Annotated in this window: 210 protein-coding genes and 7 tRNA genes (2 of these 217 running past the window's edge); 113 read left to right on the top strand and 104 right to left on the bottom strand. The window is 58.4% G+C overall.

The annotated features are described in order from the left end of the window. Both C3F35_RS06155 and pheP read left to right on the top strand, forming a co-directional pair. On the top strand, window positions 1-1058 hold the 3' portion of the coding sequence (locus tag C3F35_RS06155) for a PhoX family protein (RefSeq protein ID WP_032616918.1). The gene continues 916 nt to the left of window position 1, outside the view; the window shows 1058 of its 1974 coding nt (coding positions 917-1974); its start codon lies beyond the left edge, outside the window; it ends in the stop codon at window positions 1056-1058. Window positions 1059-1161: 103 nt separating this feature from the next. After that, a complete protein-coding gene (pheP, locus tag C3F35_RS06150) occupies window positions 1162-2547 on the top strand; it encodes a phenylalanine transporter (protein WP_077226217.1) in 1386 nt (461 codons plus the stop codon). Window positions 2548-2688: 141 nt separating this feature from the next. On the opposite strand, the gene C3F35_RS06145 is transcribed toward pheP, so the two are convergent. Together C3F35_RS06145 and C3F35_RS06140 are read right to left on the bottom strand one after the other, a co-directional pair. Further along, complete coding sequence (locus C3F35_RS06145) at window positions 2689-2988, bottom strand: helix-turn-helix domain-containing protein (RefSeq protein WP_059308573.1); 300 nt, start codon at window positions 2986-2988, stop codon at window positions 2689-2691. Then, the gene (locus C3F35_RS06140) at window positions 2976-3338 is read right to left on the bottom strand and encodes a type II toxin-antitoxin system RelE/ParE family toxin (RefSeq protein WP_103791861.1); all 363 of its coding nucleotides are present in this window, start codon (window positions 3336-3338) and stop codon (window positions 2976-2978) included. The genes C3F35_RS06145 and C3F35_RS06140 overlap by 13 nt, the downstream gene beginning before the upstream one ends. Before the next feature lie 276 nt (window positions 3339-3614). Between C3F35_RS06140 and C3F35_RS06135 the strand changes: the two genes are divergently transcribed. The 4 genes from C3F35_RS06135 to C3F35_RS06120 all read left to right on the top strand — a co-directional run bounded on the left by C3F35_RS06135 (window position 3615) and on the right by C3F35_RS06120 (window position 8084). Then, window positions 3615-4856, top strand: a complete 1242-nt coding sequence (locus tag C3F35_RS06135) for an MFS transporter (protein ID WP_032616942.1) — start codon at window positions 3615-3617, stop codon at window positions 4854-4856. An 11-nt stretch (window positions 4857-4867) separates the two neighbouring features. Further along, window positions 4868-5893 (top strand): sugar phosphate isomerase/epimerase family protein, encoded by a 1026-nt coding sequence (locus tag C3F35_RS06130; RefSeq protein ID WP_103791862.1) that lies wholly within the window; start codon window positions 4868-4870, stop codon window positions 5891-5893. Next, window positions 5886-7028 (top strand): Gfo/Idh/MocA family protein, encoded by a 1143-nt coding sequence (locus C3F35_RS06125; RefSeq protein WP_077226215.1) that lies wholly within the window; start codon window positions 5886-5888, stop codon window positions 7026-7028. The genes C3F35_RS06130 and C3F35_RS06125 overlap by 8 nt, the downstream gene beginning before the upstream one ends. Window positions 7029-7103: 75 nt before the next feature. Beyond that, a complete protein-coding gene (locus C3F35_RS06120; protein WP_103791863.1) occupies window positions 7104-8084 on the top strand; it encodes a LacI family DNA-binding transcriptional regulator in 981 nt (326 codons plus the stop codon). A gap of 1 nt (window position 8085) precedes the next feature. Here C3F35_RS06120 and C3F35_RS06115 read toward each other — a convergent pair whose 3' ends face one another. Further along, window positions 8086-9330, bottom strand: a complete 1245-nt coding sequence (locus tag C3F35_RS06115) for a mechanosensitive ion channel family protein (protein ID WP_103791864.1) — start codon at window positions 9328-9330, stop codon at window positions 8086-8088. A 66-nt stretch (window positions 9331-9396) separates the two neighbouring features. Next, a complete protein-coding gene (locus C3F35_RS06110) occupies window positions 9397-10833 on the bottom strand; it encodes an MFS transporter (RefSeq protein ID WP_103791865.1) in 1437 nt (478 codons plus the stop codon). 107 nt (window positions 10834-10940) lie between these two features. Here C3F35_RS06110 and C3F35_RS06105 point away from each other — a divergent pair, with 107 nt between their 5' ends. Together C3F35_RS06105 and C3F35_RS06100 are read left to right on the top strand one after the other, a co-directional pair. Next, complete coding sequence (locus tag C3F35_RS06105) at window positions 10941-11810, top strand: helix-turn-helix transcriptional regulator (RefSeq protein ID WP_059308568.1); 870 nt, start codon at window positions 10941-10943, stop codon at window positions 11808-11810. Beyond that, window positions 11807-12844: a DUF2157 domain-containing protein gene (locus C3F35_RS06100; protein WP_103791866.1), complete on the top strand. Its 1038-nt coding sequence runs from the start codon at window positions 11807-11809 to the stop codon at window positions 12842-12844. Before C3F35_RS06105 ends, C3F35_RS06100 begins: the two co-directional genes overlap by 4 nt. Window positions 12845-13027: 183 nt before the next feature. Here C3F35_RS06100 and nfsB read toward each other — a convergent pair whose 3' ends face one another. From nfsB to C3F35_RS06085, 3 genes are all read right to left on the bottom strand, one after another. Continuing rightward, entirely contained in the window at window positions 13028-13681 is a 654-nt protein-coding gene (gene nfsB, locus C3F35_RS06095) for an oxygen-insensitive NAD(P)H nitroreductase (RefSeq protein ID WP_103791867.1), read from the bottom strand. A gap of 76 nt (window positions 13682-13757) precedes the next feature. Next, window positions 13758-14129 carry an MmcQ/YjbR family DNA-binding protein gene (locus tag C3F35_RS06090; protein WP_103791868.1) on the bottom strand — a complete coding sequence of 124 codons (372 nt, stop codon included), beginning with the start codon at window positions 14127-14129 and terminating at the stop codon, window positions 13758-13760. Further along, window positions 14119-14709: a TetR/AcrR family transcriptional regulator gene (locus tag C3F35_RS06085; RefSeq protein WP_032616933.1), complete on the bottom strand. Its 591-nt coding sequence runs from the start codon at window positions 14707-14709 to the stop codon at window positions 14119-14121. Before C3F35_RS06085 ends, C3F35_RS06090 begins: the two co-directional genes overlap by 11 nt. A 190-nt stretch (window positions 14710-14899) precedes the next feature. Between C3F35_RS06085 and C3F35_RS06080 the strand changes: the two genes are divergently transcribed. Both C3F35_RS06080 and C3F35_RS06075 read left to right on the top strand, forming a co-directional pair. After that, window positions 14900-16003 carry an MBL fold metallo-hydrolase gene (locus tag C3F35_RS06080; RefSeq protein ID WP_032616934.1) on the top strand — a complete coding sequence of 368 codons (1104 nt, stop codon included), beginning with the start codon at window positions 14900-14902 and terminating at the stop codon, window positions 16001-16003. A gap of 32 nt (window positions 16004-16035) precedes the next feature. Then, window positions 16036-16377: a RamA family antibiotic efflux transcriptional regulator gene (locus tag C3F35_RS06075; protein WP_032616935.1), complete on the top strand. Its 342-nt coding sequence runs from the start codon at window positions 16036-16038 to the stop codon at window positions 16375-16377. 108 nt (window positions 16378-16485) lie between these two features. On the opposite strand, the gene C3F35_RS06070 is transcribed toward C3F35_RS06075, so the two are convergent. Then, the gene (locus C3F35_RS06070; protein ID WP_103791869.1) at window positions 16486-18630 is read right to left on the bottom strand and encodes a TonB-dependent siderophore receptor; all 2145 of its coding nucleotides are present in this window, start codon (window positions 18628-18630) and stop codon (window positions 16486-16488) included. A 122-nt stretch (window positions 18631-18752) separates the two neighbouring features. On the opposite strand from C3F35_RS06070, the gene C3F35_RS06065 reads away from it, so the two are divergent. Beyond that, window positions 18753-20321 (top strand): alpha/beta hydrolase-fold protein, encoded by a 1569-nt coding sequence (locus C3F35_RS06065; RefSeq protein WP_103791870.1) that lies wholly within the window; start codon window positions 18753-18755, stop codon window positions 20319-20321. On the opposite strand, the gene C3F35_RS06060 is transcribed toward C3F35_RS06065, so the two are convergent. Then, window positions 20307-20555: a DUF1158 domain-containing protein gene (locus C3F35_RS06060; RefSeq protein ID WP_032616939.1), complete on the bottom strand. Its 249-nt coding sequence runs from the start codon at window positions 20553-20555 to the stop codon at window positions 20307-20309. The genes C3F35_RS06065 and C3F35_RS06060 overlap by 15 nt on opposite strands. Before the next feature lie 487 nt (window positions 20556-21042). On the opposite strand from C3F35_RS06060, the gene C3F35_RS06055 reads away from it, so the two are divergent. The 3 genes from C3F35_RS06055 (at window position 21043) to C3F35_RS06045 (ending at window position 28328) form a co-directional block, all read left to right on the top strand. Continuing rightward, window positions 21043-23763, top strand: coding sequence for a cation-transporting P-type ATPase (locus C3F35_RS06055; RefSeq protein WP_103791871.1), 2721 nt, complete (start codon window positions 21043-21045; stop codon window positions 23761-23763). 395 nt (window positions 23764-24158) lie between these two features. Continuing rightward, window positions 24159-25223, top strand: a complete 1065-nt coding sequence (locus C3F35_RS06050; RefSeq protein ID WP_059308562.1) for an efflux RND transporter periplasmic adaptor subunit — start codon at window positions 24159-24161, stop codon at window positions 25221-25223. Window positions 25224-25232: 9 nt separating this feature from the next. Then, complete coding sequence (locus tag C3F35_RS06045; protein WP_103791872.1) at window positions 25233-28328, top strand: efflux RND transporter permease subunit; 3096 nt, start codon at window positions 25233-25235, stop codon at window positions 28326-28328. Here C3F35_RS06045 and C3F35_RS06040 read toward each other — a convergent pair. Further along, entirely contained in the window at window positions 28318-29439 is a 1122-nt protein-coding gene (locus tag C3F35_RS06040) for a YbdK family carboxylate-amine ligase (protein WP_032616946.1), read from the bottom strand. The two genes, C3F35_RS06045 and C3F35_RS06040, sit on opposite strands and share 11 nt — an antisense overlap. A gap of 165 nt (window positions 29440-29604) precedes the next feature. Between C3F35_RS06040 and C3F35_RS06035 the strand changes: the two genes are divergently transcribed. The 3 genes from C3F35_RS06035 (at window position 29605) to C3F35_RS06025 (ending at window position 30968) form a co-directional block, all read left to right on the top strand. Continuing rightward, window positions 29605-30099 (top strand): GNAT family N-acetyltransferase, encoded by a 495-nt coding sequence (locus tag C3F35_RS06035; protein WP_103791873.1) that lies wholly within the window; start codon window positions 29605-29607, stop codon window positions 30097-30099. 44 nt (window positions 30100-30143) lie between these two features. Next, on the top strand, window positions 30144-30389 hold the full coding sequence (locus C3F35_RS06030; RefSeq protein WP_032616948.1) for a YmjA family protein: 246 nt from the start codon (window positions 30144-30146) through the stop codon (window positions 30387-30389). A gap of 96 nt (window positions 30390-30485) precedes the next feature. After that, the gene (locus C3F35_RS06025) at window positions 30486-30968 is read left to right on the top strand and encodes a cold-shock protein (RefSeq protein ID WP_032616949.1); all 483 of its coding nucleotides are present in this window, start codon (window positions 30486-30488) and stop codon (window positions 30966-30968) included. A gap of 139 nt (window positions 30969-31107) precedes the next feature. Here the strand turns inward: C3F35_RS06025 and C3F35_RS06020 are convergent, their stop codons facing one another. The 5 genes from C3F35_RS06020 to C3F35_RS06000 all read right to left on the bottom strand — a co-directional run bounded on the left by C3F35_RS06020 (window position 31108) and on the right by C3F35_RS06000 (window position 36118). Further along, window positions 31108-31812 carry an ABC transporter ATP-binding protein gene (locus C3F35_RS06020; RefSeq protein ID WP_103791874.1) on the bottom strand — a complete coding sequence of 235 codons (705 nt, stop codon included), beginning with the start codon at window positions 31810-31812 and terminating at the stop codon, window positions 31108-31110. Continuing rightward, a complete protein-coding gene (locus C3F35_RS06015; protein ID WP_103791875.1) occupies window positions 31799-32635 on the bottom strand; it encodes an ABC transporter ATP-binding protein in 837 nt (278 codons plus the stop codon). Before C3F35_RS06015 ends, C3F35_RS06020 begins: the two co-directional genes overlap by 14 nt. Further along, window positions 32628-33461, bottom strand: a complete 834-nt coding sequence (locus tag C3F35_RS06010; RefSeq protein ID WP_103791876.1) for an ABC transporter permease — start codon at window positions 33459-33461, stop codon at window positions 32628-32630. The genes C3F35_RS06015 and C3F35_RS06010 overlap by 8 nt, the downstream gene beginning before the upstream one ends. Further along, on the bottom strand, window positions 33461-34483 hold the full coding sequence (locus tag C3F35_RS06005; protein ID WP_103791877.1) for an ABC transporter permease: 1023 nt from the start codon (window positions 34481-34483) through the stop codon (window positions 33461-33463). Before C3F35_RS06005 ends, C3F35_RS06010 begins: the two co-directional genes overlap by 1 nt. A 66-nt stretch (window positions 34484-34549) precedes the next feature. Further along, a complete protein-coding gene (locus C3F35_RS06000; RefSeq protein WP_077226199.1) occupies window positions 34550-36118 on the bottom strand; it encodes an ABC transporter substrate-binding protein in 1569 nt (522 codons plus the stop codon). A 210-nt stretch (window positions 36119-36328) separates the two neighbouring features. Between C3F35_RS06000 and C3F35_RS05995 the strand changes: the two genes are divergently transcribed. The 5 genes from C3F35_RS05995 (at window position 36329) to radC (ending at window position 40918) form a co-directional block, all read left to right on the top strand. Next, a complete protein-coding gene (locus C3F35_RS05995) occupies window positions 36329-37042 on the top strand; it encodes a GNAT family N-acetyltransferase (protein WP_103791878.1) in 714 nt (237 codons plus the stop codon). Between the two features lie 361 nt (window positions 37043-37403). Then, window positions 37404-37556, top strand: coding sequence for a Hok/Gef family protein (locus C3F35_RS05985; protein WP_103791879.1), 153 nt, complete (start codon window positions 37404-37406; stop codon window positions 37554-37556). A 240-nt stretch (window positions 37557-37796) separates the two neighbouring features. Beyond that, window positions 37797-38996 carry a tyrosine-type recombinase/integrase gene (locus tag C3F35_RS05980; RefSeq protein ID WP_014603550.1) on the top strand — a complete coding sequence of 400 codons (1200 nt, stop codon included), beginning with the start codon at window positions 37797-37799 and terminating at the stop codon, window positions 38994-38996. Further along, window positions 38993-40057: a PDDEXK nuclease domain-containing protein gene (locus C3F35_RS05975; RefSeq protein ID WP_103791880.1), complete on the top strand. Its 1065-nt coding sequence runs from the start codon at window positions 38993-38995 to the stop codon at window positions 40055-40057. Before C3F35_RS05980 ends, C3F35_RS05975 begins: the two co-directional genes overlap by 4 nt. A gap of 351 nt (window positions 40058-40408) precedes the next feature. Further along, window positions 40409-40918, top strand: coding sequence for a RadC family protein (gene radC, locus C3F35_RS05970; protein ID WP_016487841.1), 510 nt, complete (start codon window positions 40409-40411; stop codon window positions 40916-40918). Window positions 40919-40984: 66 nt separating this feature from the next. Here radC and C3F35_RS05965 read toward each other — a convergent pair whose 3' ends face one another. Beyond that, window positions 40985-43441, bottom strand: coding sequence for an ATP-binding protein (locus C3F35_RS05965; RefSeq protein ID WP_016487840.1), 2457 nt, complete (start codon window positions 43439-43441; stop codon window positions 40985-40987). Between the two features lie 392 nt (window positions 43442-43833). Here C3F35_RS05965 and C3F35_RS05960 point away from each other — a divergent pair, with 392 nt between their 5' ends. From C3F35_RS05960 to C3F35_RS05935, 4 genes are all read left to right on the top strand, one after another. Next, window positions 43834-44661: a DUF932 domain-containing protein gene (locus C3F35_RS05960; RefSeq protein ID WP_003092327.1), complete on the top strand. Its 828-nt coding sequence runs from the start codon at window positions 43834-43836 to the stop codon at window positions 44659-44661. Between the two features lie 80 nt (window positions 44662-44741). Continuing rightward, window positions 44742-46811 (top strand): ParB/RepB/Spo0J family partition protein, encoded by a 2070-nt coding sequence (locus tag C3F35_RS05955; protein WP_006379606.1) that lies wholly within the window; start codon window positions 44742-44744, stop codon window positions 46809-46811. 61 nt (window positions 46812-46872) lie between these two features. Next, a complete protein-coding gene (locus tag C3F35_RS05950) occupies window positions 46873-47082 on the top strand; it encodes a hypothetical protein (RefSeq protein ID WP_016487839.1) in 210 nt (69 codons plus the stop codon). A 770-nt stretch (window positions 47083-47852) separates the two neighbouring features. Beyond that, window positions 47853-48167: a DUF736 domain-containing protein gene (locus C3F35_RS05935; RefSeq protein ID WP_001273857.1), complete on the top strand. Its 315-nt coding sequence runs from the start codon at window positions 47853-47855 to the stop codon at window positions 48165-48167. A gap of 312 nt (window positions 48168-48479) precedes the next feature. Here C3F35_RS05935 and C3F35_RS05930 read toward each other — a convergent pair whose 3' ends face one another. Further along, window positions 48480-48773, bottom strand: coding sequence for a helix-turn-helix domain-containing protein (locus C3F35_RS05930; RefSeq protein ID WP_006379425.1), 294 nt, complete (start codon window positions 48771-48773; stop codon window positions 48480-48482). Between the two features lie 287 nt (window positions 48774-49060). Between C3F35_RS05930 and C3F35_RS05925 the strand changes: the two genes are divergently transcribed. The 9 genes from C3F35_RS05925 (at window position 49061) to C3F35_RS05875 (ending at window position 56510) form a co-directional block, all read left to right on the top strand. Next, window positions 49061-49408, top strand: a complete 348-nt coding sequence (locus C3F35_RS05925) for a DUF2958 domain-containing protein (protein WP_016487838.1) — start codon at window positions 49061-49063, stop codon at window positions 49406-49408. A 342-nt stretch (window positions 49409-49750) separates the two neighbouring features. Then, window positions 49751-50521 (top strand): DUF2285 domain-containing protein, encoded by a 771-nt coding sequence (locus C3F35_RS05920; protein WP_006379424.1) that lies wholly within the window; start codon window positions 49751-49753, stop codon window positions 50519-50521. A gap of 111 nt (window positions 50522-50632) precedes the next feature. Next, the gene (locus C3F35_RS05915; RefSeq protein WP_001247107.1) at window positions 50633-50917 is read left to right on the top strand and encodes a helix-turn-helix transcriptional regulator; all 285 of its coding nucleotides are present in this window, start codon (window positions 50633-50635) and stop codon (window positions 50915-50917) included. A 50-nt stretch (window positions 50918-50967) separates the two neighbouring features. Beyond that, window positions 50968-51789, top strand: a complete 822-nt coding sequence (locus C3F35_RS05910) for a replication initiator protein A (RefSeq protein WP_022580213.1) — start codon at window positions 50968-50970, stop codon at window positions 51787-51789. 241 nt (window positions 51790-52030) lie between these two features. Next, window positions 52031-52669: a ParA family partition ATPase gene (gene parA / locus C3F35_RS05900; RefSeq protein ID WP_003092312.1), complete on the top strand. Its 639-nt coding sequence runs from the start codon at window positions 52031-52033 to the stop codon at window positions 52667-52669. Beyond that, window positions 52666-52929, top strand: a complete 264-nt coding sequence (locus tag C3F35_RS05895) for a hypothetical protein (protein ID WP_022652187.1) — start codon at window positions 52666-52668, stop codon at window positions 52927-52929. Before parA ends, C3F35_RS05895 begins: the two co-directional genes overlap by 4 nt. Continuing rightward, on the top strand, window positions 52926-53483 hold the full coding sequence (locus C3F35_RS05890) for a DUF2840 domain-containing protein (RefSeq protein ID WP_006379346.1): 558 nt from the start codon (window positions 52926-52928) through the stop codon (window positions 53481-53483). Before C3F35_RS05895 ends, C3F35_RS05890 begins: the two co-directional genes overlap by 4 nt. Continuing rightward, window positions 53480-54067, top strand: coding sequence for a S26 family signal peptidase (locus tag C3F35_RS05885; RefSeq protein WP_006379345.1), 588 nt, complete (start codon window positions 53480-53482; stop codon window positions 54065-54067). Before C3F35_RS05890 ends, C3F35_RS05885 begins: the two co-directional genes overlap by 4 nt. Before the next feature lie 448 nt (window positions 54068-54515). After that, window positions 54516-56510 carry a relaxase/mobilization nuclease and DUF3363 domain-containing protein gene (locus tag C3F35_RS05875; protein WP_016487835.1) on the top strand — a complete coding sequence of 665 codons (1995 nt, stop codon included), beginning with the start codon at window positions 54516-54518 and terminating at the stop codon, window positions 56508-56510. 75 nt (window positions 56511-56585) lie between these two features. On the opposite strand, the gene C3F35_RS05870 is transcribed toward C3F35_RS05875, so the two are convergent. From C3F35_RS05870 to C3F35_RS05845, 6 genes are all read right to left on the bottom strand, one after another. Further along, window positions 56586-57191, bottom strand: a complete 606-nt coding sequence (locus tag C3F35_RS05870; protein WP_223231737.1) for an ABC-type transport auxiliary lipoprotein family protein — start codon at window positions 57189-57191, stop codon at window positions 56586-56588. Window positions 57192-57283: 92 nt separating this feature from the next. After that, entirely contained in the window at window positions 57284-58213 is a 930-nt protein-coding gene (locus tag C3F35_RS05865; RefSeq protein WP_016487833.1) for an MlaD family protein, read from the bottom strand. A 91-nt stretch (window positions 58214-58304) separates the two neighbouring features. Continuing rightward, window positions 58305-59126, bottom strand: coding sequence for an ABC transporter ATP-binding protein (locus tag C3F35_RS05860; RefSeq protein ID WP_016487832.1), 822 nt, complete (start codon window positions 59124-59126; stop codon window positions 58305-58307). Further along, window positions 59123-60280, bottom strand: a complete 1158-nt coding sequence (locus tag C3F35_RS05855) for an MlaE family ABC transporter permease (protein ID WP_016487831.1) — start codon at window positions 60278-60280, stop codon at window positions 59123-59125. Before C3F35_RS05855 ends, C3F35_RS05860 begins: the two co-directional genes overlap by 4 nt. Next, entirely contained in the window at window positions 60277-60897 is a 621-nt protein-coding gene (locus tag C3F35_RS05850; RefSeq protein ID WP_016487830.1) for a DUF3313 family protein, read from the bottom strand. Before C3F35_RS05850 ends, C3F35_RS05855 begins: the two co-directional genes overlap by 4 nt. 15 nt (window positions 60898-60912) lie before the next feature. Beyond that, window positions 60913-61377 (bottom strand): TetR family transcriptional regulator, encoded by a 465-nt coding sequence (locus tag C3F35_RS05845; RefSeq protein ID WP_130015548.1) that lies wholly within the window; start codon window positions 61375-61377, stop codon window positions 60913-60915. Window positions 61378-61502: 125 nt separating this feature from the next. On the opposite strand from C3F35_RS05845, the gene C3F35_RS05840 reads away from it, so the two are divergent. The 4 genes from C3F35_RS05840 (at window position 61503) to C3F35_RS05825 (ending at window position 64573) form a co-directional block, all read left to right on the top strand. Beyond that, on the top strand, window positions 61503-62906 hold the full coding sequence (locus C3F35_RS05840) for an efflux transporter outer membrane subunit (RefSeq protein ID WP_016487825.1): 1404 nt from the start codon (window positions 61503-61505) through the stop codon (window positions 62904-62906). Window positions 62907-62995: 89 nt separating this feature from the next. Further along, the gene (locus tag C3F35_RS05835) at window positions 62996-63901 is read left to right on the top strand and encodes a LysR family transcriptional regulator (RefSeq protein WP_006378999.1); all 906 of its coding nucleotides are present in this window, start codon (window positions 62996-62998) and stop codon (window positions 63899-63901) included. 32 nt (window positions 63902-63933) lie between these two features. Continuing rightward, complete coding sequence (locus C3F35_RS05830; protein WP_016487824.1) at window positions 63934-64197, top strand: EexN family lipoprotein; 264 nt, start codon at window positions 63934-63936, stop codon at window positions 64195-64197. A 58-nt stretch (window positions 64198-64255) separates the two neighbouring features. After that, window positions 64256-64573 (top strand): DMT family transporter, encoded by a 318-nt coding sequence (locus tag C3F35_RS05825; RefSeq protein ID WP_000539741.1) that lies wholly within the window; start codon window positions 64256-64258, stop codon window positions 64571-64573. Window positions 64574-64908: 335 nt separating this feature from the next. On the opposite strand, the gene C3F35_RS05820 is transcribed toward C3F35_RS05825, so the two are convergent. The 3 genes from C3F35_RS05820 to C3F35_RS05810 all read right to left on the bottom strand — a co-directional run bounded on the left by C3F35_RS05820 (window position 64909) and on the right by C3F35_RS05810 (window position 67176). Next, complete coding sequence (locus C3F35_RS05820; protein ID WP_006378996.1) at window positions 64909-65415, bottom strand: hypothetical protein; 507 nt, start codon at window positions 65413-65415, stop codon at window positions 64909-64911. A gap of 44 nt (window positions 65416-65459) precedes the next feature. After that, window positions 65460-65990, bottom strand: coding sequence for a polyketide cyclase (locus C3F35_RS05815; protein WP_016487823.1), 531 nt, complete (start codon window positions 65988-65990; stop codon window positions 65460-65462). A gap of 280 nt (window positions 65991-66270) precedes the next feature. After that, the gene (locus C3F35_RS05810) at window positions 66271-67176 is read right to left on the bottom strand and encodes a LysR family transcriptional regulator (RefSeq protein ID WP_006378991.1); all 906 of its coding nucleotides are present in this window, start codon (window positions 67174-67176) and stop codon (window positions 66271-66273) included. A gap of 306 nt (window positions 67177-67482) precedes the next feature. Here C3F35_RS05810 and C3F35_RS05805 point away from each other — a divergent pair, with 306 nt between their 5' ends. From C3F35_RS05805 to C3F35_RS05740, 14 genes are all read left to right on the top strand, one after another. Beyond that, the gene (locus C3F35_RS05805) at window positions 67483-69480 is read left to right on the top strand and encodes a conjugal transfer protein TraG (RefSeq protein ID WP_016487822.1); all 1998 of its coding nucleotides are present in this window, start codon (window positions 67483-67485) and stop codon (window positions 69478-69480) included. Further along, window positions 69477-69953, top strand: a complete 477-nt coding sequence (locus C3F35_RS05800) for a CopG family transcriptional regulator (RefSeq protein ID WP_006378865.1) — start codon at window positions 69477-69479, stop codon at window positions 69951-69953. Before C3F35_RS05805 ends, C3F35_RS05800 begins: the two co-directional genes overlap by 4 nt. After that, the gene (gene trbB, locus C3F35_RS05795; RefSeq protein ID WP_022652184.1) at window positions 69950-71029 is read left to right on the top strand and encodes a P-type conjugative transfer ATPase TrbB; all 1080 of its coding nucleotides are present in this window, start codon (window positions 69950-69952) and stop codon (window positions 71027-71029) included. The genes C3F35_RS05800 and trbB overlap by 4 nt, the downstream gene beginning before the upstream one ends. Next, entirely contained in the window at window positions 71016-71402 is a 387-nt protein-coding gene (locus tag C3F35_RS05790; protein WP_006378803.1) for a TrbC/VirB2 family protein, read from the top strand. The genes trbB and C3F35_RS05790 overlap by 14 nt, the downstream gene beginning before the upstream one ends. Next, window positions 71399-71668: a VirB3 family type IV secretion system protein gene (locus tag C3F35_RS05785; RefSeq protein ID WP_006378802.1), complete on the top strand. Its 270-nt coding sequence runs from the start codon at window positions 71399-71401 to the stop codon at window positions 71666-71668. The genes C3F35_RS05790 and C3F35_RS05785 overlap by 4 nt, the downstream gene beginning before the upstream one ends. 12 nt (window positions 71669-71680) lie before the next feature. Then, window positions 71681-74131 carry a conjugal transfer protein TrbE gene (trbE, locus tag C3F35_RS05780; protein WP_006378801.1) on the top strand — a complete coding sequence of 817 codons (2451 nt, stop codon included), beginning with the start codon at window positions 71681-71683 and terminating at the stop codon, window positions 74129-74131. After that, window positions 74128-74871, top strand: coding sequence for a P-type conjugative transfer protein TrbJ (gene trbJ, locus C3F35_RS05775; RefSeq protein ID WP_006378800.1), 744 nt, complete (start codon window positions 74128-74130; stop codon window positions 74869-74871). Before trbE ends, trbJ begins: the two co-directional genes overlap by 4 nt. A 12-nt stretch (window positions 74872-74883) precedes the next feature. Further along, complete coding sequence (locus C3F35_RS05770) at window positions 74884-75210, top strand: hypothetical protein (protein ID WP_006378798.1); 327 nt, start codon at window positions 74884-74886, stop codon at window positions 75208-75210. Continuing rightward, the gene (gene trbL / locus C3F35_RS05765; protein ID WP_006378795.1) at window positions 75207-76574 is read left to right on the top strand and encodes a P-type conjugative transfer protein TrbL; all 1368 of its coding nucleotides are present in this window, start codon (window positions 75207-75209) and stop codon (window positions 76572-76574) included. Before C3F35_RS05770 ends, trbL begins: the two co-directional genes overlap by 4 nt. Window positions 76575-76592: 18 nt before the next feature. Continuing rightward, a complete protein-coding gene (trbF, locus tag C3F35_RS05760; protein ID WP_006378793.1) occupies window positions 76593-77297 on the top strand; it encodes a conjugal transfer protein TrbF in 705 nt (234 codons plus the stop codon). After that, window positions 77294-78286: a P-type conjugative transfer protein TrbG gene (trbG, locus tag C3F35_RS05755; protein WP_016487821.1), complete on the top strand. Its 993-nt coding sequence runs from the start codon at window positions 77294-77296 to the stop codon at window positions 78284-78286. The genes trbF and trbG overlap by 4 nt, the downstream gene beginning before the upstream one ends. A 2-nt stretch (window positions 78287-78288) precedes the next feature. Continuing rightward, window positions 78289-79572 (top strand): TrbI/VirB10 family protein, encoded by a 1284-nt coding sequence (locus C3F35_RS05750; protein ID WP_016487820.1) that lies wholly within the window; start codon window positions 78289-78291, stop codon window positions 79570-79572. Further along, window positions 79569-79814 carry a DUF2274 domain-containing protein gene (locus tag C3F35_RS05745; protein ID WP_006378741.1) on the top strand — a complete coding sequence of 82 codons (246 nt, stop codon included), beginning with the start codon at window positions 79569-79571 and terminating at the stop codon, window positions 79812-79814. The genes C3F35_RS05750 and C3F35_RS05745 overlap by 4 nt, the downstream gene beginning before the upstream one ends. Window positions 79815-80421: 607 nt before the next feature. Further along, entirely contained in the window at window positions 80422-80574 is a 153-nt protein-coding gene (locus tag C3F35_RS05740) for a Hok/Gef family protein (RefSeq protein ID WP_032616956.1), read from the top strand. Window positions 80575-80670: 96 nt separating this feature from the next. Here C3F35_RS05740 and C3F35_RS05735 read toward each other — a convergent pair whose 3' ends face one another. Genes C3F35_RS05735 through C3F35_RS05720 form a run of 4 tightly spaced genes read right to left on the bottom strand, consistent with a single transcriptional unit; the run spans window position 80671 to window position 85411 of the window. Beyond that, window positions 80671-82170, bottom strand: coding sequence for an FGGY family carbohydrate kinase (locus C3F35_RS05735; RefSeq protein WP_103791881.1), 1500 nt, complete (start codon window positions 82168-82170; stop codon window positions 80671-80673). Window positions 82171-82184: 14 nt separating this feature from the next. Then, a complete protein-coding gene (locus C3F35_RS05730) occupies window positions 82185-83603 on the bottom strand; it encodes an L-fucose/L-arabinose isomerase family protein (RefSeq protein WP_059308548.1) in 1419 nt (472 codons plus the stop codon). A 43-nt stretch (window positions 83604-83646) separates the two neighbouring features. Further along, window positions 83647-84588, bottom strand: a complete 942-nt coding sequence (locus tag C3F35_RS05725) for a transketolase family protein (protein ID WP_103791882.1) — start codon at window positions 84586-84588, stop codon at window positions 83647-83649. Continuing rightward, entirely contained in the window at window positions 84581-85411 is an 831-nt protein-coding gene (locus C3F35_RS05720; protein WP_032616966.1) for a transketolase, read from the bottom strand. The genes C3F35_RS05725 and C3F35_RS05720 overlap by 8 nt, the downstream gene beginning before the upstream one ends. A 296-nt stretch (window positions 85412-85707) precedes the next feature. Here C3F35_RS05720 and C3F35_RS05715 point away from each other — a divergent pair, with 296 nt between their 5' ends. Further along, window positions 85708-86661, top strand: coding sequence for a sugar-binding transcriptional regulator (locus C3F35_RS05715; RefSeq protein ID WP_032616967.1), 954 nt, complete (start codon window positions 85708-85710; stop codon window positions 86659-86661). Window positions 86662-87797: 1136 nt separating this feature from the next. Here the strand turns inward: C3F35_RS05715 and C3F35_RS05710 are convergent. From C3F35_RS05710 to C3F35_RS05685, 6 genes are all read right to left on the bottom strand, one after another. Continuing rightward, window positions 87798-88886, bottom strand: a complete 1089-nt coding sequence (locus C3F35_RS05710; protein ID WP_032616970.1) for an ABC transporter permease — start codon at window positions 88884-88886, stop codon at window positions 87798-87800. A 1-nt stretch (window position 88887) separates the two neighbouring features. Continuing rightward, on the bottom strand, window positions 88888-90414 hold the full coding sequence (locus C3F35_RS05705) for a sugar ABC transporter ATP-binding protein (protein ID WP_072250926.1): 1527 nt from the start codon (window positions 90412-90414) through the stop codon (window positions 88888-88890). Further along, window positions 90414-91022 carry a DUF2291 family protein gene (locus tag C3F35_RS05700; protein ID WP_059308547.1) on the bottom strand — a complete coding sequence of 203 codons (609 nt, stop codon included), beginning with the start codon at window positions 91020-91022 and terminating at the stop codon, window positions 90414-90416. Before C3F35_RS05700 ends, C3F35_RS05705 begins: the two co-directional genes overlap by 1 nt. A gap of 11 nt (window positions 91023-91033) precedes the next feature. Beyond that, complete coding sequence (locus C3F35_RS05695; protein WP_032616973.1) at window positions 91034-91975, bottom strand: D-ribose ABC transporter substrate-binding protein; 942 nt, start codon at window positions 91973-91975, stop codon at window positions 91034-91036. 135 nt (window positions 91976-92110) lie between these two features. Beyond that, window positions 92111-92755: an enterobactin synthase subunit EntD gene (gene entD / locus C3F35_RS05690; RefSeq protein WP_103791883.1), complete on the bottom strand. Its 645-nt coding sequence runs from the start codon at window positions 92753-92755 to the stop codon at window positions 92111-92113. A gap of 900 nt (window positions 92756-93655) precedes the next feature. After that, window positions 93656-95896: a TonB-dependent siderophore receptor gene (locus tag C3F35_RS05685; protein ID WP_103791884.1), complete on the bottom strand. Its 2241-nt coding sequence runs from the start codon at window positions 95894-95896 to the stop codon at window positions 93656-93658. Window positions 95897-96150: 254 nt separating this feature from the next. On the opposite strand from C3F35_RS05685, the gene fes reads away from it, so the two are divergent. The 3 genes from fes to entF are packed head-to-tail and all read left to right on the top strand — an operon-like array spanning window position 96151 to window position 101443. Beyond that, window positions 96151-97353: an enterochelin esterase gene (gene fes, locus C3F35_RS05680; protein WP_103791885.1), complete on the top strand. Its 1203-nt coding sequence runs from the start codon at window positions 96151-96153 to the stop codon at window positions 97351-97353. Between the two features lie 14 nt (window positions 97354-97367). After that, entirely contained in the window at window positions 97368-97580 is a 213-nt protein-coding gene (locus tag C3F35_RS05675; RefSeq protein WP_103791886.1) for an MbtH family protein, read from the top strand. Next, the gene (entF, locus tag C3F35_RS05670) at window positions 97577-101443 is read left to right on the top strand and encodes an enterobactin non-ribosomal peptide synthetase EntF (protein ID WP_103791887.1); all 3867 of its coding nucleotides are present in this window, start codon (window positions 97577-97579) and stop codon (window positions 101441-101443) included. Before C3F35_RS05675 ends, entF begins: the two co-directional genes overlap by 4 nt. 224 nt (window positions 101444-101667) lie before the next feature. On the opposite strand, the gene fepC is transcribed toward entF, so the two are convergent. From fepC to fepD, 3 genes are read right to left on the bottom strand one after another with little or no spacing between them, the layout of a single operon-like run. After that, complete coding sequence (gene fepC, locus C3F35_RS05665; RefSeq protein ID WP_103791888.1) at window positions 101668-102468, bottom strand: iron-enterobactin ABC transporter ATP-binding protein; 801 nt, start codon at window positions 102466-102468, stop codon at window positions 101668-101670. Next, entirely contained in the window at window positions 102465-103454 is a 990-nt protein-coding gene (fepG, locus tag C3F35_RS05660) for an iron-enterobactin ABC transporter permease (RefSeq protein WP_103791889.1), read from the bottom strand. Before fepG ends, fepC begins: the two co-directional genes overlap by 4 nt. Continuing rightward, window positions 103454-104458, bottom strand: a complete 1005-nt coding sequence (gene fepD / locus C3F35_RS05655; RefSeq protein ID WP_032616982.1) for a Fe(3+)-siderophore ABC transporter permease — start codon at window positions 104456-104458, stop codon at window positions 103454-103456. Before fepD ends, fepG begins: the two co-directional genes overlap by 1 nt. A gap of 111 nt (window positions 104459-104569) precedes the next feature. Here fepD and entS point away from each other — a divergent pair, with 111 nt between their 5' ends. Next, the gene (gene entS / locus C3F35_RS05650; RefSeq protein WP_103791890.1) at window positions 104570-105805 is read left to right on the top strand and encodes an enterobactin transporter EntS; all 1236 of its coding nucleotides are present in this window, start codon (window positions 104570-104572) and stop codon (window positions 105803-105805) included. A gap of 926 nt (window positions 105806-106731) precedes the next feature. Here the strand turns inward: entS and fepB are convergent. Next, window positions 106732-107691 carry a Fe2+-enterobactin ABC transporter substrate-binding protein gene (gene fepB / locus C3F35_RS05645; protein ID WP_103791891.1) on the bottom strand — a complete coding sequence of 320 codons (960 nt, stop codon included), beginning with the start codon at window positions 107689-107691 and terminating at the stop codon, window positions 106732-106734. Between the two features lie 187 nt (window positions 107692-107878). Between fepB and entC the strand changes: the two genes are divergently transcribed. The 5 genes from entC to entH are packed head-to-tail and all read left to right on the top strand — an operon-like array spanning window position 107879 to window position 112696. Then, window positions 107879-109054, top strand: coding sequence for an isochorismate synthase EntC (gene entC / locus C3F35_RS05640; RefSeq protein ID WP_077227982.1), 1176 nt, complete (start codon window positions 107879-107881; stop codon window positions 109052-109054). Window positions 109055-109063: 9 nt separating this feature from the next. Continuing rightward, window positions 109064-110662, top strand: coding sequence for a (2,3-dihydroxybenzoyl)adenylate synthase EntE (gene entE / locus C3F35_RS05635; protein WP_103791892.1), 1599 nt, complete (start codon window positions 109064-109066; stop codon window positions 110660-110662). A 10-nt stretch (window positions 110663-110672) separates the two neighbouring features. Then, window positions 110673-111527, top strand: a complete 855-nt coding sequence (locus C3F35_RS05630; protein ID WP_032616987.1) for an isochorismatase — start codon at window positions 110673-110675, stop codon at window positions 111525-111527. Continuing rightward, complete coding sequence (gene entA, locus C3F35_RS05625; RefSeq protein ID WP_032616988.1) at window positions 111527-112282, top strand: 2,3-dihydro-2,3-dihydroxybenzoate dehydrogenase EntA; 756 nt, start codon at window positions 111527-111529, stop codon at window positions 112280-112282. The genes C3F35_RS05630 and entA overlap by 1 nt, the downstream gene beginning before the upstream one ends. Beyond that, a complete protein-coding gene (gene entH, locus C3F35_RS05620) occupies window positions 112283-112696 on the top strand; it encodes a proofreading thioesterase EntH (RefSeq protein ID WP_103791893.1) in 414 nt (137 codons plus the stop codon). 391 nt (window positions 112697-113087) lie between these two features. Here entH and C3F35_RS05615 read toward each other — a convergent pair whose 3' ends face one another. Genes C3F35_RS05615 through C3F35_RS05605 form a run of 3 tightly spaced genes read right to left on the bottom strand, consistent with a single transcriptional unit; the run spans window position 113088 to window position 115397 of the window. Beyond that, window positions 113088-114200 carry a M20 family metallopeptidase gene (locus tag C3F35_RS05615; protein WP_103791894.1) on the bottom strand — a complete coding sequence of 371 codons (1113 nt, stop codon included), beginning with the start codon at window positions 114198-114200 and terminating at the stop codon, window positions 113088-113090. 13 nt (window positions 114201-114213) lie between these two features. Next, complete coding sequence (locus tag C3F35_RS05610) at window positions 114214-114678, bottom strand: YjiG family protein (protein WP_032616991.1); 465 nt, start codon at window positions 114676-114678, stop codon at window positions 114214-114216. After that, on the bottom strand, window positions 114675-115397 hold the full coding sequence (locus C3F35_RS05605; RefSeq protein WP_059308536.1) for a nucleoside recognition domain-containing protein: 723 nt from the start codon (window positions 115395-115397) through the stop codon (window positions 114675-114677). Before C3F35_RS05605 ends, C3F35_RS05610 begins: the two co-directional genes overlap by 4 nt. 279 nt (window positions 115398-115676) lie before the next feature. Here C3F35_RS05605 and cstA point away from each other — a divergent pair, with 279 nt between their 5' ends. After that, window positions 115677-117782, top strand: a complete 2106-nt coding sequence (gene cstA / locus C3F35_RS05600; protein WP_059308535.1) for a pyruvate/proton symporter CstA — start codon at window positions 115677-115679, stop codon at window positions 117780-117782. A gap of 58 nt (window positions 117783-117840) precedes the next feature. After that, the gene (locus C3F35_RS05595; protein ID WP_032616994.1) at window positions 117841-118038 is read left to right on the top strand and encodes a YbdD/YjiX family protein; all 198 of its coding nucleotides are present in this window, start codon (window positions 117841-117843) and stop codon (window positions 118036-118038) included. Window positions 118039-118105: 67 nt separating this feature from the next. Here C3F35_RS05595 and C3F35_RS05590 read toward each other — a convergent pair whose 3' ends face one another. Both C3F35_RS05590 and C3F35_RS05585 read right to left on the bottom strand, forming a co-directional pair. Continuing rightward, a complete protein-coding gene (locus tag C3F35_RS05590; protein WP_103791895.1) occupies window positions 118106-118849 on the bottom strand; it encodes an SDR family NAD(P)-dependent oxidoreductase in 744 nt (247 codons plus the stop codon). A gap of 61 nt (window positions 118850-118910) precedes the next feature. Continuing rightward, entirely contained in the window at window positions 118911-120008 is a 1098-nt protein-coding gene (locus tag C3F35_RS05585) for an oxidoreductase (RefSeq protein WP_059308533.1), read from the bottom strand. Between the two features lie 161 nt (window positions 120009-120169). Here C3F35_RS05585 and C3F35_RS05580 point away from each other — a divergent pair, with 161 nt between their 5' ends. The 4 genes from C3F35_RS05580 (at window position 120170) to C3F35_RS05565 (ending at window position 125091) form a co-directional block, all read left to right on the top strand. Next, the gene (locus tag C3F35_RS05580; RefSeq protein WP_103791896.1) at window positions 120170-121672 is read left to right on the top strand and encodes a sugar ABC transporter ATP-binding protein; all 1503 of its coding nucleotides are present in this window, start codon (window positions 120170-120172) and stop codon (window positions 121670-121672) included. Continuing rightward, a complete protein-coding gene (locus tag C3F35_RS05575; RefSeq protein WP_032616998.1) occupies window positions 121669-122664 on the top strand; it encodes an ABC transporter permease in 996 nt (331 codons plus the stop codon). The genes C3F35_RS05580 and C3F35_RS05575 overlap by 4 nt, the downstream gene beginning before the upstream one ends. Window positions 122665-122683: 19 nt before the next feature. Continuing rightward, window positions 122684-123748 carry a sugar ABC transporter substrate-binding protein gene (locus C3F35_RS05570; protein ID WP_077227977.1) on the top strand — a complete coding sequence of 355 codons (1065 nt, stop codon included), beginning with the start codon at window positions 122684-122686 and terminating at the stop codon, window positions 123746-123748. A 101-nt stretch (window positions 123749-123849) separates the two neighbouring features. Further along, window positions 123850-125091, top strand: coding sequence for an LVIVD repeat-containing protein (locus C3F35_RS05565; protein WP_103791897.1), 1242 nt, complete (start codon window positions 123850-123852; stop codon window positions 125089-125091). 68 nt (window positions 125092-125159) lie between these two features. On the opposite strand, the gene mtnK is transcribed toward C3F35_RS05565, so the two are convergent. Continuing rightward, window positions 125160-126359 carry an S-methyl-5-thioribose kinase gene (mtnK, locus tag C3F35_RS05560; protein WP_103791898.1) on the bottom strand — a complete coding sequence of 400 codons (1200 nt, stop codon included), beginning with the start codon at window positions 126357-126359 and terminating at the stop codon, window positions 125160-125162. A gap of 105 nt (window positions 126360-126464) precedes the next feature. Here mtnK and mtnA point away from each other — a divergent pair, with 105 nt between their 5' ends. Beyond that, window positions 126465-127493 (top strand): S-methyl-5-thioribose-1-phosphate isomerase, encoded by a 1029-nt coding sequence (gene mtnA, locus C3F35_RS05555; RefSeq protein ID WP_103791899.1) that lies wholly within the window; start codon window positions 126465-126467, stop codon window positions 127491-127493. A 758-nt stretch (window positions 127494-128251) separates the two neighbouring features. Here mtnA and C3F35_RS05550 read toward each other — a convergent pair. Genes C3F35_RS05550 through C3F35_RS05540 form a run of 3 tightly spaced genes read right to left on the bottom strand, consistent with a single transcriptional unit; the run spans window position 128252 to window position 130091 of the window. Continuing rightward, on the bottom strand, window positions 128252-128794 hold the full coding sequence (locus tag C3F35_RS05550; protein WP_032617003.1) for a 1,2-dihydroxy-3-keto-5-methylthiopentene dioxygenase: 543 nt from the start codon (window positions 128792-128794) through the stop codon (window positions 128252-128254). Continuing rightward, window positions 128791-129480, bottom strand: coding sequence for an acireductone synthase (gene mtnC / locus C3F35_RS05545; RefSeq protein ID WP_032617004.1), 690 nt, complete (start codon window positions 129478-129480; stop codon window positions 128791-128793). The genes C3F35_RS05550 and mtnC overlap by 4 nt, the downstream gene beginning before the upstream one ends. Then, window positions 129477-130091: a methylthioribulose 1-phosphate dehydratase gene (locus C3F35_RS05540; protein WP_077226186.1), complete on the bottom strand. Its 615-nt coding sequence runs from the start codon at window positions 130089-130091 to the stop codon at window positions 129477-129479. Before C3F35_RS05540 ends, mtnC begins: the two co-directional genes overlap by 4 nt. Window positions 130092-130212: 121 nt before the next feature. Between C3F35_RS05540 and C3F35_RS05535 the strand changes: the two genes are divergently transcribed. Beyond that, entirely contained in the window at window positions 130213-131373 is a 1161-nt protein-coding gene (locus C3F35_RS05535; RefSeq protein WP_103791900.1) for a pyridoxal phosphate-dependent aminotransferase, read from the top strand. A gap of 69 nt (window positions 131374-131442) precedes the next feature. Here C3F35_RS05535 and citR read toward each other — a convergent pair whose 3' ends face one another. Then, window positions 131443-132339: a DNA-binding transcriptional repressor CitR gene (gene citR / locus C3F35_RS05530; protein WP_032617007.1), complete on the bottom strand. Its 897-nt coding sequence runs from the start codon at window positions 132337-132339 to the stop codon at window positions 131443-131445. 753 nt (window positions 132340-133092) lie between these two features. Between citR and ahpC the strand changes: the two genes are divergently transcribed. Next, on the top strand, window positions 133093-133656 hold the full coding sequence (gene ahpC, locus C3F35_RS05525; RefSeq protein WP_032617008.1) for an alkyl hydroperoxide reductase subunit C: 564 nt from the start codon (window positions 133093-133095) through the stop codon (window positions 133654-133656). 314 nt (window positions 133657-133970) lie between these two features. After that, on the top strand, window positions 133971-135533 hold the full coding sequence (gene ahpF, locus C3F35_RS05520; protein WP_077226188.1) for an alkyl hydroperoxide reductase subunit F: 1563 nt from the start codon (window positions 133971-133973) through the stop codon (window positions 135531-135533). 246 nt (window positions 135534-135779) lie between these two features. Here the strand turns inward: ahpF and uspG are convergent, their stop codons facing one another. Then, the gene (gene uspG / locus C3F35_RS05515) at window positions 135780-136208 is read right to left on the bottom strand and encodes a universal stress protein UspG (RefSeq protein ID WP_032617010.1); all 429 of its coding nucleotides are present in this window, start codon (window positions 136206-136208) and stop codon (window positions 135780-135782) included. Between the two features lie 225 nt (window positions 136209-136433). Between uspG and C3F35_RS05510 the strand changes: the two genes are divergently transcribed. Continuing rightward, a complete protein-coding gene (locus tag C3F35_RS05510; protein ID WP_032617011.1) occupies window positions 136434-137672 on the top strand; it encodes a zinc-dependent alcohol dehydrogenase in 1239 nt (412 codons plus the stop codon). Window positions 137673-137744: 72 nt separating this feature from the next. Here C3F35_RS05510 and rnk read toward each other — a convergent pair whose 3' ends face one another. Further along, window positions 137745-138155 carry a nucleoside diphosphate kinase regulator gene (rnk, locus tag C3F35_RS05505; RefSeq protein WP_059308523.1) on the bottom strand — a complete coding sequence of 137 codons (411 nt, stop codon included), beginning with the start codon at window positions 138153-138155 and terminating at the stop codon, window positions 137745-137747. 409 nt (window positions 138156-138564) lie between these two features. Here rnk and C3F35_RS05500 point away from each other — a divergent pair, with 409 nt between their 5' ends. Then, window positions 138565-139185 (top strand): flavin reductase family protein, encoded by a 621-nt coding sequence (locus C3F35_RS05500; protein ID WP_059308522.1) that lies wholly within the window; start codon window positions 138565-138567, stop codon window positions 139183-139185. A gap of 7 nt (window positions 139186-139192) precedes the next feature. On the opposite strand, the gene rna is transcribed toward C3F35_RS05500, so the two are convergent. Then, window positions 139193-140002, bottom strand: coding sequence for a ribonuclease I (gene rna / locus C3F35_RS05495; RefSeq protein ID WP_077226189.1), 810 nt, complete (start codon window positions 140000-140002; stop codon window positions 139193-139195). Window positions 140003-140090: 88 nt separating this feature from the next. Then, complete coding sequence (dcuC, locus tag C3F35_RS05490; protein ID WP_032617015.1) at window positions 140091-141464, bottom strand: anaerobic C4-dicarboxylate transporter DcuC; 1374 nt, start codon at window positions 141462-141464, stop codon at window positions 140091-140093. Between the two features lie 966 nt (window positions 141465-142430). Here dcuC and pagP point away from each other — a divergent pair. Both pagP and cspE read left to right on the top strand, forming a co-directional pair. Then, window positions 142431-142934 (top strand): lipid IV(A) palmitoyltransferase PagP, encoded by a 504-nt coding sequence (gene pagP / locus C3F35_RS05485; RefSeq protein WP_373407762.1) that lies wholly within the window; start codon window positions 142431-142433, stop codon window positions 142932-142934. A 190-nt stretch (window positions 142935-143124) separates the two neighbouring features. Further along, window positions 143125-143334, top strand: coding sequence for a transcription antiterminator/RNA stability regulator CspE (gene cspE, locus C3F35_RS05480; RefSeq protein ID WP_002439184.1), 210 nt, complete (start codon window positions 143125-143127; stop codon window positions 143332-143334). 219 nt (window positions 143335-143553) lie between these two features. Here cspE and crcB read toward each other — a convergent pair whose 3' ends face one another. After that, window positions 143554-143937: a fluoride efflux transporter CrcB gene (gene crcB, locus C3F35_RS05475; protein WP_032617018.1), complete on the bottom strand. Its 384-nt coding sequence runs from the start codon at window positions 143935-143937 to the stop codon at window positions 143554-143556. Between the two features lie 66 nt (window positions 143938-144003). Here crcB and C3F35_RS05470 point away from each other — a divergent pair, with 66 nt between their 5' ends. Both C3F35_RS05470 and tatE read left to right on the top strand, forming a co-directional pair. Then, a complete protein-coding gene (locus C3F35_RS05470; RefSeq protein ID WP_059308520.1) occupies window positions 144004-144792 on the top strand; it encodes a deaminated glutathione amidase in 789 nt (262 codons plus the stop codon). Between the two features lie 126 nt (window positions 144793-144918). Next, a complete protein-coding gene (gene tatE, locus C3F35_RS05465) occupies window positions 144919-145122 on the top strand; it encodes a twin-arginine translocase subunit TatE (RefSeq protein WP_059308519.1) in 204 nt (67 codons plus the stop codon). An 85-nt stretch (window positions 145123-145207) separates the two neighbouring features. Here the strand turns inward: tatE and lipA are convergent, their stop codons facing one another. From lipA to leuS, 14 genes are all read right to left on the bottom strand, one after another. Then, on the bottom strand, window positions 145208-146173 hold the full coding sequence (gene lipA, locus C3F35_RS05460; RefSeq protein WP_032617021.1) for a lipoyl synthase: 966 nt from the start codon (window positions 146171-146173) through the stop codon (window positions 145208-145210). A 207-nt stretch (window positions 146174-146380) separates the two neighbouring features. Then, entirely contained in the window at window positions 146381-147334 is a 954-nt protein-coding gene (locus C3F35_RS05455; RefSeq protein ID WP_103791901.1) for a YbeF family transcriptional regulator, read from the bottom strand. Window positions 147335-147635: 301 nt separating this feature from the next. Next, window positions 147636-148277: a lipoyl(octanoyl) transferase LipB gene (gene lipB, locus C3F35_RS05450; protein ID WP_103791902.1), complete on the bottom strand. Its 642-nt coding sequence runs from the start codon at window positions 148275-148277 to the stop codon at window positions 147636-147638. 92 nt (window positions 148278-148369) lie between these two features. Beyond that, window positions 148370-148633, bottom strand: a complete 264-nt coding sequence (gene ybeD, locus C3F35_RS05445; RefSeq protein WP_003022706.1) for a DUF493 family protein YbeD — start codon at window positions 148631-148633, stop codon at window positions 148370-148372. A 107-nt stretch (window positions 148634-148740) separates the two neighbouring features. Then, window positions 148741-149952, bottom strand: a complete 1212-nt coding sequence (dacA, locus tag C3F35_RS05440; protein WP_032617024.1) for a D-alanyl-D-alanine carboxypeptidase DacA — start codon at window positions 149950-149952, stop codon at window positions 148741-148743. Between the two features lie 139 nt (window positions 149953-150091). Continuing rightward, window positions 150092-151243 (bottom strand): endolytic peptidoglycan transglycosylase RlpA, encoded by a 1152-nt coding sequence (gene rlpA, locus C3F35_RS05435; protein WP_059308517.1) that lies wholly within the window; start codon window positions 151241-151243, stop codon window positions 150092-150094. Window positions 151244-151253: 10 nt separating this feature from the next. Beyond that, a complete protein-coding gene (gene mrdB, locus C3F35_RS05430; RefSeq protein WP_032617027.1) occupies window positions 151254-152366 on the bottom strand; it encodes a peptidoglycan glycosyltransferase MrdB in 1113 nt (370 codons plus the stop codon). Window positions 152367-152368: 2 nt separating this feature from the next. Next, on the bottom strand, window positions 152369-154270 hold the full coding sequence (mrdA, locus tag C3F35_RS05425) for a peptidoglycan DD-transpeptidase MrdA (RefSeq protein ID WP_032617028.1): 1902 nt from the start codon (window positions 154268-154270) through the stop codon (window positions 152369-152371). 30 nt (window positions 154271-154300) lie between these two features. Beyond that, on the bottom strand, window positions 154301-154768 hold the full coding sequence (rlmH, locus tag C3F35_RS05420; RefSeq protein ID WP_003858701.1) for a 23S rRNA (pseudouridine(1915)-N(3))-methyltransferase RlmH: 468 nt from the start codon (window positions 154766-154768) through the stop codon (window positions 154301-154303). A 3-nt stretch (window positions 154769-154771) separates the two neighbouring features. Then, a complete protein-coding gene (gene rsfS / locus C3F35_RS05415; protein WP_032617029.1) occupies window positions 154772-155089 on the bottom strand; it encodes a ribosome silencing factor in 318 nt (105 codons plus the stop codon). A 270-nt stretch (window positions 155090-155359) separates the two neighbouring features. Continuing rightward, on the bottom strand, window positions 155360-156013 hold the full coding sequence (nadD, locus tag C3F35_RS05410; RefSeq protein WP_103791903.1) for a nicotinate-nucleotide adenylyltransferase: 654 nt from the start codon (window positions 156011-156013) through the stop codon (window positions 155360-155362). A 1-nt stretch (window position 156014) separates the two neighbouring features. Continuing rightward, window positions 156015-157046 carry a DNA polymerase III subunit delta gene (gene holA, locus C3F35_RS05405; RefSeq protein WP_103791904.1) on the bottom strand — a complete coding sequence of 344 codons (1032 nt, stop codon included), beginning with the start codon at window positions 157044-157046 and terminating at the stop codon, window positions 156015-156017. Beyond that, window positions 157046-157624 (bottom strand): LPS assembly lipoprotein LptE, encoded by a 579-nt coding sequence (gene lptE / locus C3F35_RS05400; protein WP_032617032.1) that lies wholly within the window; start codon window positions 157622-157624, stop codon window positions 157046-157048. Before lptE ends, holA begins: the two co-directional genes overlap by 1 nt. Window positions 157625-157638: 14 nt before the next feature. Then, a complete protein-coding gene (leuS, locus tag C3F35_RS05395) occupies window positions 157639-160221 on the bottom strand; it encodes a leucine--tRNA ligase (protein WP_103791905.1) in 2583 nt (860 codons plus the stop codon). A gap of 213 nt (window positions 160222-160434) precedes the next feature. On the opposite strand from leuS, the gene C3F35_RS05390 reads away from it, so the two are divergent. Beyond that, a complete protein-coding gene (locus C3F35_RS05390; RefSeq protein ID WP_032617044.1) occupies window positions 160435-160917 on the top strand; it encodes a zinc ribbon-containing protein in 483 nt (160 codons plus the stop codon). A 50-nt stretch (window positions 160918-160967) separates the two neighbouring features. On the opposite strand, the gene rihA is transcribed toward C3F35_RS05390, so the two are convergent. The 10 genes from rihA to miaB form a co-directional block, all read right to left on the bottom strand. Further along, window positions 160968-161903: a pyrimidine-specific ribonucleoside hydrolase RihA gene (gene rihA / locus C3F35_RS05385; RefSeq protein ID WP_059308514.1), complete on the bottom strand. Its 936-nt coding sequence runs from the start codon at window positions 161901-161903 to the stop codon at window positions 160968-160970. Between the two features lie 121 nt (window positions 161904-162024). Then, window positions 162025-162750, bottom strand: a complete 726-nt coding sequence (locus C3F35_RS05380; RefSeq protein WP_059308513.1) for an amino acid ABC transporter ATP-binding protein — start codon at window positions 162748-162750, stop codon at window positions 162025-162027. Beyond that, the gene (gene gltK, locus C3F35_RS05375) at window positions 162750-163424 is read right to left on the bottom strand and encodes a glutamate/aspartate ABC transporter permease GltK (RefSeq protein ID WP_103791906.1); all 675 of its coding nucleotides are present in this window, start codon (window positions 163422-163424) and stop codon (window positions 162750-162752) included. The genes C3F35_RS05380 and gltK overlap by 1 nt, the downstream gene beginning before the upstream one ends. Beyond that, complete coding sequence (gene gltJ / locus C3F35_RS05370; RefSeq protein ID WP_032617037.1) at window positions 163424-164164, bottom strand: glutamate/aspartate ABC transporter permease GltJ; 741 nt, start codon at window positions 164162-164164, stop codon at window positions 163424-163426. Before gltJ ends, gltK begins: the two co-directional genes overlap by 1 nt. Window positions 164165-164322: 158 nt before the next feature. After that, window positions 164323-165231, bottom strand: a complete 909-nt coding sequence (locus tag C3F35_RS05365) for an amino acid ABC transporter substrate-binding protein (RefSeq protein ID WP_032617038.1) — start codon at window positions 165229-165231, stop codon at window positions 164323-164325. Window positions 165232-165624: 393 nt separating this feature from the next. Then, on the bottom strand, window positions 165625-167163 hold the full coding sequence (gene lnt / locus C3F35_RS05360; RefSeq protein WP_103791907.1) for an apolipoprotein N-acyltransferase: 1539 nt from the start codon (window positions 167161-167163) through the stop codon (window positions 165625-165627). Between the two features lie 5 nt (window positions 167164-167168). Beyond that, window positions 167169-168047, bottom strand: coding sequence for a CNNM family magnesium/cobalt transport protein CorC (corC, locus tag C3F35_RS05355; protein WP_032617040.1), 879 nt, complete (start codon window positions 168045-168047; stop codon window positions 167169-167171). A 103-nt stretch (window positions 168048-168150) separates the two neighbouring features. Then, the gene (gene ybeY, locus C3F35_RS05350) at window positions 168151-168618 is read right to left on the bottom strand and encodes an rRNA maturation RNase YbeY (RefSeq protein WP_032617041.1); all 468 of its coding nucleotides are present in this window, start codon (window positions 168616-168618) and stop codon (window positions 168151-168153) included. Continuing rightward, window positions 168615-169661, bottom strand: a complete 1047-nt coding sequence (locus C3F35_RS05345; protein WP_032617042.1) for a PhoH family protein — start codon at window positions 169659-169661, stop codon at window positions 168615-168617. Before C3F35_RS05345 ends, ybeY begins: the two co-directional genes overlap by 4 nt. Before the next feature lie 150 nt (window positions 169662-169811). Continuing rightward, the gene (miaB, locus tag C3F35_RS05340; RefSeq protein ID WP_032617043.1) at window positions 169812-171242 is read right to left on the bottom strand and encodes a tRNA (N6-isopentenyl adenosine(37)-C2)-methylthiotransferase MiaB; all 1431 of its coding nucleotides are present in this window, start codon (window positions 171240-171242) and stop codon (window positions 169812-169814) included. Between the two features lie 135 nt (window positions 171243-171377). On the opposite strand from miaB, the gene ubiF reads away from it, so the two are divergent. Continuing rightward, window positions 171378-172553 carry a 3-demethoxyubiquinol 3-hydroxylase gene (gene ubiF, locus C3F35_RS05335; RefSeq protein ID WP_032617045.1) on the top strand — a complete coding sequence of 392 codons (1176 nt, stop codon included), beginning with the start codon at window positions 171378-171380 and terminating at the stop codon, window positions 172551-172553. Between the two features lie 102 nt (window positions 172554-172655). Here the strand turns inward: ubiF and C3F35_RS05330 are convergent. The 12 genes from C3F35_RS05330 to nagB all read right to left on the bottom strand — a co-directional run bounded on the left by C3F35_RS05330 (window position 172656) and on the right by nagB (window position 179530). Next, a tRNA-Gln gene (locus C3F35_RS05330) sits at window positions 172656-172730 on the bottom strand. A 39-nt stretch (window positions 172731-172769) separates the two neighbouring features. After that, window positions 172770-172844 (bottom strand) — tRNA-Gln (locus tag C3F35_RS05325). A gap of 44 nt (window positions 172845-172888) precedes the next feature. Further along, a tRNA-Met gene (locus C3F35_RS05320) sits at window positions 172889-172965 on the bottom strand. A 16-nt stretch (window positions 172966-172981) separates the two neighbouring features. Further along, window positions 172982-173056 (bottom strand) — tRNA-Gln (locus tag C3F35_RS05315). Between the two features lie 32 nt (window positions 173057-173088). Further along, window positions 173089-173163: transfer RNA gene (locus tag C3F35_RS05310), tRNA-Gln, on the bottom strand. Between the two features lie 23 nt (window positions 173164-173186). After that, window positions 173187-173271, bottom strand: a tRNA-Leu gene (locus tag C3F35_RS05305). 11 nt (window positions 173272-173282) lie between these two features. Continuing rightward, window positions 173283-173356, bottom strand: a tRNA-Met gene (locus C3F35_RS05300). A 226-nt stretch (window positions 173357-173582) separates the two neighbouring features. Continuing rightward, complete coding sequence (gene asnB / locus C3F35_RS05290) at window positions 173583-175247, bottom strand: asparagine synthase B (RefSeq protein ID WP_032617046.1); 1665 nt, start codon at window positions 175245-175247, stop codon at window positions 173583-173585. 250 nt (window positions 175248-175497) lie between these two features. Further along, the gene (locus tag C3F35_RS05280; protein ID WP_032617047.1) at window positions 175498-176250 is read right to left on the bottom strand and encodes an HAD-IIA family hydrolase; all 753 of its coding nucleotides are present in this window, start codon (window positions 176248-176250) and stop codon (window positions 175498-175500) included. 45 nt (window positions 176251-176295) lie between these two features. After that, window positions 176296-177516 carry a DNA-binding transcriptional regulator NagC gene (gene nagC / locus C3F35_RS05275; RefSeq protein ID WP_032617048.1) on the bottom strand — a complete coding sequence of 407 codons (1221 nt, stop codon included), beginning with the start codon at window positions 177514-177516 and terminating at the stop codon, window positions 176296-176298. Window positions 177517-177524: 8 nt separating this feature from the next. Continuing rightward, window positions 177525-178673 (bottom strand): N-acetylglucosamine-6-phosphate deacetylase, encoded by a 1149-nt coding sequence (gene nagA / locus C3F35_RS05270; RefSeq protein WP_077227904.1) that lies wholly within the window; start codon window positions 178671-178673, stop codon window positions 177525-177527. A 56-nt stretch (window positions 178674-178729) separates the two neighbouring features. Further along, entirely contained in the window at window positions 178730-179530 is an 801-nt protein-coding gene (gene nagB, locus C3F35_RS05265) for a glucosamine-6-phosphate deaminase (protein WP_032617050.1), read from the bottom strand. A 322-nt stretch (window positions 179531-179852) separates the two neighbouring features. Here nagB and nagE point away from each other — a divergent pair, with 322 nt between their 5' ends. The 4 genes from nagE to chiQ all read left to right on the top strand — a co-directional run bounded on the left by nagE (window position 179853) and on the right by chiQ (window position 185935). After that, entirely contained in the window at window positions 179853-181871 is a 2019-nt protein-coding gene (gene nagE, locus C3F35_RS05260; protein ID WP_103791909.1) for an N-acetylglucosamine-specific PTS transporter subunit IIBC, read from the top strand. A 178-nt stretch (window positions 181872-182049) separates the two neighbouring features. Continuing rightward, window positions 182050-183717: a glutamine--tRNA ligase gene (glnS, locus tag C3F35_RS05255; RefSeq protein ID WP_032617053.1), complete on the top strand. Its 1668-nt coding sequence runs from the start codon at window positions 182050-182052 to the stop codon at window positions 183715-183717. A gap of 434 nt (window positions 183718-184151) precedes the next feature. Then, the gene (gene chiP / locus C3F35_RS05250; RefSeq protein ID WP_032617054.1) at window positions 184152-185558 is read left to right on the top strand and encodes a chitoporin ChiP; all 1407 of its coding nucleotides are present in this window, start codon (window positions 184152-184154) and stop codon (window positions 185556-185558) included. Between the two features lie 47 nt (window positions 185559-185605). Then, entirely contained in the window at window positions 185606-185935 is a 330-nt protein-coding gene (gene chiQ, locus C3F35_RS05245) for a ChiQ/YbfN family lipoprotein (RefSeq protein ID WP_103792024.1), read from the top strand. Between the two features lie 152 nt (window positions 185936-186087). On the opposite strand, the gene fur is transcribed toward chiQ, so the two are convergent. From fur to ybfF, 4 genes are all read right to left on the bottom strand, one after another. Beyond that, window positions 186088-186534 (bottom strand): ferric iron uptake transcriptional regulator, encoded by a 447-nt coding sequence (gene fur, locus C3F35_RS05240; RefSeq protein ID WP_032617055.1) that lies wholly within the window; start codon window positions 186532-186534, stop codon window positions 186088-186090. 291 nt (window positions 186535-186825) lie between these two features. Continuing rightward, a complete protein-coding gene (gene fldA, locus C3F35_RS05230; protein WP_032617056.1) occupies window positions 186826-187356 on the bottom strand; it encodes a flavodoxin FldA in 531 nt (176 codons plus the stop codon). 155 nt (window positions 187357-187511) lie between these two features. Next, window positions 187512-187799, bottom strand: a complete 288-nt coding sequence (gene ybfE / locus C3F35_RS05225; protein ID WP_032617058.1) for a LexA regulated protein — start codon at window positions 187797-187799, stop codon at window positions 187512-187514. Window positions 187800-187927: 128 nt separating this feature from the next. Next, window positions 187928-188701: an esterase gene (ybfF, locus tag C3F35_RS05220; protein WP_032617059.1), complete on the bottom strand. Its 774-nt coding sequence runs from the start codon at window positions 188699-188701 to the stop codon at window positions 187928-187930. Between the two features lie 183 nt (window positions 188702-188884). Here ybfF and seqA point away from each other — a divergent pair, with 183 nt between their 5' ends. Continuing rightward, a complete protein-coding gene (gene seqA, locus C3F35_RS05215; protein WP_032617060.1) occupies window positions 188885-189427 on the top strand; it encodes a replication initiation negative regulator SeqA in 543 nt (180 codons plus the stop codon). Between the two features lie 24 nt (window positions 189428-189451). Beyond that, window positions 189452-191092, top strand: a complete 1641-nt coding sequence (gene pgm / locus C3F35_RS05210; protein ID WP_032617061.1) for a phosphoglucomutase (alpha-D-glucose-1,6-bisphosphate-dependent) — start codon at window positions 189452-189454, stop codon at window positions 191090-191092. An 87-nt stretch (window positions 191093-191179) separates the two neighbouring features. Here pgm and kdpE read toward each other — a convergent pair whose 3' ends face one another. Genes kdpE through kdpF form a run of 6 tightly spaced genes read right to left on the bottom strand, consistent with a single transcriptional unit; the run spans window position 191180 to window position 198953 of the window. Next, window positions 191180-191857, bottom strand: a complete 678-nt coding sequence (kdpE, locus tag C3F35_RS05205) for a two-component system response regulator KdpE (RefSeq protein ID WP_032617062.1) — start codon at window positions 191855-191857, stop codon at window positions 191180-191182. Beyond that, window positions 191854-194529 carry a two-component system sensor histidine kinase KdpD gene (gene kdpD / locus C3F35_RS05200; protein ID WP_103791911.1) on the bottom strand — a complete coding sequence of 892 codons (2676 nt, stop codon included), beginning with the start codon at window positions 194527-194529 and terminating at the stop codon, window positions 191854-191856. Before kdpD ends, kdpE begins: the two co-directional genes overlap by 4 nt. Next, window positions 194530-195105, bottom strand: a complete 576-nt coding sequence (gene kdpC, locus C3F35_RS05195) for a potassium-transporting ATPase subunit KdpC (RefSeq protein ID WP_103791912.1) — start codon at window positions 195103-195105, stop codon at window positions 194530-194532. A 12-nt stretch (window positions 195106-195117) separates the two neighbouring features. Then, the gene (gene kdpB, locus C3F35_RS05190; protein WP_059308505.1) at window positions 195118-197166 is read right to left on the bottom strand and encodes a potassium-transporting ATPase subunit KdpB; all 2049 of its coding nucleotides are present in this window, start codon (window positions 197164-197166) and stop codon (window positions 195118-195120) included. An 18-nt stretch (window positions 197167-197184) separates the two neighbouring features. Beyond that, the gene (gene kdpA, locus C3F35_RS05185) at window positions 197185-198864 is read right to left on the bottom strand and encodes a potassium-transporting ATPase subunit KdpA (protein ID WP_103791913.1); all 1680 of its coding nucleotides are present in this window, start codon (window positions 198862-198864) and stop codon (window positions 197185-197187) included. Further along, complete coding sequence (gene kdpF, locus C3F35_RS05180; RefSeq protein ID WP_071886481.1) at window positions 198864-198953, bottom strand: K(+)-transporting ATPase subunit F; 90 nt, start codon at window positions 198951-198953, stop codon at window positions 198864-198866. The genes kdpA and kdpF overlap by 1 nt, the downstream gene beginning before the upstream one ends. Before the next feature lie 308 nt (window positions 198954-199261). Between kdpF and C3F35_RS05175 the strand changes: the two genes are divergently transcribed. The 10 genes from C3F35_RS05175 (at window position 199262) to nei (ending at window position 207745) form a co-directional block, all read left to right on the top strand. Beyond that, complete coding sequence (locus tag C3F35_RS05175; RefSeq protein WP_032617134.1) at window positions 199262-199468, top strand: YbfA family protein; 207 nt, start codon at window positions 199262-199264, stop codon at window positions 199466-199468. A gap of 591 nt (window positions 199469-200059) precedes the next feature. Further along, complete coding sequence (gene phrB, locus C3F35_RS05170; protein ID WP_103791914.1) at window positions 200060-201472, top strand: deoxyribodipyrimidine photo-lyase; 1413 nt, start codon at window positions 200060-200062, stop codon at window positions 201470-201472. 10 nt (window positions 201473-201482) lie between these two features. Then, window positions 201483-202226 (top strand): type 2 GTP cyclohydrolase I, encoded by a 744-nt coding sequence (locus tag C3F35_RS05165; RefSeq protein ID WP_077227898.1) that lies wholly within the window; start codon window positions 201483-201485, stop codon window positions 202224-202226. A gap of 14 nt (window positions 202227-202240) precedes the next feature. Next, window positions 202241-202897, top strand: a complete 657-nt coding sequence (gene pxpB / locus C3F35_RS05160) for a 5-oxoprolinase subunit PxpB (protein ID WP_032617070.1) — start codon at window positions 202241-202243, stop codon at window positions 202895-202897. After that, window positions 202891-203823, top strand: coding sequence for a 5-oxoprolinase subunit PxpC (pxpC, locus tag C3F35_RS05155; RefSeq protein ID WP_103791915.1), 933 nt, complete (start codon window positions 202891-202893; stop codon window positions 203821-203823). The genes pxpB and pxpC overlap by 7 nt, the downstream gene beginning before the upstream one ends. Continuing rightward, entirely contained in the window at window positions 203813-204547 is a 735-nt protein-coding gene (pxpA, locus tag C3F35_RS05150) for a 5-oxoprolinase subunit PxpA (RefSeq protein ID WP_103792025.1), read from the top strand. Before pxpC ends, pxpA begins: the two co-directional genes overlap by 11 nt. A 35-nt stretch (window positions 204548-204582) precedes the next feature. Further along, on the top strand, window positions 204583-205293 hold the full coding sequence (locus C3F35_RS05145; RefSeq protein ID WP_032617073.1) for a DUF969 domain-containing protein: 711 nt from the start codon (window positions 204583-204585) through the stop codon (window positions 205291-205293). Beyond that, entirely contained in the window at window positions 205290-206285 is a 996-nt protein-coding gene (locus C3F35_RS05140) for a DUF979 domain-containing protein (protein WP_032617074.1), read from the top strand. Before C3F35_RS05145 ends, C3F35_RS05140 begins: the two co-directional genes overlap by 4 nt. A 9-nt stretch (window positions 206286-206294) precedes the next feature. Beyond that, a complete protein-coding gene (pcp, locus tag C3F35_RS05135; protein ID WP_032617075.1) occupies window positions 206295-206939 on the top strand; it encodes a pyroglutamyl-peptidase I in 645 nt (214 codons plus the stop codon). 14 nt (window positions 206940-206953) lie between these two features. Further along, window positions 206954-207745 (top strand): endonuclease VIII, encoded by a 792-nt coding sequence (nei, locus tag C3F35_RS05130; protein WP_103791916.1) that lies wholly within the window; start codon window positions 206954-206956, stop codon window positions 207743-207745. A 110-nt stretch (window positions 207746-207855) separates the two neighbouring features. On the opposite strand, the gene C3F35_RS05125 is transcribed toward nei, so the two are convergent. Then, window positions 207856-209142, bottom strand: coding sequence for a citrate synthase (locus C3F35_RS05125; protein ID WP_032617078.1), 1287 nt, complete (start codon window positions 209140-209142; stop codon window positions 207856-207858). A 205-nt stretch (window positions 209143-209347) separates the two neighbouring features. Beyond that, window positions 209348-209455, bottom strand: a complete 108-nt coding sequence (locus tag C3F35_RS27340; RefSeq protein ID WP_418936630.1) for a hypothetical protein — start codon at window positions 209453-209455, stop codon at window positions 209348-209350. A 327-nt stretch (window positions 209456-209782) separates the two neighbouring features. Here C3F35_RS27340 and sdhC point away from each other — a divergent pair, with 327 nt between their 5' ends. The 8 genes from sdhC (at window position 209783) to sucD (ending at window position 219546) form a co-directional block, all read left to right on the top strand. Then, window positions 209783-210187: a succinate dehydrogenase cytochrome b556 subunit gene (gene sdhC / locus C3F35_RS05115; RefSeq protein ID WP_032617136.1), complete on the top strand. Its 405-nt coding sequence runs from the start codon at window positions 209783-209785 to the stop codon at window positions 210185-210187. After that, window positions 210181-210528 carry a succinate dehydrogenase membrane anchor subunit gene (gene sdhD, locus C3F35_RS05110; RefSeq protein WP_032617079.1) on the top strand — a complete coding sequence of 116 codons (348 nt, stop codon included), beginning with the start codon at window positions 210181-210183 and terminating at the stop codon, window positions 210526-210528. Before sdhC ends, sdhD begins: the two co-directional genes overlap by 7 nt. After that, window positions 210528-212294, top strand: a complete 1767-nt coding sequence (gene sdhA, locus C3F35_RS05105; protein WP_032617080.1) for a succinate dehydrogenase flavoprotein subunit — start codon at window positions 210528-210530, stop codon at window positions 212292-212294. The genes sdhD and sdhA overlap by 1 nt, the downstream gene beginning before the upstream one ends. Before the next feature lie 15 nt (window positions 212295-212309). Next, window positions 212310-213026, top strand: coding sequence for a succinate dehydrogenase iron-sulfur subunit (locus C3F35_RS05100; RefSeq protein WP_032617081.1), 717 nt, complete (start codon window positions 212310-212312; stop codon window positions 213024-213026). 348 nt (window positions 213027-213374) lie between these two features. Then, entirely contained in the window at window positions 213375-216182 is a 2808-nt protein-coding gene (gene sucA / locus C3F35_RS05095; RefSeq protein WP_059308497.1) for a 2-oxoglutarate dehydrogenase E1 component, read from the top strand. A 14-nt stretch (window positions 216183-216196) separates the two neighbouring features. Continuing rightward, window positions 216197-217423, top strand: a complete 1227-nt coding sequence (gene odhB / locus C3F35_RS05090; protein ID WP_032617083.1) for a 2-oxoglutarate dehydrogenase complex dihydrolipoyllysine-residue succinyltransferase — start codon at window positions 216197-216199, stop codon at window positions 217421-217423. An 87-nt stretch (window positions 217424-217510) separates the two neighbouring features. Continuing rightward, entirely contained in the window at window positions 217511-218677 is a 1167-nt protein-coding gene (gene sucC, locus C3F35_RS05085) for an ADP-forming succinate--CoA ligase subunit beta (protein ID WP_032617084.1), read from the top strand. Then, the gene (sucD, locus tag C3F35_RS05080; RefSeq protein WP_032617085.1) at window positions 218677-219546 is read left to right on the top strand and encodes a succinate--CoA ligase subunit alpha; all 870 of its coding nucleotides are present in this window, start codon (window positions 218677-218679) and stop codon (window positions 219544-219546) included. Before sucC ends, sucD begins: the two co-directional genes overlap by 1 nt. An 83-nt stretch (window positions 219547-219629) precedes the next feature. Here the strand turns inward: sucD and C3F35_RS05075 are convergent, their stop codons facing one another. Further along, complete coding sequence (locus C3F35_RS05075; RefSeq protein ID WP_032617086.1) at window positions 219630-220346, bottom strand: GntR family transcriptional regulator; 717 nt, start codon at window positions 220344-220346, stop codon at window positions 219630-219632. A 171-nt stretch (window positions 220347-220517) separates the two neighbouring features. Here C3F35_RS05075 and mngA point away from each other — a divergent pair, with 171 nt between their 5' ends. The 8 genes from mngA to tolQ all read left to right on the top strand — a co-directional run. Further along, window positions 220518-222434 (top strand): PTS 2-O-a-mannosyl-D-glycerate transporter subunit IIABC, encoded by a 1917-nt coding sequence (gene mngA, locus C3F35_RS05070; RefSeq protein ID WP_103791917.1) that lies wholly within the window; start codon window positions 220518-220520, stop codon window positions 222432-222434. Between the two features lie 23 nt (window positions 222435-222457). Beyond that, the gene (gene mngB, locus C3F35_RS05065; protein WP_103791918.1) at window positions 222458-225094 is read left to right on the top strand and encodes a mannosylglycerate hydrolase; all 2637 of its coding nucleotides are present in this window, start codon (window positions 222458-222460) and stop codon (window positions 225092-225094) included. Window positions 225095-225769: 675 nt separating this feature from the next. Then, complete coding sequence (gene cydA, locus C3F35_RS05060; RefSeq protein ID WP_032617089.1) at window positions 225770-227338, top strand: cytochrome ubiquinol oxidase subunit I; 1569 nt, start codon at window positions 225770-225772, stop codon at window positions 227336-227338. A gap of 15 nt (window positions 227339-227353) precedes the next feature. Further along, a complete protein-coding gene (cydB, locus tag C3F35_RS05055) occupies window positions 227354-228493 on the top strand; it encodes a cytochrome d ubiquinol oxidase subunit II (RefSeq protein WP_032617090.1) in 1140 nt (379 codons plus the stop codon). A gap of 14 nt (window positions 228494-228507) precedes the next feature. Continuing rightward, window positions 228508-228621, top strand: coding sequence for a cytochrome bd-I oxidase subunit CydX (gene cydX, locus C3F35_RS05050; RefSeq protein ID WP_003858598.1), 114 nt, complete (start codon window positions 228508-228510; stop codon window positions 228619-228621). Further along, window positions 228621-228905: a cyd operon protein YbgE gene (ybgE, locus tag C3F35_RS05045; protein ID WP_032617091.1), complete on the top strand. Its 285-nt coding sequence runs from the start codon at window positions 228621-228623 to the stop codon at window positions 228903-228905. Before cydX ends, ybgE begins: the two co-directional genes overlap by 1 nt. Window positions 228906-229053: 148 nt before the next feature. Further along, window positions 229054-229458, top strand: coding sequence for a tol-pal system-associated acyl-CoA thioesterase (gene ybgC, locus C3F35_RS05040; RefSeq protein ID WP_032617092.1), 405 nt, complete (start codon window positions 229054-229056; stop codon window positions 229456-229458). Continuing rightward, window positions 229455-229671: the beginning of a Tol-Pal system protein TolQ gene (gene tolQ, locus C3F35_RS05035; protein WP_071886480.1), read on the top strand. Its footprint extends 476 nt past the window's final position; 217 of the gene's 693 nt are visible here — the first part of the coding sequence; it begins with the start codon at window positions 229455-229457; its stop codon lies off the right edge, out of view. The genes ybgC and tolQ overlap by 4 nt, the downstream gene beginning before the upstream one ends.

Genomic DNA, 229671 nt, shown 5'->3' with positions numbered 1-229671 from the left:
AAACCCCTAACGAGCCGAATCGCTTTGGCTGGGTGGTCGAAATCGATCCGTACAACCCGAACTCCACGCCGCGCAAGCACACCGCGCTGGGTCGCTTCAAACACGAAGGGGCCGCCGTCACCCTGGCCGCCGATAAGCGCGTGGTCACCTATATGGGGGATGACCAGAAGTTTGAGTACATCTACAAATTTGTTTCCGACAACAATTACAATCCGGCGGATCGCGAAGCCAACATGCAGTTGCTCTCCGCTGGCACGCTCTATGTCGCCAGATTCAACGATGACGGCTCCGGCGAGTGGCTGCCGCTGGTGTTTGGCCAGAACGGCCTGGATAAGAGCAAAGGGTTCGACAATCAGGGCGACCTGCTGATTAAAACCCGTCTGGCGGCCGATGCCGTAGGGGCGACTAAGATGGACCGTCCTGAGTGGATTGCGGTCGATCCCCATAACAGCGGCAGCGTTTACTGCACGCTGACCAACAACAGCGATCGCGGCAAAGAGGGCAAAGCGCCGGTGGATGCGGCCAACCCGCGAGCAAACAACACGTTCGGCCACATCATGCACTGGCACGAAGAGGGCGGCGATCCGGCAGCGTTACGCTTTAAATGGGACATCCTGGTGCTGGCCGGGCGAACGGACACTGCGGATGAAAAGGCGAAAGGCAGCATGAAGGGGGCCGAATTTGGCAGCCCGGACGGCCTGTCGTTTGACCATCAGGGCGTGCTCTGGATCCAGACCGACGTCTCCTCCAGCACCATTAACAAGAAAGCCTATGAGGGGATGGGCAATAACCAGATGGTGGCGACCATTCCGGGCACCAACGAGTATCGCCGCTTCCTGACTGGCCCACGCGGCTGCGAAATCACCGGCATTGCGTTCACCCCGGACAACCGCACGCTGTTTATTAATATTCAGCATCCGGGGGAGGGCGGGGACGATATTACCGACCCGGCAAACCCGCGCGCCGTTTCTAACTGGCCGGATAACAATCCGCAAGGGCGTCCTCGCGCCTCAACGGTGGTCATCACCAGAGCGGACGGCGGTATTATCGGTTCGTGATAGCCTCCCGCCGGGCAGCAACCGTTGCCCGGCGTTTAACTTGCTCCCGTCTGCCTGAAGTGTTAAAAGGTGCCCCTTCCATAAAAAGAGACAGGGGTAAGACGTGAAAAACGCGTCATCCGCTTCAGGTACTGGTGTTACTGAAGCCTCGTCGGAACAGACACCGACGCTGCATCGTGGTTTACAGAACCGACATATTCAACTTATCGCACTCGGTGGCGCTATCGGCACTGGGCTGTTTCTCGGCATCGGTCCTGCCATTCAGATGGCCGGTCCTGCCGTGCTGCTGGGTTATGCCATCGCGGGCATTATCGCCTTTCTGATCATGCGCCAGCTCGGCGAGATGGTAGTAGAAGAGCCGGTATCCGGCTCCTTCGCCCATTTTGCCTACAAATACTGGGGGCCGTTCGCCGGTTTCCTCTCTGGCTGGAACTACTGGGTGATGTTCGTGCTGGTGGGCATGGCAGAGCTGACCGCTGCGGGCATCTATATGCAGTACTGGCTGCCAGAGGTACCCACCTGGATCTGGGCGGCGGTATTCTTCATCATCATTAACGCCGTTAACCTGGTGAACGTGCGCCTGTACGGAGAGACCGAGTTCTGGTTCGCCTTAATTAAGGTGCTGGCCATCATCGGCATGATCGGTTTTGGCCTGTGGCTGCTGTTCTCCGGTCACGGCGGCGAGCGGGCGACCCTCGACAACCTGTGGCAGCACGGCGGCTTCCTCGCGACCGGCTGGAAAGGGCTGGTGCTGTCGCTGGCGGTGATCATGTTCTCGTTTGGTGGGCTGGAGCTGATTGGCATTACCGCCGCCGAAGCGCAGGACCCGCATAAAAGCATCCCGAAAGCGGTCAACCAGGTGGTTTACCGTATTCTGCTGTTTTATATCGGTTCGCTGGTGGTGTTGCTGGCGCTCTACCCGTGGGTGGAAGTGAAGTCTGACAGCAGCCCGTTTGTGATGATTTTCCACGATCTGAACAGCAACGTGGTGGCGTCGGCGCTGAACTTTGTGATTCTGGTGGCCTCGCTGTCGGTCTATAACAGCGGCGTCTACTCCAACAGCCGCATGCTGTTTGGCCTCTCCGTACAGGGTAACGCGCCGAAGTTTTTAACCCGCGTCAGCCGTCGCGGCGTCCCGGTGAACTCGCTGCTGCTCTCCGGGGGCATTACCTCGCTGGTGGTGCTGGTCAACTACCTGCTGCCGCACGAAGCCTTTGGCCTGCTGATGGCGCTGGTGGTCGCGACCCTGCTGCTGAACTGGATCATGATCTGTCTGGCGCACCTGCGGTTCCGCGCGGCGATGCGCCGCAAAGGACGCGAGACGCAGTTCAAAGCGCTGCTCTATCCGGCGGGTAACTATCTCTGTATCGCCTTCCTGGCGATGATCCTGGTGCTGATGTGCACCATGGACGGCATGCGCACCTCAGCCATCCTGCTGCCGGTGTGGATTGTGTTCCTGTTTGCGGCCTTTAAACTTTCCAGAAAGTAAAGGCGTTGGCCCTCTCCCGGTGGGAGAGGGCATCAGGCCGCACCATTCCCGTTTTCGCATTGCGGCGCGGCGCTTATAACAGCCTACAAAAACCGTAAACCCGGTAAGCGCAGCCCTAACCGCAAAAATGCCGCAGGGTAATCAAAAATGAAACGCCACCCGCTTCCCGGTGGGCAGAATGACATCAATACTCACTTCACCCCCTAACGCCGTAACATAGCGTTTAAGCGTAGAAAGACGCGGATCATTATCCGGTTGCTCAATTTTCGCAACGGTAGGCTGTTTAACCCCCATCGCGGCAGCAAGTTCAGTTTGCGATATGTTGAGTTCTTCCCGGAGCTGGTTGAGCGCGACAATAATGCGCAGATCCTCAACTTTAGCGGCAATTCGCTCCTGACTTTCCTGGCTCTGCTGGGCCATGAGTTCTTTTAACGTAGCCATTCGGCCTCCTTACTCGCCAGATAATCGCTGAATTCAGCGTCAGCTATGGTGATCATATCTTTATAGAATCGCTTTTCATTTTTTCCCGTCTTATTTCCAGCACATAAAATTATGCCTTTACAACCAGGATCGAAGGCAAAAAAAGCACGAACCGGATCCCCTGCATGCTGAATGCGTAGCTCTTTCATATTCGCGTAATGTGAGTTTTTAACTGTATCGACCCAGGGACGGCCCAGCTGTGGACCGTACTCTGAGAGGATATGCATTATAGCCAGGACATCTTCTTTCAAGGCTTGTGTCTGGTGGTTAAACCACTTGTCAAACGTATCCGTTGTTTCGACTTCCCACATAACTATTTTCTTATAGCCTTTTGGCTATAAAAGATTATAGCCAAAAGGCTATAAATGCAACTGCAACTATATTGTGGCGCAGCGCTCTCACAAGCCTGACAACCCCTATTCCGGGTAAGGCGCACCTCTCACCCGGCACCTGCTCGCCCCAATCCAAACCTTTATCGTGACCCTCCTCGCACTTCTGAATCGATCCACAGGATCTTTGTTTTGTAATCGATTACTTTTCATTTGATATGGTTTGTAATCGATTACTTTTTAAGGGTGGGGATGATCATGGTGTCAACAACTGAAAGTAGTGGAAAGGTGATAGGGCAGCACCGGATGCTGGTGCCGCGCCTGTCGCTGATGATGTTCCTGCAATTTTTTATCTGGGGTAGCTGGTCAGTTACCCTCGGTCTGGTCATGACCCAGCACAACATGTCATTGCTGATCGGCGATGCTTTTTCTGCCGGGCCGATTGCCTCTATTCTGTCGCCGTTTGTCCTCGGCATGCTGGTGGACCGCTTCTTCGCCTCGCAAAAGGTGATGGCGGTAATGCACCTCGCTGGCGCGGCAATCCTGTGGTTCGTGCCGGGGGCATTAATTGCGGAAAACGGTGCGCTGCTGATCGGCCTGCTGTTTGGCTACACGCTCTGCTACATGCCGACCCTGGCATTGACCAACAACATTGCCTTCCACAGCCTGGCGAACGTCGATAAGACCTTCCCGGTGGTTCGCGTATTCGGCACTATTGGCTGGATTGTGGCCGGGATCTTTATCGGCGTGACCGGCGTGGCGTCCAGCGTCACCATCTTCCACGTAGCGGCGGCCAGCTCCGTCCTGCTGGCGCTCTATAGCCTGACGTTGCCGCACACGCCGGCGCCGGCCAAAGGGATGCCAGTGCAGATGCGCGATCTCTTCTGCGCCGACGCCTTCGCGCTGCTGAAAACCCGTCACTTCTTTATCTTCTGCCTGTGCGCGATGCTGATCTCCGTTCCGCTGGGCACTTACTACGCCTACACCGCGTCCTATCTGGCCGATGCCGGTATCGCTGATGTCAGTACCGCCATGTCCTTTGGCCAGATGTCTGAAATCTTCTTCATGCTGGTGATCCCGCTACTGTTCCGCCGTCTGGGCGTGAAATATATGCTGCTGATCGGCATGCTGGCGTGGTTCGTCCGTTACGCCATGTTTGCCCTGGGCGTGAGCGAAGAGGGACGTATCCTGCTGTATCTCGGCATCCTGCTGCACGGCGTCTGCTATGACTTCTTCTTTGTGGTGGGCTTTATCTACACCGATCGCGTGGCGGGCGAAAAGGTAAAAGGCCAGGCGCAGAGCATGATCGTGATGTTCACTTACGGTATCGGCATGCTGCTCGGCTCACAGATTTCCGGCGCGCTGTACAACCGCCTGGTGGCGGGGCAGACCGTTCCACAAGCCTGGGTCACCTTCTGGTGGATCCCGGCGGTGGCGGCTGCGGTCATCGCGCTGATTTTCCTCTTCTCGTTCAAATATGACGAAGAAAAGGCGCACTAACTGGAGGTGGTATGAGGACAATTAAAGGTCCAGGCATTTTTCTGTCGCAGTTTATCGGCGGGCAACACCCGTTTAACACGCTCGACGGGCTGGCAGGCTGGGCAGCGGAAAAAGGCTACAAAGCGCTGCAAATTCCCTGCAATCACAAGGCGATATTTGACGTGGAGCTGGCGGCAGAAAGCCAGACTTACTGCGACGAGATAAGCGGCAAGCTGGCGCAGCACGGGCTGGTGGTAAGCGAGCTGTCCACCCATCTGGAAGGTCAGCTTATCGCCGTGAATCCGGCCTATGACGAGGCGTTTGATAACTTCGCCCCGCAGGCGGTGCGCGGCAATGCCGCTGCACGCCAGGCGTGGGCCACCGATATCGTGAAAAAGGCGGCGGTTGCATCGGCACGGCTTGGGTTGACCGCCCATGCCACCTTCTCGGGATCGCTGGCCTGGCCGTGGATGTATCCCTGGCCGCCCCATAACGAGGCGCGTTTCCAGGAGGCGTTCAGCGAGCTGGCCCGCCGCTGGCGTCCGATTCTGGACGCCTTCGACGAGCAGGGGGTGAATGTCTGCTATGAGATCCACCCCGGAGAAGATCTGCACGACGGTGTGACCTTCGAGCGTTTTCTGGCGCTGGTGGACAACCACCCGCGCTGCAACATTCTCTACGATCCGAGCCATCTGCTGCTGCAGCAGATGGATTATTTGGCCTTTATCGACCACTACCACGCCCGCATCAAGGCGTTCCACGTTAAAGATGCCGAGTACCGCCCCAACGGGCGCAGCGGCGTGTATGGCGGCTATCAAAGCTGGATCAACCGCGCAGGGCGCTTCCGCTCGCCGGGCGACGGGCAGATCGATTTCAAGGGCATCTTTAGCAAGCTGACGCAGTACGACTACGACGGCTGGGCGGTTCTGGAGTGGGAGTGTTGCCTGAAAGAGGGCGATACCGGCGCACGGGAAGGGCGTGAGTTTATCTCCCGCCACATTATTCCGGTCTCCGACCGGGCGTTTGACGATTTCGCCGCAGGAGAACTTCATGATTAACGTCGGCATTATCGGCAGCGGCTTTATCGGCCCGGCGCACATCGAAGCCCTGCGCCGTCTCGGCTTTGTGCAGGTTGTCGCCCTGTGCGACGGCACCCAGGCACAGGCCGAGGAGAAGGCCCGGGCACTGAACATCCCCCATGCCTACGGCAGCGTGGAGGCATTGCTGGCGCACCCGGATCTCCACGTGGTCCACAACTGCACGCCAAACCATCTGCATGCGGAGATCAACCGCCAGATCCTGCGTGCCGGGAAGCATGTCTTTTCCGAAAAACCGCTGTGCATGACCCCGGACGAGGCGCGGGAGTTGGTTGCGCTGGCGGAGCAGGCGGGCGTGGTGCACGGCGTGAGCTTTGTTTATCGCCAGTTTGCTATGGTACGCCAGGCGGCGAGCATGGTGGAGGCGGGCACGCTCGGACGGCTGTTCGCCGCCCATGGTAGCTACTTGCAGGACTGGATGTTGCTGGAAACAGATTACAACTGGCGTGTCGACGCCGCGCTCGGGGGGGCATCGCGTGCGGTGGCCGATATCGGTTCCCACTGGTGCGACACAATCCAGTTTATTACCGGGCGGCGCATCACTGAGGTCATGGCTGACCTCTCTATCGTCTGGCCGACCCGCAAGGCGAACGTGGCCGGTCATCAGACCTTCAGCCAGGCAGCCGACGCCGTCTATGAAGACAAACCCGTCACCACCGAGGATTTTGGCTCGGTGCTGTTCCGCTTCGACGATGGCAGCAAGGGCAGCTTTAACGTCTCGCAGGTGAGCGCCGGACGGAAAAACCGCCTGAGCCTGGAGGTGAACGGCAGCGACGGCTCCGTGGCCTGGGATCAGGAGGTGCCCCAGCAGCTGTGGGTCGGCCATCGCGCGCAGGCTAACCAGACGCTGACGGATGATCCGGGGCTGATGAACCGTGACGTGGCCGACAGCGCCCACTTCCCGGGCGGCCACATTGAAGGCTGGCCGGATGCGTTTAAGAACATGATGGCGCAGTTTTATCGGGCGGTACAGGCGGGCAGGATGCCCGAAAAACCGCTGTTTGCCACCTTCCATGACGGGGCGAACGTGATGTATATCATTGATGCCATAGTGAAAAGCCATCAGCAGCAGCGCTGGGTTAGCGTCGCGCAGTAACACCTTGCCCGGTACGCCGGGCAATGAATTTATGGTAGCCTGCTGCTAACGCTAACTGCAGGATCACTCGTCGCTATGTCAATTCAGAAAATCGCCCAACTGGCGGGCGTCTCGGTGGCGACGGTATCGCGTGTGCTGAATAACAGCGATACCGTCAAAGCCAAAAATCGCGATCGCGTCTTGCAGGCGATTAAAGAGGCTAACTATCAGCCCAATCTTCTTGCCCGTCAGCTGCGCACCTCGCGCAGCTTTATGATCCTGGTGATGGTTTCCAACATTGCTAACCCATTCTGTGCTGAGGTGGTGAAGGGCATTGAGGAGCAGGCAGAGAAAAACGGCTATCGCATTCTGCTGTGCAACTCCGGCTCCGATATTGAACGTTCCCGTTCGGGGCTAAGCCTGCTGACCGGCAAAATGGTCGATGGCATTATCACCATGGATGCGTTTACCCGGCTCACCGAGCTGGCGGCGCTGATTGGCGATGCGCCCTGGGTGCAGTGCGCTGAATATGCCGATGCGGGGGCAGTCTCCTGCGTGGGAATTAACGACGTCGATGCCTCCCAGCACGTGGTCAGCCGCCTGGCCGACGGCGGGCGTCAGCGTATCGCCCTGATCAACCACGACCTGAGCTACAAATATGCCCGCCTGCGCGAGCGGGGCTACAAAAGCGTGCTGCACCTGCGCGATCTGTCGTATCAGGCCATTGAGTACGCCAGCGATCTCAGCGCGGCGGCCGGCATGGCGGCCATGACCCGACTGCTGGCGACGGAACCGCGCCCGGATGCAGTTTTTGCGGTGTCCGATACCCTGGCCGCTGGTGCGTTGCGCGCCATCGAAAAGGCCGGTCTGCGTATCCCGCAGGATATCGCCGTGGTGGGGTTCGACGGCACTGAACTCTCTGAAATGGTCTCGCCGCCGCTCAGCACCATCAAGCAGCCGTCGCGGGATATCGGGCGTAAGGCGGTCGATCTGCTGCTGAATAAAATCGACAACCCCGACGCCCCCACCGAACGGGTGATGATGAACTGGCGCTTTATTTCCCGCGCCAGTAGCTGAGTTATTTCGCCAGGACGCCTGCCAGTGAGCGAATATCGTTTCCGGTCGGCGTCTGGTGAATGCGCAGACCAAATTCATCAATCACCGCGAAAATATGGTCGAAAATATCGGCCTGAATGGCTTCATATTCCGCCCAGATCACGGTGTTGGTAAACGCATATATTTCAATCGGTAGCCCGTTGGCGTCCGGTGCTAATTGCCGCACCATCAGGGTCATATCCTGGCGAATACGCGGATGGTTGCGCAGATATTCATTCAGGTAGGCGCGGAAGGTGCCAATATTGGTCATCCGGCGCAGGTTCAGCACCGAATCTCCTTCGCCATTCTCCTGATTCCACAGCGTAATTTCCTCGTGGCGCGTGGCCATATAGGGCTTCAGCAGCTTCGCCTGTATCAACTGCTGTTGTTCCTGCTCATCGAGAAAATGGATGCTGGTGGTATCAATGTTCAGGCTGCGCTTAATGCGCCGTCCACCGGAAGCCGACATGCCGCTCCAGTTGATGAAGGCATCGGAGACCAGCGCCCAGGTCGGGATAGTAGTGATGGTGTTATCGAAGTTACGCACCTTGACGGTGGTCAGGCCGATGTCGGTCACCGTACCGTTGGCACCGTATTTTGGCATCTCCAGCCAGTCGCCGAGCTTGAGCATGTCGTTGGCGGAGAGCTGAATGCCCGCCACCAGCCCTAAAATGGGGTCTTTGAATACCAGCATCAGGACCGCCGCCATCGCCCCCAGGCCGCTAATCAGAATGGCGGGGGACTGGCCGATCAGCAGGGAGATAATCAGGATCCCCACCAGAATGGCGCTCACCAGCTTAATGCCCTGGAAAATCCCCTTCAGCGGTAGCTGCGAGGCGGTGGCCATTTTTTGCGACAGATTGAAGATCACGTCCAACAGCGAGAAAAACGCCAGCAGGGCATACACCATCACACACAGCTTTGCGCAGGTGGTAAGTATTTCCGCCGCATCGCTGCCTTTTTGTAGCCACAATACCGCCTGGACATTGACGATTATCCCCTGCAGGGTAAAGGCCAGACGGTGAAATAACTTATTCTCGGTAATGATTTGCAGCCATAAATGGCTGCTGGCCCGGGCGCGTTTTTCAAAAGCCCGCAACACGATTTTGTGCAGAATAAAGTGAATAATGACGGCGGTAAGAAAAATAATGCCAAAGATGATCGCGATTGAAGTGGTGTGATTAATTTCAATGCCTGACTCTTCGATCAGGGAAATGAACTCCTGCATAACGTCTCCTGTATTAATGCAGCCGCCATAATGGCGGCTGCGGATCTATTATGCAAATTCGCAGGCTTATTTTACCGCCTGACAGGTCTTCACCACCGGCAGGCAGAGGCGGTGGCGCAGCCGCAGGGTGGCGAGTGCCAGCACGAGCATCATGACGGTTTCGACAACCAGGAAGACGTTAATCGCCTGGGCGTAATCCCCGTGATGGTTGTGCAGGGCATGAAGTAAGATCGCGCCAAACAGGGCCGGGCCGAGGCCAAGCGCCGCCTGTTGCAGGGTGCTGAGAATGGCGCTGGCAGCCCCGGCGTCGTCGGGCTGAATATCGCGCATCCCGATACGGTAGAAGCTGTTCACAATCAGCGCCTGGCCGTAGCCCACCAGCCCTGTCGCCGGGGCGAGGGTCAGGGCGGTGTTCGCCATTCCCCAGTAGCGGAAGGTGGCGATCAACGCCAGCAGACCGGTTATCTGGATTGCCAGACCGGTCAGCAAAATCGTGCTGGTGCTGTAGCGGGCAATCAGGCGCGGGGCAAACCACGCCGAGACAAAGTACGTCACGCCGAGGGCGATAAAGCTGTTACCGGACTGCCAAGGTGCCATTCCCAGACCGGTTTGCATGGTCAGCGCCATGCAGAACATAAACCCGGACCAGACGCTGAAAAAGAGTACCGCAATCAGCACCCCGAAACGGATGCTGCCGAGTTGCAGCAGACGCGGCGGGATCAGCGGGTGGGCACCTTCGCGCTCTTTTTTACGCGCATTCAGCGCCATTAACCCGGCCAGCGGAACAATGGCGATAAGCATGGCCTTCAGCGGCCATGACCAGTGCCACTGCGGACCGAGCGCCATCGGGAACAGCAGGCAGCAGAGGATGACGGCCAGCAGTGCGGTACCCGGCCAGTCGATGCGCGACGGCGTATCGCGGCGGGTTTCCGGCACGTAGCGACGGCTCAGGGCCAGCACCAGCAGACAGATCGGCACGTTGATAAAAAAGGCGTTACGCCAGCCCAGCCCGGCGATATCCGCCGACACCAGCCAGCCGCCGCCCATCTGCCCGACGATAAACGCAATCCCGCCGATACCGCCAAACAGGCTAATCGCCTTCGCGTGGGCGCTGCCTTTGAGCGTCACGTGCAGGGTAGCGAGAATTTGCGGCATGATCAGCGCCGCCCCGGCACCCTGGACGACGCGCGCGGCCAGCAGTTGCTCGATATTCCCCGCCATGCCGCACAGCAGCGAGGCCAGGCCAAAGCTCGCCACGCCCCACATAAACAGACGACGACGGCCAAGGTTATCCCCCAGCTTGCTGCCGAGCGCCAGGCAGACGGCAAAGGCCACGCCGTAGAGGGCGACAATCAGCTCCAGTTCGGTGGCAGTGGCGTGCAGGGAGTGGGTAATAGAATCCAGCGCCACATTGGTGATTGAGGTATCAATCAGCGGCAGCATCTGGCCGGTTAACAGCAATATCAGGCCTGCCCGGCCCGGTGAAACAACTGACGTATTCATGGTGACTCCATTGCGTCAAACAGCGTAGCGTCGTAGCATCAACCATCTGATAAACGGGTACCAGTTCTTGCTTATACTGGTACTGGCACTACCATGCAGGGGGCAATATGGCGCTGATGTCTGAACCCGTCACCTCACTCCAGGATGACACCCGTAAACAGCTGGGCGCATTTTTACGCGCCCGACGAGAAAGTCTCGATCCGCAGCGCCTCGGCTTACCGCGCAGCGGCCGCCGTCGCACGCCGGGCCTGCGCCGGGAAGAGGTGGCCCTGCTGGCCGACGTGGGCGTAACCTGGTACACCTGGCTTGAGCAGGGCAGGGATGTTAACCCCTCCAGCGCGGTGATGGCGGCGGTGGCGAAAGCCTTGCAGTGTACCCCGACCGAAGCCCGGCACCTGTTCCTGCTGGCCGGATTGCCGCCGGGCGAAGCGCCCCAGGCGGTCTGCTGCGAGGGGATCAGCGAGGGCACCCGTCGTCTGCTGGATACCCTGATGCCAAAACCTGCCAGCATTCAGAAACCAAATTTCGATATCGTGGCGTGGAACGACAGCTTCGGCCATCTGATGGGCGTGGATTTCAACGCCATTCCCCCGGAAGACCGTAACTGTATTTATCTGTTCCTCACCCACCCGGCGTGGCGCGCCCGCCTCGGTAAGCGCGATGACGTGCTGCCGATCTTTGTCTCTTACTTCCGCGCGGCGATGGCCGAGCACCGGGGCGATCCGCAGTGGGAGGCTAAACTGGCGCGCTTCTTTGCGGTCTCTGAGGAGTTCAAAACCCTGTGGCACCAGCGCAACGACGTGCGCGGCGTGGAAAACCAGCTCAAGCTCTTTACCCATCCTGAGCTGGGCGATTTTCATCTCCAGCAGATGTACTGGTACTCCGCCCCGCGCAACGGCTCGCGGCTGCTGGTTTATCTGCCAGTGGATGACGCAGGCGAGCGCGCGCTGGCGTGGCTGACGGAGCAGGCACAATGAACGTCACCCGCAAGCAGGAACGCCTCCTGCGCCGCGCCCTCACCGAGTGGCAACAGGAAGGGGCACTCACCCCCGACGAGCATCAACGTCTGGCCAGTAGCTTAAAACGCGTCACCCTGGACTGGCAGCGCCTCAGTCGCTACGCCTTCTGGACGGCCATTGCCTGCGTCATCATCGCTATCGGTAGCCTGTTTGCTGACAGCGAACTGATGGCGCGCATTATTGAATTTTTTGCCTTCTCAACCCTCGCCCGTATCGGGCTGCCTGCGCTGGTTGCCGTGCTGTTCTATCTGCGGGGATTCAGCCGCCAGCGGCGGGAAACGCAATGGCACTACAGCACCGAGGCGATTTTATTCCTCGGCGTGTTTTTTACCGCCATCGCCCTCTGGCAACTGGGGGAGCGGCTTGATACCGGCAGCGGCCATATCGCGCCGCTTTTCCTGCTGGGTTGCGTCATTTATGGGCTGGTCGGGTTTTTAGGCCGCTCCGGCCTGGTGTGGCTGTTCTTTTTGCTCTCGCTTGGCAACTGGTTCGGCGCAGAGACCGGCTATATGTCCGGCTGGGGAGCCTACTGGCTGGGGATGAGCTACCCGATGCGCTTTATCTTCTTTGGCGGCGCGCTGCTGGCCCTGTGCTGGTGGCTGCGAGGGATGCTGCGCAAACGCCATCTGTACACCACCAGTAAAGCGATGGGGTTAACCTATCTGTTTGTCGCCCTGTGGATCATGTCGATTTTTGGTCATTACGATATCGATAATGGCGGGTACGGTACTACCCGTGCGGCGCTGCTGCCGTGGGTGCTGCTGTTTGCGGTGGCGGCGGGGATCTGTATCTGGATCAGCCTGAAAACCGACGACGGCATGCTGCGCGGGTTTGGCCTGACCTTTCTGGCCATTAACCTCTACACCCGCTATTTCGAATACTTCTGGGATGGAATGAACAAGGTACTGTTTTTCCTGATCCTGGCGGCATCGCTGGCGGTGATTGGACGTTATGCGGAGCGGATCTGGCACGCGGGAAAAGCGGCGAAGTAAATCTTTTGCGAGGGGGCTTCCGGGATCGGCAGCCCGTTCTTTAAAAGGTCGCCGATTCATTCTTACGCTGAACTGGAAGAGCGGTGGATTACGTTCGCCTGGGGAGACGATCGTGACGTGCATCCGCATCGCAGACTGGTTATCAGTAAAAAGTAACGGGCCGCTATCTGCGGCCCGTTTGTCTTAGCACTCAGTCACAACCGTGCTCAGCGGCAGGCGCGATTTTGGCAGCGTGGCGTTGAAATCTTCCACGCTGTGATGGCCAACCGGTACTACCACAAGGCTGGTGAAGCCTTTCTCTTTCAGGCCAAACTCTTCGTCGAGGACCGCGGCGTCAAAGCCTTCAATTGGCACGGCGTCCAGACCCATAGCGGCCACGCCCAGCAGGAAGTTGCCGACGTTCAGGTAAACCTGTTTCGCCATCCACTGGTGGTCATCTTTCAGATCGACACGGTGCAGATCGGCAAAGAAGGTGCGGCCTTTGTGGTTGGCGGCTTTCGCTTCCGGGGTGGCGAAACGGCCATCGGCCTCTTCCTGATCCACGACGCGTGTAAGCCATGCATCGTCCATCGCGGTTTTGGCGCAGAAGACCACCACGTGAGAAGCGTCCAGCATTTTGCGTTCGTTGAAGACAAAGCCACCGGCTGCGGATTTCGCCACGCGGGCTTTACCTTCTTCGGTGCTGGCCACAATAAAGTGCCATGGCTGTGAGTTGGTGCTGGACGGACTGTACTGCAGCAGGGTTTTAATCTGTTCCGCCTGGTCGGCAGTCAATTTTTTGTTCGGATCAAAGGCCTTGGTAGAGTGACGCTTCAAGGCAACAGAGATGATATCCATTACGGCTCCTGGGATTAAGTGCAAAAGGGAAAATGATACAAAGGGAGGTGAACAAAGGTAAGGGCATTCCGAGCGCTTAACCGCCGGGGCGTAACCGTTTTTGCTCTTTCTTCGACAACTTATCCACCACCAGATGCCACGAATCGTTGACCAGATCGGCCATCAGCTCAGGGGTGATATCCTCCGCCGCGTAAACCGAGATCCAGTGCTTTTTATTCAGATGGTAGCCCGGCTCGATCCCGCGGTAGATCTGCTGGTTAAGCAGCGATTTTTGCGGATCGGACTTCAGGCTGACGTGCTGACGCCCGTGCGCCACGCCCATCAGCATAAAAATCTTGCCGCCCACTTTGAACACATCGTATTCCGGTCCAAACGGCCAGCAGTGTTCGGTAAAGGGCAGTTCCAGTGCCACTTGCTGTGCGCAGGCGGCGAGCGTTTTACTGTCCATGGCTATCCTCTTCGGCCAGCGCACGCCACATGGCTTCAAAACCCAGCGCCTTGAATTCGGTGGCGCGCGCCGGTTCGCGGGTGGCGAAGGACATGGTTGTCTCCGCCAGCGATAAAAACAGCGCATCGCCAAACAGACGAAAATCTTCAGACATAAACACCGGGCGGATATGACGGCGGCAAAGCTCATGCAGTTCCGGGAACATCTCGTGCACCGCCTGTTCGGTCTCGGCGTTGATCTTCTCACTCACCCCGAGCTGGCGGATCGCACCGTGAGCCATCGGGTTACGGATCCCCCAGTCAACGTAGCTGTTCCAGATATTGCGGGTATGCTCTTTCGGCTGGGTGAGGGCACGATCCATATTCGCCAGCATGGTCTGGCACAGATCCTGTTTCAGGTGCAGGTAGAGGGCATTGAGCAGATCGTCTTTGGTGGCGAAATAGCGAAACAGGGTGCCTTCAGCCACCCCTGCGCTGCGGGCGATTAACGCGGTTGAAGCCGCAATGCCCGACTGGGCAAAAGCGGAGGTTGCCGCGTCCAGCAACGCCAGTTTTTTATCTTCACTTTTCGGACGAGCCACTGCATTTCCTCCAGTTTATGTGCAAAAACCTTGATTGAATCATGCTCTTTGCGGGGCTGCAACGCGGAATGTCAAAGTTCTTAAAACGTCTTGACGACTTTCGCATCACTCCTATAATGAGTGCTTACTCACTCATAATCAAGTTTTGCCCGCGCAGGCCATCGGATGGGGCGCGAATTCGGGTCGGGATATGAAAAAGCGTTTTATTATTAGCCTGGTGGTAGTGATGATTATTGCATCAGCGGCGAGTTTGCCGTTCGTACTGAATGCCGGATTCGGCCAGCCGCCACAGGGCGCGCAGCTAAGTGAGTTTGCCGCTTCGCCGCAGTATCGCGACGGGCAGTTCCATAACACCTTGCCCACGCCGGGCTTTACCGGCAACAAGAACATGCTGGCGGCCTGGTGGGATTTTCTGGTGACGAAGCGTGAAAACGCGCGTCCGGCCCAGCCCCTGCCGCTGGTCAAAACCGATCTGGCGCAGCTGCCGCTGGATCAGGACACTCTGGTCTGGCTCGGTCACTCCTCGTGGTATCTGCAGCTGGCGGGCAAACGTATCCTGATCGATCCGGTCTTCAGCAATTACGCGGCGCCGTTCTCCTTCCTCAACAAAGCCTTTGCCGGGGAGTATCCGTGGCACGCGGAAGAGATGCCCGACATCGATCTGCTGATTATCTCCCACGATCACTACGACCATCTCGACTACGCCACCATCAAAGCGCTTCTGCCAAAAGTGAAACGCGTGGTCACGCCGCTCGGCGTGGGTTCCCATCTGCGTTACTGGGGCATGGAGCCGTCCATCATTGAGGAGCGGGACTGGGATCAATCGGTGCGCATCAGCGATGACCTGACCGTACACGTCCTGCCCGCGCGCCATTTCTCCGGGCGCGGGCTGAAGCGCAACCAGACGCTGTGGGGCAGCTTTATGTTTGTCACCCCGCAGCAAAAGGTGTTCTACAGCGGGGATTCCGGCTACGGCCCGCACTTTAGCGCCATCGGGGAGCGGTTTGGCAGCGTCGATCTGGCGATCATGGAGAACGGGCAGTACGACCAGGACTGGAAGTACATCCACATGCAGCCCTCTGAAACGGCGCAGGCCGCCACGGATTTAAATGCCAGGGCGGTAGTGCCGGGTCACTCCGGGCGCTTTGTACTGGCAAAACACACCTGGAACGACCCGCTGATCAAGCTTTCGCAGGCCAGCAAGGATAAACCCTATCGCCTGTTGACGCCGGAACTCGGGGAGCCACTCAGAGTGAATGATGCCACGCAACAATTTCGCGCGTGGTGGGAATAATGTTTAATCGAAGAGCAGAGGGGGAGAGCAGTATGACTATTTCCGCTCAGGTTATCGACACCATAGTCGAGTGGATCGACGACAACCTTCATCAGCCGTTGCGTATCGAGGATATCGCCCGCCATGCGGGTTATTCCAAATGGCACCTCCAGCGGCTGTTTATGCAGTATAAGGGCGAGAGTCTGGGGCGTTACATTCGGGAACGTAAGCTGCGCCTGGCGGCGCGGGATCTGCGTGAATCGGACGAAAAAGTTTACGATATTTGCCTGCGTTACGGCTTTGACTCCCAGCAGACCTTTACCCGCGTCTTCACCCGCACCTTTAACCAGCCGCCCGGGGCTTACCGCAGGGATCACCCCAGCCGGGCACACTGAAGGCATCGAAGGTTGGCCGGGTAGGGCGTAGCCACTACCCGGCGTTTTTATTGGCACAATACCGTATTGTCCGGTGGCGCTGCGCTTACCGCGTCAACAAAAAGCACCTTACCAGCTGTAGTTCACCGTCGCTGTTATCGTCCGGCCAATGCCGTAGAAGCATGCCGTATCGCTGGCGCAGGAGGCCACGTATTTGGTGTCGGCGATGTTATTGACGTTAAACTGCAGATTCGCCCCCTTCAGGCTGCTGTTCAACTCGCCCAGCTCATAGCTCACCATCGCGTCATACAGATCCACCGAAGGCACCTTAAAGGTGTTTTTCGCGTCGCCGTAGCTGGTGCCGATATAGCGCATGCCCACGCCAGCGGTCAGGCTCTTCAGCGGCCCGCCAGGTAGGGTGTAGCTGGCGAACGCCGATGCCATGTGCGCCGGAATGCGCGCTGGCGTTTTGCCTTCGGTGCCGGCCACCGTCGTGCTCTCGGTTTTCGCGTCGGTGTAAGTGTACGAGCCAATCAGATTGATGGTGTCCATCAGCGTGGAGTGAACTTCTGCCTCAACGCCTTTCGAACGCACTTTGCCCGCATTCTCGAACCAGCCTTCGGTGCTGTTGTAGGTCGCCACATTATCCTGGGTTAAATCGTACAGTGCCAGGGTCATCAGCGTGGTATCAACCGGCTGATATTTGAGGCCAATCTCCGTCTGCTCACCGGTGGTCGGTTTAAACGGCCCTACGCCCGGTGCCCGGTTGGTTTGCAGGTTCGGTTCAAACGAGGTGCTGTAGCTGATGTACGGCGACAGGCCAAAATCGAAGGCGTACAGCAGGCCGGTACGCCAGGTGAATTTACTGTCATTCTGCTGGGTGAAGCTGCTATCGGTGAAATCGTTAGTGCGTACTTCGCTCCAGTCATAGCGCCCGGATACCAGCCACTCCCAGTTATGCCAGCTCATCTGATCCTGCAAATACAGGCCCATCTGATCGAGGTTTTGCTGTTCGTTACTGGCGGTAGTAAAGCTGCTTTCATCCACATTCACGCCGTAGACCGGATTCATCCAGTCGAGGTTGTACTGCGAACCGCTCCCACGTTCCAGTAGCTGTTTATCTTTACTGGTTTTATAGTCGAATCCGCCGAGCAGCGTATGGCTCACTTGCCCGGTATCCATCAGGTATTCCAGCTGGTTATCCAGGCCAAACTCGTTGGTGGTGCGCTTTTCATGCTGGGCGCGGCGGGTCAATACCGAACTGTTGGCGGCGCTGGTGGCGTAAACAAGATAACGATACTTCTGCTTGATAGTGGCGTAACGCGCGTTCTGGCGGAAGATGAGGTTATCGGCGAACTGATGTTCCAGCTCGTAGCCGATCATCGTCTGCTCGCGCCAGGATTGATCGTAATCCGGGTCGCTGACGTTAAAGTCGCGCGGGATGTATTTGCCGTCGACGCTTTTCACCGTCCCGTACGCGGGCAGAAAGTTGCGGTATCCCGCGTCGGGATCTTTCTGGTAGCTGGTGAGCAGCGTAAAGCGGGTCTGATCGTTAGGATACCAGGTGATCGCTGGCGCAATCGCCATCCGCGTCTCTTTATAATCCTCCACCTGATTATGCTGGGTGCGGGCAATCCCGTTAACACGATACAGCACGCGGCCATCGTCGCTGAGCTTGCCGCCGAAATCAAACGCGCCCTCCGCGAGGTGGTTATTGCCGGTGCGGAACTGAATGTTGTGAATAGATTCAGAGGTCGGGCGCTTGCTGGTCATACTGATTAATCCACCCGGATTGACCTGGCCAAACAGCACCGATGCCGGGCCACGAACCAGCTCCACGCGCTCCAGTAACCAGGGGTCAATCGTTCCGGTCTGTGACGAGGCGGTGGCACCGAAGCTCAGGCCGTCGAGGAATTTCGGCACATAGCTAAAGCCACGAACAAACACCTCATCGTTGCGGTTAGACGATCCGCGGTACTCGGTAAATACCCCCGCCGAATAGCGCAGCGCCTGCGAAACGGAGGTCACATCCTGCATGTCCATCTGATCGCGGGTGATCACCGATACCGACTGCGGCGTCTTCACGATCTCTGCACTGGTCTTGGTGGCAGAGAGCGTCTTCGTTGCCACAATCCCCTTCACAGGGGCGGTAGGGTCTTCACTCATCCCCTGCGTCACCGTCATGGTTTCTTCTCTATTTTCTGCCTGGGCCGCCACGCTGACCGTGGCCAGACTAAGAAGCCATGCCTGCATTATCTTATTATTTTTAAACATGTTTTTTTAACGTCCTTGGTTGCTATCGCCATAAAACACCGGTTAATTCTGCTAGATGATATTGCAAACTATTACCATTTGCATTAGCGTTATTAACAAATTTCGTCGGGGAACACGCGGTAATGAAGAGGGCATGGAGTGGATTGTTATTAGGGATAGTGACGCTACCCGCGGTGGCGGTGACGTGCGAACATTCGTCCCTTCAGGGAGACATACAGGGAAAGTTTGATGCCAGCGGTGAAGTCTGTTTTATCCTGCCTGAGCTGAGTGAAAACTATGTTTCTGCCACGCTGAACGGCGTGACGGATGCCCGCCTGCTGGACGCGCAAAACCGCCGCATTCGCACGCTGGTTGAAAATGGCCCCGCCGACGGTGAACACACCCTGTTGTTTGCTCTGCCCGTGAAGCAAAACGCGTCTCTGGTGCTGCACGGCGAAGCTGGCAAACCCTGGCGTTTTCAGTGGCGGATGAAAGAGACCTCTGCCTTACCACGCGTACAGATGCTGGAGCCTGAAAGCCCCACGTTGCAGGCGCTGGCAAAAACGGTTGCTGCCGGTGGGAGTACTGATGCGTTCTGGCAGACGCAGATTCGGCAGGGAACGCCGATGGTGGAGCCGGTAGACGCCAGCCATAAGCGTGTCACCTTCCTGTGGCGCGGCGCGCGCGGCAACGTATTTATTCTCGGCTCGCCGGCGGGGGATCACGATCCGCTGTTCCGTCTGGGCAAAAGTGACGTCTGGTTTCGCAGTTACGTCGTGCCCGCCGATACGGTGATGCAGTACAAGCTCGCGCCTGATGTCCCCGTGATTGACGGCTCGGCGCGGGATCAACGACGGGCGATCCTGGTGAGCGCCCAGGCCGATCCGCTCAACCCGAACACCTTTGGTGAACAGAAGGCCGATCGCTGGAACCGCTATTCACTGCTCGATCTCAGCCCGGCACGTTACTGCTCGGTGCAGGCCGCCGCGCAGCCGCTGGTGAGCGGCACCCTGACCCGCCAGATGCTGAGCAGCAAATTCCTCGGCAATTCCCGCGAAGTGATGCTTTACAAGCCGCGCGGCGCACAACCCGCCCGCTGGACGTTAATCCTGTTCGACGGACAGATCTATCAGGATGACTACCATTTCGCTAACGTGATGGATGGCCTGATAGCCCGCCATCATCTGCCCCCGGTCAATGTCGTGTTTATCGACAGCCTCGATCACGCCCGACGCAGTAAAGAGCTGCCGCCGAACCCGGCTTTTGCCGATTTTATGGCGCATGAACTGTTGCCGTGGTTGCGCGGGCAGGGCGTGGCGATGCAGCGGCAGAAAACGGTGCTGGCGGGTTCAAGCTACGGGGGGATCGCCTCCTCATGGGTGGCGCTGCGCTACCCGCGACTGTTTGGCAATGTGTTGAGTCTTTCTGGCTCTTACTGGTGGGCGCCGAAAGGTGAAGCCCCAGGCTGGCTGACGCGGCAGTATCAACAGTCGCCGCAGTATCCGGTGCGCTTCTGGCTGCAGGCCGGGAAGTTTGAAACCACGGGGCCGGGTGGGGGGATCTATCGCACCACGCAGGATTTCGAACAGGTGCTACGGGAGAAAGGCTATCGCGTCAGTTTCCACCCGTGGTCGAGCGGCCACGACTACGCGGCCTGGTGTGAAGCGTTGATCCACGGCATGCGTGATTTCATGGGCTTACGACGCCAGTGAAAACCAACGGCGCCAGATAAAGCGCAGGATAAAGAACTCAACGGCACCGAGTACTAAAAACCACAGGCAGAATAAAATGGTGTAAAGCTGGTTCAGATCGACCATGTGAAAGGTCTGAACCAGCTTTTGCGCCAGCACCAGCCCAAGGGACGGCGCAGGTAACAACAGGCAGGACAGCAGGGCCATCAATAAAATGCCCCCCGCAGTAAGCAGCGATTCTAACGGGTGTTTCATGATTATGTTAATCGTCAGTTAAAAATAACATTGTCACGGATAGGGCTTCGTAAAGCAATATCAACCGTAAAGCAGGCGGGCGATAAATAATCGCCCGTTTATTCGCTATTATTTACCCTCATCATGACCATTAATTCAATTAACCTGCGTTAATGTAAATTATTGTCACCCTCCGGCTAATAATCTTACAAAGGTATAAGTGCTATATCCAATTAACGTTGCAATAACAATGGCAGCGATAATATATAACGCCAGACGCCGACCGCGATAAATACCAAACATGCTTATCCCTCGTTTAGCTTAGGTTTAAAAATAATTTGTAAAAATCACTGTAACGAAATGAAACGTTCTCTGTTTAATGCCATCGACAGAAATAATAGTGCGTTAAATTAATTGCCGTGACAACCCATTAAATTAACGCTCACGATTTTTAAAAGCAGACATGGAATTCAGGCTTTTGCTCACCGCAAACTGAAGGAGCTGAAATATGACCAAAATGCATCACCCCCATACGCCCCCGTCCAGCCAGGACCGCGCCCCGACGCACGCTTATCAGCAGACCGTCGAGCAGACCCTTGCCGCACAGCGCAGCACCATGGCCGGACTGAGCCGCGCAGAGGTGCAGGCGCGCCTGCAGCAGCATGGCCCGAATGCCCTGCCAGCAAAAAAAGCCAGACCCGCATGGCTGCGTTTTCTGGCCCATTTTAACGATGTCTTAATTTACGTATTGCTGGCCGCCGCGGTTTTAACCGCAATAATGGGCCACTGGGTGGATACGCTGGTTATTCTGGGCGTGGCGGTGATTAATGCCTTAATTGGTCATATTCAGGAGAGCAACGCCGAAAAATCCCTGAGCAGCATTCGAAATATGCTCGCCAGCGATGCGCGCGTTATTCGTGAAGGCGTTCACGAAACAATACCTACAACTGAAATAGTTCCCGGGGATATTATTGTATTACGCGCTGGCGATCGTATTCCCGCGGATATGCGAGTGATTGAAGCGCATAATTTACGTGTGGAAGAGGCGATCCTCACCGGCGAATCCACGGTGGTTGATAAACATATTCAGCCGTTAACCGGAGAATTAACCCTCGGCGACCGGACCAATCTGCTGTTTTCCGGCACCACCGTCAGCGCGGGCGGTGGCATGGGCGTGGTGATTGCTACCGGCCAGGAAACGGAACTGGGCCACATCAATCAGATGATGGACGGGATTGAAAAACACCGCACCCCGCTGCTGGTGCAGATGGACAAGCTCGGCAAAGCCATCTTCGGGCTGATCATGGCGATGATGGCCGCGCTCTTTGTCTTCAGCCTGCTGCTGCGGGACATGCCGCTCGGCGAACTGCTGCTGTCGTTGATTAGCCTGGCGGTGGCGGCGGTGCCTGAAGGTCTGCCTGCCATCATCTCGATTATCCTGTCGCTGGGCGTACAGGCGATGGCGCGTCAGCGGGCAATCATCCGCAAGCTGCCTACCGTGGAAACCTTAGGGGCGATGACCGTAGTGTGCTCGGATAAAACCGGCACCCTGACCATGAACGAGATGACCGTTAAGGCGATCATCACCGCCGACAGCTGCTATCGCGTTGAGGGCGACAGCTATGCCCCGGAAGGCAAGATCTGCCTTGAGGGCAGCGACGAGCCGGTGCAGATCCAGCCGGGCACCGTACTGGAGCAGTATCTGCGCACCGTCGATTTGTGTAACGACAGCCAGATGATTCAGGACGAGCGCGGCCTGTGGGGGATCACCGGCGGGCCGACCGAAGGCGCGCTGAAGGTGCTGGCGGCGAAAGCCCACCTTGCACCGGTGATGACCACGCTTATCAACAAAATCCCGTTTGACTCGCAGTACAAGTACATGAGTACCCACTACCAGATCGGTAGCGAGGAGCAGATCCTGATCACCGGCGCGCCGGACGTGATTTTTGCCCTCTGTGCAGAGCAGCAGACCCGTAACGGCCCAGAAGCCTTTAACCGCGTCTACTGGGAAGCTGAGATGGAGCGCTATGCCCGTCAGGGGCTGCGCATGGTGGCCGCGGCGTTCAAACAGGCTCAGGAGGGGCAGGCGCTGACCCATGATGCGCTGAACCACGGCCTGATCTTCCTCGGCATCGCCGGGATGATGGATCCGCCGCGCCCGGAGGCGATCGACGCTATTCACGCCTGCCAGCAGGCCGGGATCCGCGTGAAGATGATCACCGGGGATCACCCGCAGACGGCGATGAGCATCGGGCAGATGCTGGGGATCACCAACAGCGCCCAGGCGGTAACCGGCTATCAGTTGGAGCACATGGACGATGGCGAACTGGCGAAAGCGGCGGTGGAGTATGACATCTTCGCCCGCACCAGCCCGGAGCATAAGCTGCGTCTGGTGAAGGCCTTGCAGGAGCAGGGCGAGATCGTCGGCATGACCGGCGACGGCGTAAACGACGCACCGGCTCTGCGCCAGGCAGACGTGGGCATCGCCATGGGCATCAAGGGGACAGAAGTCACCAAAGAGGCGGCGGATATGGTCCTGACGGACGATAACTTCGCCACCATCGCCAGCGCGGTAAAAGAGGGGCGTCGCGTCTACGACAACCTGAAGAAGACCATTCTGTTCATCATGCCGACTAACCTCGCGCAGGGTTTGCTGATTGTGATTGCCCTGCTGGCCGGGAACATTATTCCGCTGACGCCGGTGCTGATCCTGTGGATGAACATGGCCACGTCCGCCACGCTCTCCTTCGGCCTGGCCTTTGAAGCCGCCGAGCGCAACATCATGCGCCGTCCGCCGCGTCAGACCGGCCAGCACGTGATGGATGCTTACGCCGTATGGCGGGTGGCCTTCGTCGGCACCCTGATTGCCGTTGCCGCCTTTGCGCTGGAAGCCTGGCTGGCCCCGCGCGGCCACAGCGCCGAGTTCATCCGCACCGTGCTGCTGCAGATGCTGGTCTGTGCGCAGTGGGTCTACATGATTAACTGCCGCAACACCGAAGGCTTCTCCCTTAATCGCGGCCTGCTGGCGAACAAGGGGATCTGGCTGGTCACCGGCGTGCTGCTCCTGCTGCAGCTGGCGATTATCTACCTGCCGTTTATGCAGATACTGTTTGGCACCGAAGCCCTGCCGCTGCGCTACTGGGGTGTCACCCTGGGTATGGCGAGCGCGATGTTCTTCATCGTCGAGATCGAGAAGCGACTGACCCGCAGGTTCCGTAAGGCTGCATAACTGAAAACGTAAAACCTTACCCCTCACCCTAACCCTCTCCCCATAGGGGAGAGGGGACAGTCCGGCACTCTCCTTCTACCTGTTTGGAGTGGGAACCGCTCGGCACTCTCCCTCCACCTGTGGGGAGAGGGAGCTGCTCGGTTTTCTCCCTCCACCTGTGGGGTGATGGTACCGCCCGGTTTTCTCCCTCCACCTGTGGGGTGATGGAACCGCCCGGTTTTCTCCTCCCACCTGAGGGAAGAGAGGACGGCTCGGTTTTCTCCCTCCACCTGCGGGGAGAGGGAACCGCTCGGTTTTCTCCCTCCACCTGAGGGAAGAGAGGACGGCTCGGTTTTCTCCCTCGCCCCTTTGGGGAGAGGGCCGGGGTGAGGGGAAAATTACACTGAGGTACTCCCATGAAACTCCCGCTCCTGTTCGTGCTTCTCGCCAGCACCCTGCAACCCGCATTTGCCGCCGCCATTCCCGTGCGCGTCGCTACCGTGGAGCAGACCGCCCATGCCGCCGAGCGCCAGATCCCCGGGCGCATTGAAGCCATTCACACCGTTGAGCTGCGCGCCCGCGCGGAGGGCGCCATTACCAAAATCAACTTTCGCGACGGACAGTATGTGAAAAAAGGCGACCTGCTGTTCGAGCTGGACGACGCCGAGCCGCGTGCCGCCGTGCGGCTGGCACAGGCCGAAGTGCAAAGCGCTGAAGCCACCCTGCGCCAGGCGCAGCAGCAGCTTTCCCGCTTCGAAAGTCTGGGCAGCAATAACGCCATCAGCCGCCACGACGTGGATAACGCCCGCATGCAGCGCGACGTTGCCCGCGCCGCGCTGGAGCAGGCGAAAGCCCGGCTGGAAACCCGCCATGTCACGCTGGGGTACACGCGCATCACATCACCCATCGATGGCCGCGTGGGCCACAGCCGCTTTCACGTGGGCAGCCTCGTGAATCCCTCAAGCGGCGTGCTGGTGGACGTGGTACAGCTTGACCCGATCCGCATCGCCTTTGCGCTGGAAGAGGGGGCGTTTGCCACCAAGGTCGGACAGCATGCGGATATCAGTGCCCTGAAAAAGGCCTGGCAGGCGCTGATAGACAGCAACGGCCAGCGCATCAGCGGTGAACTGACGTCCGTGGATAACCGCATCGATCCGCGCACCGCCAGCGTGATGCTGCGTGCCGAGTTTGCGAATCCGCGCCATCAGCTGCTGCCCGGCGGGAATGTGAATGTCTTTCTGCGCCCGGCAAGCGAGCAGCCGGTGCTGACCCTGCCCGCCGCGGCGGTGCAGCAAAACGGCGACGGATTCTATGCCTGGGTGGTTAACGCCGACGGCAAAGCAGAAATGCGTCCGCTGGCCGTCGCCGGGCAAATTGGCCAGCAGTTCCGGATCGCGTCCGGCGTCACTTCCGGCGAGCGAGCGATCACCGACGGCGCGCAGCGCGTGCAGCCGGGCGCGGCCGTTCAGATTCTCAATTAAGGAGCCATCATGCTGACGTTTTTCATCAAACGCCCGCGCTTCGCGATGGTGATTGCGCTGGTGATAACCCTGTTGGGGGCCATCGCGCTGAGAATTATTCCGGTAGAGCAGTATCCGCAGATCACGCCCCCGGTGGTGAATGTCAGTGCGTCCTGGCCGGGAGCCAGCTCGGCTGACGTGGCGGAGGCCATCGCCACACCGCTGGAGACCCAGCTTAACGGCGTGGATCACATGCTCTATATGGAGTCCACCAGTTCCGACGAGGGCACCTACAGCCTGAATATCACCTTTGCGGCGGGCACCGACCCGGATCTGGCTGCCATCGATGTGCAAAACCGCGTGGCACAGGCCGTGGCGCAACTCCCCGCCGAGGCACAGCAAAATGGCGTACAGGTGCGCAAGCGCGCCACCAACCTGATGATGGGGGTCAGTCTTTACTCCCCGGGCAACACCCACACGCCGCTGCTGGTCAGCAACTACGCCAGCACCCATGTGCGTGAGGCGCTGTCGCGTTTGCCGGGCGTGGGGCAGGTGCAGTTGTTTGGCGCAGGGGACTACAGCATGCGCATCTGGCTGCGACCGGATCGCATGAACGCCCTCAACGTGACCACCGACGACGTGGCGCAGGCGCTGCGCGAGCAGAACGTGCAGGGGGCGGCCGGCCAGGTGGGCACGCCGCCGGTGTTTAACGGCCAACAGCAGACCCTGACCATCAACGGGCTGGGGCGTTTAAATCAGGCGGAAGATTTTGCCGATATCATTATCCGCGTCGGTGAGATGGGCCAATTGGTGCGCCTGAAAGATGTCGCCCGCATCGAACTCGGCTCGCGCAGCTACAGCGCGGGCGCACAGCTGAACGGGCATGACTCCGCCTATCTCGCCATCTACCCCACGCCGTCCGCCAACGCCCTGCGGGTGGCCGATGCGGTGCGTACTGAGCTGGAGCATCTCTCGACGCGCTTCCCGGACGACCTTGTCTACGAAGTCAAATTCGATACCACGCAGTTTGTCGCCGCGACCATTAAAGAGATTGGCGTTTCGCTGGCGTTAACCCTGCTGGCCGTGGTGGTGGTGGTCTCCCTGTTCCTGCAGAGCTGGCGCGCCACGCTGATTGTCGCGCTGGCGATCCCGGTGTCGCTGGTGGGCACGTTTGCCGTGCTCTATACGCTCGGCTACTCCGCCAACACGCTGAGCCTGTTCGCCCTTATTCTGGCGCTGACCATGGTGGTGGATGACGCCATCGTGGTGGTAGAGAGTGTTGAAACGCTGATGGCGGAAGGGCAGAGCCGCACGGCGGCGACCGCGCAGGCGCTGCGCCAGATTGCCGGGCCGGTGATTGCCACCACCCTGGTGCTGCTGGCGGTGTTTATCCCGGTGGCGCTGCTGCCGGGGATTGTCGGTGAGCTGTACCGCCAGTTTGCGGTGACGCTCTCGACCGCCGTCACGCTCTCAAGCCTGGTGGCGCTGACCCTGACGCCTGCCCTGTGCGCGATGCTGCTGCGCCCGCGCCCTGCGCGCCCGGCGGCAGTCTACCGCGCCTTCAACCGCGGGCTGGATGCCACGCGCAACCTTTACACTCGAATCCTGAGCCTGTTTACCCTGCGCCCGTGGCTGGCGCTGTTGGCAACCGCAGGCGCTGCCGTCGTGGTGGCATTCAGCTTTATGTCGATGCCAAAAGGCTTCCTGCCCCAGGAGGATCAGGGTTACTTCTTTGCCAGCGTTCAGTTGCCGGAGTCAGCCTCGCTGGAACGCACCGAAGCGGTGATGGCGACGGCCCGGGCGCTGATTGCTCAAAATCCGGCGGTGGAAGACGTGATTCAGGTCTCCGGGTTTAACATTCTCAACGGCACCAGCGCCTCCAACGGCGGGTTTATCTCCGTGATGCTGAAGGACTGGAGCGAGCGTCCAACCCTGGACGAAGTGATGGGCACGCTTCAGCGCCAGCTGCTGGCGTTGCCGGAAGCGACCATCATGACCTTCGCGCCGCCGACGCTACCGGGGCTGGGGAACGCCTCAGGTTTCGACCTGCGCATTCAGGCCCAGGCAGGACAAAGCCCGGTGGAGCTGGAGCGCGTCACCCGCCAGGTGCTGGCAAAAGCCAACCAGCATCCGCAACTGAGCCGGGTGTTCACCACCTGGAGCAGCAACGTGCCACAGTTGACGCTGACCGTCGATCGCGAGCGTGCCGCCCGTCTTGATGTGCCCGTCTCCCGCATCTTCAGCAGCCTGCAGACCGCCTTTGGCGGCACGCGTGCCGGGGACTTCAGCGTTAACAACCGCGTCTACCACGTGGTCATGCAAAACGAGATGCAGTGGCGCGAGCGGGCGGAGCAAATCAGCGAGCTGTTCGTGCGCAGCAATAACGGCGAGCGGGTACGCCTGAGTAACCTCGTGACCATCACCCCCACCGTTGGCGCACCTTTCCTGCAGCAGTACAACCAGTTCCCGTCCGTGTCGGTAAGCGGTTCGGCAGCAGAAGGGGTAAGCAGCAGCACGGCGATGGCAGTGATGGGTGAGATTCTGGCGCAGAACCTGCCAGCCGGTTATGACTACGCCTGGAGCGGTATGTCGTATCAGGAGCAGCAGACCGGGAACCAGGCGATCTGGATTGTGCTGGCGGCGGTGGTCATGGCGTGGCTGTTTCTTGTCGCCCAGTACGAGAGCTGGACATTACCGGCAAGCGTAATGCTTTCGGCGCTGTTCGCCATCGGCGGGGCGCTGGTATGGCTGTGGGCGGCCGGGTACGCCAACGACGTTTACGTGCAGATCGGCCTGGTGTTGTTAATCGCCCTTGCCGCGAAGAACGCAATTCTTATCGTTGAGTTTGCCCGCGCGCAGCGTATGGCGGGCAGGGCAATAGTGGATGCCGCGAGGGAAGGGGCCTCCCGTCGCTTCCGGGCGGTGATGATGACCGCAGTATCGTTCATTATCGGGGTATTACCGATGATGCTGGCGACCGGGGCGGGCGCCCAGAGCCGTCGCATCATCGGCACCACGGTGTTCAGCGGCATGCTGGTCGCCACCGTGGTGGGGATAATCTTTATCCCGGCGCTGTTTGTGCTGTTCCAGCGCTTGCGCGAGTGGGGGCACCGGCTTACGGGCTAGTGGCCCACAGCTCGGCATGTTTTTGCACTAAGGAGATGAGCGAGCCACCGTCTGCGATAAAGTCCCGCATGCGCTGCGCCTCGCTCTTGCCCTGTTTGAGCATCAGAGTAATTTCCTGAATCGCACTCGACGCCCCCAGCTTCTCCGCAGACGGCGCGACTTGCTCCAGCAGCCAGGTGAGATCTTCGGCGATGGTTTTCTGCTCCCCGGTATGCACGTCCGTCAGGATCCCGTCCAGTCCGTAACGACAGGCCTGAAAACGGTTAAAACGGTACAGCAGAAAATCTTTTTCCTGATGCTTATAGGGGCGTGTGGTCAGTAGCCAGTGCGACGTGGCCTGGATCAGCCCGGCGATATTAATGGCATGGGCGAGAGTGAGCGGCGTATCCATCACCCGCACCTCCACCGTGCCAAAATGGGGGCTGGGGCGAATGTCCCAGTGCAGATCTTTAATGCTGTCGATCATGCTGGTGTGGCTCAGGCGACGGAACAGCCCTTCAAACTCCTGCCAGCTGTTGACCCACGGCATCAGGCCGTTGTCCGGGAATCCGGAGAAGATATTGAGCCGCGATGAGGCAAACTTCGTGTCGGTGCCCTGCATATAGGGTGAGCTGGCCGCCAGGGCGATAAAGTGCGGCACAAAGCGCGACAGGCCGTGCAGCAGGTAGATGGCCTCATCGCCGGTGCGACATCCCACATGGACGTGCTGGCCGAACACCGTCGCCTGCAAAATCAGATAACCAAAGCGCTCCAGCGTCACGTTATAGCGCTCGTCTTCGCACACCTGCTGACGCTGCCATTTCTGAAACGGATGGGTGCCGCCGCCGCAAATCTGGATATGGTGCTTCGCCGCTGCGCGCAGAATGCTCTGCTGCATGGCGGAGAACTGCGCTGCCACCTGATCGATGTTGTGGCACACGCCGGTCGCGATCTCGAGCATGCTTTCGGTGATATCGTGCTTCACCTCACCAGCTTTAATGTCATTTTTCACGGCGTCGATCAGGGCAGAGGAGTCCTGGCTTAAATCGTAGCCCGGCGGGTTAACCACCTGCAGTTCGAGTTCAACGCCAAGGGTGAAAGGTTCAGAGGAATGAAAGTCGGGTAAAGGCATAGCGCACTCCGTTGTCTGTTATCAGTTGAGTATAGACAACGGGTGATATTCACCTTTTCCCCATAGCAACGAAACCCGACCGGGTTCAAAAGCTAATCATATTGACGTTTCAGCGGCCTTATCGTTATTAATATCGCCCTGATTATTAACACTACGGAGTAAGCGATGGTCTCATTTCGTCCGCTGACAGAAGATGAGTATCCTGCTTATCTTGACTATTTTATTCACGATTATGCCGATGAGATCGGGTCAAATTACGGGCTCTCTCAACCTGATTCGCTTGCCAGAGCAAAGCAGGAAATCGCCGAAATGCTTCCTGAGGGCGTGAATACGCATGGACACGTTTTATGCTCGCTTGTTGCGCCGATAAATGAGACCAACAGGCCGGTCGGTTATCTCTGGTACAAACCCGATACGATGATGCGTTCAGTGTTTATCTATGATTTTCATATTTTCACAGCCTGTCAGGGGCAGGGGCTGGGTAAACAGACTCTTCGCGATTTGGAAGCGCATCTGCGCGAGCAGGGTTTCAAGGAGATCAGACTGCGTGTGGCAGGTGATAATGCCCGTGCCCGGCATCTCTACGAGACCAGCGGTTTTGGGGTTACGGGCGTCAACATGAGCAAGTCTATTGTGGGTCTCGCGGAAAAAAGGACCTGAGGATGCTATTATCCAGGCAGCAACCGACATCCTGAGGATAACGCATGAGCAACGACGTACCGATTAAATATTATGACATCGTGGATGAGTACACGACGGAAGCCGCAACGCCGGTGAGCGAAGCAGAACGCGATCCCCTGGCGCTCTATTTCCAGCTGTTGATCACCCGTCTGATGAATAACGAAGAGATCAGCGAAGAGGCGCAGACCGAGATGGCAGTCGAAGCGGGTATCGACACGAAGCGCATCGATGATATCGCCAATTTCCTCAATCAGTGGGGTAATGAATAGTTCCTGCATGAAAGGCATAGTCTGTGCAGGCGTTGTGCTTTACACTGCGCGCGGCAAAAATTGAGTTGGTAAACGATTAATCAGGTGGTAAAGGCGATGAACGGAACAATCACGACGTGGTTTGCAGATAAGGGTTTTGGATTTATCAAAGATGAAAACGGCGATAACCGCTATTTTCACGTGATTAAGGTCGCCAACCCTGATCTGATTAAGAAAGATGCCGCAGTGACGTTTGAACCCACCACCAACAACAAGGGTTTGTCAGCGTTTGCGGTAAAAGTCATACCGGAAAGCAAATACATCTTCCTTGATGGCGAGCGTCATAAAATCACCGCCATCAAGTCGTACCTGGTGTACCGCGAAGAAGAGCCTGCCGAAGCCCGGATTGATAAAGAAAACGGGGTGCTGACGGTGAAGAGCCTGATGGGCAATATCGCTCCGAAATCAACCGCGAAAGCCGGGGAGATGCGTTCGGTGAAAAAGCTGGCGATCACCACTTTCTCGGGCAGAACGTTCATCTTCTCTGAAGATGAGATCGACATCGATGCCACGGTGAAACAGCTGCAAAGCCTGAAGTAATCTGCCGCCTGCCAGGTGGCGTGCGGCCTGATGCTCTCACCCCGTCGCACTCACCGGGTGCGCGAACCCTAAAAACGGCGACCAGGTCGCCGTTTTGCTTTTACCTTCCAGCCCGCGTAAGCGCCGCAAGGCTTTGCCACTACTTCATCCGATGCTCACCTGCGTTTAAGGCTTCGCGGTCAAAGAAACGCGCGATCACGCCACCCGCCATAAACGCGGCCCGGTCTGACATATGGGCAATCACATCCGCGTCATGGCTAACCAACAGATAGGTCATTCCGTGCTGCTGTTTCAGGCGATTCAGCAGGTTCAGGATCTCCGCCTGCACCGACATATCCAGCGCCGAGGTGGGTTCATCCAGCAGCAGAAGCTGTGGGCGTAACAGCAGCGCCCGGGCGATCGCCACGCGCTGACGTTGTCCGCCGGAGAGCTGGTGGGGATAGCGCTTGCCCGCATCGGCAGTCAGCCCCACCTGCTGCAGCGCCTCCGCCACCTTTTCTGCGATCTGCGTTTCACCGTGGATCTGTAACGGCTCCCCCAGGGTGCGTGACAGGGTGTGGTTCGGATGCAGCGAGGCCCAGGGGTCCTGAAAGACCATCTGCACGTTGCGCCGCAGCGCGCCGGTAAAGCGCATCCCGGGCTGGAGCCGGTCGCCCAGCACCTGAATGTTGCCGTGCCACTGGCGCTGCAGCCCCGCCAGCACCCGCAGAATGGTCGATTTTCCGCAACCTGATTCACCAATCAGGCTGAAGGTTTCGCCTGGCTCAATCGCAAAGCTGGCCGCAGAGACCGCCGTTTTCTCACCGAAAGTCACATGAAGCTGTTCTACATTAACGAGTGCCATGAGGTGTCTCCTTCCACGGCTGAGTGCGGTCGAGCGTCGGCAGCATCTGCCCGAAGGTGCTGGCATCAGGGCGGCAGGTCCACAGCGTCTGCGTATAGGGATGGGTGGCCTGAGAAAGCTGACTCGCCGCCATCTCATCCACCTTCTCCCCCTGATACATCACCAGCACGCGGTCGCAATGTTCCGCTACCAGCGGCAGATCGTGGCTAATCAGCAGCATCGCCTTCTGGCGTTGCGCGCACTGCTCTACCAGCAGCTCAAGGATTTGATTCCGCAAGCGGGCATCAAGCGCAGAGGTTGGTTCATCGGCAATCAGCACCCGTGGGTTGTTGATAAGCGCGATGGCGATCATCACCCGCTGGCCCATGCCACCAGAGAGCTCCCCCGGATAGCGGCTCAGCACCGCGTTGGTCAGACCCACAGCGTGAATCATCTCGCGGATGCGTGCCACACGCTCCCGGCGCGGCAGCGACTGGTGCAGGGTTAACGCTTCATCCAGCTGCGCCTGCACGTTTTTAACCGGGTTGAGGGCGTAGCGCGGATCCTGAAGCACCATCGCAATCTCATTGCCGCGCAACTGTCGCCAGCCGCGTGGCGACAGGGTGGTAAGGTCGTGCCCCAGCACAGTGAGCTGTTGTGCGCTGACCCGGCCTGGCGTTCGCACCAGCCCCATCAGCGCCCGGGCGGTCATCGACTTGCCCGAGCCGGACTCCCCGACCACCGCCAGCCGTTCATTGCCCAGGGTAAAGCTGACGTTGTTGACGACCCGTGCGGCGGGATAATCAATCGTCAGGGAATCGACAATAATGCGTGGTTCAGTCATGTTGTGGCTCCAGCACGTCGCGCAGGCCGTCGCCCAGCAGGTTAAAGGCCAGGCTGGCAATCAGGATCGCCCCGCCCGGAATGGCGGCAATCCACCACTGATCGAAAATGACCTGCATCCCGTCCGCGATCATCGCCCCCCATTCAGCCATCGGTGGACGCGCGCCCAGACCGAGGAAGCCCAGCCCGGCCGCTGCGAGGATAATTCCCGCCAGATCGAGCGCCAGCCGCACAATGGCCGAGGGCAGGCACAGCGGCAGAATGTGCCCCAGCAGCAGGCGAAAACCGCGAATGCCCATCATCTCGGCGGCGGCCAGATAGTCGCTGTGACGCAGGCGCTGGATCTCGCTGCGCGCCTGACGAGCGTAAGCGGGCCAGGTGGTTAACGCCAGCGCCAGCGCGCCGTTAACCAGCCCCGGGCCGAGCATGGCGACAAAAGCAAAGGCGAGGATCAGCCGCGGCATCGACATCACCACGTCGGTGAAGCGCATCAGCACCCGCTCCAGCCAGCCGCCGTAGTAGCCGGACAAAATCCCTACCAGCAGGCCCGCGGGCAAGGTAATGACCGTCACTAAGGCCACCAGCCCCAGCGCCGGTCGGCTACCGTAGATCAGCCTTGAAAGCAGGTCACGCCCGTAGCTGTCGGTGCCAAGCCAGTGTTGGGCATTCGGGGGTTGCAGACGGGCGGCGGCGTCCTGCCAGTTCGGATCCAGCGGAGCCAGCCACGGGGCGAACAGCGCCACCAGCAGCAGCAGGGTAATAATGATTAGCCCACAAAATGCCGCTGGCGAGCGGCGCAGACGACGCAAAAACAGATAAAACGGCATCAGCGCACCCTCGGGTCAGTGAACCGCACCAGCAGGTCGGTCAGGTTATTAATCAGTACGAAACAGACGCCGATCAGCAGCGTCCCGCCCATGATGGCGGTGGTATCTCCGGCGAACAGGGCGGTCGTGAGGTAACGACCAATCCCCGGCCACGAGAACACGGTCTCCGTTAACACCGCCCCTTCCAGCATGCTGGTGTAGGCCAGCGCAATCACGGTGAACAGGGTGCTGCGAATATTGGGCAGCACGTGGCGCAGCAGGATGGTCATTTCGCCCGCCCCTTTGGCGCGTGCCAGCAGGATGTACTCTTTATTCATCTCACTCAGACACGCCGAGCGGGTCAGGCGGGTGATGCTCGCCAGTGAGTAGTAGGCCAGGAGCAGCACCGGCAGCACCAGATGGCTGGCGGCATTTTTGAAGGCCGCCATGTCGCCGGAAAGCCAGGTGTCGATCAGCGCAAATCCGCTGCGCGGTTCGACGGTGTATTGCCAGATATCATCCAGCCGACCTGGCCCGGCGCTCCACTGCAGCTTCGCGTAGAACAGTGCCAGCATCAGCAGCCCGAGCCAGAAAATGGGCACCGAGTTACCGAGCAGGGTAAGCGTGCGGATAACCATATCGAGCGGCGAACCGGCGTACCGGGCGCACAGCACCCCAGCGATGACTCCCAGCAGGGAACCGAGAATTAACGCCAGAGTAGCCAGCTCAAGGGTCGCCGGGAAGGCGTGCAGCAGATCCTGGAGTACCGGTTGCCCGGTGGCGCTGGCGGTGCCGAGATCGCCGTGCACAAGATCAACCAGATAATGCCAGAACTGCACCGGCAGCGGCTGATCCAGCCCAAGCTGGTGGCGAACCTGATCGTAGGTGGACTGGCTGGCGTGATCGCCAACGATCTGCAAAACGCGATCGACCGGCGAGAGCGCGGAGAGCGCAAAGGTCACGAGCAAAAGCCCGAGCAGCGTGAGGAACAGGGTCAGCAGGCCCTGTAAAACGCGTGCCACGTGGGTAGAAAGAGGAGGCATGGGAAAATCGTTATTCCTGAATGAGAGCACGGACTTCCCCTCTCCCCAAGGGGAGAGGGGGAAAACTTACTTCGTTACGCGGTCGTACCAGACCATATCCGCATTCAGCCCCTGCTGATAACCCTTCACGTTATCGCGCACCACGATCTGGGTTTTGCCCTGATCGACAAACACGTACGGCGATGTGTGCTGCAGTTGCTCCTGCATCTGCTTATACAGGTCGAGGCGTTTGGCTGGATCCGGCTCGGCTACCGCCGCCAGCGTGGCTTTGTTCAGCTCCGGGATCTGCCAGCCATTAAGCCCGGCCACGGTGCTGGATTTGCCGTCGTTCCAGGCGAAGGCGCTGGCATTGGAGTGCGCATCAAAATAATCCGGGATCCACAGACGGATGGCAGCCTGGTGCTGTTTAGCGCGCACGCGGGCATACACCTGGCTGCCCGCTGCTGGCAGCAGATCAACCTTCACGCCGCCCTGGGCAAAGCTCGCCTGCATTGACTGGGCGATGGTGATAAACGGCGGTTTGTTCTCTACGTCCAGCGTGAAGTGGGCGTCTTTGATACCCGCTTTGGCCAGAATCTCTTTCGCTTTTGCGGGATCAAATCTGAACGGATTGTTCTCCAGCGCGCCCGGCAGGCCTACCGGCAGGAAGCTCTGGTGGACAAAATACTGGCCTTTCAGCAGATCTTTGGTGATGCCTTCATAATCCACCAGCCAGCGTGACGCTTCCCAGAAGGCCGGGTTATTTAGCAGCGGGTTGGCGCTGTTCCCGGCGTTAAACACCAGGTAGTTCTGCTCCGCAGAGGGGATGCTCAAGACGCTGACGCCCGGCTTGCCGGTGAGGGCACCTACCTGGTCGGCACCGAGATCGCGGGCGACATCGGCATCACCCTGCTCAATCAGCAGGCGACGGGAGGCGGGATCCGGCACGTTCTTGATAATGATGTTTTTCAACTTCGGCGCACCGCCCGGTGCACTGGCGTTGGCTTCTAACACGATGGCCTGATGCGGCTGATAAACGCGCATTTTATACGCGCCGCTGCCCGCAGAGTGCATCTTCAGCCATGCGTTGCCAAGGTCATCACCTTTTACGTTCGCCGTGACTAACTTCTCGTCCACGATGGAAGCGATTGGCGTAGAGAGGATGTTCAGCGCAACGGACGGGCTGACGTCTGCCGTCCAGTGCAGCTGCAGGGTGTGGTCATCCACCTTTTTCAACTGGCTGGCGATGTTGCCCGGCTCCCAGCCCAGCACGTTAAGAATAAAGGCCGGAGACTTGTTAAGGGTGATGGCGCGGGTATACGAGAAGATGACATCTTCCGGGCGCAGCGGGTTGCCGGAGGCAAATTTCGCATCCGGTTTTAGCTTAATGGTCAGGGTTTTTGCGGCCGCATCCGCTTCCCAGCTTTCGGCCAGAATCGGGGTTATTTTTTCCGGGTTGTCGCGGTCCGGCTGCACCAGACGTTGATACAGGCTCGGCACGGTCTGGATGCTGGAAAGCTCATTGGCTTCTGCCGGATCGAGGCTCACGATGTCATCAAGACCCTGAGCAACCACCAGCGTATCCGGTGGCGTAGCGGCATGGACGGTTGCTGACAACGCAGCCAGCACCAGTAACGGCAGTATTTTTTTTGTCATAGCGATCCCTGAACGTCTTGTTTTTGATTGTTTTATAGACCGTTACGTTAGGGGGGCGAGCTGAATTTAGGAAAGTCTTAATTCTGCTTAGCTTATTACCGTAGCGCATAACGAATTATTTATGGTTATTAGTGGAGACAGCGTTACTGTTAAGCAGGCAATCCTGTATTGTAAAAATAACAATCTATTAACAATAAAAAGGGGTAGAGCGTGCCGGAAATCAATAGCTGGGGTCAAACCGTTAACGATCCTGTTCCCGGCTGGCAAGGGGCCAGCGTATTAGAGCGTGGCGTGCTGGAAGGGCGGTTTTGTCGTCTTGAGCCGCTGGATGCGGCACAACATGGGGTGGATCTGTTCGACGCCTACGCCATGGGCGATGACAGCGACTGGACCTGGCTTGCCAGTAATCAGCCTGCCAGCATAGAAGCCACCGTCGACTGGTTGCAGGGCAAAGTGCAGGATGAAGCGCTGGTGCCCTTTGCGGTGATCGATCGCCACAGCGAACGCGCCGTCGGGCTGGTCTGCTATATGGCGATTGAACAGCAGCTCGGCTCGGTGGAGATTGGTCATGTCACCTGGTCGCGGAAAATGAAAAACAGCCCGCTCGGCACCGAAGCAATATGGCTGCTGCTGAAGTATGGCTTTGAACGGGGCTACCGTCGGCTGGAGTGGAAATGCGATTCGATGAATATTGCCTCGCGTCGTGCCGCCGAGCGTCTGGGCTTTGTCTGGGAAGGGCGGCTGCGGCAGAAACTGGTGCGCAAAGGCCGCAACCGCGACAGCGATATGCTGTCGATAATCGACAGCGAATGGCCGGAACGGGACGCAGCCATTCGCGGCTGGCTGGCAGCGGATAATTTTGATGAGAATGGACGGCAAATCAGGCGGCTGGAGACGTTTCATATTCGCCCGGAAACGGCCTGATTCAACCGGCAATCTGAACGTATTCTGAAAAGGCTCTTTAGCTGTATTGCCCCGTCTGATTAATTGTCAGACGGGGCATTTTTATTTCTGCCTTTCTCTATCGGCCAGCCTAAGGTCAATTTTCCCTGCAATCTAAACGTTTTCTGAAAGATGCATTTGACTGGATAAATGCACAGGTAAATGGCGGTTTTTCAGCCCGGGAGGGAGTAGTATTGCGGCGGGTGCCTGATGCTTTCTGAGCGCAGGCAGGTGTGGTGAGCCAGAAAGCAAAAGCCCCGGAGATGTTTCCATCAACCGGGGCTACCATCACCAAACCTGAACAATTTGGATGGTAGCCCCTTCTTAGCAAGGAGGCAATGACATGCTTAACAAGTACGCCTTTGCGGTGATCCTGGTAATGGGGTTAACCGTGCTGGGGGTCACGTTTCTGGTTCGCGAGACATTGTGCGAGCTGAGCTTTAAGGAGCGTGACTGGGAAGTGAAAGCTGTTCTCGCTTACGAAACGAAGAAGTAGCGGTATGCGGGGAGTAATCCCCGCCTATCCGGTTGTCGGTTTGGTTCGGGCACCCGTTTTTTTGTTTCACGATGACTCCAGCCCGGTAGTTCGCTGGACTGCGACGTAGCCCGATACAACAGGTTTATCAATAGCTTACGCGCGTCCATCATATGCCGGTGCTTTCTGAAACTTGACCCGGTTCTCCCTCGCGCCGCTCCTATCTGGCTCCTGGAATCCGGGTCGTTCCAAGGAGTCATCATGGCAAAGATCAAGCTCACCAAGACCGCCGTAGAGTCGGCGCAACCCCAGGCGAAGGACATCGAACTACGGGATACCGTCGTGCCCGGCTTCCTTTGCAAGATTACCCCGACGGGACGCCGGGTGTTCATGCTCCAGTACCGCACGAACTCTGGCCAGCCCCGCAAGCCCTCGCTGGGACTCTACGGGGAGCTAACCGTCGAACAGGCGCGGGTCAAAGCGCAGGACTGGCTGGCCGAGGTTCGCCGGGGTGGTGATCCCGGCGGTGCCAAGGCCGAGGCGCGCAAGGCGCCCACGATGGCCGAGTTGTGCAAAAAGTTCATGGAGGACTACTCCAAGAAGCGCAACAAGGTCAGCACGCAGGACGGCTACCAGGGCGTCATCGACCGCAACATCATCCCGCTGCTGGGCCGCAAGAAGGTGCATGACGTGAAGCGGCCCGACATTGCGGGGCTCATGGAAAAGCTGGCCTACAAGCCGACCGAGGCCAACAAGACCTTCGGCGTGCTGCGCAAGATGTTCAACTTGGCCGAAGTCTGGGGCTTCCGCCCGGACGGTACGAATCCGTGCCGCCACGTCCCGATGTACCCGCCGGGCAAGGAAACCCGGCTCATCGTGGACGAGGAAATGGTGCGGATCTTCCGCCAGTTGGAGAAACTGGAGGCGGAGGGGCTGGAGAACTACGTCATCCCGTTGGCGATCCGGCTGCAATTCGAGTTTGCGGCGCGGCGCTCCGAAATCTGCCCGCTCGAATGGAGCTGGCTGGACTTCGAGAACCGGCGCGTGGTGTGGCCCGACAGCAAGGTTGGCGGCATTTCCAAGCCCATGAGCGAGGAAGCCTATCGGCTGCTTTCGACGGCGCCGCGTCTGGAAGGCTGCCCTTACGTCCTGCCGTCGCCGAACGACCCGGCCAAGCACCTGACCTTTGGCGAGCACTATGGCGGCTGGTGCCGGACGCTCAAGGCCGCCAGCGTGCCGCACGTAGGCACGCACGGCATCCGTCATCGCTCGACCACCGACATTGCCAATTCCGGTGTGCCGACCAAAGTGGGAATGAAGCTGACGGGCCACAAGACCGTGGCGATGTTCATGCACTACGTCCACACCGAGGACAAGCCGGTGCGCGAGGCGGCCGAGCTGGTGGCCAGCCGCCGCCAAGCCATCACGGGCGCGCGGCAGCTTGCGGAGGCGGTGGCATGAACGGGCGCCGGCCATCAGCAGCATCGCTCGCAGCGCCCGCGGCGCTGCTGGGCGACATTCGGGCACTGATCGAGGCGGCGCGCAAGCGCGCCGCCTCGACGGTGAATAGCGAGCTTACGATGCTCTACTGGCGCATCGGCCAACGCATCCACACGCAGGTCTTGGACAGGCGCCGGGGCGCCTACGGCAAGGAAGTTCTGCCCACCTTGGCTGCGCAGTTGGTGGAGGAGTACGGCAGCAGCTTTGCAGAGCAGAACTTGCGCCGCATGGTGCAGTTCGCCGCCACCTTCCCCGACGAGCGAATTCTCGTATCACTGATACGAGAATTGAGCTGGACGCACTTCATCGCCCTGATGCCGCTGAAAGTCCCGCTCCAGCGGGACTACTACGCACAGATGGCCAGCACCCAACGCTGGAGCGTGCGGACGCTGCGCGAGCGTATCGACTCGATGCTGTACGAGCGCACGGCGCTTTCCCAAAAGCCGGAAGAAACCATAGCGCAGGAGTTGGCGACCCTGCGCGATGCGCAGCGCATGTCGCCGGCCCTGGTCATGCGCGACCCGTACATCCTCGACTTCCTGGGCCTGCGGGACACTTGGCAGGAAGGCGACTTGGAAGCGGCGATCATCCGTGAAATGGAGTCCTTCCTGCTGGAGCTGGGCGCGGGCTTCTCATTCGTCGCCCGGCAGAAGCGCATTCCGATCGACGACGAGGATTTCCACCTTGACCTTCTGTTCTACAACCGCAAGCTGCGGCGGCTGGTTGCGGTGGAGTTGAAGGTAGGTGACTTCAAGGCGGCCTACAAAGGGCAGATGGAGCTTTACCTTCGGTGGCTAGACAAGCACGAACGGGAGCCGGAGGAAGCCTCGCCGCTCGGGATCATCCTTTGCACCGGCAAGAAGCGCGAGCAGATCGAATTGCTGGAGCTGGACAAGTCCGGCATCCACGTTGCCGAGTATCTGACCGCCTTGCCGCCGAGGGGCGTGCTGGTGGAGCGGCTGCAACAGGCAACGCAACGGGCGCAGTTGCAAATCGAGCAGCGCAAGACGGACAACGAGTAGTCCTGTCCCAAGCAGTCGGGCGTCCCGGCGTGCCGCCGTCGCGCTGTCGTGCTGCGCATCGAGCTTCGCTGCGCGAGTCTCGCCCCTGTCGGGCTTCCATCACTGACGCCTCCGTCCCGGCTCGTTGATCCGGGCCTGCGCGCTCCGCTTGCCAAAAATCGACTCTGTGCAGTGGGCGGGTGTGGGCGGTCTTGCTGTTCCCTTCACCGTATCACGGCGTTCTCGCCGTCAAGGGCGGCGCGCGCCATGCGCGCTTGCGTCCTGGCGGCCGTCTGCGACCCCTGACTGCTTGCGCTGCGCCGTGCTGCCGCCGGTTCCGGGCAATTCCGCCCGAGCAACCGGAGCACGATCATGTCGCAACTGTCCTTTCCCTCGTTCGATTCCTGTCTGCTGGTGCGCGACGCGCACGGGCGCTATCTACCGGCATCGGCCGACGACATTCTGGAAGCTGCGCGCCAGGTCATTGACCGGAAAATGCAGCGCGGAGCAGAGTTCACTTCGCCGGCGGCGGTCAAGGAATACTTGCGTACAAAGTTGGCCAGCTTCGAGCATGAGGTGTTCGTAGTGCTGTTCATGGATACGCGCCATCGTCTGATCGAATACAGGGAGATGTTCCACGGCACTATTGACGGTGCGTCGGTGTATCCGCGCGAAGTGGTCAAGGAGGCGCTGCGGCTCAATGCGGCGGCGGTCGTCGTTTCGCACAACCATCCGAGCGGAAACCCCGAGCCGAGCGCGGCTGACCGGGCGCTGACCCAGCGGCTCAAGGAAGCGTTGGGTCTGGTGGACGTGCGCGTGCTCGATCACATCATCGTTGCGGGCAACGAAACGGCATCGTTCGCCGAGCATGGGCTGATCTAGCCCAAGGGGCTTCGGCCCCTTTTTGCTGCGCCTGGTGGCATAGCTATGGCCCTCGCGGCCTGATGCTCAGGCCGTCGCAACCTGAATCATCTCGTCGTAATGTTTCTTGTCCACCTCTTCCAGCCACTGGAAGATGTTCCCGATGACGCTGTGGCTTTCGCCTGCCAAGTTTTCTGCGGATTCCTCTGTTATCTCAATAACGTCGCTATGTGAATACTTATTGATAAAGCGGTAGATTTTTTCTTTAAGCTCTGGTGTCGTGATGGTGCAATCTTTTAGGCCAGCCTCCATCAATTGACTAATGTCGCTTCGCCGCCTTGGATATTTGAAGGTAAAAAACGATTCAACAAGCTTTCGGGCGAGGTTGGCGGTCAAGAACGCCTCATCTCGATTGAGTGTCGTGTGCGCCCTATATTCGTAAAGCTTCTTGAAGATATAGTGGTACTCGGAACCGTAGTTCTTGAGTGAGTCGTCGGCATCCACAAGTAGGGAGTGACGAGGGGAGCCAGGTGGCGCATCCAGGCGATAAAAGAAGCAATTCTCGGCGTTGCCTTTTTTGACTCGATTCCTATTGGTGCCAGTGAACCAGTCTCTCACTAGCTTAAAGTAAGTGAAGTTGTGAGTCAGCACAAAAAGTTGCTTGGCTTCAGTGCATTGCGTTCTCAAAAACGAGTAGGCGTGAAACAAGTGATTAGAATCAAAGCTTGAGACCGGATCGTCAACGACGACGATCGTATCCTTGATGTTATTTCCATTTTCTTTGAGCTTCGTGATGAAATAGACAAATGCAATCGCAGTCTTCTCACCTTCGCTCAAATTCCCATCGTGCTCACCAACCCCGTTTCTGATGATCTCATAGCCTTTCTTCTTCTGATTGAAGTTCAGGCAAAGCTCAGAGCGGCCAATGAAGCGATGCAGGATGTCATTGAACTCCTTTGCCCCGACCGTTTCATTCGAGAGCGCCGCTTCTATGGCTCCGACCTCTAGACTAATTTTTTCAATTTCCTTATGGTCGTTCTTTGCTTCTGACTCAAGGTCATTGCACTTCTTCTCACTTCCAGCATAGTCAAACTCTTGCACCTCAGCCGCAGCAAAGTGAAGCTCCAGTGCCACCTTGCTTTTTGAGGTCTCAGATTTGAAATTTGAAGTCTTATTGTTGTGCTTTCCAACGAGAGCAACAATCGACTTCAGGATGTCATTGAAATTGGTGACATCGTCTTCAACCACATCCGAGATCTGAATGTCTGTCTTCCCAGGGTCTGTGATCTTGGCCTTCAGGGCTTCCCGCCAGGCGTCCATTTGCTGGTCGATCTTTTCAGCAGCAGTTGCGTAGTCCTTTTGAAGCTTTTCTGCCTCGGCCGATAGTTCTTTATAAAACTCGGTCGATGCGGGAAACTGATTAGCTGGAGCGCCTTGAGATTCAATCCATGTCGCCGCATTCTGAAGTCGGCTCTGAAACTCCGTGAACTCCTTGCTGAAGTGGGCAGCAAGCGCCTCGGCACGAAGCTGGGCGAACGGAGAGCCGCAGAACTCGCAGGATTGCGAGTCGTGGTTTTTATGGATTTCCAAGCCTGCTTGAACCCATTCGCGGATGTCCGGGTTATCGGTAAGCCGCTGGATTGCTTGATTGACCGCCGTAGTCCCAATCAAATCTCTGATGCGGCCCGCCGCTTTCTTAAAGTAGTCCGGCTCAATGGCCGTTGAGGCGAAAGCAATGCTTGGAAGCTGATCTGGCTTGGCGGCATTCGTAAGGTCGATAACCCTCTCATCTGGAAGAACCGACTCCGCCTTGATAATTGTCTCGCCGTTATTCTGTATGAAGTTGGAGAGCTTGCGGCGGTCGTAATTCAAGTAATAACTGTCGCTCGTATCAATCGCCTGAAGTCCAAGCTTCATTTTCTTGGCAGCATTGGTCAGGAACTTCTCTAATGCCTCACGCTGCTTCTTGATATCGCTTTGCTTGTCGTCGTGAGCCTTCTTTTTCGACTGAAGCTCGCTCTTCAGCTTCTCCAGCTTCTGCAAGTCATCAATCTTCTCTTTCGCAATAAGAAGGATGCTCTTTACGGATTTGTCCCAATCAATGTTCTCATGCACGAAGCGTTGATTGAAAACATGAATATTCAATTGGGATGAGTGGAGTGTGGATTCCGTGATCGTTGAGCCATCCTCCAGAACTACTGAAAATTGGCCCGTGCTGAAGCGGGGAACCATCGAGCGAAGCTCAAAGCAAGAGAATAGATTCGATAACGTTGACTTGCCTGTTCCATTCCAACCATAGACCAGGTTGTACCGGCCGAACTTTTGGATCTTCGTTCCATTGAAGTCGCTGAAGATTCCGAACTGTTTGAGGCGGTTGATGCAGACAATCATCTCTAGATCTCCGTGTTCTTGCTTTCCCATCATTAGCTTGCGAAACAAATGGTAAACGAAGAGTCCTCTTGCGTCTCCGCTTCGCGGATCGCGCTGCTCCAGGTTCGCTAGTCGCTCATCCCTGGCGGGACTGGCTTCGCCAGCCTTCCGCATCGCTGACGCCTACGGCCCGGCTTCCAGCTTCGGGCCTGCGCGCTTCGCTTGCGTGCGGTCAGCACAAAGGGATGGCCGTTGCCTTGTCCAGCCGTCTCCCCTGACTTCATCACCTTACCCGCGACCGTAGCCCGCGCCCGTGTGCCGTCAAGGCGCGCAGGGCCGTGTCCTCGGCTGCGCCTGCGGGCCGCACCCACCCTGCGCTTGGCTCCTTGACGGCCCCCGTCCGCGCGCTCCTTTGGCCGCGGGCGATGAACTCAGGAAAGACGGTGGCAACAGGGCCAACCGGGTTCCTCGTGCCGACCGCACCAAACAGCCGAAAGGCTGGGCTCCGAATCTAGAAATCCGGTGTGCGGTGTGAACAGCAAACCTCTTTTGTCAGGAGAAAGACCATGCAACTCGCATCCCGTTTCGCTTTCCGCTCCCCCTCGCTGCGCAGCGATTACCCGCTGTCCGACGACCAGATTCACCGCGTGGCCCCGTCCATCTTCGCGGATGCCCCGCACGAGAGCCGTTCGCAGCGGTACGCCTATATCCCCACCGCCGCCGTGCTGACCGAGCTTCGCAAAGAAGGCTTCCAGCCTTTCATGGTGACGCAAACCCGCGTGCGCGACGAAGGCAAGCGCGAGCACACCAAACACATGATTCGCTTGCGCCATGCCAGCCAGATCAACGGCGCGGAGGCCAACGAAATCGTGCTGCTGAACTCGCACGACGGCACCAGCAGCTATCAGATGCTGGCCGGAATGTTCCGGTTCGTGTGCAGCAATGGCCTTGTTTGCGGCAACACCGTGGCCGATGTGCGAGTGCCCCATAAAGGCGACGTGGCCGGTCTGGTCATTGAGGGCGCTTACGAAGTCTTGAGCGGTTTCGATCGGGTGAAGGAATCGCGCGATGCCATGCGCGGCATCACCTTGGACGATGGCGAATCCGAAGTGTTCGCCCGCGCCGCGCTCGCCCTCAAGTACGACGACCCCGACAAGCCCGCGCCCATCACGGAATCGCAAATCCTGATGCCGCGCCGCTTCGACGACCGCCGCCCCGACCTGTGGAGCGTGTTCAACCGCACCCAAGAAAACCTGACCCAAGGCGGGCTGCGTGGCCGCAGCGCCAACGGGCGCCGACAGCAAACCCGCCCGGTGCAGGGCATCGACCAAAACATCCGACTGAATCGCGCCCTCTGGCTGCTGGCCGATGGCATGCGCCAGTTGAAAGCCTGAATCCCCACGCGGCAGGGGCAGGCAGCAGCCCTTGTCGCTTTCTTCGCTGCTGCATTCCTGAACCGATAGGAGTTATCACCATGAACGCCGTTACCCAAACCGAAGCCCGCGCCATCAACACCGCCGCCGCTATCCCGCTGGAAGCCGCTGACCCGACCAAGAACCTGATTCTGGTTCCGCTGTCGCGGCTGGTGTCGCGCCCCACTGGCCGCAACGTGCGCAAGACCCCGCGCATGTCCATTCCCGAACTCGCCGCCAGCATCCAGCGTGTCGGCCTGCTGCAAAACCTCATCGTGATTGCCGCCGCCGACGGCGAGCATTACGAAGTCGTGGCCGGTGGCCGTCGCCTCGCAGCGTTGAAGCTGCTGGCGAAGAAGCACCGCATCAGCAAGGAATGGGAGGTGCCTTGCCTGCAGGTGGCCGATGGCACCGCACGCACGGCCAGCCTGACCGAGAACGTGCAGCGCGAAGCCATGCACCCCGCCGACCAGTTCGAGGCGTTCGCCGCGCTGGTGGCCGAAGGCCGCAGCATCGAGGATATCGCAGCGGATTTTTCCGTCACGCCGCTGGTGGTGCAGCGCCGCTTGAAACTCGCCAACGTCTCGCCGCGCCTGCTGGCCGACTATCGCGCCGAGGCCGTGAGCCTTGACCAGTTGATGGCCCTTGCCATCACCGACGACCACGCCGCGCAGGAAGCCGCGTTCTACGATGCGCCGACATGGCAGCGCAGCCCGCACAACCTGCGCGACCGTCTGACCGAACGCGAAATCGACGCCTACCGGCATCCGCTGGTGCGCTTTGTCGGGCTGGACGGCTACGAGCAGGAAGGCGGTGGCATCCGCCGCGACCTGTTCGCGGAGGGCGACAAAGGCGTGTATCTGACCGATGCCGCACTGCTGGAACGGCTGGCGCAGGACAAGCTGGCAGGTATCGCCGCCAAGGTGCAGGCCGAGGGCTGGGCGTGGGTGGATGCCACGCCGGGCATGACCCATGCCGATCTGCAAGCCTTCCAGCGTGCGCCAAGGGAACGCCGCAGTCCGAACAAGCGCGACGCGCAGCGCATCGAGAAGCTGCAAACCAAGCTGCACGAACTGGCCGAAGCCGTGGATGCCGCGCTGGACGACGAAGACGAAGAAAAGGCCGATGCCTTGCAGGAAGAAGGCGAACGCCTGGGCGAGCAGTTGCAGGCGCTGGAAGAAGGCTTGCTGGACTATGCGGCCAATGTGAAGGCCGCAGCCGGTGCCATCGTCACCATCGACCGCGACGGGCAGGCCGCGATTCATCGCGGGCTGCTGCGCGAAGCCGAAGCCAAGGCGCTGCGCACGCTGGAACGACTGCGGCAGGGTTTCGGCAGCGAAGGCGAAGCCGCAAACGAGGACGAAGGCGAGGACGACGAGCAGCCCAAGACCGCCACCATGTCCGACCGACTGGCGCAGCGGTTGAGCGCGCACCGTACCGCCGCGCTGCAAATCGAAGTGGCCCGGCATCCGCAAGCCGCGCTGGCCGCCGTGGTGCATGGCATGGTGCAGACCGTCTTGCAGGAAAGCCACTACGGCCACGACCTGCCGCTGGGCGTGCGCCTCACGGTGCAAGACCGGCTGGAAGGCATGGCCCCGGACTGGCCGGAATCACCCGCCGCCGTGGCGCTGCGCGAACTGCAACAGGTGGCAGGCGAAACCTTGCCGGAGGACAGCGCCGAACTGTTCGCCGCGCTGCTGGCGAAATCACAGGATGAACTGGTGCGGCTGCTGGCCGTGTGCTTAGCTTCCACGGTGGACGTGGTGACGCCTCGCGCCACGCCGCACCAGCCCGGCGCGGAACTGGCGCAGGCCGTGGGGCTGGATATGGCCGCGTGGTGGCAGCCCACCAATGAGGGTTACTTCCGGCATGTGCCGAAGGCCGCGATTCTGGAAGCCGTTGGCGGGTTCGCGCCCTCGCACGTCACCCGACTGGCGAAGTTGAAGAAGGGCGACATTGCCAGCGAAGCCGAACGGCTCGCCGCTGGCACCGGCTGGATGCCCGCCATCTTCCGCACCGAAGGCCCGCAGCAGGCCGGGCAGGACGCGCCGGCGGATGGCGAAGCCGAAGCACAGGAAGAAGCGGCCGCCGTGGCGGATGTCCAGCCGCAGGCCGAGGCTTTGGCCGCGTGACTTCGCACCGTAGATAGCGCCCCGGTTCCGGCCGGGGCGCTTCATATTGAGGATGCCTGCCATGACCCACCAACCCGCAAACCGCCCCCGTATGGCTGCGACCTATGCCTCCGGCACGGTGCGCGCCCGCCGCTGGCACGGCGACGGCGACGTGCGCGGCTACCGTCCGCCGCGTGGCTGGACGGCCCGCGCCGACCTGACCGATCTGCATCCCCTCACGGGCCGCGCCTTGCCGCGCGCCGTGTGGTGGATCATCGAAACCAAGAAATAACGAGCCGCACCGGCCCCAAGCCGTGCCGCCTTGGGGCCGGTGGTCGAAAACTCCGGGCGCGGCGGTGGCCGCGCCCGGTTTCACTGCTAAAAAAAAGCCCCATCGCCGCCTTCGGTCGGCGGCGATGGGGCCACGCACAAGGGCGCTCGTGCGCGAAATCCACGAAGCCAGCAAGTGTGGCGGCGCATCGCGCCGCCAACGATTCGACCGAGCCCCGCCGCAATGGGCGGGGCTGGTGTGGCTACGCCCCGGCTTGCTGCGGCAGGTTGCACGAAAGCGTGCCGTCCCCGACGCTGGCGGTTCGTTGTCTGTACGTCACGAAAGACGGTTCACCGACACGCCGCCCAGCCTCGCTTCTATGGAGCTTCCACACCACGCCTCAGTATGTGGCCGTGAGCTGCGGCAGGGGCGCTCTGGCCTTGTCGTCGGGGCATTGACCTGGCCCGCGTCAGGGCGCAAGCCGGTGCAGCCGTCACGCGGGGATGCCGAGTTGGCCACGTCTCCATTCGGGAGCGGGCGGCCTGTGCGTCCTTGTCTTGTTGTGAATCCTGGCGGTGGCGCGGCTGCGCCTTGGGCTTCATGGCCGCAACCTTGCAGCGAAAACAATTTCCCCTGCGCTGCGCGCATTCCTCGCGGGACAAATTCTTTTCGCTTCCAGGTTCTCCACGTTGTTGCGACCGCTGCGCGGTGCGACCAGCCCATCCCCCGCCGGCCGGATCACAACAAGGACGCACTGGCGCGACCTTGTTCAACCCGAAAGGAGAAACATCATGGCTAACATCGGCACCTTCACCGCAGAGAAAGACGGCTTCACCGGCACGCTTCGCACCCTGACGCTCAACGTCAAGGTCAAGCTGGTTCCCAACGACAAGGGCGACACCGAGAACGCCCCCGACTTCCACCTGCAAGCGGCTGGCCACGAAGTCGGCGCAGCGTGGAAGAAGACCAGCGAGGCCGGGCGGGAATACCTGTCCGTATCCATCGACGACCCTTCGTTCCCGGCGACGGTCTATGCCCGCCTGATCGAGAACGAGGACGGCACGCACGACCTGATCTGGTCGCGCAACAAGCCGAAGGCGGCCTGACAGCCGCTTACCGCGTCCCGCCCACTGCGGCGGGGCGCGATGCTGCTGATCGCAGCACCGCACGCGCAGGATTTCTGCTGCTGCCGCGTGCTGGATACGCCCGTCACCGCGGGCCTGCATGCGTGCCTTGTGGCTCGCAATCCGTGTCAACGAGCGGTGTGTGGCGTGTCGGCGCTGTAAGCGCCGCCGGGCTTTCGGGCTTCGCCCCGTGCCGGCAAGCCGTCACGGCCATCCGGCTTCAATCCCTCACGCCTTCGCGCCTGCGGCGCTGCGCGCTCCGCTTGCTGCAATTCAGTACCACACGCCAACGCGCTACGGCGTGTCGGGCTCTTCCAATATCGCCCTGAGTTCCTGGCGCACCTGTGCCAGCAATTCATCAGCTTCGCGGGTGCTGTCACCGGCATAAGCCAATGTGAGCAGCGTGAGCGGATGCACTTCCATGACCTCGCACAGATCGGCCAGCTTCTGGATGGTTGGGCTTTTCAGGTCGCGCTCCAGCGTGCTCATGTAGGTGCGACTGGACACGTTGGAGAACGCTTCCTGGCTCAAACCACGCGCCTTCCTTACCGTCCGAATCGCCGCTGCCAATGAGTTCTTCGCTGCCACCTATGGTTTCCCCAAAAAACCAAGATGACAGCCCATTGCGCCCTATAGGACTACAATCTATAGTGTTCATTTGGTGGTGATGTTTTCCTTTTCCGTGCTTTTACGGAGATCCGCATCTGCGGATTTCCTCAGACCCAGGGAACCGCGTCCGTGTCTTTCCTGACTTCCACCAATACGCCTTCGTGCCTCTCCGCTTTTGCGGCTTCGTGCGCTTGCGCATACGTGCATCCGTCCGCAGGCACAGATGCGCCTCGGCGATTGCGTGTGTTCGTGGAAGGGGCGCGGCCTTGACCACGCTTGTCACCGAGGAAGACCGGGTGCACCTACTGGCCCACGGCCTCACCCGCGCCGCAGGCCAGGAATGTGACCCGCTGCCCGTGGTGCGCCTGTTCACACCGGACGCACATGCGACCTGGCTATTGGCCGCGCTCGATCCGACCGATGGCGATACGGCCTACGGCCTGATCGACCTCGGGATCGGGATGCCTGCCCTGGCGACGGTGAAGCTGTCCGATCTGGCGTCCATCGTCGGGCCGCTCAAGCAGCCCGTGATACGAGATCGGTACTTCCAGCCGACGCGGCCGCTGTCGGAATACGTTCGACTGGCTCAGGAAAACGGTTCGATCACCGATTGACGCATTCCAGCGCGACCAGGCAAAAAGTATCGCATTGTGACTATTTCGGTCTTAGCCAAGACCTGGCAAGTCTTGATCCGCATGCTTGCACCAGGGTGGTGCGCTCCTGACCAAAACAGTCATGATGCCAGGCGCGAGATTCGGCACGGTGTTCAATGCTGCACCCCATTTCCGGGCGGTGCAGTCGTCGCATTTAGACGATTTCGGCAATGCACTGGAGCGAATCTGTCTTGACACCAGCAGTTAAAGCGTAACCCGAGTTTGATGACCACTTGATGGCGATTCGATAGCTCCCGCACAGCGGAATTGTGGCGACGTTCCCAGAAACAGGGAGGTTTCGCCATGACTGACCGCAGCAGCCAACACTGGTATCCCACGGCCGCGTATCTCTACACGCTGCACCTCGATGGCCCAGCGCTGGCTTGGGAGTATTTGCGCAGGAATGCAAGCTACCGGCGCGACTGGCTACGCCGGCGTCGCAAGCCAGATGCGGCGCAGGCCTGGGGCCTGCGCCTGCTGGAAGATCCCGGCCTGGATGCGCGCGATGCACATCCTGCTTGGTTCCCCGATCACGACGGCGTGGTGCAGCTATACCCCGACGCCGACCCACCACCCGATGCGCATACCTTCGAGTTCTGGCGCATTCCTGGGCGCAAGCAACTGACCCACGACGGCAAGCGCCTGGTGCTTGTATCGCATTGGCCAGGCTGCTGCGTTCGGCTCGCACTCGCACCCGACCTAGAAGATGGCTCGGCCTATCTCTACGCCACACGCGCCTGCGCCACGCCCTGTGCGCGCTACCGCACGCTCGCTGCGAAGCTGGATGCGCTATCTGCCGCAACCGTGGCCGCGCCTGTGGCAACAGCCCGCTCTCGCCCCACGCCCGCCGCGCTGCTGGAACTGCATACCTTGCAAGCGCTCGACGCGACCCTCGCGGGAGCCTCTTTGCGCGAAGTGGCCGAAGGTCTGTTCGGCGCGGATGCCGTCGCGGCCGACTGGCACAAAGACAGTGCATTGCGTGCCCGCGTGCGGCGGCTGGTACGCCGCGGCGATGAGCTGATGCACGGCGGCTACCGCCGACTAGCGCAGCTTCCAATGTTCCCGTCGCATTAGGGGGGACGTTTCTCGACCCGTGCGAATCGTCCCTTAGCAAGAAGCCTTGCTTTCTTGAGAGTGCCTCTATCCGGCCGCGTGGTGTGGCCGGGCTTGATGGAGGTACATCCCATGCGACCTGCTCCCTCGCGGCCTGCCGCCGCTGCCGTCACTGCGACCTCGCAGCCTCAACGCTACCTGACAAACGACGAAGCCGCCGACTACCTGCGGCTGTCGCCGCGCACGCTGGAGAAGCAGCGGGTGATCGGCGGCGGCCCCAAGTTCCGCAAGTTCGGCCGCCGCGTCATGTACGCGGTGTCCGACCTCGATGCCTGGGCCGACCAGCGCAGCTACGAGGCCACGTCCGATCCCGAATACGCCGAGCGCCACGCGGGCGACTACCGTGATGGCCGCTGATCGTCGGCGCGTGGGTGGCCTTCGCCATGTCCAGCCCGCCAGGGCAAGCCTTGCCGCAGCGCGAACAGCTCGATCTGTTCCGAGCGCTGCCGGGCGACATGGCGCCACGCGATTCCCAGGACTTGATGGCCTTTCCGTTCTTCTCGCTTGCCAAGTCGCGGCGCACGGCGCCGATCGACTTCCGCAGCGGGAACGTCACCATTCGCGTGGAAGGCACGCAGGAGCACGGCATCGCAACGATATGGGATGCCGACGTGCTGATATGGGCCGCCTCGCAGATCGTGGAGGCGCGCGACGCGGGCCTGCGCCCGTCGCGCTGGATACGCGCCACGCCTTACGAGATTTTGCGCTTCATCGGGCGCGGCACGTCCCTCAACGACTACCAGCGCCTGAAGGCCGCCCTCGACCGGCTGCAATCGACCACGGTGGCCACGTCCATCCGCGAAACCACGGGAAGGCGCTTGCATCGCTTCTCGTGGATCAACGAGTGGAAGGAACTCGCCGACGCCAGCGGCACCCCGCTGGGCATCGAGCTGATCTTGCCGGACTGGTTCTATGCCGGCGTGCTCGACGCCGCCCTGGTGCTGACCATCGACCCGGCCTATTTCCGCTTGAAAGGCGGTATCGAACGCTGGCTGTACCGCCTGGTGCGCAAGCATGGCGGGCGGCAGGAGCACGGCTGGCAATTCGACTTCCGACACCTGTACCGCAAATCCGGCAGCGCGGCCCGCTTCTCGGACTTCGCCTACGACGTGCGCGCCCTGGTGGCGCGGCAGTCGTTGCCCGGCTACGTCCTCGGCATCGAGCGGATGCCGGACGACAACACCGAGCTGCTGACCTTCCGGCCCGTGCCGCACGCGGCACGGGGATAACTGCGGGAGAACCTGTGGACGGCCTCGTGCTATCAGGAGTACCGGGTATCGTGCTATCAGGAGTACGACCCTCGTGCTATCAGGAGTACGAAAACGCCGGAAAGCCAACAACGGCGCGGGTTTGCGTTCCCTCTAACTTACCTAACAAGAAATACATAACTTTTAGTAGAAGCGCGCCGTTTCGGTGGACAACCACGAAATGGCACGCCCAGGCCGGCTTTCCAGCTCGGAGGGCCGCGCCATGATCTTCGCGTTTCTCAACCAGAAAGGCGGCGTCGGCAAGACCACGCTCGCCACGCACATCGCCGGCGAACTGGCGATGCGCGGCCTGCATGTCATCCTGCTGGATGCCGACCCGCAGGGGTCATCGCTCGACTGGACGCAGCGGCGTAGCCAGCAGGGCCTGCCCCGTCTGTTCAGCGCCGTGGGCCTTGCCCGCGAAACGCTGCATCAGGAAGCGCCAGAACTCGCCAGGCGGGCCGATCACATCATCATCGACGGCCCGCCGCGCATCGCCGCCCTCGCGCGCTCCGCGCTGCTGGCGGCCGAGCGCGTGCTGATCCCCGTGCAGCCCAGCCCCTACGACGTATGGGCTTCTGCCGAGATGGTCGCACTGATCCGCGAAGCACAGGTGTTCCGGCCAGCGCTACGCGCGGCCTTCGTCATCAACCGGCGCGTCAGCACCACCATCATCGGCAGGGAGGCACGGCAATCGCTGGCCGAACAGCCGCTGCCCGCGCTGCGCTCGGAGATCCACCAGCGCATCGTCTTTGCCGACAGCGTAGCCGCTGGCCGGCTCGCCCGCGAAACCGCGCCCGACAGCGCGGCTGCCCGCGAGATCGCCGCGCTCACCGACGAACTGCTGCGGTGGCCGACATGACTGGAAAGCCATCACCACGCAGCAAGCGCGTCGGCATCGGTGTACGTCCCCCAGCGAATCCGCACGCCGAAGCGTGGATTCGCCAGGGCGACGCAGATGCCTTGCAGAAAGGCGACCTCTACACCGCTCGACTGACGCTTGACATCACGCCCGCCATGCGGGCGCGCATCAAGGTGTCGGCCTTCACGCGAGGCGTGACCGTAGCCGAACTGCTGCGCAGCCTGCTGGAGCGGGAGTTTCCCCCGGAGGGCACGCCGTGAACGCATCCGCTTCGACCGCCCACACCCCCAAAGCAAGTGCGCCCACGGCTGCACCGCCGCCGGCGCCTTCGACACTCGCCGGCCAGGCCGGCAACGTGCCGCTGACGCGCGTGGCGCTGACCTACATCGAACCCCGCTTCAAGCTCTACCTGCGCTTCGGCGAACCGGCGCGCACGCTCCAGCTCGACCGCTGGCGGCGCTGCGCCGTGTTCCTGCCGAACGCGGTTCTGTGCCGCATCCGTTGGCAGGCCAACGACTACGGCACGATCCGCTGGCAGCTCATGGTGATGCAGACCGCCACGCCGCTGGACGCCGTGCAACGCATCCCCGGCGTGCAGCCGGGCGCGCGTCTGCTGTTGCACGCCGAAGGCGATGCCAACGTTCGCGCCGTGCTGGAACGCATCGACGACATCGAGGCGCTGGGCATCGCAGCCGCAGACACATCGCCCGCGTACTGGCGCACGCTCGCGAACCGGCTCGCAGCGCGCTCGGCGTTACCCACATACACCACAGAACGGCACGCCGCCTGGCTGGCAGGGAGGGCATTGCCATGACCACGATTTCCACGACCGGCCCCGTGCCGCATCCTCGCTCGCGCCTGCGCACTCGCCTCGTGCTGGCAGGCTTCGCCACCGTCGGCCTCGCTGCGCTGGCCTGGGCTGCGTTCGTGCAGCCCCTGCCGCGAATGGCCTACAACCCGTCCGACAGCGTGGCGGTCGGTTGGTATCGCATCGAACCGTTCGACCCGCGCACCGCCTCGCGGCCACGTCCGCTGTCCGTGGACAGCATCGTGCTGGTGCCGCTGCCCGACAGGGCCGCCATGCTGGCTGCGCAGCGCAGTTACCTACCGACCCGCGTTCCGCTGCTCAAACGTGTGGGCGCAGTCGCGCCACAACACGTCTGCATCGTCGCCGGCCAGGTTCGCATCGACGGCGTGCCGGTGGCCGCCGCCCTGCCTGCCGACCGGCAGGGCCGACCGCTGCCATCCTTGCAGCTTTGCCGCCGTCTCGAACCGGGCGAACTGTTCCTCTTGAGCGTGACCAACCCAGCGTCGTTCGACAGCCGCTATTTCGGGCCGGTCAGTGCATCCACCGCGATCGGCGTTGCGCATCCGATCTGGCTGGAGACACGTCCATGATGGCCGCCGATTCGCTGCACTTTGCCGCGCCTCTCATCGTGCCATCGGGCATGTCGTTCTACTGTTCGTCGCCTTGTCATCGCACGTGCAGTGCGGGTGCATTCGCACCGCACTTCGCGCTGCCTTCGGCGCAGCCGTCCAACGTGCAGGCGTCTTGCCTCGAACGCGCCTGGCCTGCGGCCATTGGCGTGTTCGCCGGCGGGCTGGCTGCTGGTGCAGCAGCGCCGCCGGGCCGCCGATGCCCGGAGCGGGAGCGAGGGGCAAAGGCGGAAGGCAAGACAAAAGGACGCGGCACCGGGCCGCGTCGAAGGCCTGTCTGCACATGGGGGTGGCGCGGCACGGAGCGGCTTTGCCGCCGTGCCGCGTGGGGCGCGAGGCCCGCGCCAATGCAGGCATGTCCGCGTGCTTCGCACGCCCGGAGACGCCGGAGCTTGCCAGGGGCGCTGCCATGACCGACCGCCGCGACGACGATTTCCGGGTGCGCCCTGGCGCGCCGAAGAACCGAGGCAAAGGCCAGGGCCAGAGCTTCGTTTCCAAGGTGCTCAAGCGGGCTGGCAAAGCCAGCGGCGGCAAGTCGGCGGTGCGCCGTCCTGTCGCTGGCGGGAGCGGCCAGCACGCGGGCCAGCGGCCCGGCTCACGGCTTGGGCGCGGCCATACGGCAGCGCGCTTCGCAGGTGCAAAGCTGACACCCATGTCACGGCGCGTGACCGTCAAGACGCTGCTGGTCAACCAGCGCAACGCCAGCCCGCAGTCGCTCGCCAAGCACCTGCGCTACATCGAGCGCGACGGTGCCGGCCGGGACGGCGAGCCGGGCCGTGCCTACGGGCCGCAGACCGACCATGCCGACCTCGATGCCTTCAAGGAACGCTGCCAGGACGACCGACACCATTTCCGTTTCATTGTTTCCCCGGAAGACGGAGCCGAGCTGGACGACCTGCGCACCTACACCCGGCACCTGATGAACCGCATGGAGGCCGACCTGGGAACGCGGCTGGATTGGGTGGCGGTCGATCACTGGAACACCGACAACCCGCACACGCACCTGATCGTGCGCGGACGCGACGATACCGGCAGAGACCTCGTCATCGCGGGCGACTACATCGCCCACGGCTTCCGCCATCGCGCCGCCGAGCTGGCGACGGAATGGCTGGGGCCGCGCACCGAACTGGAGATCCAGCAGACCTGGCAGCGCGAGGTGAAGCAAGAGCGGTGGACGAGCCTCGACCGCACGTTGCAGCGCGAGGTCGGCGAGGATGACCGGGTGCGGATCGAACGCTTCAACGAACCGACGTTGCAACGCCAGCGCCTGCTACTGATCGGCCGGCTGCAACGCTTGCAGCGGCTCGGCCTGGCCGACGAGGTGCAGCCCAGCACCTGGGCCATCCATGCCGACGCTGAGAAGACCCTGCGTGCCCTGGGCGAGCGTGGCGACATCATCCGCACCATGCAGCGCGCCATGAGCGGCCAGCCGCGCGAGCTGGCGGTATTCGAGCCGGCCGACGACGGCCGTACCCTCGTCGGCCGCGTGGCCGCCAAGGGGCTGGCCGACGAGCTGCACGACCGCGGCTATCTGGTCATCGACGGCGTGGACGGCAAGGCCCACTACGTCGCTTTGAACGCCCGCGACGAACTGGCGAGCTACCCCACCGGCGCGGTGGTGGAGGTGCGTGGTTCCGCCGAGGTACGGGCGGCGGACAAGAACATCGCCGCACTGGCGAGCGATGGCCTGTACCGTACCGATCATCACCTGGCGATCGAGCAAGGCCGAGCCAAGCCCGGCCGCGACCCGCAGGAAGTCGTCGCGGCCCACGTCCGACGGCTGGAAGCCCTGCGCCGGGCCGGCATCGTGGAGCGCGTGGCGGAAGGGCTATGGAAAGTGCCGGACGACCTATCCGAGCGTGGGCGCCAGTACGATGCGCAGCGACTGGGCGGCGTGGCCGTGGACCTGAAATCTCACCTGCCGATCGAGCGGCAGGCCCGCGTGATCGGCGCCACCTGGCTCGACCAGCAACTGATCGGCGGCGGCCGGGGATTGGGCGACCTGGGCTTTGGTGGCGATGCCAAGCAAGCCTTGCAGCAGCGCGCCGACTTCCTCGAAGAACAGGGGCTGGCCCAGCGGCGTGGGCAGCGGGTGATTCTCTCCCGGAATCTGCTGGAAACGCTGCGCAATCGGGAGCTGGCGCAGGCCGCCCAGCACATTGCCGCCGATAGTGGGTTGGAGCATCGGCACGTCACAGACGGGCAGCGCGTAGCCGGCATCTACCGGCGCTCGGTCATTCTCGCCAGCGGTCGCTATGCGCTGCTCGATGACGGCATGGGGTTCAGTCTGGTGCCTTGGCGGCCGATAATCGAGCCACGACTGGGGCAGCAGATCGCCGCGACTGTACGCGGCGGCGGTGTGTCATGGGAGGTTGGACGGCAACGAGGTCCTGGGATTGGATAGGGGCCGTAGGCTGTCGTACCGAGTTAAGGTGTCGAGCAGCGTTCTGGCCCTAGCTTCTGTGCTCCGTTAAGGCGACTAGTCTGTGCTTATCGCCGACGCTGTGGGTGCATGGTTGCTTGCCGATTCCGGTGCAACTCGCAAACGCGCTGCCCCGACCTGAACTGCCCATTCAACGATCTGCCCGGCCAACACGTCCGTCGCGACACCGAACGCGCTCACCACATCTGCCTCTCGCTTGCTGCCTGTAGCTTGGATTGCTTCGAAGCGTCTACTGGCAATAGCAGTCCGTTTGGCCGGATCGACCAGTTGCACATCGAGCCGAACCCGAACCGCGGCGATCGCTTCAGTGCCGCGGTATTCGAGCTGGAACGCCCGTAGCGTACTGCGCAACTCCATATCGGCGCTCATTGGCGTGCTATCGGTAATCACCGAAGTCGACCGCCCATCGCGCATGAAGGCTTCGACGATTCGGTCGCGTAGCAGCACCGGTGCGGGGTCGGCCCAACGCACTCCTTGCCAAGCCGACAAGCGACCATCGGGCTGCGCAATGAAAAGCCGCTCCGAATCCAGGACGCGACTACTCTCAGGGGCGTAGACGCGCAGCGCCCCAGGTCCAGGAACGGCGCGTGGCGTACTCTCCGCCTGGGCGATGTGATAGTCGGGCAGTTTGTAGGTGACCATTGGAGCTGTTTTGGGAAGCACACTGCACGCGGACAAGCCGAGTACTAGCGTCATAGTCGCGGCAGCGACGGGAATCATCCTGGCGGAAGTGTTCACGGCTTGGTTTCCTCAATGTTCTCTCCACCGAGCAGGTATTGCGCCGGATTGCGATCCAGTCGGCGCAGCACGGTGTTTAGATTGGCCAGCGCCTGCTGGAGTTCGTGCATGGCAGGGCCTGTGGCGGCCATGCCTTGGTTCAGCGATTCCTGATTGTTTTGCAGTAGCGTCTCAACCCTGAAAGCGGCGCGTTCGAGGGATGCCGTTGCATCACGCGTGTTCACCATGATTTGCTTACCATCGTTATTTAGTAGCAGGTTGGCATCGCGAAGAGTGCTATTTGCTTGGCGCACGGCAGCTGTCGATTCTCTGCTTGCTTCGGTCAGATTGCTGATTAACGTCGCGATCTCGGCCCTCTGGTCAGCGACCGCGCCCGTAGTCTGTTCGAGATTCACTAGACTGCGGTGCACAAGAGCCAAATTCTCCTTCGACAGTAACTCCTGCGTGCGCAGCAAGATGCCGTTGAGTGTCGTCATGCTGTTACCCTCGCCGGAGACCAGGGATGCCATCGCCGAACGTGGCGCGAGGATCAACGGTTCCTCGTCCTCTTTCCGATCCAGCAATGGCACGTTTGGCCCACCGTCGCTCAACTCGATCACCGCGTTGCCGGTAATTCCCGTGATGACCAATTCAGCGCGGGTATCCTGCCGGACCGGGATGGTGGCATTGATACGCACGCGCGCTATCGCCCGCCTTGGGTCAGGCGGCGAAAGAGAAAGTGCAACGACTTCGCCAATCGTGATTCCGCTGTACTGAACCTGGCTGCCGGGCGTAAGCCCGGTCACTGGCTCATCGAACATGATCCGGTAATACTGGTAATCGTGGTCGGAACGTGTGTCGCTGAGCCAGAGCGCGAAGCCGATACCAATCGCACCGAGCAGCACGACGAACAGACCAATGAATACATGATGGGCACGTGGCTCCATGATCAGACCACCTCGTTTTCAGAGTGTAAATATTGCGTGCGCCCAGCCCAATGCGTGCGCGACGGAAGAATGATGCAGATGCGGAAGGGTTTCATGGCTGCGTCTCTTGGCTGGAAGCACCAGTGGCCTGTGCGGCCGCACGGCCACGGGGGCCGTGAAAGTATTCCTGTATCCACGGGTGCTTGAATCGCTCGACTGCCTCGATGCCGTCGTTGATGAGTACCTTCTGGTTCGCCAGGACCGCGACACGGTCGCATATGGTGTACAGCGTATCGAGGTCGTGGGTTACCAGAAACACCGTGAGACCCAGTGCATTGCGCAGGGTCAGAATCAATTGGTCGAAAGATGCAGCCCCGATTGGATCCAGTCCTGCGGTGGGTTCGTCAAGAAACAGGATGTTCGCATCAAGCGCCAAGGCTCTCGCCAGTGCTGCTCGTTTCACCATGCCTCCGGACAACGAGGCCGGATATTTGTCTCCCGCTCCGGCAGGCAACCCCACCAAGCCCAGCTTGCTTCTTGCCAAACGCTCGGCAAGAGGCCGCGCCAGACCGACATGCTCGATTAAAGGAAGAGCGACGTTCTCCAAGACGGTCAGCGATGAATACAACGCGCCCTTCTGGAACAGAATGCCGAACCTTCGCTCCATACGCGCGCGTGCAAGCCATTGGGCTCGCAGTAGGTCGCGCCCCCCGATACGGACCACGCCCGAATGCGGCTTCTGCAGCCCGACGATGCTACGCAAGAGCACGGATTTCCCGGTGCCTGATCCTCCCACCACGCCAAGGATTTCCCCGCGTCGCACGTCCAGGTCCAGGTCCTGATGGACCTGCTGGGTTCCAAACCTGTTGTCTAGGCCGCGCACTTCAATAGCGTGTCGCACACCGTTGTCGGTGTCTTCCTTCACCGCGCTCACCAGCCCATCTCCATGAAGAACAGTGCAGCGATGGCATCGATCAGGATCACCATGAAGATTGATTGCACAACACTAGAAGTCGTGTGGTCGCCTACCGACTCAGCGCTACCGGCGACCTTGAACCCTTCATGGCAGCCGATAGCGGCGATCATCACCGCGAAGAGCGGGGACTTGCTCATTCCGACAAGAAAATGGCGCACCTCGATTTTTTCCTGCACGATGGCAAGGAACTGTGCAGGAGGAATCTCCAAGCTCAGTGCGCATACAGTGGCGCCGCCCACAATGCCAGCCAAGATGCCTACTAATGTGAGCAGTGGCAAGGACACAAGAAGCGCCAGCACGCGTGGCAGCACCAGCAACTCGATGGGGTCGAGCGCGTTGGAGCGAAGCGCATCGATCTCTTCATTTGCCTTCATCGAACCGATTTGGGCGGTATACGCGCTTGCGGTACGGCCTGCAATCAATATGGCCGGGAGCAGCACTCCGAACTCGCGCATGAACGAGAAGGCGACCAGATGCACCGAGAAGATGCTCGCACCGAAGTTGGCCAGCACCGTTGCGCCCAGGAACGCCACCACCATTCCTACCATGAAGCTCAGTAGCGCCACGATGGGAATGGCGTCCACCGCTGACCGCTGGATTTGAGCGATCACCGAGGTCGTGCGCCAGCGACGCGGGTGACGAACGGTACGGCTCCATGTTTCGATGATCTGACCCACGAACCCGGCCAGACCAAGACACGCACGACAGCCCTGTTCCACGGTCAGGCCTATGCGTCCCAGACCGCGGAGCAGAGGATTCCCGCTCACCGCTGCTTTGTCCGTCTTCTGCTGAGCGGTAGCAGCGGCGGCAAGCGCTTTCATTAGGGCGAGGCGATCCGGGGACAGATTTGGAGCTGCCTCCGGCCGGTCGAGTATCGAGTCTGGCCCGAGAATTTCCACCAGCAGAGCCGCGCCGGCGGTGTCCAGTCTCTGGACTTGCGTCCAGTCGAGCAAGGGAGTGGCGTACCCCTCGGCATGGCTGATGCGGGCGGCGGACACGGATTTTGCCAGACTGGCGTAGTGCTCTATCGTCCAGTCGCCACCCGCCAGCCATTTGTGATCACCGCCGACCATGGCATCCTGCCGGAGCCAAGCCTGTGAAGCGTTGCTCATGGCTGCGTGTCCCGCCAAGCGCTGTCGATGCGCTCGATGCAGTTCGTGATCGCCGCTTTGGCATGACCCAGCAATGTGTACGAACCGGCGAACTCTTTAATGACGTTGCCGCGCTCGAAGCAACTGGCGGCAGCAACGCGTCGTCCCGTACTTACATCGACTGCTTCGAACTCTAGGCTGGCACCGCCCGTCGTCACGGGTCCAACCAGCAGGGTCGTCATTGCATTGACTGCCCGATTCGGTGTCTGCAGTTCGGTGACCGCTACACGCACCCGAACCTGTCCCGTGCCACCTGGGGTGGCGGGACTTTTGCCTTCCTGGCGTTTCAGTTCGCTCGTCACATGGTCTAGCACTTCACGCTGCTGCGCGTCATCGAGCCCATCGATGCGACCCGAGGCGGTCTTGATCTGCGCATCTTCCACCACGACAGCGGCATAACGCTTGGGCTCGAATCCCGCTGCGCGGTACATCAGTACGTTCTCGTATCGTGTCGGCGATAACTTCTCGTAGTCGCCGAGAAATCCGGAGCGCGTCATGCTGTTGGTCGCGCATCCAGAGAGCGCGGCTGCTACGCAAAAAAAAATGCCGCCGCGGATCAATGCAGTTTTGCTCTTCATAATGGGTCTCCTTGATCAAACGAAACTAAGACAGGCAATGCCTGCTGCGATGAGGGCGGTGCCAGACCAGCGCGTCACTGATGCGAGATCGCCTAGCAAGAGGGCGCCGATACCCAAGTTTCCAAGTAGCCCGATTCCTGCCCAGGCTGCAGAGGCCGCGCTGATCGGAATCCGCTTGAGCGCGAGCCACAAATCTCCGGCAAACCTGCGCTCGTGATTGGCTTGTACCGCGTCGAACGCCCGGATCATCTCGTCGATCAGTGTCACGAACAAATCGCGTTTGGTCTTGAAATGATAGAGAAACGCCCCTTTGCTCAACCCGGCCCGCACGACGACGGCGTCCAGCGTCAGACGACTGGCGCCTTCCTCCAGCACCAGTTCGCGAGCGGCCTGCAGGATGCGCTCGCGAGTTAGCTGGGCTCCTTGCTGGAGAACGGGCTGCGCATCGGTGCTGCTATGGGCGGTGGACGGGGGGGGCAACTTTGTTTTCGCGCGAGGCGGAATGGTCGTGCTCCAAAAAAAGCTTGAGTCATATACAGTCCAGTCGGTATAGTAGAAGGCGTAAAACAGTCCGTCAAGACTTTTTCGGAATGCAAGGACCTGCCATGTCTCAAATTCTTGAACGCTATCGCCTCATGGCCATGATTTCGCCGCTAATGCTTCTTGCGGCTTGCAGCCATGCTCCGCACTCTGCCGATCCGCCTCGCCTGGATGTACCGGCCCATTTCTCAAATGAAGAGGGAGGTGAAGGCATCCTGGACAAATCATCCCGCCGTACTCTTCCCGTCGACTGGTGGACGGCCTACGGCGATCCACAGCTCAATGTCCTAGTCCGGGCGGCGCTGGAGCGCAACACCGAACTGTCGATTGCGCGCGCGCGCGTCGACGAGGCCTCGGCCGCCACGCGGCGAGCACGGGCCTCCCTGCTCCCCTCGTTGTCCGCGGGCACGCAGGCAACTCGAGGACGCGACTATTCAGAGAACGTTGCGATCGGCAATGATGGCCGCGCCACGTTGTCTGCATCGTGGGAGGCAGACCTGTCGGGGCGGCTTTCGCAGGCAGCAGAAGGTGCGCGCCTGGATGCGGTGGCAGCCGAACAAGCGTGGGTTGCCACGCGTTGGCAGGTCGCGTTTGAAACAGTGTCGGCGGCTGTGCAGCAGCGCCAAGCCAGTGAACTCGAAGCGCTCGCCACGGCGCGGCTGGCATCCGCCGAGCGACTCGTCTTGCTGACACAACGGAAGTTCGAGGCCGGACAAGCTACCGGCTTCGACATCGAGCGAACCCGCTCCGGCGTCGTCGCACTGCGTGTGGAGCAAGAGCAACTTCGGCGTGCGCGCGGCGAGGCGACGCATGCACTTGATGTACTAGCGGGACAAACGCCCGGAGCGTCTGCAGCTTCTCCGACTCTTGCTTCACTCGCCGCCCCCAATTGGACACCGACACGCATACCTGCGGACCTGCTGAGTGAGCGGCCCGACGTGCGCGCCGCCGAAGCGAAGTTCGCAGCCGAAACCGCGCGCTGGAACGCAGCCGAAGGCGAACGCTTCCCTAAGCTGGTGTTGGACCTGAGCGGCGGACGGCAGCGCGTTGAGAGTGCGGGGACGCGCATTACCGGCAACATTTTTTCACTTGGGGCCGGGGTTTCGTTGCCGATCTTCGATGGTGGCGCGATCCGTGCCGGCATCGAGACCGGAGAGGCGCGCAGCCGAGCTGCGCGCGCGGAGTTCGAGCGCACTTTGTTGAGTGCATTGCAGGACGTAGAGAACGCATACCTCGGTTGGCATACGCAGCACGCCGCACTGGAGCATCAGACCGAGGGGGTCGCAGTCGCGGAGCGTCAGCTCGATCGCAGCCGCCGTCTGTTTGAGGCGGGACAAGTGGACGCCACGGTGGTGGCCGAGGCTGAGGCGGGGGTGATGTCAGCGCAGGCTTCGCTGATCCGCACGCGGGCCGAGACAGCCGTGCAATGGGGTGTGCTGGCAAAAGCACTATCCGGCCCACCTGTTTGATCGGGGAAGCTTGCTGGAGCAGCTTGCGAAGGCTAGATAGCGTGGCGCAAGGCGAAGGTGGTGAGGCCTAAGTGAGGAGGAATGCGAACATGGAAATTCGGCATCTGCGCTACTTTCTAGCGGTGGCAGAGGAACTGCACTTTGCCCGAGCCGCAGAGCGCCTCCACATCGAGACATCGCCGCTGTCGCGCGCCATCAAAGAGCTTGAAGAGGAGTTGGGCGTAGCGCTATTTGCGAGAACCACTCGGAGCACCCGCTTGACTCGTGCAGGCAGACTCTTCTTTGAGAGCGTACCCCGTGTCTTCGCAGCTTTGCAGCAGGCGCGCGACAGTGTGAACGCCGCAGCCAATGGCTTTCATTGCCAGCTCCGTATTGCATTGTCTGATGGAATCACGCCATCGCGCCTGCCTGCGTTGTTGGCGCTCTGCCGGCAGGAAGAGCCGGAAGTGGAAGTTCGCTTCTTCGAAGTGCCTTTGTCACAGCAAATCAAGGGATTGTGTGGCGAACTGTACGATCTCGGCTTCGCTCAATCGGATGAAGTCGGCGAAGGCATCATCGCCGTGCCGGTGTGGAGTGACCCTCTGATGGTAGCTGTGCCCGCACGGCACCCCTTGCTATCCCACAAACAGATTCCCCTGGAAGAGCTGTTGCGGTATCCGCTGGTGCTCTGCGACGCGGTGGCGTGTGAGGGCCATGCTCGGCAAGTTGAACGGGTGCTACGTCGCGTGGACATTGAGCCTCTAATTGCCGAACGCGTGACTTCCAGCGATCTAATGATGGTCCTGGTTTCGGCGGGACTTGCACTAGGCCTCACAGGAGGTGCGCATATTACTGCCAGCAGGGAACAGGGTGTGGTCGCACGGCCGCTGACTGGAGGTTCGCCCATGCTCACGACCTATCTGCTACGACCGGCCAGCGAGCCGTCAGAAATACTGACTCGCTTCATGGAACGCGTTCATTCGATCAAATCTCCAGACGCCAAAAGTCGGCGGTAAACCATCACACAATCTCCCAAGGAAACTTAACCATGAAGAAGATTGCTCTCATATTGCTTTCCTCGACACTGGCAGCCTGCAGCCCATCCGGGAAACCAGATAAAGGCAACCTTCCGACGGTCGATGAATTAGCGCTCAATCCTGAGCGGCTGAAAAAGTTGCGCCAGCAATGCAAGTTGGATCGTCCTATGCTGGGCGACCAACTATGTAACCGGGTTGCCGAGGCTACGCGAAAGCGCTTTTACGAAGATGGCGATGTGCCCTACACCACACCTAAAGAGCCGCCGAAGTTCTAAGCTGGTGGTCACGCTGGAGTATGTATGCCGGATATGAAAAACTTGAAGGAGAATTGCAATGGGCTGGATCTATCTTGTTTTGGCTGGATTGTTTGAAATCGGATGGCCGGTCGGGCTGAAAATGGCGCAAGAGCCAACATCGCGTTGGAGTGGGGTCGCAGTAGCCGTCTCTTTCATGACAATTAGCGGCGCCTTCCTATGGCTTGCTCAGCGTCAGATACCGATTGGGACTGCTTATGCGGTGTGGACGGGTATCGGAGCGGCGGGAACGTTCTTAGTCGGAATTCATTTCTATGGCGACCCAACCTCCCTGATGCGATACCTTGGCGTGGCGCTGATCATCCTGGGCGTTATCACGCTCAAGTTATCGAGTTGAGTACTAGCTCCTTTGATAGCGTAGTCACTGGGACACCCTGCGACACAGACTGGATCGGGTTCTGGGAACTCGCACGGTCACCTCCTCCTAGTCGTTATATGTGGTGAGCTTGCCGCAGCCTCGGGAGAGTTCGAGCCAGTGCGCGTAAGGCGGTGGAGCAGCCATTCCGGGTGCTCCACCTTCAGCTCCTGCAAAGGTGGAGAAAGAGTGTGGGTTGGCTAGCATGGCGCGGCCAAGAATCACCAAACCCATCTACCTGCCAGCGATCACGTGCTCGGCCATTCGCGGATCGTCGATGCCCCAACTCACTGCCACAGGTAGCCCAGTCTCGCGGCTCATGCGTTTGGCAAAGGGGCTGACGCGACGGCCGGCAACCAGCGGCTGGCCATTCGCTTCCTTGACATTAACCAGTCCGGCTCGGCCGTGGCAGGCCGCCGCGACCACCCTGCCGTCAGCCCAAGCGCCCGACAGCAGATTGACGAGCGCCCCGCTCCGGGTAAGTCCCACATGGTGCCATGGCCGCCGGGCAGGAACATCACCGCACCCCCTTCCGGGGCGATGCTGTCGATCTTCAGCGAGCCTTCGAGCTTGTCCATCGACACCTTGTCATCGAGGAAGCATTCCACGCTCGGCGGGTTCATGCCTTCGCTCGCTATGGAATGAGGATCCACCGGAATCTCGCCGCCGGCGATTGACGCAATATCCACATTGGCACCTGCATCGACCAAGGCGTAGTACGGGGTGGACTGTTCCTCGAACCACACGCCGGTCAGGCGCGGGTCGTCGCCCATCGTTGCCTGCGAAGTCAAAACCAGCAGAATCTCGAGGGGAGTTCCCATCATGGTTTTCTCAGTTCAGACGCTTGGGATCAAGCGGCCAGCGACCATTACGCCTGCTTGGCTTTGCGCGCTGTCTCGACCAAGCTGTCGAGCCAGTCCTGATGGCCGTTGATCATCGGGTTGGGTTTGGCGTTGTGCAGCTCCTCGGCCGGCTTGCCCTTCTGCGTTTCCTGCGTGAGGATGCGCACGCGCCCGCCGTCCAGGTTCTCGACCAGCCAGGCGTGATGCACATCCAGGCGCGTATCTGTGCCTTCCTCGCCGGACCAGCCGTGCCAGGCCACGCGGCCGGGTTGCCCATCCGCAGGTGCCACGTACTCGTTGCACTGCCCCTCTACCGGGAAGCCGAAGGTCTCGAAATAAAATCGATCGCCGTCGGCCAGTACCGGGCCTTTGCCGCCATGAAAGCGCACGTTAGCCGAGTTGGCGTAGTAGCTTGGCCACAGCGATGGTGTGACGAGTAGCGGCCATACGTCGGCCGCGCTCAAGCCGGCGGCGATGATCTCATTAGAGGCGAAATTCTCAGTAAAGCCCGGCGTGTAGCCTTCGGGCCAGAGGATGGCGTTCTGTTGCTTGCTCATATCGAAGCTCCTTCACAAAATGTCAATGACGCAACAGGGGTGGCTGCGTCATTCAAGTGGTCATAGAGCAATCATGAGCCTCCCTGTGAAATAAGTGAAATCCTAATTTTTTATTTTTGAAATCATATAATTTGATATCAGCGTCTAGGTTCTGCCATCCGCCGACAAGGCTATCTCGCAGCGGTGCTACGAAAGGGTCCGTCTCCAATTGAGCCGGCTGATTGCATATTTGTAGTGCGAGGCAGAGTTGTGCTGAGCATGACGATGAGAGCCATCTTGCCTACTTGTTGTTAGCACAGGAAGTGAACAGCAGTGCTCGTATCCAGCGATGTGCTGGATCGTGATGGGTGCGTTCGTGCCAAGCAGCCGTCTTGGTGAACCCCGGTATCTTCATCGGCGGCAGGGAGATAGCCAGCTTGTCCATACCGGCGACCAAGCGGCTCGGCAAGATCGCGACCATGTCACTGGCACGCAGGATGTCTGGCAAGATCAGAAAGCTCTTGACCGACAGTGTGACGCTTCGTTGTTTGCCCAACTGTTCTAGCGCATCGTCGGTGACGCCGCGGAAACCTCCACCATCGTAGGAAACAAGCGCATGGTCGAGAGCACAGAACTGCTTAACTGTCAGCTTGCGCCCCATAGCCGCTGGATGGTCTTCCCGCAGGACACACACGTAGTGCTCCTTGAATAGCTCTCGGGCATGCAGATTTGGCGGAGTGATCTCTGGCGTCAGGAGGGCTAGATCGATTTGACCGCGCTCAAGCTGGTTCTGTAGCAGTCCGCTCTCGACTGGCACTAATGAGACTCGAACGCGCGGTGCGTGCTGTTTGAGTGCCGATAGAAATGGGACAGCAATGGCACGCAGCGCATAGTCCGTCGCGGCGATGGAGAAGGTCAGTTGTGCGGTGGCCGGGTCGAAAGAAGGTGGCTGGAGCAGCGCGTCGATTTCCGCTAGCACCTGTTTGACAGATATCCCTATGTCTAGCGCCCGCTGCGTCGGAACGATGCCCCGCTGCGCACGCGCGAACAGCGGGTCGCCGAAGCTTTCACGCAGCCGCGCAAGCATGCCGCTCAAGGCCGGTTGGGTTAGTCCAAGACGTGCTGCCGCCCGTGTCACGTTGCGTTCGTCCAACAATACGTCCAGCGCCTTGAGTAAGTTGAGATCCATGCTCTTGATATCTTTCATTCTTATCCAGATTTCAATAAATAATTCTTTCCCATGATATCTAGATTCTGCTCATGAGGGGAGCGAGACCCAGCGAGAATTTTTTTCTGGGCAACCTCTTGGAAACTCCAAATGCGCCATAGGGTGCTTTAGTTTGCGGCGTTTGTCTTCGACTCGCCCCGCCGCTCATTCTTTCTTTTCCCTCGACCGTTGTGCTCAAAACGGTCTTTGACGGGCACCCACGCGGCACCGATCCTCGCTCTATGCGGCACGTTCCTGTGCCGCTTTTGAACGAGGAATCAGTGCAGGGAAATCGGAGGCCAGTCAATGCAAGCTCAGGGCGTACTGTTCGGGCAGATCGCCGCCGTATTCGGCATCGTGATCGCCGGCGTGTGGGGTGCAACGCAATGGACAGCCGCCGCCCTGGGCTATCAACTACGCCTTGGCTCGCCATGGTTCGACTTCTTTGGAACCCCGGTCTATCACCCTTGGCGGCTGTTCGAGTGGTGGTTCTTCTTTGATGCCTACGCGCCGCACGTCTTCGATATCGGCGGGGCCATCGCGGGTGGAAGTGGTCTGGTGGCCGTGGTGGTCGCCATCGCCATGTCGGTGTGGCGCTCGCGGCAAGCGCGCCTTGTCACCACCTACGGTTCGGCACGCTGGGCCGATGCGGAAGACATACGCAAAGCTGGGCTGATCCAGCCCGACGGGGTTTTCCTCGGGCTGCATCGCGGCCAGTACCTCCGCCATGAAGGCCCGGAACACGTCCTGACCTTCGCACCAACGCGCTCGGGCAAGGGTGTGGGCCTGGTCGTTCCCACCTTGTTGAGTTGGCCCGCATCCGTCGTCGTTCACGACATCAAAGGCGAGAACTGGACGCTCACCGCAGGCTGGCGTTCGCGGTTTAGCCACTGCCTCCTGTTCAACCCCACGGATGCGCAGTCGGCAGCCTACAACCCGCTGCTGGAAGTGAGGCGCGGCGCGCACGAAGTGCGCGACGTGCAGAACGTGGCCGACATTCTTGTCGATCCCGATGGCGCACTCGAACGCCGGAACCATTGGGAAAAGACCAGTCACGCGCTGTTGGTCGGCGCCATCCTGCATGTGCTGTACGCAGGCGAGGACAAGACGCTGCGCGGCGTCGCCAACTTCCTCAGCGACCCGGCGTGTCCGTTCGAGCTGACGCTGCACCGGATGATGACGACGAAGCACCTGGGCGATGCGCCTCACCCGGTTGTCGCATCCGCTGCCCGCGAAGTGCTTAACAAGTCGGACAACGAGCGATCGGGCGTGCTCTCCACCGCCATGTCGTTTCTCGGCCTGTACCGCGACCCGACCGTGGCCGAAGTCACATCGCGCTGCGATTGGCGCATCGCCGACCTGATTTCCGCCGAGCACCCGGTATCGCTCTATCTGGTGGTGCCGCCCTCCGACATAAGCCGCACCAAGCCGCTGATCCGGCTCATCTTGAACCAGATCGGGCGGCGGCTGACCGAATCGCTCGACGGCAGCGATGGCATCGCGCGCCGGCACAAGCTGCTGCTGATGCTGGACGAGTTTCCGGCGCTGGGCCGCCTCGATTTTTTCGAGTCCGCGCTTGCCTTCATGGCCGGGTACGGCATCCGCAGCTTTCTCATCGCTCAAAGCCTGAACCAGATCGACAAGGCGTATGGGCAGAACCATTCCATCCTCGACAACTGCCATGTCCGGGTGACTTTCGCCACCAACGACGAAAGGACGGCGAAAAGGATTTCAGAAACCCTCGGCACCGCCACCGAGCTTCGCGCGCAGCGCAACTACGCCGGCCACCGGCTCGCTCCGTGGCTGGGGCACCTGATGGTGTCGCGTCAGGAAACTGCACGGCCGCTGTTGACGCCCGGCGAGGTGATGCAGCTTCCACCTGATGACGCCGTGGTCATGGTGTCCAGCGTCGCCCCGATCCGCGCGAAGAAGCTGCGCTACTACGCCGACGCCAATTTCAAGAATCGCGTCCTGCCACCGCCCGCGCTCGTAGCCGGGAGGTACGCCGACGCGCCGCCAGCCCGCCCCGACGACTGGAGCGGCTTGGCGATCCCGGCCGTACCTGCGGCGCCGGCCTCGGCATCCGCCGATGGCCTGGGCGGCACCGATGACGGCGGCCCACGCCGCCAGCCCGAACTCTCCGAAACCGTCGCCTACGACCCCGAGCCGGACGCACATGCGAACGACCTGGCGCTGCTCGATGACGACGACCTGGCGCTGCCGCTTCCCGGCCAGCTCGACCCGGCCATGCAGCGCACGGCCCGGCTGGCTTCCCTCGACCCCAACGACGGAATCGACCTATGAGCCAATACCGCCTCAATCTTTTCATCCAGCCCGAGCACGCCCAGCGCCTGGACGAACTGGCCGCCAAGAAAGGCGTGTCCAAGTCGTCCATCGTCGCAGCGGCCTTGGCGTCCTGGCTGTCGCCCGATGCTGGCGACCAGCGCGAGGCCGCCATTGCCAAGCGGTTGGATCGACTGTCGCGGCAGACCGAACGCCTGGAGCGCGACCAGAACATCCAGATCGAAACGCTGGCGCTGTTCATCCGCTACTTCCTGACCGTCAGCACGCCGGTGCCCGAAGCCCATCAGGATGCGGCACGCGCCCAGGGCAAGGTGCGCTTCGAGCAGTTCGTCGAACAGTTGGGTCGCCACCTTCTGCGTGGCCGCAGTCTGGTGCGCGACGTGGTGGAGGAACTGCACCCCGATCCGATGCAGATGGATGACGCAGCAGCGATGGCCTCCGCCCATGAACGAACTGCGGAGCGTGCGTCATGAGTGCCGTTCCACAGATCCAGCCCGAACCTCGCTCATCCGCAGCAGCGTCCCAGGATCGCCGCATCCAGATGCTGCGCACTGCAATGGGGCCGCTGATCGCCGCTGCGCTCGAAGACCCGGATGTGGTGGAAATCATGCTCAACCCCGATCGCACCCTGTGGGTGGATCGGCTGTCGTCGGGTCGCTCGCCGCTGGGCGTGGAGATGCCCGAGGCCGATGGTGAACGCATCATCCGCCTGGTCGCCGCGCATGTCGGCGCGGAGGTGCATCGCGGCCAGCCGCTCTTGACCGCCGAGTTGCCGGAAACCGGCGAGCGTTTCGAGGGCATCCTGCCTCCGGCCGCCCCGGGGCCAGCCTTCGCGCTACGCAAGCGGGCCGTGAGCATCATCGGCCTGGATCGCTACGTGGCCGACGGCATCCTGACCGCCGGGCAGGCCGAGTTCCTGCGCCGCGCCGTGCGCGAGCGGCAGAACATCCTAATCGCCGGCGGCACCAGCACCGGCAAGACCACGCTGGCGAACGCGCTGCTGGCCGAGATCGCCGCCACAGGCGACCGCGTGCTGGTGCTCGAAGACACCATCGAGCTGCAATGCGCGGCCCGCGACCATGTGCCGCTGCGCACCCGCGCCGGCGTCGTCACCATGACCGAGCTGGTGCGGGCCACGATGCGCCTGCGGCCTGACCGCGTGATCGTCGGCGAGGTGCGCGGCGGCGAAGCCCTCGACCTCATCAAAGTGTGGGGCACCGGCCACCCCGGCGGCATTGCGACCATCCATGCCGGCTCCGCGCTGGGCGCGTTGCTGCGCCTCGAACAGTTGATTCTCGAAGTCGCTGTGAATCCGCCGCGGGCGCTGATCGCCGAGGCGGTCAACGTCGTCATCAACATCGCCGGACGCGGCCGCAAGCGCCACGTCGAAACCATCGCCCGTGTCGTCGGCTTCGACGGCACCGGCTATCGCCTGGCGGACGCACTGGAAACGCCGTTTCCCGAGCTGACGCCGGTTCCTCTCGCAGCCGACGCCGCTGCACATTCCCGTCCCCCAACCAACTTGGAGAACTGCCATGACGCACGTTGATTCTTTCCGCTTTTCCGTAAATCCGCTTCCTCGCCTGTCCGGCCTGGCGCGGCTGCGCAGCCTCACCCGCCCTGCGAGGCAGGGGCTGCTGCTGGCCGCGCTGCTGCTGTTGCTGGCCGGAACGGCGCAAGCCGCCGGTTCCTCGATGCCGTGGGAGGGGCCCTTGCAGTCGATTCTGGAGTCGATCCAGGGGCCGGTGGCACGCATCGTCGCGGTCATCATCATCATCGCCACGGGCCTGGCGCTGGCCTTCGGCGACACCAGCGGCGGCTTTCGCAAGCTGATCCAGATCGTGTTCGGGTTGAGCATCGCGTTCGCCGCTTCCTCGTTCTTCCTGTCGTTCTTCTCGTTCTCCGGCGGGGCCGTCGTATGAGTACGGCCAGCGACCTTCCAGGCTTCGAGGTGCCGCTGCATCGCTCGCTGACCGAGCCAATCCTGCTGGGCGGCGCGCCGCGCACCGTGGCAATTGCCAACGGCACGCTGGCCGCCGCCGTCGGGCTGGGCCTGCAACTGTGGATTCCCGGCGTGGTGCTCTGGATCGTCGGCCACTCGCTGGCCGTATGGGGTGCGCGCGTCGATCCGCAGTTCATGCAGGTCTTCGCGCGGCATATCAAACACCGCCCGCTTCTGGACGTGTGAGGGGAGGACGCCATGCTGAACCTTGCCGAATATCGTCAGCGCCCGGCCTTGCTTGCCGACTGGCTGCCCTGGGCCGGGCTGGTCGCGCCGGGCGTTGTGCTGAACAAAGATGGTTCGTTTCAACGCACGTTCCAGTTTCGCGGCCCCGACTTGGACAGTGCGACACAGGGCGAGCTGATTGCCACGTCGGCGCGGCAGAACAACGCGCTTCGCCGTACCGGGTCTGGCTGGGCCTTCTATATCGAGGCCGAGCGGATGCGGGCATCGAGCTATCCGCAATCCTCCTTTCCCGAACCACTGTCCTGGCTGGTGGATGAGGAGCGACGCGCGGCGTTCGAGGAGTCGGATGGCCATTTCGAGAGCGTCTATCACTTCACGTTGCAACACCTACCGCCGCAAGAGTCTCGCGCCCGTGCGGCTGGGATGCTGTACGAGAACCGGCCCACTGAGGGTGTGGACTGGCGTGGTCGGCTTGATTCCTTCGTGGCAGAGACCGATCGCGTGTTCGACCTGCTCGATGGTGTGATGCCGGAGATTGCCTGGCTGGACGATAGCCAGACGCTGACCTACCTGCATGCCACAGTCTCCACCCGGCGCTATCGCGTCGGCGTGCCCGACGTGCCGTTCCATATCGACGCACTGCTTGCCGATGCCGCGCTGGTCGGCGGCCTGGCGCCCATGCTGGGCGATCAGCACCTGCGCGTGGTGTCGGTACGAGGCTTCCCGACCTCGACCTGGCCGGGGATCTTGGACGACCTCAACCGCCTGGGCTTTGCGTATCGCTGGAGTACGCGCTTCCTGTGCCTGGACAAAGCCGAGGCGGAACGGGAATTGGGGCGCTTGCGGCGCCAATGGTTCGCCAAGCGCAAGAACGTCATCGCGCTGCTGCGCGAAACGATCTTTCAGCAGGAAAGCCCGCTGGTCGATACCGATGCCAGCAACAAGGCCGCCGACGCCGATGCCGCCTTGCAGGAGCTGGGCAGCGATCAAGTCGCCTTCGGCTACCTCACCGCCACGGTGACGGTGCTCGACGCCGACCCGGCCGTGGCCGACGAGAAGCTGCGCATGGTGGAGCGCGTCATCCAGGGCCGGGGTTTCGTGACCATCCCCGAAACCCTCAACGCAGTCGATGCCTGGCTGTCGTCCGTCCCCGGCAACGCATACGCGAACGTGCGTCAGCCCATCGTTTCGACGCTGAACCTGGCGCACATGATGCCGATGTCAGCGGTATGGGCTGGGCCGGAGAAGAACGAACACCTCGATGGCCCGCCGCTGATCGTCACCCGCACCGATGGCGCGACGCCGTTCCGGCTGGTGACGCACATCGGCGACGTGGGGCACACCCTTGTCGCCGGGCCGACCGGCATGGGCAAGTCGGTGCTGCTCGCCATCTTGGCCATGCAGTTCCGGCGCTACTTCGGCTCGCGGATCTTCGCCTTCGACATGGGCCGCTCGATGCGCGCCACCATCTTCGGCCTTGGCGGTGAGCACTATGACCTCGGCGCCGATGGCGGCATCGCCTTCCAGCCACTCGCGCGAATTGCCCACGAGGGCTACCGCACCTGGGCCGCCGAATGGGTGGAGGGCCGGCTGCTGCACGAAGGCGTGACGGTCGGCCCGGACGAGAAGGCTGCCATCTGGTCGGCGCTGAGAAGCCTTGCCGGTGCGCCGGTGGAGCAGCGCACCATGACCGGCTTGTCGGTGTTATTGCAGTTTAACGCGCTGCGCCAAGCGCTCGCGCCCTATGTGCTGGGCGGCGCACACGGCAAGCTGCTGGACGCTGACCACGACCGGCTGGGCATGGCCGACGTGCAGGGCTTCGAGATGGAAGAACTGATGCACAGCCCGGCCGCCGTGCAAGCGGTGCTGCGCTACCTGTTCGCCCGCTTCGACGAACGTTTCGACGGCGCGCCCACGCTGTTGATCCTCGATGAAGCGTGGCTGTTCCTCAATGAGCCGTCCTTCGCGGCCCGCATCCGGCAATGGCTCAAGACGCTCAGAAAAAAGAACGTCAGCGTCATCTTCGCCACGCAGTCGCTGGCCGACATCAAGGACTCGACCATCGCGCCAGCCATCATCGAAAGCTGCGCGAGCAGGATCTTCTTACCTAACCCGCAGGCCACCGAGCCGCAGATTCGCACGATCTACGAAGGCTTCGGCTTGAGCAGCCGCCAGATTGAGATCGTGGCGACCGCCCAGCCCAAGCGCGATTACTACTACCAGTCGCGCCTCGGCAATCGCCTGTTCGACCTCGACCTGGGGCCTGTCGCGCTCGCATTCGCGAGCGCATCCACCCCTCAAGACCAACGCGACATTGACCGCGTGCTGACGCAGGCCGGCGCTCCCGGCTTCGCCGGCGCGTGGCTGCGCCATCGCGGCCTCGGCTGGGCCGCCGACCTGCTGCCGTCCGCTCCGGCGGCAGCTTCCTTTCTCGCTTCTCAACCGCTGGAGGTTTCGCCATGATGACCAAGCCCCGTTTGCTCTCTGTCTCACTCGCTGCTGTGCTGTCGGTATCGCTGTTGGCCGTGCAGCCCGCATCCGCGCTGACGGTGTTCGACCCGTCCAACTTCGTGCAGAACACGCTGACCGCCGTGCGCACGCTGGAACAGATCAACAACCAGATCAACCAGCTCCAGAACGAGGCGCAGATGTTGATGAACCAGGCCAGGAACCTGGCAAATCTCGACTTCAACATCGTCAACCGCCTGCGCTCGACGCTCGCCACCACCGAGCGCCTGATCGCCGAGGCGCGCGGCTTGGCCTACGACGTGCAGAGCATGGATGCCACGTTCGCCCGCCTGTACCCGGAACAGTACGCCTCCACCATCAGCGGCGACCGCATGGCACAGGATGCCCGCGAACGCTGGCAGAACACCTTGAACGGCCTGCACACCGCGATGCGGATGCAGGCGCAGGTGTCGCAGAACCTCGCCCAAGACGAAAGCGCGCTGGCCGACCTCGTGAGCCAGAGCCAGTCGGCCACCGGCGCGCTGCAAGCGATGCAGGCGACGAACCAGCTCCTGGCTTTGCAGGCCAAGCAGTCGATCCAGGCGCAGCAGCTCCAGATCACGCAAGACCGGGCCGCTTCGCTGGAACTGGCGCGGCAAGCGGCGGCTATGGAGCGCGCCCGCGAAGTGCGGCGGCGCTTCCTCGGCACCGGCACGCCGTACACGCCGCAGTCCGTCAACTTCTACAACAACTGACCGGAGGCGGCCATGCGATGCGCTTCCGTCCTGCTGGCCGTGCTGCTGACCGCGTGCGGCCAGCAGCCGGCCGAGAACCTGGCCGACGCCCTGGCCGCAGATCCGGTGCGGCTCAAGGCGTTGCGCGGGCAATGCGCGGTCGACCGGCAGGCCATGGGCGAGGATGCCTGCCGCGCCGCCGCCGAAGCCTTCCGGCGGCGCTTCTTCGCCGGCCATACCGGGCCGGATGAATACAACTCGCTGGCTGAACTCCCGCCGATTCCGCCGAGCTTCGATACGCCCGCAGATGAATTGCCAGAGGGCGCCGTTCCGCTCACTCCGCCCGAGGATTCGCCATGAACGACGTGACCATCATCGACCGTTTCCTCGATACGTTCTCGCGCTACATCGACTCGGGCTTCGGCTTATTGCAGGGCGAAGTGGCATTTCTCACCGCCACGCTCATCGTCATCGACATGACGATCGCTGGCCTGTATTGGGCCATGAGCCACGCCACCGGCCAGGGCGACGACGTGATCGCCAAGCTGCTGCGCAAGGTGCTCTATGTCGGCGCGTTCGCCTACATCATCGGCAACTTCAACTGGCTGGCGAGCATCGTGTTCCGCTCGTTCGCCGGCTTGGGAATCACCGCTACCGGCTCGGCCATCACGATGGAGAACTTTCTTCAGCCGGGCCGGCTGGCGAAGACCGGCATCGACGCAGCCGCGCCGATTCTGGAACAGATCGGGGACATGGCTGGGTTCCCCGAGGTGTTCGTGAACATCGACCCTATCGTGGTTCTGTTCATCGCCTGGCTGGTGGTGATCCTCTGCTTCTTCGTGCTGGCCGTACAGCTTTTCATCACGCTGATCGAGTTCAAACTGACTACGCTCGCCGGCTTCGTCTTGATCCCGTTTGCACTCTGGAACAAGACCTCGTTCCTCGCGGAAAAGGTGCTAGGCAACGTGGTGTCGTCAGGCATCAAGGTCTTGGTGCTGGCCGTCATCGTCGGCATTGGTTCCGGGCTGTTTGCCGAGTTCCAGGTACATCCCGACGAACCATCAATCGACCACGCGCTGGTCGTGATGCTGGCCTCGCTCGCGCTGCTGGCGCTGGGCATTTTCGGCCCCGGTATCGCCACCGGCCTGGTGTCCGGTGCGCCACAGCTTGGTGCGGGCGCGATGGCTGGTGCTGCGGTCGGGGCTGTCGGCACCGGCGTTGCCATCGGAGCCGCCGCAACGGGAGTGGGCGGCGCCGTCATGGCTGGGGCACGAATGGCCCCGGCGGCCGCAAAGCTGGCCGGTGCCGGCGCGCGTGCCGCGACTTCGGCGGCCGGCAGTGCCCGATCGGCGTTCCAGGCCGGTTCCGCTGCGGCCGGCGGCGGTGCCAAGGGCGCGGCGGCTGGCCTCGGCAATGTCGCCAAGACCGGCGCACAAGCCGCAGGCCGCAGCGTCACCTCTGGTGCTTCCGCTGTTGGGCAGAAGGTGGCCGACTCCTTCCGCGCTGGCTGGAACGGCACAGAAGCCGGCAGCGACGGTGCTGGCCGCGGCCAGACCGCAGACGGCACCGCAGGCTCGCAGAAGCAAGAGCAACCGGCCTGGGCCAAGCGGATGCACCGCCGCCAGCAGGCTACCCATGCCGCGACCACTGCCGCCCACACGCTGCGCGGGGGCGACGGCGGCGGCTCCGGGCAAGGCCCGAGCCTGCGGGATTCCGATACCTAACCTTCAAGGAGAACACCCATGCGATTCAAACGACCGCAGGTGCGCTACGCCGATACGCCGCAGCCTGCCACCCCGTATCAAGCCGCCGCCCAGGTGTGGGACGACCGTATCGGCTCCGCCCGCGTGCAGGCGAAGAATTGGCGCCTGATGGCCTTCGGCTGTCTAGTGCTCGCGCTGTTGATGGCCGGCGGCCTGGTGTGGCGCTCGGCGCAGTCCATCGTGACGCCCTATGTCATCGAGGTCGATCAGGCCGGGCAGGTGCGCGCTGTAGGTAAGGCCGCTACGCCGTATCGGCCCGGCGACGCGCAGATCGCGCACCACCTGGCGCGCTTCGTGACGCTGGTTCGCTCGCTGTCCATCGACCCCATCGTGGTGCGGCAGAACTGGCTCGATGCCTACGACTACACCACCGACAAGGGCGCGGCGGTGCTCAACGACTACGCCCGCACCAATGACCCATTCGCCCGCATCGGCAAGGAATCGGTAACGGTGCAAATCACCAGCGTGGTTCGCGCCAGCGACACGTCTTTCAACGTGCGCTGGACAGAGCAGCGCTATGTCAACGGTGCGCCCGCCGGCACCGAACGCTGGAACGCCGTGCTTTCGACCGTCCTGCAAACCCCGCGTACTGAACAGCGCTTGCGCAAGAACCCATTGGGTATCTACGTCAACGGCCTGTCATGGAGCCGCGAACTGGATTCTTCCGAAGGAGCCAAACCATGAAACTTCGTTTCTGCCTTTACGTTTTTCCTTTGACGCTGCTGGCCCTCGCGGGCTGCGCCTCGCAGGGCAAGCCGCCGCCGTCCATCTCGCTCGACGAGCCGGTGCTGGCCCAGCCATTGCCCGAACCGCCCAAGCCCGTCGAAGTCGTCGCCGTCCCTGAACCGCTGGCGCTGCCGGCGCAGTTGAAGCCGCTGCCGGAACTCGATGAGGCCCCCGTTGCGCCGGAGCCGGCCGACGAAAAGGTGCGCGTTTCCCGTGCCAATGCAGAAGCGCGTATCGCGCCTACCCGTGAGGGCTACGTCAACGCGATTCAGGTGTGGCCGTTCACCGATGGCGCGCTTTATCAGGTCTATGCGTCGCCGGGGCGCGTGACGGTGGTTTCGCTTCAACCGGGCGAGGAACTGGTGACGGTCGCCGCCGGCGATACCGTGCGCTGGATCGTGGGCGACACGTCCAGCGGCGGCGGGGCCGATCTGCGCGTCAATGTGCTGGTCAAGCCCATCCGTTCCGGCCTGAAAACCAATCTCGTCATCACCACCAGTCGGCGCACCTACCTGCTGGAGCTGACCTCGACCGAGAAGGCATGGATGGCGTCGGTATCCTGGGACTACCCGAAAGACCGGATGCTCGCGTTGCAGCGCCAGGCGCAGGCTGCGCAGGCGACAACGCCTGTCGATACGGGCCTGTCGCTGGACAAGATCCGCTTCCGCTACGCGGTATCGGGCAGCAACCCGCCGTGGAAGCCGCTACGCGCCTTCGATGATGGAGAGAAGGTCTATATCCAGTTTCCGGCGGGCATCGCCCAGGGCGAGTTGCCGCCGCTGTTTGTCATCGGCGCGCAGGGCGACGGGCAATTGGTGAACTACCGTTTCCGCGCGCCGTACTACGTCGTGGATCGCCTGTTCGGCGCGGCCGAACTGCGGCTGGGCGGCGACGGCGGCGACGTGGTGCGGATCGAGCGCACCGATGGCGTTGCGCGGAGGAACTGACCATGAGCCAGGATGACACTCCCGACCTTGCCGCGCCGCAGGCGGCGGGCAAGATCGCTCCCGAGGCGGTCGCGCTTCGCGCCCAGCCGCGCCCGGTCACGCGCCTGAATCGGCGCACGCTGGCCATCCTCGCCGGCGTCCTGGCGGTGGCCGTGCTCGGCGCGGTGATGTGGTCGCTGCAACCTCAGCGGCGCGGTGCGGGCGAGCAGACCGAGCTTTACAACGTCGATCGTGTCTCGAAGTCTGAAGGACTGGATGCGCTGCCGACGGACTACTCCAAGCTGCCGCCGGCGTTGCCGCCTGCCGTTCCCGAACTGGGGCCGCCGCTGCCGGGCGATCTTGGCCCGGCCATCGTGAAGTCGCAGCAGCCGGCGACGGCCGCCTACGCGGCCCCCGGCCACGACCCGAACGATGCTCTGCGCAAAGAAGCCGAAGCGGCCGCGGCCTCGTCCGTGTTCTTCCGCTCGGGAGGGCAGAATGCGGCGCCGGTGGCGCAGACACAGGTGGCCGCTGCGCCGGGCTTCGCCGCCAATGCGGTGTTTGACCCGCTGGCGGCCGGGCCGGTCTCCACGGCGGCCCAGCCTGCTGACCCGACAGCGGTGCAAAACCGGCAAGACCATAAAGAGGCTTTCTTGAAAGGTGGCTCCACTGAAACCCGTAATTCCGGCAATCTGACCCTGCCAACTTCGCCGTATCAGGTCATGGCCGGAACGGTGGTCGCAGGTGCCTTGGTGACGGGGATTAAGTCGGACTTGCCCGGCGACGTGATCGCCACGGTGACGGAGCCGGTCTATGACACAGCCTCCGGGCGCTTCCTGCTGATTCCGCAGGGTTCGCGCATCCTGGGCAAATACAACAGCCAGGTCAGCTACGGGCAGAGCCGCGTTCAAGTCGTCTGGAACCGGATCATCCTGCCGGACACGTCTTCGCTCACGCTCGACAACCTGGCCGGCACCGACCCAGCCGGCTATGCCGGGCTGGAGGACGATGTGGACTACCACTGGGGCCGCATCTTTGCCGGTGCGGCACTCACCACGCTGCTGGGCGTCGGTGCCGAGCTGGCCGCGCCGGAGAACCGGCAGGATGGTGATCGCGTCATCATCGCTGGGCGCGACAGCGCGCAGGACAGCATCAATCAGGTCGGCCAGGAGATGACCCGGCGCAACCTCAACATCCAGCCGACCTTAACGCAACGGCCGGGCCTGCCGGTTCGCATCATCGTCAACCGGGATCTGGTGCTGCGGCGGTACCAGCCGCTGTTCTTCAACCGGGGGACTTCACGATGAGCACGACCAAGAAGCTGCGGCTCGGCCCGCTGCCGAAGACCGAGAGCACCAAGCTGACTTTCGTTTGCCCGACCAGCTTGAAAGCCGACCTCGACCGCTACGCCGCGCTACACGCGCAGGCGTATGGCGAGGCCGTTGATGCGGCGACGCTGATCCCGCATATGCTGGAAGCGTTCATGGCGGGGGATCGAGGATTCAGGAAGGGCACGGCGACCCGCAGCACACCACCGAAGCCGCCATGATTGCACCGCATGCTATTCAACGGCATCCATCGAACGCGCAGCCCAGGCTGCGCGTTCTTCATTCTGGATGCCGCCGAGCCTGTTGGGCTATGATGATGCGACAGGCCCGCCGTTCCTCGGCAATCCAGCACTACACAGTGCGATGCGGCTTTCTCTCCCAACGCTCCTATGTCGCTCCTAGCCGACAACGCCGCTCTTCTTCTAAGCGGCCCCGAAAGGAGCTAACCTACTGTCCCATATACGGTTTCAAGTCCTTCTTGATTTGCGCGAAAGACTTGACACCGGCACTTTTTTGCCCCGTCTGGTGTATCGCCAGATGGGGCATTTTTATTTCTGCCTTTCTCGGGCGGCCACCCTAAGGTCAATTTTTCCTGCGATCTAAACGTATTCTGAAAGATGATCTTGACTGGATGAATGTACAGTTAAGTGGCGGTTTTTCAGCCCGGGAAGGAGTAGTATTGCGGCGGGTGCCTGATGCTTTCTGAGCGCAGGCAGGTGTGGTGAGCCAGAAAGCAAATGCCCCGGAGATGTTTCCATCAACCGGGGCTACCACAACCAAACCTAAGCAATTTGGATGGTAGCCCCTTCTTAGCAAGGAGGCAATGACATGCTTAACAAGTACGCCTTTGCGGCGATCCTGGTAATGGGGTTAACCGTGCTGGGGGTCACGTTTCTGGTTCGCGAGACATTGTGCGAGCTGAGCTTTAAGGAGCGTGACTGGGAAGTGAAAGCTGTTCTCGCTTACGAAACGAAGAAGTAGCGGTATGCGGGGAGTAATCCCCGCCTATCCGGTTGTCGGTTTGGTACAGGCACCCATTTTTTTGCCCCGTCTGACTTACAGCCAGGCGGGGCATTTTTACGTCCGCACCCGCTCAACCGTCTCCTGCCAGGCTTGCCAGCGGGTCTGCAGTCGGGCGTGGCGCGCCATATCTGGGGTAAAAGTGACATGCTCCGGCAGATACTGTCGCAGCTGCGTGGTAGTCAGGTTAAACAGCGCCTTACGGGCCAGCAGGGCGGCTCCCATGGCTGAGAGTTCCGGCACGTCGCTGCGCATCACCGGGCAGCCAAGCAGATCCGCCTGGTACTGCATCAGCCAGTCGTTTTTCGTCGGCCCGCCGTCGACCATCAGCGCATTCAGCGTAAAGCCCGGATGGACGCGCATCGCCTGCACCACGTCAGCAATCTGATAGGCAATTGCCTCCAGCGCCGCACGGATCAGGTGCGCCCGCTTCACGCCCCGGCTCAGGCCGTGGATCATGCCGCGTGCGTTTTCATCCCACCAGGGTGCCCCGAGGCCGGTAAGCGCTGGCACAAAATAGACGCCAAGCGTGGAATCCACCGAGCGGGGCAGGGTGTTCAGCTCATGGATCAGCTCTGCCTGCGACAGCTCACTCAAACCGGTGCTGTCTGCCATCCATGCCACCGCATCGCCGGTGTGGGTGATATTGCCCTCCAGCCCGTAGACCAGGGTCTCGCCGTCATGCCACGCCACGGTGGTGGCCAGCGCACTGACATCGCAGTGCGCGGAGGAGACCGGTGCCATCACCGACGACCCGGTGCCGTAGGTTGCTTTCACGCAGCCTTCAGCGCCCAGCCCGTGAGCAAACAGCGCGGCGTGGGAATCACCGATCATCGCCATCACCGGCAGTCCATCAGGGATCGACGGGCAACCGCGGGTATAACCAAACAGCCCGCTGGAAGGTTTGATATCAGGCAGCGCCGCACGCGGGATGCCAAACAGCGCCAGCATCTCCGGGTCCCAGTCGGCGATATGCAGGTTCATCAGCTGAGTGCGGGCGGCGTTAGCGTGGTCGCAGCTGAAGGACTGACCCTGCGTCAACTGCCACAGCAGCCAGCTGTCTACGGTGCCCAGGCAGATTTCACCCCGGGCGGCGCGCTGTGCGCCGTCGGGCGTGTTATCCAGCAGCCAGCGCATTTTGGAGGCAGAAAACAGCGGCGCGATAGGCAGGCCGGTTGCCGCCTTGATGCGCGGCCCGTGGCCCTGTTCCCGCAGCTGATGACAAAAGGCCGCGGTGCGGGAACACTGCCAGCTGAGCGCAGGCGCAATGGGCTGGCCGGTTGCCCGATCCCAGCCCACCACGGTTTCACGCTGATTGCTGATTGCCAGCGCAGCAACGCGATCTGCCCCGACGGAGGCAATCGTCCGGGCGACTACCTCGAAAGAGGCCGCCACCAACAGTTCGGCGGATTGTTCTACCCAGCCTTCGTGCGGAGTCTGGATCGCCAGCGCCTGGGAGAAGCTCGCCACAACGTGCCCCTTTGCGTCCAGCGCCACCGCTTTCGCATTGGTGGTGCCCTCATCGAGGGCAATAATAATGTCCTTGTTCACCGACATAGCGGCCTCCTGCCTTAGCGATGAAGATAGGTTGAGACGCCAAGGTAGCGGGTGAAGGCTTCATGCAGGATCTCCGCGCTGGCGGAGTGGTTCATCGCCACGTGATGCTCAAAACCGTTGCGGCAGATCCAGTTCAGCAGGTTTTCCAGATGCGGAACCTGGATCACCGCCCGGCAGCCCACCGTATCCAGCGGATCGTCTACCGACTGGCCCTGGCCTACATAGGCTTTGATTTCCCCGGTGAGATCGTCGGTGCTCAGGCGGAAGTAGGTGAGCGGGCCGCTTTTCAGACGACCGTGGACCGCGCCACAGGTGTTCTCTTTTCCCACCGTGGTGCCGATGATGTCGGCGGTGCCCATGTGTGGCGATTCCAGGCTGGAGGCGGCGAAATTACCGCAGTGGAACAGGACACATTTGTCGCGATCGTCGCCGAAGTTGTTGTTCCAGTCGGCAATCGAGGCGGGATTCATATTGCTGCTCGCCAGAGCGTACATGGAGAGCGCGCCCATCACGTCCACTTCACAGGCGCTCGGCATCAGTTGGCCGGACATTACGCTCATGATCGAGCAGACGTTAATGCCGAGGTTCTCCTGCAGGGAGGTCCAGCACTGGATAGCGGTAGTGTCGATGTCGTTAGCGACCACCCACTCGCTGATCACCACAAACAGCTTCGCCATGGTCACCAGCTTGTCAGCCGGAATGCGGCTGGCGTCGGCGTTGTCGATCAGGATCCGGCGTTTTTCGTCCACGCGGATATCGTCATCGCGCAGGGTTTTAATGCGGGTGAACACTTCAGACAGGTCGAGGGTTTCCACGGCAATGCCGAGGCGTTCCAGCAGCTTCTCGCTGTAGCGCACGGTGTTAAAGCCTGCCGGACGGGCACCGATGGCCCCCACGCGCACCCCTCGCATACTGCTTACCACGCGGCACACCTGCTCGAAACGCTTCAGATCCTGCTCAAACACCTCCCCGGTCAGGGCGCAAACATGCTGGGAGGTGAGGGTAAAGGGAATGCCATACTGGCGCAGGTTGTTGCACAGGGAGATCTTGCCGCAGAAGCTGTCGCGGCGGGTCGCCAGCCCCATCTTGTCGAGGTTGTCTTCCTCGGCCTGTACCAGCACCGGCACGTTCAGGCCGGAGAGACGCAGGGTTTCCGCCACCGCTTTTTCATCACCAAAGTTAGGCAGCAGCACCACCACACCGTGAATACGATCGCGATGGGCACGAAACAGCTCGGCGCAGACTTTCGCATCCTGACGGGTTTCGACGCCGCCCAGTTCGGTCTGGCTGGGATCGAGCATCACGGTGTTGATCCCCAGGCGGCCAAACAGGGCAATTGCCTGCTCGCGTGCCTCTGCCACCAGATAGCTCGGGAAAAATCCGCGGTTGCCGATGATCACGCCCATTGTGAGTTGTTGAGGAATTCGGGACATTGCTTTTTTCTCCAGTAAGATGTTGTTGTTATTTTCAGCAAAGTTATCGCGTCAGCATTTCCCGGGCGTGTTTCACCACCCCCGCGACATCAATCTCATGGCGTGCCCGCGTTGACGCTCTGTCGGCGGCAATCGCGTATTGTCCATCCGGGATCCCCAGCCGTTTCAGCGGCACGGCGCATCCGGCTTCGGCCAGCACTTCCGCCACCAGGCTGCCGACGCCGCCGTTGACGTTATGCTCCTCGACGCTCACCACCGCCTTGCAGGATCGCATGGCTGCCAGTAACTGTTGGGTATCACAGGGACGAATAGATGGAACGCTGATAACAGTGGCGTCAATACCTTCTTCCGCGAGTTGTGCGGCGGCTTCCACTATTTCATGTACGGTGGAACCCATTGCCACCAGCGCCACATCCTGGCCCACACGCAGGACGTCAATCTTGCCTGGGGCAAACTGGTAATTCTCGTCATGCAGCTCCGGCAGGTTTTTCCCGTCCAGACGGATATAGACCGGCCCCACGTGGTCGAGGGCGTAGTCAATGATCTGGCGGCATTCGTTTGGGCTGGAGGGGGCGTAAATTTCGATATTGCCGAAGCCGCGCATAATGGCGATATCATCGATGCTGTGGTGGGTGCTGGCGAGCGGGCCGTAGCTGGCACCCGCGTTCAGACCGAACAGCTTCACGTTGGTGTTGTTGTAGCAGATATCGACTTTGATCTGCTCGTTAGCGCGGGAGATCAAAAACGGCGCGGCGTTACAGGTGACGGCGATCTTGCCGCCAATCGCCAGCCCGGCGGCGGCACCGACCAGCGTCTGCTCGGCAATGCCGACGTTCACCAGGCGGCCCGGAAAACGCTGCATAAACGGGGCGATTTTCGCCGTGGAGGTGGAGTCTGCCACCACCGGGACCAGGTCCACGCCGCGATCGACGGCATCAATAAAGGCATTAACCATCACCGTGGCGAGGTGTTCGCTATTACTCATCTTTCAGTTCCTCCAGCGCCAGTTCAATTTCTTCCCCTTTCGGCACGCGGTGGTGCCATTCAGGCCGTCCCTGAATAAACGAGATCCCCGCGCCTTTGGTGGTATGGGCGATCACGACATGCGGTTTGCCGTTGGGCGTCAGGCCTTCAAGCGTGGCGACCACATCCGCCATGTCATTACCGTTACAGCCGGTGACCTCCAGGCCAAAGGCTTTCCACTTCGCATCCAGCGGATCGGTATTGAGGATCTCTTTGGTGGAGCCAGCCAGTTGCAGGTTGTTTTTGTCATTGATAATAAACAGGTTATCCAGCTGGTAATGGGCAGCCACCAGCGCGGCTTCCCAGTTGCTGCCTTCCGCCAGTTCACCGTCGCCGGTCACCACAAACACCCGGCGTTTACTGTTGTTGCGTTTCGCGGCCAGCGCGATCCCCACCGCCACCGGCAGGCCATGCCCCAGCGCGCCGGTATTCAGCTCAATACCGGGGGTTTTGTGTTTGACCGGGTGGCCAGGCAGGTGAGAGTCGGCATGCTGATAGGTGGACAGCCACTCGACCGGGATAAACCCGGCCTCCGCCAGCACGCAGTAATAGCCACCTACCGCGTGGCCTTTCGACTGGATGTAGATATCGCGTTCATCGCTGTCCTTCAGCTGTGGGGAGCAGTTCAGAATGCGGAAGTAGAGGGCGGTGAGCAGTTCAACCTGCGAAAGATCGGCGCCGGTATGGCCGCCCGCCGGGCTTTCGGCATTCAGCACGATGATCCGGCGACGTATCGAGCGCGCCCGGGATTCAAGCTCCGCGATGGAGAGCGAAAACGGATTCATAACATACCTCCTGAATTTATAATCTGTTGTGAATAATTATTCCAGCCGGGTGCGTTATTTCCCTGTTCTCTTTGTCACAGCAGGGAGTTATGACCGCTTTGAATATATATTCAATGCTGATTTATTATTCATGTAATGTAAGATATGCCTTGCCCCGGGGTTTGTCTACGCTTTGAGCGGGCAAATTTCGAAGAAAGGAGAAAAGGATCACATTTGCCCGCGGGATCGTACCGGCGCTTGCTTGTTAAATATTCAGTGATGAATAAAAATAACGGCAGCCGATTAAGGGGAACGTTATGTCGAAGCAGGATGAACAGCGATTACTGGTCAAGATCGCCACACTGTATTACAGCGAGAATAAAAAGCAGTCCGAGATAGCCTCGCTGCTGCACCTCTCGCAATCTTTTGTGTCGCGGGCGCTGACGCGCTGCCAGAAAGAGGGGCTGGTAAAAATTACCGTCGTCCAGCCCACCAATATTTTTGTCTCGCTGGAAAAGGCGCTGGAAGAGCAGTACGGCATCCGCCAGGCCATCGTGGTGGATGTGGGGGAGAACCCCTCCAACGCTCAGATTAAACACGCCATCGGCAGCGCGGCGGCGCACTATGTTGAAACCCGCCTGCGCCCGGAAGACCTGGTGGGGATCTCCTCCTGGAGCAGCACCATCCGCTGCATGGTGGATGAGATGCACCCGCAGAATATCCGTGCCGCCGGGGTGATCCAACTGCTCGGCGGAGTAGGGCCGAATGGCAACGTGCAGGCGACCATCCTCACCCAGCAGCTGGCGGCGCACCTCGGTTGCCCGGCGTGGCTGTTGCCGTCGCAAAGTATTGAGCATTCGGTTGAAGAGCGTGCGCGCCTGGTGAGCAGCCCGGACGTGGCGGGCGTGGTGAGCAAATTCGCGGAAGTGGATGTGGCGATTGTCGGTATCGGCGAGCTGGAGCCTTCGCAGTTGCTGAAAAACTCCGGTAACTATTACAACGAAGACATGCTCAAACTGCTGGCCGAACGCGGGGCGGTAGGGGATATCTGCCTGCATTATTACGACGCCAACGGCGAGCCGGTTCTGAGCCCGGAAGAGGACCCGGTGATCGGGATGGAGCTGGCGCAGATCCGCGCCTGCCCGCAGGTGATTGCTCTGGCTGGTGGTGCCGAAAAAGGCAACGCCATCCGCGGGGCGCTGGAGGGGAACTACATCAATGTGTTAATCACCGACTACCCGACGGCGCGCAGTTTGTTGAAAGAGGCGTAAGTTAGCCGGGATCGGTGCGGCCTGATGCTTTCACCCTGGCCTTCTTCCACATGGCGGTGGGATCCCCACAAAAATGGGCACGGTCGGCTCCCTCTCCTCTTTGGGGAGAGGGCTGGGGTGAGGGGAACATGCGGCCTCCCTGTGGGCTGAGGATCCCTACAAAAATATTGGCACGGTCGGCTCCCTCTCCTCTTTTGGGAGAGGGTTGGGGTGAGAGGGAACATGCGACCTCCCTGTGGGCTGAGGGATCCCTACAACAAATTGGCATGGTCGGCTCCCTCTCCTCTTTGGGGAGAGGGTTGGGGTGAGAGGGAACATGCGACCTCCCTGTGGGCTGAGGGAGCCCTACAAAAATATTGGCACGGTCGGCTCCCTCTCCTCTTTGGGGAGAGGGCTGGGGTGAGGGGGAACATGCGGCCTCCCTGTGGGCTGAGGGATCCCTACAACAAATTGGCACGGTCGGCTCCCTCTCCTCTTTGGGGAGAGGGCTGGGGTGATGGGGAACATGCGGCCTCCCTGTGGGCTGAGGGATCCCTACAACAAATTGGCACGGTCGGCTCCCTCTCCTCTTTGGGGAGAGGGCTGGGGTAAGGGGATACATGCAACTCAGGTGGTGGTTCCGTTCACCTTACGTTCTGCACTTCTCTGCCAGCCGCGTCACCCGTGAACGTGCCAGGGGGGCTCGCCGCCACCCCCCTGGCTACCCCGGCTCCCGGCAAAGAAAATCGCCGCTTCGCGGTGCCCTCAGCTTATTCCCTCCGGCTTTCGGGTCGGGCACCAGCCTGCATCCCTGCAGGCTATGCCCTCTCGGCGCGTCCCTGCGCCTCGCCCCGGCCTGCGGTCAACGCTTCGGCGATTTTCAGCCGGATTCACGCTCCCTCACGCTTCTCAGTCGCTTGAAAGGGACACCGGTGTTGAGTCCCCTCTGAAACCGGCGAGCCGGTCGTGAGGTGAGCGCAGTGCGAAGCACCGGTTTCATTGCGGCCCCCCTTGTCACGTTCACGGGTTGTTTAATGCCATGTTCTGCTGAACATGAGGTGAACGGAATAACCCGCCAGGCTTAACTGACTGGCATCACAACCCGGGTTGCCGTTTTGCGTTTGCCTCCGTCACACGGCTTAAAGCCCATTCAGACGCTATTTCCCCTCCATTACCGCCTTTTGCGCCACTACCGCCGCTTTCTGCTGCATCCGGTTTTGCATCTGGTCGATAATCACCGCAACGATAATCACAATCCCCTTGATCACCATCTGCCAGAACTCGCTAACGCCCATCATCACCAGGCCGTCGGCCAGGAAGCCGATCACAAAAGCGCCGATCAGCGTGCCGAGAATGGTGCCACGCCCACCAGCCAGCGAGGTGCCGCCCAGGACCACCGCGGCGATGGCGTTCATCTCAAACGCGGTGCCGTTGGCCGGGTGGCTTGCCAGCAGTTGCGCGGAGACCACAATCCCGGCGATAGCGGCGCAGAAGCCCGACAGGGTATAGACCAGCACCTTGACCTGCTTCACCCGCACCCCGGAAAGCTCGGCGGCGCGCTCGTTATCACCAATGGCGTAAACGTGGCGGCCAAACGGCAGGCGGCGGGCGATGTAGGCGATCACCAGCGCCAGCACAATCATCATCCAGATGGCCCACGGAATACCGAGCAGCGTCCCGGCACCAATCTCATCGAAGCCGGTATTGCCCAACTGCGGGTTGCCGGACAGGCCCGGGAAGGTCTGGCCGTCGGAGGTGAGCATCGAGGCCCCGCGCAGCACGTACATGGTGCCAAGGGTGCAAATGAACGGGGCGACGTTATAGCGGGTGATGATCCAGCCATTCACCGCCCCGATAAGCGCGCCAATCAGCAGCACGACGGGCACGATAACCCACACGCTCGGGAAAATAGCGATGCCAAACATCGGCAGCACAATCCCTTTGGTGATCATCCACCCGGCGATCATCCCGCACAGCCCCAGCGTCGCCCCAATCGACAGGTCGATCCCGGCGGTGATGATCACGAAGGTGATCCCCAGCGCCAGAAACGCATTGATCGCGATATGCTTAATCATGATCACCAGGCTGCCCGCGGAGAGAAAGCCCGGCACGGTCATGGTGAAAAAGCCGACAATTAAAAACAGCGCAATGAAGGTGCGCATTTTCAGCAACAGCAGAAGCAGTTTTTCCCGGGAAGGCGCGGCCCCTTTTTGCGGCACCAGCGCGACAGACTGTGTTGTTTTCATCTTAGAACCCCTGAGCACTTGCAGTTACCAGTGCCGATTCATCGGCCCGATCGCGAACAATATCGGCGGTCAGTTTGCCGCCGGACATCACCAGAATGCGGTCCGATACCGCCATAATTTCTTTCAGGTCCGAGGTGGAAAACACCACCGCGATACCCTGCTGCGACAGCTGCACCATCATGCGAAACACATCCGCTTTGGCGCCCACGTCAATGCCGCGCGTCGGCTCATCAAGGAACAGCACCTTCGGATTGGTCAGCAGCGAGCGGCCAATCACCACTTTTTGTTGATTGCCGCCGCTGAGCGCCTGGATCTCCACCTCCGGGGTGGAGACCTTGATCGACAGATTGCCAATGGTGCTGGCCACGACCTCCTGCTCCGCTTTCTGCGCAATGGTGAAACCGCGCTGCAAACGTCGCCACAGGCTGGCGATGGTCAGGTTGCTGGCCACCGACGAACCAGGGAAAATCCCGGTTCGTTTGCGGTCTTCCGGCACCAGGCTCATCCCCATGCGGATACGCTCGGCGGTGGTTAAACGCTGCGGCACCGGTTTGCTGTCGAGCCACAGCTTGCCCAGATAGTTGCGCTCGGTGCCGAGCATGCACTCGAACAGCTCGGTACGCCCGGCCCCCATCAGGCCGTAAATACCGACAATCTCCCCGGCGTTCACCTGGAAGCTGACGTCGTTGACCACCGTGTTGCCCGCAGCATTCACGCAGGTGATATGTTCGGCCTCCAGCACCGGTGCGCCAAAGGTGCGGCCCGGCTCGAGGAAATTGCTCACCGGATCGCTACCGAGCATCTCGCGCACAATCCACGGCACGTCGATATCCTCTACCTTCGCCTCGGCCTGGAATTTGCCGTCGCGCAGGATGGTGATCACATCGCCTATCGCCATCAGCTCTTCCAGCCGGTGGGAGATATAGATGATGGTAACCCCCTGGCGGGTCAGCTCGCGGATCACCCGAAACAGGATCTCCACCTCGGTTTTGCTGAGCGCCGAGGTCGGCTCGTCGAGGATCAGAATGTCGGCGTCCTCCGCCAGCGCCTTGGCGATCTCAATCAGCTGCTGCTGCCCCACCTTCAGGTTGCCAACCAGCTCGCGCGGGGAAATGGGTTGATCGAGGCGTTTCAGCAGCGCCGCGGTGCGGGACTCCTGCTCCGCCTCGTTGATCGGCGTCACGCCCTTTTGCAGCTCCCGGCCAAGGAAGACGTTTTCCGCCACGTTGAGGTTCTCAAACAGGTTCAGCTCCTGGTGCACCATGCCAATGCCGTGAGCGGCGGCATCGCGGGTGCTGGAGAACGCCACCTGTTTGCCGTTGAGCCACATCTCGCCAAGGCTGGGCTGTTGCACCCCGGCAAGGATTTTCATCAGCGTCGATTTCCCGGCGCCGTTCTCACCGATAATGACGTTCACTTTGCCGCGCCAGACGCGGTAATCGACCTTATCCAGCGCCACGGTTCCGGGGAACAGCATCGAGATGCCCTGGGTGCTGAGGATAATGTCCTCTGCCGGGTTATCGCTCATCACGGTGCCTCCTGTTTCAGTTCCAGCGCCGCCGCCTCGTTCGCTTTTCCGCCCGTGAGGGTGGTGGCGAACAGCACGGTGGCGTTTTTGCCGCGCCAGCTGTCATCCACTTTGGGCAGATGCTTCACCGCCTCGCGGTTTAAGGCGCGGGAGAGCTGGGCATACTGCACCTGGTTGGTAAATTCATCGAAGCGGAAACCGGCGGCGTCGCGGATGGCGTTACCGCGCATCACCGGGCCGCTCTGGATCTCAAGCGGCTGGCCGTTCACCGTCATCACCAGTTTCTGCTCGTTGGCATTGCTGGCTTCCACGCGCTCCACTTTGCCGCTCAGCCGTACAAAGACGCTCTGCGGCTTGTCAGAGGGCGTTTTCAACTGGGTGGAAAGGGCGCTGGCATCCAGCGCATGATTTTTGGCGGCGTCGAGGATCCGCGGCTGCCAGGTTTGTTGCGCGATCTGCTGGGGTGTCTGGTTGTCAAAGCTGGCTTTGGCGTTGGGATCGGCAGGCATGATTGGCTTGCCGTTCTCATCCAGATCCACCACCGTGCAGGCCGTCAGCAACAGGGCGGCTGCGCCTGTCAGCGCCGCGCCCCATTGTGTTAAACGCATACGGCCTCCGCTTATTTGCTGAGGTTAAACAGGTTCAGCTTGCTGGCATTGGTTTCATCGATCAGCACGCAATCCATCAGCTGCTTCTCGTCTTTTTGCGCTTTGCCGTTTTTCAGGTAGTAATCCGCCTGTTCCACCGCCATCTGCGCCTGCTGCCAGCCCGGTTGCAGGACCGTGGCTTTGATGTTGCCGTTTTTCAGGATCGAGTCGCGGGTGTAGTCGCTGCCGTCAAAGCCGACCACAATCACGTTGTTCTTACCTGCGGCCTTCAGCGCCGCTTCAGCACCCAGCGCCATGGTGTCGTTACCGGAGATCACGCCGACGATATCGGGGTTGGTTTGCAGAATGGCTTCCATACGGGTGAAGGCTTCGGTCTGGCTCCAGTTAGCGGTCTGCTGCGCCACCATCTTCATGTCCGGGTAGTCGTCCAGGACATCGTGGTAACCCTGGGAGCGCACATGGGCGTTGGTGTCCGACGGACGGCCCAGCAGCTCAACGTATTTGCCTTTGCCATCCAGCAGCTTCACGAACTTCTCTGCACCCAGCTGTGCCCCCTGATAGTTGTTCGACACAATCTGCGCCACCGCAATACCGGTTTTGTTGATTTCACGATCGATCAGGAAGGCAGGGACGCCTGCCGCTTTGGCCTTCTCCAGCGGACCGACGGTGGCATCTGCCCCGGCGTTGTCCAGAATGATCGCTTTCGCTTTACGGGCGATGGCGGTCTCAATCAGCTGGTTTTGTTTGTTCACGTCGTCGTCATGCGAGGCGACAAGCGTGGTGTAACCCAGCTCTTTTGCCTTCGCCGCCGCGCCGTCGGCTTCTGCCTTGAAGAACGGGTTGTCGTGTGAGGGGGTAATAATCGCAATGAGTCCGTTATCGGCGGCAAACAGGGAACCGGAAGCGGCGATCATTGAGGCCAGTAAAGCGGATTTTACAAAGGTCGTGTTCATTCTTTTTCTCCACATTGAATATTTATTCAATAATGATTTATTATTCAATGTAACGATAAGACTGCCTGCTAAAACTGTCTACGGTTTAGGCAGCTAATTTGTTTAAAAGGAGAAAAGGATCACGATCCTGAGCCGTTATGCATCACAGATCAGGGTGATAACCTGTGCGTCGATGCGGCACCAGTGAAGGGTAAACGCCTGATTTTGTACAAAGGGCGGCAGAGGGCAGGTGAGGGTTAAGGTCAGGGTGTCGGACGTAAGCGCCGTCACGCGCGCACTCTCGAAGCCCATCCACGTCTGCACCCGGGGGAACAGCGCTTTGAACAGGCTCTCTTTCGCGCTGAAGGCGAGCGTGAAGGCCAGATCGAAGGGGAGGCCGCTCTCCGCGAGCCGTTGAGCCTCCTGGGTATCGACTACGCCGTCCTGAATATCACGGGCTTCATCTTCGGCAATGATGGCTTCACAATCGATACCCACCAGGCCTTTTTCCTGACATATCGCCACCGCCAGTGAACCGCTGTGTGAAATGCTGCCGCATACACCCGCAGGCCACAGCGGTTCGCCATTGCTGCCGATGCCGGGAAGGGTTTGCCGGTTCAGGGCATGAAACGCGGCGATGCGCCCGGCGAGATGATCGGCTTTGCGCTTGCGCCCGGCACTGCTCAGCTGTTCATGGTGAGGAAGCCACAGAAGATCGGCCTCGGTAAAAGTCGCGGGATCGAAGGTAATTTGATGGACGGTGCGCCCAGCGAGGAGAAACGAGGAGTACGTGGTGTGCATGAGTTTCCCGGCGCTGAAAAAAGGGCACCTATGTTAACACACGCGCCCGGACGGTTCCCTCTCCCTTGAGGAGAGATGGATCACCCGTCATTTTCTTACGCTTAATGCAATGAAATAATCACAATATTTTAAAAGACTTACAGCGGCTCCCTGGTCCGGCTGAAAATCGACGAAGCGTTTCCGGAAGGCCGGGGCGAGGCGCAGGGACGCGCCGAGAGGGCATAGCCTGCAGGGATGCAGGCTGGTGCCCGACCCGAAAGCCTGGAGGAATAAGCTGAGTGCACCGCGAAGCGGCGATTTTCTTTGCCGGGAGCCGGGGTAGCCAGGGGGGAGGCGGCGAGCCCCCCTGGCACGTTCACGGGTGACGCGGCTGACAGAGAAGTGCAGAACGTAAGGTGAACGGAACCGCCACCTGAGCCGCATGTCCCCCTCACCCCAACCCTCTCCCCATAGGGGAGAGGGGGCCGACCGTGCCAGAATCAGGAGAGGGGGCCGACCGTGCCAGAATCAGGAGAGGGGGCCGACCGTGCCAGAATCAGGAGAGGGGGCCGACCGTGCCAGAATCAGGAGAGGGGGCCGACCGTGCCAGAATCAGGAGAGGGGGCCGACCGTGCCAGAATCAGGAGAGGGGGCCGACTGTGCCAGAATCAGGAGAGGGAGCCGACTGTGCCAGAATCAGGAGAGGGAGCCGACTGTGCCAGAATCAGGAGAGGGAGCCGTCTGTGCCAGTATCAGGAGAGGGTGCCGACCGTGCCAATTTTTGTGTGGTGATCCTTCAGCCCACAGGGAAGTCGCATGTTCCCCCTCACCCCAACCCTCTCCCCAAAGGGAAGAGGGGGCCAACCGTGCCACTGTTTTTTGCGAGGATCCTTCAAACCTTGACGGACAGGGCGTAAAGGATCAGAACTGCGTATTCACGCTCATATACCAGGTCCGTCCCGGTTCGTTATAGGTATACGCGCCCGCGCCATACATATACGCCCCGGTAGTGGTATTCCCGGTAGTCTGGGCATTACCCGCACGCCACTGACGTTTATCGAAGACGTTATCCACGCCGCCGGTCAGGCTGACGTATTTGGTCACGTCCCAGGTCGCGCTCAGGCCGACGATGCTGTAAGGGCTGACTTCGTCCTTCTCAGAACCACTCACCGGCTGACCTTTGTAGTTGTACTTCTTCGGCTGCTGCTTGCCGTACCAGGTGAAGGTCGACTGCAGCGACACATCCTGCTGTACCTGCCAGCTCAGGGTTGAGTTCAGCGTGTACTCCGGGATGATCGACAGGCGGTCGCCGGTCTCCTTGTTCTTGCTTTGCAGCATGTAAGTTACGTTGTTCGTCCAGTTAATGGTGTCGCTCACCGGCACGTTCAGCGTGCCCTCCAGCCCTTCCACCACCGCTTTCGGCACGTTTTCCCACTGATAGATATCGGTCTGCACTTTACCGGAAGAGGTATGACCCACCGGGGCGTAGCCCGCTTCAATCTTGTCGCGATAGTCGTTACGGAACCAGGTCACGCCCGCCAGCCAGCCGACGCGTTTCCACTCCAGGCCGATCTCTTTGTTGATGCTGGTTTCGGCTTTCAGATCCTCGTTACCCAGCATATAACAGCCGACGCCGTCCGAACTTGCATAGCAACCCTGGCCCTTGCTGTAGAGCAGGTAGTTCGGGTTGGTCTGATACAGGCTCGGGGCTTTATAGGCCCGGGCGATCCCCATCTTCAGGGTGAAATCATCCCCCAGACCTTGCGACAGGTTCAGGGACGGACTCCAGTTGTTGCCCACGATGGAGTGATGATCGAAGCGCAGCGCCGGGGTCAGCATGGTGCTGTCGGTCAGCTCCATGTTGTTCTCCGCGAACAGGGAGAAGATTTCGGCATCTGAGTACGGGCTGCGGTTGTTGCTCATCCCCGGAATGGCGCCGCCCTGCAAGGTCTGGCCGTTGGAGGACATATCCTTCATCCGCTGCTGATCCCACTCGGTGCCCAGGGTCAGGTTCTGGTTGACGATAAAGTCGATCGGCAGGTTGATTTCGCTGTGCAGCATCACGTCGGACAGGTCGGTATCGGTGAACTTATTGCTGTTAAACAGCCCTTCCAGACCGCCTGCCAGCCCTTCGCCCAGACGCGAGTTGCGGGTGTGTTCGTACTGCGCCCAGTTGTTGGTGGTGATGCCATTATCCCAGCCGCCGGTCCAGGTGAGCGCGAAGTTCTGGCGATAGAGACGGTTGGTCTCTTTGCCGTAGTTCTTCTTCACCAGCCCGTTGCTGCTGTTGTCGTTATTGGTGTTCTGCGTATCGCCCGCGTAAAGGTTGTTCTGACGGCTGTAACCGGCCTCAAACTGCAGGGCCTGCATCGGAGCAAAGTCCCAGCGCAGCACGCCGTTGATGTCTTTGTTCTCGACCCCTTCGCGTCCGGCAGGCAGCGTATCGGCATAGGCACCGGTACGTTCAGACTGATGGCCCTGGTTGATATCCCATGCATCGGCCTGGGTTTTATCCAGGTTGCCGTACAGGCGGAAGCTGAAATCTCCGCCGAGCGGGCCATTCAGGCTAAAGTTGGTGCGTTTGGTGGAGCCTTCTTCATTGTGCTCAGGGGCGTTCAGATAGGTGTTCCAGGAGCCATGCCACTCGTTGCTGACCTTTTTGGTGATGATATTCACCACGCCGCCCGCTGCGCCGTTACCGTAACGTGCAGCCGCCGGGCCACGGATCACCTCGATGCGCTCGATCATCTCTGGCGGCACCCAGCCGGTATCGCCGCGGGTGTCACGCTCGCCGCGCCAGCCCAGACGGATAGAGTTGCGGCTGGTCACCGGCTTGCCGTCAATCAGGATCAGGGTATTTTCAGGACCCATGCCGCGGATATCAATCTGGCGATTGTTGCCGCGCTGGCCGCTGGTGGAGTTACCGGTGAGGTTGACGCCCGGCATGGTGCGGATGATCTCTGACACATCGCGCGCGGCGGGGTTTTTACGGATCTCATCCGCGGTGATAGTGGAAACGCCCGGCGCCTGCAGGTTCTGCTCGGCGGCGGTGATCACCATGGTATCTTCGTTAGCCGCGGTATCGGCTGCCATCGCAGGCAGTGCCGCACCGTAAATCCCCAGATTGACCAGTAAGGCCAGTGAGTGAAGCTTGTTATTCATTGTCTGTCCTGCTTTTCAATGCCGCATGCCTCAAGGCTCCGTCCCGAATGGGTGAGGCGGCGGAAGGATATCGCCCGCAGTCTGCGAAAACCTCTCTGTCCTGAGTCAGTACGCAGCGCATGGCATGGTTATTTAATGTGCGCGCTTCCCACAGCGCGCCCATACGCTATTGCAAATGAAAATAGTTATCAATAATATTATCGATATTGTTTATCTTTTATCAAAAAAACCGAACAGGTCATGGGGTTATATCGGTGACGACGCTGGAAACGGGGAGCGATGGCTGGTGGCTGTCGAAGCAGGGGCCGGAGTGGGTACGGGAAGACGACCATTACCGGGTGACGTTCTGGTGGCGCGATCCGGCTGGAACAGAGCAGACCTCGCCGCTGAAGCGGGTGTGGATCTACATCACCGGCGTGACCGATCACCACCATAATGCCCGCCCGCAGACGCTGGTGCGCATTGCCGGAACCGATGTCTGGCAATGGCAGGGCGAGTTCAGCCCGACCTGGCGCGGCAGTTACTGTTTTATCCCCTCAACCCATGAAGATGACTTTGCCGAAGCGGTGTTTGCTACCGATCCGCCGGACCGCATGGCGCTGCGCGAAGGCTGGCGCAAACTGTTGCCGCATGCCGTCGCCGATCCGCTTAACCGCCAGCACTGGCGCGGCGGGCGCGGCCATCCGGTATCAGCGCTTGAGATGCCCGAGGCACCGGTTCAGCCCGGCTGGGATCGGCTCGACACCGCTTATCGTCCTCCGCACTGTATTGCCTGGCAAAGTACCCGCCTCGGCAATACCCGTCGGGTCTGGATCTTCACCACCGGTGAGGACACCCCTCATGAGCGCCCGCTGGCGGTGCTGCTTGACGGCCAGTTCTGGGCCGAAAGCATGCCGGTATGGCCCGCGCTGACGGCGCTGACTGAACAAGGCCAACTGCCGCCCGCCGTTTATGTGCTGATCGATGTGATAGACACCGTCCACCGCAGCCATGAGCTGCCCTGTAACCCCGATTTCTGGCTGGCGGTACAGCAGGAATTACTCCCGGAGGTGCATAAGCTGGCCCCGTTCAGCGACCGCGCCGATCGTACCGTGGTCGCCGGGCAAAGCTTCGGCGGGCTTTCCGCGTTGTATGCCGGGCTGCACTGGCCGGCGCGTTTTGGCTGCGTGCTCAGCCAGTCCGGCTCCTTCTGGTGGCCCCACCGCGGCGGCAAGCAGGACGGCCTGATCCTCGAGCAGCTTAAAAACCACCAACTGTCGGCACAGGGGCTGCGCATCGTCCTTGAGGCGGGGCGACGGGAACCCCTGATTTACCGCGCCTGTCAGGCGCTGTACGCCGAACTACAGCACACCCGGCAGCCGGTTATCTGGCGGCCGGTTGAGGGTGGACATGATGCACTTTGCTGGCGGGGAGGGCTGACGCAGGGGCTGATGACTCTCTGGCAGCCGATTATTTAATCACGGAGTCTGGTATGGAATTCAGTAACCCCTTCGACGATCCACAGGGTCTGTTCACCCTGGTGCAAAACGCGCAACAGCAGTACAGCCTGTGGCCGCAGCAGTGCGCCTTGCCGGAAGGCTGGCGCGTGGTGTGCGAGCCGCAGTCGCAGGAAGCTTGTCAGCAGTGGCTTACTGCCCACTGGCAAACGCTGATCCCGGCCCATTTTGCACAGGTGAACCCATGAGCGCTGCCTATCCTCTTGTTGCCGCCCAACCGGGTATCTGGATGGCGGAACAGCTTTCCGACCTACCCAACGCCTGGAGCGTGGCCCACTACGTCGAACTGACCGGCCCGGTTGACGCCCCGCTGCTGGCGAAAGCAGTAGCGGCGGGCATGATGCAGGCTGATACCCTGCGCATGCGGTTTACCGAGGACAACGGCGAGATCGCGCAGTGGGTGGACGAGAGCATTATCCTGCCGGAGCCGCAGATCATTGATCTGCGCGCGAACCCCGACCCCCATGCCGCGGCGCTGGCGCAGATGCAGGCCGATCTTAACCAGAACCTGCGCGTGGACAGTGGGCAACCGCTGGCCTTTCATCTGCTGATACAGGTGGCAGACAACCGCTGGTACTGGTATCAGCGTTATCACCATTTAGTGGTGGATGGCTTCAGCTTCCCGGCCATTACCCGCCAGATCGTCGCCATTTATCGCGCCTGGTCTAATGGCGAAGCCACGTCGGAGTCGCCTTTTACCCCCTTTGCGGAGGTGGTGGAGGAGTATCAACGTTACCGCGACAGTGAGGCGTATGCCCGCGACGGTGCTTTCTGGGCTGAACAGCGCAAGCAGCTTCCACCGCCGGTGTCGCTCTCCAGCGTGCCATTGCCAGGGCGTGCCGCCACGACCGATATTTTGCGCCTGAAACTGACCGCCGATCGTCACGCCTTCAGCCAGCTGGCCACTGCCAGCCAGAGCCAGCGCACCGACCTCGCCCTGGCGCTGGTGGCCCTGTGGCTCGCCCGCCTGACCGGGCGCATGGACTATGCCGCTGGCTTTATCTTTATGCGCCGGATGGGGTCTGCGGCCCTGACGGCCACTGGCCCGGTGCTGAACGTGCTGCCGCTGGCGGTGAACATCAGGGCGCAGGAGACGCTGCCGGAGCTAGCCCAGCGCCTGGCCGGGCAGATGAAAAAGATGCGCCGCCATCAGCGTTACGACGCCGAGCAGATCGTGCGCGACAGCGGTCGCGCCGCCAGCGACGAAGCGCTGTTTGGCCCGGTGTTCAACGTAAAAGTCTTCGACTACCAGTTGGATCTTGCTGGCGTTCAGGCGGTCACTCACACCCTCGCTACCGGCCCGGTCAACGACCTGGAGATGGCGCTGTTCCCGGATGAGCAGGGCGGCCTGAGCATTGAGATCCTTGCCAACAAGCAGCGTTATGATGAAGCCACCCTGGTGCGCCACGTCGAGCGCCTGCATGGGCTATTAGCGCAGTTTGCCGCCAATATCGACCTGCGCTGCGGCGAGGCAGAAACGGTGTCTGATGCCGAATATCAGCAGCTGGAGAAGATTAACCAGACTGAGATGACGCTGCCGCTCACCACCCTGAGCGCACTGGTGGCGGAGCAGGCGGCGAAAACCCCGGACGCGCCAGCGCTGGCCGATGCGCAACACCATCTGACCTACCGCGAGATGCGTGAGCAGGTGGTGGCCCTGGCGAACCAGTTGCGCGCCCGGGGCGTGAAGCCCGGCGACAGCGTGGCGGTGGCGTTACCGCGTTCAGTGTTCCTGACGCTGGCGCTGCACGCCATCGTCGAAGCGGGTGCCGCGTGGCTGCCGCTGGACACCGGCTATCCCGACGATCGCCTGCAGATGATGCTGGAGGACGCCAGGCCATCCCTGTTGATCACCACGGACGACCAGCGCCCGCGCTTCAGCCATCTGTCGGTGGACGTTTTTAGTTACAACACACTATTTAGTGCTGAGGGCAGCGAACCGCTCAACCTCAGTGCCCCGGAACAGACCGCCTATATCATCTTTACCTCTGGCTCGACAGGACGGCCAAAAGGGGTGATGGTCGGCCAGACCGCCATCGTCAACCGCCTGCTGTGGATGCAAAACCACTATCCGCTCACCGCCGACGACGTGGTGGCGCAAAAAACGCCGTGCAGTTTTGACGTCTCGGTATGGGAGTTCTGGTGGCCCTTTATCGCCGGGGCGAAGCTGGTGATGGCCGAGCCGGAGGCGCACCGCGATCCGCTGGCGATGCAGGCGTTCTTTGCGAAATATGGCGTCACCACCACCCACTTTGTGCCGTCAATGCTGGCGGCTTTTGTCGCCTCGCTGACCCCGGAAAACGCCGCCTGCTGCGCCAGTCTGAAACAGGTGTTCTGCAGCGGTGAAGCCCTGCCGACGTTGCTGTGCCGCGAGTGGGAACACCTTACTCATGTGCCGCTGCATAACCTGTACGGCCCCACCGAGGCGGCAGTGGATGTCAGCTGGTATCCGGCCTTTGGCCCGGAGCTGGCATTGGTTACAGGCAACAGCGTGCCGATTGGCTTCCCGGTGTGGAATACCGGCCTGCGCATTCTGGATGCCATGATGCGCCCGGTGCCGTTCGGCGTGGCGGGGGATCTCTATCTCACCGGCATTCAGCTGGCGCAGGGTTATCTGGGCCGCCCGGATCTGACCGCCAGTCGGTTTATCGCTGACCCGTTCGTGCCGGGTGAGCGCATGTATCGCACCGGCGACGTGGCCCGCTGGCTGGATAACGGCGCGGTGGAGTATTTAGGCCGCAGCGACGATCAACTGAAAATTCGCGGTCAGCGCATTGAACTGGGAGAAATCGACCGGGCGATGCTGACCCTGCCCGATGTGGCCCAGGCGGTGACCCATGCCTGCGTTATCAACCAGGCCGCAGACACCGGCGGCGATGCCCGTCAGCTGGTGGGCTATGTGGTATCGGAGTCCGGCCTGCCGCTGGACCGCGATGCGCTGCTGACCATCCTGAAAACGCAGCTGCCACCGCATATGGTGCCGGTGGTGTTATTGCAGTTAAGCGCGCTGCCGCTCAGCGCCAACGGCAAGCTGGATCGCAAGGCGCTGCCGCTGCCTGAACTGGCGGTGAAAACCCCGGGGCGCGCCCCGGAAAGTGACGCGGAACAGGCGATTGCGGCAGCGTTCTCTACCCTGCTGGGCTACGAGATCAACGACATCGAGGCCGATTTCTTCGCCCTCGGCGGGCACTCGCTGCTGGCAATGCGTCTCGCTGCCAGCCTGAGTCGCCACTTTGCCCGCCAGGTCACGCCCGGTCAGGTCATGGTGGCTTCGACGGTGGGCAAGCTGAGCGCGTTGCTGACGGGTGACATGAGCGATGAGCAGGCGCAGCGTCTGGGCTACGAGACGCTCTTGCCCCTGCGTGAAAGCCACGGCCCGACGCTGTTCTGCTTCCATCCGGCCTCCGGCTTTGCCTGGCAGTTCAGCGTGCTGGCGCGCTACCTCAATCCACGCTGGTCGATCACCGGCATTCAGTCGCCGCGACCAGGGCCGATGGAGCAGTGCGCCACGCTGGATGAGGTGATCGAGCATCATCTGGCGACGCTGCGCGCCCAACAGCCGCACGGGCCTTATTATCTGTTCGGTTATTCCCTCGGCGGCACGCTGGCGCAGGGTATTGCCGCCCGGCTGCGCGCGCAGGGGGAAGATGTCGCGTTCCTGGGACTGCTGGATACCTGGCCGCCGGAGACGCAAAACTGGCGCGAAATAGAGGCGAATGGCCTCGATCCTGAAGTATTAGCGGAGATCGAGCGCGAGCGTCAGGCGTTTCTCGCCGCCCAGCAGGGGCAGGCTTCCGGGGAGTTGTTCAGCGCGATAGAGGGCAACTACGCCGATGCGGTACGTCTGCTGACCACGGCGCACAGCTCATCCTTTGACGGCAAAGCGACGCTGTTTGTTGCCGAGCGCACACGAACGATGGATCCGCACCAGGCCTGGGCGCCCTGGGTGGGGGAACTGGAGGTTTATCGCCAGGATTGCGCCCATGTCGATATCATCTCTCCACAGGCGTTTGAACAGATAGGGCCAGTGTTGAAAGGGATATTGGGGTAGCTTATCCCCTCACCCTAACCCTCTCCCCATAGGGGAGAGGGAACAGTACGGAGCCGGTTTTTCGGCCTTGCACTTTGGCGAAGAGGGTGCGGGGCCGGTTTTCCGCCCTCGCCCCTTGGGGAAGAGGGCACGGGGCCGTCTTTTCACCCTCGCCCTTTGGGGAAGAGGGTACGGGGCCGTCTTTTCACCCTCGCCCCTTTGGGGAGAGGGCCGGGGAGAGGGGGTCAGACCGCACGTTTCCCCAACGGCACCACCAGCGGTGTGCCCGCCACCGGATCGTCGATAATCATGCAGCGCATCCCGTAGATCCGCTCGATCAACGCCGGGGTGACAATCTCCTTCGGCGCACCCTCCGCCACAATTTTTCCCTCGCGCAGGGCAATCAGATGGGTGGCATAGCGGCAGGCCTGATTGAGGTCATGCAGCACTGCCGCCAGGGTAAAGCCCTGGGTGCAGTTCAGGTCGCTTAACAGCTCCAGCAGGTCGATCTGATGGCTTATATCCAGCCAGGTGGTCGGTTCGTCCAGCAGCATAATCGACGTCTCCTGGGCCAGCACCATCGCAATCCACGCTCGCTGGCGTTGCCCGCCGGAGAGGGTGTCTACGCTCTGCGCCGCCAGGTCGGTAATACCCGTGGCCTGCATCGCTTTGGCCACCGCCGCTTCGTCCTCTTTACGCCAGCGGGTGAAGAGGGGCTGGTGCGGATAGCGCCCGCGCGCGACCAGCTCCTGCACCGTGATATCCCCCGGCGTTGTGGCGTTTTGCGCCAGCAGTCCGACCCGACGCGCCACCTCTTTGCTGGCGAAGCGCTGGATCTGTTCGCCATCGAGAAATACGTTGCCGTGCAGCGGGGTCATCAGACGGCTCAGGGTACGCAGCAGCGTCGATTTTCCACAGCCGTTGGGGCCGATAATGGCGGTAAAGTGGCCGTCGGGGATCGCCACCTGCAGATCCTTGGCCACGGTTTTTTTGCCGTAGCCGAGGGTCAGATTTTCGCCGCGCAAGCGGGTTGCAGTCTCTGTCATTTCTTGCGGGACTCCTGAACAAGCAAGACGATGAGGTAGATCCCGCCAAGACTGACGGTTACCACCCCCACCGGAAGTTGATACGGCATAAACAGCTGCTGGGCGCAGAGATCGGCGGCCAGCAACAGCAGCGATCCGCACAGCGCCGACTGGGTTAACCCCCAGCGGGCAGTGCCGCTCAGACGCCGCGCGATGTGCGGGGCCACCAGCGCAATAAAGGAGATCGGCCCGGCAATCGCCGTCGCGGCGGCGGTTAACACCACCGCCACCAGCATCAGCATCAGACGCGAGCGCTCGACGCTCACGCCCAGCGCGCAGGCGCTGTCGTCCCCCATCTCCAGCAGGCGCATCCGTTTCACCAGCAATAAGGCGCAGACGAACATCAGCAGGATCAGCGGGGCGGCGGGCAGGGTTTTGGCCCACGTTAGGCCGTTGAGCGACCCGGCGAACCACAGCCCGGCAGAGAGCGAGGTCTCCAGCGACGCCTGCAACAGCAGCCAGGTGTTAAAGGCCATCAGCATGGCGCGCATGCCGATGCCAATGATGATCAGGCGGAAGGTCTCGATGCCATCGCGCCAGGCCAGCGCCCAGACGATGAGGGAGGTGAGAATGCCGCCCGCCATCGCCGCCAGGGTAATGGCCGTCAGGTGCTGACCAAACAGCACCATCGCCACCAGCACGCCGCTCCAGGCCCCGGTGTTAAAGCCCATCACATCCGGACTGCCGAGGGGGTTACGCATCAGCGACTGGAAAATCGCGCCACTGATGCCCAGCGCCGCGCCCACCAGCAACGCCATTATCACCCGCGGCAGTCGCCATTCGGTCACCACCATAGTGATATTGCGCGGCGCACTGCCGGTGAGGGCATTAAAGACCTGAGTGAAATCAAGCGTCACCGCGCCACTGCGCAGGCTAAACACGGCCACGGCGAGGCTGACCAGCATCAGCAGCAGGCAACTGAGCACTAACCGACGGGAAGGGGCCATCACAGGGCACCTCCGCGCTTGCGGCGTACCAGGAAAATCAGCACTGGCGCGCCGATAAAGGCGCTAACCACCGAGACGCGCAGTTCGCCCGGCACCAGCAGACGCCCGATAATGTCGGCAAACAGCAGCAGCGCAGGGGTAGCAAGCAGCGTCACCGGCAGAGACCAGCGGTGATCGGCCCCCACCAGCCAGCGCGCCATGTGCGGCATCATCAGGCCGATAAAGGCAATGGGGCCGACCACCGCCGTGGCGCTGCCGCACAGGACGGTGATGGTCAGTAACCCGGTCAGTTGGGTGCGCGCCACGCGGCTGCCGAGGGCGGTGGCGGTGTCGCTGCCGAGGCTCAGGCTGTTGAGCGCCCGGCTTAACAGCAACGCTACGGTGGCGGCGATCAGCACCGGCACGCTCACCACCTGTAAGGTTTGCAGGGTGCGGATATCCAGCGAACCCGCCTGCCAGAAGCGCAGCTGATCGTAGACGTCCGGGTTGAGCAGGGCGATACCGTTGGAGAGGCCATCCAGCACCGCGCCGAGGGCCACACCCGCCAGCGTCAGGCGTACCGGGCTGAGCTGGCCCCCGCCCTGACTGCCGGTAAAGGCCACCAGCAGCGAGGCGGCAAAGGCGCCGCACAGCGCCATCACCAGCTGTTCACCGGGGGTGGAAAAACCAAACAGCGCTGCACCCAGCACGATGGCAAAGCTGGCACCGGCGTTAACGCCGAGAATGCCCGGGTCGGCCAGCGGATTGCGGGTCAGGGTTTGCATCAGCGCCCCGGCGAGACCGAGAGCGGCTCCGGCCAGCAGACCGGCGAGGGTACGCGGCAGACGCGCATCCCGCACGATGGTGCAATCGGCGCTTTGACAGGTGGCGGTGAGGGCATCCACCACCACGGAAAACGGCAGCGGTTTCGCACCCACCGACAGGCTGAGGGCGATGGCAAACGTGAGCAATAGCAGTAAACCGGGCACGGCAAGGGCACGTGGCGCGGAAGAGGAGTACGACATAGCAACGTCCATGACTTGATAATGATAGTAATTATCGTTATCTATCTTATTTAGCTATGTTAGCATGTGCGGCCATGGAATTGGTACAAAAGAAACCATTAAGGCTTTGTAATGACCCGACAATCCTGGCTGCTCAATCTGAGCCTGCTGAAGACTCATCCGGCGTTTCGTGCTATTTTTATTGCCCGTTTTATCTCCATTTTATCCCTTGGCCTGCTCGGCGTGGCCGTTCCGGTCCAAATCCAGGCGATGACCCACTCCAGCTGGCTGGTGGGGCTATCCGTCACCCTGACCGGCGGGGCGATGTTTATTGGCCTGATGGTCGGCGGGGTGCTGGCGGATCGCTACGAGCGTAAAAAGCTGATTCTGCTGGCGCGCGGCACGTGCGGCGTGGGGTTTGTCGGCCTGTGTCTGAACGCGATACTGCCGGAGCCGTCGTTAATCGCCATTTACCTTCTCGGCCTGTGGGACGGCTTTTTCGCCTCGCTCGGCGTGACGGCGCTGTTGGCGGCAACGCCAGCGCTGGTGGGGCGCGAAAACCTGATGCAGGCCGGGGCCATTACCATGCTGACCGTGCGCCTGGGATCGGTGATCTCGCCGATGGTGGGAGGGTTATTGCTCGGCACCGGCAACGTGGCCTGGAACTACGGCCTGGCAGCGGCGGGCACGTTTATCACCACCTTAACCCTGCTGCGTCTGCCTTTACTGCCGCCACCGCCGCAGCCGCGTGAACATCCGCTTAAATCCTTGCTGGCGGCGATCCGTTTTCTGTTCAGCAATCCGCTGATTGGCGGTATCGCCCTGCTGGGCGGGTTACTGACGATGGCGAGCGCGGTGCGGGTACTCTATCCGGCGCTGGCGATGGAATGGCAGATGAGCGTGTCGCAGATTGGTCTGCTGTATGCCGCCATTCCTCTGGGGGCGGCGTTTGGCGCCCTGACCAGCGGCAACCTTGCACAGAGTGCCCGTCCAGGGTTGATTATGCTACTGGCGACCCTGGCCTCGTTTATTGCGATTGGCTTCTTCAGCCTGATGCCGGTCTGGGCGCTGGGGGTGATCTGTCTGGCCCTGTTCGGCTGGCTGAGTGCGGTCAGCTCGCTGCTGCAATACACCCTGATCCAGACCCAGACCCCGGAAGCGATGCTCGGGCGCATCAACGGCCTGTGGACGGCGCAGAACGTGACGGGGGATGCGATTGGTGCCGCCATTCTGGGCGGGCTGGGGGTGATCATGACCCCGGTGGCGTCGGCCAGCAGCAGCGGATTTGTGCTGGCCATCGTCGGGGCGATGTTGTTGGTGGTGTTAGCCGAGTTGCGCCGGTTCCGGCAGGCGCCAGCTACGGTGTAGCGGGAATGTGCCGGGCGGTGGTTTTCTTCCTCTCCGTGTAGGCTGAGGGATCCCCAGTATTTTTATTGCCCTTACAGCAATGAAATAATCACAATATTTTAAACGACTTATAGCGACTCCGCTGTCCGGCTGAAAATCGACGAAGCGTTTCCGTAAGGCCGGGGCGAGGCGCAGGGACGCGCCGAGAGGGCATAGCCTGCATGGATGCAGGCTGGTGCCCGACCCGAAAGCCTGGAGGAATAAGCTGAGTGCACCGCGAAGCGGCGATTTTCTTTGCCGGGAGCCGGGGTAGCCAGGGGGGAGGCGGCGAGCCCCCCTGGCACGTTCACGGGTGACGCGCCTGACAGAGAAGTGCAGAACGTAAGGTGAACGGAACCACCACCTGAGTCGCATGTTCCCCTCACCCCAACCCTCTCCCCAAAGGGGAGAGGGAGCCGACCGTGCCAATTTGTTGTAGGGATCCCTCAGCCCACAGGGAGGTCGCATGTTCCCTCTCACCCCAACCCTCTCCCAAAAGAGGAGAGGGAGCCGACCATGCCAATATCAGGAGAGGAAGCCGACCGGGCCCATTTTTTTGACGGAACCGCCACCTGAGTCGCATGTTCCCCCTCACCCCAGCCCTCTCCCCAAAGAGGAGAGGGGGCCGACCGTGCCAATATCAGGAGAGGGAGCCGACCGGGCCCATTTTTAGTGGAGATCCCTCAGCCCACAGGAAGCCGCATGTTCCCCCTCACCCCAGCCCTCTCCCCAAAGAGGAGAGGGGGTCGACCGTGCCAATATCAGGAGAGGGGGCCGACCGGGCCAATTTTTAGTGGAGATCCCTCAGCCCACAGGAAGCCGCATGTTCCCCCTCACCCCAACCCTCTCCCCAAAGAGGAGAGGGGGCCGACCGTGCCAATATCAGGAGAGGGAGGCGGTCTGTGCCCTTACTTAAACAACCCCTCTAAACGATCCAGCACCCGCATCGCACTGTAGTAATCCAGTCGGAATGTCTCTGTCCCCAGCGCCCAGACGCGTTTGTTTTGTACCGCCGGCAGATGGGCCAGCAGCGGGTTGGCGTAGATAGCATCCACATCCTTCTGACCCCCGGCAAACAGGAACAGCCCTTCGCCATTCAGCCCGGTCGCCAGGTTTTCTCCCCCTAACTGCACAATGTCGTGGCGCTTGCCCTGGCTCTGCGAGGCGTTCAGCCCGGCGGGCAGAGGAGCCAGAGAGAAGCCCAGCTGTTGCAGCAGCTTGCCCTGGGCCGACTCGGCGGTCCACAGGTTGGCGCTGTGGGCCGCGGCGGTGTAGACGATGGCATTCACCGGCTGCGGCGGCTGTTTCAGCTGCTGCTTCACCCGGGTGAGCTGTTTATCAAATTCGGCAATCCGCGCCGCGGCCTGCTTCTCCTGGCCGGTGATGGTGCCCAGTTGGGTCAGCAGCGCCTGCCAGCTTTTATCGTCGTAGTTGATGAGCAGCGTCGGGGCGATGGCCGACAGCTGATCGTACAGCGCCAGGGCTGAATCTCCCCCGGTGGCGCTGACCAGGATCAGATCCGGCATCTGGGCGGCTACGGCTTCTGCGCTCGGCTCGCCAATATACAGGCGCGCAAGCTTACGCTGTTTTGCCACCTCGCCCCACTGGCGCAAAAAGCCCTGATCGTCGGCCACCCGATTGTTTGGCGTCGTGGCTCCGCTGGCGATCACCGGGGCATCAATCGCCAGCAGCGAGCCGGTAAGGGTCACACTGGTGGAGACAATTCGCGTCGGTTTGCTCTCAAGCGTGTGGGTTCCGTGGCTGTCCGTGACCTGACGCGGCCAGTCGGCGGCGAGCGCTGAGGTTAATCCTGAAATTAAAAGTCCGGTTAAAAGCAGGGTGTTACGACAAACAGCGGGCAGTTTCACTAAGGGGCATCCTGTTTTTGTTGAAGTTAATGCTTCTCATTTTCATAAATGAACCGTAGGGATGCAAGCGATAGTCGCACAAGTTGCGCGCTCATCGGTTGACACCATCGCGCTCTGGGATTAGGTTAGCCAGCGAAAATATAAATGATAATAATTCTTACTGCTTTTATCATTTCAGGAGGATGATATGGATACGTCACTGGCTGAGGACATTCAGCACAACGCGACCCGGCTGCAAAAAGACAGCTTCTTTTTTATGTCGCCTTATCGCAGTTTTACCACGTCGGGTTGTTTTCGCCGTTTTTCCACCCCTGCCGTGGGCGGCGACGATCCGGCAAGCCCCTTCCAGCAACAGCTCGCCCAGGCCTTTGCCGATGCTAAAGCCGCCGGGATTGCTAACCCGGTGATGGTGGGGGCGATCCCCTTTGATACCCGCCAGCCGTCGTCGCTGTTCATTCCGCAAACATCGCAAAATTTTGCCCGTCCGGCACGCCAGCAGTCTGCCCGTTATGCGACCCAGACGCCGCCGCTGACGGTGAAATCCCGCACCGAGATCCCGGCCCAGTTAGCCTTTGAAGAGATGGTGGCCCGCGCCGCCGCCCTGACGGCGACGCCGCGCGTGAATAAAGTGGTGCTGTCGCGCCTGATCGACATCGCCACCGAAGAGAACCTCGACAGCAGCGTGCTGCTGGAAAAACTGATTGCCCAGAACCCGGCCAGCTTCAACTTCCACGTCCCGCTGGAGGATGGCGGGGTACTGCTTGGCGCCAGCCCGGAACTGCTGCTGCGTAAAGAGGGGGCTCACTTTAGCTCCCTGCCGCTGGCCGGTTCCGCGCGTCGTCAGCCGGACGATATGCTCGATCGTGAGGCGGGCAACAAGCTGCTGGCTTCGGCAAAAGATCGTCATGAACATGACCTGGTCACCCAGGCGATGAAGGCGGTGCTCGCCCCGCGCAGCCACCAGCTGACTATGCCCGCTTCGCCGCAGTTAGTGACCACCCCGACCCTGTGGCACCTCGCCACCCCGGTAGAGGGCGAAGCGCGTGAAGATGAAAACGCCCTGACCCTGGCCTGTCTGCTGCACCCGACTCCGGCCCTGAGCGGCTTCCCGCACCAGGCGGCGAAAGCGTTGATTGCCGAGCTGGAGCCGTTCGACCGTGAACTCTTCGGCGGAATCGTCGGCTGGTGCGACAGTGAAGGCAACGGCGAGTGGGTGGTGACCATCCGCTGCGCGCGCCTTCACGCCAACCGTGTGCGCCTGTTTGCCGGTGCCGGGATTGTGCCTGCCTCCTCACCGGTTGCCGAGTGGCGCGAAACCGGCGTCAAACTGACCACCATGCTCAATGTTTTTGGCTTGCATTAAGGATTAATCATGACCCTTCCCTTTACCCGCTGGCCCGACGACTTCGCCCGTCGCTATCGTGAAAAAGGTTACTGGCAGGATCTGCCCCTGACGGACATTCTGACCCGCCATGCTGACAGCGATGCGCTGGCGATTATCGACGGCGAACGCCGCTTGACGTACCGCCAGTTCCAGCAGTCCGTCAATAACCTCGCGGCAGCGTTGCAGGCGCAGGGGATCCAGCGGGGTGAAACCGCTCTGGTGCAGTTGGGTAACGTCGCGGAGTTCTACATCACCTTTTTCGCGCTGTTGCAGGTGGGCGTGGCCCCGGTGAATGCGCTCTTTAGCCACCAGCGCAGCGAACTGAACGCCTACGCCACCCAGATTGAACCGACGCTGCTGATTGCTGACCGGGCGCATAGCCTGTTTGCTGGCGACGATTTCCTTAACACCTTCAGGGATCAGCACCCCTCCGTGCGCGTGGCGCTGCTGCGCGGCGAAGGGCTGGAAGCGGCCACTGCCCGTCCGGCAGAAAACTTTATCGCCAGCCCGACCCCGGCCGATGAGGTGGCGTTCTTCCAGCTCTCCGGCGGCAGTACCGGCACGCCGAAGCTGATCCCGCGCACCCATAACGACTATTACTACAGCATTCGCCGCAGTAACGAGATCTGCGGCATCACCGCGGATACCCGCTACCTGAACGCGCTGCCTGCTGCCCACAACTTTGCGATGAGTTCCCCCGGCTCGCTGGGGATCTTTATGGCCGGTGGCTGCGTGGTATTGGCGCACGATCCGAGCGCCACGCTCTGCTTCCCGCTGATTGAACAGCATCGTATCACCGTCACCTCGCTGGTGCCGCCAGCGGTAAGCCTGTGGCTGCAGGCCATTACCGAAGGCGCAGGCAATGCCCAACTGGCGTCGCTGCAACTGTTGCAGGTGGGCGGGGCGCGGCTTTCCGCCACGCTGGCTGCCCGCATTCCGGCAGAGATGGGCTGCCAGCTCCAGCAGGTCTTTGGGATGGCGGAAGGGCTGGTGAACTACACCGCCCTGGATGACACCCCGGAACGCATCATGAATACCCAGGGCCGTCCGATGTGCCCGGATGATGAAGTGTGGGTAGCCGATGAGAACGGTAATCCGCTGCCGCGCGGTGAGGTCGGGCGTCTGATGACCCGCGGGCCGTACACCTTCCGCGGCTACTACAAAAGCCCGGAGCATAACGCCAGCGCCTTTGACGCGAACGGCTTTTACTGCTCCGGGGATCTGATCGCCATTGACGAGCAGGGTTACATCACCGTGCAGGGGCGCGAGAAAGATCAGATCAACCGCGGCGGGGAGAAGATCGCCGCCGAAGAGGTGGAAAACCTGCTCCTGCGCCACGAGGCGGTGATCCACGCCGCGCTGGTCAGCATGGAGGACAGCCTGCTGGGCGAGAAGAGCTGCGCGTATCTGGTGGTGAAACAGCCCCTGCGTGCAGTTGACGTGCGCCGCTTCCTGCGCGAGCAGGGCGTGGCTGAATTCAAACTGCCGGATCGCGTGGAGTGCCTGGACGCACTGCCGCTGACGCCGGTAGGCAAAGTCGATAAAAAACAATTACGCCTGTGGCTGGCCGAACGGGCGCAGGGCTGAGGAGCAAACGATGGCAATTCCAAAATTAACCGGTTATGCGCTGCCAGGCGCGGCAGATCTGCCCAGCAATAAAGTGAGCTGGACCATGGAGCCCGCGCGCGCCGCGCTGCTGATCCACGATATGCAGGAGTATTTTCTTAACTTCTGGGGCGATAACTGTCCGATGATGGCGCAGGTGGTGGCGAACATCGCCCGTCTGCGCGACTATTGCAAGCAGCAGGGGATCCCGGTCTATTACACCGCCCAGCCGAAAGAGCAGAGCGATGAAGACCGCGCTCTGCTGAACGACATGTGGGGACCGGGCCTGACCCGTTCCCCGGAGCAGCAGCGCATTGTCGCTGAACTGACCCCGGACGAAGCAGACACCGTGCTGGTGAAGTGGCGCTACAGCGCGTTTCACCGCTCGCCGCTGGAGCAGATGCTGAAAGACAGCGGGCGCGACCAGTTGATCATCACCGGCGTGTACGCCCACATCGGCTGCATGACCACCGCGACCGACGCCTTTATGCGCGACATCCAGCCGTTCTTCGTCGCCGATGCGCTGGCGGATTTCACCCGGGATGAGCATCTGATGTCGCTCAAGTACGTGGCCGGTCGTTCCGGGCGCGTGGTGACCACCGACGAACTGCTGCCGTCAGTGCCCGCCAGTAAAGCGGCGCTGCGCGAGGCGATCCTGCCCCTGCTGGACGAGTCCGACGAACCGATGGATGATGAAAACCTGATCGACTACGGTCTGGATTCGGTACGCATGATGGCCCTGGCGGCGCGCTGGCGCAAAGTGCATGGCGATATCGACTTTGTGATGCTGGCGAAAAACCCGACGCTGGATGCCTGGTGGGCGCTGCTCTCCCGCGAGGTGAAATAATGGCTACGTTCGATTTTGCGGGGAAAACCGTCTGGGTGACCGGGGCCGGGAAAGGCATCGGTTACGCCACCGCGGTGGCGTTCGCAGAGGCGGGCGCCCGGGTGACGGGCTTTGACGTGGCCTTCCCGCAGGCGAGCTATCCCTTTACCACCGAAGTGCTGAACGTGGCGGACGCTGCGCAGGTGAGCGAGGTCTGCGGGCGTTTGCTGGCTTCGGTCGATCGTCTGGATGTGCTGGTGAATGCAGCAGGGATCCTGCGGATGGGGGCGACTGACCAGCTCTCGCAGGACGACTGGCAGCAGACCTTCGCGGTCAACGTTGGCGGGGCGTTTAACCTGTTCCAGCAGACGATGGGGCAGTTCCGCCGTCAGCAGGGCGGGGCGATTGTCACCGTGGCCTCTGACGCGGCACACACCCCGCGCCTCGGGATGAGCGCCTACGGGGCGTCGAAGGCGGCGCTGAAAAGCCTGGCCCTGACCGTCGGCCTTGAGCTGGCGGGCAGCGGCGTGCGCTGTAATCTGGTGTCGCCGGGATCCACCGACACCGACATGCAGCGCACCCTGTGGGTGAGTGATGACGCCGAGCAGCAGCGTATTCGCGGCTTTGGCGAGCAGTTCAAGCTCGGCATTCCGCTGGGTAAAATCGCCCGTCCTGAGGAGATTGCCAGCACTGTACTGTTCCTCGCTTCCGACCTCGCCAGCCATATCACCTTGCAGGATATCGTGGTGGATGGCGGCTCGACGCTGGGGGCCTAGATGATCTGGAAACGACATCTGTCGCTGGAGGAATTAAACCGCTCCAGCCTCAACACCATGGTGGCGCATCTGGGGATCGTCTACACCCGGATTGGCGACGACACCCTCGAAGCCGAGATGCCGGTGGATGCCCGCACCCATCAGCCGTTTGGCCTGCTCCACGGCGGCGCATCGGCGGCGCTGGCGGAGACGCTGGGGTCGATGGCCGGGTTCCTGATGACCCGTGATGGGCAGAGCGTGGTAGGCACGGAGCTGAACGCGACGCACCATCGGGCGGTGTCGCAGGGAAATGTGCGCGGCGTGTGCCAGCCGCTGCACCTCGGTCGCACCAGCCAGAGCTGGGAGATCGTGGTGTATGACGAGCAGGGAAGGCGCTGCTGTACCTGTCGGTTGAGTACGATGGTGCTGGGGTGAGGGAGGCAGAGTTGCCCCTCACCCTAACCCTCTCCCCGGAGGGGAGAGGGGATAGATCTGAGCACTGTTTTTCCCTCTCCCCTGCGGGGATGGGGGAAAGATCTGAGCACTGTTTTCTCCCTCTCCCCTGCGGGGGTAGGGGAGAGATCTGAGCACTGTTTTTCCCCTCTCTCCTGCGGGGAGAGGGAATAGATCTGAGTACTGTTTTCCCCCTTTCTCCTGTGGGGATAGGGGTAGATATGAGCACTGTTTTCTCCCTCTCCCCTGAGGGGATAGGGGAGAGATCTGAGCACTGTTTTCCCCTCTCCCCTGCGGGGATGGGGGAGAGATCGGAGCACTGTTTTCCCCCTCTCCCCTGCGGGGAGAGGGCCGGGGTGAGGGGGAAATGCGCTTACAGCATCGACACAATCCGCTTCAGCAACCGAATCCGCGGCGCAATCGACGCCTTATCCAGCCACTCCGCCGGGCTGTGGAAGCCTGCCCCAATCGGCCCCAGGCCGTCGAGGGTCGGAATGCCGAGCGCGGCAGTGTGGTTGGCATCGCTGCCGCCACCCACCGCCTGCCAGGTGATGGCGATATCCTCTTCTTTGCCTGCGTTCTCAACGAGCTGCATCAGACCCTGCGTGGCTTCACTCGCTGCCATGGCTGGCTTGTGGTTGACGCGCGTCAGCGAGGTGGTGACGCCCTCTAAAAATCCTTTTTCACACAGGGCTTCCAGCGCCTGATTGACCCGGTCGTACTCGTCGTTTTCCCAGAAACGCACGTCGAGTTCGGCAACGGCGCTATCCGCCACCACGTTGGCCGCGCTGCCGCCGTGAATCACGCCGACGTTCAGCGTGGTGCCGCGATCCCAGTCGGTGAGCGCGTTAATGGCGGTCACAGCATGCGCCAGGGCGGTAATCGCCGAGCGGCCTTTTTCCGGATCGTTACCCGCATGCGCCGCCACGCCGCTAAAGGTGAGGTGGTAGCCCGCCATGCCTTTGCGCGCTTTGACCAGGGAACCGTCGGCACGTGCCGCTTCACACACCAGCACGCAGCGGGCGCGTTTAGCCAGTTCGCCAATCCATTCGTGGGAGTAGACCGAGCCGGTCTCTTCGTCCGGGTTCATTGCCACGGCAATCGCCAGGCGATCCTTATCCGCCGCGTCCAGCCCGCGCATCGCCCAGAGGATGTTCAGCAATCCACTTTTCATGTCGGAGACGCCAGGGCCGTACAGGCGAGTATCGTCTTCACTCAGCGGACGTTCGGCTACGGTGCCGGGGGCAAAGACGGTATCGAGGTGGCCCACCAGCAGAACGTCAAACTGCTCTGCGTGCGGCTTATTGCTGACGAAGAGGCCCGGGCCGACGTTATCACCCAAATTAACCTGCTCGGTGTGCCAGCCTTCGCGTTGCCACAGCGTCTGCATGATGCCTGCGACGGTGGCGACGCCTGCGATGGTCTGGGTGCCGCAGTCCACGTTCACCAGGGTTTTGAGTTCTTCAATATAGTGGTCAAGATTCATGGTTACGTCCTGTTCAGAGAATAATGCGCATCAGCAGCATGGCTAAGAAAGCGTTGACCACCGAAAGGGCGATCATCAGCGGAATGCGTTTGGCGCGGGTGCCAATCACACCCAGAATGCGGCCCAGATACTGCACCTGGGAGCCCATCAGATAGATAGCCGGGGCGAGGATGGCCAGATGCTCCCCGGTCAGGATGCCTTTATCAAAAAGGCCAATGGCGACACCGATGCCGCCGCCCATCGACATCCAGCCACCGATCAGCACGGCGGCTGCTTCGCCCGGCAGGCCAAACAGGCCCATTAACGGCGCGAAGATCATGCCCAGGCCTTTCAGCGCGCCGGTGATCTCCAGGGCTTTGATGATGATAAATGCCATTACCACATTGGGCAGGGTACTGCTGGTGGCGATCCCCCAGCCTTTACGCGCCCCTTCGACGAACACATCGGTAATAACGGGATTGGATTGTGGCGCACTCATGCGGCTTCTCCTTTTGCCTGTGGTGATTCAGCGGTGTTTTTTCCGGTAAAGGCCAGGATCAGACGCAGCAGGTTTGCGCCGACGATTTTCATGATGAACATCACTGCGATGCAGGCCCCAATTGAGGCGGGCACCGCCGCTGTGCCATCGACGGCCACCAGCGTGAACAGAATGGCACCGGAGGAGAAGAAGTTGGTGATCATCGCGCCAGCGGAAAACTGGAACATGGCGAAAACGTCTTTTTCCGTTTCGCTGATTTGCCCTTCATCGGCCAGATTACGCGTGAGGGAGGCACCGACGTCCGTGCTTTGCAGGCTGCCAATCAGCGCCAGCCCGGCGGTGCCAGGGATGCCCAGCAGCGGGCGCAGCAAGGGGGTTAACAGCTTGCGGGCGGCACGCAGCGCGCCGTAATGCTCCAGCACGTTGATCATGCCGAGCGCAAACATGACGGCCGGAATCAGCCCGAGCGCGAACAGAAATCCGTCCATCGCACCGCTGCCGCCCGTACCGCGAAAGGCGCTGGTGGCGGTGGTGAGCGTGCCATCGTTCAGGCTGGCCTTGCTGACCACTTTGCCAAACGCCCCGTTGAGGGTGGTGAAATCAAATACGCCGTACCACTCTTTTCCCCCTAACAGGCCAGAGAAGAAAACGGCGGCGAAAGCCAGCGCAAAGTAAGCGCCTGGCCCGACCTTATACTCCTGATGTTGTGAACTATTCATATCCTTTTCCTTGTAAGTGCGCGGGTGCGCAGGGTCATTCTGGCGAGGTTGTGCGCAAAAAAGATGATACAAATCATTTCGTAACGGCGTTGCAGGATGAAAAAGATAAAAATGTGACCGGCGACAGAGCAGGGGGAGAGTAATAGTGATCGGCTTAACACTGTGGTGTAAATCTCTGGTTTGACCACGCATTATTGCGTTTTAAAGTTGTTAAATTTTAAGCGGTGTTCTAGAAACAAAATGTAACATTCCACTGTTTCACGACAACGGACAACCATTATGAATAACTCAGGGAAATACCTTTTATGGGCAGGGCTATCCGTTGTGGGAGCCTTTGCCCTGGGCTATATCGCCCTTAACCGGGGGGAACAGATCAATGCGCTGTGGATAGTGGTTGCAGCGGTCTGTATCTATCTGATTGCCTATCGTTTTTACGGCAAGTTTATTGCCCGTAACGTGCTCTCTGTCGATCCCACGCGCATGACGCCTGCGGTGCGGCATAACGACGGTCTGGACTATGTGCCGACCGACAAAAAAGTGCTCTTTGGTCACCATTTTGCCGCCATCGCCGGTGCCGGGCCGCTGGTGGGGCCGGTGCTGGCCGCGCAGATGGGCTATCTCCCGGGGATGATCTGGATCCTCGCCGGGGTGGTGCTGGCGGGGGCGGTGCAGGACTTTATGGTGCTGTTCGTCTCCACCCGCCGCGACGGGCGTTCGCTCGGGGAGCTGGTGAAAGAGGAGATGGGACCCACTGCCGGGGTGATTGCGCTGGTGGCCTGTTTCATGATCATGGTGATTATCCTCGCGGTACTGGCGATGATCGTGGTGAAAGCCCTGACCCACAGTCCGTGGGGAACCTACACCGTCGCCTTTACCATCCCGCTGGCGATTTTCATGGGGATCTACATTCGCTACCTGCGACCGGGGCGTATCGGCGAAGTGTCAGTGATTGGGCTGTTCTTCCTGGTGTTCGCCATTATTTCCGGCGGCTGGGTGGCTGAAAGCCCTACCTGGGCACCGTACTTTGACTATACCGGTGTGCAGCTGACCTGGATGCTGGTGGGCTATGGCTTTGTGGCGGCGGTACTGCCGGTGTGGCTGCTGCTGGCCCCGCGCGACTACCTCTCCACCTTCCTGAAAATCGGCACCATCGTTGGGCTGGCGATCGGCATTCTGATTATGCGTCCGACCCTGACCATGCCTGCGGTGACGAAGTTTATCGACGGCACCGGCCCGGTCTGGTCCGGCAACATGTTCCCGTTCCTGTTTATCACCATCGCCTGTGGCGCGGTCTCTGGCTTCCATGCGCTGATTGCCTCCGGCACCACGCCGAAGATGCTGGCCAATGAAAATCAGGCCTGCTTTATCGGCTATGGCGGCATGCTGATGGAGTCCTTCGTCGCCATTATGGCGCTGGTCTCGGCCTGCATTATCGATCCGGGCGTCTATTTTGCGATGAACAGCCCGATTGCGGTGCTGGCACCCGCCGGTACGGCTGACGTGGTGGCCTCTGCGGCGCAGGTGGTTAGCGGCTGGGGCTTTGCCATTACCCCGGATACCCTGGCCCAGATTGCCAACGAAGTGGGCGAGCAGTCGATTATCTCGCGCGCGGGCGGTGCTCCGACCCTGGCGGTGGGGATGGCCTACATCCTGCACGGTGCGCTGGGCGGCCTGATGGATGTGTCGTTCTGGTATCACTTTGCCATCCTGTTTGAAGCGCTGTTTATCCTGACAGCGGTAGATGCGGGGACCCGTGCGGCGCGCTTTATGTTGCAGGATCTTCTGGGGGTGATTTCTCCGGGGCTGAAACGCACCGAATCGCTTCCCGCCAACCTGCTGGCGACCGCACTCTGCGTGCTGGCGTGGGGATACTTCCTGCATCAGGGGGTGGTCGATCCGCTGGGCGGCATCAACACCCTGTGGCCGCTGTTCGGTATTGCTAACCAGATGCTGGCCGGTATGGCGCTGATGCTCTGCGCGGTGGTGCTGTTCAAGATGAAACGTCAGCGTTACGCCTGGGTCGCCCTGGTGCCGACGGCCTGGCTGCTGATCTGTACCCTGACCGCTGGCTGGCAGAAAGCCTTCAGCAGTGATGCCAAAGTGGGCTTCCTCGCGATCGCCAACAAGTTCCAGGCGATGATCGACAGCGGCAAGATCCCGGCGCAGTACACCGAGTCGCAGCTGTCACAGCTGGTGTTTAATAACCGTCTGGATGCCGGGCTGACCATCTTCTTTATGGTGGTGGTTGTGGTGCTGGCGCTGTATTCTCTGAAGACCGCGATGGCTGCCCTGAAACAGGACAAACCTACCGCGAAAGAGACGCCGTATCAGCCGATGCCTGCTAACTATGATGAGCGTGTGACGCAGGCGAAAGGGGCGCATTAAAGACAATGCCGGGTGGCGCTAGCGCTACCCGGCTTCTATTCCCTGTGAGATAAAAGCGATGTTCGACACCCTATCCAAAGCAGGTAAATACTTAGGCCAGGCCGCGAAAATGATGATCGGCGTGCCGGACTATGACAACTACGTTGAGCATATGCGGGTCAACCATCCCGATCAGACCCCGATGACCTACGAAGCCTTCTTCCGCGATCGCCAGGACGCCCGTTACGGTGCTAAAGGCGGAGCCAAGTGCTGTTAACCCTCCAGACCAGATGAAAACGCCTCTGCCAGACGGCAGAGGCCTACCCAATCTTTGCAACGAGGCGTCAGGCGTTCAGACCGCCGTCCACGTCCAGGCCGGTGCCGGAGATCTGCCCGGCGGCAGGGCTGGCAAGGAAGGTGACCGCCGCGGCGATATCTTCCGGCTGGCCGTAATGACCGGTCGCAATGAGCTGACGTTGGGATTCAGCCTGCACGCCATCCTCCGGGTTCATATCGCTATTGGTGGGGCCAGGGTGGACCAGATTGACGGTAATACCGCGCGGCCCCAGGTCACGCGCCAGCCCCCGGGTCAGGGAGTTGAGCGCCGATTTGGTCATTGAATAGACCGCGATACCCGGCTGGGCGACGCGGTTGGCCAGACAGCTGCCGATGTTGATGATGCGTCCGCCGTCGGACATATGCATGAGCGCGGCCTGGATGGCGATCACCACCCCGCGAATATTGACGTTAATCAGGGCATCAATGTCTGCCAGCGTCATGGACTCCAGCTGGCCACCACGCGCAATCCCGGCGTTGTTCACCAGAATATCCAGCCCGCCCAGGGTACGCGCCGCCTGCGTCACGGCATTCTGAATGGCCTCTGCGCTGGCGCTGTCGGCCTGAATCGCCTCGCCGTGCCGTCCCAGCGCCACAATTTCATCGACCACGGCCTGGGCTTTCACGGTGGATTTCTCGTAGGTGATAACCACATCGGCCCCCGCCCGGGCCAGCGAGAGCGCAATCGCGCGTCCTAAACCCCGGCTGGCCCCGGTGACCAGCGCCTTCTTACCTGTTAAATCGATCTGCATGATGACCTCAACACGAAAGTAATGAGAACCATCATTAGGTATAGAGGGCGTTTGCCCGGCGTCAATCCGCCGGGTGGCTGAAGTTTTCCACTTTCTCAAACGCGGCGTGCAGCACCGCAGGCGTCAGGGCGATGGGCAGGGCGTGAATAGACTCTACCGGACGCAGGGTATGGGCGATCACCTTATCCAGTTCGTCGCGGTTGTGGATATCCACGTCCAGCTCGCGCAGAGTGGTGGGCAGGTTGAAGCGCTGGTAAGCCGCGACCAGCTCGCGCAGCACCTCGTCCTGGCCGAGCAGGGCGCTCTGCACCAGAATGCCGTAGGCCACCTTGGTGCCGTGGAGGAAGGCCGCGGTCTGCGGCAATACCGTTAAGCCGTTATGCACGGCATGGGCCGCCGCCACGCGGGTGTAGCGTTCCCCCAGCCCGCCGACCATGCCGCCACCGGCGATAATGGCATCCACCACATCATGAAACTCCCGGGTGACCTCCCGGCGCGTCTGATCGGCCAGCGCCTGCTCGCTGTGTTCGAGCAGGACATCGCGGATCGCCAGCGCGCCGTTGATGCCAAGGCGCACCGTCAGCGGCAACAGCTCCGGCTGCGGTGCGAGTACCACCGCCTCATACCATTTCGCCAGGGTATCGCCGATCCCCGCCAGCAGGTATTCCGCCGGGGCATTGAGGATAATTTCCGGCTCCACCAGCACCAGATAGTTGGCATCGTCAAAAATTTCAAAGTGCAGCGCCTGCCCGGCATCGTTGTACCACACCGACAGCGGCGTCCAGGCGGCACAGGTGGCGGCGATAGTGGGAATGGCCACCACCGGTAAGCCCAGACGGCGCGCCACCGCTTTGGCGGTATCCAGCAGCGCACCGCCGCCGACGCCAATCACCACGCTGCGATCGGTGCCGGAGGCGTTCACAAGCTGACTCACATCGTGCTCGCTGCAGTGGCCCTTAAACAGCAGATGTTTTGCGCCCTCTGCATGGAAGCTCTGTGGCAGGAAGGGTTGCGCACCGGCAAGGGCGCGTTCACCGTAAATCCATACCGCCCGGGAGAGCTGCTCCGGGGTAAAAAAAGCGTCCAGACGGGCAAGTACCCCGCGGTGGGAGTAGTAGTTGGCCGGACCGGGTACGACGCGGATATCGGTGTTGCTCATGATGGTGTCCTTTTTATGAAGCGCTAACCTGATGTTATGGCTAGACATCCAGATGGCTAATACTATTTTGCTTTATCTTATGCTTTTTCCTTCGTTGCCAGCCAGACCCGGCTGTGAAAAATTCCATAAATCAAAAGATTAATGATAAGGGATCGCAGCGAATGTTAACCAGTCGCCTCGAGATGCGCGGCATCAGCCTGGCTTTTTCTGGCTTTCAGGCGTTGTCGCGCGTCGATTTCACGCTGACAGGTGGATCGGTACACGCGCTCACGGGCGCGAACGGTGCCGGCAAATCCACCCTGATGGCGGTACTGTGCGGCACGCACGCGCGCTATGAAGGCGAAATCAGCATTAATAACCAGCCCGTCACCCTTCGTGAGCCGGTGGATGCCAAACAGCTGGGCATCCATCTGGTGCAGCAGGAGGTGGACGTGGCGCTGATCCCCGGCCTGAGCATTGCGGAAAACATCATGCTCGATCATCTGGCGCAGCCGGGGCACCGCTTTCACTGGCGGAAACTGCGCGAACAGGCCCGGCAGGCGCTGGCGCAGTTGGACATCACCCTCGACGTTCGCCGTGCCATCGACAGCTGCACCCTGGCAGAAAAACAGCAAATCCTGCTGGCCCGTGCGCTCTCTCATCACTGCCGGTTTTTGATTCTGGATGAACCCACCGCGCCGCTGGATGCCCATGAGAGCGAGCGGCTGTTTGCCGTGGTACGACGCCTGCAACAGCAGGGGATCGGGGTGGTGTTTATCTCCCACCGGATCCATGAGCTGAAAGCGATCTGCGACACCTTAACGGTGCTGCGCGACGGCAAGCTAATTGAGTCCGGGCCGATGGCGGATCTCAGCGGAGAAGCGATCGTCGAGAAGATGCTCGGCCATGAATTGAGCGATATCTATCCGCCTGCGCGCCCGCCACACAGCAATGAAACGCTGCTGCGGGTCGAGGGGCTGCATGATGAAAAGCTGCTGAAAGATATCTCCCTGCATCTGCGCAAGGGCGAAATCCTCGGGATTGCCGGGCTGGCCGGGGCGGGAAAAACCGAACTCTGCAAAGCGCTGTTTGGCGCGACCAAAAGCCAGGTGACAAAGGGCGAGCTGAATCATAAGCCGTGGAGACCGCGCGATCCGGCGGACTCCGTGCTGCGTGGGCTGGCGCTGGTGCCGGAAGAGCGGCGTAAAGAGGGCATTTTTATCGAGGAGACGGTGAGCATGAACCTCGCCGTCAGCGCGGATAACAGTTTCTCGCGCTGGAGCCTGTTCGGCCATCGCCAGGCGTGGCGCTGGGCTGAAGAGGTGATCGCCCGGGTGGGTGTGCGCACCCGCGGTCCGGGGCAGGTACTGCGTCGGCTTTCCGGCGGCAACCAGCAAAAGGTGGCGATCGGCAAATGGCTGCGCGGCAACGCCCAGGTGCTGATCTTCGACGAGCCGACCAAAGGGGTGGACGTGAAGGCCAAAACCGATCTGTTCCGGCTGATTGATGGCCTGGCGCGGGAAGGCAAAGGGGTGATTTATGCCTCGGGTGAGTTTGCCGAACTGGTGGGCCTGTGCGACCGCATCTGCGTGCTGTGGGACGGACGCATTGTGGCGGAACTCGAGGGGGCAACCGCCCGCGAAGAGACATTACTTTATTATTCAACCGGAGGAACGGCGTCGTGAGCAAGGCCCTTTCAGTGACGGCGGCGGCGTCTGGCCGTCAGCAAATTTTCGATTTTCTCTATAAATGGGGCATGTTGCTGACGGTGGTGGCGCTGGTAGCCATCTTCGGCGTGGCGTCAGAGAACTTTCTCGATCCCAACAACATCATCAACATTCTGCGCTCTATCGCGATTGTGACGGTGATTGCTATCGGGGTCTCGATCTCGTTGACCATTGGCGGGTTTGACCTCTCCGTGGGTTCCACTGCATCGCTTGCCAATGCGCTGGTGATCTCCCTGTTTGTCTGGCATGGCTTCGGCACTACCGAATCCATTCTGATCACCCTCGCGCTCTGCACGCTGGTGGGGCTGTTTAACGCCTTCTTGATCGTCATTCTGCGCATTCCTGACATGCTCGCCACGCTTGCCAGTCTGTTTGTGATCCAGGGCGTGGCGATGACGTACAGCTATGGCGGGTCGATTACCGAAAACATGGTACTGCCGAGCGGCGACATGGCAGAGGGCACCATCCCGGCGGCCTTTGGCGCGCTGGGGCAGGTGCCGACCATCGTGATTATCATGCTGGCGGTGACTCTGCTGGCGCAACTGGGGCTGTCGCTGACCACCCACGGACGCCGTATGTACGCGATTGGCGGCAACCCGGAGGCGGCGCGCTTATCCGGCATTCGTACCACCCGCTACAAGGTGGCCGCCTATGTGATTGCTTCGCTGCTGGCGGGCCTCGGCGGCATTCTGCTGGCCTCGCGTATTGGCTCCTCGCAGGTGAATGCCGGCGGTGGCTACCTGATGGATGCGGTGGCAGCGGCGTGGATCGGCTTCTCGCTGGCCGGTTCCGGTAAACCGAATGCGCTGGGCACCCTGGTGGGGGCGGTCATCCTTGGGGTGCTCTCTAACGGGCTGGTGATGCTCTCGGTGCCCTATTACGCCATGGACATTATAAAAGGGCTGGTGCTGGCGATTGCCCTGGCCATCACCTACGTACAAAAACGCTAACAACACGACGGGATTTAAAATGAAAAAAGTTGCACTCTCTTTGCTGACGCTGGGATTACTGAGTTCACTGCCGGGCTATGCGGCAACACCTGCGCCGGTGCCGGCGGCCATCGCCAACCACGACGGACAGATCCGCATCGCGGTGATCCGTAACCTCGGCTCTGACGACAACACTACCCAGTTTGTGGCGGGCGCGATCCAGGAAGGCAAAAAGCTCGGCTTTAAGGTCAGCACCTTTTTAAGCAACGGCGACGACGCCAAATTCCAGGACTTCGTTAACCAGGCGATCACCCAGAAATATGACGGCATTATTCTCTCTCAGGGGCGCGATCCGTACTCCACCGCACTGGTGAAAAAAGCCGTCGATGCCGGGATCAAAGTGGCGGTGTTCGATACCGCAGTGACCGGGGAGATCCCGGGCGTGACCGTCACGCAGCAGGATGATGCCTCCCTGACCAATCTCTCCTTCGGCCAACTGGTGAAAGATTTCAACGGCCAGGCCAACATCATCAAGCTGTGGGTCGCTGGCTTCCCGCCGATGGAGCGTCGTCAGACGGCCTACCAGGCGCTACTGAAAGAGAATCCGGGTATCAAAGAGCTGGAGTCCATCGGCGCGGTCTCCTCCGACGTGCAGGGTGACACCGCCAACAAAGTGGGCGCGGTGCTGGCGAAATACCCGAAAGGTAAGATCGACGCCATCTGGGGCACCTGGGATGCCTTCAGCCAGGGCGCGTATAAAGCCCTGAAAGAGAATGGCCGCACGGAGATCAAACTCTACAGTATCGACATCTCCAACCAGGATTTACAGCTGATGCGTGAGGCGGGCAGTCCGTGGGTGGTGAGCGTGGCGGTGGATCCGAAGCTGATTGGTGCGACCAACGTGCGTCTGATCGCCAATAAGATTGCCGGTGAAGCAACGCCTGCAACCTATGACTTTAAAGCCGCGGCCATTCCGCAGGCGCTGCTGTCGGCCCAGCCGGGCGCGGTGAATGTGGCGTCATTAGGGAAAATCATCCCGGGCTGGGGCCAGACCGAAGACTTTATCGCCCCGTGGTTCGCGACGTTAGAAGCGAAGAATAAGTAACACTTTCCCGGACGTGGCGGGGTGGGGCCTGGTGTCCTCACCCCGGCTCTCTTCCCCAGGAAGAGGGTTAAACCTACGCCACCGGGCGACAGGAGTTTAAGGTGTCTCAATTACCCACCCCTGAATACAGCCGCAATATGCGACTGATCGGCCACAGCGACCAGGGCGGACGCCCGGACGGCGTGCAGCTGATGGTGCATCGCGGCTTTGCCTATATCGGCCATATGGTGTCGCAGGGCTTTTCGATCGTTGATGTGCGCGACCCGAAAAACCCGCGGGCCGCAGGCTATGTGCCCGCGCCGCCCGGCACCTGGAACGTACATCTCCAGGCGCATGACGACCTGCTGCTGGTGATCAACGCCCGGGACCTGTTTGCCGATGCCCGCTTTGCGGATGAAAAGGTCTACTACACCCGCCAGGTGGGGGAGACGGTCAGCGACGTACAGGACAGAGGCTGGAGCGCCGGGCTGCGCATCTTTGATATCTCCACCCCGGATAAGCCACGGGAGATCGGCTTTCTGTCGCTGGACGGGATCGGCATTCACCGCATCTGGTACGTGGGGGGACGCTGGGCCTATGTCTCGGCGCTGATCGACGGCTTTACCGATTATATCTTTCTGACGATAGACCTTGCCGATCCGCGCAAGCCAGAGGTCGCGGGGCGCTGGTGGCTGCCGGGGATGAACCAGGCGGCAGGCGAAACGCCAGCATGGCCGGAAGGCAAACGCTATGCTCTGCATCATGCGATCATTGCGGGCGATACCGCCTACGGGAGCTGGCGTGACGGCGGCCTGACGCTGCTGGATGTAAAAGACAGAACGCAGCCGAAGCTGATCAGCCATCGCAACTGGAGTCCGCCATTTGGCGGCGGCACCCATACCGCACTACCCCTGCCGGACCGGGATCTGCTGGTGGTGCTGGACGAAGCGGTGCTCGACAATCAGGAGGATGGCGAAAAGCTGATCTGGCTGTTTGATATTCGCGAGCCGTCGAACCCGGTGAGTATTGCCACCTTCCCGCAGCCCAACGAGCGGGATTACGTGGCGAAAGGGGCGCACTTCGGGCCGCATAACCTGCATGAAAACCGCCCCGGCAGTTTTATCAGCTCAACGCTGATTTTCGCGACCTATCAGAATGCAGGCGTCCGCGCCTATGACATTTCGGACCCGTACCGTCCGGTAGAAACCGCGGCGCTGGTGCCCGCGGTGCCAGAGAAGATGATGGATACCCGGCCCAATCGCCCGCAGGTGATCCAGTCCTGCGATGTGTTTGTGGATGCGCAGGGAATTATCTACAGCACGGATTACAACGGCGGATTGTCGGTGATTGAGTATCTGGGATGAGTGCGGTGTGATGTTTTTACGCCGGGTCTCTCTCTGTGAGAGAGGCCCGGTAAGTGTCGCGCCTGCTCTTAGCTGTACTGACGCACCCGCGCCACCAGCTCATCCACGCTGTCGATACGGTCGGCAATCACAATCAACGCCTTACCGAGGGTGATGGCGTGGCGCAGGCATTCGTGGCGCATCTCGTCGTCGCGGATAGAATCGATATCCGCCACGTGGGACAGGCCGACGCTGCGGCGTATAAGTTCGGTGCCGCAGAAGCCAATCGCATCCTGCCAGACCTTTTTCAGAAACGCGCTGGCGTAGCCCGGCACGCTGAGGGCGGCATCGCGGGATTTTTCCGCCGCCAGGGCCTGGAAACGTTCCGCGAAGGTGGTCCACAGCTGCTGGATATCGATCAGGCGTTGTTCACGACCGGCCGCCGCATCGCGAATACCCAGGTGACCCGGCAGGCCGCAGAAGTTAAGCAGCAGGTTGCCAATCGCCGTGCCGATATCAAACCCAATCGGGCCGAAATAGCCGAACTCTGCGTCAATGGCTTTCAGACTCCCCTCGGCGACAAAAATCGAGCCGCTGTGAATATCGCCGTGCAGCAGCGCTTCGGCCTGGGAGAAGAAGCGGTGCTTCAGGGCGGCGACGGCAATCTTCAGCTGATGGTCATTGCGCAGGGCGGCGACGTCGTTTTCCAGCGCCTCCGGGTAGTTATTGCGCTCGTGGATCTGGTACGGATCGTTAAAGAACAGATCTTCGGTGATCTCGCACATTTCCGGGTTGATGAACTGCGCCACTTGCGCCTTTTTGTCGTGAGGATGCAGGTAAAAATCGCTGGTGTGGAACAGGGTGTGGGCCAGGTATTCCCCCAGCTGACGGGCCGCCTGGGGGTAATAAACATTGTTGATCAGCTCGCCGCGCCAGATTTTATGGCTGGAGAGATCTTCCATCACCATCACCGCCAGTTCCGGGTCGAAGTGGTGGATCTTCACCGTGTGCTGCGGGCTGTGCTGATAGTGCTCTACCAGGGTTTGCGCTTCGAGACGGGCGCGGTCCAGCGTCAGCGGCCAGGATTCCCCCACGCAGCGCACGTAGGGCAGGGCCTGCTTAACGATGATGCGGCTTACGCCCGCGCTGTCGAAAATCTTAAACACCAGATTAAGGTTGCCGTCGCCCACCTCCTGCGCCTCCACCAGTGACGAGGGATCTTCAAGGCCGCCAAATTGTTGGGCGTAGGCCACGGCGTCATGAGCGGTAAAGGTACGGTATTGCGACATTGCCAGTTCCTCATCTGTTCCGGTAATAAAGACATTTAGACGTCTATACATCTGAATTTTATCCTGACACAATGTGCTACAACAACGCAACAGAGAATTAACGACATGCAGAGATTACAGACGACCAGCCTGCGGGTGACGGAAAATCAGCTATTTATTCTCGATCAACAGGCGCTTCCGCAGGAGAAACGCTGGCTGGATGCCTCGACGGTTGACGCCCTCGTGGGGCATATTCACGCCCTGCGCGTACGGGGTGCGCCGCTGATTGGTCTCTCTGCCAGCCTGCTCCTGGCGCTGCTGGCAGAAAACGGCCATAACCGGGACGCGCTGGCGGTGGCACTGGAGACCCTGCGTGCCGCACGCCCGACGGCGGTGAATCTGATGAATAATCTCGACCGCATGAAACAGGCGCTGTGGCAGGAGGATTATGTGCCGGCGCTGGTGGCTGAGGCGCTGCGCCTGATCGACGAAGACAAGCGGCTTTGCGATGCCATTGCCCGCGCCGGGAGCGCGCTGGTGACGCCGGGCAGCCGCCTGCTGACCCACTGCAATACCGGCGGGCTGGCGACCGCAGGCGTGGGTACCGCGCTGGGCGTGATTGCCTTCGCGCATCAGCAGGGCAATGTCAGCCAGGTCTGGGTGGATGAAACCCGTCCGCTGTTGCAGGGCGGAAGGTTAACCGCCTGGGAGTTAGGCGAGCTGGGCGTTCCTTATCAGTTAATCACCGACTCCATGGCCGCCAGTCTGATGGCGCAAGGGCAGGTGGATGCGGTATGGGTCGGGGCGGATCGCATTGCCGCCAACGGCGATGTGGCGAACAAAATCGGCACCTATTCCCTGGCGGTGCTGGCGAAATTCCACGGTATTCCGTTTTACGTGGCGGCCCCTCAAACCACCCTCGATCCCGCGTGCCCGAACGGCGAGGCCATCCCGATTGAGCAGCGCGATGCCCGGGAAGTGACCGGTGTGGCGGGGAGCTTCGGGGCGGTGCAGTGGGCACCGGTTGACGCGCAGGTGTATAACCCGGCGTTTGACGTTACGCCTGCGGCGCTGATCAGTGGCTGGGTGCTGGATAGCGGGGTGGTGACGCCGGAAGAGGTGGCGAAGGGGGTTTTTGGGGAGCGTGTGGGCTGATATCCCCCGGCGATAACTCTCTGCCACGGGGGGAGGGATCCCCAGTCATTTTATTGCCCTTACAGCAATGAAATAATCACAATATTATAAATGACTTACAGCGACTCCCCTGTCCGGCTGAAAATCGCCGAAGCGTTTCCGGAAGGCCGGGGCGAGGCGCAGGGACGCGCCGAGAGGGCATAGCCTGCAGGGATGCAGGCTGGTGCCCGACCCGAAAGCCTGGAGGAATAAGCTGAGTGCACCGCGAAGCGGCGATTTTCTTTGCCGGGAGCCGGGATTGTGAAGGGGGCGGCGGCGAGCCCCCTTCACACGTTCACGGGTGACGCGGCTGACAGAGAAGTGCAGAACGTAAGGTGAACGGAACCGCCGCCTGAGCCGCATGTACCCCTCACCCCAGCCCTCTCCCCAAAGGGGAGAGGGGGCCGACCGAGCCAATATCGGGAGAGGGGGCCGACCGAGCCAATATCGGGAGAGGGGGCCGACCGAGCCAATATCGGGAGAGGGGGCCGACCGAGCCAATATCGGGAGAGGGGGCCGACCGAGCCAATATCGGGAGAGGGGGCCGACCGTGCCAATATCGGGAGAGGGGGCCGACCGTGCCAATATCGGGAGAGGGGGCCGACCGTGCCAATATCGGGAGAGGGGGCCGACCGTGCCAATATCGGGAGAGGGGGCCGACCGTGCCAATATCAGGAGAAGGAGCCGACCGTGCCTATTTTTTGTGGGGATCCCTCAGCAAAGGAGAGAGGGAAAAAACGTTAAGGCAATCTTGGATACGCATCCGCGATCGCATCGCCGGTAAACTGCGCCACCCAGCCTTCCGGGTTATCGAAAATACGGATGGCGGTGAAGTTCGGCTCGGAACCCATATCAAACCAGTGCGGTGTACCGGCGGGTACAGAGATCAGATCGTTTTTCTCGCACAGAACCTGATACACCTGGTCATCAATGTGCAGGCAGAACAGCCCGGCACCTTCGACAAAGAAACGCACTTCATCTTCGCCATGCGTATGTTCATTGAGAAACTTCGCGCGCAGGGCCTCTTTTTGTGGGTTATCCGCACGCAGGCTGATCACGTCCCAGCTCTGGTAGCCTTTTTCTGCCACCAGCTTGTCGATGGCGTGCTGGTAGGCATTAATCACCGTGTCGGCTGCCGGATCCTGGCCTAAGTCGCGGTCGGCTTCCCAGCGTTCAAAGCGAACGCCACGGGCATTCAGCTGCTGCTGGATCGCCTCTGGGTCGGTGCTGTGCCACTGCGGCTCGCTGGCCTCTTTATCGGAAAAAATGGTCAATGCGCTCATGAAGGGATCTGCTCCGGGTTGATGTCGTCGAACTGGTGCACCTGATGATGATGGCTGGCGCCGTCGTCATCGCCGCGAATCAGTTGCAGGGTGCGAAAACCGGCCTGCTCAGCGGCGTCCAGCTCCTGATGAATATCTGACAGGAACAGGATCTGCGAGGGGGCAAGGTTAATCTGTGCCGCAATATTCTGATAAGACTGCACGTCGCGCTTGGCGCCAATATGGGTATCGAAATAGCCGCTGAACAGATGAGTAATATCACCTTCGTCGCTGTAGCCAAATAACAGTTTTTGCGCCGCCACCGATCCCGAGGAATAAACATAGAGATCAATGCCCTGCGACTTCCACTTTTCCAGCGCGGGCAGCACGTCCGGGTAGAGATGGCCGGTGAAGTCGCCGTTGACGTAGCCATCCTGCCAGATGATCCCTTGCAGGGCTTTCAGCGCCGTTGATTTGCGATCCTCATCCATAAAGGCGAACAGGGTGGCGATCAGGTCGTTGGTGCTGGCCTGCGGCTGAGCAATCTCTTCGCGCAGATTGTCCAGAATGGTGTTGACCGGTTCGGCATACTGTTGCGCGCTGACAAAGGCCGCCAGCCGCTCGCGTGCATAAGGGAACAGGACATTGTGGACAAAACGGATATCGCTGGTGGTGCCTTCAATATCCGTCACAATCGCGCGAATCATACTCTCTCCAGTTGTCGTAAACGCATCTCGCACTCGAACAGGAATTCGAGGCCTTCAAGGTGACGCCGGGCTTCTGCCACGTCGCGTCCCCAGCAGGTTAAGCCATGACCGCGCAGAAGAAAACCATAATTAAGCGGACGTTGCCGGGCGTAATCGGCGATTCGGGAGGCGAGGGCGTCAATGTCCTGGTCGTTATCGAACACGGCAATGGGCACGGTATCAAGGTGGTTGGTCTGGCCGCTGAGTGACTTCTGCATCTCAAAGCCGCTGAGGTGTAGCTCCGGCTCTTTGACCAGTCGCGACAGCACCGTTGCGTTCACCGTATGGACATGCAGCACTGCGTTCGCCGTGGGGAAGAGGCGATAGACCAGCGTGTGCAGGCCGGTTTCTGCGGAAGGTTTTCGCCCGGAGGGGGCGCGGTTGGTGGCAATTTCAACCTGCAGAAAGTCATCGGGCGTCAGGCTACCTTTGTCTTTACCGGATTCGCTGAGCCAGCACCAGGTATCGTCCTGACGCACGGACATGTTGCCGCCAGTGGCGGGTGCCCAGCCTTTTGCGCCGATCCAATGGCAGGCATCGACCAGGGATGTGAGTTGCAGGTTGTCTGTCATCCTTCTTACCTCTTCGGCCAGGAATATCATTATGGTTTAGACGTCTAAGCGTCTTGATTGCCAAATACTAACATCGTGTTATAGTGGCAGCAACATATGTATTACATACAGGTCCGTTGAAATGAGCAATAACCCGTTGATTCCACAAAGTAAACTACCCGGTCTCGGTACCACCATCTTCACGCAGATGAGTGCCCTGGCGCAGCAGCATAAGGCGATTAATCTGTCGCAAGGTTTTCCCGATTTCGATGGCCCGGATTATCTGCAACAACGGCTGGCTTACCATGTGGCAAACGGCGCGAACCAGTATGCACCGATGACCGGGGCGCAGCCGCTGCGCGAGGCGATTGCTGACAAAACCGCAGAGTTGTATGGCTATCAACTGGATGCAAACAGTGAAATCACCGTCACCGCAGGGGCGACCGAAGCGCTGTATGCGGCGATTACTGCCCTGGTGCGTACCGGCGATGAGGTGATCTGCTTTGACCCGAGCTACGACAGCTATGCCCCGGCGATTGAATTGTCCGGTGGCGTGGTGAAGCGCGTGGCGCTCCAGCCACCGCACTTTCGCCCGGACTGGCAGGCTTTTGCAGGGCTGCTGAGTGATAAAACCCGGCTGGTGATTTTGAATACGCCGCATAACCCATCGGCAACGGTCTGGCAGAAAGAGGATTTTGCTGCGCTGTGGCAGGCTATTGCGGAGCGTGAAATCTACGTCCTGAGCGATGAAGTGTACGAGCACATCTGTTTTGCCGATGCGGGACATGCCAGCGTGCTGGCCCATCCCCAGTTGCGTGAGCGGGCGATTGCCGTCTCATCCTTTGGTAAAACCTTCCACATGACCGGCTGGAAGGTGGGCTACTGTGTGGCACCGGCGGCGATCAGCGCCGAGCTGCGCAAGGTGCATCAGTTCCTGACCTTTGCGGTCAACACCCCGGCACAGCTGGCGATTGCCGATATGCTGCGTAACCAGCCGGAACATTACCGTGAGCTGCCGGACTTTTACCGCGCCCGTCGGGATCTGTTTATCGACGCGCTGAGCGCCAGCCGGCTGAAAATTTTACCCTGCGAGGGCACCTATTTCCTGCTGGCTGACTACAGCGCCATTTCCGATCTGGATGATGTCAGTTTTTGCCAGTGGCTCACCAAAGAGGTGGGCGTGGCGGCAATACCGTTATCGGTATTTTGTGCCGACCCGTTCCCCCACAAACTGATACGTCTCTGCTTCGCCAAACAGGAGGCTACGCTGCGGGCGGCAGCCGAGCGCCTGTCGGCAATTTGATTTAAGCAGTGAGTCATCAGGCTCGCTTTACAGTGGCCCGTTATTTTAAACACGAAATACGGGCTTTTTTTACGCCAGGCTGTTTTCAATAAAATCTGCAAATACCGGACTGTTTAACGCGGAGCGGTTATACATCATGTAAATTTCAACGGGAGGCAATTTATAATCGACCTCGACGCGTTTTAAATTCAGCACTTTGCCAAATTGTTCAAAGGTTGTTTCAGGTGCAACACCCACTAAATCTGAGGCGCTTATCATGGCCAGGATTGACATAAAAGAGTCGCTTCTGAACACGATATTTCTTTCCGACAATTTATGATTCATTTTTTGCTGGTAATCTTTTACGCCAGGTTCCTCACTCAAGAATGCAGTGAACTTTTCCTGTAGCAGGTCCTCGATTTCAATTTTGCCGTTTATGCGCGGATGGTCATTACGGCAGACAAGGGTGAACGGCAGGGTTTTGAACGGGGTACAGACGATAGAGCGATTCTGAACCGGTGCAAAGGAGAACACTAAATCTGCCTTACGGTAGGCCAGCAGGCTCTCTGTAGAGTCCGGCGCAAGCAGGAGATCGTGCAGCTCAATTTCATAATTATGCAGGTCCATCAGGCGCTTCATTGGCTCAAGCATCACCTGCGGTGTGACCAACTGCGGGCAGTAGATAACAAAGTTCTTTGTCAGTTTACTGCCATGCATAATATTGATGGTTTGCTCCAGCTGGTTCAGGTTTTGTTCCAGATGAATATGCAGATTGGTCCCTACCGTGGTCGGCGTGATCCCTTTCCCGGAGCGGATAAACAGCGGGTCGTTAAGCTGATTACGTAATCGTTGCAGAGACTGACTCACCGCGGAAGGGGTAATAAAAAGCGTTTCCGCCGCTTTGCTGATACTGAGGTGCTGGTAAATACATTCAAAAATGACCAGCAGGTTAAGGTCGAATTTTTTCAGATCGTAAAGATTAGCCATTGTTCATCCTGATAAGCTGTGCTGTTACCGCATTCTTATACACAATAATTATAGAAGTTAGTCAGCCATTCACCATCCAATGGATTGAATAACTTAACTGAATTTAAATTCAATCTTAATATATCATGGATGCAGATTAATGAAATAAACGCGTAGCCTTTGGTGGGATGATTTTTATCTGAAAAAAGCGTGCGGAATAGTTGATATTCTGCCGCCACTACAGTATTAAGACGCACTCATCATCATATTAAGTTGGTCTCTGTCCGTTAATCTAACAACCTGATGTAATTCAATCTGGTTATTCCTGGCGTACCGTGCCTGACTGATGAGCTTTCTGCATTTTAAACAGGGCGTCACGCCGCTCGGCATTTTCCCCAACCTCATCCGGGTATGCCTGCTATCTGAATCAATGACAACAAAGGGGTTAGATAAAACCTATCGCAATCATAGGTATTACAACGTCTTTGCTAATTGCCCTTTATCGGGGTGGGTGGTGTAATCGACGACGCTGTTACGACCTTGCGAAAGGTAATGTAGAGCGCAACGCATCGCCAGCCTTGGCTGGCACTGAAGAGGCCCCCGGGTCTTTCAGGTAACAGGGCCGCCGTTAAGGTGGCCTTTTTACTTTTGTTAATCCCATTATGCGTCAGACGTTGTTAGGTATTGCTGATTGATTTGATAAAGCAAACGCATTAGCCCGTTTATGAAAAGTTCGTTACCTTAGCTTTCAACGAAAACACGGAGGAAGTACAGATGTCTTTAATTAATACCAAGATTAAACCTTTCAAAAACCAGGCGTTCAAAAACGGTGACTTCGTAGAGATCACTGAGAAAGATACCGAAGGCCGCTGGAGCGTGTTCTTCTTCTATCCGGCTGACTTCACTTTCGTCTGCCCGACCGAACTGGGTGACGTTGCAGATCACTACGAAGAACTGCAGAAGCTGGGCGTAGACGTTTACTCTGTCTCTACTGACACCCACTTCACCCACAAAGCATGGCACAGCAGCTCTGAAACCATCGCGAAAATCAAATACGCGATGATCGGTGACCCGACTGGCGCCCTGACCCGTAACTTTGAAAACATGCGTGAAGACGAAGGTCTGGCCGACCGTGGCACCTTTATCGTTGACCCGCAGGGCATCATCCAGGCCATCGAAGTTACCGCTGAAGGTATTGGCCGTGACGCATCCGACCTGCTGCGCAAAATCAAAGCGGCTCAGTATGTTGCTTCTCACCCAGGCGAAGTGTGCCCGGCGAAATGGAAAGAAGGCGACGCGACTCTGGCTCCATCTCTGGACCTGGTCGGCAAAATCTAAATTTCCGTCGTATTTCGCGCCATAGCGGTGTTGGCGTCGCCTGCTCGCCCCGGTCACTTACTTCTGTAAGCGCCAGGGACTCACAGGCTAGCCGCCTTGCGCTGACGCGAACCACGTTGGAAATTCGTCTGCAATGCCCGGCGGCGCTCGGCTTGTACGGGCCTACACAACCGTAGGCCGGGTAAACGACGTGCCACCCGGTATCAATGGGCGCATCTGCGCCCATTTCATTCCAGCACCATGATGCAAGTTGCATTCAGGCAGCCCGGATAAGGCCGCTTGCATGATGATGTTTTTTAAGCAGGAGATGAATAATGCTCGACACAAATATGAAAACCCAGCTCAAAGCCTACCTTGAGAAGCTGACCAAACCTGTTGAGCTGATTGCCACGCTGGACGACAGCGCTAAATCGGCAGAAATCAAGGAACTGCTGGCAGAAATTGCCGAACTGTCTGAGAAAGTGACCTTCAAGGAAGATAACAGCCTGCCGGTGCGCAAGCCGTCCTTCCTGATCACCAACCCAGGCTCTACTCAGGGTCCGCGCTTTGCCGGTTCCCCGTTGGGGCACGAATTTACTTCACTGGTGCTGGCGCTGCTGTGGACCGGTGGTCATCCGTCGAAAGAGGCGCAGGCGCTGCTGGAGCAGATCCGCGATATCGAGGGTGATTTTGAATTTGAAACTTACTACTCGCTCTCCTGCCACAACTGCCCGGACGTGGTGCAGGCCCTGAACCTGATGGCGGTGCTGAACCCACGCATCAAACATACCGCGATTGATGGTGGCGTGTTCCAGAACGAAATCACCGATCGCAACGTGATGGGCGTTCCGGCCGTGTTTGTAAACGGCAAAGAGTTTGGTCAGGGTCGTATGACACTGACGGAGATCGTTGCCAAAGTGGACACCGGCGCTGAAAAACGCGCTGCTGAAGAGCTGAACAAGCGTGATGCCTATGATGTGCTGATCGTTGGTTCCGGCCCGGCGGGTGCGGCGGCGGCAGTTTACTCTGCCCGTAAAGGCATTCGTACCGGTCTGATGGGCGAACGTTTCGGCGGCCAGGTATTGGATACTGTCGATATCGAAAACTATATCTCCGTGCCAAAAACCGAAGGTCAAAAACTGGCTGGCGCGCTGAAAGCGCACGTCAGTGACTATGAAGTGGATGTGATCGACAGCCAGAGCGCCAGCAAGCTGGTGCCTGCGGCGCAGGAAGGCGGCTTCCATGAGATTGAAACCGCCTCCGGCGCGGTGCTGAAAGCGCGCAGCATCATCATTGCTACCGGTGCCAAATGGCGCAACATGAACGTGCCTGGCGAAGATCAGTATCGCACCAAAGGCGTCACCTACTGCCCGCACTGCGACGGCCCGCTGTTTAAAGGCAAGCGCGTTGCGGTGATTGGCGGCGGTAACTCCGGTGTGGAAGCGGCAATTGACCTGGCGGGCATTGTTGAACACGTTACGCTGCTGGAATTCGCGCCAGAGATGAAGGCCGACCAGGTTCTGCAGGATAAAGTGCGCAGCCTGAAAAACGTCGATATCATCCTGAACGCGCAGACCACCGAAGTGAAAGGCGACGGCAGCAAAGTGACCGGTCTTGAGTACCGTGACCGCGTGAGCGGGGATGTGCACAGCGTCGCGTTGGCCGGGATCTTCGTTCAGATTGGTCTGCTGCCAAACACCACCTGGCTGGAAGGCGCAATTGAGCGTAACCGCATGGGCGAGATCATCATCGATGCCAAATGTGAAACCAGCGTGAAGGGCGTGTTTGCGGCGGGCGACTGCACCACCGTACCGTACAAACAGATTATCATCGCGACCGGCGAAGGGGCGAAAGCCTCCCTGAGCGCCTTCGATCATCTGATTCGCACCAAAGCATAAGAACGTAAGACTACACCTGCAAAGCACAGAGGCTACCTGACGGTAGCCTCTTTTTTTATCTCACCACCTGCACCGGACTGTAAGCGTGGCGGCGTTGGCGCCAGGCCGGTGGGTGGAGAGGGACGGGTTGCGTGGCCCTCTTTTTTATCTCACCACCCGCACCGGGCTGTAAGCGTGGCTGATAGCGCTGGCGGCGTTGGTGCCAGGCTGATGAGTAGAGAGGGGCAGATTACGCAACCCTCTTTTTTATCTCACCACCAGCACCGGAATATAAGCGTGGCGGATCACGCTGGAGGCGTTGGAGCCAAGCAGGTGAGTGGAGATAGACGGGTTACGCGACCCGATCACCACGATATCGGCTTTCAGCTCGCTGGCCACCTCATTTACCACGTCACGGACGTTACCAAAACTGACATGGGTTCGGATCCGCGACGGGTCGATGCTGAAATGGCTCACCATTGTCTTCAGCCGGGTTTGTGCCTCGTGTTGAATATGATCCTCGAAGCGGCGCATATCGGCGGCGAAGCGATGCAAACCAAAGCTGGAAGAGCCAGGTAAAACGTGCAGTAAGTGAATAATGCCATCCTGCTGGGCCAGGAATTCAGCGTGGCGGATCGCCTTATCGCTCAATTCCATCTCGAAAACATCCACCGGCATGATAATTGTCTGGTACATAACCGTTTCTCCTTGTTTATTTACGCTTAATCCATTCAAACACAAAATATATTTGGATTCTGATAGCTCGCTGACACTTTTTTATATCGCCTCGTTTGTCGGCCTTTTGCCGTAACGCTTCACCTCCAGGATTAATCCCAAAGCCTCACAATTCCCCGGTATATCCCCGCTGATGGCTACCCTTTTAAGGTAAACCCGCATTTTTTCTCTGAAACCGGAGGTCGAATGAAAGCATTGACGTATCACGGACCACACAGCGTTAAGGTTGAAACGGTACCCGATCCGGCCATCGAGCAAGCTGACGATATCATTCTGCGCATCACAGCAACTGCGATCTGCGGTTCTGATTTGCATCTTTATCGCGGGAAGATACCTAAGGTTGAACATGGTGATATCTTCGGCCATGAGTTTATGGGCGAAGTGGTGGAGACCGGGCGCGACGTGAAAAATCTCGCGAAAGGCGACCGGGTGGTGATCCCCTTTGTCATTGCCTGCGGCGACTGCTTTTTCTGCCGTATGCAGCAATATGCCGCCTGCGAAAGTACCAACACTGGGCGTGGCGCGACTCTGAATAAAAAACAGATCCCACCTCCGGCTGCGCTCTTTGGCTACAGCCATCTGTACGGTGGCGTACCCGGCGGCCAGGCGGAATATGTTCGCGTGCCAAAAGGCAATGTCGGGCCTTTTAAGGTGCCGCCGGTGCTGTCAGATGATAAAGCGCTGTTCCTCTCGGACATCCTGCCTACCGCCTGGCAGGCGGCCAAAAATGCCCAGATTACACAGGGCAGCAGCGTCGCGGTGTTCGGTGCCGGGCCGGTGGGGCTTTTGACCGTCGCCTGCGCACGCTATCTCGGGGCTGAGCAGATTTTTATTGTCGATCATCACGACTACCGGCTGCGTTTTGCCCAGGACCGTTACGGCGCGATCCCAATCAATTTTGACCGCGACGACGATGCCGCAGAAAAAATTATCGAGCAGACCCGTGGCCAGCGCGGGGTTGACGCGGTGATTGATGCGGTCGGCTTTGAGGCGAAAGGGAGCACGACCGAAACGGTGCTGACAAACCTCAAGCTCGAAGGCAGCAGCGGTAAAGCCCTGCGGCAGTGTATCGCCGCGGTAAGGCGCGGGGGTATTGTCAGCGTCCCCGGCGTCTATGCTGGGTTTATTCACGGTTTCCTGTTTGGCGATGCCTTCGACAAAGGACTCACCTTTAAAATGGGGCAGACCAACGTTCACGCCTGGCTCGGCGAACTGTTGCCGTTGATTGAACAGGGGCTGCTTAAACCGGAGGAGATCGTGACCCACTATATGCCGTTTGAAGAGGCGGCTCGTGGCTACGAAATCTTTGAGAAACGTCAGGAAGATTGCCGAAAAATTATCCTGGTACCCGGCGCGCAAAGCGCAGAAGTGGCAAAAGAGCGGGTTACCGGGCTGGTCAACCCTGTACCGGGCGGCGTTATCTGACAGTAGAAAACGCGGAAAGAGGATGCCCTGGCATCCTCTGGGCAAAGCGGGTTAACGCTTGTTCAGATGGGATTAGCGCAGGTATTCGCCCGCCGCTTCAGGCTGCCAGATCAGTTCCAGCACTTCCAGATGCGTGGCGGTACCGCCCGGCAGTTCCCAGTGGATGGTATCGCCAGTACGCAGGCCAATCAGCGCAGCACCTACCGGTGCCATAACCGACAGTTGTGTACTGCTGTCGGTCATCTGCGCCGGATAGACCAGCGTGCGGGTGCGCACCTCGCCGGTGGTCAAATCGCGAAATTTTACCTGACTGTTCATGGTCACCACGTTAGCGGGCATGTCCTGCGGCGCACACATCTGCGCGCGATCCAGCTCGTCGTTCAGGGCGCTGGCGATAGGCAGCGAGGCAAAGGCCGGTTGCTCCAGCAGGCGGTCAATACGCTCAGCATCGAGTTCGTTAATGATGATTGTGGGTCTGGACATTATTTACTCCATGTCGTTAATGCTGCGACAACCGCAGAAGAGATGCCAAAAGAAAACCCTCGCCATCCGGTAGCGAGGGTTCAACTCTGTCTGATAATACTGAGTCTGTGCCCCGGTTTGAAGTGATGCTTGTCACATTCATGGCGTGGATTTAATCCAGCGGCCATTACTGGGTCGTTAGTATGAAATTCAGGCGAAAAAGGTGAATCTTCGTCAATCTGGATTATTCTTTTAAGGCGCAAGTTATGTCGCGTGAAACACCCATAACAGCAGAACAACGAAGACTGTCGCACTTTATTCAGTCTTACTTTTCTACGGATTGCGTTACGCTGATCCTCTTGGGGTAGGGGGATGAGCGAAGCGTAATCCGTGCCTGCCGATTTTTATTCCTCAATTTCCAGAGAGCGTTATGTATTTTTATCAACCTTCCCAGGGACACGGCCTGCCGCATGATCCATTAAACGCGATTGTTGGACCCCGCCCGATTGGCTGGATTGCCTCCTGCGATACTGAAGGACGCCCTAACCTGGCGCCGTATAGCTTCTTCAACTGCTTTAACTACCATCCGCCCATTATCGGTTTCGCCAGCACGGGCTGGAAAGACAGCGTGCGCAATATTGTCGAGACCGGGGAGTTTGTCTGGAATCTCACCACCCGGGAACTGGCCAGCGCCATGAATGAAACCTCCGCCAGCCTGCCCCACGGCGAGGATGAGTTTTTACGTGCCGGGCTGACCAAAGCCGAAAGCCGGGTGGTGAAAGTCCCGCGCGTGGCGCAAAGCCCGGTCAACTTTGAGTGCCGCCTGTCGCAGTGCATCCAGCTGACGGCGGCGAACGGCGATTCGATCGATACCTGGCTGGTGCTGGGGGAGGTGGTCGGGATCCACATTGATGAAAGCCTGCTGCAGGACGGCATTTACCAGACGGCGAAAGCGCAGCCGGTCCTGCGCGCCGGGGGGCCGACGGCGTACTTCGCCATCGGTGAGGATCAGCGTTTTGATCTGGTACGCCCGGACGCCCGAAAAGGGTGAGCCAACCTCAGTAGCCGATCTTGTCGATCACAAATTGCTTGCCGCAGTTACCCGGATGCGGTTGGGCAATGAACGAGGGGGTCGCCAGCGGGGCGTTGATGCTGGCAGCGGTGAGCGTGAGCTGCACTTCGGTAAGATAGGCTGGCTTGCCGCTACAGCTGAGTTTAACGGCTTTCACCGTCTCCGGCCCCCAGCTTTTGGCTACCGCGGCGTCGAACGCGCTTCGGCTGACGGTTTTGCCGTAATTTGCCGCCAGGAACTGCCCAAGCGGGCTGGCCTTCACTTCCTGATTCATCCGCACCATGGTGCTGAAATAGGCGTCGGGATCGAAGCCGAAGCAGACGCCGTGTTTGGCATATTCATAACGTTCCAGGCAGGAATTGCCGCCTGCGCCAGGCATCACCTCGTTCAGCTTCGCGGCACCCGTCAGCGATAATCCGGTCTCTGCGGCATCGCATTTACGGCTGGCTTTTGCCTCCGGCATATTGGGAACTGGGCGGGTTGCGCAGCCATAGCGCATCCAGCGGCGATCGTCGACTCCGCGTGCGGCGATGGATTTTGGTAAGCCCGGCCACAGACCATGAACGGTGAGGATCGTTGTTTTATCGTCACGCTCTTTTTGCAGTCGACATTCGTCGGGCGCGTCGCGGTTGCGATCGTGCAGGCTCTGGCAAAAGCCGGACTGCCATGAGAGCGCCAGCACGTAGCGATCAAAATCCGCATATTGTGTTGCCTGAAGCGGGGCAGCCTGCGCCGCAAAGGCGCACAGCACCACGGCGGCTGCGCTGGCAGGCAAAACGAGATCCTTTCTGAACATGTCTATTCCTGATGATTGAAAGCAAAATATTGCTGGGGATTATTAAAGCACAAAAAGCGCCCGTAGGCGCTTTATGCTGTAGTGTGCCTTAACCCACAGCAGTGCCTGGCACCAATACCTCTGTGGCGATAATGACGATGACCAGGCCCACGAGGACCGGCACGGATGTGCGTTTTACCACTTCGAAAGGCGAGATTTTTGCCATCCCGGCGACGGCCACGACCACGCCGGAGACCGGGGAGATGGTACGGCCCAGGTTGGAAGCCTGCAGCATTGGGATGGTGAGATAGGCCGGGTTAATACCGGAGGAGTGCGCCAGTTTCGGGATCATCTCTACAAAAGCGTAGAAAGGCGCGTTACCGGAACCGGTGGTCATCGCCGCCAGCATGGTTAGCACCACCAGCACCATCATCAGGATAATGCTTGCGGAACCGAACGAAGTGGCGATGGAGATCAGGCTCTGGATAAAGCCGATGGTGCTAAGCCCCTGGGCAAAGACCCCGGCCGCCACCAGCAGCATCACCACGCCAGCGAAGGCATCCGCCATGCCGCGATACGCCACTTCCAGGCCGCTAAATACCTTCTGGGTATTGAAGCCGCGAACAAACTCCAGCACCGCCGCCAGCAGCATGCAGATCACCAGAATAGTGATGATGTGCAACTCCGGCCCCCATTTGCCATCGAAAATCAGCACCCCAACGATGGGCGTAAACGGCAGGATGGCGTAGAACGAAGGGGCGGTGGTGGTGATTTCGCTGACGTCGAGTCTTTCGTGGGAGATGTTCTCTTTTTTATCGAGGTAACGCTGCCAGAAGAAGTGCGCAACCGCCATGCCGAGAATAGCGGCAATGGAGATCGGCAGGGTGGTTTTAAAGGCGAAATCGATCAGCGGCATCTCGGCGGCTTTGGCGGCCAGCACCACGTCACCGGAGGTCGGGGAGAGAATAATCGCTGCCGGAGAGGCGCAGATAGCCGCCGCCGCGCCACGACTGATCCCCACGTTGACCATCACCGGGAACAGGGTGGCCATCAGCAGAACGCCCAGGCCGGTTGCCGACGACACGGCCAACGACATCAGACAGGCGACGAAATAGGCGGCGATCATCAGCAGGTAAGGGGAGTTAATATAGCTCAGCGGCTTTGAGGCCAGCTTAACCACCATATCGTTGGCGCCAATGTGCGTCATATAGGCGGCAAACCCACAGAGCATCATGATCATCATCCCCAGATCGCCACCGCGGCTCATCAGCAGGATTTTGATGTACTCAACAATGTCGGTTGCGGTGTAACCGGTGCTGGTGGCGCTGGATGGCAGCACTTTATGGCCCATCAGGGCGCTGACAATCAGCAGGACAAGGCCGCCCACAAACAGCACGCCGGTGGCGGAGTAGCCTTTGATGATGTAGCGTGCGACGCCGACAATGACCACCACTCCAATCAGTAACTCGATAAACGTTAGCATGGATCCCTCAGTGTCCCGACGCCCCCAGAGCGAAAGGATAATTAGCAATAAAGTTAAGGTGACAAAATGTGCCGAAATAATGGACCGGCCTCGCTGACCAAAATCAATAAAACGCCTACTAAAGAAGTATTCAGGCCGATTATGCTACTGCCGCAACGCGAATGAGCATGGGTTAGTTCTGTACGGCTTGTAGAGAGCCAGTCACCGCACAAAATGAAATAAATCGAAAACGACTTCTGTCTCAGGCGTTTCCCCGCGTATGTTCCAGTCTCTTTTGCCAGCGCCAGACGCTGCTCAGGCTGACTTTTAACTTTATTCCTGAGGGGCTTATCCTCATGGGGATATTACCTTTTTGACTTATTATTGATATCTGGTTGTTATGGTTTCTGGAATATGATTTATCGGTGGGAAATAGTGTTGTGTCAGGTGTGTTGGCAAGGTTTGATATTATTATTGTGCTTTATATTACGCGGGATTTGAATATATTAAGTTCGCGATCATGATGGCTAAAATAAAGTGTTTATTGTGGCGTTTTACGAAAGTGCGCTCCTTATTAAAGTGATGGCCGTTGTCGCCATCGTGGCCCGAATGCTGCCGGGGATGCGAGGCGGGAAGGGCAGTGCAGAGATGATGTAGCGCATTGTTGTGCAGCTGGCAGGCGGGAGGGTCAGGTTGACGATGATATCTGTATTATTTATTCATGCGCTGCATAAATTATTGCATCAGTATAGGTTTTGTTTATTGTTCATGAGGTATTTTTCGGCGCGCGCTCTTTTACCAGGAGAATTCTTATCTTTTGCCGTTAATAATTAAGATAAACACCCATGCCGTCAGGCTGCCATTCCACTATTCTGGGCAAGAACACGCTGCGAAGAGTAAAGTGGTAATAAAGTTGTGACAATTATTAATAAGTTTTTCATTGTATTTCCTTTTATTTTTGCTCAGTTCTCTTTTTCGACTGTAGCAATGGCTAAAGATGTCCCTCCCCTGAGAGCCTGGGTCAAAACTATCCATAACGATATGGTTGAAACCTGGGAAGCCCCCCAGCATTACGATCTCTATGTGCCCGCCATTACATGGCATGCCCGCTTCGCTTACGATAAAGAGAAGACCGACCGCTACAATGAGCGACCGTGGGGCGCGGGCTTTGGTCAGTCACGCTGGGATGAGAAAGGTAACTGGCATGGCCTGTACGCCATGGCGTTTAAAGATTCCTATAATAAATGGGAGCCGATCGCGGGTTACGGCTGGGAAAAAACCTGGCGTCCGCTGGCTGATGATAACCTCCATCTGGGGCTCGGTTTTACCGCTGCGGTGACGGCGCGCGATAACTGGAACTACATCCCCATTCCGCTGGTGCTGCCGCTGGCCTCTGTGGGCTACGGCCCGGCCACTTTTCAGATGACCTATATCCCGGGAACCTATAACAATGGCAACGTCTACTTCGCCTGGATGCGCTTTCAGTTTTAGCTGAAAAAACTTTACATACTGGTGATTTAATAGCCACTTGTTGACGTGTAAAGGATAAAAATTGGGGCGAGAAAATTAACGCGACTTTTGTCACTTTTCTTCAAAAAGGCGCTGGACAAAACCGCTCACAATTGTTGTACTGATACCCGACACAGCATTTGTGTCCAATTTTCATGTAAAGGTAATTTTGATGTCTAAGATTAAAGGTAACGTTAAGTGGTTTAATGAATCCAAAGGATTCGGTTTCATTACTCCGGAAGATGGCAGCAAAGACGTGTTCGTACACTTCTCTGCAATCCAGAGCAATGGTTTCAAAACCCTGGCTGAAGGTCAGCGCGTTGAGTTTGAAATCACTAACGGTGCCAAAGGCCCTTCTGCTGCTAACGTCATCGCTCTGTAATTCAGACGAGACCAGCAAGAATTTCAAAACCCGCTCCCTGAGCGGGTTTTTTTCGTTCTGGCTTAGCTGAGCAGGTACAGCCGCAAAAAACTGACAACGATTGCCATGCTCAGTACAACCATCCCCACATTTGTTATTTTCTCTTTCATTGCGACACCCTCAGTGTATGTGCTGACAGGGTGCCCGAGAAAAATTAAGCCAACATTAAGGTCGTCTCTTTTAGTGAGCATTTACCGCAGAGATTAACCAAAATGCGAGCGCGGTCATCATTAACGAACCCAGAAGATTGACCGCAATGTTCAGGAGCGCCCAGGCTGCCCGTCCATCCTGCAACAAAAACACCACCTCGGCCGAGAACGTCGAGAAGGTCGTCAGTCCGCCGCAAAAGCCGGTGGTGATCAGCAGCTTCCACACCGGATCGAGATGGGGCATGCGGTTGAACCACGCCAGCCCCAGCCCAATGATAAAGGCACCGATAAGGTTGGCCGTTAGCGTTCCGAACGGGATCTGCTGATGCAGAGGGTTAAACCGCATGCTCAACAACCAGCGCGCCACGCTTCCTGTGCCCCCGCCGATAAAAACGGCTAAAAGAAGTTGAAACACGAACAATACCTGCTATTTGATGTGTAAGGATCCAGAGTGTAACGCCGTTTGCGGCAAGGGGAAAATATGTACGTTGCGGTTGGACAATTTGCAGTAACGGCGAACTGGCAAAAAAATGCCGAAACTTGCGTTTCGCTGATGGCGCAGGCGGCCGCGCAGGGGGCATCGTTGCTGGTGCTGCCCGAAGCGTTACTCGCCCGCGATGATAACGATCCCGACCTGTCCGTAAAGTCGGCCCAGCCGCTGGACGGCGGCTTTTTGGCGATGCTGCTGGCAGAGAGCGCCCGTAATGAACTGACTACGGTGCTGACGGTGCATGTCCCCTCCACCGCGGGCAGGGCGATCAATACCCTCGTCGCCCTGCGTGGTGGCAGGATCGTTGAGCAGTATGCCAAGCTGCATCTTTACGATGCGTTCAATATTCAGGAATCCCGGCTGGTGGATGCGGGGACGAGAGTACCGCCGCTGATTGAAATTGAGGGTATCCGGCTGGGGTTGATGACCTGCTACGATTTGCGCTTCCCGGAGATGGCGCTGAACCTGGCGCTGGCGGGAGCAGAGGTTTTGGTTCTGCCTGCGGCATGGGTCAGGGGGCCGCTCAAGGAGCACCACTGGTCAACGCTGCTGGCAGCCAGGGCGCTGGATACCACCTGCTATGTGGTGGCAGCAGGGGAGTGTGGTAACAAGAATATCGGTCAGAGCCGCATTATCGACCCCCTTGGCGTAACCATTGCGGCCGCGGCAGAAGGGCCAGCACTGTTAATAGCGGAGATCAGCCAGCAGCGCATTACGCTGGCGCGTCAGCAGTTGCCGGTGCTACGCAACCGACGCTTCGCGCCCCCGCAATTGTTGTGACGTTTTTTAAACAACGCTTGATTCACCTTGTTACAGATTGCTATTGTGTGCGGGCGTCAAATGACCGTTAATAAGGTCGGGTTTTTAAGGCGCGAAACGCAGCCTGTTTACGTCAAGAAGGTATCTATGGGTGAGATTAGTATTACCAAACTGCTGGTGGTAGCCGCACTGGTTGTCCTGCTGTTTGGTACCAAGAAATTACGTACGCTGGGCGGAGACCTGGGTGCTGCTATCAAAGGCTTTAAAAAGGCGATGAACGACGATGACGCTATGGCGAAGAAAAGCGCCGATGCGGATATCACTGCCGAAAAACTTTCCCACAAAGAGTAACGGCTACGCCTAAATGGCTTGCGATAGAAAAAAACCGGCTAAAGCCGGTTTTTTTATGGGTGAACTGTAAACGTTTGTGACGGGTTTACTTCACTTCTTCGCCTTTCGCCTGCATATCGGCGTGATAGGACGAACGAACAAACGGGCCGCAGGCTGCATGGGTGAAGCCCATCGCCATCGCTTCAGCTTTCATTTCGTCAAACTCTTCAGGGCTTACGTAGCGCTGCACCGGCAGGTGGTGACGGCTTGGCTGCAGATACTGGCCCAGCGTCAGCATGGTGACGCCATGGCGACGCAGATCGCGCATGACTTCAATGATCTCTTCGTTGGTTTCACCCAGACCCACCATCAGGCCAGATTTGGTTGGGATCTCAGGATGCGCTTCTTTAAAACGCTCCAGCAGTTTCAGAGACCAGTTGTAATCGGCGCCCGGACGAACCTGACGATAGAGACGCGGTACGTTTTCCAGGTTGTGGTTAAACACGTCTGGTGGCGTGGCGTTGAGGATATCCAGCGCGCGATCCATACGGCCACGGAAGTCGGGAACCAGCGTCTCGATTTTGATGGACGGGCTCTTTTCACGAATGGCAGAGATACAGTCAGCAAAGTGCTGGGCACCACCGTCGCGCAGATCGTCGCGGTCAACAGAGGTGATAACCACATAGCGCAGGGCCATGTCAGCAATAGTCTGTGCCAGTTTCTGTGGTTCGTTAGCGTCAGGCGTAACAGGACGACCGTGGGCAACGTCACAGAATGGGCAGCGGCGGGTACAAATCGCGCCGAGGATCATGAAAGTCGCAGTGCCGTGGTTAAAACATTCAGCAAGGTTCGGGCAGGAGGCCTCTTCGCAAACGGAGTGAAGACCGTTTTTGCGCATCGCTGCTTTAATTCCCTGAATACGCGAAGAGTCCGCCGGAAGTTTAATCTTCATCCAGGCCGGTTTTCTTAACAGCGCTTCGCGCTCCGTAGCCACGTTTTTAACCGGGATTAGGGCCATTTTATCGGCATCACGGTATTTAACACCGCGTTCCATCACAATGGGTTTACTCATAGCGTGCGTCTTCCAGTTGCGAAAATCGAAGGAAAGCGTTTCAATTCAAGGGAATGTTGTATTTATCAACTATTTTTGAACGAACGACAGGCAGTATATCATTGATACGGACGATAAAGCAGCCTGCCCGGTCGCCAAATTGTAAAATAGTTGTTGTTTAGTGCCTTTTATGTGGGGCTGCGCGGCTTTAAGGGAAATACCCCCTGATCAGAAGGCCTGGCGGATGACGTTTATCAAATTTTCCAGCACCGGATCGCGCAGGCTCAGTTTGTTGTCATACAGCGAGATTTCAACGCATTCGGCATTGAGCGGGGCGAAGGGGATCTGTTCCAGCGGCCAGCAGTGACGTACCAGATTAAACAGGCGCTCGGGGATGATGCCAATCAGATCGCTGCTGCCGATCAGGGCAGCAATCGTAAAGAGATTGTAACTGCTGAAGTGCACCAGACGTTCAGGGAAAATGTCGTTGATACGTTGGCGTAATCCGTTAAGGTTTTGTCCCTCTAGCATTAGCAACGTTTGTTCGTAGTTCCCCAGATTATCTACCGTGGCTGCCTGGCTTAGCGCCGGATGGTTTTTACGGCAGATCAGCAGAAGTTTGTCAGCGAACAGCACGTTGTGGCTCAGGGCGCGGGCATTCAGGGCGTTGCTGTCCACGATCAGGTCGGTCTGGAACTGGCCGAGCTGGGTTTCGGCATCATTGACCGAAATATTGCGCAGCATCAGATGCGGGGCATGGGTTCTCACGGCCTGGTAAATCTGCGGCAAAACCAGCGCGCCTACGGTCGGGGTAGTACCAATAGTGATGGTGCGTTGCTTATCATAGGTGCCGGTTAAATCCAGCGCCCCAAGAATTGACTCCAGACCCTGGCTTATATATTCATGCAGATGCGTGGCGTAGGCGGTCGGCGTCACGCCCTGGCCTTTACGTATGAACAGCGGATCGGGGAAAATTGAGCGTAATTTTTGGATGGACTGACTTATTGCTGAGGGAGTGAGATTCAGAATTTTCGCAGCATTGACGATCCCTTTGTGGACATACACGGCCTCAAAAATCGTCAATAAATTAAGGTCAATATTGCGTAACGTCCGAAAAACCTGTGGTTTTGTTTCACTGCCAGGATCACTCAAGCGCTTATCTGGTGAATTATTATTATCCACGCGATCTCTCCCTAATTATTCACAATATAAATAATAGTTGAATTTAAATAATGTGCTTATTGTTGTGGTTAAACTAGTTTTGATAATCAACATTTCTAAGTAAATTCATCATCTTGTCTAATTTTTGCGCAGGCGATATTCATACCAGTCGGTTGGTCCTGGCGGAGTAGATAACGGGTAAATGCTAATTCGCAAGCGCGTTGCAGGTATTTTGAAAATATAGAAAGTACGGATTGTTGTAAAGCTTAAAGCCTTGAAATAAGAATGGCTCATCAAATAATGAGCCAAATTGCCGGGATAATTAAGCAGTAATATATTTATAGGGTGGATTGTTTAGCAGCGCTAAAAAAGCATTAAGCAAATGCGGACGTGCAATTTCCGGTGTAATGTTCTCTACCCACTGACGCATTTGGGCCATTTCCATACCCGCATAACCGCAAGGATTGATCCGCTGGAAAGGTGAAAGATCCATATTGATATTCAAAGCAAGGCCGTGGAAAGAGCACCCTTTACGAATCCGCAGACCAAGGGAACATATTTTCGTTTCGCCGACATAGACGCCGGGTGCATCTGCCCGCGGGTGCGCATCAATATCAAATTCCGCCAGCGTATTAACTACCGTCTGTTCAAGCAGCGTCACCAGTTCACGTACCCCGAGCTTTCTGCGCTTCAGGTTAAGCAGGACATACATCACCTGTTGTCCCGGCCCGTGGTAGGTGATCTGGCCCCCACGATCGCTCTGGATAACCGGGATATCGCCGGGCATTAACAGATGCTCTGCTTTTCCGGCCTGACCCTGGGTAAACACCGGCAAATGCTCTACCAGCCAGATCTCATCCGGCGTGTTCTCGTCGCGTGTGTCAGTGAAATCATGCATAGCCTGGGAGACAGGTTCATAGGGCTGCAGCCCAAGCTGGCGGACGAGAATGGTATCCTGGTACAAAACGATATCTCCGAACGAAGGGACAAACTGTAGCGGGGAGTATATCACAGAGGAGAAACAGGTTACCCGGCGATGCGGGTAACCGAAAGGTGTTACAGCACCATGCGAACGATATCGATGTTACCCAGCTCTTCGTAGAGCGTCTCAACTTGTTCGATATGCGTCGCCGTGATGGTGATAGACACGGAATGGTAGTTGCCTTTGCTGCTTGGTTTCACCGTCGGAGAGTAGTCGCCTGGCGCATGGCGCTGTACCACTTCAACCACCTGATCAACCAGCTCAGGCAACGCCTGCCCCATTACTTTGTAAGTAAAAGGAGTAGGGAATTCAAGCAGTTCGTTAAGTTTGGTTTTCATGTCAACTCCGGCAGTACGTCAAAAAAAGAATAACTCCCACGTCGGGTGGGAGTTATCAGGTTACATAGTATATGGGGATGGAAATCACACTTTCAAGTGTTCAATTTTTAACCAAACCAGTGATGGAACATCAATTTAATGTAATCAATGATTTTGCCAAAGAAATTGCCTTCCGGGATTTCATCCAACACCACCAGCGGACGCTGGTCGATGGTTTTGCCATCAAGCTGGAAGTTGATGGTGCCCACAACCTGATTTTTCTTCAGCGGAGCGTGCAGTTCGCTGGCGGTCAGCACATAGCTGGCTTTCAGATCTTTCATGCGACCGCGTGGAATGGTCAGGTAGAGATCTTTATCGACGCCCAGAGAGGCGCGGTCGTTATCACCAAACCAGACCGGTTCTGAGGCGAACTCTTTGCCCGCTTTCAGTGGGTTTACCGTTTCGAAGAAGCGGAAGCCCCAGGTCAGCAGCTTCTTGCTCTCGGTTTCACGCCCTTTGAAAGTACGACCGCCCATTACCGCAGAGATCAGACGCATCTGGCCTTCAGTGGCAGAGGCCACCAGGTTGTAACCGGCTTTATCGGTATGTCCGGTTTTGATGCCGTCAACGTTCAGGCTGTTATCCCACAGCAGGCCGTTACGGTTGGTCTGACGGATACCGTTAAAGGTAAATTCTTTCTCTTTATAGATGGTGTATTCGTTCGGTACATCACGGATCAGCGCCTGGCCAATCAGCGCCATATCGCGCGCAGAGGAGTACTGACCGTCAGCATCCAGGCCGTGTACGGTCTGGAAGTGGCTGTTTTTCAGACCCAGTGCGGAAACGTAGCTGTTCATCAGGCCAACAAAAGCGTCCTGGCTGCCGGCGGCAAAGTCTGCCATCGCCACGCAGGCATCGTTACCGGACTGGAGGTTGATGCCACGGATCAGCTGGGAGACGGGAACCTGCATGCCGGGTTTCAGGAACATCAAGGATGACCCTTTAAATACCGGGTTGCCGGTGGCCCACGCATCGTTACCGATGGTTACCAGGTCGGTTTCTTTGAATTTACCTGCTTTCATGGCCTGACCGATGACGTAGCTGGTCATCATTTTAGTCAGACTGGCCGGATCGCGTCGTGCGTCAGCATTCTGTTCAGCCAACACCTTACCGGAGTTGTAATCGATCAGGATGTAGGATTCCGCGTCGATCTGCGGAACGCCCGGGATCATGGTCTTGATATTCAGGTCATCGGCGTGAGCAACAGAGAGCGTGGCTGCACAAAGCGCCGTAGTGAGCGCCATGCGCTGCATAAAACGAGCGGAGAAAGTGGTCTTCATGGTCAGAAAAACGACATCCGTGATGGAATTAAAAAAAGTGCCTTACTATAGCAAATGCTATACAGGCAGGCATCCGACTTTAAGCATGAGAGTGTGAATCATCATGACAAAAACTGACAATTCGGATACCGCCTATTAATCATTTTGCAACAGCGATAAATGACTGTAACTGCGCTTCATTCTGCAGACGTTGCTGCAAGGCTGCAGCCTCAGATTTGCTGGCAAACGGGCCGAGCTGAATACGCCATACCGCACCATTTTGCTCTACGCGGCCCGGCACGCCAAACTGCTGGCCGAGGCGCTGCTGATACTGTTGGGCACGAGCCTGATCGCTGACCGCGCCAACCTGAACAACATAACCGCCTGCCTGTGCGGGTGCGGAAACAGGCGCCGTAACCGGAGTCTGAGCAGAACCAGGTGCCGTAACCGGAGCCTGAGTCGGAGCAGATACAGGTGCCGTGACCGGTGCCGTCTGGTTCACCGGCGCGGTGACGACCGGCTGAGGTGCAGGCGGTTCGCTGCCTTCCAGCACGCCGGAGGCGAGGGTTGTAGGCGCGCCAAGGAAACCACCGCTGCTGACCGGTGCGCCCATAGTGTCTTCGCTTTTCAGCGTGTCGTTACTGATGGCATGTACGTCACCCTGCGGCGCAGGTTCAGAAACGGACGACGCGCTGCCCATCCCGCCACTCAAATCGGGACGTGCGGGCAGGGCATAAGTCTGTTTAGCCACGGTGGTACAGGCCATACCGGGGCCAGAGAGCGAACCGTCCTGAGCAACAATAATCGGGTCGATACGCACTTTTGTGTTGTTGGAGGTATTCAGACGGTCGGCCGCGGCGCGTGACAGCGAGATCGCGCGGTCATTGCCGTAAGGGCCACGATCGTTGATACGTACCACAATCATTCGGCCATTCGCCAGGTTGGTGATACGCGCGTAGCTTGGGATCGGCAGCGTCGGGTGCGCAGCGGTGAGCTGCATAGGATCGAACGCCTCACCGCTTGCGGTCAGGTTGCTTCCCGGCTCGGCGTCATAAATAGCCGCTAGGCCAGCCTGACTGAAGCGGGAAGGATCCTGAACAATTTTGTAGCTTTTTCCGTCGCGTTCGTAATCCTGATTAGCCGTGGCGCTCAGGGGTTCAAAACGCGGATCGGCTCCGCTGATCTCAACCACCGGACCATTACATACTGCCGGTTGCGGCGGTGCGACGGTCGCTTGCTGCTGACCATCGTCACTTGTACAGGCTGCCAGTAAACTCACTGCGATGCAGATCCCAGACCACTGCTTACGCATTGCGTGCCCCTTATACGCTTTTTGACAACATTTTTCTGTGTGTGTGGATCGACATGACGATCCCGAACCCGGCCATCAGAACGATCAGGGCCGAGCCTCCGTAACTCACCAGCGGAAGCGGTACGCCTACCACCGGCAGAATACCGCTCACCATACCAATATTTACGAAAACATAAACGAATAAAATCAACATCAAGCCACCGGCCATGACGCGGCCAAAGGTGGTTTGTGCCCGGGCGGCAATCCACAATCCGCGCATGATTAACAGCAGGTACAGCGCCAGAAGGATTAAAATTCCGACCAGCCCTAACTCTTCAGCCAGAACCGCAAAGATAAAGTCGGTATGGCGTTCGGGCAGAAACTCAAGCTGCGACTGCGTACCGTGCAGCCAGCCTTTGCCGCGCAGGCCGCCAGAGCCGATTGCAATCTTCGACTGTATAATATGATAGCCTGCTCCGAGCGGGTCGCTCTCTGGATCCAACAACATCATTACGCGCTGGCGCTGATAATCGTGCATCAGGAAGAACCACAGAATCGGTATAAAGGCCGCCACTAATACCACCGCAATCCCGATAAGCCGCCAGCTCAGCCCGGAGAGGAACAGAACAAACAGGCCGGAGAGGGCGATCAGAATCGAGGTGCCAAGGTCCGGCTGCGCGGCCACCAGCAGCGTAGGCAGGAAGATCAGCACCAGTGCGATAGCAGTGTTTTTCAGCGACGGTGGGCAGACATCACGGTTGATGAAGCGCGCCACCATCAGTGGAACGGCGATTTTCGCAATCTCCGAGGGCTGGAAACGGACGATGCCGAGGTCGAGCCAGCGCTGCGCGCCTTTCGAGATGGCACCAAAGGCGTCTACCGCAACCAGGAGAATGATGCAGAAGATGTAGAGATAGGGCGCCCAGCCTTCGTACACGCGGGGTGGGATCTGCGCCATCACCACCATGACGACCAGACCCATGGTGATCTGGCCGATCTTACGCTCCGTCATGCCGAGATCCTGGCCGCTGGCGCTCCAGATAACCAGGGCACTGTAAACCAGCAGCGCCAGCAGGATAAGCAGCATGGCCGGGTCGATGTGGATCTTGTCCCACAGCGATTTTTTATTCGGATTATCCGTCACGATTATTGGTCCTCCGCGCCGGCGGTAGCCGGGTTTTCACTCGGCAAGTCAGTGTTGTTGTCACCCAGCATGAGGTGGTCAAGGATCTGGCGCATGATGGTACCGACCGCCGGGCCTGCACCGCCGTTTTCCAGAATAATCGACACGGCGACTTGCGGGTTTTCGTATGGTGCAAACGCAATCATCAGCTTATGGTCACGCAGACGTTCAGCAATTTTATGCGCGTTATAGGTTTCATTGGCTTTCAGGCCAAACACCTGGGCGGTACCGGATTTTGCCGCGATTTTATAGGGCGCGCCGGCAAAGTATTTGTGTGCCGTACCGTTCGCACGGTTGGCTACGCCATACATCCCGTCTTTGGCGATTTCCCAGTAACCGGAATGGATATCGCCCACTGGCGGCTCGTGCGGCTGCGCCCAGGGCACTTTTTTGCCGTCTTCAACGGTGCTCATCAGCAGGTGCGGCACTTTTACCACCCCGTCGTTGATAAGGATCATCAGCGCTTTACTCATCTGAATGGGGGTGGCGGTCCAGTAGCCCTGGCCGATCCCTACCGGAATTGTGTCACCCTGATACCACGGTTTTTTAAAGCGCTTCTGCTTCCATTCCCGGGTTGGCATGTTACCGGAACGCTCTTCTGACAAGTCGATACCGGTATAGTGGCCGTAGCCAAATTTGCCCATCCATTCCGACAGACGGTCAATGCCCATGTCATAGGCTACCTGGTAGAAGAAGGTATCCGCCGACTCCTCCAGCGATTTGGTGACGTTCAGATGGCCGTGGCCCCACTTCTTCCAGTCGCGGTAGCGTTTTTCCGAGCCAGGCAACTGCCACCAACCCGGGTCGAAGAGACTGGTATTACGGGTGATAACACCTGTGCTGAGCGCCGACACGGCCACATAAGGTTTAACCGTCGAGGCCGGGGGATAAACACCCTGGGTCGCGCGGTTGATCAGCGGCGTATTAGGGTCGTTGAGCAGGCCAGAATAGTCCTTGCTGGAGATGCCATCGACGAACAGATTCGGGTCGTAGCTCGGCGTCGAGACCAGCGACAGAATGCTGCCGGTACGTGGGTCGGTCACAATTACCGCCGCGCGGCTGCCTGCCAGCAGGGTTTCAATATACTGCTGAAGTTTGAGATCCAGGGTCAGATAAATGTCATGCCCGGCCTGAGGTGGCACCTCTTTCAGCTGACGGATCACTCTGCCCCGGTTGTTGACTTCAACCTCTTCATACCCGGTCTGGCCGTGGAGAATCTCTTCGTAATAGCGCTCAATGCCCAGCTTGCCAATATCGTGCGTCGCCGCGTAGTTGGCGAGTTTGCCGTCTTTGTCCAGCCTGTCGACGTCTTTATCGTTGATTTTCGAGACATAGCCGATGACATGCGTCAGGGCAGAGCCGTACGGGTAGAAGCGGCGCTTGTAGCCTTTGACCTCTACGCCGGGAAAGCGGTACTGGTTCACGGCGAAACGGGCTACCTGCACCTCGGTGAGGTTGGTTTTTACCGGTATCGACGTGAAGCGATGCGAGCGGGAGCGCTCTTTTTTGAAGGCGGCAATATCGTCGTCATTCAAATCGACTACGCTGCGCAGCGCTTCGAGCGTCTGCTGCACGTTATCGACCTTCTCTGGCATCATTTCAATCTGATAGATCGTGCGGTTCAACGCCAGTGGCGTACCGTTGCGATCGTAGATAATGCCGCGGCTTGGGGCGATAGGGACGAGTTTAATGCGGTTTTCGTTGGAGCGGGTCTGGTAATCGGTAAAACGGACAATCTGCAGATTATAGAGGTTGGCGATCAGCACGCCAGTCAGCAGCAAAATCCCCAAAAAGGCGACCACTGCCCGGCGCACAAACAGCGCGGACTCAGCCGTATAGTCGCGAAAAGAATTCTGTAGTTTCATCCGCTGCTTAATTTATCCAGGATGTCATCATTACTCACGGTGATAAGGATGGTTAGTCGTGATGCTCCACGCGCGATAGAGACTTTCAGCAACCAACACCCGAACCAGCGGGTGGGGCAGCGTCAGCGCGGAGAGAGACCAACTCTGTTCTGCTGCCGCTTTACAGGCGGGGGATAATCCCTCTGGACCGCCAATTAACAGGCTGACGTCGCGACCGTCCTGCTTCCAGCGCTCCAGTTCATGCGCCAGCTGCGGTGTATCCCAGGGCTTGCCCGGAATATCGAGCGTGACGATGCGGTTTTTGCCTGCGGCAGCCAGCATCAGTTCACCCTCTTTATCGAGAATGCGTTTGATATCTGCGTTTTTGCCGCGTTTGCCGGCGGGGATCTCCACCAGCTCAAACGGCATATCTTTCGGAAAACGACGCAGATATTCGGTAAACCCTGTTTGTACCCAATCGGGCATTTTTGTGCCGACGGCTACCAGTTGCAGCTTCACGCATTAACCCCAGAGTTTTTCCAGCTCATACAGGCGACGGCTTTCTTCCTGCATGACGTGGACAATCACATCGCCAAGGTCAACGACGACCCAGTCAGCGGTCGCTTCGCCTTCAACGCCCAGCGGCAGCATACCGGCAGCGCGGGATTCCTGAACAACATGGTCAGCGATGGAAGCAACGTGGCGAGTGGAGGTACCGGTGCAGATAATCATGCAATCGGTGATGCTTGATTTGCCCTGAACGTCGATGGCGATGATGTCCTGACCTTTCAGGTCATCAATTTTGTCGATAACAAAATCCTGGAGTGCTTTACCCTGCAAGTTTTCCCCCTGGGAGAGTGAGATTGAATAACTGTAAATTCGTAGCCAGTCAGTATACCTGAACTGGCCGCAGTGTCGGGACAAATGTCACCGCACGGGCCTGCGAAGGCGGGTATCATCCCACCCTATGCCGGAGATTGCATCGCCATTTTTGTAAAACAGTTTTTGTAAAACAGTGCTGGCGGGAAGTCTGGCAGCGGAGGATATCAGCCTGGACGGGGGTGTCAATGGCGAGAGCGCGAATGGCGCGCTTTTTCTCCCGGCGCCCAGTTAGTTGCTGCTTTTCTGATACAGACCCTGCTGTTGAATGTAACGCAAAACCGGCAGGGGTAACATCTCATCGCAGGGCAGCCCCTGTTGCAGACGCTGGCGGATCAGCGTGGCCGAAATATCAAACCACGGCGTTTCCGCCAGGAAAATTTTACCGGCAGGAAGGGTATGCAGATCCTCAACCTGATACGTCAGGTGCGCCTCAAGCCACTGCTGATGCTGCTCCTCTTTCATCCTCAGAGCATAGCCCGGGCGGCGACAAACGATCACATGGCTATTTTCGAGGATCGTTTGATACTGATACCACCCCGGGAACGTGAGCAGCGAGTCCTGGCCGATGATAAAGGCCAGCGGTGTCTCCGGCCCCTGTTCGGCGCGCCACTCCTGCAACGTCTGCGCGGTATACGACGGGCTGTCCCGGCGCAGCTCACGCTCATCCAGTTGAAACAGCGGCTTATCGGCAATCGCCAGTTCCAGCATCATTTTACGCTGTGCGGCGCTGGCCTCCGGCTGTGGACGGTGCGGCGGCACATTATTCGGCATAATAGTGACGCGCTGCAGGCCAATCTGGTTTGCCAGAATTTCGACCGGTTTCAGATGCCCGTAGTGGATCGGGTCAAAGGTGCCACCAAACAGAGCCTGTAGAGAGTGCATTTCAACCTTCTATAAAAATATCGGCCAGCGCTTTGTGGCACAGGAGCAGCGAGAGGCTTTCCAGCTCTGACCAGATCGACTGGCCGTAATCTTGCTTCAGGGTCAGCTCGGTGCGTGTCAGCAGTTGAACGGCCTGGCGCAGCTGATCCGGGCTGAGGCGGTTCAGGGCCTCGGTGGTCATGCCGCGACGGTTCTGCCAGACCCGGTGTTTATCAAACAGCGCACGCAGGGGCGTGTGCGCCGACTGCCGTTTCAGGGTCAGGAGCAGCAGCAGTTCACGCTGCAGGGTTCTGAGCAGGATCACCGGTTCACTGCCTTCAAGACGCAGCTGTTGCAGGATGTGCAGGGCGCGCTTGCTTTTCGCTGAGAGCAGGGCATCGACCCAATGGAAAGGGGTGAAATGGGCGGCGTCGTTAACCGCCTGTTCGACGCGCGGCAGGGCCAGTTTGCCATCCGGCCAGAGCAGAGACAGCCGCTCAAGGGCCTGGGCCAGAGCCAGCAGATTGCCTTCATAACAGTAACAGAGCAGCTGATTCGCAGCGTCATCCAGTTGCAGATTGTTCTGCTTAGCCCGGGCCGCAACCCATTTTGGCAGGTGGGCCTGCTCCGGGGTCTGGCAGGTCACCAGCACCGAATGGTTTGCCAGTGCAGTAAACCAGGCGGCATTTTCCTGGGCTTTAGTGAGTTTATTGCCGCGAACAATCAGCAGAAGATCGCTATGCAGCAAACTGACCAGCGTGGCCAGCTGTTCGTTGATGCCCGCATTAGGGCCGTTTTCCGGTAACTGAATAAGCAGGGTTTGCCGGGCGGCAAACAGGCTCATCGCCTGACAGAGGGAGAAAATCTCCTGCCAGTCGGTGCTGTTATCCAGCGTGAAACTGTGGTGCTCCTCAAAGCCCTGGGTCGCCGCAAGCTGACGTACGGCATCCTGGCTCTCCTGCAGCAACAGCGGATCGTTTCCGAGAAGCAGATACGCCGCGCGCAGCCCTTCATTGAGCTGCGCGCGGAGTTGTTCAGGGTACAACCTGAGCATTACTGACCCAGCGTCGTGGAGACGCGTGGTGAGGATGCCGCTGGCTGAGTACCAGGCTGAGCTTTCAGGGCATTCTCTTTTTCAGCAGTGTGGACGCTCGGCAGCTTACGGATCAGCTGCTCCGCTGCCTTGTCATACATTTCGTTAATGATAATGGTCTGCTCAGCATCTTTCGCCAGCGCAGTCTGCGGGTTATCGAAGAACGAACGGTAGACCTTGGTGCTGATAGGATAAATATCGCTACCCGGGATCAGAACCGCGGCATGGACTTCCATCACCATCTGGTATTCCGCAGTACGGCCATCCTGGAAGATGGACGCGGTATCCTGGCTCAGGGTAGAGCTTAATACGCGGAATGACGGTATATCCTGGCGCAGCGTTCCTTGTTCGATCAGATCAACGCCGTTAAGACGCAGCTGATTGCGAATGGCACGGCTCAGCGGACCATTAGGATCGCCCGAATCGAAAATCATCGTTTTCATCTGTTCCGGCACCTGTGTGGTATTACGCAGGTGCCAGCCACAGCCGGCGGTGACTAACACCGCCAGCGATAACAGTAATGTTGCCAGTTGTCGCACGCTTCCTCCCGCGCTTAGCCAACGACCAGGTTCAGCAGTTTACCGGGCACGTAGATCACTTTACGTACGGTAACGCCATCAAGATACTTCGCCACCAGATGTTCCTGGCCGGCACGTTCGCGGACCTGCTCTTCGGTTGCATCAACCGGAACAGTGATCTTACCGCGCACTTTACCGTTAACCTGAACAACGACCAGCGTGGTGTTTTCAACCATTGCGGATTCATCCGCCACCGGCCACGGTGCATTGTCGATATCGCCTTCACCGTTCAGCTCCTGCCACAGCGTAAAGCTGGCGTGAGGGGTGAACGGGTTCAGCATACGGACAACCGCCAGCAGCGCTTCACGCATCAAGGCACGATCCTGCTCGCCTTCCTGCGGGGCTTTCGCCAGCTTGTTCATCAATTCCATAATAGCCGCAATTGCGGTATTGAAGGTCTGACGGCGACCAATATCATCGGTCACTTTAGCAATAGTTTTATGAACATCACGACGCAGCGCTTGCTGATCTTCCGTCAGTGCCGCGGTATCCAGTGCCGGTACAGCGCCCTGAGAGGTGTGCTCGTAAACCAGTTTCCAGACACGTTTCAGGAAGCGGTTAGCCCCTTCAACGCCAGATTCTTGCCACTCCAGCGTCATGTCTGCCGGAGAAGCAAACATCATGAACAGACGCACGGTATCCGCACCGTAACGCTCAACCATCACCTGAGGGTCAATGCCGTTGTTTTTAGACTTCGACATTTTACTCATGCCGGTATACACCAGCTCATGGCCAGCAGCATCTTTCGCTTTAACGATGCGGCCTTTCTCGTCGCGCTCAACGATGGCATCAACCGGGGAGACCCAGTTACGCTCGCCGTTCGCGCCCACGTAATAGAAGGCATCTGCCAGCACCATGCCCTGACACAGCAGCTGTTTGGCAGGTTCATTGGAGGTCACCAGGCCTGCGTCGCGCATCAGTTTATGGAAGAAGCGGAAGTAGAGCAGGTGCATGATGGCGTGTTCAATCCCGCCAATGTAGATATCGACCGGCAGCCAGTAGTTCGCCGCGTCGGAATCCAGCATGCCTTCCTGATACTGCGGGCAGGTATAACGCGCGTAGTACCAGGAGGACTCCATAAAGGTGTCGAAGGTGTCGGTTTCACGCAGCGCAGGCATGCCGTTCACGGTGGTTTTTGCCCACTCAGGATCGGCTTTAATCGGGCTGGTGATGCCATCCATGACCACATCTTCCGGCAGGATCACCGGGAGCTGATCTTCCGGGGTTGGCATGACGGTGCCATCTTCCAGGGTGACCATCGGAATTGGCGCACCCCAGTAACGCTGACGGGAAACACCCCAGTCGCGCAGACGGTAGTTAACTTTACGCTCGCCAACGCCCAGCGAGGCCAGTTTATCGGCAATGGCGTTGAAGCCCTCTTCGAAGCTCAGGCCGCTGAATTCGCCAGAGTTGAACAGGGTGCCTTTTTCGGTCAGCGCCTGTTCGGACAGGTCCGGCTCAGAGCCGTCTGCCGCGAGGATAACTGGCTTGATCGCCAGGTGGTATTTAGTGGCAAATTCGTAGTCGCGCTGGTCGTGACCCGGAACGGCCATGACTGCGCCCGTACCGTACTCCATCAGCACGAAGTTGGCTGCCCAGACAGGGATCGCTTCGCCAGTCAGCGGGTGCGTGGCGTAGAAACCGGTAGCAACGCCTTTCTTCTCCATGGTCGCCATGTCGGCTTCGGCCACTTTGGTGTTGCGGCATTCGTCGATAAAGGCAGCCAGTTCTGGATTGTTCTCTGCCGCTTTCTGCGCCAGCGGGTGACCTGCCGCCACGGCCAGGTAGGTGGCACCCATGAAGGTGTCCGGGCGGGTGGTGTAAACGGTCAGCTTCTGATCGTAATTTTCCACGTTGAAGGTGATTTCCACCCCTTCAGAACGGCCGATCCAGTTGCGCTGCATGGTTTTAACGGTATCTGGCCAGTGATCCAGATTATCCAGATCGCTCAGCAGTTCGTCGGCGTAAGCGGTGATTTTGATAAACCACTGTGGGATCTCTTTACGCTCAACTTTAGTGTCGCAGCGCCAGCAGCAGCCGTCGATGACCTGTTCGTTTGCCAGAACGGTCTGGTCGTTCGGGCACCAGTTAACGGCGGATGTTTTTTTGTAGACCAGCCCTTTTTTGTACAGCTCGGTGAAGAACTTCTGTTCCCAGCGGTAATATTCCGGGGTGCAGGTCGCCAGTTCGCGGCTCCAGTCATAGCCAAAGCCCAGCATCTTGAGCTGGTTTTTCATGTAGGCGATGTTGTCGTAGGTCCAGGGCGCAGGGGCAGTATTGTTTTTTACCGCAGCACCTTCCGCAGGCAGACCAAACGCATCCCAGCCGATCGGCTGCAGAACGTTTTTGCCCAGCATACGCTGGTAACGGGCGATCACATCACCGATGGTGTAGTTACGCACGTGGCCCATGTGTAGTCGGCCAGAAGGATAGGGAAGCATCGACAGGCAGTAATACTTCTCTTTGCTCTCGTCTTCGGTGACTTCAAAAGTGCGCTTCTCGTCCCAGTGTTGCTGGACTTTCGATTCTATCTCTTCCGGGCGGTATTGCTCTTGCATGGCAGCCAGTGGTCCTGTGTTTATTACAGCTACAAACGTAGCCAAAGGATGTGGTATTTCAGATCCGCATAGCATAGCCCAAACGCCTGCGTCAAAACAGCCTTTAGCTGAAAAGGCTCTTGCAGGAATTTACGCAGAGTGTGGATGAGCTGACAAAGCGGGGCGCAAATAAGGTCTATCATTAGAGAGAGTTACTTACCCGGGAGGAAAATGATGAACAAGGTTGCTCAATTTTACCGTGAACTGGTCGCCACCTTGACCGAACGTCTGCGTAATGGTGAGCGGGATATTGACGCGCTCGTCGACCAGGCTCGCCTGAGGGTGATGCAGACGGGTGAGTTAACACGTACCGAAGTGGAAGAGGTGACCCGCGCGGTTCGCCGCGATCTGGAAGAGTTTGCCCGTAGCTATGAGGAGAGCCAGGATGAGGTTGCCGATAGCGTCTTTATGCGGGTGATTAAAGAGAGTGTGTGGCAGGAGCTGGCAGATATCACCGATAAAACGCAGCTGGAGTGGCGTGAGGTGTTTCAGGATCTGAACCATCATGGCGTATACCACAGTGGAGAGGTCGTTGGGCTGGGAAATCTGGTCTGCGAAAAATGTCACTTCCATCTGGCCGTTTACACCCCGGATCTCCTGCCATTGTGCCCCAAATGCGGTCATGACCAGTTCCAGCGTCGCCCGTTTGAACCTTAACAGAGACCACCACGATGCGTCCGATGACGCATCGTGGTGGCGTCGTATTACTACTGATAAAACGCGAGGCGTTCTGCCAGTAAATCAACGAAGGCCTGGCGATCGATATCCAGCATGATGTCGGTGTTGGGTTCGTTGCCAGTGAGCATGTAATAATCGACCACCGTCATGCCCTGCGTATATTTCCCCTGCGTTTCTACGCCGACCCAGCGTCTGGCGGTAGTGAATATCTCCGGTTTCAACAGCCAGGCGATGGTGCAGGGATCGTGCAGCGGCGCGCCCTGGAAACCCCATTTCTCCGTCTTGTGATACTCCATAAAGAAATCGAGCAGCTCCGCTACGGTCCGGGCTACGGGGTTATTGATCGCGCGAAAACGCTCAATATCGTCCGCCATAATCTGCGCCCGATGCGTCACATCCAGACCGGCCATCACCACCGGAATGCCGGACTGGAAGACAATTTCTGCCGCTTCAGGATCGACATAAATATTGAATTCCGCGGCTGGCGTCCAGTTCCCCAGCCCCATGGCGCCGCCCATGATCACTATCCGGGCGATTTTTGCATGCAATTCAGGATGGCTGTTCAGCAGCAGGGCGACGTTGGTCTGCGGGCCGGTTGCGACCAGCGTCACCGGTTCAGGGCTTTCGCGCAGCACCTTTGCCATCAGCTCTACAGCGGTGCAATTCTGTGGGGCAAAATCCGGCTCGGGCAGGGCGGGGCCATCAAGACCGGTTTCTCCGTGGACGTTATCGGCAATGATCAGGTCGCGCATCAGGGGTTTAACCGCGCCTCCGGCAACCGGAATATCGCTGCGCTTTAACAGCGTCAGCATCCGCAGAACATTGCGCAGGGTTTTGTCCGGTGTCTGGTTACCGGCAGAGGAGGTAACGGCTTTGACTTCCAGCTCTGGCGAGGCGAGGGCAAGCACGAGAGCTATCGCGTCATCATGACCCGGATCGCAATCGAGGATAATGGGCAGTGCCATAGAATTCTCCATTTCTCAGTGTTGTTTTGTGACAAGGCTAACGCTGAAGAAATGTGCATACGAGAAAAAGAGATGAAAAGCGTGAAGCAGTGCGCAATCCTGCGATTGCGCACCGGGAAGATTAATGCAGAATTTTGGCGAGGAAATCTTTCGCGCGATCGGATTGTGGGTTGGCAAAGAACTCCTCTTTGGCTGAGTCCTCCACGATTTTCCCTTCATCCATAAAGATCACGCGGTTCGCCACTTTACGCGCAAAGCCCATTTCGTGGGTGACCACCATCATGGTCATGCCTTCCTGTGCCAGCTGCACCATGACGTCCAGCACTTCGTTGATCATTTCCGGGTCAAGGGCAGAAGTCGGCTCATCAAACAGCATGGCTACCGGATCCATACACAACGCACGGGCGATCGCTACACGCTGCTGTTGGCCACCGGACAACTGTGCAGGGAACTTATCGGCATGGGCAGTCAGGCCGACACGTTCCAGCAGCTTCAACGCTTTGTCACGGGCTAGCGCCTTATCGCGTTTGAGGACTTTCACCTGCGCGAGAGTCAGATTCTCGATAATCGACAGATGCGGGAACAGCTCAAAATGCTGGAATACCATCCCAACGTTAGAACGCAGCTTCGCCAGGTTGGTTTTCTTGTCATTCACTTTGGTGCCATTGACGATAATCTCGCCCTGCTGCACAGGCTCCAGGCCATTCACGGTTTTGATCAGCGTTGATTTACCCGAGCCGGACGGCCCGCACACCACCACAACCTCGCCTTTTTTCACTTCCGTGGAGCAGTCGGTCAGCACCTGAAAGTGCCCATACCATTTAGAAACATTTTTCAGGGAAATCATTACACTGTCCTTTTCTTCAGCCAGCTGACCAACAGCGACGCGCTTAAACTAATAACAAAATAGACCGCACCTGCGAACAGGATCATCTCGACCTGAGTACCATCGCGCTCGCCGATGGTAGAAGCGGTACGGAAGAAGTCTGCCAGGCTCAATACATACACCAGAGAGGTGTCCTGGAACAGCACGATGCCCTGGGTCAGCAGCAGCGGAACCATGGCGCGGAACGCCTGCGGCAGAATGATGAGCTTCATCGACTGCCAGTGGGTCATGCCTAACGCCAGCGCGGCACTCGATTGCCCGCGGGAGATGCTCTGGATCCCGGCACGGATAATCTCTGAATAGTACGCCGCCTCAAACATCGAGAAGGCCACCATCGCCGAGATCAAACGGATGTCATTTTTCGGCGACAGGCCGAGCACATCCTGCAGCAGGCCAGGCACAATGAGATAGAACCACAGCAGTACCATCACCAGCGGGATGGAACGAAACACGTTAACGTAAGCCGTTGCAAACCAGGCGACAGGCTTAAAACTCGACAGGCGCATTACCGCCAGCAGCGTACCCCAGATTATCCCGATCACGACCGCCGTCAGGGTGATCTTGAGGGTAATGATCAGGCCATCCATCAGATAGGGCAGGGAAGGAACAATGGAACTCCAGTCAAATTCGTACATTATTTGCCCCCCAGGTTGCCCGGCAGGCGAACTTTACGTTCGACAAGGTTCATCACCAGCATAATTACCGCGTTAATCAGAACATACGCCAGGGTAATGGCGGTAAAGGATTCCCACGCATGGGCAGAGTAATCCAGCAGTTTGCCCGCCTGCGCCGCCATATCCACCAGACCGATGGTGGACGCGATGGCCGAGTTTTTCACCAGGTTCATCATTTCCGAGGTCATCGGCGGTACGATCACGCGATAGGCATTGGGCAGCAGAACGTAACGGTAGGCTTGCGGTAAGGTCAGGCCCATCGCCAGCGCAGCATTTTTCTGCCCGCGTGGCAGAGACTGAATCGCTGCACGCACCTGCTCACACACGCGGGCGGCAGTAAACAGACCCAGGCAGAGCATGGAGGAGACAAAGAACTGAACGTTAGGATCCAGCTCTGATTTGAACCACATGCCGAGATCTTCCGGCAGCAGTTCGGGAATAACCAAATACCAGGTAAAAAACTGCACGATTAACGGAACGTTACGGAACAGTTCGACGTAGCAGGTTCCCAGCGAGGAGAGAAAGCGATTCGGGACGGTACGCAAAATACCGAACAGCGAGCCGACAAGGAAAGCGATGATCCAGGCGGTGATCGACAGTGCGACCGTGACCTGAAAACCGCTCCACAGCCAGCCAAGATAGGTGGTGTTGCCGAACGGGGCTTGCTGCAGGAAAATGCCCCAGTTCCAGTCGATTGACATAATAAACTCCAGAAAAAAAAGGGTAGCAGCGCTACCCTCGAAGATTGGTGAGAAGCTTTAATCGTCGCGCTGAGTGGGGAACGACCCCTCAACGTTTAGTCTGTCCGCGCTTCCCGACAATCGAGAGGGCAGGAGATCCCGCCCCTTAGTGGTTCTAATTAGTTAAGTGCTTTGTCGTTCGGTTCTTTAAACAGGGCTTTCATGTCGTCAGACAGTTCAAAGTTCATGTTCAGATTTTTTGGTGGGATTGGGTTCTTGAACCACTTATCGAACCATTTCTCCGCGTCGCCGGAGGTCTGAACCTGAGCGATGGTGTCATCGACCAGTTTCTTAAATTCCGCATCGTCTTTGCGCATCATGCAGCCATACGCTTCTTTAGACTGCGCGGTACCGACGATTTCCCAGTTGTCCGGTTTCTTCGCTTTAGCGCGCTCACCGGCCAGCAATGCATCATCCATCATGAACGCAACGGCGCGACCGCTTTCCAGCGTACGGAAGGAGTCACCGTGGTCTTTGGCGCTGATGATGCGCATGTCCATTTTCTTCTCTTCGTTCAGCTTGTGCAGCAGCACTTCAGACGTGGTACCGGAGGTGACGACTACTGCTTTGCCTTTCAGGTCAGCGAAGTCTTTAATATCGCCGCCTTTTTTGGTCAGCAGACGGGTACCAACCACGAAAATGGTGTCGGAGAAGGCAGCCTGTTTCTGACGCTCAAGGTTGTTGGTGGTGGAGCCGCACTCAAAATCAAAGGTGCCGTTTTGCAGCAGCGGGATACGGTTTTGTGAAGTGATTGGGATCAGCTTCACTTGCAGATCCGGTTTGTTCAGCTTCTTCTTCACCGCGTCCACGATGGCGTTGGAGTAAGCCTGAGAGTAACCCACGACTTTTTGCGTGTTGTCGTAGTATGAGAATGGAACGGAGGATTCACGGTGGCCGACCACAATCACGCCGTTTTTAGCGATTTTTTCCAGGGTGCCGCCCGCTGCTGGTGCAGCATCTTCGGCGTGAACAACGCCTGCAGACAATCCCATCACCAGCATTGCTGTGGCCAGTTTACGTAATTGCATATCCAACTCCTTTTTTATCAGCGTCAGGGGCGCATTGATATTCGGTGTGATGTTGTTATAGCTCGCGCGATACGAGTGCAGTGTTATACATGTTTGTTAACATTTAGTTTGGCTTAATGTAAAGATTTTGCTGCTTTATTGTTTATTTTTGCGAAGCGCGCCGCACCATTCAGAGGCATAAATCTCCCGTTGCACCGTTTCGGTGCTACCGACGAACTATGCTGGTGCGACCCGGTTGCACGTTAAGCCAAATCGCGTTTGCGTGAATAAACAAAGCAATAGACGTGCCAGAGTTGTCGAATGGAGGGAATTGCCCGGTTGCGGCTGCGCCTTACCCGGTTTAAAAACGGTAAGCCCGGCAAGCGTAGCGCCGCCGGGCAAAAAGGAAGGGGATTACTTACGACGCTGACGAAGGCTCATCAGCACTGCGCCAAAGCCGAACAGCGCGGTCAGGATCCACAGCGGCCAGTTGCCGGTGCGGGCATATGGCGTCAGCCCGGTAGCTGGCGTGACCTTGGCGGTCAGCACATCGCGGGTAAACTGCGGGAGCATGGCCTGAATTTCGCCCTGCGGACCAATCACGGCTGTGATGCCATTGTTGGTGCTGCGCAGCAGTGGGCGCGCCAGCTCCAGCGAGCGCATCCGCGCCATCTGGAAGTGCTGCCACGGACCAATCGACTTACCAAACCACGCATCGTTAGAGATCGTCAGCAGATAGTCGGTGTTCGGGCGGAAATTATCGCGCACCTGCTCACCCAGAATGATCTCGTAGCAAATGGCAGCGGTCAGTAAAAAGCCGTGGGCGCTGAGCTGAGGCTGGATGTACGGACCGCGGCTAAACGAGGACATCGGTAAATCGAAGAACGGCGCCAGCGGACGCAGAATTGACTCCAGCGGCACGAACTCACCAAACGGTACGAGGTGGTTTTTGTTGTAACGGTTAGCCGACTCGTAGCTGTACGGATTGTCTTTCCCCAACGTAATGATGGTGTTGTAGGTATCGTACCGGTTTTGCTTGTTCAGACGTGCATCCACGATCCCGGTGATCAGGGTGGTGTCACGGGCGCGCAGCAGATCGTCCATCATGGCGAGGAAACGCTGCTGGTTGATCTCCAGATCCGGGATCGCTGACTCCGGCCAGATAATTAACTGGGATTTGCCCATCTCTTTCTGCGTGGCATCCAGATAAATTTTCAGGGTGTTGACCAGCTGACCCTCATCCCATTTCAGCGACTGGGGAATATTACCCTGCACCATCGACACCTGGGTGGCGCGCTCAGGCTCAAGGGTAAACCACTGGATGTAGCGCAGCGGGAAGGGCAGCGCAAAGAGGATCAGCCCCGCAAACAGCGGTCGCCAGTTACGCTGCACCAATGCCAGGACCAGCAGGCCGCTCACAACCATCAGCAGGAAGTTGATGGCCTCGACGCCCATTACCGGTGCCAGCCCTTTCAGCGGGCCGTCGATCTGGCTGTAGCCGAACTGCAGCCACGGGAAGCCGGTCAGCACCCAGCCGCGCAGGAATTCGCTAATTTGCCAGACTACCGGGGCGGCAATGGCCACCCGCAGCCAGCTGGTTTTCGGCCACAGGCGCGACAAAATACCGGCAAACAGACCGGTATAGAGCGAGAGGTAGGCCGCCAGCAGCACGACGAGGAAGACATTCACCGGTCCCGGCATACCGCCAAACTGCGCAATACTGACGTAAACCCAGTTAATGCCGGAACCAAACAGGCCCAGCCCCCAGACATAACCAATGGCCGCGGCCTGTACGGGCCGGCGGTTCAGGGTCAGCCCCTGAAGCCCCATCAGAGAGAGGAGCGCGGCGGGCCAGAAGTCATAAGGGGAAAAAGCCAGCGTACCGCTGGCTCCGAGGATTAGCGCCAGCAGCAGACGTACGCGCTGGCGTTCAAACAGTGGGGCAAATGCCATTTAAATCAATCATCCAGTGTGGGTTGCGGAGCATCGTCCGGCATTCTTACATGAACCTGAATAATACGTCGACTGTCGGCCATCGCGACCTTGAACTGGTAACCATCTATTTCCACGGTCTCACCGCGCGCCGGAAGGTGACCAAATGCCTGCATCACCAGCCCGCCGATGGTATCCACCTCTTCATCGCTGAAGTGCGTGCCAAAGGTGTCATTGAAATCTTCGATCGGTGCCAGCGCACGTACGGTCCAGGTGTGGCGGCTCAACTGACGGAAGTCGATATCCTCTTCTTCGTCATACTCGTCTTCGATTTCACCCACAATCAGTTCGAGAATATCTTCGATGGTAACCAGGCCCGAAACACCGCCAAATTCATCGATAACAATCGCCATGTGGTAGCGCTGAGAGCGAAACTCTTTCAGCATGCGGTCTACCCGCTTGCTTTCCGGGACAACGACCGCCGGGCGCAACACTTTTTCCATGCTGAAGGCTTCGGCATCGCTGCGCATAAACGGCAGCAGATCTTTCGCCATCAAAATCCCTTCGATGTGATCTTTATCCTCGCTGATGACCGGGAAACGCGAGTGGGCAGACTCGATGATAACGTCGAGGCACTCATCTAAGGTCTGGTTGCGTTTCAGGGTGATCATCTGCGAGCGGGGGATCATGATATCGCGAACGCGCTGGTCGGCGATATCCATTACCCCTTCGAGCATCTCGCGCGTATCTTCATCGATAAGATCGTTCTGCCCGGAGTCACGGATCAGCTCAAGCAGTTCGTCACGGTTTTTGGGTTCACCGTGGAACAGCTGGCTCAGAATGAGGGAGAAAAATCCCTTTTTGCTGGTTGGTGTGTCGCTACTGTGTGAATTGTCGTCGCTCATGGCGTTTGTTAAGGGTTCTCATGTTGATATAAAACTGCCGTCGCGGACCAGTGTCTGACACGACGGCACATTATGTCTGTTCGGCGCAAAAGCGCCGAACAGACTACTCTTTCTCGGCAATGTACGGATCCTCATAGCCCAGAGCAAGCATTATCTCTGTCTCGAGGGATTCCATCTCTTCCGCTTCTTCATCTTCAATATGGTCGTAGCCCAGCAGATGCAGGCTACCGTGCACCACCATGTGCGCCCAGTGTGCTTCGAGCGGCTTTTGCTGCTCCTGCGCCTCTTGCTCGACCACCTGCCGACAGATGATTAAATCACCCAGCAGCGGCAGTTCGATGCCCGGTGGCGCTTCAAACGGGAAGGAGAGCACGTTGGTCGGCTTATCTTTCCCGCGATAGGTCAGGTTCAGGTCGTGGCTTTCGGCTTCATCCACCAGGCGAATCGTGACCTCTGACTCTTCCTGAAACTGAGGGATGACGGCGTTCAACCACGCCTGGAACTGGCTCTCTTCCGGCAGGCCGGAATTATCTTCACAGGCCAGCTGTAAATCGAGGATCACCTGACTCATTTCTGCTCTTGCTCCTGGGCTTCGCGTTTACGTTCCGCGGCCTGTTCTGCTCTACGTTTTTGATCTGCTGCTTCCCATGCTTCATACGCCGTGACGATGCGGGCAACCACCGGGTGGCGCACCACGTCTTCACTGTGGAAGAAGTTAAAGCTGATTTCGTCCACTTCGGACAGGACTTCAATGGCGTGACGCAGACCTGATTTGGTGCTGCGCGGCAGGTCGACCTGGGTGATATCACCGGTGATCACCGCTTTGGAGTTAAAGCCAATACGGGTCAGGAACATCTTCATCTGCTCGATGGTGGTGTTCTGGCTCTCATCCAGGATGATGAACGCATCGTTTAGCGTACGACCGCGCATATAGGCCAGCGGAGCCACTTCGATGACGTTACGTTCAATCAGTTTTTCAACCTTCTCAAAGCCGAGCATCTCAAACAGCGCATCGTAAAGCGGGCGCAGGTAAGGATCGACTTTCTGGCTCAGGTCGCCAGGCAGGAAGCCCAGCTTCTCGCCTGCTTCAACGGCCGGACGGGTGAGCAGAATACGGCGGATCTCCTGGCGCTCCAGAGCATCCACGGCAGCGGCCACCGCAAGGTAGGTTTTACCGGTACCCGCCGGGCCAACGCCGAAGGTGATGTCATGATCGAGAATATTGGCGATGTACTGCGCCTGGTTTGGCGTGCGTGGCTTGATGACGCCACGTTTGGTCTGGATGTGGATAGCTTTACCGAAATCCGGCACGCTCTCCGCACTCTGCTCCAGTACCCGCGATTCTTTGATCGCCAGATGGATCTGTTCTGGCTCAATATCCTGCGTTTCACCGCGCATCGGGGCGGTATCGACGTACAGGTTGCGGAGGATATCCGCAGCGGCATTGACGCAAATTGCGCGTCCGGTGAGTTTGAACTGGTTATCGCGACGATTAATCTCAATACCCAGACGTCGCTCCAGATGTTTGATGTTGTCATCAAACGGCCCGCACAGGCTCAGCAGGCGAGCGTTGTCTGCTGGCTCAAGGGTAATTTCACGTGTGTCTATATTCAAACCGGTCCTCTTAATGTCTCGGGTGTCAGAAGGCAGTGTTTCTGTCTTATGAAAGTATTCACGCCCCAGGATAAAGGCGCAAGCATTGCGAAGGATATGGGGGAAAGAACAGGGGAAAACAAGGCCTGCCAAAATAGCAGGCCAGAGGAATTATGGCTGATAAACGCCGACGCCCAGATCGCTTTCTTTACGGGTACGGGCAATCACCGATTCGGGTGATTCGGCGATACGCAGACCCATTTCGTCTTCGGTGCGGACCAGTTTTCCGCGCAGGGAGTTGGTCAGCACTTCAAGGATCTCGATATCAACGAATTTGCCCACCAGATCTGGCGTACCTTCGAAGTTCACGACGCGGTTGTTCTCCGTACGGCCTGACAACTGCATGATGCTCTTACGGGAGGTGCCTTCTACCAGCACGCGCTGCACGGTGCCGAGCATCCGACGACTCCAGGCATTAGCCTGCTGGTTGATGCGATCCTGCAGGATATAGAGACGCTGCTTTTTCACCTCGTCCGGCACGTCGTCAACCATATCGGCGGCAGGCGTACCCGGGCGAGCCGAGAAGATGAAGCTATAGCTCACGTCGAAGTTCACGTCGCCGATAACCTTCATCGTGCGTTCAAAGTCTTCGTCCGTTTCACCCGGGAAGCCGACAATGAAGTCCGAGCTAATCTGAATATCCGGGCGCGCTTCACGCAGCTTGCGGATAATCGCTTTATATTCCAGCGCAGTATGGGTACGACCCATCAGGTTCAGCACGCGGTCAGAGCCACACTGAATCGGCAAGTGCAGGAAGCTCACCAGCTCCGGCGTGTCGCGATAGACATCGATGATGTCATCAGTGAACTCAATCGGGTGGCTGGTGGTGAAGCGAATACGGTCGATGCCGTCGATGGCCGCCACCAGGCGCAGCAGTTCCGCAAAGGTGCCGGTGCTGCCGTCGTAGTTCTCGCCGCGCCAGGCGTTTACGTTCTGCCCGAGCAGGTTCACTTCACGCACACCCTGCGCCGCGAGCTGTGCAATTTCAAAGAGAATGTCGTCGCAAGGACGGCTGACTTCCTCACCGCGGGTGTAAGGTACCACGCAGTAAGTACAGTATTTGTTGCAGCCTTCCATGATAGAGACGAAGGCGGTCGGGCCATCCGCACGCGGTTCCGGCAGACGGTCGAATTTTTCGATTTCCGGGAAGCTGACGTCGATGATCGCTTTGCGATTACCGCTCCCGCGCACGGAGTTGATCATCTCCGGCAGACGATGCAGGGTCTGTGGACCAAAAATAATATCGACATAGTGGGCACGCTGACGAATCAGCTTACCTTCCTGCGAAGCGACACAGCCGCCGACGCCGATGATCACGTCCGGCCTTTTTTGTTTGATCAGCTTCCAGCGACCTAACTGGTGAAAGACTTTTTCCTGCGCCTTCTCACGGATTGAGCAGGTGTTCAGCAGCAACACGTCTGCTTCTTCCGCCACGTCGGTGAGTTGATACCCATGGGTGGCATCCAGCAGATCGGCCATCTTTGATGAATCGTATTCGTTCATCTGACAGCCCCAGGTTTTAATATGGAGTTTTTTTGTCATCGACTTGCTCGTGCTCAGGATTGCAGGGCGCGTATTGTAATGCTTTGGTGCGGTTGTGACCAGTATGAAGGTTCCCGGACTCAAGGTGAAAAAATCCGGTAAACTTAAGGGATTCTCAAATAAGGACAAATGACCATGACTATCCAACAAACCGGGATCGCCATTGTCGGCGGCGGTATGGTCGGCGGGGCGCTGGCGCTGGGGCTGGCGCAACACGGGTTCGACGTAACGGTTATCGAACAGGCGCCGCCGCCTGCCTTTGACGATTCTGCACAACCGGATGTACGTATCTCTGCCATCAGCGCCGCCTCGGTTGATCTGCTCCGCGGGCTGGGGGTATGGGACACGATCCTGGGGATGCGTGCGCACCCGTATCGCCGCCTGGAGACCTGGGAGTGGGAAAACGCCCATGTGATGTTTGACGCCGCGGAGCTCAAACTGCCGCTGTTGGGGTATATGGTTGAAAATACGGTGCTGCAGCAGGCGCTCTGGCAGGCGCTGGAGGCACATCCTCAGGTCACGCTGCGGGTCCCTGCGTCGGTGAAACATTTGCACCGCCACAACGAGCAGCACCTGATTGAACTGGATAGCGGTGAGCAGCTGGCGGTAAAACTGCTGATTGGTGCCGACGGGGCGAATTCCCGGGTACGCGAGCTGGCGGGGATCGGTATTCACGCCTGGCAGTATCAGCAATCCTGTATGTTGATTACCGTTGCCTGTGAAAATGATCCGGGCGACAGCACCTGGCAACACTTCACCCCGCATGGCCCGCACGCCTTTTTACCGCTGTTCGACCGCTGGGCTTCACTGGTGTGGTACGACACGCCTGCGCGTATTCGGCAGTTGCAGGGAATGCCCATGGAACAGCTACAGCGGGAGATTGCCCGCGAGTTTCCGGCCCGCCTGGGCACAGTCACACCGGTTGCCGCAGGGGCATTTCCTCTGACTCGTCGCCATGCGCTGAACTATGCGCAGGAAGGCCTGGCACTGGTAGGCGATGCGGCGCACACCATTCATCCGCTGGCGGGGCAGGGGGTCAACCTTGGCTATCGCGATGTTGACGCGTTGATAGAGGTGTTATGCAGCGCCCGCAACCAGGGTGAGGCCTGGGCAAGCCATCAGGTGCTGAAGCGTTATCAGATGCGACGGATGGCGGACAACTTCATTATGCAGTCCGGGATGGATCTGTTTTATGCCGGATTCAGCAACGATATTGGGCCGCTACGCGTTCTGCGTAACGTGGGATTGATGGCGGCGCAGCGAGCAGGTGGGTTGAAACGCCAGGCACTCAAGTACGCTCTGGGTCTTTAATCTTTTTCCCTCTCCCGGTGGGAGAGGGCCAGAGTGAGGCATCGGACCGCATCAGATGACAAAAACAAAAAAGCCCGCAGAGCGGGCTTTTTTGTAACTAAGTGGCTGGGGTGCAGGGATTCGAACCCCGGAATGCTGGTATCAGAAACCAGAGCCTTACCGCTTGGCGACACCCCAATTGCGTTAAACAAAAAACATTTAACGACTTTTTTAAATTGGCTGGGGTACGAGGATTCGAACCTCGGAATGCTGGTATCAGAAACCAGAGCCTTACCGCTTGGCGATACCCCAACAATTTTTTCTAGTTTACCGAAATAATCGGTAAATGACTAATTTGGTGGCTACGACGGGATTCGAACCTGTGACCCCATCATTATGAGTGATGTGCTCTAACCAACTGAGCTACGTAGCCAAACTGCTTTCTTCGATGGCTGGGGTACCTGGATTCGAACCAGGGAATGCCGGTATCAAAAACCGGTGCCTTACCGCTTGGCGATACCCCAATAACCGCGGAGAACCGCAAATCGAAGAAATATGGCTGGGGTACCTGGATTCGAACCAGGGAATGCCGGTATCAAAAACCGGTGCCTTACCGCTTGGCGATACCCCATCCGTGCAACGCTTTCCTGGGAATGGTGCGGGAGGCGAGACTTGAACTCGCACACCTTGCGGCGCCAGAACCTAAATCTGGTGCGTCTACCAATTTCGCCACTCCCGCAAAAAAGATAGTGGCTACGACGGGATTCGAACCTGTGACCCCATCATTATGAGTGATGTGCTCTAACCAACTGAGCTACGTAGCCATCTTTTTTTCGCGTTACCTTATCGGCGTTGCGGGGCGCATTATGCGTATAGACCCTTGCAGCGTCAACACCTTTTTCAACGAAAATGTCTGGAATGTGACTGTTTGGTTAGGTTGCGAACAGCGTGGCCGAATATTCGGCAATTATTGGTTATTAATCGTTTTTGTCCAGCGAAACGCGAGGCAAAAAAAGAGGCCCCGAAGGACCTCATGGCGACGCTTGTTGCTTATTTATAAGCAGACTGGTGGACACCCACGGCACGACCTGACGGATCGTTCATGGTTTTGAACGCTTCATCCCATTCAATGGCTTTTGCAGAGGAGCAGGCGACGGATGGGCCACCCGGGACACACTCTGCTGCGCTTGGCAGCGGGAACAGCTCTTCAAAGATCTCACGGTACAGATAGGCTTCTTTCGAACCCGGTGTGTTGTACGGGAAGCGGAAGCTGGCTGTTTCCAGTTGTTGATCGGAAATCTGCTTCGCGGCCACCTCTTTCAGGGTGTCGATCCAGCTATAACCTACGCCGTCCGAGAACTGCTCTTTCTGACGCCAGGCCACGCTTGCCGGCAGGTAAGATTCAAAACATTCGCGCAGGATATGTTTTTCCATTTTACCGTTGCCGCACATCTTGTCCTGCGGGTTGATACGCATGGCAACGTCAAGGAACTTCTTATCCAGGAACGGCACGCGCGCTTCCACGCCCCAGGCAGACATCGCTTTGTTGGCACGGGCGCAGTCGAACATGTGCAGCGCCTGCAGCTTACGTACTGTCTCTTCATGTAGCTCTTTGGCGTTCGGCGCTTTATGGAAGTACAGATAACCGCCAAACACTTCGTCAGACCCTTCACCTGACAGCACCATTTTGATGCCCATCGCTTTAATTTTACGCGACATCAGGTACATCGGCGTCGAGGCACGAATGGTGGTCACATCATAGGTTTCAATGTGATAGATAACGTCACGGATCGCATCCAGGCCTTCCTGCACGGTAAAGTGAATTTCGTGGTGCACGGTGCCGAGGTGGTTAGCCACTTCCTGCGCGGCTTTCAGATCCGGGGAGCCTTCCAGACCGACGGCGAAGGAGTGCAGCTGCGGCCACCAGGCTTCGGAGCGCTCCTGATCTTCCACGCGGCGGGCGGCGTATTTTTTGGTGATCGCCGAGATAACAGACGAGTCCAGACCGCCAGAGAGCAGCACGCCGTATGGCACGTCTGACATCAGGTGGCTTTTTACAGCCTCTTCCAGGGCCTGCGTCAGCTCAACTTTGTCAGTCACGTTGTCTTTAACGGCATCGTAATCGAACCAGTCGCGTTGATAGTAAGAGCGGATCTCGCCATCTTTGCTCCACAGGAAGCTCCCGGCCGGGAACTCTTTAATGGTGCGGCACACCGGCACCAGGGCTTTCATCTCGGATGCAACATAGAAGTTGCCGAATTCGTCGTGGCCCATATACAGCGGGATAATCCCGATATGGTCGCGACCAATCAAATACGCATCTTTTTCACTGTCGTACAGGGCGAAGGCGAACATCCCCTGCAGCTCATCGAGGAATTCCGGGCCTTTTTCCTGATACAGCGCCAGGATCACTTCACAGTCAGAACCAGTCTGGAAGGCATAACGATCGCCGTATTCCGCACGCAGCGCCTGATGGTTGTAGATTTCACCGTTGACCGCCAGCGCATGGGTTTTTTTCTCGTTATATAACGGCTGGGCACCGGCATTGACGTCAACAATCGACAGACGCTCATGAGCCAGAATGGCTTTATCGCTGGCGTAAACACCGGACCAGTCCGGGCCGCGATGGCGCATCAGACGGGACAATTCCAGTGCTTTTTTACGCAGTTCGCCTGCGTCAGTTTTAATATCCAGTACGCCGAAAATTGAACACATAACCTTCTCCATTAACCCTGTTGCAGTGTGATGTTGCTTGCTTATGAAAATGCCGCAAAAGGGGAGGGGCGGCAAGCGTTTTGCCGGGTAAAAGAGAAAAAGTGCAACGGTCATTGCCGAATGTTGAAAAAAGCGTATGTACTGGGTTTATTTATTGATGATTGTTCAATGAATGACGGTTTTAATTAAATATGTCTTTGTTTTTGCCTGGGCAAAATGAAAAAACCACGTCCGGGGACGTGGTTTCGGGTTACAGAATATCGATTTCCGCGACCGAGGGGTAAATCCAGCTCGGGCGGAAAGGCATCGAATCAATATCATCGAGGGTCGATACTCCCGACAGCACCAGGACGGTCTCCAGACCCGCCTGGAAGCCAGCCAGAATATCGGTGCGCAGGTTGTCGCCTACGATCACAGTATCTTCGGAGTGGGCCTGCATTTTGTTGAGGGCCGCGCGAATGATCCACGGGCTGGGCTTACCCACATAAAACGGCGTGCGGCCGGTCATTTTCTCAATACCGGCACAGAGCGCGCCACAGGCCGGATAAAAGCCGCGGCCGTGGGTATCCGGGTTGGTGGCAATGAAGCGAGCGCCGCTGGCAACAAAGAACGCCGCCTTGTGCATCATCTCCCAGTTATAGGAGCGCGTTTCACCGACGATCACAAAATCGGGATTCACATCGGTGATGGTAAAGCCTGCTTTGTATAGCTCATGGATCAGCGCACCTTCGCCCACCACATAGGCTTTTTTGCCTTCCTGACGCTTCAGGAAGTCGGCGGTAGCCATCGCCGAGGTGTAGAACACGCTGTCAGGTACATCGATTCCGGCAGTAGCAAAGCGGTTCGCCAGATCCTGCCCGGTCTGGGACGGGAAGTTGGTGAGCAGAACCAGCGGCATGCCTTGTTCCATGATGCGGTTAAGAAATTCGGCTGCGCCCGGCACGGCAACGTTGTCGTGCATCAGCACGCCGTCGATATCACAAATAACGTTCTTAATGGTCATGGACTTCCCGGCATCAAAAAAAGAAGGCGACACTATAAAGCGCTGTCAGCTTTCCAGCAAACGCTGCAACAGGATACCGTTAAGCATGGCGCGTTTTACCAGCGCAAAGGCACCAATGGCGGAGCGATCGTTCAGCGCGGAGCGAACCACCGGCAGATTCTGGCGAAACGCCTTCAGCGCCTGCGTATTGATACATCCTTCGATGGCAGGCAGCAGGACCTTTTCGGCTTCGGTAATTTCGCCCGCGATCACCACTTTTTGTGGGTTAAACAGGTTGATGGCGATGGCAATAGTTTTGCCGAGATGGCGGCCAACCTGTTCGATCACTTCGCTGGCCAGCGCGTCGCCCTTATTAGCGGCTTTGCAGATGGCGTTAATTTTACAGTCATCCAGCGTAATACGACTCTGATAACCCTGCTCAAGGAGATGACGCACGCGCTGCTCTATCGCGGCGTTGGCGGCCACCGTTTCCAGACAGCCAAAGTTGCCGCAGTGGCAGCGCTCGCCCAGCGGATCGACCTGGATATGGCCAATCTCCCCAACGTTGCCGTTTCGGCCAATAAAAATGCGTCCGTTGGAGATGATCCCGGCCCCCGTACCGCGGTGTACGCGCACCAGGATAGAGTCTTCACAGTCCTGACTCGCACCAAAGTAGTGCTCAGCCAGCGCCAGACTGCGGATATCGTGACCGACAAAGCAGGTAACGGCGAAGCGTTTCTCCAGAGCATCAATCAGCCCCCAGTTTTCGACCTGAATGTGCGGCATATAGCGGATCACGCCGCTTTCAGGGTCGACAAGCCCGGGCAGGATCACGGAAATAGCGATCAGCTCGCGGATTTTGCGCTGGCAGGATTCGATGAACTCTTCAATGGCATTGAGCAGGGCATGCTCAAGCGTCTCTTGCGTACGTTCCGGCAGGGAGTAATGCTCTTCAGCAACCGCTTTGCTGCTCAGATCGTACAGCGTCAGGGTAGCGTCATGACGGCCAAGGCGTACGCCAATGGCGTGAAAATGGCGGGTTTCGGTGACAATGGAAATAGCGCGACGGCCTCCGGTAGAGGCCTGCTGATCCACTTCTTTAATCAACCCGCGCTCAATGAGCTGACGGGTAATTTTCGTCACGCTGGCGGGGGCAAGCTGGCTCTGTTCTGCAATCTGGATCCGCGAGATGGGTCCATGCTGGTCGATCAGTCGATACACCGCAGCACTGTTCAGCTGCTTTACCAGATCAACGTTACCAATTTGAGCTTGTCCGCCAGGTGTCATACGTTTACTTACTCTGTGACGACCTCGTTACCATTAACGATGGTCTTGATGATTTTATAATCGTGTGTGAATGCGGTGAGGTTAGCCACCATGCCCGGAGCAATGCTGCCCAGCTGTTTGTCCACGCCAATTGCGCGAGCCGGATAAAGGGTTGCCATACGCAGCACTTCATCCAGGGCAATACTGCAATGTTCCACCAGATTGCGCACGCCTTCAATCATGGTCAGCGCCGAACCGCTTAAGGTTCCGTTTTCATCCACACACAGTCCATTCCGGTAGTATATTGTTTTACCAGCAAAAATGAACTGTTCAATATTTGCCCCCGCAGGTGCGGTTGCATCCGTGACCAGACACAGCTTGTCGCCTTTCAGGCGTTTGGCGTTACGCACGTTGGCATAATCGACGTGTAACCCGTCAGCAATAATGCCGCAGTAAACGTCCGGCTCATCAAAGATCGCCCCGGCCAGACCCGGCTCACGTCCGGTAATATACGGCATGGCATTATAAAGATGGGTAGCGAAGGTGATACCGGCGCGGAAGCCCACTTTGGCCTCTTTCAGCGTGGCGTTGGAGTGCCCGGCAGAAACCACGATCCCCGCATCCGCCAGCTTGCGGATAACGTCCGGCTCGACCATCTCTGGTGCCAGGGTCACTTTGGTGATCACATCCGCGTTGGCGCACAGAAAATCGACCAGTTCGCCGTCAGGTTTACGCACGAAGTCCGGGTTATGGGTGCCTTTCTTGACGATATTCAGCCACGGTCCTTCAAGATGCAGGCCCAGGGCCTGATGCGGGTATTTCGCCAGGTATTCGCGCATCACGCGGATGCCCTGTTTCATCAGATCGTCGCTGGTGGTGATAAGCGTCGGCAGGTAGCTGGTGCAGCCCGATCTTTCGTTGGCGTGCTGCATGATCTCCAGCGTCTCAACCGTGACGGCTTCCGCAGTATCGTTGAACTGCACGCCGCCACAGCCGTTAAGCTGTACGTCGATAAAACCGGGGGAGATGACTGCCCCATTGAGCGAGCGTTGTTCTATTTCCGCCGGCAGTTCGGCCAGTGGGCAGACACGTTCAATCAGGCCATTTGCGATCACAATCGCATGGTCATCCAGAATTTCATGGCCGGTATAAATCCGACCGTGGGTTAAAGCGTACATAACGACCCCCGGTTTAAAAATAGCATCCCGCCTCTGCAAACAGAGGCGGCGTTACATTACAGACCTTTGATGTTTTCTGCTTCTAATTCGTTGAAATATTTCAACGTCTTCACTTTCAGTTCCATCGTGGACGGCTCATCACACACGACCACCGCTTTCGGGTGCAGCTGCAGGCAGCTGATGGTCCACATGTGGTTGACGTTGCCTTCAACGGCGGCCTGAAGCGCCTGTGCTTTCACGCCACCCAGCACCAGAATCATCACTTCTTCTGCATCCAGCAGCGTACCCACGCCAACGGTCAGAGCGTATTTTGGCACCTGGTTAACGTCGCCATCAAAGAAGCGGGAGTTTGCCACACGGGTGTCATGAGTCAGGGTTTTGATACGGGTACGGGACGCCAGAGAAGAGGCCGGTTCGTTAAACGCGATATGACCATCGTTGCCTACGCCACCCATGAACAGGTGGATTTTGCCATAAGCGCGGATTTTTTCTTCATAATGACGGCACTCAGCTTCGATATCAGGTGCATTTCCATCCAGCAGGTTTATATTTCCTGGCTGAATATCAACATGGTCAAAGAAGTTACGGTGCATAAAGCTATGGTAGCTTTCCGGGTGATCTTTTGGCAGGCCAACGTATTCATCCATGTTGAAGGTGACAACATGTTCAAAACTTACCTGGCCCGCTTTATGCATCTCAACCAAAGCTTTATAGGCGGTAAGAGGTGTGCCACCGGTTGGCAGGCCGAGCACGAAAGGACGATCGGCAGTCGGTTTGAACGCATTGATACGGTTTACGATATGGCGGGCAGCCCATTTACCGACTTGTTCTGCAGTTGCCAGGGGGATCAGTCTCATTATTCACCTCTGAAGTTTTCATAAAAGTTGGCGGATTGCATGTCCGGGTATGATTAAGACTAACCTGGTTCACACCGAGAGGGGGTAATCCGTCTTGATTTTTCGTATCATAAAATAAGTTTTGGCGGTTTGCCAGTGCAGGGGAGGATGATAAACAATATTTGGTGACAAAAATCACAAAAAGTACGCGTTTAATTTGCGATACGAATTAATTTTCCACACACTCAATCAGCCAGTGAATCATCAACTGTATTTATAAGTTAGTGACACAAAAAAAACAGCTGAGAATACACCGTTAACGGGGTCTCATAGGGGGAACAAATTGAGCATTTTAGGTTACTTACAAAAGGTTGGTCGCGCCTTAATGGTGCCGGTCGCCACGCTGCCTGCGGCAGCAATACTGATGGGTGTCGGTTACTGGATTGACCCGGTGGGTTGGGGTGGAGACAACGCGTTAGCGGCCTTCTTCATTAAGTCCGGTTCTGCCATTATTGATAACATGTCCGTACTGTTTGCCATTGGTGTGGCTTATGGTATGTCCAAAGATAAAGACGGTGCTGCGGCACTGACCGGCTTCGTGGGCTTCCTTGTGTTGACCACGCTCTGCTCCCCGGCTGCGGTTTCCATGATTCAGAAGATCCCTGCGGACCAGGTTCCGGCAGCGTTCGGCAAGATCAGCAACCAGTTCGTGGGTATCCTGGTGGGTATCATCTCCGCTGAACTGTACAACCGCTTCAGTAGCGTTGAGTTGCCAAAAGCGCTCTCCTTCTTCAGCGGCCGTCGTCTGGTGCCGATCCTGACCTCCTTCGTCATGATCGTTGTTGCTTTCATCCTGATGTACATCTGGCCGGTGATCTTCGACGGTCTGGTAAACTTCGGTGAGCATATCCAGAAACTGGGTTCCGTCGGTGCGGGCGTTTATGCGTTCTTCAACCGTCTGCTGATCCCGGTTGGTCTGCACCACGCGCTGAACTCCGTGTTCTGGTTTGACGTTGCAGGTATTAACGATATCCCTAACTTCCTCGGCGGCGCACAGTCCATCGAAGCAGGTAAAGCGGTTGTTGGTATCACCGGTCGTTACCAGGCGGGCTTCTTCCCGATTATGATGTTCGGTCTGCCGGGTGCTGCGCTGGCTATCTACCACTGCGCGCGTCCAGAGAACAAAGCAAAAGTGCTGGGTATCATGATGGCGGGCGCATTCGCGGCCTTCTTCACCGGTATCACCGAGCCGCTGGAATTCTCCTTCATGTTCGTTGCCCCGGTACTGTACGTGATCCACGCCGTGCTGACCGGTATCTCCGTGTTCATCGCAGCATCCATGCAGTGGATTGCTGGCTTCGGCTTCAGTGCGGGCCTGGTGGATATGGTGTTGTCTTCCCGTAACCCGCTGGCGGTTCACTGGTACATGCTGATCCTGCAGGGTCTGGCGTTCTTCGTGATCTACTACGTGGTGTTCCGCTTCACCATTACCAAATTCAACCTGATGACCCCGGGTCGCGAGCTGGCCGTTGCCGGTAGCGAAGCGGATGGTCAGGATGTGAACGTGAGCGGCACAGGGACTGAAGATGTTTCCGGTCTGGCGCGTCAGTACATCGCGGCAGTCGGCGGTTCAGACAACCTGACCGGTATTGATGCCTGCATCACCCGTCTGCGTCTGAACGTGAAAGACTCTTCTCTGGTCAACGAAGCGCTGGCGAAACGTCTGGGTGCTTCTGGCGTCATCCGCCTGAACAAAACCAGCGTGCAGATCATTGTCGGCTTTGTGGCTGAGAAAATCGCTAACGCAATGAAAACCACCGGCCCGGTTGCCGCTGCTGAAGCTGCACCTGCTGCCGCACCTGCTGCCGTTAAGCCACAGGCTGTTGCCAATGCCACCACCACCATCGCGGCGCTGGTTTCACCAGTAACCGGTGAAGTGGTTGCCCTGGAGCAGGTGCCTGATGAAGCCTTCGCCAGCAAAGCTGTCGGTGATGGCGTGGCGGTGAAACCAACGGATAAAACCGTCGTTTCTCCGGCAGCGGGCACCATCGTTAAAATCTTCAATACTAACCACGCTTTCTGTCTGGAAACGGAGAAAGGTGCGGAGATCGTTGTCCATATGGGTATCGATACCGTCGCGCTGGGTGGACAGGGCTTCAAACGCCTGGTTGAAGAGGGCGCAGAAGTGGTGGCAGGTCAGCCGATTCTGGAAATGGATCTTGCTTACCTGAACGCCAATGCGCGCTCCATGATCAGCCCGGTTGTCTGCAGCAACATCGACGACTTTAGCGGCCTGGTGATTAAGGCGCAGGGTCAGGTTGTTGCTGGTCAGACGCCACTGTATGAAATTAAAGGCAAATAAGTGCTCCTGAGTTAGCGTTAATGCCTGAGCGGCGGGGATATCCCCGCCGCTTTTTTTTGCAGCAATCGCCCCGATTATTCTCTCCAGAGACCTTTTTCGTGTAACTAAAGGTTGTCACTACGCCCGGCTTATAAGATCATATGCCGTTATACGTCGTTTACGCTTTGAGGAATCCACGATGAGTGAGGCTGAAGCCCGCCCAAGCAACTTTATTCGTCAGATCATCGATGAAGATCTGGCCACTGGTAAGCACACCACAGTTCATACCCGTTTTCCGCCGGAGCCGAACGGCTACCTGCACATTGGTCACGCGAAATCTATCTGCCTGAACTTCGGCATCGCGCAGGACTACCAGGGTCAATGCAACCTGCGTTTCGATGACACCAACCCGGTGAAAGAAGATATCGAATACGTAGAGTCCATTAAGAACGACGTGCAATGGTTGGGCTTCAACTGGTCTGGCGACATCTGCTACTCCTCTGACTATTTTGACCAGCTGTATGCCTACGCCGTTGAGCTGATCAACAAAGGCCTGGCCTACGTTGATGAGCTTTCTGCGGACGAAATCCGCGAATACCGCGGCTCGCTGACCGCGCCGGGTAAAAACAGCCCGTATCGCGATCGCAGCGTGGAAGAGAACCTGGCGCTGTTTGAAAAAATGCGTGCCGGTGGCTTCGAAGAGGGCAAAGCCTGTCTGCGCGCCAAAATCGATATGGCTTCGCCGTTTATCGTGATGCGCGATCCGGTGCTATACCGCATTAAGTTTGCCGATCACCATCAGACCGGCAGCAAGTGGTGCATCTACCCGATGTACGACTTTACCCACTGCATCAGCGATGCGCTGGAAGGCATTACTCACTCCCTGTGTACGCTGGAGTTCCAGGACAACCGTCGTCTGTACGACTGGGTGCTGGATAACATCTCTATTCCGGTGCATCCGCGTCAGTACGAGTTCTCTCGTCTGAATCTGGAATACACCGTGATGTCCAAGCGCAAGCTGAACCTGCTGGTGACCGACAAGCACGTTGAAGGCTGGGATGACCCGCGTATGCCGACCATCTCTGGTCTGCGTCGCCGTGGCTATACCGCTGCCTCTATCCGTGAGTTCTGCAAACGCATCGGCGTAACCAAGCAGGACAACACCATCGAGATGGCATCGCTGGAATCCTGTATCCGCGAAGATCTGAATGACAATGCGCCGCGCGCCATGGCTGTTATCGATCCGGTAAAACTGGTTATCGAAAACTATCCGCAGGGCGAAAGCGAGCTGGTGACTATGCCGAATCATCCGAGCAAGCCGGAGATGGGCAGCCGTGACGTGCCGTTCAGCGCAGAAATCTGGATCGATCGCGCCGACTTCCGTGAAGAAGCCAACAAGCAGTACAAACGTCTGGTGATGGGCAAAGAAGTGCGTCTGCGTAATGCCTACGTGATCAAAGCCGAGCGTGTCGAGAAAGATGCAGAAGGCAACATCACGACCATCTTCTGCACCTACGATGCCGAGACCCTGAGCAAAGACCCGGCCGACGGTCGCAAAGTGAAGGGCGTTATCCACTGGGTGAGCGCGGCTCATGCGCTGCCGGTTGAAATCCGTTTGTACGATCGTCTGTTCAGCGTGCCAAACCCGGGGGCCGCAGAGGACTTCCTGCAGGTGATTAACCAGGATTCACTGGTGATCAAGCAGGGCTTTGCTGAGCCATCCCTGAAAGATGCCGTTGCCGGTCACGCTTATCAGTTCGAGCGCGAAGGCTACTTCTGCCTCGACAGCCGCTATGCTACCGCCGACAAACTGGTATTTAACCGTACCGTTGGTCTGCGTGATACCTGGGCGAAAGCGGGCGAATAACCCCTTTCTCCTCTTAAAAACGCCGCGTACTGCGGCGTTTTTTTTACCTGTCGATCGCAGCCTGGTCATTTAAATCTTCGCGTTGCGAATTAATCCTGTTTCTTAAAACGGTTCGCTTTCTCTTCCTTCGCGCAAATTAACCGTTATTACTACCGGTTGGGATAATTAAATTTAATTTAATAAAAATAAATGGCTCATTCTTAATATTATTTTAAGCAAAAATTCTCCCTCATTTCTTTTGTTACAAACAGCAACCAAATATGTGCGCTTTGTCATAATCCTGACTTTTGATCGCTGAAAAGCGTTGATAATTCGCGTCGCGAAAAATAGTCTAAGGGCAGCAGATGTAAGTGGCTATTGCCGGTTACCTCCACTTTTTACTTTTTTGTTTTTCGCCGTTTAAGGCGCTTTTAATACGTCAAAGAGGATTAATTATGCGTGCGTTTAGTGGCAAACGTAGTGCGCTTGCGCTGGCTATCGCCGGTGTTACAGCAATGTCAGGCTTGATGGTTTCTCCAAAAGCTCAGGCCGAAGGTTTTATTGATGATTCAACCCTCACGGGCGGTGTCTATTACTGGCAGCGTGAACGTGACCGTAAAGATGTTGAGTCAGATAAATATAAAACTAACCTGGCTCATTCCACCTGGAACGCCAACCTTGATTTCCAGTCCGGCTATGCCGCCGATATGTTTGGTCTTGATCTGGCAGCCTTTACTGCCATCGAAATGGCCGAAAATGGCGACAGCGGCCACCCGAACGAAATTGCCTTCTCTTCCAGCAACAAAGCCTATAAAGAGGACTGGTCCGGTGATAAGAGCGGGATCAGCCTGTACAAAGCGGCTGCAAAATTTAAATACGGTCCGGTCTGGGCGCGTGGTGGCTGGCTGCAGCCAACCGGTCAAACTTTGTTAGCACCGCACTGGAGCTTTATGCCGGGTACCTATCAGGGGGCCGAAGCCGGGGCAAAATTTGACTACGGCGATAGCGGTGAGTTGAGTTTCTCTTACATGTGGACCAACGAGTATAAAGCGCCGTGGCATCTCGAGATGGACAAGTTTTATCAGAATGACCGCAAAACCCGCGTCGATTATCTCCACTCCTTTGGTGCGAAGTACGATTTCAAAAATGACCTGATTCTGGAAGCCGCTTTTGGCCAGGCTGAAGGTTTTATCGATCAGTACTTTGCTAAAGCCAGCTACAAGCTCGATATCGTGGGCGGCCCGCTCTCTACCACCTATCAGTTTTACGGCACGCGTGATAAAGCCGACAGCGGCACCGTGAATGATATTTATGACGGTACGGCATGGCTGCAGGCGCTCACCCTGGGCTACAAAGTTGGCCAGGTGGATTTACGTCTGGAAGGGACTTACGTCAAGGCCGAAGGGCAGCAGGGGTACTTCCTGCAACGTATGACCCCAACTTACGCCTCCTCCAACGGTCGTCTGGACGTATGGTGGGATAACCGCTCTGACTTTAACGCCAACGGTGAAAAAGCGGTCTTCTTTGGTGCCATGTATGACCTGAGCAACTGGAACCTGGCGGGCTGGAGCGTTGGTGCGTCTTATGTCTACGCCTGGGATGCGAAACCGGCAGACTGGTTAATCAACAGCGCCGGTCAGCGTGAGGATATCGCCTCTAACAAGATCAAAGAATCGGCCTATAGCCTGGATGCGAGCTACACCCTGCAGGACGGCCGCGCGAAAGGAACCATGTTCAAACTGCACTTCACACAGTATGACAACCACTCCGATATCCCAAGCTACGGCGGCGGCTACGGCAATATCTTCCAGGATGAGCGTGACGTGAAGTTTATGGTTATCGCCCCGTTCACCATCTTCTGATGACAATCCGGGCGGGGACGATCCCCGCCTGACTGGAGAGCGTTATGCTGAAAAAAATCGTAGTGGTTGCGGTGCTGGCATCAGGACTGGCCGCCTGCGCGCAGCCCCAGACCCAGAAAGAAGATACCCGGCTGAAAGAGGCCTACAGCGCCTGCATCAATACCGCTGAAGGTTCGCCAGAGAAGATCGAAGCCTGCCAAAGCGTGCTCGACGTGCTGCGTAAGGAGAAGGCGCACGAGCAGTTCGCAACTCAGGAGACCATCAGGGTGGCGGATTACCAGGCCTGTATCCAGGCGCGGAAAACGGGTAACGATCAGGAAGTCACTAAAAGCTGCGATAAGATTTGGCAGGAGATCCGCACTAACAACGCGAAGTAATCTGCTGTTTGCCACGCCCGGTGGCGCTACGTTTACACAGCCTGAAAGGGGAAATCCCCTCAGGTACGGTAAGCGCAGCGCCACCGGGCTTTTTGCATGATGACAGGCAAAAAAAAGCCAACCGTCAGGTTGGCTCAGAGTCGATGCAAAGATTACTTGGTGTCGTGCGCGTGGTCATCTTCGCGGCAGTCGCCTTCGGCACAGTGGCCATACAGGTACAGACTGTGGTTGGTCAGACGAATGCCATGACGTGCGGCAATTTCGCGCTGGCGTAATTCGATGGAATCATCGCTGAATTCGATCACTTTGCCGCAGTCGAGGCAAATCAGGTGATCGTGGTGATGCTGCTGCGTCAGTTCAAACACGGATTTACCGCCTTCGAAATTATGACGCGTAACGATGCCTGCATCGTCGAACTGGTTCAGTACACGGTAAACGGTAGCCAGACCAATCTCTTCGCCCATGTCGATCAGACGCTTGTATAAGTCTTCCGCACTGACATGATGGTTATCCGGACCCTGAAGCACTTCCAGGATTTTTAACCGTGGAAGCGTGACTTTCAGTCCGGCCTTCTTTAATGCGGTGTTGTTGTCAGTCATGCGGAATCTGTCCTGTTGCTAAACGATTCACTTCTAAAGAAGAAGTGACAGAAAATGCACCTGGGATAATGCGTCTCATTATAGAACTGCCATGACCTAATGAAAACTGCAAGTCTCAAGTAAAGTATGCTTATAAAAACGTGGTACCGCCAACAAAGTTGTTACAAGGTTCCGCGTTTACTCCTGGATCATTGTACAGGTATGGCAGCAAAAGTTAAAAATTTGTAGCAATTATTTTGATTGGTTTTGCCTATTGATGCGGCGCAACTGTAACGTTGCACCGCGATATCATCAGGCATTCAGAATGGCGTCGAGATGCAGCTCTTCGCGAATTTGTTTAACCCATTTGTCCACGCGCTCAGCGGTCAGCTCCGGCTGGCGATCTTCATCGATGGCGAGACCAACAAAGTTGTTATCATCGGCAAGGCCTTTAGAGGCTTCGAAGTGGTAACCGGCAGTTGGCCAGTGACCAACAATCACTGCGCCGCGTGGCTCAATGATGTCGCGGATGGTGCCGAGGGCATCGCAGAAGTACTCTGCGTAGTCTTCCTGATCGCCACAGCCGAACAGGGCGACCAGTTTGCCGTTGAAGTCGATCTCTTCCAGAGACGGGAAGAAATCGTCCCAGTCACACTGCGCTTCACCGTAATACCAGGTCGGGATGCCCAGCAGCAGAATATCGTAACCTTCGATATCTTCTTTGCTGCTTTTCGCAATGTCATGCACATCGGCAACGTCTTTACCTAACTGTTTTTGAATGTTTTTTGCGATATTTTCGGTGTTACCCGTGTCGCTGCCGAAAAAAATGCCGATGATTGCCATGAGTAAAATAACCTCTTGATACTTAATGGTATGGTGGCGCAATTTAGCCACGGATAAGGGCAATCATAGCAGAACAGAGAAGCCTGCGGAAACTGCTATCACGCAGGACTGCACTCTGTGCTACATGAAAACAACAAGAAGGGGAGTTTTCTGACTTACGCTTTGCCGTGCCATTTCTCGAGCTGAGAAATCAGCATCTCTTCGATAAGCTCACTGCGGCTGATCTCACGGGCGTTCGCCAGCTCATTCAGCGCATCGACGGCTTCAGCATTCAGTTTCAGCTCGACGCGTTTGAGCCCACGACTTTTATCGCGTTTAAGCTGATTGCGCTTATTGATGCGCAGCTGTTCATCACGCGAAAGCGGATTGGTTTTCGGTCGTCCCGGGCGACGCTCATTCGCGAACAGATCTAATGTCGTGCGGTCCGTGTGTTCTTTGGCCATGATTTTGAGACTTCGGGGGAAACAAGACACCCTGCTAATGCCCGGGCGATAAGCGCGCCATCATACATCACCGAAAACGGCACGCCAACGACTGGAGGCCCGCAGGCGACCAGTCGCTCTCTTTTTAATCAATTTTCGATGTCAGCGAGGTAACGGCGGATAGCGCGCAGCACGGCGTCCGGTTTTTCGGCATGAACCCAGTGTCCGGCCCCGGCAATCACATGCGCACGGGCCTGAGGAAATTGCGCCAGCAGCGCGTCACGGTACGCCTCGGTCACATAGGGTGAACTGCCGCCGGTAATAAACAGAGTAGGGTGCGGCCAGGCGGGCACCGACTGCCAGCCAACGATCTGGTCATATTGGTCCCACAGCGCCGGCACGTTGAAGCGCCACTCGCCGTCAACAAAGGATTTCAGCAGGAACTGCACCACGCCCTCTTCGTCGAGATGTTCACGCATCAGCGCTGCGGCCTGCTGGCGGGTACTGACGCCTGCGTCGGTCACGGCATTGATGGCGGCGAAGATCTCATCGTGGCGACGCACGTCGTAATCCACAGGCGCGACGTCGATCACCACCAGCCCGGCAATCCGCTCCGGCGCTAACGCCGTCAGCGCCATCACCGCTTTGCCGCCCATCGAGTGGCCAATCAGGATCGCCTTTTCGATATGGTGTTCATCCAGCGTATCCAGCAGATCCTGGGCCATATCGGCATAGGTCATCTGCGCCGAGCGCGGCGACAGACCGTGGTTGCGCATATCCACCTGGAGCAGCGCGTGGTCGGTCACCAGATCCCGCGCCAGCACGCCAAGGTTATCAAGGCTGCCAAACAGGCCATGCACCAGGACGATGGGAGAATTATTGTGCGGCGATTGTGCAGATTGCGCTCGGGTATTCAATTTCATGGCAAAGTTCTTTTTTTACGTATGTCAGGTTAGGGTATCATGTTGACCATTCTGCCGCCCGGCTGCAAGGAAACAGTTAATTCTGACTTTTGCCGCCATTCTGGCTTGACGCTATCCGCTGTTGGGTTTTGACCTTATACTCCCAACGACTTGTATTCAGATAAGATATCGCACTGGATTAAGATGAAAACAATCGAAGTTGATGACGAGCTTTATCAGTATATCGCCAGCCAGACGCGGCATATCGGTGAGAGCGCGTCCGACATTTTACGGCGCATGCTGAAAATCGCCGCCGCCTCGCAGTCTGCCGCTCCGGCCATCAAAGAAACGCGCCAGCCCGCGGCTGTCGTGCAGGAGAAGCCGCTGTCACCGGTTAAAGACAAAGTGCGTGCGATGCGCGAATTGCTGCTTTCTGACGAATACGCTGAGCAGAAGAAAGCAGTTAACCGCTTTATGCTGGTGCTGACTACACTCTATTCACTGGATAACAACGCATTTGCCGACGCGACAGAGTCACTTCACGGTCGTACCCGCGTCTATTTCGCGGCGGATGAGCAAACGCTGTTACAGAATGGCAATCAAACTAAGCCCAAGCACCTGCCCGGTACGCCGTACTGGGTGATCACCAATACCAATACCGGACGCAAGCGCAGCATGATCGAACACATCATGCAATCCATGCAGTTTCCGGCGGAATTGACTGATAAGGTTTGCGGCACTATCTAACCCTTGCATCAGAAGGACCAGGCAATGGCAAATCATGAGCGTGCGGGTCAACCTGCACAACAGAGCGATTTGATTAACGTCGCCCAACTTACCGCGCAGTACTACGTGCTGAAGCCGGAAGTGGGTAACGCAGAACATGCAGTGAAGTTTGGTACATCCGGGCACCGCGGCAGTGCGGTACGCCACAGCTTTAACGAGCCACATATTCTGGCCATTGCTCAGGCTATCGCCGAAGAGCGCGCCAAAAACGGTATCACCGGTCCGTGCTACGTGGGTAAAGATACTCACGCCCTGTCAGAGCCTGCATTTATTTCCGTACTGGAAGTGTTGGCGGCCAACGGCGTGGACGTCGTGATTCAGGAAAACAACGGCTATACGCCGACCCCTGCGGTCTCTAACGCAATTTTGGTGCACAACCAGAAAGGCGGCGCACAGGCCGATGGCATTGTGATCACGCCATCCCACAACCCGCCGGAAGATGGCGGCATCAAATACAACCCACCGAATGGTGGCCCGGCTGACACCAACGTCACCAAAGTGGTGGAAGATCGTGCTAACGCCCTGCTGGCCGCCGGTCTGAACGGCGTGAAGCGCATTTCCCTGGACGAGGCGATGGCCTCCGGCCACGTGAAAGAGCAGGATCTGGTGCAGCCGTTCGTTGAAGGGCTGGCGGATATCGTCGATATGGCGGCGATCCAGAAAGCCGGTCTGAAGCTAGGCGTTGACCCGCTCGGCGGTTCCGGTATCGAATACTGGAAACGTATTGCAGAGCACTACAAGCTGGATCTGACCATCGTTAACGACCATGTCGATCAGACCTTCCGCTTTATGCACCTGGATAAAGACGGCGCGATCCGCATGGACTGCTCCTCCGAGTGCGCGATGGCTGGCCTGCTGGCGCTGCGCGACAAGTTTGACCTTGCCTTCGCAAATGACCCGGATTATGACCGTCACGGCATCGTCACCCCGGCAGGGCTGATGAACCCGAACCACTATCTGGCGGTTGCGATCAACTACCTGTTCCAGCACCGTCCGCAGTGGGGCAAAGAGGTTGCAGTAGGTAAAACGCTGGTCTCCTCCGCCATGATCGACCGTGTGGTCAACGACCTGGGCCGCAAGCTGGTGGAAGTGCCGGTTGGCTTTAAATGGTTTGTTGATGGTCTGTTCGATGGCAGCTTCGGCTTTGGCGGCGAAGAGAGCGCGGGGGCGTCCTTCCTGCGCTTCAACGGTACGCCGTGGTCTACCGATAAAGATGGCATCATCATGTGCCTGCTGGCGGCGGAAATCACTGCCGTTACCGGTAAGAACCCGCAGGAGCACTACAACGAGCTGGCAGCCCGTTTTGGTGCCCCGAGCTACAACCGTCTGCAGGCGTCTGCCACTTCCGCACAGAAAGCGGCGCTGTCTAAGCTGTCACCAGAAATGGTCAGCGCCAGCACCCTGGCAGGTGACCCGATCACGGCCCGTCTGACGGCAGCACCAGGTAATGGCGCGTCGATTGGCGGCCTGAAGGTGATGACCGAGAACGGCTGGTTCGCTGCGCGTCCATCCGGTACGGAAGATGCGTACAAAATCTACTGTGAAAGCTTCCTCGGCGACGAGCACCGTCAGCTGATTGAGAAAGAAGCGGTTGAGATTGTGAGTGAAGTATTGAAGAACGCGTAAGTGCGGTTTGTGTGCCGGGCGGCAAGGCGATTGCCCGGCCTGGAACCTCTAAAAACGGCAACCTCAGGGTTGCCGTTTTGCTTTCTCTCAAAGCATAAACCGATAGCCAATGCCGGTTTCGGTTAACAGGTGGCGCGGGCGCGCGGGATCCACTTCGAGCTTCTGCCGAAGGTGGCCCATATAGATGCGCAGATAGTGACTATGCTCCACCGCATTCGGCCCCCAGACCTGGCTTAACAGCTGGCGCTGGGTGAGCACTTTGCCATGATTGTTGAGCAGGACCGCCAGCAGGCGGAACTCGATAGGGGTCAGATGGATTTCTGCCTCTCCCCGCTGAATGCGTCGTGACGCCAGATCGACGCGAATATCAGAGAAGGTGTACACCGGGTCGACAGGAGAGGTGGTTGCGTGGCGACGCAGGGCAACGCGCAGCCGCGCCTGCAGTTCGCCAATGCCAAACGGCTTGCTGAGATAATCGTCGGCACCGGCATCGAGCGCGGCGATTTTGTCGGTCTCTTCCAGACGCGCCGAGAGCACAATGATGGGCATCTGGCTCCACTGGCGCACTTCCCGGATAAAGTCGAGGCCGTCGCCGTCGGGCAGGCCCAGATCGAGGATCACCAGATCCGGTTTGCGGGTCGCGGCTTCAATCAGGCCCCGCTGCAACGTCCCGGCATCGTGTACGCGCAGCCCTTCACCTTCCAGCGCGGCGCGCAGAAAACGGCTGATAGCGAGTTCATCTTCAACAATCAGGACGTTAATCACAAATCCTCTGGCAATTCATTCAGTTCGGGTGGCGTATCGCGCGGCAGTGTAACACAGAATCTGGCCCCCCCTTCAGGGCGGTTATGGGCCGTGATGGTGCCGCCGTGTACCTCAACAATCGCCTGGCAGATGGCCAGCCCCAGCCCGACGCCGGGAATGGCCGACTCTTTATTACCCCGGGCGAACTTATCAAAGATAGCCTGTTCCTGACCCGCCGGGATGCCGGGGCCAGTATCCCACACTTCCAGCTGGAGCTGTTCCGGGGTGACGCTGGCATGGATGCCGATCTGCGCTTTGCGGCCCGCGTATTTGCCAGCGTTCTCCAGCAGGTTAATCAGCACCCGCTCGAACAGAGGACCATCCACGTGGATTAACGCCAGCGGATCGGGCATATCGAGCGCGATATGTCGCCCACCCAGTCCCGGCTCCAGCGTTTTTAAGGCACTGCCGATCACCTCTTCCAGCGTCAGCCACTCTTTTTTCAGGTTAAAACCGCCGGACTGGATCCGCGCCATGTCCAGCAGGTTATTCACCAGCCGGGTGGTATTCAGCACGTGCTGGCGAATCTCACTGGCCTGCGGGGCATGGCGGGAGCCTTCTGCCGCCAGGTCGAGGGTCAAAATTTCCGACTGGCCGAACAGCACCGTCAGCGGCGTGCGCAGGTCATGGGAGAGTGCCGCCAGCAGCGAATTGCGAATGCTCTCCCGCTCACTGGCTAACCGCGCCTGCTCTTCACTGGCGGTCAGGGCCAGCCGCTCAAGGGCATTGGCGACCAGCAGGGTGAAGGTCTCCAGCAGGCGCTGCTGCTCGGGGATCATCAGCTGGCGCAGGTTAGACGGCTCAACGATCGCCACCCCCTGATGCTGGAGCGGCAGGATAAGATAGGGCACGCCGGGCAGGGTGTCGGTGCCTGCCCCGGCGGGCTGGCCCTTGTCAAAGCTCCAGCGGGCAATGGCCTCATCCCAGGGCGTCATTCCCGAGACCGGGGTCATCGGACGCAGCGCGCCCTCGCGATCCGGGCTCAGGATCAGGCTGCGGGCGTGAAAGGTCGAGTGAATAAACTGCTGGCTGGTGTGGGCGATATCCTGCGGCGTGCGGCCCACCGCCAGCGCCTTCGACATTTCATACAGATGGCGGGTGCGCTGCTCGCGGTAGCGGGCGATCCGCGCCTGATAGCGCACCCCCGCCGTCAGGTTACCAATCAGCAAGCCCACCGCCAGCATCACGGCGAAGGTCAGCACGTACTGCACATCCGATACCGCCAGGGTACCGCGTGGGGCGATGAAAAAGAGATCGAAGCTGACCACGTTGATTACCGTCGCCAGGACCGAGGGCCAGCGGCCATAAAACAGCGCCACGATCACCACCCCAAGCAGGTAGATCATCACCAGGTTGGCGGCATCAAAGTCGGGTAGCCACTGATTGGCGATAAAGGTGATCAGGGCGCACAGCAATACCGCCACCAGGCAACCGCGCAGCTGGATGCGCCATTTTTCGGTAAACGCCCGGTTATCGGGCGTTTTTGCGGGCAGGGCGGCGGGCTTGTCGTCAAGGGCGACGATCAACAGGTCGAGGTCGGGAGCACGCTGCGCCAGCCTGTCGGCAAAGGTGTCCCGGTTAAACCACCGGCGATGAGAACGCCTGCCGATGACAATCTTGCCCAGGTTATGCTCCCGGGCGTAGCGCAGGATGGCTTTATCTTCTGCCTGTTCGGCCAGGGTGGCGGTTTCGGCCCCCAGCTCCTGCGCCAGACGCAGGGCGCTGAGAATGGCGCGGCGCTGGTTCTCCGGCAGACGGTGCAGTTGCGGCGTCTCGACGTAGACAGCGTGCCAGACGCTGCCGAACTTCGCCGCCAGACGCGCGGCGGTGCGCACCAGCTTCTCGTTGCCGCTGCCGTGCCCGATGCAGAGCAGGATGGCGTCGCGGGTATGCCACACCTTCTCCTCGCCCTGACGGTCACGCCAGGCCCGCATCTGATCGTCCACCCGGTCGGCGGTACGGCGCAGGGCCAGCTCGCGCAGGGCGATCAAATTGCCTTTACGGAAGAAGTGCTCGATTGCCCGCTCGGCCTGCCCGGCGATGTAAACCTTACCTTCGTGCAAGCGCTGGCGCAGATCGTCCGGGGGCAGATCCACCAGCACCACTTCATCTGCTGCGTCGAAGAAGGGATCCGGGACCGTCTCCCGCACCTGGATGCCAGTGACGCCGCTGACTACATCATTCAGGCTTTCCAGATGCTGCACGTTGACGGTGGTAAAGACATCAATGCCCGCTTCCAGCAGCTCTTCAACGTCCTGCCAGCGTTTGGGGTGACGCGAGCCGGGGGCGTTGCTGTGCGCCAGCTCGTCCATCAGGATCAATGCCGGACGGCGGGCGAGGGCGGCGTCCAGATCGAATTCCGTCACCAGACGACCACGATGATGAATACGCCGGGAAGGCTGGGTCGCCAGCCCGGCCAGCAGGGCGGCGGTCTCCTGGCGACCGTGGGTCTCCGCCACGCCGATCAAAATATCAAGCCCCTGGGCGCGCAGACGCTGCGCTTCACTGAGCATGGCGAAGGTCTTGCCGACCCCCGCGCAGGCGCCGAAAAAGATTTTCAGCTTGCCGCGATGGGGGGTGGCAGCCTGCTCCAGCAGTTTGTCCGGGTCCGGGCGCTGAGGCTCGTCGATCATTTAGTTTTTCCTTAGTGCGTCCAGCGCCAGATTCAATTCAACAATGTTGACCACCGTGCCGCCCATCGCGCTGAACAGCGGTTTTTGCGTATGTTCGGCCACCAGCTGGCTGAGCTGCACAGGCGTGAGCTGACGCGCCTGTGCCACGCGGGGGATCTGCCAGGCGACGGCCTGCGGCGTCAGACTGTAGTCTAGCCCGCTACCGGAGGCGGTCACCAGCTCCACCGGCACCGCCTGGCTGGCCTGCGGGTTGGCGACGCGTAATGCCGCTATGCGGGCGCGAACGGCATTATCCAGTTCAGGATTGCTGCCTGCCAGGTTACTGCCGCCTGAGGCCAGCGGATTATACGGGCTTTCTGCCGTGGCAGAAGGACGACCGTGAAAGTATCCCGGCGCGGTAAAGTCTTGTCCAATCAGACGTGAGCCGCGGATCTCCCCCTCCTGACGGATAAGGGATCCGTTGGCCTGGTCGGCAAACCACCACTGACCCAGGGCGGTGGTAACCAACGGGTAGACGCCGCCGGTGACCAGGGCCAGCAGAATAAACAACAGTATAGCGGGACGTAACATAGCCATTTGATTTTCCTCTTAAACCAGCCCGAACAGCGTAAGCACCAGGTCAATGGCTTTAATGCCGATAAAAGGCACCACCAGCCCACCCAGACCGTAAATCCACAGATTGCGGCGCAGCATGGCGGCGGCGGTGAGCGGCTTGTAGCTCACCCCCTTGAGCGCCAGCGGGATCAGAAAGACAATGATCAGCGCGTTAAAGATCACCGCGCTCAGGATTGCCGAGGCGGGGGAGTGCAGATGCATCACGTTCAGGGCGTTTAGCTGCGGATAGGTCGCCGCAAATGCCGCCGGGATGATGGCGAAATATTTCGCCACGTCGTTGGCGATACTGAAAGTGGTCAGGGAGCCGCGGGTCATCAGCATCTGTTTGCCGATATGCACCACCTCAATCAGCTTGGTCGGGTTGGAGTCAAGGTCGACCATGTTGCCCGCCTCTTTTGCCGCCTGGGTACCGGAGTTCATCGCCACCGCCACATCTGCCTGGGCGAGCGCCGGGGCGTCGTTGGTGCCATCCCCGGTCATCGCCACCAGCCGTCCTTCGGCCTGATACTGCCGGATCAACGCCAGTTTGGCCTCTGGCGTGGCCTCGGAGAGAAAATCATCCACGCCTGCTTCTGCGGCAATGGCCGCGGCGGTCAGACGGTTATCGCCGGTGATCATCACCGTTTTAATGCCCATTTTACGCAGCTGGGCAAAACGCTCCTTGATACCGCCTTTAACGATGTCTTTCAGGGCGATCACCCCCAGCACAGTCGAGCCTTCCGCGACCACCAGCGGCGTGGCCCCCTGACGGGCGACGTTTTCCACCAGGGTATCGACCTGCGGCGGGAAGTGGCCGTTGTTGGCGGTAATGTGACGGCGAATGGCATCCACCGAGCCTTTGCGAATCAACCGATCCTGGAAGTTAATTCCGCTCATCCGTGTTTGTGCCGTAAAGGGCACAAAGGTGGCATGCAGGCTCTGTACGTCGCGCTGGCGCAGATTAAAGCGCTGTTTGGCGAGGATCACGATGCTGCGGCCTTCCGGGGTTTCATCCGCCAGTGAGGCCAGTTGGGCAGCATCGGCCAGTGTTTTCTCATCCACGCCTGGGGCAGGCAGAAACTCGGATGCCTGACGATTGCCCAGGGTGATGGTGCCGGTTTTGTCCAGCAGCAGCACGTCGACATCACCGGCCGCCTCCACCGCCCGGCCGCTGGTGGCAATGACGTTGGCCGCCAGCATCCGGCTCATGCCCGCCACGCCGATGGCCGACAGCAGGCCGCCGATGGTGGTTGGGATCAGACAGACCAGCAGGGCAACCAGCACGGTGACGCTTACCGCCGTGCCGCCATATGACGAGAAGGGCCACAGGGTGGCAGTCGCCAGCAGGAAGACAATGGTCAGCGCCACCAGCAGAATGGTCAGGGCAATTTCGTTCGGGGTTTTGCGCCGCTGCGCGCCTTCCACCATGGCGATCATCCTGTCGAGGAAGGTCTCACCGGGGTTAACACTGCACTGGATCACCAGCCAGTCTGAAAGAATGCGCGTCCCGCCGGTGACCGAGGCAAAGTCGCCGCCGGACTCACGGATCACCGGCGCGGATTCGCCGGTGATGGCGCTCTCATCCACCGAGGCACCCCCTTCGATCACCTCCCCGTCGCAGGGGATAATGTCTCCGGCCTCTACCAGCACGATGTCGCCTTTGCGCAGCGTATCCGCCGGAACCTTGTCCGTTGCGGCACCGTACCGGGCTTCGCGCAGCTTGCGGGCGAAAGCCGTTTTCTGTACCCCTTTGAGGCTGTTAGCCTGCGCTTTGCTGCGTCCTTCTGCCAGGGCTTCGGCGACGTTGGCAAACAGCACGGTGAACCACAGCCACAGGCTGATCGCTGCGGTAAAGGTGGCACTGCCTGCCAGTAATCCGCCCGCCATGGCCAGGGCCAACAGGGTGGTCAGCAGGCTGCCCAGCCAGACAATAAACATTACCGGATTGCGCCACTGCACGCGCGGGTCGACTTTTTTAACCGCATCCATCAGCGCCTGACGAACCAGCGAGGGTTCGAGCAGGGCCAGTTGCTTACGACTCATGACCAATACTCCGCAAAATCAGCGTAAAGAGAGATGTTCCGCGACCGGGCCTAAGGCGAGGGCGGGAATAAAGGTGAGGGCGCCCACCAGCAGGATGGTGCCGATCAGCAGGCCAACAAACAGCGCGCCGTGGGTCGGGAGCGTGCCGCCAGAGGCGGGCTGGCGAGTCTTATTCACCAGCGATCCGGCGATAGCCATAACCGGTATAATCACCCCAAAGCGACCCACTAACATGCAGAACGCCAGCAGGCAGTTCCAGAATGGCGAGTTGGCGCTCAGGCCCGCGAAAGCGCTGCCGTTGTTGTTGGACGCCGACGACACCGCGTACAGCACCTCGCTGAACCCGTGGATGCCGGGGTTGAAAATGCCGCTGCGTCCGGCGTCGGTCATCAGCGCCAGCGCGGTGCCAAGCAGCACCAGCGCCGGGGTGACGAGGATCGCCAGCGCGGTCAGCTTCATCTCCCGCACGTCGATTTTCTTACCCAGGTATTCCGGGGTGCGGCCAATCATCAACCCGGCGATAAACACTGCCAGCAGCACGAACAGCAGCATGCCGTACAGACCCGATCCGACGCCGCCAAACACCACTTCACCAATCTGCATCAGCCACAGCGGGATCATCCCGCCCAACGCGGTGAAAGAGTCGTGCATGGCGTTAACCGCCCCGCAGGAGGCCGCAGTCGTGACCACGGCGTACAGGCTGCTGGCAAGAATGCCAAAGCGGCTCTCTTTGCCCTCCATATTGCTGTTGCTGTCTGCCCCCAGCAGCATGAAGTGGCTGTTGCCTTGCCATTCCGCCCACATCACCAGCGCTGCGCAGATCGCAAAGATGATGGACATGGTCCAGAGGATCGCGTGCCCCTGGCGACGCTCGCTGACCGCCTCGCCAAAGGCAAAGCACAGCGCGGCGGGGATCAGGAAGATCGCGAGCATCTGCACGGCGTTCGTCAGTGCCGTGGGGTTCTCAAACGGATGGGCAGAGTTCGCATTGAAGAAGCCGCCCCCGTTGGTGCCAAGTATTTTTATCGCCTCCTGCGAGGCCACCGGCCCCATCGGCAGCAGCTGCTTTGCCCCCTCCAGCGAGGTGAAGGGCTGATAAGGCAGCAGGTTTTGCAACACCCCCTGCTGGATAAACAGCAAGGCGATGATCAGCGACAGCGGCAGCAACACCCACAGGGTGATGCGGGTCAGGTCGACCCAGGCGTTGCCGAGTGTGGTGACATTCTGGCGAGCAAAGGCGCGGATGAGGGCAAAAATCACCGCAATGCCGCTGGCGGCCGAGAGGAAATTTTGTACCGTCAGGCCCGCCATCTGGCTGAAATAGCTCAGGGTGGTCTCTCCGGCATAGGACTGCCAGTTGGTATTACTGACAAAGCTGACCGCAGTGTTCAGCGCCAGATGCCAGGAGAGGCCCGGAAGCTGCTGAGGATTAAGCGGCAGATAACCCTGTAGCATCAGCATGGCGAACAGCACCGCCAGGCCCACCCCATTCAGCAACAGGATCGCCAGCAGATAGTGACGCCAGTCCATCTCGCCGGTGCGGATCCCGAGCATTCGCAGTAACCCGGCGTCAAGGGCTTGCACCCCCGGCAACGGCAGGCCGTTGATCATCCGCGCCAGCCACATCCCCAGCGGGCGGGCGAGCACCAGGAGCACCAGCAGAAAGCCGGCAATAAGCAGAAATCCTTGTGCGGCCATCAGAATGCCTCCGCGTTCAACAGGGCATAAATCAGATACCCCAGTAACAGGAACACCAGCACGATGCCCGCAATTACACCTGCACTCACAATTCACCTCCGGGTGACATTAGTCTTGGTGCAAAGGCTAAAATTTCGGGCGCAAAGATTTCGCAAAAATCGGAGGGGGAGGTGTAAAAAAAGTATAAAGAGGGATAAGACCCTAATTTAACTAATGGTTAGTATAAATTTAACTTTTATGTAACTTAATTACGGTGCGAATTGTAAAGTACCTTCTTATTCACCAAAAAAGTGGTCGGATGAGTAGTAAAATTACAACCAAAGCGTTATTATTTTCCTCAGTTAAGCAATTTCAATTTTCCGGAGAGGGTTTCCGGCCAGAAAAAGGGGAGAAAATGATGGAATCTTACAAAGCGTATCCGGCACATATCGTTTTTATTCGCCGCACTTTCGCTGTTTTAGCGGGTGTTCTGGCGTTACCAGTGATGCTTTTCTGGAAAGAGCGTTCTCGTTTTTATAGCTATCTGCATCGTGTCTGGGCTAAAACCAGCGATAAACCGGTGTGGATGGACCAGGCCGAAAAAGCCATTTGTGATTTTTATTAAGCATTAAGAAAGACTACACACAGCACTTGCACCAACAAAAAACCGCCACAGCAATGTGGCGGTTTTTTTATCCCTCGGGATTCGCGGTCCGTTGGGTGGAGCTATCAGGCTCTTCCAGAGAAGACTATCTTATCCTTAACCGCTCTCAGGGGAAATGTAAGCAATCTAAATGAATTCGGAAAGGCCTGTGGCGGTCTGCCTATGAGCCAGGATGTTACTATGATGTGTCGTCCCTTTCCGCCATCAGGCACATGGGCATCGGTCCCAGGAAAGGTGCATTCACAACCGTAACTCAGGATCTTCCAGAGCTTGTGTCTGCCGGATTATCACCGGTGGTGAACGGTGGAGCGGTTTATATGCAGGGACCGCATAATGAAACGCTATCTTTGTATTGCGTTCATTGTTACCAGCGTATTCGTGGTAAGAAGTGACGAGTCTGTCGTATCCGTTGCCCTTACCGCGTACATGCAGGACAAGTAGCGTTAAGGCCGCCATCAGGGCGGCCTTTTTTATTCCAATATGGCTACACTTGTTAAAGCGAAGTATCCTCGGTGACTTGTAGATGTTACAGACGATAATCACTGGAGTGTTATGGCCACCCATCTGGTCTGGTTTCGCGCCGATCTGCGCATCCACGACAACCTGGCGCTTGCCGCCGCCTGTCGCAACAAAAATGCCCGCGTGCTGGCGCTTTTCATCGCTACGCCGCAACAGTGGCAGCAGCACGCGATGGCACCGCGCCAGGCCGCGTTTCTTCACGCCCATCTCAACGGCTTACAGCAGCAGCTGGCCGATAAAGGCATTCCGCTGCTGTACGCTCAGGTCGATGATTTTGCGGCACAAGCAGAGAAAGTGGCGCAGATTTGCGCCGAGCATGACGTCACCCAACTTTTTTATAACTACCAGTACGAACTGAACGAGCAACAGCGCGATCGCCAGCTGGAGCGCGCGCTGGAGGACGTAACGTGTCAGGGATTTGATGACAGCGTTATCCTGCCTCCCGGCAGCGTCATGACCGGCAATCACGAGATGTACAAAGTGTTTACGCCCTTCAAAAACGCCTGGCTGCGGCGACTGAAAGAGGGGCTACCCGAGTGTGCGGCGGCACCTGCCGGGCGCGAGGGCGAAAAAGTTACGCTGGAGACGCTGGAGTTCGACTACCCGCAGCAGGCGTTCGATGCAGACCTGTTTCCGGCGAGCGAGAAAGAGGCGATTGCCCGGCTGCGCCAGTTCTGCCAGCAGAGCGCGGGCGACTACGAGACACAGCGCGATTTCCCGGCTATCGAAGGCACCAGCCGTCTCTCCGCCTGTCTGACACTGGGGGTGCTTTCCCCCCGCCAGTGCCTGCACAGATTGCTCGCCGAGCAACCCCAGGCGCTGGAAGGCGGCCCGGGCTCGGTATGGCTAAGTGAACTGATCTGGCGAGAGTTTTATCGCCACCTGATGACGTATCACCCTGATTTGTGTAAATATCAACCCTTCATACGTTGGACGGATAACGTCCAGTGGCAGGCAGACGAGACTCAGTTGCGGGCCTGGCAATATGGACAGACCGGCTACCCCATCGTCGATGCCGCCATGCGCCAGATGAATGAAACAGGCTGGATGCATAACCGCCTGCGTATGATTACCGCCAGTTTTCTGGTGAAAGATCTGCTGATCGACTGGCGAGCCGGGGAACGTTACTTTATTTCGCAGTTGATTGATGGCGACCTGGCCGCCAACAACGGCGGCTGGCAGTGGGCGGCGTCAACCGGCACCGACGCGGCCCCTTATTTTCGTATTTTTAACCCGACAACCCAGGGGCAGAAGTTCGATTCCGACGGCGTGTTTATCCGCCGCTGGCTGCCGGAGCTGGCCTCCGTGCCGGACAAGGCCATCCATGACCCCTGGACCTGGGCAGACAAGCAGGGGATCACCCTCGATTATCCGCGCCCGGTTGTCGATCATAAACAGGCGCGCGTAGCCACGCTGGCAGCGTATGAAGCCGCCCGAAAAGCGTAAGGGAGCAACAATGAAAAACAGTGAACTGGAAAAACTGATTAACGACAAGCTGAACAGCAGCAGCTTTAGTGACTATGCGCCGAACGGCCTGCAGGTAGAAGGGCGTGAGCAGGTGCAGAAGATTGTAACCGGGGTGACCGCAAGCCAGGCGCTGATCGATGAAGCAGTGCGCCAGAAAGCCGATGCGGTAATTGTCCACCACGGCTATTTCTGGAAGGGCGAATCCCCGGTGATCCGCGGTATGAAGCGCAATCGCCTGAAAACGCTGCTGGAAAACGACATCAACCTCTACGGCTGGCATCTGCCGCTGGACGCTCACCCGCAACTGGGGAACAACGCCCAGCTGGCGGCGCTGCTCGGCATTACCGTCATGGGCGAAATCGAGCCGCTGGTGCCCTGGGGCGAGCTATCCATGCCGGTACCGGGCCTGGAACTGGCCTCCTGGATTGAAGCCCGTCTGGGGCGTCGCCCACTGTGGAGCGGCGACACCGGGCCGGACAACGTCCAGCGCGTCGCCTGGTGTACCGGCGGCGGGCAGAGCTTTATTGACAGCGCGGCGCGCTTTGGCGTCGATGCCTTTATTACCGGCGAAGTGTCGGAGCAAACCATTCACTCTGCCCGGGAGCAGGGGCTGCATTTTTATGCCGCGGGACACCATGCCACGGAACGCGGCGGCATCCGTGCCCTCAGCGAATGGCTGACGGAAACGACTGACCTGGATGTCACTTTTGTGGATATCCCTAATCCAGCCTGATGAGAGGTGTATAAGTGCAGCGAGCACGTTGTTATCTGTTAGGCGAAACCGCCGTAGTGCTGGAACTGGAGCCGCCGGTCACGCTGGCGACGCAAAAACGGATCTGGCGCCTGACCCAGCGGCTGGGGGAGATCCCCGAAGTGGTGGAAGCCATTCCGGGGATGAATAACATCACCGTGGTGTTGCGCAATCCTCACTCGCTGGCGCTGGATGCGATTGAGCGTCTGCAGCGCTGGTGGGAGGAGAGCGAGGCGCTGGAGCCTGAGTCCCGCAATATCGACATTCCCGTCGTCTATGGCACCGCAGCAGGCCCCGATCTGGGCGAGGTGGCCCGGCACGCCGGGCTGACCGAGAAACAGGTCGTGGAGCTTCACGCCTCCGTTGATTATGTGGTCTGGTTTTTAGGTTTTCAGCCGGGCTTTCCTTATTTGGGCGGGTTGCCCGAGCAGCTGGCGACGCCGCGTCGGGATGAGCCCCGGCTGCTGGTTCCGGCTGGCTCGGTGGGGATTGGCGGGGCGCAAACCGGCATTTATCCGTTAGCCACCCCTGGCGGCTGGCAGCTGATTGGGCACACTCCGCTGCCGCTGTTTGATCCCCATCGTGACGAGCCGGTGCTGTTGCGACCGGGCGATACCGTGCGGTTTATCCCGCAGAAGGAGGGGGTATGCTAAAAATTATTCGCGCAGGGTTATATACCTCGGTGCAGGATGGCGGACGTATCGGTTTTCGCCAGTCAGGGATCAGCTACTGTGGCGCGCTGGATAAACCGGCATTACAGATCGGCAATCTGCTGGTGGGGAATGACCCGGACGATGCTGCGCTGGAGATCACCCTCGGGCAGTGTACTTTCGAATTTGAGCAAGACGGCTGGTTCGCCCTGACCGGGGCGGGCTGCGACGCCCACCTTGACGGCGCAGCGGTCTGGACCGGCTGGCGTCTGCCGGTGAAAGCCGGGCAACAGCTCACCCTGAATCGTCCCCGCCGCGGCATGCGCAGCTATCTGGCGATTGCGGGCGGTATCGACGTGCCATCGGTCATGAACTCCCTCAGCACCGACCTGAAAGTGGGGCTGGGTGGTCACGAGGGACGCCTGCTGAAAGATGGCGATCGCCTGGCCGTTCGGCCTGGCGCGCGGGCGTTCATCGAAGCCCAGGGGGTAAAACAACTGCTGTGGGATAACCGCGTGCGCGTCTTGCCGGGGCCGGAGTATCACGAGTTTGATAAGGCCTCGCAGGATGCGCTCTGGCGCCTGCCTTGGCAGCTCAGCCCGCAAAGTAACCGTATGGGGTATCGCCTGCAGGGGCAGAAGCTGGTGCGCACTACCGAGCGTGAAATGCTGTCGCACGGTCTGCTGCCGGGTGTCATTCAGGTGCCGCACAACGGGCAGCCGATCGTGCTGATGAACGATGCGCAGACCACCGGGGGGTATCCACGGATCGCCTGCATCATTGAGGCCGATATGTACCACCTGGCACAGGCCCCACTTGGGCAGCCGATCCACTTTGTCCCCTGTACGCTGGAAGAGGCGCTCGAGGCGCGGCGGATCCAGAAGCAATACATCGAACAACTGGCGTGGAGGTTACATGATCGCGGTTGATTTAAATGCTGATTTAGGCGAAGGCTGCGGCAGCGATGCTGCGCTGTTAAAGCTGGTATCGTCTGCGAACATTGCCTGCGGCTTTCACGCCGGTGATGCCCGGACCATGTTGGCCTGCGTGCGTGAGGCGCTGACAAACGGCGTGGCCATTGGGGCGCACCCCAGCTTCCCGGACCGGGAAAACTTTGGCCGCACGGCCATGACCCTGCCGCCGGATACGGTCTACGCGCAAATGCTGTACCAGATTGGCGCCCTGGCGGCGATTGTTCGCGCCGAAGGGGGGCAGCTGCGTCATGTGAAACCGCACGGCATGCTCTATAACCAGGCGGCAAAAGATCGTGAGCTGGCCGATGCCATTGCCCGTGCTACCGTTACCATCGACCCGGATTTAATTCTGGTGGGGCTGGCGGGCAGCGAGCTGATCCGGGCGGGGACGCGCTTTGGCCTGATTACACGCGAGGAGGTTTTTGCCGATCGGGGTTATCAGGCTGACGGCAGCCTGGTGCCGCGCACCCAGGCCGGAGCGCTGATTGCCGATGAAGATCAGGCCCTGGCGCAAACCCTGGAGATGCTCCAGCACGGACGGGTGAAAAGTATTACCGGTGAATGGGCAACCGTGCACGCGCAGACGGTGTGCATCCACGGTGACGGGGAACACGCGCTGGCCTTTGCCCGTCGCCTGCGTACAGAATTTGAAGCAAATAATATAAAAATCAGTGCATAACGCACACTTGCAAACACAACAACAGGAAAGAGAACATGGCAGAGACGCTATCCCTCTGGCCACTCATCGGTATCGCGGTGATTGTGGTCGGGTTTCTTTTACGCTTTAACCCGGTGCTGGTGGTCATTGTCGCCGGGATCGTCACCGGCCTTGCGGCGCATATGCCGATTGCCACCATTCTGGAAAAATTGGGTGAAGGGTTCCTGAATACCCGCAACCTGCCCTTTATCCTGCTGATCCCGCTGGCGGTTATCGGCCTGCTGGAGCGTCACGGCCTGAAAGAGCGGGCGCAGGCGTGGATCGCGAAGATCCACAGCGCCACCGCCGGTCGTCTGCTGATCGTCTATCTGTTTGTCCGCGAAGCCTCGGCGGCGATGGGGCTGACCAGTCTCGGCGGTCACCCGCAGATGGTGCGCCCTTTGCTGGCACCGATGGCGGAAGGGGCAGCAGAGAAGAAGTATGGCGAACTGCCGGGCGCGGTGCGTTATCGCCTGCGGGCGATGTCGGCGGCCACCGATAACGTCGGGCTGTTCTTTGGCGAAGATATCTTTGTCGCCTTTGGCGCCATCATCTTTATGCATAACTTTATGCTCGAATCCGGCGGGATCCAGACGGAACCGCTGCATATTGCCCTGTGGGGGATCCCGACCGCGCTCTGCGCCTTTGCGATCCACGCGACCCGCCTGTACCGCCTGGATAAGCATCTGGAGCGTGAGCTGGCCAAAGTGCAGGGAGAAGTGAAATGAATTTCCAGCAAAGTTATCTCTACTGGCTGGCAGGGCTGATCCTGCTGATCGTGGCGCTGATGTCGTTTCGCGATAAAGCCAACCCGCGACGCATCACGACTGGCCTGTTCTGGGGCATTTACGGTCTGCTGTTCCTGCTCGGCACCTGGACTTACGATCTGGTGGGTGACAAGCGAACCGTTCATATCGCGGTAGGGGTGGCGGTTGTCGTGCTGGCGCTGATTGCCGGTTTTGGTGGCGTGCGTCTGGGCAGCTATCACCAGCGCACGGCGGAAGAGCGTGAGAGCAGCGCGAAGCGTCTGGGTAATCGCCTGTTCTTACCGGCGCTGGCCATTCCGGTAGTGACGGTGGTGGGCGTGCTGATGTTTAACCACATTCCGGGCCTCCAGGAAACCCTGTTCGGGCCGGGCAACCACGCAACGCTGGTGACGCTCTTCTCGATGACGGTCGGTTCGCTGATAGGTCTGGCGATGGCGATCAAAATGACCCACGAAAACGTGCATCAGCCGCTGCAGGAGGCTCGCCGTCTTCTCGACTCCATCGGTTGGGCCTTTATTCTGCCGCAGATCCTCGCCACCCTTGGCCTGCTGTTTACCGCCGCCGGGGTCGGGGAGGGGATTTCGTATCTTACCCAGACGTATCTGGCGGTCGATAGCCGGTTTATCGCGGTGGCGGTCTATGCCATCGGTATGGCGCTGCTGACCATGGTGATGGGCAACGCCTTTGCCGCTTTCCCGATTGTCACGGCCGGGATCGGCATTCCGATTCTGGTGTTGCAGCACGGCGGCAACCCGGCGGTGATGGCGGCGATTGGCATGTTCTCCGGCTACTGCGGTACGCTGATGACGCCAATGGCGGCCAACTTCAACATTGTGCCCGCCGCCCTGCTGGAGTTGCCGGATAAAAATGCGGTTATCAAAGCGCAGGTGCCTACCGGGGTGCTGCTGCTGATTGCCAACGTTTTCCTGCTCTACTTCCTGATGTTCCTGTAAGGAGAAATGATGCAAACCGTATTAATCACGGGATTTGAACCCTTTGGCGGCGAAACCGTTAACCCGTCATGGGAAGTGGTAAAGCTGCTGGATGGGACCATTATTGACGACTGCCGCGTAGTGGCGCGGCAGTTGCCCTGCGTGTTCGGCGAGTCGTTAGAAGTTCTGAATGCGGCCATTGATGCCCTGCAGCCGTCAGTAGTGCTGGCGATAGGCCAGGCCGGTGGGCGCGTGGATGTGACCGTGGAACGGGTGGCGATCAACGTCGATGATGCCCGTATCCCGGATAACCGTGGGCAGCAGCCGGTGGACGTTGCTATCGTACCGGATGGTCCGGCGGCCTGGTTTAGCACCCTGCCGATCAAAGCGATGGTGGCGGCGCTCCGCGAGGCCGGTATTCCTGCTTCGGTTTCGCAAACGGCTGGCACATTCGTCTGCAACCATGTGATGTATGGCGTGCTGCACAAGCTGGCGGACTGGCCGGAGGTAAAAGGCGGATTTATCCATATTCCATACCTGCCCGAGCAGGCCGCGGCGCATCCTGGCGCCCCGAGCATGGCCGCGCAAACCGTGAAGCAGGCGCTGGAGATTGCCATTACGGTGGCGTTGCGACAAGCGCACGACATCAAGGTGGTTGGCGGCGCAACGCACTAACACAGGACATTACGATGCCAGAAGGACCGGAGATCCGCCGCGCGGCGGACAGCCTTGAGACGGCGATAAAAGGCAAACCGCTCACCGACGTGTGGTTTGCTTTTCCTCAGCTAAAACCCTTTGAATCCCGGCTTATTGGGGAGAGGGTTACGCATGTGGAGACACGGGGCAAAGCGCTTCTTACCCACTTCTCTAACCAACTGACGCTCTACAGCCATAACCAGCTTTACGGCGTCTGGCGGGTGGTGGAAACCGGCCAGGAGCCGCAGACCACGCGGGTGCTGCGCGTTAAGTTACAGACCGCAGAGAAAACCATCCTGCTTTACAGCGCCTCGGATATCGAAATGCTGATGCCAGAGCAGCTTGCCACCCATTCCTTCCTGCAGCGGGTGGGGCCGGATGTGCTGGATTTAAGCCTGACGGCAGAAGATGTCAAAGCGCGGTTACTATCAGCAAAATTCCGCAATCGCCAGTTTTCCGGGCTATTGCTGGATCAGGCGTTTCTGGCGGGGTTAGGGAATTATCTGCGGGTTGAGATCCTGTGGGAGGTAGGGCTGGCGCCGCAGCACAAGGCGTCACAGTTAACTGACCTACAGCTCGACGCGCTGGCGCACGCGCTGCTGGCGATCCCGCGCCTGTCGTACAACACCCGCGGCGTGGTGAATGACAATAAGCATCACGGGGCGTTGTTCCGTTTTAAGGTGTTTCATCGCGCAGGGAAAAAGTGTGAACGGTGCGGCGGGAAGATAGAGAAGACCACGCTCTCTTCACGACCCTTTTACTGGTGCCCTGGGTGCCAGGTATAAAAGCCGGGTGGCGAAGGTAAAAATAAAACGGTAACCCTTGGGTTACCGTTTTTTATTTTGCATCCTCTCCCTGTAAGAGAGGAGGAGGGCATCAGGCTGCCCTCATGCGGTTAGCGTTTGGTGATCGCCGTTTCGAAATTACGCTGCTCGTAGCCGGTGTACAGCTGACGTGGACGCGCAATTTTCATCCCTTCGGTGTGCATTTCGTTCCAGTGCGCAATCCAGCCCACGGTACGCGCCATCGCGAAGATCACGGTAAACATGGAAGACGGAATACCCATCGCTTTCAGGATGATACCGGAGTAGAAGTCGACGTTCGGGTAGAGTTTCTTCTCGATGAAGTACGGGTCGTTCAGCGCGATGTGTTCCAGCTCCATCGCCACCTGCAGCAGGTCATCTTTAGTGCCCAGCTCTTTCAGCACTTCATGGCAGGTTTCACGCATCACGGTTGCACGCGGATCGTAGTTTTTGTAAACACGGTGACCGAAGCCCATCAGACGGAAGGAGTCATTCTTGTCTTTCGCGCGACGCACGAACTCAGGAATGTGCTCAACGGAGCTGATCTCTTCCAGCATCTTCAGTGCCGCTTCGTTCGCGCCGCCGTGTGCCGGTCCCCACAGGGAGGCAATACCTGCTGCGATACAGGCGAACGGGTTGGCGCCAGAGGAGCCAGCGGTACGCACGGTAGAGGTGGAGGCGTTCTGCTCGTGGTCAGCGTGCAGGATCAGAATACGATCCATGGCGCGTTCCAGAACCGGGTTCACTTCATACTCTTCACACGGCGTGGCGAACATCATGCGCAGGAAGTTACCGGCGTAGGAGAGGTCGTTGCGTGGATAAACAAACGGCTGTCCGATGGAGTATTTGTAACACATCGCAGCCATGGTTGGCATTTTGGACAGCAGACGGAATGCAGCGATATCGCGATGACGCTGATTATTTACATCCAGCGAGTCATGGTAGAACGCAGCCAGCGCACCGGTGATCCCACACATGACCGCCATCGGATGGGAATCACGACGGAACGCATGGAACAGACGGGTGATCTGCTCATGAATCATGGTGTGGCGGGTAACGGTGGTTTTGAACTCATCGTACTGTTCCTGAGTCGGCTTTTCGCCGTTCAGCAGGATGTAGCACACTTCCAGATAGTTGGATTCAGTGGCTAACTGATCGATGGGGAAACCGCGGTGCAGCAGGATACCTTCGTCACCGTCGATATAGGTGATTTTGGATTCGCAAGATGCGGTGGAGGTAAAACCAGGGTCAAAGGTAAACATACCTTTTGAACCAAGACTACGGATATCAATAACATCCTGACCGAGCGTGCCTTTTAGCACATCCAGTTCGATAGCATCATCACCATTCAGGGTGATTTTTGCCTTAGTATCAGCCATTTACGGTCTCCTTAGCGCCTTATTGCTTAAGACTGCCCTTAACCGGATTTGCATTCAGCTGATTTATCATTGTTACCAGTTTGTTATTTGGCTCGCCGCTCAGCTCACGAGGAGAAACCAGGGTACAGAGCAATGGCGCTAGCAGGTAAACAAATGAGAAACCAGAGAAATAACAGCAAATCAGTGTTTGTGCAGTCCGAATTATTCAAACCTGTATATCACTAATAACTGTCCTGATAACTTCGGTCAATACCATCACACTGTTACATAACTTATTCTCAGGTGAAAGAGAGACCTCATAACTTTTGCGCATTATATGCCTTTTCTGGTGATGTTTGTAACAATAATGTTTAACATTTGTCAAATCAGATGATTAAAAATTAAAAAGATGTTGTTATCGTGACCCTGATCACTGTTCCGCATAAAACCAGACAAACTGTATGTAGGTTAATTGTAATGATTTTGTGAACGGCCTATACTGCCGCCAGGTCTCCGGAAAACCCTGCAATCCCGAGCCAACCAGCGTTGTAACGTGTCATTTGAGCATCTGGAAGCAATGTTTTGCATGACGCACAGTTATATAAAAGGCACGCTGTCTGACCCGCATCGCAGTCCGGAGGAAGGAAACTATAAGAACAGCATGTGGGCGTTATTCATGATAAGAAATGTGAAAAAACAAAGACCTGTCAATCTGGATCTGAAAACGATCCGATTCCCTGTAACGGCAATAGCGTCCATCCTTCATCGTGTATCCGGTGTGATCACGTTTGTCGCGGTGGGTATCCTGTTATGGTTGCTGGGTACCAGCCTCTCGTCTCCAGCAGGATTCCAGCAGGCCTCCGACATCATGAACGGTTTCTTCGTGAAATTTATCATGTGGGGCATCCTGACCGCGCTGGCCTATCACGTCGTCGGCGGTGTTCGCCATATGCTGATGGACGTTGGTTACCTGGAAGAGACCTTCGAATCCGGCAAACGCACCGCTAACATTTCATTTGTCATCACTGTCGTGCTTTCACTTCTCGCAGGAGTCCTCGTATGGTAAGCAACGCCTCCGCATTGGGACGCAACGGCGTACATGACTTCATTCTGGTCCGTGCTACCGCTATCGTTCTCACCCTCTACATCATCTACATGATCGGTTTCTTTGCCACCAGCGGCGACCTGACGTGGGAAATCTGGACCGGTTTCTTCGGTTCGGCATTCACCAAAGTCTTCACCCTGCTGGCGTTGGCCTCCATCCTTATCCATGCGTGGATTGGCATGTGGCAGGTATTGACCGATTACGTTAAACCCGTGGCGATTCGTCTGACGCTGCAGCTGGCAATCGTGGTTGCCCTGGCGGTTTACGTTATTTATGGATTCGTTGTGGTATGGGGTGTGTAATGAAACTGCCAGTCAGAGAATTTGATGCTGTAGTGATTGGAGCCGGTGGCGCAGGTATGCGCGCGGCGCTGCAAATTTCCCAGAGCGGCCAGACCTGTGCGCTGCTCTCTAAAGTCTTCCCGACCCGTTCCCATACCGTATCTGCGCAGGGTGGCATCACCGTCGCGCTCGGTAATACCCATGATGATAACTGGGAATGGCATATGTACGACACGGTGAAAGGCTCCGATTACATCGGTGACCAGGACGCCATTGAATATATGTGTAAAACCGGCCCGGAAGCGATTCTGGAGCTGGACCATATGGGTCTGCCTTTCTCCCGCCTGGAGAACGGCACCATCTATCAACGTCCGTTTGGCGGCCAGTCGAAGGACTTCGGCGGCGAGCAGGCGGCCCGTACCGCAGCAGCGGCCGACCGTACCGGTCACGCGCTTCTGCATACCCTGTATCAGCAGAACCTGAAGAACAAAACCACCATCTTCTCCGAGTGGTATGCCCTGGATCTGGTGAAAAACGAAGATGGCGCGATCGTAGGGTGTACCGCGCTGTGTATCGAAACCGGTGAAGTCGTCTACTTCAAAGCCCGTGCAACCGTGCTGGCAACCGGCGGTGCAGGCCGTATTTACCAGTCCACCACTAACGCCCATATCAACACCGGTGACGGCGTCGGTATGGCGATCCGCGCTGGCGTGCCGGTGCAGGATATGGAGATGTGGCAGTTCCACCCAACCGGTATCGCCGGTGCGGGCGTGCTGGTTACAGAAGGCTGCCGCGGTGAAGGTGGCTACCTGCTGAACAAACATGGCGAGCGCTTCATGGAGCGTTATGCCCCGAATGCGAAAGATCTGGCGGGTCGTGACGTGGTGGCGCGTTCCATCATGATCGAAATCCGTGAAGGTCGTGGCTGCGACGGTCCGTGGGGGCCGCACGCGAAGCTGAAACTTGACCACCTGGGTAAAGAGGTTCTGGAATCACGTCTGCCAGGCATCCTGGAGCTGTCCCGTACCTTTGCTCACGTCGACCCGGTTAAAGAGCCGATCCCGGTAATCCCAACCTGCCACTACATGATGGGCGGTATTCCGACCAAAGTGACCGGCCAGGCGCTGACCGTGAACGAGCAGGGCGAAGACGTGGTGATCCCGGGCCTGTTCGCGGTAGGCGAAATTGCCTGCGTATCCGTACACGGCGCCAACCGTCTGGGCGGCAACTCGCTTCTCGACCTGGTGGTGTTTGGTCGTGCGGTGGGTCTGCATCTGCAAGAGTCTATTGCTGAGCAGGGGCCGCTGCGTGATGCCACCGACGCGAATATCGACGCCTCTCTGGAACGTCTGAATCGCTGGAACGGTAACCGCAACGGCGAAGATCCGGTAGAGATTCGTAAGGCGCTGCAGGAGTGCATGCAGCACAACTTCTCGGTATTCCGTGAAGGCGATGCGATGGCGAAAGGGCTTGAGCAGCTGAAAGCGATCCGCGAGCGTCTGAAAAATGCCCGTCTGGACGATACTTCCAGCGAGTTCAACACCCAGCGCGTAGAGTGTCTGGAGCTGGATAACCTGATGGAAACCGCTTACGCGACTGCGGTCTCTGCAAACTTCCGTACCGAAAGCCGTGGCGCGCATAGCCGCTTCGACTTCCCGGATCGTGACGACGAAAACTGGCTGTGCCATTCCCTGTACCTGCCAGAGTCGGAATCCATGACACGTCGTAGCGTCAATATGGAACCGAAACTGCGTCCGGCGTTCCCGCCGAAGATTCGTACTTATTAATGCGGAGACAGGACAATGAAACTCGAATTCTCAGTTTATCGTTATAACCCGGATGTTGATGACGCTCCGCATATGCAGGATTACACCCTGGAAGCGGAAGAAGGCCGGGACATGATGCTGCTTGATGCGTTAATGCAGCTGAAAGAAAAAGATCCGACACTGTCATTCCGTCGTTCCTGCCGTGAAGGCGTGTGTGGCTCCGACGGCCTGAACATGAACGGCAAAAACGGTCTGGCCTGTATCACCCCTATCTCTGCGCTACAGCGTGCGGGACAGAAGATTGTGATCCGGCCTCTGCCAGGTCTGCCGGTTGTTCGTGATTTGGTGGTGGACATGGGGCAATTCTATGCACAATATGAGAAGATTAAGCCTTACTTATTGAATAATGGGCAAAATCCACCCGCTCGCGAGCATTTACAGTCGCCAGAGCAGCGTGAAAAACTCGATGGCCTGTATGAGTGTATTCTCTGTGCATGTTGTTCGACCTCTTGCCCGTCGTTCTGGTGGAACCCGGACAAGTTTATCGGCCCGGCTGGCCTGCTGGCAGCATACCGCTTCCTGATTGACAGCCGTGATACCGAAACCGACAACCGCCTGGAAGGGCTGAGTGACGCTTTCAGCGTATTCCGCTGCCACAGCATCATGAACTGCGTCAGTGTATGTCCTAAGGGACTGAACCCGACGCGCGCTATCGGCCACATCAAGTCGATGCTGCTGCAGCGCAGTGCGTAAGTCATAAGAGGGGAACGTGGTTCCCCTCACCCTAACCCTCTCCCCACAGGGGAGAGGGGATAGATTGCAGAAACCTTTAAAAACTGCCAGATGAATAAATAATCGAGACGTTCAGCGCGAGACAAGGCGCGGTTGAATGAATCCCCAGAGCATAGTGACTATGTGAATGGGGTGAGTGAAAGCCGCAACGCAATCGCAGCCGGAACGACGAAGATTATTTAGACAGTTTCTAAAGGTTCCTTCGCGAGCCAAATGAAAAGAGCTCGCAGGTGAACCCCGGCACGTACACGTGGTGTGCGTGGTAGTTTCTACGGCGAAAGTAAGCATAAAAATGCTTAAGGGATCACGATGCAGAACGGCGCAATGAAAGCCTGGCTGGACTCTTCATTCCTCTCTGGTGCGAACCAGAGCTGGATTGAACAGCTCTATGAAGACTTCTTAACCGACCCTGACTCAGTGGACGCTAACTGGCGTTCGATGTTCCAGCAGTTACCTGGAACAGGAGTCAAACCGGATCAATTTCATTCCAAAACACGTGATTATTTCCGTCGTCTGGCGAAGGATGCCTCACGTTACTCTTCCGCCATCTCCGATCCTGACACCAATGCAAAGCAGGTTAAAGTCCTGCAGCTGATTAACGCCTACCGTTTCCGTGGCCACCAGCATGCGAATCTGGATCCGCTGGGACTGTGGCAGCAGGAGCGTGTGGCAGATCTCGACCCGGCTTATCACGATCTGACCGAAGCTGATTTCCAGGAAACCTTTAACGTGGGTTCTTTCGCTATCGGCAAAGACACGATGAAGCTGGGCGATCTGCTGGAGGCGCTGAAGCAAACCTACTGCGGCTCTATCGGTGCGGAATATATGCACATCACCTCCACCGAAGAAAAACGCTGGATCCAGCAGCGTATTGAATCGGTTGCCGGTAAATCCACCTTCAATGCGGAAGAGAAAAAACGCTTCCTTAGCGAACTGACCGCAGCAGAAGGGCTGGAGCGCTACCTCGGTGCCAAATTCCCGGGTGCAAAACGCTTCTCGCTGGAAGGCGGCGATGCGCTGGTGCCAATGCTGAAAGAGCTGATCCGCCATGCAGGTAATAGCGGCACTCGCGAAGTGGTACTGGGCATGGCCCACCGTGGTCGTCTGAACGTACTTATCAACGTGCTGGGTAAAAAACCACAGGATCTGTTCGACGAATTCGCAGGCAAACATAAAGAACACCTCGGTACCGGTGACGTGAAGTACCACATGGGCTTCTCATCGGATATCGAAACCAACGGCGGCCTGGTTCACATGGCGCTGGCGTTCAACCCGTCGCACCTTGAGATCGTTAGCCCGGTGGTTATCGGTTCCGTGCGCGCCCGTCTGGATCGTCTGGACGAGCCGAGCAGCAACAAAGTGCTGCCAATCACCATTCACGGCGATGCGGCCATTACCGGTCAGGGCGTGGTTCAGGAAACCCTGAACATGTCTAAAGCGCGTGGTTACGAAGTGGGCGGTACCGTTCGCATCGTGATCAACAACCAGGTGGGCTTCACCACCTCTAACCCACTGGATGCGCGTTCTACCCCATACTGCACCGACATCGGCAAGATGGTTCAGGCGCCAATTTTCCACGTGAACGCGGATGACCCGGAAGCCGTTGCTTTCGTGACCCGTCTGGCGCTGGACTTCCGTAATACCTTTAAACGCGATGTGCTGATCGACCTGTTCTGCTACCGCCGTCATGGCCATAACGAAGCAGATGAGCCAAGCGCAACCCAGCCGCTGATGTACCAGAAGATCAAAAAGCATCCGACCCCGCGCAAAATCTACGCTGACAAGCTGGAAGCGGACAAGGTTGTGACGCTGGAAGATGCGACCGAGATGGTCAATCTTTACCGCGATGCGCTGGATGCGGGCGAATGCGTGGTGAAAGAGCTGCGTCCAATGAACATGCACTCCTTCACCTGGTCGCCGTACCTCAACCACGAGTGGGATGAGAGCTACCCGAACAAGGTCGAGATGAAGCGTCTGCAGGAGCTGGCAAAACGCATCAGCACCGTACCAGAAGCTATCGAAATGCAGTCCCGCGTGCAGAAGATCTACGCTGACCGTCAGTCAATGGCGTCAGGTGAGAAGCTGTTCGACTGGGGCGGTGCAGAGAACCTGGCCTACGCGACCCTGGTTGACGAAGGTATTCCTGTGCGTCTGTCCGGTGAAGATGCGGGCCGCGGCACCTTCTTCCACCGCCATGCGGTGATCCATAACCAGACTAACGGTTCCACCTACACCCCGCTGCAGCACGTGCATAACGGTCAGGGCCAGTTCAAGGTCTGGGACTCCGTGCTCTCTGAAGAAGCGGTTCTGGCGTTTGAATACGGTTACGCCACTGCTGAACCACGCACCCTGACCATCTGGGAAGCGCAGTTCGGTGACTTCGCCAACGGTGCGCAGGTCGTTATCGACCAGTTCATCAGTTCCGGCGAGCAGAAGTGGGGCCGTATGTGTGGCCTGGTGATGCTGCTGCCGCACGGTTACGAAGGGCAAGGCCCGGAGCACTCCTCCGCGCGTCTGGAGCGTTATCTGCAACTCTGCGCCGAGCAGAACATGCAGGTCTGCGTGCCGTCTACCCCGGCTCAGGTCTACCACATGCTGCGTCGTCAGGCGCTGCGCGGGATGCGTCGTCCGCTGGTGGTGATGTCGCCGAAATCGCTGCTGCGTCACCCGCTGGCGGTCTCCTCGCTGGATGAACTGGCAAATGGCACTTTCCTGCCGGCCATCGGTGAAATTGACGACCTGGATCCGCAGGGCGTTAAGCGCGTCGTGATGTGTTCTGGTAAGGTTTATTACGACCTGCTGGAACAGCGCCGTAAGAACGATCAGAAAGATGTCGCCATCGTGCGTATCGAACAGCTTTATCCGTTCCCGCATCAGGCGATGCAGGAAGCGTTAAAACCTTATGCTCACGTACATGATTTTGTCTGGTGCCAGGAAGAGCCGCTCAACCAGGGCGCATGGTACTGCAGCCAGCATCATTTCCGTGAAGTGATTCCATTTGGGTCTGCTCTGCGTTACGCAGGTCGCCCGGCCTCTGCCTCTCCGGCAGTAGGGTATATGTCCGTTCACCAGAAGCAGCAACAAGATCTGGTTAATGACGCGCTGAACGTCGATTAATTAAAGGATAAATAATGAGTAGCGTAGATATTCTTGTTCCCGACCTGCCTGAATCCGTCGCTGATGCGACCGTTGCAACCTGGCATAAAAAACCAGGCGACGCGGTAAAACGCGATGAAGTGCTGGTAGAAATCGAAACTGACAAAGTGGTACTGGAAGTACCGGCTTCAGCGGACGGCATTCTGGATGCAGTGCTGGAAGATGAAGGCACGACTGTGACCTCTCGTCAGCTGCTGGGTCGCCTGCGTGAAGGCAACAGCGCGGGCAAAGAGTCCAGCGCGAAATCTGAAGAGAAAGCCTCTACACCGGCCCAGCGCCAGCAGGCTTCTCTGGAAGAGCAGACGAACGACGCACTCAGCCCGGCGATCCGTCGCCTGCTGGCAGAGCACACTCTCGACGCGGCTGCCATTAAAGGCACCGGTGTGGGTGGTCGTCTGACCCGTGAAGACATTGAAAAACACCTGGCGAAAGCGCCTTCTGACGCAAAAGCTGAAGCGAAAGCACCGGCAGCCGCACCAGCAGCACAGCCTGCACTGGGCGCTCGCAGCGAAAAACGCGTGCCGATGACTCGCCTGCGTAAGCGCGTGGCCGAGCGTCTGCTGGAAGCGAAAAACTCCACCGCGATGCTGACCACCTTCAACGAAGTGAACATGAAGCCAATCATGGACCTGCGTAAGCAGTACGGTGACGCGTTTGAAAAACGTCACGGTATCCGTCTGGGCTTTATGTCCTTCTACGTGAAAGCCGTTGTTGAAGCCCTGAAACGCTTCCCGGAAGTGAACGCCTCCATCGATGGCGATGATGTGGTTTATCACAACTACTTCGACGTCAGCATGGCCGTTTCTACCCCGCGCGGCCTGGTGACCCCGGTTCTGCGTGATGTAGACACCTTGGGCATGGCTGACATCGAGAAGAAAATCAAAGAACTGGCCGTGAAAGGCCGTGACGGCAAGCTGACCGTAGAAGACCTGACTGGCGGTAACTTCACCATTACCAACGGCGGCGTTTTCGGCTCGCTGATGTCTACCCCGATCATCAACCCACCACAGAGCGCGATCCTGGGCATGCATGCCATCAAAGATCGTCCTATGGCGGTTGACGGTAAAGTCGAGATCTTGCCGATGATGTACCTGGCGCTCTCCTACGATCACCGTCTGATCGACGGCCGCGAGTCTGTGGGCTTCCTGGTGGCAATTAAAGAGCTGCTGGAAGATCCAACCCGTCTGCTGCTGGACGTTTAGTTTTTAGCCGTACTGCCCGGCGGCACTTTGACTGCCGGGCCTACAAAAGCATGACCTAACGATTACCCTGAAGGATGGATAGAACACATGAACTTACATGAATATCAGGCAAAACAGCTGTTTGCCCGGTATGGCTTGCCGGCTCCGGTGGGTTATGCCTGCAATACCCCTCGTGAAGCAGAAGAAGCCGCATCTAAAATCGGCGCCGGTCCTTGGGTAGTGAAATGTCAGGTTCACGCTGGCGGCCGCGGTAAAGCGGGCGGTGTGAAAGTTGTTAACAGTAAAGAAGAGATCCGTGCCTTTGCTGAACATTGGCTCGGCAAACGTCTGGTGACCTACCAGACAGACGCAGGCGGCCAGCCGGTTAACCAGATCCTGGTTGAAGCGGCGACCGACATTGCAAAAGAATTGTACCTCGGCGCAGTGGTAGACCGTAGCTCCCGTCGCGTGGTGTTTATGGCCTCTACCGAAGGCGGCGTGGAAATCGAGAAAGTAGCGGAAGAGACCCCGCACCTGATCCACAAAGTCGCTATCGATCCGCTGGCAGGCCCAATGCCTTACCAGGGACGTGAGCTGGCATTCAAACTGGGTCTGGAAGGCAAACTGGTGCAGCAATTCACCAAGATCTTCATGGGCCTGGCGACCATCTTCCTGGAGCGCGACCTGGCGCTGATCGAAATCAACCCGCTGGTTATCACCAAACAGGGCGATCTGATCTGCCTCGACGGCAAACTGGGCGCTGACGGCAACGCACTCTTCCGCCAGGCGGATCTGCGCGAAATGCGCGACCAGTCTCAGGAAGATCCACGTGAAGCGCAGGCTGCACAGTGGGAACTGAACTACGTGGCACTCGATGGCAACATCGGTTGCATGGTTAACGGTGCGGGCCTGGCAATGGGTACCATGGACATCGTTAAGCTGCACGGCGGCGAGCCGGCAAACTTCCTCGATGTGGGCGGCGGCGCAACCAAAGAGCGCGTGACCGAAGCCTTCAAAATCATCCTCTCTGACGACAACGTGAAAGCGGTTCTGGTGAACATCTTCGGCGGCATCGTACGTTGCGACCTGATCGCTGACGGCATCATCGGTGCGGTAGAAGAAGTGGGCGTGAACGTCCCGGTGGTTGTGCGTCTGGAAGGGAACAACGCTGAACTCGGCGCGAAAAAACTGGCTGACAGCGGCCTGAATATTATTGCAGCGAAAAGTCTGACGGATGCCGCTCAGCAGGTAGTTGCCGCAGTGGAGGGGAAATAATGTCCGTTTTAATTAATAAAGATACCAAAGTCATCTGCCAGGGCTTCACCGGTAGCCAGGGTTCATTCCACTCTGAGCAGGCGATTGCCTACGGTACGCAGATGGTTGGCGGCGTGACGCCAGGTAAAGGCGGCACCACCCATCTGGGCCTGCCGGTGTTCAACACCGTACGTGAAGCGGTAGAAGCGACCGGCGCAACCGCCACCGTGATCTACGTTCCGGCGCCGTTCTGCAAAGACTCCATTCTGGAAGCCATCGACGCAGGCATCAAACTGATCATCACCATCACCGAAGGCATCCCGACCCTGGATATGCTGACCGTGAAAGTGAAGCTGGACGAAGCCGGCGTGCGCATGATCGGGCCAAACTGCCCGGGCGTGATCACCCCAGGCGAATGCAAAATCGGCATTATGCCGGGCCACATTCACAAGCCAGGCAAAGTGGGTATCGTTTCCCGCTCTGGTACGCTGACCTATGAAGCGGTTAAGCAGACCACCGACTACGGTTTCGGCCAGTCCACCTGTGTGGGCATCGGCGGTGACCCAATCCCGGGTTCTAACTTCATCGACATCCTGAAGCTGTTCCAGGAAGACCCGCAGACTGAAGCGATCGTGATGATCGGTGAAATCGGCGGCAGCGCGGAAGAAGAAGCGGCTGCTTACATCAAAGACCACGTGACTAAGCCAGTAGTTGGCTACATCGCGGGTGTGACTGCGCCGAAAGGCAAGCGTATGGGCCACGCGGGCGCCATCATCGCGGGCGGCAAAGGTACTGCGGATGAGAAATTCGCGGCGCTGGAAGCTGCAGGCGTGAAAACCGTTCGCAGCCTGGCTGACATCGGCGAAGCGCTGAAGTCCATCATCAAGTAAATCCTCTCTGCTCCCCGAGTGGGGAGCTTTGACATAATAAAATGTCTGTTTCGACATGGTTGGCCGCTACACAGCGGCCTTTTTTATTGCCTGCGTTTGGCAACCAGCGTGAATTTATAATCGTCGCTGTTAAACACGTTGCGGCTGTATTCAAACACGCGACCGTCTTTTAAAAATCCGCGCGACACCTTTTCCAGGATCGGTTTTGCCGGATCGAGCGCCAGCGCGGCGATCGCCTCCTGCGATGGCATGATCGGCACCAGCTCCTGCTCGCTGCGATCGATCGTCATCTTTTTAATCTGCTCGATGTAGTGATATTTGGAGTTTTCCATCACTTCCCAGGTGAGGTCAGAGAACATGGCCAGCGGCATCCAAGTTTCTTCCAGATTCACCGGTTTTCGCTTAATAAAGCGCACCCGTTTGACATGCCAGACGTTGTCATCGGGATTGATATCCAGTTTTTCTGCCAGCTTGGTGTCGGCTTTTACCACTTCAAAAATTTTTACATCGCTATGCGTATCCACGTTTCTGTCGGCGAGCTTCTCGTAAAAGCCGGTGAGCTGGTAGATATCATAATTGACGCGCTCTTCTTTGACGTAAGAGCCGCTGCCCTGAATGCTTTCAATAATCTGCTCTTCGGTCAGCAGTTTTAGCGCCTGGCGAACCGTCACCCGGCTGACGCTGAACGCCTCCTGTAGCGTGGATTCCGTTGGCAACGCGTCTCCAGGCTGTAAAACACCGGTGTTAATTTTTTCACGTAGAGCATCGGCTATCTGCCGGTACATCGGTTTATTACCCATTTGCAGTGCCCGTTTAATACCTTTTCATCGAATTATGCCTTCAGCATCTAAATTGTAAATAATACAAGTTAGATACAAATTATCGTCGTTAGTGAAAGTGATCACATAAATGTATTATTTGGTCTGCCACAATTCCCCGCAGACAATAACAACATCCATGTGAGGATCTTGATGAACCTGACGACCCTGACCCACCCCAACGCCATCTGCGTGCAGGCGCACTATGCCAGCCGCGATGAAGCCATACGCCAGCTCACCCTGCGGCTACTGGATTTGGGCAAAATTACCGACGGGGAGGCATTTTTAACAGAAGTGCTGCAACGTGAATCGCTTGGCCCCACCGCGTTGGGCGAAGGACTGGCGGTGCCCCATGGCAAATCGTCTGCCGTGAAAGAGGCGGCCTTCGCCGTAGCCACCTTAAGCACGCCGCTTACATGGGAGGGCGTGGATGGCCCGGAGGACATAGAGCTAATTTTCCTGCTCGCCATTCCGCCTGCCGAAGCAGGTTCAACGCATATTCAGCTGTTGACGGAGCTGACATCCAGGCTGGCTGATGATGTCCTGCGAGCGAGAGTGATGGCAGCTACCACGGCAGATGCTCTGCTGGCTGCGCTGGACGATGTCCCCCAGGCAGAAGAGGCTACAGCGTTGGTGGATGCGCCAACCGTGGTCTGTGTGACCGCCTGTCCAGCGGGGATCGCCCATACCTATATGGCGGCTGAATACCTGGAAAAAGCAGGGCGGAAGCTCGGCGTCAACGTGGTGGTCGAGAAGCAGGGGGCGAACGGCATTGAGGGGCGTCTCACCGTGCAGCAGTTACAGGAGGCCAAAGCGTGCATCTTTGCGGCGGAGGTGGCCATCAAAGAGCATGAGCGTTTTCAGGGGATCCCCGCCATTTCCGTACCGGTTGCGGAACCGCTGCGCCATGCTGAAGCACTCATCGAGCGCGCGTTGGCGCTCAAGCCCTCAACCGATGCGCGTCATGCGCATGGCGATACCGAAACGAAAAAGAGCGTTAAAACCGAGCTCAAGCAGGCGCTCCTTAGCGGTATCTCTTTTGCGGTGCCGCTGATCGTTGCCGGCGGTACGGTGCTGGCCGTGTCGGTACTGCTGGCGCAAATCCTGGGCCTGCAGCACCTGTTCGACCAGGAGAACTCGTGGCTGTGGATGTATCGCAAGCTCGGCGGCGGCATGCTTGGCATCCTGATGGTGCCTGTCCTTGCGGCCTATACCGCTTACTCGCTGGCAGATAAACCCGCCCTGACGCCGGGCTTTGCGGCCGGTCTTGCAGCCAATATGATTGGCTCCGGTTTTCTGGGCGCGATCATCGGTGGGCTGATTGCGGGCTACCTGATGCGCTGGGTGAAAAGTCACATCCGCCTGAGCAGCCGCTTCAACGGCTTTTTAACCTTTTATCTCTATCCGGTCATTGGTGTGCTGGGCGCGGGCAGCCTGATGCTGTTTGTCATTGGCGAACCGGTGGCCTGGCTTAATAACACGCTCACCGCCTGGCTTAACGGTCTTTCCGGCGCAAATGCCCTGCTCCTGGGGGCGATCCTCGGGTTTATGTGCTCATTCGATTTGGGTGGGCCGGTCAACAAAGCCTCTTATGCGTTTTGCCTGGGGGCAATGGCGAACGGCGTGTACGGTCCCTATGCGATTTTTGCCTCCGTCAAAATGGTGTCGGCCTTTACCGTTACCGCGTCAACAATGCTGGCCCCGCATCTCTTTAAGCAGTTTGAAATTGAAACCGGCAAATCAACGTGGCTGCTGGGGCTGGCGGGTATCACCGAAGGGGCGATTCCGATGGCGATCGAAGATCCGCTGCGGGTGATTGGCTCGTTTGTTCTCGGCTCGATGGCAACAGGCGCGATTGTGGGCGCGATGGGCATTGGTTTGTCCACGCCGGGGGCAGGCATTTTCTCCCTCTTTTTACTTCATGATGCTGGCATGGGCGGCATGACCGCTGCGGCGGGCTGGTTTGGCGCGGCGCTGGTGGGCACCGCCATCTCCACGCTCATTTTACTGCTCTGGCGACGCCAGGCGGTGAAGAAGGGCAACTACCTCACTGAAGACGTTACGCCATAAACACTCACTAACAGGAAACGAAGATGAAAGCTGTATCTCGCGTTCATATCACGCCACATATGCACTGGGACCGTGAGTGGTACTTCACCACCGAAGCGTCACGTATTCTCCTGGTCAATAATATGGAGGAGATCCTCACCCGCCTCGAACAAGATGAGGAGTATAAATATTACGTTCTCGATGGCCAGACGGCGGTGCTGGAAGACTACTTCGCGGTGAAGCCGGAAAACCGGCCCCGCGTAAAGGCGATGGTAGAAGCCGGTAAGCTGATTATCGGCCCCTGGTATACCCAGACCGATACCACTATCGTCTCCGGCGAGTCGATTGTACGTAACCTGATGTACGGCATTCGTGACTGCATGGCGTTTGGCGAGCCGATGAAAATTGGCTACCTGCCGGACTCTTTTGGGATGTCCGCGCAGCTCCCCCACATTTATAACGGTTTCGGTATTACGCGCACGATGTTCTGGCGCGGCTGCTCCGAACGTCACGGCACCGATAAAACCGAATTCCTGTGGCAGAGCATGGACGGCAGCGAAGTAACGGCACAGGTGCTGCCGCTGGGTTACGCAATTGGTAAGTACTTACCGGAGGACGAAGCCGGGCTACGTAAACGACTCGACAATTACTTTGAGGTGCTGGAAAACGCCTCTGTGACCAAAGAGATTTTGCTGCCCAACGGGCATGACCAGATGCCGTTGCAGCAGAACATTTTCGCGGTGATGGATAAGCTTCGTGAAATTTACCCGCAGCGTAAATTTGTAATGAGCCGGTTCGAGGAGGTGTTCCGGCACATTGATGCGAACCGTGATGAACTGGCGACGCTGAAAGGGGAGTTTATCGACGGCAAATACATGCGTGTGCACCGGACAATTGGCTCCACGCGCATGGATATCAAAATTGCCCACGCCCGCATTGAGAATAAAATCGTCAACATCCTTGAGCCGCTGGCGACGCTCGCCTGGACGCTGGGTTTTGAGTATCACCACGGTCTGCTGGAAAAAATGTGGAAAGAGATCCTCAAAAACCATGCCCACGACAGCATCGGCTGCTGCTGTAGCGACAAGGTTCATCGCGAGATTGTCTCCCGGTTCGAACTGGCTGAAGACATGGCCGACAACCTGACTCTTTTTTATATGCGTAAGATTGTCGACAACATGCCACAAAGCGATGAAGACAAGCTGGTGATGTTCAATCTGATGCCCTGGCCACGTGAAGAAGTGGTTAACACCACCATCCGTCTGCGCGCCAGTCAGTTCCGTTTGCTGGACGATAAGGGCAATACGATCCCCTGTTTTATCCGTCACGCCCGTGAAATCGACCCCGGGCTGATTGACCGGCAGATCGTGCATTACGGGAATTACGACCCTTTTATGGAATTTGATATTCAGTTCCGCCAGATCCTGCCGTCGATGGGCTATTGCACTCTCTACATTGAGCCGCATGTCGCCGGTAAGATACTGCCATCGGTGACGCCTACCGGGGCGTTGCTGGAAAATACGTTCTGGCAAATCGATCTGAACCGCGACGGCACGCTGCGTTTGCGCGACAAAGAATCCGGCCTGGTCTATGAGCGGGTGCTGGAACTTGAAGAGAGTTCTGATGATGGCGATGAGTACGACTACTCCCCTTCACGCGAAGAGTGGCGACTCACTTCAGCGCAAGGAGAGCATGACGTCGAGGTGATTCATGAAGGCTGGCAGAGCAGGGCGGTTATCCGGCATCGGATGGCCGTTCCGGCGAATCTGGCCGAACGCTCGGCGCGCCAACAACATGGATCTCTTGAGGCCGAGATTGAGGTAACGCTTAGCCACAATAGCAGGCGCATCGACGTGGCGGTGCGGCTGGACAATCAGGCCGACGACCACCGGGTTCGGGTACTGATCCCCACGCCGTTTAACACCGAAGAGGTGTTATCCGACACGCAGTTTGGATCGCTGACGCGCCCTGTGCAGGATGACGCCATGACAAACTGGCAGGAGGAGGGCTGGAAGGAAGCGCCGCTGCCGGTCTGGAATCTCCTTAATTACGCAGTTCTCCAGGAAAAGCGTAACGGGATGGCGCTGTTTACCGAGGGGCTGCGTGAATTTGAAGTGGTGGGGGAGGGCCAAAAAACGTTTGCCCTGACTTTACTTCGCGGGGTAGGGCTGCTTGGGAAGGAGGATTTACTCCTGCGTCCGGGCCGGCCATCCGGCATCAAAATGCCTGTTCCTGATTCCCAAATGCGTGGCGAGATGCGTTGCCGTTTCAGCCTGTTGAGTTTTAGCGGTTCGCCAGTGAGTGCGGGTATTGCGCAGCAGGCGAAGTCATGGCTCACCCCCGTGCAGTGCTATAACAAAATCCCGTGGGACGCGATGAAGCTGAACCGCACCACGTTCACGACCCCTGGTCACTATAGCCTGTTAACGCTCGCACCGAATGGATGTGTTCTCAGCGCCCTGAAGAAGGCTGAAGATCGTGATGAGCTTGTTCTTCGTGTGTTCAACCCTTCTCAGTCCCATTCCTCTGATGTCGCATTCTCCATGAGCCGGGCTATCAAAGGGGGCAGCGAAACGGACATGAATGAGGTGATAAAGGCGCCGCTGCAAGGAGGTAAAGAGTTTGTAGAGGCCTTGCGGCCGGGGCAATCGCGAACCTTTAGTCTCGAAATAGGCAAATAACCTTTCCAGCAATTAAAAGGTCACAGCGCATGTGACCTTTTGTTTCATTAAATAGTCACATCGCGGTGTTAATTTTAAGGTGGATAAAGGTAAGTTAAATGTAATTGTGCAAAATTGCACACCCGCAATGAATAACGCTTTGCGGCAATAAACAGGCGGTGTTTTTCTTAAAGCAAAACCGGTTCATCCTTCCTCGTTAATAAAAATCACTTTTATTTATATTATTTCCAGAATTCGATAACCATTAACACCTCGGGATATACATATCATTAACATGGTTTTTACTATTTAACCCACAATTAAACATCGTTAACAATCAGGCGCGTTTTTGATTTAAATCAATGTTTAATGCCTGGAAAAAGGCGCCAAAAGGCGCTAAATTGTTCGCGATCAAAACGCACCAAAAGTGGTAGTTTTGCTATAAATTGATCATCGTCGAAAAATGTAAATCTGATTCAATAAAACCTGTTTATTGTAAGGGGTTTGCAGCGTATTATATTTGCGGGATCAATTTCTTTTTTCTTAACCTATTTGTAACCTTTCACTCTCGCTTTTTTCTTTCCAGAGGCAGGCGTGACGATAAGGATGCGAATAATTTGTTTTGGGGCATGTGTGTGAATCCTTATCTAACAGGTTTCACTCTCGAAGTCTTCATGCGATGAGCAAGGAGTCATGATGTTAGATGTAGTCGAACTGTCGCGCTTACAGTTTGCCTTGACCGCTATGTACCATTTCCTGTTTGTGCCACTGACGCTCGGTATGGCGTTCCTGCTGGCCATTATGGAAACGGTCTACGTTCTTTCCGGCAAACAGATTTATAAAGATATGACCAAGTTCTGGGGCAAGTTGTTTGGAATCAACTTTGCACTGGGCGTGGCAACCGGTCTGACCATGGAGTTCCAGTTCGGGACTAACTGGTCTTATTATTCTCACTATGTTGGGGATATCTTCGGTGCGCCGCTGGCTATTGAAGGTCTGATGGCCTTCTTCCTCGAATCCACCTTTGTAGGTCTGTTCTTCTTCGGCTGGGATCGTCTGGGCAAAGTCCAGCACATGGCGGTAACCTGGCTCGTCGCGTTAGGCTCTAACCTGTCCGCGCTGTGGATCCTGGTGGCCAACGGCTGGATGCAGAACCCTATCGCGTCAGACTTTAACTTCGAAACCATGCGCATGGAGATGGTCAGCTTCTCCGAGCTGGTGCTGAACCCGGTCGCTCAGGTGAAATTCGTTCACACTGTGGCTTCTGGCTATGTCTGCGGTGCAATGTTCATCATGGGCATCAGCGCCTACTATATGCTGCGTGGTCGTGACTTCGGCTTTGCGAAGCGCTCCTTCGCCATCGCGGCGAGCTTCGGTATGGCAGCTATCCTCTCTGTTATCGTGCTGGGTGATGAATCCGGTTACGAGATGGGCGACGTACAAAAAACCAAACTGGCCGCCATCGAAGCAGAGTGGGAAACCCAACCGGCTCCGGCAGCCTTCACCCTGTTTGGTATTCCCGATCAGGATGCACAGGAAAACCACTTTGCTATTCAGATCCCTTATGCGTTGGGCATCATTGCCACCCGCTCCGTGGATACACCGGTTATCGGTCTGAAAGATCTGCTGGTGCAGCATGAAGAGCGTATCCGTAACGGGATGAAAGCTTACTCCCTGCTGGAGCAGCTGCGTTCCGGCTCTACCGATCAGTCCGTTCGCGATCAGTTCAACGACGTGAAAAAAGACCTTGGTTACGGCCTGCTGCTGAAACGCTATACCCCGAACGTCTCTGACGCGACGGAAGAGCAGATTCAGCTGGCGACCAAAGACTCGATTCCACGCGTTGCGCCGCTGTACTTCGCGTTCCGTATCATGGTTGGCTGCGGCATCATCATGCTGTTGATCATTGGTGCCTCCTTCTGGTCGGTCATTCGTAACCGTATCGGTCAGCGTAAATGGCTGCTGCGTGCTGCGCTGTACGGCATGCCATTACCGTGGATCGCCATCGAATCCGGCTGGTTTGTTGCGGAATATGGCCGTCAGCCATGGGCTATCGGTGAGGTGTTGCCAACTGCGGTGGCGAACTCATCCCTGACCCCTGGGGACCTGATTTTCTCCATGCTGTTGATTTGTGGCCTGTACACCCTGTTCCTGGTGGCTGAACTGTTCCTGATGTTCAAGTTTGCGCGCCTTGGTCCAAGCAGCCTGAAAACGGGTCGCTACCACTACGAGCAGTCCACCGTCGCTTCTCAGCCGGCACGCTAAGACAGGAGTCGTCAAATGATCGATTACGAAGTATTGCGTTTTATCTGGTGGCTGCTGGTCGGGATCTTACTGATTGGTTTTGCGGTCACTGACGGTTTCGACATGGGGGTGGGCATGCTCACCCGCTTCCTCGGTCGTAATGATACCGAGCGTCGAATTATGATTAACTCCATCGCCCCGCACTGGGACGGTAACCAGGTGTGGCTGATCACCGCAGGCGGCGCGCTGTTCGCTGCCTGGCCGATGGTCTACGCGGCTGCGTTCTCCGGCTTCTATGTGGCGATGATCCTGGTGCTGGCATCGTTGTTCTTCCGTCCGGTCGGTTTTGACTACCGCTCGAAGATCGAAGACACCCGCTGGCGCAATGTGTGGGACTGGGGCATCTTCATTGGTAGCTTCGTGCCGCCGCTGGTGATCGGCGTGGCGTTCGGCAACCTGCTGCAGGGCGTACCGTTCCACCTCGATGAATACATGCGTCTGTACTACACCGGTAACTTCTTCCAGCTGCTGAACCCGTTCGGTCTGCTGGCAGGCGTGGTCAGCGTGGCGATGATCCTGACCCAGGGGGCGACTTACCTGCAGATGCGTACCGTAGGTGAACTGCACCTGCGCTCTCGCGCCGTCTCGCAGATTGCGGCGCTGGTAACTCTGGTCGGCTTCGCGCTGGCAGGCGTCTGGGTGATGTTCGGTATCGACGGTTACGTGGTGACTTCTGCGATTGACCATACTGCGCCGTCTAACCCGCTGACCAAAGAAGTTGCACGTCAGGCCGGTGCCTGGCTGGTGAACTTCAATAATACGCCGGTTCTGTGGGCTATCCCGGCGCTGGGTGTGGTGCTGCCGCTGCTGACCCTGCTGACTTCCCGCATGGAAAAAGGCGCATGGGCATTCGTCTTCTCTTCGCTGACGCTGGCGTGCATCATCCTGACGGCCGGTATCGCGATGTTCCCGTTCGTGATGCCATCCAGCACCATGATGAATGCTAGCCTGACGATGTGGGATTCCACCTCCAGTCAGATGACGCTGAACCTGATGACGTTTGTGGCTGCCGTGTTCGTCCCGCTTATTCTGGCTTACACCACCTGGTGTTACTGGAAAATGTACGGTCGTATCACGAAAGAACATATCGAAAGCAATACTCACTCTATGTATTAAGGAAGGAGCTGAATATGTGGTATTTCGCATGGATTTTAGGAACGCTTCTTGCCTGTGCATTTGGTGTGATTACCGCCCTGGCGCTTGAGCACGTTGAAGCGACCAAAGCCGGTGAAGAAAAGCACTGATGATCGCGTATCTCTACGGGATCATGGACAAGCGCCCGCTCAGGGCGCTTTCCTTAGTGATGGCGTTACTGCTGGCGGGTTGCATCTTCTGGGACCCGTCGCGTTTTGCGGCGAAGACCAGCGAGCTTGAAATCTGGCACGGTTTTCTCATCATGTGGGCGGTATGCGCCGGTGTGATCCACGGCGTTGGCTTTCGCCCTAAAGCCGTTCTCTGGCAGGGCATCTTCTGCCCCCTGATCGCTGATGTGGTCCTTCTTGTGGGCCTGATTTTCTTTTTCAGCTGAATAAGAACTATCCGTTAATATTATGGGCTTACCCTGGCCCATAAATATTTACTCTCCGTTTACTTTCCCCCATTCCAAAGCACCATTCCCGCGCGTATAGTAGCGAAGTTTAAAAGCTCTAACTCTTTTTGTATTACCGGGATGTAAAGTGAATACAACGCTGTTTCGATGGCCGGTTCGTGTCTACTACGAAGATACGGATGCCGGTGGTGTGGTTTACCATGCCAGCTACGTTGCCTTTTATGAACGAGCACGCACTGAAATGCTGCGCCATCATCACTTTAGCCAGCAGGTCTTGCTGGCGGAGCGAGTTGCCTTCGTGGTACGCAAGATGACGCTGGAGTATTTTGCGCCTGCCAGACTCGACGATATGCTCGAAGTCCAAACAGAAATAACATCAATGCGCGGAACCTCACTGGTTTTCACGCAGCGGATCGTCAATGCAGAGAATACGGTACTGAACGAAGCTGAAGTCCTGATTGTCTGTGTTGATCCACTCATCATGAAGCCTCGTGCGCTTCCTAAGTCTATTGTCGCGGAGTTTAAGCAGTGACTGACATGAATATCCTTGATTTGTTCCTGAAGGCAAGCCTTCTGGTTAAACTTATCATGTTGATTTTGATTGGTTTTTCAATCGCATCCTGGGCCATCATCATCCAGAGAACCCGTATCCTCAATGCAGCTGGCCGCGAAGCGGAAGCCTTTGAAGACAAGTTCTGGTCCGGTATTGAACTCTCCCGTTTGTATCAGGAAAGCCAGGGGCGTC

Origin of the sequence: Leclercia sp. LSNIH3, from assembly GCF_002935105.1 — a bacterium.
Classification (GTDB): domain Bacteria; phylum Pseudomonadota; class Gammaproteobacteria; order Enterobacterales; family Enterobacteriaceae; genus Enterobacter; species Enterobacter adecarboxylatus.
The sequence above is the reverse complement of the archived record's forward strand: the minus strand, read 5'-3'. Positions and strand labels throughout refer to the sequence as shown.

What these genes read in the sequence shown, in the direction of transcription:
- glnS (WP_032617053.1), top strand. Translation starts at nt 182,050, where the DNA reads ATGAGTGAGGCTGAAGCCCGCCCAAGCAACTTTATTCGTCAGATCATC.
- C3F35_RS06070 (WP_103791869.1), bottom strand. Translation starts at nt 18,630, where the DNA reads ATGTTTAAAAATAATAAGATAATGCAGGCATGGCTTCTTAGTCTGGCC.
- C3F35_RS05800 (WP_006378865.1), top strand. Translation starts at nt 69,477, where the DNA reads ATGAGCCAATACCGCCTCAATCTTTTCATCCAGCCCGAGCACGCCCAG.
- trbG (WP_016487821.1), top strand. Translation starts at nt 77,294, where the DNA reads ATGAAACTTCGTTTCTGCCTTTACGTTTTTCCTTTGACGCTGCTGGCC.
- C3F35_RS05825 (WP_000539741.1), top strand. Translation starts at nt 64,256, where the DNA reads ATGGGCTGGATCTATCTTGTTTTGGCTGGATTGTTTGAAATCGGATGG.
- gltJ (WP_032617037.1), bottom strand. Translation starts at nt 164,164, where the DNA reads ATGTCAATCGACTGGAACTGGGGCATTTTCCTGCAGCAAGCCCCGTTC.
- C3F35_RS05380 (WP_059308513.1), bottom strand. Translation starts at nt 162,750, where the DNA reads ATGATTTCCCTGAAAAATGTTTCTAAATGGTATGGGCACTTTCAGGTG.
- miaB (WP_032617043.1), bottom strand. Translation starts at nt 171,242, where the DNA reads ATGACAAAAAAACTCCATATTAAAACCTGGGGCTGTCAGATGAACGAA.
- gltK (WP_103791906.1), bottom strand. Translation starts at nt 163,424, where the DNA reads ATGTACGAATTTGACTGGAGTTCCATTGTTCCTTCCCTGCCCTATCTG.
- leuS (WP_103791905.1), bottom strand. Translation starts at nt 160,221, where the DNA reads ATGCAAGAGCAATACCGCCCGGAAGAGATAGAATCGAAAGTCCAGCAA.
- C3F35_RS06125 (WP_077226215.1), top strand. Translation starts at nt 5,886, where the DNA reads ATGATTAACGTCGGCATTATCGGCAGCGGCTTTATCGGCCCGGCGCAC.
- mrdA (WP_032617028.1), bottom strand. Translation starts at nt 154,270, where the DNA reads ATGAAACTACAGAATTCTTTTCGCGACTATACGGCTGAGTCCGCGCTG.
- sdhC (WP_032617136.1), top strand. Translation starts at nt 209,783, where the DNA reads ATGTGGGCGTTATTCATGATAAGAAATGTGAAAAAACAAAGACCTGTC.
- C3F35_RS06135 (WP_032616942.1), top strand. Translation starts at nt 3,615, where the DNA reads ATGGTGTCAACAACTGAAAGTAGTGGAAAGGTGATAGGGCAGCACCGG.
- C3F35_RS05610 (WP_032616991.1), bottom strand. Translation starts at nt 114,678, where the DNA reads ATGAGTGCGCCACAATCCAATCCCGTTATTACCGATGTGTTCGTCGAA.
- C3F35_RS05725 (WP_103791882.1), bottom strand. Translation starts at nt 84,588, where the DNA reads ATGAGTAATAGCGAACACCTCGCCACGGTGATGGTTAATGCCTTTATT.
- C3F35_RS05955 (WP_006379606.1), top strand. Translation starts at nt 44,742, where the DNA reads ATGAACGCCGTTACCCAAACCGAAGCCCGCGCCATCAACACCGCCGCC.
- C3F35_RS06060 (WP_032616939.1), bottom strand. Translation starts at nt 20,555, where the DNA reads ATGAAACACCCGTTAGAATCGCTGCTTACTGCGGGGGGCATTTTATTG.
- pxpC (WP_103791915.1), top strand. Translation starts at nt 202,891, where the DNA reads ATGCTAAAAATTATTCGCGCAGGGTTATATACCTCGGTGCAGGATGGC.
- C3F35_RS05630 (WP_032616987.1), top strand. Translation starts at nt 110,673, where the DNA reads ATGGCAATTCCAAAATTAACCGGTTATGCGCTGCCAGGCGCGGCAGAT.
- C3F35_RS05865 (WP_016487833.1), bottom strand. Translation starts at nt 58,213, where the DNA reads ATGGAGCCACGTGCCCATCATGTATTCATTGGTCTGTTCGTCGTGCTG.
- C3F35_RS05840 (WP_016487825.1), top strand. Translation starts at nt 61,503, where the DNA reads ATGTCTCAAATTCTTGAACGCTATCGCCTCATGGCCATGATTTCGCCG.
- nei (WP_103791916.1), top strand. Translation starts at nt 206,954, where the DNA reads ATGCCAGAAGGACCGGAGATCCGCCGCGCGGCGGACAGCCTTGAGACG.
- C3F35_RS05885 (WP_006379345.1), top strand. Translation starts at nt 53,480, where the DNA reads ATGACCACGATTTCCACGACCGGCCCCGTGCCGCATCCTCGCTCGCGC.
- C3F35_RS05895 (WP_022652187.1), top strand. Translation starts at nt 52,666, where the DNA reads ATGACTGGAAAGCCATCACCACGCAGCAAGCGCGTCGGCATCGGTGTA.
- C3F35_RS06040 (WP_032616946.1), bottom strand. Translation starts at nt 29,439, where the DNA reads ATGCCTTTACCCGACTTTCATTCCTCTGAACCTTTCACCCTTGGCGTT.
- C3F35_RS05820 (WP_006378996.1), bottom strand. Translation starts at nt 65,415, where the DNA reads ATGATGGGAACTCCCCTCGAGATTCTGCTGGTTTTGACTTCGCAGGCA.
- C3F35_RS06130 (WP_103791862.1), top strand. Translation starts at nt 4,868, where the DNA reads ATGAGGACAATTAAAGGTCCAGGCATTTTTCTGTCGCAGTTTATCGGC.
- lipA (WP_032617021.1), bottom strand. Translation starts at nt 146,173, where the DNA reads ATGAGTAAACCCATTGTGATGGAACGCGGTGTTAAATACCGTGATGCC.
- C3F35_RS05145 (WP_032617073.1), top strand. Translation starts at nt 204,583, where the DNA reads ATGGCAGAGACGCTATCCCTCTGGCCACTCATCGGTATCGCGGTGATT.
- trbF (WP_006378793.1), top strand. Translation starts at nt 76,593, where the DNA reads ATGCGATTCAAACGACCGCAGGTGCGCTACGCCGATACGCCGCAGCCT.
- ahpF (WP_077226188.1), top strand. Translation starts at nt 133,971, where the DNA reads ATGCTCGACACAAATATGAAAACCCAGCTCAAAGCCTACCTTGAGAAG.
- C3F35_RS06110 (WP_103791865.1), bottom strand. Translation starts at nt 10,833, where the DNA reads ATGAATACGTCAGTTGTTTCACCGGGCCGGGCAGGCCTGATATTGCTG.
- C3F35_RS05730 (WP_059308548.1), bottom strand. Translation starts at nt 83,603, where the DNA reads ATGTCCCGAATTCCTCAACAACTCACAATGGGCGTGATCATCGGCAAC.
- ybeY (WP_032617041.1), bottom strand. Translation starts at nt 168,618, where the DNA reads ATGAGTCAGGTGATCCTCGATTTACAGCTGGCCTGTGAAGATAATTCC.
- entH (WP_103791893.1), top strand. Translation starts at nt 112,283, where the DNA reads ATGATCTGGAAACGACATCTGTCGCTGGAGGAATTAAACCGCTCCAGC.
- C3F35_RS05870 (WP_223231737.1), bottom strand. Translation starts at nt 57,191, where the DNA reads ATGGTCACCTACAAACTGCCCGACTATCACATCGCCCAGGCGGAGAGT.
- C3F35_RS05975 (WP_103791880.1), top strand. Translation starts at nt 38,993, where the DNA reads ATGAACGGGCGCCGGCCATCAGCAGCATCGCTCGCAGCGCCCGCGGCG.
- kdpC (WP_103791912.1), bottom strand. Translation starts at nt 195,105, where the DNA reads ATGGCTATGTTACGTCCCGCTATACTGTTGTTTATTCTGCTGGCCCTG.
- C3F35_RS05500 (WP_059308522.1), top strand. Translation starts at nt 138,565, where the DNA reads ATGTATTTTTATCAACCTTCCCAGGGACACGGCCTGCCGCATGATCCA.
- C3F35_RS05580 (WP_103791896.1), top strand. Translation starts at nt 120,170, where the DNA reads ATGTTAACCAGTCGCCTCGAGATGCGCGGCATCAGCCTGGCTTTTTCT.
- C3F35_RS05590 (WP_103791895.1), bottom strand. Translation starts at nt 118,849, where the DNA reads ATGCAGATCGATTTAACAGGTAAGAAGGCGCTGGTCACCGGGGCCAGC.
- cydX (WP_003858598.1), top strand. Translation starts at nt 228,508, where the DNA reads ATGTGGTATTTCGCATGGATTTTAGGAACGCTTCTTGCCTGTGCATTT.
- C3F35_RS06035 (WP_103791873.1), top strand. Translation starts at nt 29,605, where the DNA reads ATGGTCTCATTTCGTCCGCTGACAGAAGATGAGTATCCTGCTTATCTT.
- C3F35_RS05805 (WP_016487822.1), top strand. Translation starts at nt 67,483, where the DNA reads ATGCAAGCTCAGGGCGTACTGTTCGGGCAGATCGCCGCCGTATTCGGC.
- holA (WP_103791904.1), bottom strand. Translation starts at nt 157,046, where the DNA reads ATGCTCAGGTTGTACCCTGAACAACTCCGCGCGCAGCTCAATGAAGGG.
- kdpD (WP_103791911.1), bottom strand. Translation starts at nt 194,529, where the DNA reads ATGATCGACGAGCCTCAGCGCCCGGACCCGGACAAACTGCTGGAGCAG.
- C3F35_RS05715 (WP_032616967.1), top strand. Translation starts at nt 85,708, where the DNA reads ATGTCGAAGCAGGATGAACAGCGATTACTGGTCAAGATCGCCACACTG.
- entC (WP_077227982.1), top strand. Translation starts at nt 107,879, where the DNA reads ATGGATACGTCACTGGCTGAGGACATTCAGCACAACGCGACCCGGCTG.
- entF (WP_103791887.1), top strand. Translation starts at nt 97,577, where the DNA reads ATGAGCGCTGCCTATCCTCTTGTTGCCGCCCAACCGGGTATCTGGATG.
- C3F35_RS05685 (WP_103791884.1), bottom strand. Translation starts at nt 95,896, where the DNA reads ATGAATAACAAGCTTCACTCACTGGCCTTACTGGTCAATCTGGGGATT.
- C3F35_RS06045 (WP_103791872.1), top strand. Translation starts at nt 25,233, where the DNA reads ATGCTGACGTTTTTCATCAAACGCCCGCGCTTCGCGATGGTGATTGCG.
- C3F35_RS05875 (WP_016487835.1), top strand. Translation starts at nt 54,516, where the DNA reads ATGACCGACCGCCGCGACGACGATTTCCGGGTGCGCCCTGGCGCGCCG.
- sdhD (WP_032617079.1), top strand. Translation starts at nt 210,181, where the DNA reads ATGGTAAGCAACGCCTCCGCATTGGGACGCAACGGCGTACATGACTTC.
- C3F35_RS05700 (WP_059308547.1), bottom strand. Translation starts at nt 91,022, where the DNA reads ATGCGTTTAACACAATGGGGCGCGGCGCTGACAGGCGCAGCCGCCCTG.
- nfsB (WP_103791867.1), bottom strand. Translation starts at nt 13,681, where the DNA reads ATGGATATCATCTCTGTTGCCTTGAAGCGTCACTCTACCAAGGCCTTT.
- entE (WP_103791892.1), top strand. Translation starts at nt 109,064, where the DNA reads ATGACCCTTCCCTTTACCCGCTGGCCCGACGACTTCGCCCGTCGCTAT.
- rnk (WP_059308523.1), bottom strand. Translation starts at nt 138,155, where the DNA reads ATGTCCAGACCCACAATCATCATTAACGAACTCGATGCTGAGCGTATT.
- sucA (WP_059308497.1), top strand. Translation starts at nt 213,375, where the DNA reads ATGCAGAACGGCGCAATGAAAGCCTGGCTGGACTCTTCATTCCTCTCT.
- C3F35_RS05570 (WP_077227977.1), top strand. Translation starts at nt 122,684, where the DNA reads ATGAAAAAAGTTGCACTCTCTTTGCTGACGCTGGGATTACTGAGTTCA.
- C3F35_RS27340 (WP_418936630.1), bottom strand. Translation starts at nt 209,455, where the DNA reads ATGCGCAAAAGTTATGAGGTCTCTCTTTCACCTGAGAATAAGTTATGT.
- mngA (WP_103791917.1), top strand. Translation starts at nt 220,518, where the DNA reads ATGAACCTGACGACCCTGACCCACCCCAACGCCATCTGCGTGCAGGCG.
- corC (WP_032617040.1), bottom strand. Translation starts at nt 168,047, where the DNA reads ATGAGCGACGACAATTCACACAGTAGCGACACACCAACCAGCAAAAAG.
- citR (WP_032617007.1), bottom strand. Translation starts at nt 132,339, where the DNA reads ATGGCTAATCTTTACGATCTGAAAAAATTCGACCTTAACCTGCTGGTC.
- C3F35_RS05980 (WP_014603550.1), top strand. Translation starts at nt 37,797, where the DNA reads ATGGCAAAGATCAAGCTCACCAAGACCGCCGTAGAGTCGGCGCAACCC.
- C3F35_RS05175 (WP_032617134.1), top strand. Translation starts at nt 199,262, where the DNA reads ATGGAATCTTACAAAGCGTATCCGGCACATATCGTTTTTATTCGCCGC.
- C3F35_RS05790 (WP_006378803.1), top strand. Translation starts at nt 71,016, where the DNA reads ATGACGCACGTTGATTCTTTCCGCTTTTCCGTAAATCCGCTTCCTCGC.
- C3F35_RS05365 (WP_032617038.1), bottom strand. Translation starts at nt 165,231, where the DNA reads ATGCAATTACGTAAACTGGCCACAGCAATGCTGGTGATGGGATTGTCT.
- rlpA (WP_059308517.1), bottom strand. Translation starts at nt 151,243, where the DNA reads ATGCGTAAGCAGTGGTCTGGGATCTGCATCGCAGTGAGTTTACTGGCA.
- C3F35_RS05935 (WP_001273857.1), top strand. Translation starts at nt 47,853, where the DNA reads ATGGCTAACATCGGCACCTTCACCGCAGAGAAAGACGGCTTCACCGGC.
- pcp (WP_032617075.1), top strand. Translation starts at nt 206,295, where the DNA reads ATGCAAACCGTATTAATCACGGGATTTGAACCCTTTGGCGGCGAAACC.
- fur (WP_032617055.1), bottom strand. Translation starts at nt 186,534, where the DNA reads ATGACTGACAACAACACCGCATTAAAGAAGGCCGGACTGAAAGTCACG.
- C3F35_RS05835 (WP_006378999.1), top strand. Translation starts at nt 62,996, where the DNA reads ATGGAAATTCGGCATCTGCGCTACTTTCTAGCGGTGGCAGAGGAACTG.
- C3F35_RS05750 (WP_016487820.1), top strand. Translation starts at nt 78,289, where the DNA reads ATGAGCCAGGATGACACTCCCGACCTTGCCGCGCCGCAGGCGGCGGGC.
- pagP (WP_373407762.1), top strand. Translation starts at nt 142,431, where the DNA reads ATGGCTAAAGATGTCCCTCCCCTGAGAGCCTGGGTCAAAACTATCCAT.
- C3F35_RS05915 (WP_001247107.1), top strand. Translation starts at nt 50,633, where the DNA reads ATGCGACCTGCTCCCTCGCGGCCTGCCGCCGCTGCCGTCACTGCGACC.
- C3F35_RS06145 (WP_059308573.1), bottom strand. Translation starts at nt 2,988, where the DNA reads ATGGCTACGTTAAAAGAACTCATGGCCCAGCAGAGCCAGGAAAGTCAG.
- C3F35_RS05830 (WP_016487824.1), top strand. Translation starts at nt 63,934, where the DNA reads ATGAAGAAGATTGCTCTCATATTGCTTTCCTCGACACTGGCAGCCTGC.
- C3F35_RS06010 (WP_103791876.1), bottom strand. Translation starts at nt 33,461, where the DNA reads ATGCCGTTTTATCTGTTTTTGCGTCGTCTGCGCCGCTCGCCAGCGGCA.
- C3F35_RS06080 (WP_032616934.1), top strand. Translation starts at nt 14,900, where the DNA reads ATGAAAAAGCGTTTTATTATTAGCCTGGTGGTAGTGATGATTATTGCA.
- C3F35_RS06020 (WP_103791874.1), bottom strand. Translation starts at nt 31,812, where the DNA reads ATGGCACTCGTTAATGTAGAACAGCTTCATGTGACTTTCGGTGAGAAA.
- C3F35_RS06015 (WP_103791875.1), bottom strand. Translation starts at nt 32,635, where the DNA reads ATGACTGAACCACGCATTATTGTCGATTCCCTGACGATTGATTATCCC.
- nagA (WP_077227904.1), bottom strand. Translation starts at nt 178,673, where the DNA reads ATGTACGCTTTAACCCACGGTCGGATTTATACCGGCCATGAAATTCTG.
- C3F35_RS05595 (WP_032616994.1), top strand. Translation starts at nt 117,841, where the DNA reads ATGTTCGACACCCTATCCAAAGCAGGTAAATACTTAGGCCAGGCCGCG.
- C3F35_RS05075 (WP_032617086.1), bottom strand. Translation starts at nt 220,346, where the DNA reads ATGGGTAATAAACCGATGTACCGGCAGATAGCCGATGCTCTACGTGAA.
- C3F35_RS06065 (WP_103791870.1), top strand. Translation starts at nt 18,753, where the DNA reads ATGAAGAGGGCATGGAGTGGATTGTTATTAGGGATAGTGACGCTACCC.
- chiP (WP_032617054.1), top strand. Translation starts at nt 184,152, where the DNA reads ATGCGTGCGTTTAGTGGCAAACGTAGTGCGCTTGCGCTGGCTATCGCC.
- C3F35_RS06115 (WP_103791864.1), bottom strand. Translation starts at nt 9,330, where the DNA reads ATGCAGGAGTTCATTTCCCTGATCGAAGAGTCAGGCATTGAAATTAAT.
- C3F35_RS06140 (WP_103791861.1), bottom strand. Translation starts at nt 3,338, where the DNA reads ATGTGGGAAGTCGAAACAACGGATACGTTTGACAAGTGGTTTAACCAC.
- sucC (WP_032617084.1), top strand. Translation starts at nt 217,511, where the DNA reads ATGAACTTACATGAATATCAGGCAAAACAGCTGTTTGCCCGGTATGGC.
- ybfF (WP_032617059.1), bottom strand. Translation starts at nt 188,701, where the DNA reads ATGAAATTGAATACCCGAGCGCAATCTGCACAATCGCCGCACAATAAT.
- C3F35_RS05855 (WP_016487831.1), bottom strand. Translation starts at nt 60,280, where the DNA reads ATGAGCAACGCTTCACAGGCTTGGCTCCGGCAGGATGCCATGGTCGGC.
- trbE (WP_006378801.1), top strand. Translation starts at nt 71,681, where the DNA reads ATGCTGAACCTTGCCGAATATCGTCAGCGCCCGGCCTTGCTTGCCGAC.
- cydA (WP_032617089.1), top strand. Translation starts at nt 225,770, where the DNA reads ATGTTAGATGTAGTCGAACTGTCGCGCTTACAGTTTGCCTTGACCGCT.
- C3F35_RS06100 (WP_103791866.1), top strand. Translation starts at nt 11,807, where the DNA reads ATGAACGTCACCCGCAAGCAGGAACGCCTCCTGCGCCGCGCCCTCACC.
- C3F35_RS05100 (WP_032617081.1), top strand. Translation starts at nt 212,310, where the DNA reads ATGAAACTCGAATTCTCAGTTTATCGTTATAACCCGGATGTTGATGAC.
- C3F35_RS05735 (WP_103791881.1), bottom strand. Translation starts at nt 82,170, where the DNA reads ATGTCGGTGAACAAGGACATTATTATTGCCCTCGATGAGGGCACCACC.
- C3F35_RS05695 (WP_032616973.1), bottom strand. Translation starts at nt 91,975, where the DNA reads ATGAACACGACCTTTGTAAAATCCGCTTTACTGGCCTCAATGATCGCC.
- tatE (WP_059308519.1), top strand. Translation starts at nt 144,919, where the DNA reads ATGGGTGAGATTAGTATTACCAAACTGCTGGTGGTAGCCGCACTGGTT.
- nagC (WP_032617048.1), bottom strand. Translation starts at nt 177,516, where the DNA reads ATGACACCTGGCGGACAAGCTCAAATTGGTAACGTTGATCTGGTAAAG.
- C3F35_RS05605 (WP_059308536.1), bottom strand. Translation starts at nt 115,397, where the DNA reads ATGAATAGTTCACAACATCAGGAGTATAAGGTCGGGCCAGGCGCTTAC.
- parA (WP_003092312.1), top strand. Translation starts at nt 52,031, where the DNA reads ATGATCTTCGCGTTTCTCAACCAGAAAGGCGGCGTCGGCAAGACCACG.
- trbJ (WP_006378800.1), top strand. Translation starts at nt 74,128, where the DNA reads ATGATGACCAAGCCCCGTTTGCTCTCTGTCTCACTCGCTGCTGTGCTG.
- C3F35_RS05740 (WP_032616956.1), top strand. Translation starts at nt 80,422, where the DNA reads ATGCTTAACAAGTACGCCTTTGCGGCGATCCTGGTAATGGGGTTAACC.
- C3F35_RS05615 (WP_103791894.1), bottom strand. Translation starts at nt 114,200, where the DNA reads ATGAATCTTGACCACTATATTGAAGAACTCAAAACCCTGGTGAACGTG.
- cstA (WP_059308535.1), top strand. Translation starts at nt 115,677, where the DNA reads ATGAATAACTCAGGGAAATACCTTTTATGGGCAGGGCTATCCGTTGTG.
- sucD (WP_032617085.1), top strand. Translation starts at nt 218,677, where the DNA reads ATGTCCGTTTTAATTAATAAAGATACCAAAGTCATCTGCCAGGGCTTC.
- entD (WP_103791883.1), bottom strand. Translation starts at nt 92,755, where the DNA reads ATGCACACCACGTACTCCTCGTTTCTCCTCGCTGGGCGCACCGTCCAT.
- C3F35_RS05280 (WP_032617047.1), bottom strand. Translation starts at nt 176,250, where the DNA reads ATGACCATTAAGAACGTTATTTGTGATATCGACGGCGTGCTGATGCAC.
- trbB (WP_022652184.1), top strand. Translation starts at nt 69,950, where the DNA reads ATGAGTGCCGTTCCACAGATCCAGCCCGAACCTCGCTCATCCGCAGCA.
- lnt (WP_103791907.1), bottom strand. Translation starts at nt 167,163, where the DNA reads ATGGCATTTGCCCCACTGTTTGAACGCCAGCGCGTACGTCTGCTGCTG.
- asnB (WP_032617046.1), bottom strand. Translation starts at nt 175,247, where the DNA reads ATGTGTTCAATTTTCGGCGTACTGGATATTAAAACTGACGCAGGCGAA.
- C3F35_RS05705 (WP_072250926.1), bottom strand. Translation starts at nt 90,414, where the DNA reads ATGAGCGATAACCCGGCAGAGGACATTATCCTCAGCACCCAGGGCATC.
- cydB (WP_032617090.1), top strand. Translation starts at nt 227,354, where the DNA reads ATGATCGATTACGAAGTATTGCGTTTTATCTGGTGGCTGCTGGTCGGG.
- pgm (WP_032617061.1), top strand. Translation starts at nt 189,452, where the DNA reads ATGGCAAATCATGAGCGTGCGGGTCAACCTGCACAACAGAGCGATTTG.
- nadD (WP_103791903.1), bottom strand. Translation starts at nt 156,013, where the DNA reads ATGCACTCTCTACAGGCTCTGTTTGGTGGCACCTTTGACCCGATCCAC.
- uspG (WP_032617010.1), bottom strand. Translation starts at nt 136,208, where the DNA reads ATGTACCAGACAATTATCATGCCGGTGGATGTTTTCGAGATGGAATTG.
- C3F35_RS05810 (WP_006378991.1), bottom strand. Translation starts at nt 67,176, where the DNA reads ATGAAAGATATCAAGAGCATGGATCTCAACTTACTCAAGGCGCTGGAC.
- C3F35_RS05920 (WP_006379424.1), top strand. Translation starts at nt 49,751, where the DNA reads ATGACTGACCGCAGCAGCCAACACTGGTATCCCACGGCCGCGTATCTC.
- C3F35_RS06005 (WP_103791877.1), bottom strand. Translation starts at nt 34,483, where the DNA reads ATGCCTCCTCTTTCTACCCACGTGGCACGCGTTTTACAGGGCCTGCTG.
- C3F35_RS05785 (WP_006378802.1), top strand. Translation starts at nt 71,399, where the DNA reads ATGAGTACGGCCAGCGACCTTCCAGGCTTCGAGGTGCCGCTGCATCGC.
- mtnC (WP_032617004.1), bottom strand. Translation starts at nt 129,480, where the DNA reads ATGATTCGCGCGATTGTGACGGATATTGAAGGCACCACCAGCGATATC.
- nagB (WP_032617050.1), bottom strand. Translation starts at nt 179,530, where the DNA reads ATGAGACTGATCCCCCTGGCAACTGCAGAACAAGTCGGTAAATGGGCT.
- C3F35_RS06075 (WP_032616935.1), top strand. Translation starts at nt 16,036, where the DNA reads ATGACTATTTCCGCTCAGGTTATCGACACCATAGTCGAGTGGATCGAC.
- C3F35_RS05745 (WP_006378741.1), top strand. Translation starts at nt 79,569, where the DNA reads ATGAGCACGACCAAGAAGCTGCGGCTCGGCCCGCTGCCGAAGACCGAG.
- C3F35_RS06030 (WP_032616948.1), top strand. Translation starts at nt 30,144, where the DNA reads ATGAGCAACGACGTACCGATTAAATATTATGACATCGTGGATGAGTAC.
- C3F35_RS05675 (WP_103791886.1), top strand. Translation starts at nt 97,368, where the DNA reads ATGGAATTCAGTAACCCCTTCGACGATCCACAGGGTCTGTTCACCCTG.
- C3F35_RS06050 (WP_059308562.1), top strand. Translation starts at nt 24,159, where the DNA reads ATGAAACTCCCGCTCCTGTTCGTGCTTCTCGCCAGCACCCTGCAACCC.
- rihA (WP_059308514.1), bottom strand. Translation starts at nt 161,903, where the DNA reads ATGGCACTGCCCATTATCCTCGATTGCGATCCGGGTCATGATGACGCG.
- C3F35_RS06055 (WP_103791871.1), top strand. Translation starts at nt 21,043, where the DNA reads ATGACCAAAATGCATCACCCCCATACGCCCCCGTCCAGCCAGGACCGC.
- ybfE (WP_032617058.1), bottom strand. Translation starts at nt 187,799, where the DNA reads ATGGCCAAAGAACACACGGACCGCACGACATTAGATCTGTTCGCGAAT.
- C3F35_RS05470 (WP_059308520.1), top strand. Translation starts at nt 144,004, where the DNA reads ATGTACGTTGCGGTTGGACAATTTGCAGTAACGGCGAACTGGCAAAAA.
- mngB (WP_103791918.1), top strand. Translation starts at nt 222,458, where the DNA reads ATGAAAGCTGTATCTCGCGTTCATATCACGCCACATATGCACTGGGAC.
- C3F35_RS05125 (WP_032617078.1), bottom strand. Translation starts at nt 209,142, where the DNA reads ATGGCTGATACTAAGGCAAAAATCACCCTGAATGGTGATGATGCTATC.
- C3F35_RS05770 (WP_006378798.1), top strand. Translation starts at nt 74,884, where the DNA reads ATGCGATGCGCTTCCGTCCTGCTGGCCGTGCTGCTGACCGCGTGCGGC.
- C3F35_RS05850 (WP_016487830.1), bottom strand. Translation starts at nt 60,897, where the DNA reads ATGAAGAGCAAAACTGCATTGATCCGCGGCGGCATTTTTTTTTGCGTA.
- kdpA (WP_103791913.1), bottom strand. Translation starts at nt 198,864, where the DNA reads ATGGCCGCACAAGGATTTCTGCTTATTGCCGGCTTTCTGCTGGTGCTC.
- C3F35_RS05550 (WP_032617003.1), bottom strand. Translation starts at nt 128,794, where the DNA reads ATGAGCGCATTGACCATTTTTTCCGATAAAGAGGCCAGCGAGCCGCAG.
- ahpC (WP_032617008.1), top strand. Translation starts at nt 133,093, where the DNA reads ATGTCTTTAATTAATACCAAGATTAAACCTTTCAAAAACCAGGCGTTC.
- trbL (WP_006378795.1), top strand. Translation starts at nt 75,207, where the DNA reads ATGAACGACGTGACCATCATCGACCGTTTCCTCGATACGTTCTCGCGC.
- C3F35_RS05950 (WP_016487839.1), top strand. Translation starts at nt 46,873, where the DNA reads ATGACCCACCAACCCGCAAACCGCCCCCGTATGGCTGCGACCTATGCC.
- entA (WP_032616988.1), top strand. Translation starts at nt 111,527, where the DNA reads ATGGCTACGTTCGATTTTGCGGGGAAAACCGTCTGGGTGACCGGGGCC.
- mtnK (WP_103791898.1), bottom strand. Translation starts at nt 126,359, where the DNA reads ATGTCGCAATACCGTACCTTTACCGCTCATGACGCCGTGGCCTACGCC.
- phrB (WP_103791914.1), top strand. Translation starts at nt 200,060, where the DNA reads ATGGCCACCCATCTGGTCTGGTTTCGCGCCGATCTGCGCATCCACGAC.
- entS (WP_103791890.1), top strand. Translation starts at nt 104,570, where the DNA reads ATGACCCGACAATCCTGGCTGCTCAATCTGAGCCTGCTGAAGACTCAT.
- rna (WP_077226189.1), bottom strand. Translation starts at nt 140,002, where the DNA reads ATGTTCAGAAAGGATCTCGTTTTGCCTGCCAGCGCAGCCGCCGTGGTG.
- ubiF (WP_032617045.1), top strand. Translation starts at nt 171,378, where the DNA reads ATGACTATCCAACAAACCGGGATCGCCATTGTCGGCGGCGGTATGGTC.
- mtnA (WP_103791899.1), top strand. Translation starts at nt 126,465, where the DNA reads ATGCAGAGATTACAGACGACCAGCCTGCGGGTGACGGAAAATCAGCTA.
- C3F35_RS05140 (WP_032617074.1), top strand. Translation starts at nt 205,290, where the DNA reads ATGAATTTCCAGCAAAGTTATCTCTACTGGCTGGCAGGGCTGATCCTG.
- fepD (WP_032616982.1), bottom strand. Translation starts at nt 104,458, where the DNA reads ATGTCGTACTCCTCTTCCGCGCCACGTGCCCTTGCCGTGCCCGGTTTA.
- C3F35_RS05710 (WP_032616970.1), bottom strand. Translation starts at nt 88,886, where the DNA reads ATGAAAACAACACAGTCTGTCGCGCTGGTGCCGCAAAAAGGGGCCGCG.
- C3F35_RS05965 (WP_016487840.1), bottom strand. Translation starts at nt 43,441, where the DNA reads ATGCGGAAGGCTGGCGAAGCCAGTCCCGCCAGGGATGAGCGACTAGCG.
- C3F35_RS06090 (WP_103791868.1), bottom strand. Translation starts at nt 14,129, where the DNA reads ATGGACAGTAAAACGCTCGCCGCCTGCGCACAGCAAGTGGCACTGGAA.
- C3F35_RS06025 (WP_032616949.1), top strand. Translation starts at nt 30,486, where the DNA reads ATGAACGGAACAATCACGACGTGGTTTGCAGATAAGGGTTTTGGATTT.
- fepG (WP_103791889.1), bottom strand. Translation starts at nt 103,454, where the DNA reads ATGGCCCCTTCCCGTCGGTTAGTGCTCAGTTGCCTGCTGCTGATGCTG.
- C3F35_RS05985 (WP_103791879.1), top strand. Translation starts at nt 37,404, where the DNA reads ATGCTTAACAAGTACGCCTTTGCGGTGATCCTGGTAATGGGGTTAACC.
- ybeD (WP_003022706.1), bottom strand. Translation starts at nt 148,633, where the DNA reads ATGAAAACCAAACTTAACGAACTGCTTGAATTCCCTACTCCTTTTACT.
- C3F35_RS05960 (WP_003092327.1), top strand. Translation starts at nt 43,834, where the DNA reads ATGCAACTCGCATCCCGTTTCGCTTTCCGCTCCCCCTCGCTGCGCAGC.
- radC (WP_016487841.1), top strand. Translation starts at nt 40,409, where the DNA reads ATGTCGCAACTGTCCTTTCCCTCGTTCGATTCCTGTCTGCTGGTGCGC.
- dacA (WP_032617024.1), bottom strand. Translation starts at nt 149,952, where the DNA reads ATGAAGACCACTTTCTCCGCTCGTTTTATGCAGCGCATGGCGCTCACT.
- C3F35_RS05720 (WP_032616966.1), bottom strand. Translation starts at nt 85,411, where the DNA reads ATGAATCCGTTTTCGCTCTCCATCGCGGAGCTTGAATCCCGGGCGCGC.
- C3F35_RS06105 (WP_059308568.1), top strand. Translation starts at nt 10,941, where the DNA reads ATGGCGCTGATGTCTGAACCCGTCACCTCACTCCAGGATGACACCCGT.
- C3F35_RS06000 (WP_077226199.1), bottom strand. Translation starts at nt 36,118, where the DNA reads ATGACAAAAAAAATACTGCCGTTACTGGTGCTGGCTGCGTTGTCAGCA.
- C3F35_RS06120 (WP_103791863.1), top strand. Translation starts at nt 7,104, where the DNA reads ATGTCAATTCAGAAAATCGCCCAACTGGCGGGCGTCTCGGTGGCGACG.
- C3F35_RS05510 (WP_032617011.1), top strand. Translation starts at nt 136,434, where the DNA reads ATGAAAGCATTGACGTATCACGGACCACACAGCGTTAAGGTTGAAACG.
- sdhA (WP_032617080.1), top strand. Translation starts at nt 210,528, where the DNA reads ATGAAACTGCCAGTCAGAGAATTTGATGCTGTAGTGATTGGAGCCGGT.
- C3F35_RS05585 (WP_059308533.1), bottom strand. Translation starts at nt 120,008, where the DNA reads ATGAGCAACACCGATATCCGCGTCGTACCCGGTCCGGCCAACTACTAC.
- odhB (WP_032617083.1), top strand. Translation starts at nt 216,197, where the DNA reads ATGAGTAGCGTAGATATTCTTGTTCCCGACCTGCCTGAATCCGTCGCT.
- cspE (WP_002439184.1), top strand. Translation starts at nt 143,125, where the DNA reads ATGTCTAAGATTAAAGGTAACGTTAAGTGGTTTAATGAATCCAAAGGA.
- C3F35_RS05535 (WP_103791900.1), top strand. Translation starts at nt 130,213, where the DNA reads ATGAGCAATAACCCGTTGATTCCACAAAGTAAACTACCCGGTCTCGGT.
- dcuC (WP_032617015.1), bottom strand. Translation starts at nt 141,464, where the DNA reads ATGCTAACGTTTATCGAGTTACTGATTGGAGTGGTGGTCATTGTCGGC.
- C3F35_RS05540 (WP_077226186.1), bottom strand. Translation starts at nt 130,091, where the DNA reads ATGACAGACAACCTGCAACTCACATCCCTGGTCGATGCCTGCCATTGG.
- C3F35_RS05815 (WP_016487823.1), bottom strand. Translation starts at nt 65,990, where the DNA reads ATGAGCAAGCAACAGAACGCCATCCTCTGGCCCGAAGGCTACACGCCG.
- C3F35_RS05390 (WP_032617044.1), top strand. Translation starts at nt 160,435, where the DNA reads ATGAACAAGGTTGCTCAATTTTACCGTGAACTGGTCGCCACCTTGACC.
- fepC (WP_103791888.1), bottom strand. Translation starts at nt 102,468, where the DNA reads ATGACAGAGACTGCAACCCGCTTGCGCGGCGAAAATCTGACCCTCGGC.
- seqA (WP_032617060.1), top strand. Translation starts at nt 188,885, where the DNA reads ATGAAAACAATCGAAGTTGATGACGAGCTTTATCAGTATATCGCCAGC.
- ybgE (WP_032617091.1), top strand. Translation starts at nt 228,621, where the DNA reads ATGATCGCGTATCTCTACGGGATCATGGACAAGCGCCCGCTCAGGGCG.
- fldA (WP_032617056.1), bottom strand. Translation starts at nt 187,356, where the DNA reads ATGGCAATCATCGGCATTTTTTTCGGCAGCGACACGGGTAACACCGAA.
- C3F35_RS05165 (WP_077227898.1), top strand. Translation starts at nt 201,483, where the DNA reads ATGAAAAACAGTGAACTGGAAAAACTGATTAACGACAAGCTGAACAGC.
- kdpB (WP_059308505.1), bottom strand. Translation starts at nt 197,166, where the DNA reads ATGAGTCGTAAGCAACTGGCCCTGCTCGAACCCTCGCTGGTTCGTCAG.